The 230,686-nt window shown below is 57.3% G+C and carries 201 protein-coding genes and 8 tRNA genes (1 of these 209 cut by a window edge); 122 read left to right on the top strand and 87 right to left on the bottom strand.

The annotated features are described in order from the left end of the window. Positions 1-3,941: the 3' portion of a choice-of-anchor Q domain-containing protein gene (locus Q672_RS32585; RefSeq protein ID WP_119918221.1), read on the top strand. 268 nt of this gene lie to the left of the window's left edge; the window shows 3,941 of its 4,209 coding nt (coding positions 269-4,209); the start codon falls outside the window, past its left edge; its stop codon occupies positions 3,939-3,941. On the opposite strand, the gene Q672_RS32580 is transcribed toward Q672_RS32585, so the two are convergent. After that, the gene (locus tag Q672_RS32580) at positions 3,918-4,211 is read right to left on the bottom strand and encodes a hypothetical protein (RefSeq protein WP_022986733.1); all 294 of its coding nucleotides are present in this window, start codon (positions 4,209-4,211) and stop codon (positions 3,918-3,920) included. The genes Q672_RS32585 and Q672_RS32580 overlap by 24 nt on opposite strands. A gap of 115 nt (positions 4,212-4,326) precedes the next feature. Here Q672_RS32580 and sthA point away from each other — a divergent pair, with 115 nt between their 5' ends. Then, complete coding sequence (gene sthA, locus Q672_RS32575; protein WP_022986732.1) at positions 4,327-5,724, top strand: Si-specific NAD(P)(+) transhydrogenase; 1,398 nt, start codon at positions 4,327-4,329, stop codon at positions 5,722-5,724. Positions 5,725-5,872: 148 nt separating this feature from the next. Here sthA and smrA read toward each other — a convergent pair whose 3' ends face one another. Next, on the bottom strand, positions 5,873-6,466 hold the full coding sequence (gene smrA / locus Q672_RS32570) for a DNA endonuclease SmrA (RefSeq protein ID WP_022986731.1): 594 nt from the start codon (positions 6,464-6,466) through the stop codon (positions 5,873-5,875). Between the two features lie 91 nt (positions 6,467-6,557). Between smrA and Q672_RS34180 the strand changes: the two genes are divergently transcribed. After that, positions 6,558-6,881, top strand: coding sequence for a hypothetical protein (locus Q672_RS34180; protein WP_146026860.1), 324 nt, complete (start codon positions 6,558-6,560; stop codon positions 6,879-6,881). A 407-nt stretch (positions 6,882-7,288) separates the two neighbouring features. Here the strand turns inward: Q672_RS34180 and Q672_RS32560 are convergent, their stop codons facing one another. Next, complete coding sequence (locus Q672_RS32560) at positions 7,289-8,047, bottom strand: glutathione S-transferase N-terminal domain-containing protein (RefSeq protein ID WP_022986728.1); 759 nt, start codon at positions 8,045-8,047, stop codon at positions 7,289-7,291. A gap of 247 nt (positions 8,048-8,294) precedes the next feature. On the opposite strand from Q672_RS32560, the gene Q672_RS32555 reads away from it, so the two are divergent. Continuing rightward, a complete protein-coding gene (locus Q672_RS32555; protein ID WP_022986727.1) occupies positions 8,295-9,506 on the top strand; it encodes an acetyl-CoA C-acetyltransferase in 1,212 nt (403 codons plus the stop codon). Between the two features lie 27 nt (positions 9,507-9,533). After that, positions 9,534-11,696: a 3-hydroxyacyl-CoA dehydrogenase NAD-binding domain-containing protein gene (locus tag Q672_RS32550; protein ID WP_022986726.1), complete on the top strand. Its 2,163-nt coding sequence runs from the start codon at positions 9,534-9,536 to the stop codon at positions 11,694-11,696. A 129-nt stretch (positions 11,697-11,825) separates the two neighbouring features. Here Q672_RS32550 and Q672_RS32545 read toward each other — a convergent pair whose 3' ends face one another. Then, positions 11,826-12,209 carry a response regulator gene (locus tag Q672_RS32545; RefSeq protein WP_052017545.1) on the bottom strand — a complete coding sequence of 128 codons (384 nt, stop codon included), beginning with the start codon at positions 12,207-12,209 and terminating at the stop codon, positions 11,826-11,828. Between the two features lie 263 nt (positions 12,210-12,472). Between Q672_RS32545 and Q672_RS32540 the strand changes: the two genes are divergently transcribed. Beyond that, positions 12,473-13,492: an AraC family transcriptional regulator gene (locus Q672_RS32540; RefSeq protein ID WP_022986724.1), complete on the top strand. Its 1,020-nt coding sequence runs from the start codon at positions 12,473-12,475 to the stop codon at positions 13,490-13,492. 17 nt (positions 13,493-13,509) lie between these two features. Beyond that, a complete protein-coding gene (gene purU, locus Q672_RS32535) occupies positions 13,510-14,382 on the top strand; it encodes a formyltetrahydrofolate deformylase (RefSeq protein ID WP_022986723.1) in 873 nt (290 codons plus the stop codon). Between the two features lie 70 nt (positions 14,383-14,452). Here purU and Q672_RS32530 read toward each other — a convergent pair whose 3' ends face one another. Beyond that, the gene (locus Q672_RS32530; RefSeq protein ID WP_022986722.1) at positions 14,453-15,112 is read right to left on the bottom strand and encodes an outer membrane beta-barrel protein; all 660 of its coding nucleotides are present in this window, start codon (positions 15,110-15,112) and stop codon (positions 14,453-14,455) included. A gap of 60 nt (positions 15,113-15,172) precedes the next feature. On the opposite strand from Q672_RS32530, the gene rlmM reads away from it, so the two are divergent. Together rlmM and Q672_RS32520 are read left to right on the top strand one after the other, a co-directional pair. Next, positions 15,173-16,234 carry a 23S rRNA (cytidine(2498)-2'-O)-methyltransferase RlmM gene (gene rlmM, locus Q672_RS32525; RefSeq protein WP_022986721.1) on the top strand — a complete coding sequence of 354 codons (1,062 nt, stop codon included), beginning with the start codon at positions 15,173-15,175 and terminating at the stop codon, positions 16,232-16,234. Between the two features lie 2 nt (positions 16,235-16,236). Beyond that, positions 16,237-17,469, top strand: coding sequence for an MFS transporter (locus Q672_RS32520; RefSeq protein WP_022986720.1), 1,233 nt, complete (start codon positions 16,237-16,239; stop codon positions 17,467-17,469). On the opposite strand, the gene gspN is transcribed toward Q672_RS32520, so the two are convergent. Further along, positions 17,466-18,128: a type II secretion system protein N gene (gene gspN / locus Q672_RS32515; protein ID WP_022986719.1), complete on the bottom strand. Its 663-nt coding sequence runs from the start codon at positions 18,126-18,128 to the stop codon at positions 17,466-17,468. The two genes, Q672_RS32520 and gspN, sit on opposite strands and share 4 nt — an antisense overlap. A 10-nt stretch (positions 18,129-18,138) precedes the next feature. Between gspN and Q672_RS34255 the strand changes: the two genes are divergently transcribed. From Q672_RS34255 to tusA, 6 genes are all read left to right on the top strand, one after another. Next, complete coding sequence (locus Q672_RS34255) at positions 18,139-18,423, top strand: hypothetical protein (protein ID WP_158586938.1); 285 nt, start codon at positions 18,139-18,141, stop codon at positions 18,421-18,423. Positions 18,424-18,636: 213 nt separating this feature from the next. Continuing rightward, entirely contained in the window at positions 18,637-19,662 is a 1,026-nt protein-coding gene (locus Q672_RS32510; protein WP_031227085.1) for an AraC family transcriptional regulator, read from the top strand. Between the two features lie 375 nt (positions 19,663-20,037). After that, a complete protein-coding gene (locus tag Q672_RS32505; protein ID WP_022986716.1) occupies positions 20,038-21,894 on the top strand; it encodes a choice-of-anchor D domain-containing protein in 1,857 nt (618 codons plus the stop codon). Positions 21,895-22,055: 161 nt separating this feature from the next. Beyond that, entirely contained in the window at positions 22,056-23,168 is a 1,113-nt protein-coding gene (locus Q672_RS33860) for a DUF6801 domain-containing protein (RefSeq protein WP_022986715.1), read from the top strand. A 15-nt stretch (positions 23,169-23,183) separates the two neighbouring features. Then, positions 23,184-24,410: a lipase family protein gene (locus tag Q672_RS32500; protein ID WP_235047212.1), complete on the top strand. Its 1,227-nt coding sequence runs from the start codon at positions 23,184-23,186 to the stop codon at positions 24,408-24,410. 82 nt (positions 24,411-24,492) lie between these two features. Continuing rightward, entirely contained in the window at positions 24,493-24,723 is a 231-nt protein-coding gene (gene tusA / locus Q672_RS0117405) for a sulfurtransferase TusA (RefSeq protein ID WP_031227079.1), read from the top strand. Positions 24,724-24,871: 148 nt separating this feature from the next. Here the strand turns inward: tusA and Q672_RS32495 are convergent, their stop codons facing one another. The 5 genes from Q672_RS32495 to Q672_RS32480 all read right to left on the bottom strand — a co-directional run bounded on the left by Q672_RS32495 (position 24,872) and on the right by Q672_RS32480 (position 29,512). Then, positions 24,872-25,564, bottom strand: a complete 693-nt coding sequence (locus Q672_RS32495) for a hypothetical protein (RefSeq protein ID WP_022986712.1) — start codon at positions 25,562-25,564, stop codon at positions 24,872-24,874. A gap of 232 nt (positions 25,565-25,796) precedes the next feature. Continuing rightward, positions 25,797-26,129 (bottom strand): DUF3325 domain-containing protein, encoded by a 333-nt coding sequence (locus Q672_RS32490; protein ID WP_022986711.1) that lies wholly within the window; start codon positions 26,127-26,129, stop codon positions 25,797-25,799. Further along, on the bottom strand, positions 26,126-27,757 hold the full coding sequence (locus Q672_RS32485; protein WP_022986710.1) for a PepSY-associated TM helix domain-containing protein: 1,632 nt from the start codon (positions 27,755-27,757) through the stop codon (positions 26,126-26,128). Before Q672_RS32485 ends, Q672_RS32490 begins: the two co-directional genes overlap by 4 nt. Beyond that, positions 27,754-28,020 carry a DUF3649 domain-containing protein gene (locus Q672_RS0117400; RefSeq protein ID WP_052017540.1) on the bottom strand — a complete coding sequence of 89 codons (267 nt, stop codon included), beginning with the start codon at positions 28,018-28,020 and terminating at the stop codon, positions 27,754-27,756. The genes Q672_RS32485 and Q672_RS0117400 overlap by 4 nt, the downstream gene beginning before the upstream one ends. A gap of 109 nt (positions 28,021-28,129) precedes the next feature. Beyond that, positions 28,130-29,512, bottom strand: a complete 1,383-nt coding sequence (locus Q672_RS32480) for an MATE family efflux transporter (protein WP_022986708.1) — start codon at positions 29,510-29,512, stop codon at positions 28,130-28,132. Between the two features lie 4 nt (positions 29,513-29,516). Between Q672_RS32480 and Q672_RS32475 the strand changes: the two genes are divergently transcribed. The 4 genes from Q672_RS32475 to Q672_RS32460 all read left to right on the top strand — a co-directional run bounded on the left by Q672_RS32475 (position 29,517) and on the right by Q672_RS32460 (position 34,079). Then, positions 29,517-30,116, top strand: coding sequence for an elongation factor P hydroxylase (locus tag Q672_RS32475; protein ID WP_442778110.1), 600 nt, complete (start codon positions 29,517-29,519; stop codon positions 30,114-30,116). Between the two features lie 151 nt (positions 30,117-30,267). Further along, positions 30,268-30,786 carry a sigma-70 family RNA polymerase sigma factor gene (locus tag Q672_RS32470; protein WP_022986706.1) on the top strand — a complete coding sequence of 173 codons (519 nt, stop codon included), beginning with the start codon at positions 30,268-30,270 and terminating at the stop codon, positions 30,784-30,786. Positions 30,787-30,788: 2 nt separating this feature from the next. After that, the gene (locus tag Q672_RS32465; protein ID WP_031227073.1) at positions 30,789-31,766 is read left to right on the top strand and encodes a DUF4880 domain-containing protein; all 978 of its coding nucleotides are present in this window, start codon (positions 30,789-30,791) and stop codon (positions 31,764-31,766) included. Between the two features lie 81 nt (positions 31,767-31,847). After that, the gene (locus tag Q672_RS32460; protein WP_022986704.1) at positions 31,848-34,079 is read left to right on the top strand and encodes a TonB-dependent receptor; all 2,232 of its coding nucleotides are present in this window, start codon (positions 31,848-31,850) and stop codon (positions 34,077-34,079) included. Positions 34,080-34,191: 112 nt separating this feature from the next. Here Q672_RS32460 and Q672_RS32455 read toward each other — a convergent pair whose 3' ends face one another. The 10 genes from Q672_RS32455 to arsC form a co-directional block, all read right to left on the bottom strand. Then, on the bottom strand, positions 34,192-36,225 hold the full coding sequence (locus Q672_RS32455; protein WP_022986703.1) for a BCCT family transporter: 2,034 nt from the start codon (positions 36,223-36,225) through the stop codon (positions 34,192-34,194). 241 nt (positions 36,226-36,466) lie between these two features. Further along, positions 36,467-37,774, bottom strand: coding sequence for a DUF58 domain-containing protein (locus Q672_RS32450; RefSeq protein ID WP_022986702.1), 1,308 nt, complete (start codon positions 37,772-37,774; stop codon positions 36,467-36,469). Continuing rightward, complete coding sequence (locus tag Q672_RS32445) at positions 37,771-38,742, bottom strand: AAA family ATPase (protein ID WP_022986701.1); 972 nt, start codon at positions 38,740-38,742, stop codon at positions 37,771-37,773. Before Q672_RS32445 ends, Q672_RS32450 begins: the two co-directional genes overlap by 4 nt. Beyond that, a complete protein-coding gene (locus Q672_RS32440) occupies positions 38,739-40,049 on the bottom strand; it encodes a DUF4350 domain-containing protein (protein ID WP_022986700.1) in 1,311 nt (436 codons plus the stop codon). The genes Q672_RS32445 and Q672_RS32440 overlap by 4 nt, the downstream gene beginning before the upstream one ends. Then, on the bottom strand, positions 40,042-41,559 hold the full coding sequence (locus Q672_RS32435) for a hypothetical protein (protein ID WP_022986699.1): 1,518 nt from the start codon (positions 41,557-41,559) through the stop codon (positions 40,042-40,044). Before Q672_RS32435 ends, Q672_RS32440 begins: the two co-directional genes overlap by 8 nt. Beyond that, positions 41,540-42,526, bottom strand: a complete 987-nt coding sequence (locus tag Q672_RS32430; RefSeq protein ID WP_022986698.1) for a stage II sporulation protein M — start codon at positions 42,524-42,526, stop codon at positions 41,540-41,542. Before Q672_RS32430 ends, Q672_RS32435 begins: the two co-directional genes overlap by 20 nt. Further along, positions 42,523-43,203, bottom strand: coding sequence for an RDD family protein (locus Q672_RS32425; RefSeq protein WP_022986697.1), 681 nt, complete (start codon positions 43,201-43,203; stop codon positions 42,523-42,525). The genes Q672_RS32430 and Q672_RS32425 overlap by 4 nt, the downstream gene beginning before the upstream one ends. Next, positions 43,193-43,561: a DUF2069 domain-containing protein gene (locus tag Q672_RS32420; RefSeq protein WP_022986696.1), complete on the bottom strand. Its 369-nt coding sequence runs from the start codon at positions 43,559-43,561 to the stop codon at positions 43,193-43,195. The genes Q672_RS32425 and Q672_RS32420 overlap by 11 nt, the downstream gene beginning before the upstream one ends. Next, the gene (gene wrbA, locus Q672_RS32415) at positions 43,561-44,157 is read right to left on the bottom strand and encodes an NAD(P)H:quinone oxidoreductase (protein ID WP_022986695.1); all 597 of its coding nucleotides are present in this window, start codon (positions 44,155-44,157) and stop codon (positions 43,561-43,563) included. Before wrbA ends, Q672_RS32420 begins: the two co-directional genes overlap by 1 nt. 16 nt (positions 44,158-44,173) lie before the next feature. Then, positions 44,174-44,530, bottom strand: coding sequence for an arsenate reductase (glutaredoxin) (arsC, locus tag Q672_RS32410; protein ID WP_022986694.1), 357 nt, complete (start codon positions 44,528-44,530; stop codon positions 44,174-44,176). Between the two features lie 77 nt (positions 44,531-44,607). Between arsC and Q672_RS32405 the strand changes: the two genes are divergently transcribed. The 9 genes from Q672_RS32405 to Q672_RS32365 all read left to right on the top strand — a co-directional run bounded on the left by Q672_RS32405 (position 44,608) and on the right by Q672_RS32365 (position 52,633). Beyond that, the gene (locus tag Q672_RS32405; protein ID WP_022986693.1) at positions 44,608-45,903 is read left to right on the top strand and encodes a YihY family inner membrane protein; all 1,296 of its coding nucleotides are present in this window, start codon (positions 44,608-44,610) and stop codon (positions 45,901-45,903) included. After that, positions 45,896-46,162 carry an acylphosphatase gene (locus tag Q672_RS32400; RefSeq protein WP_022986692.1) on the top strand — a complete coding sequence of 89 codons (267 nt, stop codon included), beginning with the start codon at positions 45,896-45,898 and terminating at the stop codon, positions 46,160-46,162. The genes Q672_RS32405 and Q672_RS32400 overlap by 8 nt, the downstream gene beginning before the upstream one ends. Next, positions 46,159-47,043, top strand: a complete 885-nt coding sequence (locus Q672_RS32395) for an alpha/beta fold hydrolase (protein WP_022986691.1) — start codon at positions 46,159-46,161, stop codon at positions 47,041-47,043. The genes Q672_RS32400 and Q672_RS32395 overlap by 4 nt, the downstream gene beginning before the upstream one ends. A gap of 86 nt (positions 47,044-47,129) precedes the next feature. Next, positions 47,130-48,638, top strand: coding sequence for a fumarate hydratase (locus Q672_RS32390; protein WP_022986690.1), 1,509 nt, complete (start codon positions 47,130-47,132; stop codon positions 48,636-48,638). Between the two features lie 547 nt (positions 48,639-49,185). After that, positions 49,186-50,613, top strand: coding sequence for a DUF1254 domain-containing protein (locus Q672_RS32385; RefSeq protein ID WP_022986689.1), 1,428 nt, complete (start codon positions 49,186-49,188; stop codon positions 50,611-50,613). A gap of 316 nt (positions 50,614-50,929) precedes the next feature. Further along, positions 50,930-51,265, top strand: coding sequence for a hypothetical protein (locus Q672_RS32380; RefSeq protein WP_022986688.1), 336 nt, complete (start codon positions 50,930-50,932; stop codon positions 51,263-51,265). Positions 51,266-51,482: 217 nt separating this feature from the next. Then, positions 51,483-51,884, top strand: coding sequence for a DUF6713 family protein (locus Q672_RS32375; protein ID WP_022986687.1), 402 nt, complete (start codon positions 51,483-51,485; stop codon positions 51,882-51,884). Between the two features lie 66 nt (positions 51,885-51,950). Next, positions 51,951-52,196 (top strand): DUF2164 domain-containing protein, encoded by a 246-nt coding sequence (locus Q672_RS32370; RefSeq protein ID WP_022986686.1) that lies wholly within the window; start codon positions 51,951-51,953, stop codon positions 52,194-52,196. A 38-nt stretch (positions 52,197-52,234) separates the two neighbouring features. Next, complete coding sequence (locus Q672_RS32365) at positions 52,235-52,633, top strand: hypothetical protein (protein WP_152521848.1); 399 nt, start codon at positions 52,235-52,237, stop codon at positions 52,631-52,633. 295 nt (positions 52,634-52,928) lie between these two features. On the opposite strand, the gene Q672_RS32360 is transcribed toward Q672_RS32365, so the two are convergent. The 3 genes from Q672_RS32360 to Q672_RS32350 form a co-directional block, all read right to left on the bottom strand. After that, positions 52,929-54,143 carry a hypothetical protein gene (locus Q672_RS32360; RefSeq protein WP_152521847.1) on the bottom strand — a complete coding sequence of 405 codons (1,215 nt, stop codon included), beginning with the start codon at positions 54,141-54,143 and terminating at the stop codon, positions 52,929-52,931. A 182-nt stretch (positions 54,144-54,325) separates the two neighbouring features. Further along, positions 54,326-56,986, bottom strand: coding sequence for an efflux RND transporter permease subunit (locus tag Q672_RS32355; protein ID WP_022986683.1), 2,661 nt, complete (start codon positions 56,984-56,986; stop codon positions 54,326-54,328). Between the two features lie 20 nt (positions 56,987-57,006). Next, positions 57,007-57,441 carry an SRPBCC family protein gene (locus Q672_RS32350; protein ID WP_022986682.1) on the bottom strand — a complete coding sequence of 145 codons (435 nt, stop codon included), beginning with the start codon at positions 57,439-57,441 and terminating at the stop codon, positions 57,007-57,009. 408 nt (positions 57,442-57,849) lie between these two features. Between Q672_RS32350 and Q672_RS32345 the strand changes: the two genes are divergently transcribed. Together Q672_RS32345 and Q672_RS32340 are read left to right on the top strand one after the other, a co-directional pair. Next, positions 57,850-58,872 (top strand): AraC family transcriptional regulator, encoded by a 1,023-nt coding sequence (locus Q672_RS32345; protein ID WP_031227062.1) that lies wholly within the window; start codon positions 57,850-57,852, stop codon positions 58,870-58,872. Positions 58,873-58,950: 78 nt separating this feature from the next. Beyond that, complete coding sequence (locus tag Q672_RS32340) at positions 58,951-60,018, top strand: transporter (protein WP_022986680.1); 1,068 nt, start codon at positions 58,951-58,953, stop codon at positions 60,016-60,018. Between the two features lie 136 nt (positions 60,019-60,154). Here Q672_RS32340 and Q672_RS32335 read toward each other — a convergent pair. From Q672_RS32335 to Q672_RS32305, 7 genes are all read right to left on the bottom strand, one after another. Beyond that, positions 60,155-60,230: transfer RNA gene (locus Q672_RS32335), tRNA-Thr, on the bottom strand. Positions 60,231-60,290: 60 nt separating this feature from the next. After that, positions 60,291-61,802, bottom strand: a complete 1,512-nt coding sequence (locus Q672_RS32330) for a 4-hydroxyphenylacetate 3-hydroxylase family protein (RefSeq protein ID WP_022986679.1) — start codon at positions 61,800-61,802, stop codon at positions 60,291-60,293. Between the two features lie 218 nt (positions 61,803-62,020). Then, complete coding sequence (gene msrB, locus Q672_RS32325; protein ID WP_022986678.1) at positions 62,021-62,440, bottom strand: peptide-methionine (R)-S-oxide reductase MsrB; 420 nt, start codon at positions 62,438-62,440, stop codon at positions 62,021-62,023. After that, positions 62,440-63,066 carry a peptide-methionine (S)-S-oxide reductase MsrA gene (gene msrA, locus Q672_RS32320; protein ID WP_031227061.1) on the bottom strand — a complete coding sequence of 209 codons (627 nt, stop codon included), beginning with the start codon at positions 63,064-63,066 and terminating at the stop codon, positions 62,440-62,442. Before msrA ends, msrB begins: the two co-directional genes overlap by 1 nt. Before the next feature lie 80 nt (positions 63,067-63,146). Next, entirely contained in the window at positions 63,147-64,289 is a 1,143-nt protein-coding gene (locus tag Q672_RS32315) for a CaiB/BaiF CoA transferase family protein (protein WP_022986676.1), read from the bottom strand. 29 nt (positions 64,290-64,318) lie between these two features. After that, on the bottom strand, positions 64,319-64,927 hold the full coding sequence (locus Q672_RS32310) for a hypothetical protein (RefSeq protein ID WP_022986675.1): 609 nt from the start codon (positions 64,925-64,927) through the stop codon (positions 64,319-64,321). Between the two features lie 55 nt (positions 64,928-64,982). Beyond that, positions 64,983-66,938: a neutral/alkaline non-lysosomal ceramidase N-terminal domain-containing protein gene (locus Q672_RS32305; protein ID WP_022986674.1), complete on the bottom strand. Its 1,956-nt coding sequence runs from the start codon at positions 66,936-66,938 to the stop codon at positions 64,983-64,985. A 288-nt stretch (positions 66,939-67,226) separates the two neighbouring features. Here Q672_RS32305 and Q672_RS32300 point away from each other — a divergent pair, with 288 nt between their 5' ends. The 4 genes from Q672_RS32300 (at position 67,227) to Q672_RS32285 (ending at position 72,433) form a co-directional block, all read left to right on the top strand. Next, entirely contained in the window at positions 67,227-68,318 is a 1,092-nt protein-coding gene (locus Q672_RS32300; protein ID WP_022986673.1) for an OmpA family protein, read from the top strand. Positions 68,319-68,342: 24 nt separating this feature from the next. Further along, positions 68,343-69,767, top strand: coding sequence for a thrombospondin type 3 repeat-containing protein (locus tag Q672_RS32295; RefSeq protein WP_022986672.1), 1,425 nt, complete (start codon positions 68,343-68,345; stop codon positions 69,765-69,767). A 244-nt stretch (positions 69,768-70,011) separates the two neighbouring features. Continuing rightward, entirely contained in the window at positions 70,012-72,069 is a 2,058-nt protein-coding gene (locus Q672_RS32290; protein WP_022986671.1) for a transporter substrate-binding domain-containing protein, read from the top strand. A gap of 76 nt (positions 72,070-72,145) precedes the next feature. Next, positions 72,146-72,433 (top strand): hypothetical protein, encoded by a 288-nt coding sequence (locus Q672_RS32285; protein WP_022986670.1) that lies wholly within the window; start codon positions 72,146-72,148, stop codon positions 72,431-72,433. Positions 72,434-72,519: 86 nt separating this feature from the next. Here Q672_RS32285 and Q672_RS32280 read toward each other — a convergent pair whose 3' ends face one another. After that, a complete protein-coding gene (locus Q672_RS32280; protein ID WP_022986669.1) occupies positions 72,520-73,458 on the bottom strand; it encodes an alpha/beta fold hydrolase in 939 nt (312 codons plus the stop codon). A 74-nt stretch (positions 73,459-73,532) separates the two neighbouring features. On the opposite strand from Q672_RS32280, the gene Q672_RS32275 reads away from it, so the two are divergent. The 9 genes from Q672_RS32275 to Q672_RS32235 all read left to right on the top strand — a co-directional run bounded on the left by Q672_RS32275 (position 73,533) and on the right by Q672_RS32235 (position 85,247). Continuing rightward, positions 73,533-74,171, top strand: coding sequence for a hypothetical protein (locus Q672_RS32275; protein WP_052017539.1), 639 nt, complete (start codon positions 73,533-73,535; stop codon positions 74,169-74,171). Between the two features lie 73 nt (positions 74,172-74,244). Next, positions 74,245-76,041, top strand: a complete 1,797-nt coding sequence (locus Q672_RS32270) for a M61 family metallopeptidase (RefSeq protein ID WP_022986667.1) — start codon at positions 74,245-74,247, stop codon at positions 76,039-76,041. A gap of 105 nt (positions 76,042-76,146) precedes the next feature. Continuing rightward, positions 76,147-80,031, top strand: coding sequence for an ATP-dependent RNA helicase HrpA (gene hrpA / locus Q672_RS32265; RefSeq protein ID WP_022986666.1), 3,885 nt, complete (start codon positions 76,147-76,149; stop codon positions 80,029-80,031). A gap of 126 nt (positions 80,032-80,157) precedes the next feature. Further along, complete coding sequence (locus tag Q672_RS32260) at positions 80,158-81,288, top strand: beta-ketoacyl-ACP synthase III (RefSeq protein WP_022986665.1); 1,131 nt, start codon at positions 80,158-80,160, stop codon at positions 81,286-81,288. A 310-nt stretch (positions 81,289-81,598) separates the two neighbouring features. Beyond that, positions 81,599-81,928 (top strand): HvfA family oxazolone/thioamide-modified RiPP metallophore, encoded by a 330-nt coding sequence (locus tag Q672_RS32255; RefSeq protein WP_022986664.1) that lies wholly within the window; start codon positions 81,599-81,601, stop codon positions 81,926-81,928. A gap of 9 nt (positions 81,929-81,937) precedes the next feature. Then, positions 81,938-82,786, top strand: coding sequence for an HvfB family MNIO-type RiPP peptide maturase (locus tag Q672_RS32250; RefSeq protein ID WP_022986663.1), 849 nt, complete (start codon positions 81,938-81,940; stop codon positions 82,784-82,786). Continuing rightward, entirely contained in the window at positions 82,783-83,550 is a 768-nt protein-coding gene (locus Q672_RS32245; RefSeq protein ID WP_022986662.1) for an HvfC family RiPP maturation protein, read from the top strand. Before Q672_RS32250 ends, Q672_RS32245 begins: the two co-directional genes overlap by 4 nt. Before the next feature lie 143 nt (positions 83,551-83,693). Next, positions 83,694-84,347 (top strand): HvfX family Cu-binding RiPP maturation protein, encoded by a 654-nt coding sequence (locus tag Q672_RS32240; protein ID WP_022986661.1) that lies wholly within the window; start codon positions 83,694-83,696, stop codon positions 84,345-84,347. Between the two features lie 90 nt (positions 84,348-84,437). Next, a complete protein-coding gene (locus Q672_RS32235) occupies positions 84,438-85,247 on the top strand; it encodes an MlaA family lipoprotein (protein ID WP_022986660.1) in 810 nt (269 codons plus the stop codon). A 124-nt stretch (positions 85,248-85,371) separates the two neighbouring features. On the opposite strand, the gene Q672_RS32230 is transcribed toward Q672_RS32235, so the two are convergent. From Q672_RS32230 to dusA, 3 genes are all read right to left on the bottom strand, one after another. After that, positions 85,372-85,815 carry a TerB family tellurite resistance protein gene (locus tag Q672_RS32230; protein WP_022986659.1) on the bottom strand — a complete coding sequence of 148 codons (444 nt, stop codon included), beginning with the start codon at positions 85,813-85,815 and terminating at the stop codon, positions 85,372-85,374. A 9-nt stretch (positions 85,816-85,824) separates the two neighbouring features. Beyond that, positions 85,825-86,760 (bottom strand): transaldolase, encoded by a 936-nt coding sequence (locus tag Q672_RS32225; RefSeq protein ID WP_022986658.1) that lies wholly within the window; start codon positions 86,758-86,760, stop codon positions 85,825-85,827. 285 nt (positions 86,761-87,045) lie between these two features. Then, the gene (dusA, locus tag Q672_RS32220) at positions 87,046-88,029 is read right to left on the bottom strand and encodes a tRNA dihydrouridine(20/20a) synthase DusA (protein ID WP_022986657.1); all 984 of its coding nucleotides are present in this window, start codon (positions 88,027-88,029) and stop codon (positions 87,046-87,048) included. A gap of 163 nt (positions 88,030-88,192) precedes the next feature. Here dusA and Q672_RS32215 point away from each other — a divergent pair, with 163 nt between their 5' ends. Then, positions 88,193-89,674, top strand: a complete 1,482-nt coding sequence (locus Q672_RS32215; RefSeq protein ID WP_022986656.1) for a SulP family inorganic anion transporter — start codon at positions 88,193-88,195, stop codon at positions 89,672-89,674. Between the two features lie 14 nt (positions 89,675-89,688). Next, positions 89,689-90,525 carry a universal stress protein gene (locus Q672_RS32210; RefSeq protein WP_022986655.1) on the top strand — a complete coding sequence of 279 codons (837 nt, stop codon included), beginning with the start codon at positions 89,689-89,691 and terminating at the stop codon, positions 90,523-90,525. A 105-nt stretch (positions 90,526-90,630) separates the two neighbouring features. Here the strand turns inward: Q672_RS32210 and Q672_RS32205 are convergent, their stop codons facing one another. Continuing rightward, complete coding sequence (locus Q672_RS32205) at positions 90,631-91,164, bottom strand: DUF4399 domain-containing protein (protein WP_022986654.1); 534 nt, start codon at positions 91,162-91,164, stop codon at positions 90,631-90,633. A 181-nt stretch (positions 91,165-91,345) separates the two neighbouring features. On the opposite strand from Q672_RS32205, the gene gltX reads away from it, so the two are divergent. The 3 genes from gltX to Q672_RS32190 all read left to right on the top strand — a co-directional run bounded on the left by gltX (position 91,346) and on the right by Q672_RS32190 (position 93,302). Then, entirely contained in the window at positions 91,346-92,830 is a 1,485-nt protein-coding gene (gene gltX, locus Q672_RS32200; protein WP_022986653.1) for a glutamate--tRNA ligase, read from the top strand. A gap of 315 nt (positions 92,831-93,145) precedes the next feature. Continuing rightward, positions 93,146-93,221, top strand: a tRNA-Ala gene (locus Q672_RS32195). Positions 93,222-93,226: 5 nt separating this feature from the next. Next, positions 93,227-93,302: transfer RNA gene (locus Q672_RS32190), tRNA-Glu, on the top strand. 122 nt (positions 93,303-93,424) lie between these two features. Here Q672_RS32190 and Q672_RS32185 read toward each other — a convergent pair. Next, positions 93,425-94,123, bottom strand: a complete 699-nt coding sequence (locus tag Q672_RS32185) for an RES family NAD+ phosphorylase (protein ID WP_022986651.1) — start codon at positions 94,121-94,123, stop codon at positions 93,425-93,427. Further along, the gene (locus tag Q672_RS32180) at positions 94,114-94,521 is read right to left on the bottom strand and encodes an MbcA/ParS/Xre antitoxin family protein (protein ID WP_022986650.1); all 408 of its coding nucleotides are present in this window, start codon (positions 94,519-94,521) and stop codon (positions 94,114-94,116) included. Before Q672_RS32180 ends, Q672_RS32185 begins: the two co-directional genes overlap by 10 nt. Before the next feature lie 172 nt (positions 94,522-94,693). Between Q672_RS32180 and Q672_RS32175 the strand changes: the two genes are divergently transcribed. Further along, positions 94,694-95,743, top strand: coding sequence for an amidohydrolase family protein (locus tag Q672_RS32175; protein WP_022986649.1), 1,050 nt, complete (start codon positions 94,694-94,696; stop codon positions 95,741-95,743). 12 nt (positions 95,744-95,755) lie between these two features. Here Q672_RS32175 and Q672_RS32170 read toward each other — a convergent pair whose 3' ends face one another. The 3 genes from Q672_RS32170 to gltA form a co-directional block, all read right to left on the bottom strand. Next, complete coding sequence (locus Q672_RS32170) at positions 95,756-96,634, bottom strand: NAD(P)-dependent oxidoreductase (protein ID WP_022986648.1); 879 nt, start codon at positions 96,632-96,634, stop codon at positions 95,756-95,758. Beyond that, the gene (locus Q672_RS32165; protein WP_022986647.1) at positions 96,631-97,734 is read right to left on the bottom strand and encodes an SMP-30/gluconolactonase/LRE family protein; all 1,104 of its coding nucleotides are present in this window, start codon (positions 97,732-97,734) and stop codon (positions 96,631-96,633) included. Before Q672_RS32165 ends, Q672_RS32170 begins: the two co-directional genes overlap by 4 nt. Before the next feature lie 163 nt (positions 97,735-97,897). After that, positions 97,898-99,181 carry a citrate synthase gene (gene gltA, locus Q672_RS32160; RefSeq protein ID WP_022986646.1) on the bottom strand — a complete coding sequence of 428 codons (1,284 nt, stop codon included), beginning with the start codon at positions 99,179-99,181 and terminating at the stop codon, positions 97,898-97,900. 476 nt (positions 99,182-99,657) lie between these two features. On the opposite strand from gltA, the gene sdhC reads away from it, so the two are divergent. The 9 genes from sdhC (at position 99,658) to sucD (ending at position 111,003) form a co-directional block, all read left to right on the top strand. Next, positions 99,658-100,032 carry a succinate dehydrogenase, cytochrome b556 subunit gene (gene sdhC / locus Q672_RS32155; RefSeq protein ID WP_022986645.1) on the top strand — a complete coding sequence of 125 codons (375 nt, stop codon included), beginning with the start codon at positions 99,658-99,660 and terminating at the stop codon, positions 100,030-100,032. Then, on the top strand, positions 100,026-100,397 hold the full coding sequence (sdhD, locus tag Q672_RS32150) for a succinate dehydrogenase, hydrophobic membrane anchor protein (protein WP_022986644.1): 372 nt from the start codon (positions 100,026-100,028) through the stop codon (positions 100,395-100,397). The genes sdhC and sdhD overlap by 7 nt, the downstream gene beginning before the upstream one ends. Positions 100,398-100,400: 3 nt before the next feature. Beyond that, the gene (sdhA, locus tag Q672_RS32145) at positions 100,401-102,176 is read left to right on the top strand and encodes a succinate dehydrogenase flavoprotein subunit (RefSeq protein WP_022986643.1); all 1,776 of its coding nucleotides are present in this window, start codon (positions 100,401-100,403) and stop codon (positions 102,174-102,176) included. A gap of 14 nt (positions 102,177-102,190) precedes the next feature. Then, complete coding sequence (locus tag Q672_RS32140; RefSeq protein ID WP_022986642.1) at positions 102,191-102,907, top strand: succinate dehydrogenase iron-sulfur subunit; 717 nt, start codon at positions 102,191-102,193, stop codon at positions 102,905-102,907. A 390-nt stretch (positions 102,908-103,297) separates the two neighbouring features. Beyond that, positions 103,298-106,132, top strand: a complete 2,835-nt coding sequence (locus Q672_RS32135) for a 2-oxoglutarate dehydrogenase E1 component (RefSeq protein ID WP_022986641.1) — start codon at positions 103,298-103,300, stop codon at positions 106,130-106,132. 13 nt (positions 106,133-106,145) lie between these two features. Then, complete coding sequence (odhB, locus tag Q672_RS32130; RefSeq protein WP_022986640.1) at positions 106,146-107,381, top strand: 2-oxoglutarate dehydrogenase complex dihydrolipoyllysine-residue succinyltransferase; 1,236 nt, start codon at positions 106,146-106,148, stop codon at positions 107,379-107,381. A 65-nt stretch (positions 107,382-107,446) separates the two neighbouring features. Further along, positions 107,447-108,889, top strand: coding sequence for a dihydrolipoyl dehydrogenase (lpdA, locus tag Q672_RS32125; protein WP_022986639.1), 1,443 nt, complete (start codon positions 107,447-107,449; stop codon positions 108,887-108,889). Between the two features lie 72 nt (positions 108,890-108,961). Further along, complete coding sequence (gene sucC / locus Q672_RS32120) at positions 108,962-110,131, top strand: ADP-forming succinate--CoA ligase subunit beta (RefSeq protein WP_022986638.1); 1,170 nt, start codon at positions 108,962-108,964, stop codon at positions 110,129-110,131. Continuing rightward, entirely contained in the window at positions 110,128-111,003 is an 876-nt protein-coding gene (sucD, locus tag Q672_RS32115; RefSeq protein ID WP_022986637.1) for a succinate--CoA ligase subunit alpha, read from the top strand. Before sucC ends, sucD begins: the two co-directional genes overlap by 4 nt. 187 nt (positions 111,004-111,190) lie before the next feature. Here sucD and Q672_RS32110 read toward each other — a convergent pair whose 3' ends face one another. Beyond that, positions 111,191-111,427, bottom strand: a complete 237-nt coding sequence (locus Q672_RS32110; protein ID WP_022986636.1) for a PA3496 family putative envelope integrity protein — start codon at positions 111,425-111,427, stop codon at positions 111,191-111,193. Positions 111,428-111,829: 402 nt separating this feature from the next. Between Q672_RS32110 and Q672_RS32105 the strand changes: the two genes are divergently transcribed. From Q672_RS32105 to sixA, 5 genes are all read left to right on the top strand, one after another. Next, the gene (locus Q672_RS32105) at positions 111,830-113,467 is read left to right on the top strand and encodes a hypothetical protein (protein ID WP_022986635.1); all 1,638 of its coding nucleotides are present in this window, start codon (positions 111,830-111,832) and stop codon (positions 113,465-113,467) included. Next, entirely contained in the window at positions 113,464-114,366 is a 903-nt protein-coding gene (locus tag Q672_RS32100) for a TIGR01777 family oxidoreductase (RefSeq protein ID WP_022986634.1), read from the top strand. Before Q672_RS32105 ends, Q672_RS32100 begins: the two co-directional genes overlap by 4 nt. Positions 114,367-114,481: 115 nt before the next feature. Then, on the top strand, positions 114,482-116,332 hold the full coding sequence (htpG, locus tag Q672_RS32095) for a molecular chaperone HtpG (protein WP_022986633.1): 1,851 nt from the start codon (positions 114,482-114,484) through the stop codon (positions 116,330-116,332). A 180-nt stretch (positions 116,333-116,512) separates the two neighbouring features. Continuing rightward, positions 116,513-117,544 carry an NAD(P)H-dependent glycerol-3-phosphate dehydrogenase gene (locus tag Q672_RS32090; RefSeq protein ID WP_022986632.1) on the top strand — a complete coding sequence of 344 codons (1,032 nt, stop codon included), beginning with the start codon at positions 116,513-116,515 and terminating at the stop codon, positions 117,542-117,544. Then, on the top strand, positions 117,541-118,017 hold the full coding sequence (gene sixA / locus Q672_RS32085; RefSeq protein WP_022986631.1) for a phosphohistidine phosphatase SixA: 477 nt from the start codon (positions 117,541-117,543) through the stop codon (positions 118,015-118,017). The genes Q672_RS32090 and sixA overlap by 4 nt, the downstream gene beginning before the upstream one ends. 266 nt (positions 118,018-118,283) lie before the next feature. On the opposite strand, the gene Q672_RS32080 is transcribed toward sixA, so the two are convergent. From Q672_RS32080 to xthA, 4 genes are read right to left on the bottom strand one after another with little or no spacing between them, the layout of a single operon-like run. Then, positions 118,284-119,513, bottom strand: a complete 1,230-nt coding sequence (locus tag Q672_RS32080; protein ID WP_031227042.1) for a serine/threonine-protein kinase — start codon at positions 119,511-119,513, stop codon at positions 118,284-118,286. Positions 119,514-119,564: 51 nt separating this feature from the next. Next, positions 119,565-120,065 (bottom strand): response regulator, encoded by a 501-nt coding sequence (locus Q672_RS32075; RefSeq protein WP_031227040.1) that lies wholly within the window; start codon positions 120,063-120,065, stop codon positions 119,565-119,567. 44 nt (positions 120,066-120,109) lie between these two features. Then, entirely contained in the window at positions 120,110-121,138 is a 1,029-nt protein-coding gene (locus Q672_RS32070) for a hypothetical protein (RefSeq protein WP_022986628.1), read from the bottom strand. Positions 121,139-121,143: 5 nt separating this feature from the next. Continuing rightward, positions 121,144-121,959, bottom strand: a complete 816-nt coding sequence (xthA, locus tag Q672_RS32065; RefSeq protein ID WP_022986627.1) for an exodeoxyribonuclease III — start codon at positions 121,957-121,959, stop codon at positions 121,144-121,146. Positions 121,960-122,121: 162 nt separating this feature from the next. Between xthA and Q672_RS32060 the strand changes: the two genes are divergently transcribed. From Q672_RS32060 to Q672_RS32035, 6 genes are all read left to right on the top strand, one after another. Next, positions 122,122-122,937, top strand: coding sequence for an alpha/beta fold hydrolase (locus tag Q672_RS32060; RefSeq protein ID WP_022986626.1), 816 nt, complete (start codon positions 122,122-122,124; stop codon positions 122,935-122,937). After that, positions 122,934-123,791 carry an alpha/beta fold hydrolase gene (locus Q672_RS32055; protein WP_022986625.1) on the top strand — a complete coding sequence of 286 codons (858 nt, stop codon included), beginning with the start codon at positions 122,934-122,936 and terminating at the stop codon, positions 123,789-123,791. Before Q672_RS32060 ends, Q672_RS32055 begins: the two co-directional genes overlap by 4 nt. A 105-nt stretch (positions 123,792-123,896) precedes the next feature. After that, on the top strand, positions 123,897-124,358 hold the full coding sequence (locus tag Q672_RS32050; protein WP_022986624.1) for a MaoC family dehydratase: 462 nt from the start codon (positions 123,897-123,899) through the stop codon (positions 124,356-124,358). 365 nt (positions 124,359-124,723) lie between these two features. Further along, a complete protein-coding gene (locus Q672_RS32045) occupies positions 124,724-125,677 on the top strand; it encodes a hypothetical protein (protein ID WP_022986623.1) in 954 nt (317 codons plus the stop codon). Beyond that, positions 125,670-126,755: a diguanylate cyclase domain-containing protein gene (locus tag Q672_RS32040; protein ID WP_022986622.1), complete on the top strand. Its 1,086-nt coding sequence runs from the start codon at positions 125,670-125,672 to the stop codon at positions 126,753-126,755. Before Q672_RS32045 ends, Q672_RS32040 begins: the two co-directional genes overlap by 8 nt. Further along, positions 126,752-127,267 (top strand): DUF2505 domain-containing protein, encoded by a 516-nt coding sequence (locus Q672_RS32035; protein WP_022986621.1) that lies wholly within the window; start codon positions 126,752-126,754, stop codon positions 127,265-127,267. Before Q672_RS32040 ends, Q672_RS32035 begins: the two co-directional genes overlap by 4 nt. Before the next feature lie 22 nt (positions 127,268-127,289). On the opposite strand, the gene Q672_RS32030 is transcribed toward Q672_RS32035, so the two are convergent. Further along, the gene (locus tag Q672_RS32030; protein ID WP_022986620.1) at positions 127,290-128,084 is read right to left on the bottom strand and encodes an SDR family NAD(P)-dependent oxidoreductase; all 795 of its coding nucleotides are present in this window, start codon (positions 128,082-128,084) and stop codon (positions 127,290-127,292) included. Between the two features lie 88 nt (positions 128,085-128,172). On the opposite strand from Q672_RS32030, the gene Q672_RS32025 reads away from it, so the two are divergent. Next, positions 128,173-128,406, top strand: a complete 234-nt coding sequence (locus Q672_RS32025) for a hypothetical protein (protein WP_022986619.1) — start codon at positions 128,173-128,175, stop codon at positions 128,404-128,406. Between the two features lie 39 nt (positions 128,407-128,445). On the opposite strand, the gene Q672_RS32020 is transcribed toward Q672_RS32025, so the two are convergent. The 5 genes from Q672_RS32020 to Q672_RS32000 form a co-directional block, all read right to left on the bottom strand. After that, a complete protein-coding gene (locus Q672_RS32020; RefSeq protein ID WP_022986618.1) occupies positions 128,446-129,762 on the bottom strand; it encodes a dicarboxylate/amino acid:cation symporter in 1,317 nt (438 codons plus the stop codon). 121 nt (positions 129,763-129,883) lie between these two features. Then, a complete protein-coding gene (locus Q672_RS32015; RefSeq protein ID WP_022986617.1) occupies positions 129,884-130,498 on the bottom strand; it encodes a hypothetical protein in 615 nt (204 codons plus the stop codon). Continuing rightward, positions 130,495-131,790: an ammonium transporter gene (locus Q672_RS32010; RefSeq protein ID WP_022986616.1), complete on the bottom strand. Its 1,296-nt coding sequence runs from the start codon at positions 131,788-131,790 to the stop codon at positions 130,495-130,497. Before Q672_RS32010 ends, Q672_RS32015 begins: the two co-directional genes overlap by 4 nt. A gap of 155 nt (positions 131,791-131,945) precedes the next feature. Further along, a complete protein-coding gene (locus Q672_RS32005; protein ID WP_022986615.1) occupies positions 131,946-132,428 on the bottom strand; it encodes an EVE domain-containing protein in 483 nt (160 codons plus the stop codon). Next, positions 132,425-132,808, bottom strand: a complete 384-nt coding sequence (locus Q672_RS32000) for a DUF7793 family protein (protein WP_022986614.1) — start codon at positions 132,806-132,808, stop codon at positions 132,425-132,427. Before Q672_RS32000 ends, Q672_RS32005 begins: the two co-directional genes overlap by 4 nt. Before the next feature lie 81 nt (positions 132,809-132,889). On the opposite strand from Q672_RS32000, the gene prmB reads away from it, so the two are divergent. From prmB to Q672_RS31985, 3 genes are all read left to right on the top strand, one after another. Next, positions 132,890-133,822: a 50S ribosomal protein L3 N(5)-glutamine methyltransferase gene (gene prmB / locus Q672_RS31995; RefSeq protein ID WP_022986613.1), complete on the top strand. Its 933-nt coding sequence runs from the start codon at positions 132,890-132,892 to the stop codon at positions 133,820-133,822. A gap of 78 nt (positions 133,823-133,900) precedes the next feature. Further along, on the top strand, positions 133,901-134,998 hold the full coding sequence (aroC, locus tag Q672_RS31990; RefSeq protein WP_022986612.1) for a chorismate synthase: 1,098 nt from the start codon (positions 133,901-133,903) through the stop codon (positions 134,996-134,998). Continuing rightward, a complete protein-coding gene (locus Q672_RS31985) occupies positions 134,995-136,176 on the top strand; it encodes an MFS transporter (protein ID WP_035482639.1) in 1,182 nt (393 codons plus the stop codon). The genes aroC and Q672_RS31985 overlap by 4 nt, the downstream gene beginning before the upstream one ends. A gap of 78 nt (positions 136,177-136,254) precedes the next feature. Here Q672_RS31985 and Q672_RS31980 read toward each other — a convergent pair whose 3' ends face one another. After that, on the bottom strand, positions 136,255-137,124 hold the full coding sequence (locus Q672_RS31980; protein WP_022986610.1) for a LysR family transcriptional regulator: 870 nt from the start codon (positions 137,122-137,124) through the stop codon (positions 136,255-136,257). 171 nt (positions 137,125-137,295) lie between these two features. Here Q672_RS31980 and leuC point away from each other — a divergent pair, with 171 nt between their 5' ends. The 21 genes from leuC to Q672_RS31875 all read left to right on the top strand — a co-directional run bounded on the left by leuC (position 137,296) and on the right by Q672_RS31875 (position 161,183). Next, on the top strand, positions 137,296-138,714 hold the full coding sequence (gene leuC, locus Q672_RS31975; protein ID WP_022986609.1) for a 3-isopropylmalate dehydratase large subunit: 1,419 nt from the start codon (positions 137,296-137,298) through the stop codon (positions 138,712-138,714). 20 nt (positions 138,715-138,734) lie between these two features. Then, positions 138,735-139,373 (top strand): 3-isopropylmalate dehydratase small subunit, encoded by a 639-nt coding sequence (leuD, locus tag Q672_RS31970; RefSeq protein ID WP_022986608.1) that lies wholly within the window; start codon positions 138,735-138,737, stop codon positions 139,371-139,373. Between the two features lie 101 nt (positions 139,374-139,474). Continuing rightward, on the top strand, positions 139,475-139,855 hold the full coding sequence (locus Q672_RS31965) for a hypothetical protein (protein ID WP_022986607.1): 381 nt from the start codon (positions 139,475-139,477) through the stop codon (positions 139,853-139,855). A gap of 42 nt (positions 139,856-139,897) precedes the next feature. Further along, complete coding sequence (leuB, locus tag Q672_RS31960) at positions 139,898-140,974, top strand: 3-isopropylmalate dehydrogenase (RefSeq protein WP_022986606.1); 1,077 nt, start codon at positions 139,898-139,900, stop codon at positions 140,972-140,974. Positions 140,975-141,042: 68 nt separating this feature from the next. Beyond that, complete coding sequence (asd, locus tag Q672_RS31955; RefSeq protein ID WP_022986605.1) at positions 141,043-142,155, top strand: aspartate-semialdehyde dehydrogenase; 1,113 nt, start codon at positions 141,043-141,045, stop codon at positions 142,153-142,155. Positions 142,156-142,167: 12 nt separating this feature from the next. Then, on the top strand, positions 142,168-143,184 hold the full coding sequence (locus tag Q672_RS31950) for an aspartate-semialdehyde dehydrogenase (protein ID WP_022986604.1): 1,017 nt from the start codon (positions 142,168-142,170) through the stop codon (positions 143,182-143,184). Positions 143,185-143,348: 164 nt separating this feature from the next. Then, a complete protein-coding gene (locus tag Q672_RS31945) occupies positions 143,349-146,504 on the top strand; it encodes a FimV/HubP family polar landmark protein (RefSeq protein ID WP_022986603.1) in 3,156 nt (1,051 codons plus the stop codon). Positions 146,505-146,608: 104 nt separating this feature from the next. Next, the gene (gene truA / locus Q672_RS31940; RefSeq protein ID WP_022986602.1) at positions 146,609-147,415 is read left to right on the top strand and encodes a tRNA pseudouridine(38-40) synthase TruA; all 807 of its coding nucleotides are present in this window, start codon (positions 146,609-146,611) and stop codon (positions 147,413-147,415) included. A 49-nt stretch (positions 147,416-147,464) separates the two neighbouring features. After that, positions 147,465-148,121, top strand: a complete 657-nt coding sequence (locus Q672_RS31935; protein WP_022986601.1) for a phosphoribosylanthranilate isomerase — start codon at positions 147,465-147,467, stop codon at positions 148,119-148,121. Continuing rightward, positions 148,114-149,325: a tryptophan synthase subunit beta gene (trpB, locus tag Q672_RS31930; RefSeq protein ID WP_022986600.1), complete on the top strand. Its 1,212-nt coding sequence runs from the start codon at positions 148,114-148,116 to the stop codon at positions 149,323-149,325. Before Q672_RS31935 ends, trpB begins: the two co-directional genes overlap by 8 nt. A 13-nt stretch (positions 149,326-149,338) precedes the next feature. Beyond that, complete coding sequence (trpA, locus tag Q672_RS31925) at positions 149,339-150,142, top strand: tryptophan synthase subunit alpha (RefSeq protein ID WP_022986599.1); 804 nt, start codon at positions 149,339-149,341, stop codon at positions 150,140-150,142. Between the two features lie 10 nt (positions 150,143-150,152). Then, positions 150,153-151,031: an acetyl-CoA carboxylase, carboxyltransferase subunit beta gene (gene accD / locus Q672_RS31920; protein ID WP_022986598.1), complete on the top strand. Its 879-nt coding sequence runs from the start codon at positions 150,153-150,155 to the stop codon at positions 151,029-151,031. Further along, entirely contained in the window at positions 151,024-152,304 is a 1,281-nt protein-coding gene (locus tag Q672_RS31915) for a bifunctional folylpolyglutamate synthase/dihydrofolate synthase (RefSeq protein WP_022986597.1), read from the top strand. Before accD ends, Q672_RS31915 begins: the two co-directional genes overlap by 8 nt. Positions 152,305-152,307: 3 nt before the next feature. Beyond that, the gene (locus Q672_RS31910) at positions 152,308-152,946 is read left to right on the top strand and encodes an SPOR domain-containing protein (RefSeq protein WP_022986596.1); all 639 of its coding nucleotides are present in this window, start codon (positions 152,308-152,310) and stop codon (positions 152,944-152,946) included. A gap of 152 nt (positions 152,947-153,098) precedes the next feature. Next, positions 153,099-153,590 (top strand): CvpA family protein, encoded by a 492-nt coding sequence (locus Q672_RS31905; protein WP_022986595.1) that lies wholly within the window; start codon positions 153,099-153,101, stop codon positions 153,588-153,590. A 51-nt stretch (positions 153,591-153,641) separates the two neighbouring features. Further along, the gene (gene purF / locus Q672_RS31900; protein ID WP_022986594.1) at positions 153,642-155,165 is read left to right on the top strand and encodes an amidophosphoribosyltransferase; all 1,524 of its coding nucleotides are present in this window, start codon (positions 153,642-153,644) and stop codon (positions 155,163-155,165) included. A gap of 40 nt (positions 155,166-155,205) precedes the next feature. After that, a complete protein-coding gene (locus tag Q672_RS31895; protein WP_022986593.1) occupies positions 155,206-156,414 on the top strand; it encodes an O-succinylhomoserine sulfhydrylase in 1,209 nt (402 codons plus the stop codon). A 49-nt stretch (positions 156,415-156,463) separates the two neighbouring features. Then, positions 156,464-157,375: an AAA family ATPase gene (locus Q672_RS31890; RefSeq protein ID WP_022986592.1), complete on the top strand. Its 912-nt coding sequence runs from the start codon at positions 156,464-156,466 to the stop codon at positions 157,373-157,375. Positions 157,376-157,387: 12 nt separating this feature from the next. After that, positions 157,388-158,347, top strand: a complete 960-nt coding sequence (locus tag Q672_RS31885; RefSeq protein WP_022986591.1) for a DUF58 domain-containing protein — start codon at positions 157,388-157,390, stop codon at positions 158,345-158,347. Then, positions 158,347-160,383 (top strand): transglutaminase family protein, encoded by a 2,037-nt coding sequence (locus Q672_RS31880; RefSeq protein ID WP_022986590.1) that lies wholly within the window; start codon positions 158,347-158,349, stop codon positions 160,381-160,383. Before Q672_RS31885 ends, Q672_RS31880 begins: the two co-directional genes overlap by 1 nt. Positions 160,384-160,448: 65 nt before the next feature. Further along, positions 160,449-161,183, top strand: a complete 735-nt coding sequence (locus Q672_RS31875; RefSeq protein WP_022986589.1) for a TenA family transcriptional regulator — start codon at positions 160,449-160,451, stop codon at positions 161,181-161,183. Here Q672_RS31875 and Q672_RS31870 read toward each other — a convergent pair whose 3' ends face one another. Then, positions 161,184-161,750, bottom strand: coding sequence for a hypothetical protein (locus Q672_RS31870; RefSeq protein ID WP_022986588.1), 567 nt, complete (start codon positions 161,748-161,750; stop codon positions 161,184-161,186). A 138-nt stretch (positions 161,751-161,888) separates the two neighbouring features. Between Q672_RS31870 and hrpB the strand changes: the two genes are divergently transcribed. Further along, the gene (hrpB, locus tag Q672_RS31865; RefSeq protein WP_022986587.1) at positions 161,889-164,330 is read left to right on the top strand and encodes an ATP-dependent helicase HrpB; all 2,442 of its coding nucleotides are present in this window, start codon (positions 161,889-161,891) and stop codon (positions 164,328-164,330) included. Positions 164,331-164,350: 20 nt separating this feature from the next. Here the strand turns inward: hrpB and Q672_RS31860 are convergent, their stop codons facing one another. The 3 genes from Q672_RS31860 to Q672_RS31850 form a co-directional block, all read right to left on the bottom strand. Beyond that, a complete protein-coding gene (locus tag Q672_RS31860; protein WP_022986586.1) occupies positions 164,351-168,493 on the bottom strand; it encodes a caspase family protein in 4,143 nt (1,380 codons plus the stop codon). Positions 168,494-168,652: 159 nt separating this feature from the next. Beyond that, positions 168,653-171,253, bottom strand: coding sequence for a bifunctional aconitate hydratase 2/2-methylisocitrate dehydratase (locus Q672_RS31855; RefSeq protein WP_022986585.1), 2,601 nt, complete (start codon positions 171,251-171,253; stop codon positions 168,653-168,655). A gap of 181 nt (positions 171,254-171,434) precedes the next feature. Beyond that, complete coding sequence (locus Q672_RS31850; protein ID WP_022986584.1) at positions 171,435-172,319, bottom strand: lysophospholipid acyltransferase family protein; 885 nt, start codon at positions 172,317-172,319, stop codon at positions 171,435-171,437. A gap of 139 nt (positions 172,320-172,458) precedes the next feature. Between Q672_RS31850 and Q672_RS31845 the strand changes: the two genes are divergently transcribed. Beyond that, on the top strand, positions 172,459-173,064 hold the full coding sequence (locus Q672_RS31845) for a tRNA-(ms[2]io[6]A)-hydroxylase (RefSeq protein ID WP_022986583.1): 606 nt from the start codon (positions 172,459-172,461) through the stop codon (positions 173,062-173,064). A 148-nt stretch (positions 173,065-173,212) separates the two neighbouring features. Here Q672_RS31845 and Q672_RS31840 read toward each other — a convergent pair whose 3' ends face one another. From Q672_RS31840 to Q672_RS31830, 3 genes are read right to left on the bottom strand one after another with little or no spacing between them, the layout of a single operon-like run. Continuing rightward, positions 173,213-173,944, bottom strand: coding sequence for a UDP-2,3-diacylglucosamine diphosphatase (locus Q672_RS31840; RefSeq protein WP_022986582.1), 732 nt, complete (start codon positions 173,942-173,944; stop codon positions 173,213-173,215). Positions 173,945-173,946: 2 nt separating this feature from the next. After that, entirely contained in the window at positions 173,947-174,540 is a 594-nt protein-coding gene (locus tag Q672_RS31835) for a peptidylprolyl isomerase (protein ID WP_022986581.1), read from the bottom strand. A 3-nt stretch (positions 174,541-174,543) separates the two neighbouring features. Next, positions 174,544-175,041, bottom strand: a complete 498-nt coding sequence (locus tag Q672_RS31830; protein ID WP_022986580.1) for a peptidylprolyl isomerase — start codon at positions 175,039-175,041, stop codon at positions 174,544-174,546. Between the two features lie 132 nt (positions 175,042-175,173). Between Q672_RS31830 and Q672_RS31825 the strand changes: the two genes are divergently transcribed. Beyond that, positions 175,174-176,856 (top strand): glutamine--tRNA ligase/YqeY domain fusion protein, encoded by a 1,683-nt coding sequence (locus Q672_RS31825; protein ID WP_022986579.1) that lies wholly within the window; start codon positions 175,174-175,176, stop codon positions 176,854-176,856. 219 nt (positions 176,857-177,075) lie between these two features. Here the strand turns inward: Q672_RS31825 and folD are convergent, their stop codons facing one another. Then, positions 177,076-177,921, bottom strand: a complete 846-nt coding sequence (gene folD / locus Q672_RS31820; RefSeq protein WP_031227022.1) for a bifunctional methylenetetrahydrofolate dehydrogenase/methenyltetrahydrofolate cyclohydrolase FolD — start codon at positions 177,919-177,921, stop codon at positions 177,076-177,078. A 515-nt stretch (positions 177,922-178,436) separates the two neighbouring features. On the opposite strand from folD, the gene Q672_RS31815 reads away from it, so the two are divergent. The 10 genes from Q672_RS31815 (at position 178,437) to Q672_RS31770 (ending at position 187,691) form a co-directional block, all read left to right on the top strand. Then, positions 178,437-178,513: transfer RNA gene (locus Q672_RS31815), tRNA-Pro, on the top strand. Positions 178,514-178,535: 22 nt separating this feature from the next. Then, a tRNA-Arg gene (locus Q672_RS31810) sits at positions 178,536-178,612 on the top strand. Positions 178,613-178,635: 23 nt separating this feature from the next. Next, positions 178,636-178,711, top strand: a tRNA-His gene (locus Q672_RS31805). 185 nt (positions 178,712-178,896) lie between these two features. Continuing rightward, positions 178,897-180,210: a trigger factor gene (gene tig / locus Q672_RS31800; RefSeq protein WP_022986577.1), complete on the top strand. Its 1,314-nt coding sequence runs from the start codon at positions 178,897-178,899 to the stop codon at positions 180,208-180,210. A gap of 376 nt (positions 180,211-180,586) precedes the next feature. Then, positions 180,587-181,243 carry an ATP-dependent Clp endopeptidase proteolytic subunit ClpP gene (gene clpP / locus Q672_RS31795; protein ID WP_022986576.1) on the top strand — a complete coding sequence of 219 codons (657 nt, stop codon included), beginning with the start codon at positions 180,587-180,589 and terminating at the stop codon, positions 181,241-181,243. Between the two features lie 129 nt (positions 181,244-181,372). After that, positions 181,373-182,653, top strand: coding sequence for an ATP-dependent Clp protease ATP-binding subunit ClpX (gene clpX, locus Q672_RS31790; protein WP_022986575.1), 1,281 nt, complete (start codon positions 181,373-181,375; stop codon positions 182,651-182,653). Positions 182,654-182,682: 29 nt separating this feature from the next. Continuing rightward, the gene (gene lon / locus Q672_RS31785) at positions 182,683-185,082 is read left to right on the top strand and encodes an endopeptidase La (protein ID WP_022986574.1); all 2,400 of its coding nucleotides are present in this window, start codon (positions 182,683-182,685) and stop codon (positions 185,080-185,082) included. A 184-nt stretch (positions 185,083-185,266) separates the two neighbouring features. After that, a complete protein-coding gene (locus tag Q672_RS31780) occupies positions 185,267-185,539 on the top strand; it encodes an HU family DNA-binding protein (RefSeq protein ID WP_022986573.1) in 273 nt (90 codons plus the stop codon). A gap of 10 nt (positions 185,540-185,549) precedes the next feature. Then, positions 185,550-185,626: transfer RNA gene (locus tag Q672_RS31775), tRNA-Asp, on the top strand. A 130-nt stretch (positions 185,627-185,756) separates the two neighbouring features. After that, positions 185,757-187,691 (top strand): SurA N-terminal domain-containing protein, encoded by a 1,935-nt coding sequence (locus Q672_RS31770; protein WP_022986572.1) that lies wholly within the window; start codon positions 185,757-185,759, stop codon positions 187,689-187,691. 364 nt (positions 187,692-188,055) lie between these two features. On the opposite strand, the gene Q672_RS31765 is transcribed toward Q672_RS31770, so the two are convergent. The 8 genes from Q672_RS31765 to gloB form a co-directional block, all read right to left on the bottom strand. Then, positions 188,056-188,856, bottom strand: coding sequence for an enoyl-ACP reductase FabI (locus tag Q672_RS31765; protein WP_022986571.1), 801 nt, complete (start codon positions 188,854-188,856; stop codon positions 188,056-188,058). 165 nt (positions 188,857-189,021) lie between these two features. Then, positions 189,022-190,602, bottom strand: a complete 1,581-nt coding sequence (locus Q672_RS31760) for an ABC transporter ATP-binding protein (protein ID WP_022986570.1) — start codon at positions 190,600-190,602, stop codon at positions 189,022-189,024. Next, positions 190,599-191,636, bottom strand: coding sequence for an ABC transporter permease (locus Q672_RS31755; RefSeq protein WP_022986569.1), 1,038 nt, complete (start codon positions 191,634-191,636; stop codon positions 190,599-190,601). The genes Q672_RS31760 and Q672_RS31755 overlap by 4 nt, the downstream gene beginning before the upstream one ends. 1 nt (position 191,637) lies before the next feature. Further along, positions 191,638-192,714 (bottom strand): microcin C ABC transporter permease YejB, encoded by a 1,077-nt coding sequence (locus Q672_RS31750; RefSeq protein WP_022986568.1) that lies wholly within the window; start codon positions 192,712-192,714, stop codon positions 191,638-191,640. After that, the gene (locus tag Q672_RS31745; RefSeq protein WP_022986567.1) at positions 192,711-194,543 is read right to left on the bottom strand and encodes an extracellular solute-binding protein; all 1,833 of its coding nucleotides are present in this window, start codon (positions 194,541-194,543) and stop codon (positions 192,711-192,713) included. Before Q672_RS31745 ends, Q672_RS31750 begins: the two co-directional genes overlap by 4 nt. A gap of 12 nt (positions 194,544-194,555) precedes the next feature. Next, on the bottom strand, positions 194,556-196,403 hold the full coding sequence (locus Q672_RS31740; protein ID WP_022986566.1) for an extracellular solute-binding protein: 1,848 nt from the start codon (positions 196,401-196,403) through the stop codon (positions 194,556-194,558). Then, entirely contained in the window at positions 196,381-197,985 is a 1,605-nt protein-coding gene (locus Q672_RS31735; protein ID WP_031227018.1) for a LysM peptidoglycan-binding domain-containing protein, read from the bottom strand. Before Q672_RS31735 ends, Q672_RS31740 begins: the two co-directional genes overlap by 23 nt. A gap of 69 nt (positions 197,986-198,054) precedes the next feature. After that, complete coding sequence (gene gloB / locus Q672_RS31730) at positions 198,055-198,828, bottom strand: hydroxyacylglutathione hydrolase (protein ID WP_022986564.1); 774 nt, start codon at positions 198,826-198,828, stop codon at positions 198,055-198,057. 45 nt (positions 198,829-198,873) lie between these two features. Between gloB and Q672_RS31725 the strand changes: the two genes are divergently transcribed. Genes Q672_RS31725 through dnaQ form a run of 3 tightly spaced genes read left to right on the top strand, consistent with a single transcriptional unit; the run spans position 198,874 to position 200,854 of the window. Next, positions 198,874-199,659, top strand: a complete 786-nt coding sequence (locus Q672_RS31725; protein ID WP_022986563.1) for a class I SAM-dependent methyltransferase — start codon at positions 198,874-198,876, stop codon at positions 199,657-199,659. Between the two features lie 4 nt (positions 199,660-199,663). After that, entirely contained in the window at positions 199,664-200,095 is a 432-nt protein-coding gene (rnhA, locus tag Q672_RS31720) for a ribonuclease HI (RefSeq protein ID WP_022986562.1), read from the top strand. A gap of 24 nt (positions 200,096-200,119) precedes the next feature. Continuing rightward, on the top strand, positions 200,120-200,854 hold the full coding sequence (gene dnaQ, locus Q672_RS31715; RefSeq protein ID WP_022986561.1) for a DNA polymerase III subunit epsilon: 735 nt from the start codon (positions 200,120-200,122) through the stop codon (positions 200,852-200,854). A gap of 108 nt (positions 200,855-200,962) precedes the next feature. Here the strand turns inward: dnaQ and nhaB are convergent, their stop codons facing one another. Then, complete coding sequence (gene nhaB / locus Q672_RS31710; protein ID WP_022986560.1) at positions 200,963-202,552, bottom strand: sodium/proton antiporter NhaB; 1,590 nt, start codon at positions 202,550-202,552, stop codon at positions 200,963-200,965. 358 nt (positions 202,553-202,910) lie between these two features. Here nhaB and Q672_RS31705 point away from each other — a divergent pair, with 358 nt between their 5' ends. The 6 genes from Q672_RS31705 to Q672_RS31680 all read left to right on the top strand — a co-directional run bounded on the left by Q672_RS31705 (position 202,911) and on the right by Q672_RS31680 (position 209,364). Continuing rightward, positions 202,911-204,590, top strand: coding sequence for a hypothetical protein (locus Q672_RS31705; protein WP_022986559.1), 1,680 nt, complete (start codon positions 202,911-202,913; stop codon positions 204,588-204,590). A gap of 1 nt (position 204,591) precedes the next feature. Further along, positions 204,592-205,395 (top strand): NAD(+) diphosphatase, encoded by an 804-nt coding sequence (nudC, locus tag Q672_RS31700; RefSeq protein ID WP_022986558.1) that lies wholly within the window; start codon positions 204,592-204,594, stop codon positions 205,393-205,395. A 12-nt stretch (positions 205,396-205,407) separates the two neighbouring features. Further along, positions 205,408-206,055: a hypothetical protein gene (locus Q672_RS31695; protein ID WP_022986557.1), complete on the top strand. Its 648-nt coding sequence runs from the start codon at positions 205,408-205,410 to the stop codon at positions 206,053-206,055. 158 nt (positions 206,056-206,213) lie between these two features. After that, positions 206,214-207,266: a protease SohB gene (gene sohB, locus Q672_RS31690; RefSeq protein ID WP_022986556.1), complete on the top strand. Its 1,053-nt coding sequence runs from the start codon at positions 206,214-206,216 to the stop codon at positions 207,264-207,266. Positions 207,267-207,297: 31 nt separating this feature from the next. Further along, positions 207,298-208,287 carry a YhdH/YhfP family quinone oxidoreductase gene (locus Q672_RS31685; RefSeq protein WP_022986555.1) on the top strand — a complete coding sequence of 330 codons (990 nt, stop codon included), beginning with the start codon at positions 207,298-207,300 and terminating at the stop codon, positions 208,285-208,287. A gap of 120 nt (positions 208,288-208,407) precedes the next feature. After that, entirely contained in the window at positions 208,408-209,364 is a 957-nt protein-coding gene (locus tag Q672_RS31680) for a zinc transporter ZntB (protein ID WP_022986554.1), read from the top strand. Positions 209,365-209,405: 41 nt separating this feature from the next. Here Q672_RS31680 and Q672_RS31675 read toward each other — a convergent pair whose 3' ends face one another. The 3 genes from Q672_RS31675 to Q672_RS31665 all read right to left on the bottom strand — a co-directional run bounded on the left by Q672_RS31675 (position 209,406) and on the right by Q672_RS31665 (position 211,911). Continuing rightward, positions 209,406-209,894 carry a DUF934 domain-containing protein gene (locus Q672_RS31675; protein ID WP_022986553.1) on the bottom strand — a complete coding sequence of 163 codons (489 nt, stop codon included), beginning with the start codon at positions 209,892-209,894 and terminating at the stop codon, positions 209,406-209,408. After that, positions 209,887-211,536: a nitrite/sulfite reductase gene (locus tag Q672_RS31670; protein WP_022986552.1), complete on the bottom strand. Its 1,650-nt coding sequence runs from the start codon at positions 211,534-211,536 to the stop codon at positions 209,887-209,889. The genes Q672_RS31675 and Q672_RS31670 overlap by 8 nt, the downstream gene beginning before the upstream one ends. Before the next feature lie 144 nt (positions 211,537-211,680). Further along, complete coding sequence (locus tag Q672_RS31665; RefSeq protein ID WP_022986551.1) at positions 211,681-211,911, bottom strand: DUF2970 domain-containing protein; 231 nt, start codon at positions 211,909-211,911, stop codon at positions 211,681-211,683. Positions 211,912-212,139: 228 nt separating this feature from the next. Here Q672_RS31665 and nfuA point away from each other — a divergent pair, with 228 nt between their 5' ends. Continuing rightward, complete coding sequence (gene nfuA, locus Q672_RS31660) at positions 212,140-212,733, top strand: Fe-S biogenesis protein NfuA (protein ID WP_022986550.1); 594 nt, start codon at positions 212,140-212,142, stop codon at positions 212,731-212,733. Positions 212,734-212,846: 113 nt separating this feature from the next. Here nfuA and Q672_RS31655 read toward each other — a convergent pair whose 3' ends face one another. Both Q672_RS31655 and Q672_RS31650 read right to left on the bottom strand, forming a co-directional pair. Then, on the bottom strand, positions 212,847-213,635 hold the full coding sequence (locus Q672_RS31655; RefSeq protein ID WP_031227013.1) for a M48 family metallopeptidase: 789 nt from the start codon (positions 213,633-213,635) through the stop codon (positions 212,847-212,849). Positions 213,636-213,639: 4 nt separating this feature from the next. Beyond that, positions 213,640-215,301 (bottom strand): ABC1 kinase family protein, encoded by a 1,662-nt coding sequence (locus Q672_RS31650; RefSeq protein WP_022986548.1) that lies wholly within the window; start codon positions 215,299-215,301, stop codon positions 213,640-213,642. A 98-nt stretch (positions 215,302-215,399) separates the two neighbouring features. Between Q672_RS31650 and Q672_RS31645 the strand changes: the two genes are divergently transcribed. Further along, on the top strand, positions 215,400-215,723 hold the full coding sequence (locus tag Q672_RS31645) for an SET domain-containing protein (protein WP_022986547.1): 324 nt from the start codon (positions 215,400-215,402) through the stop codon (positions 215,721-215,723). A gap of 143 nt (positions 215,724-215,866) precedes the next feature. Here the strand turns inward: Q672_RS31645 and Q672_RS31640 are convergent, their stop codons facing one another. Genes Q672_RS31640 through Q672_RS31630 form a run of 3 tightly spaced genes read right to left on the bottom strand, consistent with a single transcriptional unit; the run spans position 215,867 to position 219,586 of the window. Continuing rightward, entirely contained in the window at positions 215,867-216,556 is a 690-nt protein-coding gene (locus Q672_RS31640; protein ID WP_022986546.1) for a pseudouridine synthase, read from the bottom strand. Next, positions 216,531-218,897, bottom strand: a complete 2,367-nt coding sequence (gene lon, locus Q672_RS31635) for an endopeptidase La (RefSeq protein ID WP_022986545.1) — start codon at positions 218,895-218,897, stop codon at positions 216,531-216,533. Before lon (Q672_RS31635) ends, Q672_RS31640 begins: the two co-directional genes overlap by 26 nt. 53 nt (positions 218,898-218,950) lie before the next feature. Further along, the gene (locus Q672_RS31630; protein ID WP_022986544.1) at positions 218,951-219,586 is read right to left on the bottom strand and encodes a class I SAM-dependent methyltransferase; all 636 of its coding nucleotides are present in this window, start codon (positions 219,584-219,586) and stop codon (positions 218,951-218,953) included. A gap of 105 nt (positions 219,587-219,691) precedes the next feature. On the opposite strand from Q672_RS31630, the gene Q672_RS31625 reads away from it, so the two are divergent. After that, positions 219,692-220,933, top strand: coding sequence for an ABC1 kinase family protein (locus tag Q672_RS31625; RefSeq protein WP_031227009.1), 1,242 nt, complete (start codon positions 219,692-219,694; stop codon positions 220,931-220,933). A gap of 43 nt (positions 220,934-220,976) precedes the next feature. Here Q672_RS31625 and Q672_RS31620 read toward each other — a convergent pair whose 3' ends face one another. From Q672_RS31620 to rimO, 3 genes are all read right to left on the bottom strand, one after another. Next, complete coding sequence (locus Q672_RS31620; RefSeq protein WP_022986542.1) at positions 220,977-221,936, bottom strand: alpha/beta fold hydrolase; 960 nt, start codon at positions 221,934-221,936, stop codon at positions 220,977-220,979. Between the two features lie 105 nt (positions 221,937-222,041). Then, positions 222,042-222,896 (bottom strand): DMT family transporter, encoded by an 855-nt coding sequence (locus tag Q672_RS31615; RefSeq protein ID WP_022986541.1) that lies wholly within the window; start codon positions 222,894-222,896, stop codon positions 222,042-222,044. Continuing rightward, a complete protein-coding gene (rimO, locus tag Q672_RS31610) occupies positions 222,893-224,236 on the bottom strand; it encodes a 30S ribosomal protein S12 methylthiotransferase RimO (protein WP_022986540.1) in 1,344 nt (447 codons plus the stop codon). The genes Q672_RS31615 and rimO overlap by 4 nt, the downstream gene beginning before the upstream one ends. Positions 224,237-224,380: 144 nt before the next feature. Here rimO and thpR point away from each other — a divergent pair, with 144 nt between their 5' ends. Together thpR and Q672_RS31600 are read left to right on the top strand one after the other, a co-directional pair. Then, entirely contained in the window at positions 224,381-224,893 is a 513-nt protein-coding gene (gene thpR, locus Q672_RS31605; RefSeq protein WP_022986539.1) for an RNA 2',3'-cyclic phosphodiesterase, read from the top strand. Between the two features lie 65 nt (positions 224,894-224,958). Then, entirely contained in the window at positions 224,959-225,588 is a 630-nt protein-coding gene (locus Q672_RS31600; protein WP_022986538.1) for a YbhB/YbcL family Raf kinase inhibitor-like protein, read from the top strand. A gap of 78 nt (positions 225,589-225,666) precedes the next feature. Here the strand turns inward: Q672_RS31600 and Q672_RS31595 are convergent. Then, positions 225,667-225,743 (bottom strand) — tRNA-Pro (locus Q672_RS31595). 142 nt (positions 225,744-225,885) lie between these two features. On the opposite strand from Q672_RS31595, the gene Q672_RS31590 reads away from it, so the two are divergent. Continuing rightward, on the top strand, positions 225,886-227,016 hold the full coding sequence (locus tag Q672_RS31590) for a methyltransferase (protein WP_022986537.1): 1,131 nt from the start codon (positions 225,886-225,888) through the stop codon (positions 227,014-227,016). A gap of 16 nt (positions 227,017-227,032) precedes the next feature. Here the strand turns inward: Q672_RS31590 and mtnC are convergent, their stop codons facing one another. Genes mtnC through Q672_RS31565 form a run of 5 tightly spaced genes read right to left on the bottom strand, consistent with a single transcriptional unit; the run spans position 227,033 to position 230,459 of the window. Then, a complete protein-coding gene (mtnC, locus tag Q672_RS31585; protein WP_022986536.1) occupies positions 227,033-227,716 on the bottom strand; it encodes an acireductone synthase in 684 nt (227 codons plus the stop codon). A gap of 47 nt (positions 227,717-227,763) precedes the next feature. Then, complete coding sequence (locus Q672_RS31580; RefSeq protein WP_022986535.1) at positions 227,764-228,306, bottom strand: 1,2-dihydroxy-3-keto-5-methylthiopentene dioxygenase; 543 nt, start codon at positions 228,304-228,306, stop codon at positions 227,764-227,766. A 3-nt stretch (positions 228,307-228,309) separates the two neighbouring features. Continuing rightward, positions 228,310-228,945, bottom strand: coding sequence for a methylthioribulose 1-phosphate dehydratase (locus tag Q672_RS31575; RefSeq protein ID WP_022986534.1), 636 nt, complete (start codon positions 228,943-228,945; stop codon positions 228,310-228,312). A 19-nt stretch (positions 228,946-228,964) separates the two neighbouring features. Further along, positions 228,965-229,999, bottom strand: a complete 1,035-nt coding sequence (mtnA, locus tag Q672_RS31570) for an S-methyl-5-thioribose-1-phosphate isomerase (RefSeq protein ID WP_022986533.1) — start codon at positions 229,997-229,999, stop codon at positions 228,965-228,967. Then, the gene (locus tag Q672_RS31565; RefSeq protein ID WP_022986532.1) at positions 229,989-230,459 is read right to left on the bottom strand and encodes a hypothetical protein; all 471 of its coding nucleotides are present in this window, start codon (positions 230,457-230,459) and stop codon (positions 229,989-229,991) included. Before Q672_RS31565 ends, mtnA begins: the two co-directional genes overlap by 11 nt. Positions 230,460-230,686 lie beyond the last annotated feature (227 nt).

The following is a 230,686-nucleotide window of genomic DNA, read 5'->3' as shown; positions in this document are numbered from 1 at the left end:
TGGGTAACGGCGAACGAATCATTATCACCGAAGATGAGTCCACCTCTCCCTCCACTTTCACCGATACAACAGAACCCCTCCAGGCTCAAATCCGCTTTGAAATGATGCTTGATGCATTTGAAGAACCCGATGGAAAGGTTTTTCCTGTCATTTCTGCTGCACAACAATCCCGACTCTTCAATATCGATCCAGGCGGAGCCATGACTCTTGTCAATGTCGTGCTGGAAGAGGGAGACGCAAGCAGTGACGATGGCAATGGTGGCCTTATTACGGCAAACGGGCCGATTGTGATCAACGAAAATGTGACCTTCCAGCGTGGACGTGCGACTAACGGTGGTGCGCTATATCTGAAAGAGGGCTCCGGTGTGGCTTTCCTTAACGGCGCCCGATTTGAAGACAATGTTGCCACGGGAGTCGGAAGTGTTATCGCCACAGATGATACTTTTGTGAGCTCTGTAATTGGCTATTCCTTTTACATGGCGGGAAACAGTGCACAGGGCGGAGCAGACGCAGCACTCATCCATATTGATGGTGATGAGGATTCGCGGGTGGGGCTTGAGCTGATTAACGGCACCATGACTGACAATACTGGCGGTGCGATCAATGTTGTCACTGATAACTACACCGCCATCCTTTCCAACATGACCATTGCTTTCAATGATGGTGTCGCCCTGACGTTGGCTGAAACCGCGTTTGATGATCCAGCCAACGCTGAAGTAACGGACCATATTCTGCATACGGTAATGGTCGGCAATGACGGAGGGGCTTGTGCAGGGGCGGGTCTGGATGGCTCGGCTAACCCCGATGCTGCAGCACGCCTTCTTTTCACGATTACGGATGACTCCTCTTGTCCTCTGCCAGAAGAACAGACTGAAGGAACCCCCGTAACCAATGATCCAAACGGTGCCACTGCCGATGTCTTCCTGGGGGAAGGTCGACGGGCTTGCGGACATGTTGATTTCGGTGGTGAGCAGACCGGGGCGGGTGCCTGCCCTCCCATGACGGCGGAGGCGCTGGGTGGGCCATATCCAGGCTTTCTGCCCAATCCCGAGCCGAGTGCTGTAATTGGTGGGGATCCCATGGCGCCAAGCCTGTTCGATCGGGGGTTCCCGGAAAACGTGGCTTCGGTGGATCAGTGTGAAACCAGCGATAATCGTGGAAACGCACGAGGTGGTGCAGGTGGGCGTTGTGATATTGGTTCCATCGAGTATCTGAGGGCACAGGCAATCGCTGACGAAATTGACCTGATCAGCGGCAAAAGCGTGTTGGCGGATGTGATTGCCAATGATCTCAACGACACCACCATTGACTGTGCACGTGTGTCGGCACCGGATGAGTGCTTGACGGTAGTGATTCAGCCGGAGCGAGGTTCTGCAACGGTTGAGGTAGACGGAGACGGTTATCCAAGAATCCGATACCGCCCAGCCAGTCGTTTTCAGGGTGTAGACCAATTGCGTTATGAAGTTCACCGGGATGCCTTTTTCGGCGGTACAGACATTGGCACCAATCAGAGTGAAATTGCGAACCTTGTTGCTGAGCCAGCCAGTGGCCTTACCGAATCCAAAAGTATTGGCGCGCAGGGAGGCTTGATGCTGCTGTTACTTGCGGTTGCCGGGATGATCCGACGATTCCCCAAACTGTTGCCCGGCCTTTTGCTGGTGGCTGCTGCACCAGCGATGGCGGTAGATATCACCGTCAATTCGCTCAGAGATGATGTGGTTCCGATCAAGAATGACGGATTGTGCACCTTGCGAGAGGCCTTGGAGAATGCTTCCGGCGCGGGTAGCCCGGATTGTGCCTACGGTGGACAATCTGAAGACCGTATCCTGCTTCCTGCTGGCGAGATCAATCTGCAGTCGACCCTGATTATTGAGGGGGGGAGTGTGGTGATTGAGGGTAAGGGGGTCCAGGATGAGGATGCCGGTGATGACGAGGAAACACAGACAAGAATTCTTGGGAATAACACTTTTCGTCTGTTCGAGGCGCAAGCTCCACAGAATAGTGGGCAGCCAGGGGTGACTTTCCGGTATCTGACTCTGGAAAGGGGCGCGGCTACCGATAATGGGCAGCAGAACTCCGGTGCTGGCGGGGTAATCATCACCGGCGGATCAGTGATCTTTGACCGGGTTGCGATACTCGACAATCATGCAGATACCGTGGGCGGAGTTGCTTTTGTCCGTACCAATGCGGGTAACAAGAAACTGATTAGTTTTAATAGAGCCTACGTTCGCGGCAATACGGCGGGCATCTCCGGAGGTGTCTTGTCGACTACCCCACTGAGCAAAGAAGTTGTTGAAGTGGCGATGGTTGACAGTACCTTTGAGAACAATTCCGCAGCGGTTGAGGGTGGTGTCATTGATGCGAATATTGCTGCCGGGCAATTGGCGGTGAGCAACAGTACCTATGTGTCCAATAGTGCTCCGGAAGGCGCTGCGATGGACCTTTCTGACATGATTATCAACGCGACCATCGCTAACAGCACCTTCCTGAACAATGCGGGCGGTGGTAATGGCATTGAACTAGGAAATGCCGATATCCGGCTGCAGCTGGGGAATTCAATCTACTTTGGCAGCGGAGATGCCTGTAGCACGGACACGACAGATCCTACGCCCCTTTATACTAGTCACTACAACGCGTTTTCCGGTGCAGCCTGCGCAGCAGATACGGAAAGTGACAACCAATCCGGAGTAGGGACGACAGCGTTGTCCTCAAGTTTGACGGCGGCAGAAGGCAGTGCCGTAGATTATGTGCCGCCATACCTGGCCATGTCAGATGCTGCCAATGACATTATTCTGGTTGACAAGGGTAACGACGAGGACGCTTTGCAGTCAGGTACTGCGCAGCCTAAAAGCTGTCGAACCACCGACCTCAGAGGGATTTCACGAACGTCAGGTGACGGATGTGACATAGGTGCATTTGAGTACCAGCAAATCACAGCAGGTGATGATGAGGCCACTAATCGAGCCTTGCCGGATCGACGTGCTGCCATTGATATCCTGGAGAATGACCTCGCCAGCGATGGTGCAGAAATTGTGTATCTGGAAGAGCTTGATCCCAGAGTTTTCAAGTCAGGGGTTTTCTGGTTCGAGCATGCGGAGTTGGATAACAATGATCCCCCTGTGTATCAAGGCACTGGTTTCATGTATGAGCAGGATGCTGATGATCCGACCTTGTTTGTCCTTGATACGGCAGGTACAGCAAGTGAGGCGGTCAATGGTGCCTCAATTCAGTTCGTTTGGCTTTATTACAATGAAAACCGTACAGGCTATGACCTGAAATGTGGAGATCCGATCTCTCAGGATGTTATCGATGCCAATCCAGATCTGCTGGAGGATGGTGATGTCGCTGACGAGTGCATTGTGTTGTTTACGCCAGCCAATACCGAAGTCTTCAATGAAGGTGTTTGCCAGGCAGAAGCGGATGAGCCTGTTGTGACGGCATTCCTTTATGGGTTTGAAGACAGCGAAGGCCAGATGGTTCAGGCAGGAGAGGAAGCCACCGTTGAAGTGACGATTACGGACAAGGCACCTATCCTCGAGGGCAAGTCAGTAGTCAACAAGCGCGGAAACAAGGTCGTGTTCAAGCTTAGCGCATATGATCCCGATGATCCTGATGCCGAATTCGACTGGAGCAAGTACTTTATTCATGTTCGTACTGAACCATCGTTTGCCAAAGAGGATGAATACGGTAGTGCTATCGACAAGGGTTTGATCATTGATCAGGAGACTGGCACGGTGACTTACCTTCCGGACAGTAACCTTAGCCCGTTCAAGGATTCTTTCTCGCTTGAGGTGGAGGATGTGCTCTGTGACACCACTTCAACAGCGGCGACTTTCACGATCAGTTACCCGAGTGAGTCGGCCTCTGGCGGAGGAGGGAGTGCCGGGGCACTGCTGCTCGGTGCAATACTGTTGCTGTTACGCCGCCGGTTTGCGGCGTAACAGGGTTCGTTTGATCAGCTCCCACACCAATGCGCCCAGTATCATGCTGAGCAGCAACATAAACAGCTTGGGTATGTCTGCCAGTGTCCAGAACAGGATGTCGATACTGGTGGGCTCCAGGTTCTGGAACACCACAATGACCAGCAGCACCAGCCCCAACAGTTGCAGCGCGCCAAGGGGATGAGCCAGCAGCCATTGTCCGGATTTCTTGCCGCCCCGGGCCAGGGCGGAGGACTTCTTGCCTGTGTTATCGAGCTTGTGATCATCCATGGCGGACTCCTTTCATTGCTGTGTGCTTTTTCCTTCTCCTTCTCACCATAGTCCAACTCGTCGCCAGCGTGCCAGCCCTCTATACTTGTTGATCTGTAGACAAGCGGAGGTATGAATGGATATCAGTGCGGGATGGGATCTTGTTGTAATTGGCAGTGGCCCGGCAGGTGAAGCGGCGGCCATGCAGGCGGCCAAGAAAGACCTTCGCGTTGCCATTGTGGAAGATCAGCCCTCGCTGGGTGGAAACTGCACTCACTGGGGCACCATTCCCTCCAAGGCGCTGCGGCATCAGGTCCGCCAGGTAATCCGCACCCAGCGCAACCCCCTGTTGCGCGGCATCATCAACCCGCGGGAAATTCGTTGGCAGGATCTGATCGCCCGTACCCGCGAGGTCATCGATTCCCAGGTCAAGGTACGTACTGACTTCTATATCCGAAACCGGGTGACGGTGTTCGGCGGGCGTGGACGCCTGATCAGTCCTAATGAAGTACAGGTGGATGACAGGGAAGGGCGTCAGCATCTGCTCAAAACCCGCAATGTCCTCATTGCTACAGGCTCACGGCCATATCACCCTGAGGATGTGGATTTTGACCACCCAAGGGTTTACGACTCCGATACGGTCCTGACCATGGATCACACCCCGCGTCATCTGATCATTTACGGTGCGGGGGTGATTGGTTCCGAGTATGCCTGCATTTTTACCGGCCTGGGGATCCGGGTTGATCTGGTGAACTCCCGTGAGCATTTGCTGGATTTTCTGGATACGGAAATTTCAGATGCGCTCAGTTACCACCTTCGCGAACAGGGGTGCACCATCCGCCAGGGTGAGCAGTACAAGCGAGTGATGGCGGATGGCGATGGCGTGACCCTGGAGCTGGAATCGGGCAAGAAGCTGCGTGCGGATGCGCTGCTGTGGTGTAACGGTCGCTCCGGGAATACTGCGAATCTGGGGCTGGAAGAGGTGGGGCTCAAGGCGAATAGCCGCGGCCAGCTCAGTGTCGACGAGCGCTACCAGACAGCACTGGAGAACATCTACGCCGTCGGCGATGTGGTGGGCTGGCCCTCACTGGCCAGTGCCTCCTACGATCAGGGGCGTTTCTGTGCGGCTGCCATCGCCGGGGATGAGATCAAACAGGTCAAGGATGTCCCTACCGGCATCTACACCATCCCGGGCATCAGCAGTGTGGGGCAGACCGAACAGGAGCTCACCGAAGCCAGAATTCCCTACGAAGTGGGGCAGGCGTTTTTCCGTAATCTGGCGAGAGCCCAGATCACAGGTGAGCGGGTCGGGATGCTGAAAATTCTCTTTCACCGTGAGACATTGGAAATCCTCGGAATTCACTGCTTCGGCTACCAGGCCATGGAAATCGTCCACGTAGGCCAGGCGATCATGCGCCAGCCCGGCGAGCAGAACACCCTGGAATACTTCATCGATACCACCTTCAACTACCCGACCATGGCGGAAGCATATCGGGTGGCGGCGATTAATGGGATTAATCGGATACGGCGGTGATTTCAGTTAACAGTTAACAGTGAATAGTGAACAGCGCGCGTAAGCGCCTTGTTTTGATCTGAAACGTATGAGGCCGCGCCCAAACCATGAGCGCGGCCTCATACGTTTCAAAACCCAAAAACTCAATCGCGTCGCTGTTAACTGTTCACTATCGATTGTTCTTCCCCGCCTCCATAAAAAACTCCCGATTACGCTGCCTCGCCTGGCCATTTTTGCGGACCAGAACGTAGGTGGCGCCGGTGCCGCCGCGGTTGGCGGGGGCGGTGTGGTAGGCGAGGACCAGGTGGCTTTCCTGTAGCCAGTGCATCACGTAGCTCTTGAGAAAGCCGGGGCGCTCGCTGTGCAGGCCCTTGCCATGGCTGATCAGGACAGTACGCTGGTTTTGTTCATGGGCCCGGCTGAGGAACTCATGGACCAGGGTGCGGGCTGCCATCAGCTTGACCCGATGCAGATCCAGCACGTCCTGGGCGTCATATTTGCCCAGCCGCAGTTTGCGGTACACCCCTTCCTGCACGCCATCCTTCTTGACCCCGATGATGTCCAGCGGGCCCACCTGCTCAACGTGCTCGGGCACGGTCAGGGGGTTGTTGTCCTGCTTGCCTTCTGTCACTGCAGAGGCACGGCGCAGTTGTTCGCGAATGCTGTCCTGGCGTCGCGGGCTGGCGTCATGATTGCGCCCGTCAGGCTTGATGGGGGTCACATCGGCCATTTCCTGGCGAAACAGGTCGTCGTCGCTGTTCATGTGCGGCCTCCAGCATGTTTGCACTGTTTTACTTGCATGGTACCCAATGCCGGCAGAAACTGGGAGTGAGGGTCCGCTCTGAGGTGATGATATGGAACGCCGACGATTCAGAAGACCGCGCCTGAGTCTCAATGTTCAGGCTTGCAGTAACGACCATGCTGTTGGGCATGTGCTGAACCTCACCGATGAAGGGGTGTGCCTGACAGGCCGTGGAGCCCCTCCTGCCGAACCGTTTCCTCTCAAATTCGAGCTTCCTCTGCCTGTGTATGGTCAGAGGGAAATCCATGTGCTGGCAGAGCCACGCTGGCACGATTACCTGTCCAATGGTCATTGGCGGGGAGGGTTTTATCTGCAGGCTGATAATGATGCGATAGCGCTATTAACCACGCTGGCAGGGCGATACGGCGACCGCTGATCTCGGTTGATCAACAGGTTCCCGAATTTCAGAAAAACCCGTAGCGGGCAGGCCAGCATGGCTGACCTGCCTGTGCCCCCACTCATTCTGAGCGGGGATTCACCATCAGAGGTGACTCGTCAGGCCGAGACCTTACTGCGGCCGTGAGTCGCGGGTTTCTCGCGACTCATTGTTCTCCTCTGAATTGTGCCGATGGCGTTTTGCGTCGCGTTTGCGGCGTTCACGATCAGCACGTTTGTGTTCTTCTTCCCATTCATCGGGCTCATAGTCATCAAAGTGTCGACGACCCATCTTGCTGCTCTCTTTCCAGCGGGTGAGTGGAGGGTTCCTGCGGATATATAGCACTAAAACGGGGAAGGGAGAAGGGCCCGGCACACCTTTGTATTCATGTGCCGGGTGAGAGCCGACTAGCGTGCGTAGGTCCGGTCCAGATAGGCCAGAATATCTGCCGATTCATATAGTGCCGTCCCGGTATTGGGATCCACCAGATAGGGGACGGCAATACGGCCGGTTTTTTCCATCAGGGTCACCCGATTACGCTGGGTCGGCTGGTAATCGGGGGCCAGGCGTTTGCGCACGGGCGGAAGCACCCAGTCCTGCCATTGGTCGCGGCCACACTGTCGCAGCAGGTAGGGCAGCTGCAGTTCGGTGAGGCGTTCGCGCACCAGGCGTGCAAACGGGCTGGCCTCGAAGGAATACAGCTCCAGCGGTTGTTCCGGTGCGCGAGATTCCATCAGGTGCAGACCATGACGGGCGCGGGGCAGGGAAGCGGCGGTGGCCGCGGCGGTACGCAAGCTGCGTACCAGCCAGCGCTGCGGTGCGGGCCGACCGCCGTACTCGTTGTAGAGGTACTCAATGATATCGGCAGACTCGTACAGGGCGGCGCCCGTGTTGGGATCCATCAGGTAGGGAAACTGCTGTTTGCCGCCCAGGCGCTCCACCAACGGCCGGTAACGGTCGCCGCCTTTGGGGCAGGGGAATACCATCACATCCAGATCCAGATCCGTGAGGGCCTCACGGACCAGGCGACAGAAGGGACAGCCTTCCATTTCATACAGTTCCAGCGACTCGGCGGGAGTCTTGCTGTGGCCGCGGGTGGCAATGCCGCGGCCCTGCTGCAGGGCTGAGGAGGTCAGCGATTGCAGCACATCCAGGGTATGGGACATGTTCGTGCTCCTGTTTACGATGACCGCACCATAGCAGTTCCCCGGCGGCGGGCAATGGCTGCACAGACAGGGCCAATCTGTTTGCCCTTTCCGCTCAAGTCGCTTGTTAACTCATGTCATTGAGTGACGGGGCCGGGGCAGGCACTCTTACCGTCTTTCTATCGTGGGCAGGAAGCCTGTTTTCGCACTGCCCTTCATAACCCGTCAGCAGATCGCTGACATCTGCCTGAGGCAAGAGGAAGGTTCCATGACCGAAGCCTATATCTACGACGCGATTCGTACGCCCCGAGGCCGGGGCAAGAAGGACGGCTCGCTGCATACCGTGAAGCCGATCACCCTGGTTGTTGGCTTGATTAACGAACTGAAGGCCCGCTTCCCGAACATGGACCCGGCGATGATCGATGACATCGTCATGGGTATCGTGTCCCCGCTGGGCGATCAGGGCGGTGTGCTGCCCAAGATTGCGGCCCTGGCTGCCGGTCTGCCGGAAACCGTATCCGGTCTGCAGATCAACCGTTTCTGCGCCTCTGGCCTGGAAGCGGTAAATCTGGGTGCCATGAAAGTGCGCTCCGGTTTCGAAGACCTGGTACTGGCCGGCGGTGTAGAAGTCATGAGCCGTGTGCCCATGGGCTCTGACGGTACGCCCTGGGCGCTGGACCCGGAAACCAACTACGACACGGGCTTTATCCCGCAGGGCATCGGTGCTGACCTGATCGCGACCGTGGAAGGTTTCACCCGTAAGGACGTGGATGAGTACGCCGCCAATTCGCAGGCCCGTGCAGCCAACGCCTGGGACAAGGGTTACTTCGCCAAGTCCGTGGTGCCGGTTAAAGACATGAACGGGCTGGTGGTTCTGGACCGTGACGAGCACGTTCGCGCCGGCACCACCGCCGAAGCGCTGGGTAACCTGAACCCGTCTTTCGCCATGATGGGCGAAATGGGCGGTTTCGATGCTGTGGCACTGCAGAAGTACCACTGGCTGGAAGAGATCAACCACGTTCACACCCCGGGCAACTCCTCCGGCATCGTGGACGGTGCAACCCTGTTGCTGATGGGCAACAAGGACGCCGGTGACAAGATCGGTGCCAAGCCCCGTGGCCGCATCGTTGCCACCGCTGTGAGCGGTGCGGATCCGACCATCATGCTGACTGGCCCGGCACCGGCGGCCCGCAAGGCCCTGGCCAAGGCCGGCATGACCGCCGACCAGATTGACCTGTGGGAAATCAACGAAGCATTCGCTTCCGTGGCCATGCGCTTCATGAAAGACATGGGCATCAGCTATGACATCACCAACGTGAACGGTGGTGCCATCGCCATGGGTCACCCGCTGGGCGCCACCGGTGCCATGATCGTCGGCACTGTGCTGGACGAGCTTGAGCGTCGCGACCAGAAATTCGGCCTCTGTACCCTGTGTGTGGGTGCAGGTATGGGTATCGCCACCATTGTTGAGCGCCTGTAAGCGGCCACCGGAATTGGAGATATTGAAATGACTGAATCGACTATTCGCTGGGAAAAGGGCGCGGATAACATTGTTACCCTGACCCTGGACGATCCGCAGCAGTCTGCGAATACCATGAATGACCGCTACACCAAGTCCATGCACGACACGGTGGAGCGTCTGGAAAAAGAAAAAGCCGACATTGCCGGCGTTATCATCACCTCTGCCAAGAAAACCTTCTTCGCCGGTGGCGACCTGCGTGACCTGATCAAGGTCAAGCCGGAAAATGCCCAGGAAATGGCGGATGGCGGCAAGTTGCTCAAAGGCGATCTGCGCAAGCTGGAGACCCTGGGTATTCCGGTGGTGTGTGCCCTCAACGGTACCGCGCTGGGTGGTGGTCTGGAAATTGCCCTGTCCTGTCATCGCCGTGTTGCCCTGAACAACCCGAAAGCCCAGTTTGGTCTGCCGGAAGTGTCTCTGGGCCTGCTGCCGGGCGCCGGCGGTATCGTGCGTACCGTGCGTATGCTGGGTATCCAGAACGCGCTGATGAACGTGCTGATGCAGGGTCAGCGTATGAAGGTCGACAAGGCCCTCAAGGTTGGCATCATCGATGAAGTGGTCGACTCTGAAGAAGAGATGATTGCCAAGGCCAAGGAATTCATCCTGGCCAACCCGAAGTGCCAGCAGCCCTGGGACGAAAAAGGCTACAAGATCCCTGGCGGTACCCCGTCCACCCCGAAGTTTGCTGCCAACCTGCCGGCCTTCCCGGCTAACCTGCGCAAGCAGCTGAAAGGCGCCAACTACCCGGCACCGAAGAACATCATGGCGGCGGCTGTCGAGTCTGCCCAGGTAGACGTGGACAACGCCTTCAAGATTGAAGAGCGCTACTTCATTGATCTGGTGACCGGTCAGGTTGCCAAGAACATGATCAACGCCTTCTTCTTCAACCTGCAGGCCATCAACGGTGGCGCCAGCCGTCCGAAAGATGTGCCGAAGTTCACCGCCAAGAAAGTCGGTGTACTGGGTGCGGGCATGATGGGTGCCGGTATTGCCTACGTGACCGCCATGACCGGTTCCGAAGTGGTACTGAAAGACATCTCCGTCGAGAATGCCGAGAAGGGCAAGGACTACTCCCGCAAGCTGCTGGACAAGGCCATCTCTCGCGGCAAGATGACCGAAGAGAAGAAAGAGCAGGTGCTGTCCCTGATCACCGCGACTGCCGATGCCAAGGATCTGGAAGGCGTGGACTTTGTTATCGAAGCCGTGTTCGAAAGCACCGAGCTGAAGCACAAGGTATTCCAGGAAATCGAAGACGTGGTACTGCCCGACGCGGTACTGGGTTCCAACACGTCCTCCCTGCCGATCACGGGTCTGGCCAAAGGCGTGAAGAAACAGGATAACTTCATCGGTATCCACTTCTTCAGCCCGGTAGACAAGATGCCGCTGGTGGAAATCATCTGCGGTAAGGACACCTCTCCGGAAGTGCTGGCCAAGACCTACGATTACTGTCTGCAGATCCGCAAGACCCCGATCGTGGTCAACGATGCGCGCGGCTTCTTCACCACCCGTGTCATCGGCACTTTCGCCAACGAAGGTATCGCCATGCTGGGCGAAGGCGTTTCTGCCGCGTCCGTAGAGCAGGCAGCCCAGCAGGCTGGCTACCCGGTAGGTACCCTGAAGCTGATCGACGAAATCAACATGGGCACCGCCCTGAAGATTTCCAAGGCAGCGGAAGACGATGCCAAGCGTGATGGCACTCCGCCGCCGCCGCATCACCCGGCTGGTGACGTCATGAAGAAGATGGTTGAAGAGCTGGATCGTCCTGGCAAGCTGCAGGGCAAGGGCTTCTACGACTATCCGGAAGGTGGCAAGGCCAAACTGTGGCCGGGTCTGAAGGATGCCTTCGGTGACTCCACCGAGATTCCGATGGAGGACATGAAAGAGCGTATGCTGTTCATCGAAGCCATGGAAGCAGTGAAGTGCTTCGAAGAAGGCGTTATCGAGTCTGTCGCCGATGCCAACATCGGTTCCATCTTCGGTATCGGCTTCCCGGGCTGGACCGGTGGTGTGATCCAGTACATCAACCAGTACGAGGGTGGTCTGAAGGGCTTCGTTACCCGCGCCCAGGAACTGGCCGCCAAGTACGGTGACCGCTTCAATCCGCCGGCATTGCTGGTCGAGAAAGCCGAGAAGGGCGAGATCTTCGAGTAAGCTCTCTCCAGTCATAAAAAAACCCGGCTTCGGCCGGGTTTTTTTATGGGGGAGTGCAGTGCAGGGGCTAGAGCACTCCGTTGTTGCCAGGTTGTCGATTGGCTTTGCGCAGGCAGGCCGTCAGCGAGCTTATGCGATTGCGTGGCTGGCGTGAGGTGAATCCGGCATCATGCTTTGGAGCCAGCGACGAAGTTCGCTGGGTTTTAGGGGCTTGGGGAGCAATATATCTCCACCGGCGTCGAGACATTGCTGTCGATACGCTTCGCTGCTGTTACCGGAAATAAACAGTATCGGCAGGGTAGGTGCCTGGTTGCGGACCTCTCTTGCCACGGTAAATCCATCCAGAATCGGCAGCTCCACATCCGCCACAAGCATGTCTACCTCGCGCTGCTGAAAGAGACGCAGGGCAGCCTCACCGTCGGCGGCCAGGACATAGTCATGGCCCATTTCCTCGATGATACGGCAGATGATAAGACTGACGGCTTTATTGTCTTCAACAACCAGAATTTGCATACCTGATTTGTAGCCCAAGCCCGCACGGGAAACAAGGGCAAGGCGCTTCTTTGACACGCAAGAGTGTGACAAGGTGCGACAGGCGGCAATTCTGACTGCTGGAAATTGATATAATTGGTCCGTTAAGCCCTTACGGGGGTAAAACCGTGTCAATTAGCTGCAGTTTCTTTATTATTGGCGTTCCACGGCCCCAACGGGCCACAGCAGCCCGGCTGACAATAATGCTGAACGGGTGGATCAGACGGTAAGAGGATAGCTGGTCGATGTACCATCGCAGAACGATCAATATCAATCGAGTGGTCAAACTGCTTCAGGGGGCAGCACGTTCCGGGGCCAGTATTCCGGAGCTTCTCGACAAGTGCGGTATACACCGCCAGTTGCTTGAAGACCCGGATGCCACTATCGAGCGTGATACATTCATCAAGATGATGCTCTTGATCATGGAGCAGACACAGGATGAGTTCCTGGGTTTTGGTCAGGGCCGCAAGTCAAAGCCTGGCACTTTTTCCATGATGGCCCATGCCGTGATTAATTGTCCGAATCTCGGGGCGGCGGTTGAGCGGGGGCTGCGCTTTTATGACCTGTTCGAATTGAGTTCATTTTTGAGTCTGGAAACAGGTGAAGATACGGCCAGGCTGGTCGTCCGTACGGATCCTCGACTGGATTTCCGTGAGGTGATCATTGAGGCCTCCCTGTTCATCTGGCTGCGTTTCATGAGCTGGTTGGTGGGCAAGGCGATCGAGCCACAGGAAGTGAAACTGGACTACTCGGACAGTAAAAATGATGAGGAGCACCGTTTCCTCTTCGATTGCCCCATCGTCTACGGCGCCGATGAGAACGCCGTGAGTTTCAAGGCCGAGTTTCTGGAATTGCCGCTGGTACAGAACGAGCTGTCGCTGTCCAAGTTTCTCAAGGACTCCCTGGCACAACTGTTTGACGGTAACATCCACAATGTGGGGCTACCCGCCCAGATTCGTGCCATCATTTCCAACGAATACGGTAACAGCTTCCCGGATTTCACCGAGATCTGCGGCAAGCTGAACATGACGCCACAGACTCTGCGTCGTCGCCTCAAGGAAGCCAATACCAGCTACCAGGAAATCAAGGACTCGATCCGCAAGGATGCTTCCGTGTACTACCTGTCAAAGCCGGAACTCAGCATCGACGAAATTGCCTTGCTGATGGGCTTCAGCGAAGCCAGCTCCTTCCATCGTGCCTTCAAGAAGTGGACAGGTAAAACGCCGTCCAGTTTCCGTAAAGAGCACTTCGGCGTGACGCAGTAGCCTAACCAGGACCCGAAATGATCGACAACGACGCCACCACGGCGCGCCTGCTGGTGACCTGCCCGGACAAACCGGGCATCATCAGCGCGGTAAGCACTTTCCTGTTCAATCACGGTGCCAACATCACCGATTTCGATCAGCACTCCAGTGATGCCCATGGCGGCACATTTTTCCTGCGACTGGAATTCCAGACCCCGGATCTGGACTGTTCCCGCGATGCTCTGCGAAACAACTTCGCCACGCGCGTGGCGGAACCGTACGGTATGCAGTGGCAGATCAGCTATGCCAGCGAGAAGAAGCGCATGGCGGTGCTGGTATCCCGTCATGATCATGTGCTTATGGATCTGCTGTGGCGGACCTCCCGGGGAGATCTGCCCGCCACCATTCCGATGGTGATCAGCAATCATGATGACCTGCGTGATGAGGTCGAGCGGTTCGGTATCGAGTATCACCATATTCCGGTGACGGCAGACAACAAGGCGGAAGCGGAAGCCGAAGCACTGCGGTTGCTGGAGGGCAGGGTGGACGTGGTGGTCCTGGCTCGCTACATGCAGATTCTCAGCCCGGATTTCGTGTCCAATTACCCCCATCGGGTGATTAATATCCACCATTCCTTCCTGCCGGCCTTTGTCGGCGCGAATCCTTATCAGCAAGCCCACGACAAGGGGGTGAAGCTGATCGGCGCAACCAGTCACTACGTGACCGCAGATCTGGATCAGGGACCGATTATCGAGCAGAACGTGCAGCGGGTCAGCCACCGCCATTCTGCGGCAGAGCTCAAGTCGCTGGGTCAGGACGTGGAGCGTCAGGTGATGCTGCGGGCGGTGCGTTGGCACCTTGAAGACCGGGTCATCGTGGACGGCAACAAGACGGTGGTGTTTGTGAAATAGAGGCGGGTAGGGCTATGACACGGCGCTGAAGCTCTGCAGGCAAAGCTTCAGCGGCGCTGTCACTGGATACTCAGTTTGTGAATCGAAGCCCGATACCGAGGGTGCCGTAAGTTTCGGATTCCAGGCTGGTGTACTGGTATTCGGCGGTAAGAGCAAGTTTGTCGAGCAGAGGTACCGCGACCCCTGCGGTAATGAAGGGGGCGATACCGCTTTGGTTGTCGCTTTGCGGGGCGTCATCAACGATGCTTACTGTCGCGCCGCCGCCATCCAGCAACACTCGGCGTTGATCATCTTCCAGCTTGAAATCGTAAAGGTAGCCCCCTCCTTTCACGTAGAGCCAGTAAGGGCTTTGCCACACGGCCGCCAGAGTGAAGCCGTTCAGTTTCAGCGAGGTTTCTTCTTCGACCCTGACACTGCTGGCCCCGGCCCCTTGCTCTGAGGTAGTAGGGGATCGGGTGAACATGCTGTCCTCCCGCACCTCGCTTTGGCTGATAAAGCCAGCTTCCAGACCAAAGCGACTATTTTTGCCCAGCTCTACACTGTTCAGCCACATGCCAATATTGATGTTCAGCCCATCCGCGGTGTCAAAGCCATAGGGATCCATGTCTGCCCGGATCATCTGGGCTTCGGCGTAGAAATCCACGTCCGGCGGTGCCAGCTCTTCTTCGGCGTGCAGGGGGGCAATCAGGGCGCCGGTCAGCGCCGCGGTCAGCGGGAGTGTTGTTTTCATTATTGATCCAGCCGTTGTGATAAGGACAATGTGCCTCATTGTAACCAGCGCGAGGCAGACATGCACAGCGACTTCCTGAATTCCGGTGACGAAACCCTGTTGGGGCTATGCCGCCCGGGCTTTGAGGCGGATCTTGCCGCCGAACTCAATTTCCATGCCGCCGACAACATGGTGGCGGGCTACCCGCGCGCGACCGCCCATAGCGGCTATGTGCTGTGGCACAGCCAGCAGGGCAGTATGGCTGCCGTGATGGAGAGTGGCTTGATCTTTGCCCGCAGCCTGAGTCTGGCAATAGGGCAGTTTGCCGATATTGGTGATGATCGAATCAGCGCGTTGTGGCCCTTGCTGGAGGATGCTGCCCCGTTTTGCGAGGTTTATCTCGACCATCCGGACACCAATGAGGGCCGCGAGCTCCAGCGTTTTCTCAAGGGGTTCCGCAAGGCCCTGGAGCCGCGCTTGCGCAAGGCGGGTCTGTTGCGCCAGAACGCAAGGCAGCGGGTGCACCTGTTCTTCAGTGATTCACATAACGGCTGGGTTTCAACCAGTCCGGCCGCGATTCCGCTGGCGGAGGGGGGCGTGCGACGTCTGAAGTTGCCGTCGGAAGCCCCAAGCCGGTCTGCGTTGAAGGTGGAAGAGGCCCTGTTGCGGTTCTTTGGTTCCACCGAGGCACTGACCGCCCGGACGGCGGTGGACCTGGGGGCGGCCCCGGGGGGCTGGAGCTGGCAGCTGGCACGGCGGGGGATAAAGGTGCAGGCAGTCGATCACGGCAAGCTCAATGCCCAATTACTGGATGAGTATCCGGTGGAACACATCTATGGGGATGCCTTTACCTGGCGCCCGCGCTCCCCGGTGGATCTGGTGGTCTGCGATGTGGTGGACAAACCCGCCCGTACCCTCCAACAGATGGAAAAATGGCTGGTACAAGGCTGGAGTCGCGCCGCTTTGTTCAATCTGAAATTGCCGATGAAACGCCGTTTTCAGGAAGTCTGGCAGCTGCTGGAAAAATTGTCAGCGTCGATGGAAAAACACCCGGAGCGGGGGCAGGTGGAGATCAAGGCTGCACATCTGTATTACGACAGGGAAGAGATTACGGTGTGGGCCGCCTTCCACCGGGATTACTGACGATGACTGTGACGCGCCCGGCGAAGGGGTTCTTTCTGACATTGGCGGCGTTGTACTTCGCCCAGGCTTTGCCCGTCAGCATGCTGGGCAAAGCCATGCCGGCACTCGCCAGGGAGGCGGGATTGTCGACCCAGTGGATAGGCTTTCTCGCCTTGCCTGCGATTCCCTGGGCATTGAAATTCATTTGGGCCCCCTGGGTAGACCGTTGGGGAAGCGGGCGACCCAATCATCGCAAGCGATGGGTGCAAGTCTGCCTGCTGGCTGTGATTGCCGTATTGGGCGTAGTGGCCATGTTCCCGCGAGAATGGTTGCTGGGGCCGGGCTTTGTGGTGTTGCTCGGGCTGCTTTTCCTGCTCAACTTTTTCAGCGCGACCCAGGACATTGCCACGGATGGTCTTGCCACCCGCTTGCTGACGCCGGAATGGCGGGGCCTGGGGAACAGCATTCAGGTAAATGGTTACAAGATTGGCATGATGGCCGGAAGCAGCGCCTTGCTCATTCTGGTTGACCTGTGGGGCTGGCATTCCACTGTGGCGCTGGTGATCGCGGCCATGATGTTGGTGTTGGTCCAGGTCACTCGCTTCAAAGAGCCAGCAGAGCCTGTTCACCAGCAGCAACGGGAGCCGGTGAGTCTGAGTTGGTGGTGGCGTGAATTGACCCGTTTCTGGCTGCGACCAGGGGTCTTGTCGTGGTTGCTGATCCTGCTGTTTTATAAAGTCGGTGACAGTTTTGGTACCCGTATGATCAACCCCTATCTTGTCGACAGCGGCTGGAGCTTGTCGGCGATTGGCACACTGGACCTGTTTGCGTCATTAATGGGGCTGGCGGGGGCGGCACTTGCCGGGTTGATTATGGTGCGTGTTCATCGCCGCAGGGTGTTGGTGGCCTTTGCCCTTTTACAGGCATTGTCCTTTGTGGCCTGGGCCTGGCTGGCCAGTACCGGCAACCCAGTACCGGCGACACAGGTGTGGTTGGTGGCCCTGTTTGAGCAGTTTGCAGATGGTCTGTCCACGGTGGCCCTGTTTGTCGTGATGATGGATTACTGTCGCAGTAGCCATGAGGGTAGCGACTACACGATGCAAGCCTCTGTGAGGCTGTTTGCAGCAGGCCTTTTTACATTGGTCAGTGGTTTTAGCGCTGCCTGGATGGGGTATGCACTGCATTTCCTGTTGGCGGGATTGCTGTCGGCGGCGATTATTCCCGTTATCCTGATCTGGAAACCGCCGGCATCCTAGCCGGCGTTGGCATCCGGTAACGATAACTCGTGTTGAGTGCTGAAAATTACATCCTCGGTGTTGCCTTCTTCTCCCATGCCAAGCAACAGGGGAAGTGCCCGAAACACTTGCAGGGTTAAGGTTTTCCCCTCCACCTGTGCATGGGCCAGTGGGCGGCTTTCGGGTCCGGTGATTGAGAGTGATGGGCCCAGTGGAGTCATGGCGAGCACCCCATCCAGAGGCGGCAGGGGCATCTCCATGCCTGGGCCTAGGGAAACCTGTCCACCCTGGTAACGTAGCGTCCCGGTGGCTTCTGCGATGGTGTTCTCCCGAATACTGAGGGAAGCGAGGGCCAGGTCCAGATTACCGTCAGCCTCTCCCTGCGGCAGAAAGTCATTGATGAGATCCATCGGCAGCTGTGCTCGCCAGTGCTGTAAAGTCCAGTCGCCCCAGTCAGCACCGATCCAGCCCTCCGCATGGATCGGCCCGGTGTGCAAGGCAACCTGTACGCCCGGTGTCAGCCAGTGCCAGTCCATTTCCCAGCGAATCTGAAGCGCTTTTCCCTGCCATTCCATATCGCCCTGGCCACGCCACCACAAGCCCGAGAGCTGGGGCCTTGGTAACCCCTCTTCATTGTCAATGGCTTCGGGCAACGCGCCAGTCACCACAGACGCCGGCATGAGCATGATCATGAAAAAAAGAAAGGCGGTTATAAAGATGGCGCTGAGACCCAGTATTGACCGTAGGGGAGGCATCCAGTTTCTCCCGGTTGTTGTTATTGGACAGCGAGGCTGCGGCAATTACGGGTTAGGGGAAAGCAAGATGAAAATAAAATATGAATCTGGTCACGAAAATAAATTCGCTTTTGGTAAAAGGGGACAGGCGTTGAGCTGGTTTTTGTCATTACCGGTCAGGCGGTGGTGGTTCAGTAAAAAGGGTGCCTATGATGAAAGTGCGTGCGAGGGATCGTTGTAAAAACTAATACATAATTATTATTGGTGGCGGTTTTATTAACAGCAAATAATCATTATAAAAAATGAATTTTTATTCCGGATTATCCATTTTTAGAGAGTGAGAAACGTTTCCCGGTTTAACGGTGTGGATGCGTGGATGATGATCGCCTGACGTGCAGAACGGAATCTGCACATAACACCTAACAAGAAGAATCACAGGGAAGAGGGACTGAGCATGTTCAGGATAAACAGCATGGCCTATGAGGTGCCGCTGGTATCAGGCCTGTATGCGCAACGGTTTATCGAGTTCATGGAAGCCAGAGGGATCAGTAAAGAGGCTTTGCTGGAAGGCACTGAACTGGACGAGGTGCTTAAGAACTCAGGGACACTGTTGTTATCCATCAATCAGGTTACCCGCATGATGGCCTCAGCTCGTCGTTTTCTTGATGATGATATGGCCGCGTTTGAGTTTGGCAGAACGCTGGATCTTCAGGGTCATGGCTTATTGGGTTTTGCTTTGCTCAAGCAGAAAGACTTCCGCGACCTTGCCAACATGGTTGTGCAATACCTGCGGGTGTCATTGCCGATACTGGATATGAGGGTGTCATGCAGCGGCGATGAAATTCGCATCGCGTTGCAGGATGTGTGGGATCTCAAGGAGCTGCGCCCTTTCTTCGTGAATATCTACATGGGTAGCATATATTCGCTTACCTCTTTGATTTGTCGCAGGTTTCACTTCGAGTTTGATTTTTCCGTCGATCATGAACATGAAATGTGGCACCGCCTGGCCCCCCACGCAAATTTGTCGTTTTCGTCATCGGGGAATCAGGTGGTGGTGCCGCTTTCAGGTCGCCCGGCAAGGGATGGCAATGATGAGCTGGCATTCTATCTGGCTAGTGCCCGTTCCCGGGATGATGTCAAAGGCGATGAACATATGGAGTTGGTGGCCCGTGTCCGTGAAGAAGTGCTGCGATATCCCGGACGTGAAGGCACTCTGGAGCGTGTGGGTGAGCGGTTGGGTATGAGTGCGAGATCACTACGTCATCACCTGAAAATGGCCGGTGTATCGTTTCATGATATCCGAAACCAGGTGCGCAAAACCTTTGCAACGCGCTATCTCAAAGATACCAACATGCCACTGAACAAGATCGCCGAAGTGCTTGGTTATAGCGATCAAGCGAGTTTTACCAAAGCCTATCGTGGCTGGACCGGTGCAACACCGGGAGATATACGACGAGGTTTTATTCAGACTCAGTCGTGATGGTTAAGGTTGTCTCGCGACTATGCCCAGAAATCGCCATTGAGCGGGTTATTCTCTTGCCGTTGCGGTGTTTCTGATAGCAAAAACGTCTTTTTATTATCAGCTGAATATACGTTTTTGCATGCGCTTCTCTTGCTGAATGCGTAAAGCATCACAGCTGTCTTTTTTAACAAACTCTGCGTCACTCCTAACAATGCACCTGATCGGGGCTTGCGAATAATGACTGCAATGTACCTGTGGGAAGGGAAACGTCTGCCTGTTATTCCTGCCCATGGAGTTGCGGGTGCATTGTCGCAGGCTGGCAGGGAAGCAGTCGCCATGGCTCTGCGATAACAACAAATGAAAATTGAGAATAATCAATACGAGGAGTGAGTCATGACCCCCCGAACGCTGAATATCGGACCGTTCCAGATGCGGTCACTGGCAGCGGCTGCCATGCTCGCCGCCAGTGGCGCAGCACAGGCGGTACCTGTCGAAGCAGACATGTACTTCCAGTGTACTTACCCGTTGATCGGGCAGCAGCCGCTGACCGCCAACATCCAGACTGACATGCCTGAAAGTATTGGTGTAGGTGAGGCCACGGGTGCGTTCACCCTGAGCATTACCGCGACCGCTGAAGGCAATACCTGGCAAGGGCTTAGCCTGGTGGGAGCTACCACCATCGAGGGGTCTGCACAGGCGGATTCTACGGTGAGTGGTAATTCCCTGAACTTGCCTCTGACCATTCCGCTGGGCATTCCTGTTACGGATATTGCGGGCGTTTCGGGCCCGTTTGATCTTGTGGCGACTGGGGATACTCCGTCACTCACCTTTACCGAAAGCAATGTCGGCATGGTAGATATCTTCGTGGAAGAAAATATGTCTCTTGCCATGATCGCGCGCAAGGCGGATGGCACCTATGTTGACTTCGGTTCCGCCTGGCATGATCCAAACAACCCGGAAGTGTTCCTGGTGGATTGTGTAATGGATCAGGCCCGTATGAATGACAACGGCGTGACCAATCTGCTGCACTCGTTTGAAGTCGAGACTGTGGCGGTTGAGCAGAACATCGATGTAGATATGGACGAGCTGGACTTCGGCCAGGTGCAGGGTGGCCTGACTGAAATGCAGACGGTGACCATTTCCAATACGGGTGGCCAGCCACTGGGTATCAATGGTGTTTCCATTGCTGGTACTGACGCCAGTGCCTTTATGCAGACCAACGACTGTACCACTCTGGCACAGGGCGAAAGCTGCACGGTGGATGTCACCTTCATGCCTACCGGCGAAGGGGCTCGCAGCGCCAACCTGGTAATCGAATCTGATGATCCGGATTCCCCAAGCGTGGAAGTTGCCATGAGTGGTCAGAGCGTTCTTGCACCTGAACCGGCGATGACGGTTGACCCTGAATCGGTTTCTTTTGGCTCAGTAACGGTGGGTACCAGCAAAGACAGCTCTGTCACCATCGGCAACGAAGGCACTGCTGCCCTGACCATCACCAACGTCTCTGTTGGCGGTGCTGATAGCAGTGAGTTCATTCAGAGCAATAACTGTGTGAATGTGGCCCCGGATGCAACTTGTACCGTATCTCTGACGTTCACGCCTGCGGGCGAAGGCGCCAGAAGCGCGACGCTGAACATCCAGTCCAATGACACGGCTAGTCCGAATCTGGACATCGCGATGACAGGCACCGGTATCTCCAATTCCCAGCAAGGTGTAGAGATGACCTATGGGCTGTCTGGCAGTACCCACATCAAGAAAGCCTACGGCGATGTGAGCCTGAGCGGCACCATCGATGCGCTTCTGGATCTGGCCAGCGGTGATTTTACTGCGGATCTGGCTCTCGATCCTTCAAGTGGCAGCTTCCGTATCCTCTACGGGTGGAAACTGGTAACGGCCGATGCGGATATCGAGTTCGAACCGGTGGGTGAAACCACAGGTAACATTGGGGCTGGTAATGTTCTGACTGCGGAGACCCAGATGTACATCAAACTGCCAAAAGTGAAGATGAAAATCTTTGGCTGGGCTCTGCCTGTCGGCGGTGGCGATGAGTGTCGTACCTCCGAGCCCGTATCCATCCAGCTGGCCAGCCCGGAAGGGGAATCCTTCGATCCGCTGGGCGCGGGTGGCAACCTGATCGGGACCTACGATCTGCCGGGCCTGGAAAACTGTGGTGGTCTGACTGACCTGCTGAACGTCTTCATGGCGGGTAGCGGTAACACCATCGAGCTGTCCCTGGATCCGCAACTGTAATGTTCTGGCGGTGCTCTGCTTCGGCAGGGCGCCGCTCAGCACTACAGTTGTTTCGGTCTTGCTGTGCCAATCCGGGCACAGCTTCTATCTGATCTTAATGGTTGCCCAAAGCCGGGCGGTTGATGCCGGTTTTGGGCAACCATTAGTGATGGACAAAGCTTATGTCTCTTGAACATGTTGGGCCGGTGGCGACGACGGCGTTGCTGATGCTGTTGTCGGCATCGTCGGCGGCGGCCCCGGTCTCCGCCACGCTGGATTACACCTGTGTTTTTCCCCTCATTGAAGAGCAGCCCCTCAGTGTCGACATCACCTCTGAGATGCCGGGCAGCCTTGCGGTTGGGCAACCCTCAGGAAGCTTTCAGATCAATGGTACCGCGACTGTTTCTGCCGAATCCTGGAATGGTCTGGATTTTGTTGGCAGCGATACGTTGTCCGGACAAGTGGATGCCCATGCCTCTGTCACTGGTAACGGACTGTCGTTACCCCTTGTGATTCCAATGGAGATCGCTGCACAGCCAATGCCTGATGAGCAGGGCGCCTTCTCTATTGTCGCTTCAGGTGTGACACCGTCCCTGACGTTCACGTCCGACAATCAGGGGGCGGTAGAAATACGGGTAGGGAACCTGGTGCTGAACCTCACTCCCCGTGACGATAATGATAATCCGACAGGACTCGGTGATTTTCAGAGTGATTGTGTGCCGGTCACGGGTGAGGAGGCTCTGCTACACACCATCACGGTGTCTGGCGATGACGCAGGTTCTGCTACGTTCGGGGTAACGGGTGATGCTGTTCTGAAAGGAAAGGCGAATTGGCCCTTAGTGGGAGAGCTGACCGTGGAAACTTCGGGTAGTAGTGTTTCGGGGAGCATGGGGCTCGAGACGTCTGCGCTGTCACTGGATATCCCGGGTCTGTTCAAAACGTTCTCTCTGGATGCGCAGGCAACGCTTGAGCCTGTTTCTTCTGTATCGGGAGAGTTGATTGATGGCGAGTTGGTACTGTCTCTCCAGGCACGGATCCGGCTTGCCGATATTCGCCTTAAATTGTTCGGTGTGCCGATCGCCATTTACAACGGTGAGCAATGTGTCAGCTCACAGGCAATGTCGCTATCAGCAGTGACGCCTCCCGGGCAGCATTTTGATGTTACGACCGGGGGGCAGGTGACGGGTGAGTACTCTGTGCCAGCGTTTGAAAATTGCGGGGTCATGACAGGGCTGGTCAATCGGTATCTGGCGGGGGCGGGCAGCAGCTTGTCCCTGCAGCTGGCACCGCTATAACAAAAGGGCGACAGGATGAAACGAACAAACCGTAATCTCATCAGACTCCCGGACATCATGACGGGGTTGGTGGCGACGATATCATTCGGGTTGTTGTCGTTGGCGTCGGCAAGCCATGCCGATGACAGCTTTTATCAACCCCCATCGCCTCTTCCTGCCGGCTTGCCAGGGGATATCGTGTCCTGGCGCGAAGCGAAGGCAGGGCCACCCCGTGCCCGTGAACTGGCCCATGCCTGGCAGGTGATGTACTTGTCCTCCGACGGGTTGGGAAACCCGAATGTGGTAACTGGCACGGTACTGGTTCCAAAAGGCTATGACCCGGCGACCTTGCCAGTGATAGGGATGGCGCCGGGTACGGCAGGGCCGGCTTTCCGCTGTGCGCCCTCGCGGATGATCGACAAAGGTGCCTTCTATGAGCAGCCGGCCATCAACGACATGCTCGAGCGAGGCTATGCCGTCGCGGTGACGGACTATGTTGGCTATCACCCGGAACCAGAGACGACTTACATTATCGGGAAGTCCATGGGGGCGGCCTTGCTGGATGTGGTCCGTGCCGCTCAGCGACTGCCGGAAAGTGGATTGTCTTCGTCTTCGGCGGTGATGTTGCGGGGGTATTCCCAAGGTGGTGGGGCGACGCTGTGGGCGGGTGAAATGCATTCTGCCTATGCCCCCGAATTGGACTTGCTAGGCCTGGCCGCCGGAGGCGTACCCGCAAACCTGGCCCAGGTGGCGCTGCCGTTGAATGGGCAGGCGGGTTTCGGGGTGTTGCTGTATGCGTTACTGGGCCAAGACAACCTGTACCCGGAACTGTCTTTGACTCCGTACCTGAATGCCCAGGGGCAACAGGCCGTTACGGAGATGGTCAGCGACATGTGTGTATTGGAATTACTGCAGGATTTTCAGGGCGTTTCCCTGGCCGATGTGACCGACGTCAACCCGTTAACCGGGCCGCGCTTGCAACGCATTGCCGAGAATGAGCTGGGCAAGGGCACGCAGTCGGTGCCTGTGTACCAGTACCATGAGGAGCAGGATGGTTTGGTCGCGTTTTCCCAGGCGCGTGATCTTAAAAACCTGTATTGCAGCAAGGGGGTAAACGTTCAGTGGCAACCGGTGGATACGCAAGGCAGCAGCGGAGTCGTGCGGCACATCAATCTGGCCTACCGGGGAAACAGCGGGGTCAATGTGTTCATCGATGAGGTGCTACAGGGACAGACGCCGTTATCCAATTGCGACGGGGGTTGAGGCGGCGAGATTGTGGGGGGGCTGCGAAATCATGGCCAGCCAGTATAATGGCGGCCTGTTTTCGCAACCGGAGCCCCGTTCCATGGACGCCCAACACCACCTTGATGCCACTGGTCTGCTGTGTCCGGAACCGGTCATGATGCTCCACAACAAGGTTCGCGACATGGCCCCGGGCGAACTCCTGGAAGTCCGCGCCACAGACCCCTCCACCGAGCGAGATATCCCCAAGTTCTGCCAATTCCTCGGTCACACCCTGGAGAAACAGCAGGTTGAGGGGGAGGTGTATTGGTATTGGATCAGGAAGAAGCAGTGAACAGTTAACAGCGATGCGCGGTTAGCGCATTCAGGCTTTTTAACGTACGAGGCCGCGCCCAAGAATTGGGCGCGGCCTCGTTGCTTACAAATCAAGCAAACGTTGCTCGCGCAACAGTTCACTATTCACTGTTAACTGTTCACTACCCTTACCGCTCTGTCGCCAACATCGCCACCGCAGCCAGCGCTTCCGGGTCCCGTTCTTTGAGTTTGTTGGCGATACCGTGCTGGAAGAAGTAGCGGAAGTGGTCTTTCTCCTGGGCAGAGGTGAGACATTGGGCGCCGGGGAGCACCGGGGTCTGTACCGGGTCGTTTTCTTCCGCAACCATGGCCGACAGGGTGCCATCCGCGTGCAGGCGCCAGCTGACCACTTCCATCAGGCTGATGGTGTGGAACTCATCGGCTGAGAATACGGCGTGGGTGCCGATGGTGTCCGGGATTTCCTGAACAGAGTGCTGCCCGGGTTGGGGTTTGCCAAAGAAGCGAACGGCGGCATCCAGCTCTTGCACTTTATGTTCCGGGGCATCCACGAACAGGTAGTCACTGCCTGGCAGGCGGTATCCTTCCCAGCGACCGTTTAACGGGTCGGCCAATGCCATTGCGGTAACGGGGCTTTTCAGCCAGGGGACCATGGCAACCGTATCGCCATTGGCCAATCGGGCCCAGGCCAGAATCTTCAGCGAGAACAGGGTGTCAGGATGGCTGTCATTGGCGTACAGCAACTCAATGCCATCGTATTCCGGTGACAGGCGAAGTATAGGGGGCTGGGCCGCTTTGCGACGTGGAGAGAAAGGAACAACGTTGCTGTTCCCGCCAGGGTGTTGCCGGTGAGCCGAAGTCATGGGCACCTCCCGGTACGTGTCCTAGAGGGTCGCCAATGTTGTTACACCCGGCAGGGTGCTGGCACGATCACATGCCATGGCGACCGTTGGTTCACGTTAGCCTGTCAGACGCAGGCATGCAAGTTGTCGCGCAAGCGTCATGAGCGGTGGCGCGAATGCCGGACAGATGGCACCCGCAGGAGGTGGGCGACGCGATGGTCTGTGGGACCATCGCGTCAACGGAGCAAGAAACTCAGGCGCTGACGAGAGCCAGTGCGCCACTGGCGATCGGTAGCGCCATGGCAAGACGCCAGGCTAACCGCTGCTGATAGGGCAACAAAAACACCAGAGGCAAACCGGCAAAGGCAAACAGACCGATGGCCATGAACAGCGCCAGACCGGTTGGCCACACCTGCAGTACGCAGACCAGCGACACCGCCAGACAGGCCCAGCCGCTCCAACGGGCCAGCCGGGCTCGCGGCTCTGGCAGTTTGCGATCCAGAATCTGCGGCTGATGACGCTTCATTGCCAATGCCAACAGGGTCATACCGCTGAACGCCAGGCAGACAGCAAATAGCAGGATCATGCGTTTTCTCCCGCAGGCGCGGTTGTGGAAGGCGTGGTACGTTTAGCCGGTTTTTTTCGCGGTGCACGCTTGGCGGGGGCTGGCTTACGTATCAGTCGCCAAAAGGTGTAGCCACCCGCGCCAGCAAAGGCCAGACACACCAGATCGACACTGGCCAGGGCAGGGTGCTGCCACGCCACGGCAGTGAATAGATGGGAATTCGTCGTCAACACATTGATCACCGGCACGGCCAGCCACAATACGGTGCCGAGGGCGACCTGTTCCTGCCAACCGCTCCGGTTGGGGCGTAGCAGGGCATGGATCAGTGCGGCAAGCCATACCAGAAAGAACACCTGTATTTCCTGATCGCCCCGGTTTTCCAGCGTCACAGGGAGCAAACGGTTGCCAATGAAATAGGCGGCAATCGCGATCATCAAGCCAGAGATGGCCGCCATATTGAGACCGTTCACCAGCTTCAGGGAAGAGCCCGGAACCTGGTCGCGTTTTAGTTGCTGTGTGCGCTTGTTGACCCACAGCAACATGCCTGTGATGGCCATGGCGGAGCCGGCAATGCCGAACAGGAAAAACAGCCAGCGTGTCAGCGGGTCCGCGAAGCGAGCCATGTGCAGGCTGGTGAAGACATTATAGATTCGCCAACTGGGGGCAACGGGATCTTCAGAGGGTAGCAGGGTCTGCTGCAGTTCCCCGTTTACGCCGTTATATACCTGCACCGGATCGCCCCCACGTTGACGCGCGGTAATGGCAGGGTCCCGGTCTACACGCAAGCTGATGACGGCATTATCGCGGTTCGGATTGGTGACGCCGATGCGTGTCACCGGTTTACCGAAATGGGCTTCGGTTTGTGCAATCAGGGGTTTGATGTCGACCATCTCGGCGGGGTTGCCGGGGCGCTGGGCCTCTTCTCCACCACGGGAAAAGACCTCGGAGAAAAAGTCACGCCGGTTTTCCGGATAGGCGGCATCAATTCCCCAGGGCATCAGCATGGTCATGAACAGTAGCAGGCCCGAATAAGTGATCATGAAATGGAAGGGCAAGGCCAGTACGGCCGTGGCATTGTGGGCATCCAGCCACGATCGTTGTCCCTTGCCGGGCCGGAAGGTAAAGAAATCCTTGAAGATCTTCTTGTGGGTAATCACCCCGCTGATGATCGCAATCAGCATGAACATGGTCGCCAGACACACGACCCAGCGGCCGACTTCCCGGGGTACCCCGTGCAGCTGGTAATGGAAGCGATAGAGGAAGTTGCCACCGGCGGTGTCACGCGGTTCGACCACCTGCCCGCTGTCGGCATCCATGGATACGCTTTCACCGCGATGACGGCCGCCCCCTTGTTGTTGGCGCTGCTGCAGCGGTTGCCAGCGTAGCTCGGCGACGGTGTGCCGGGCGGAGGGCAGGCTGATATCCCAGGAACGGGCGTCGCTGGCCTTGTCGTTGAGCACCGCCACTGCCATGTCCAGTGTGTTGGGGGTCAGGGTGGAGTCATGGGTTTCCGGCTCCATCCACAGGGTAATTTCTTCACGGAAGTAGGCACTGGTACCGGTAATAAAAATCGCGACCAGCAGCCAGCCCAGCAACAGTCCGACCCAGGTGTGTAGCCAGGCCATGGATTGGCGGAAGGATCCGTTCATGATGGGCTCCCGATCAGATACAGGGCGCCAAACACCAGGCTCACTAGTGCAATGCCACCCCAGGCCCGCCAGGCGCTGCGAACAGAAAAAGCCCAGATGGCAGCACAGGCGCATAGCAGGAATGCCACCAGAATGCCGGTAATGACGGCTTCGTTACGGGGCATGGGCAAAATCACGGCCAGGGCCATGGCGCACAATGCGCTCAGGGCATAGCCTCCCAGCGCCGCGGCGAGTGTCCGGGACGTTATCGAGCGTGGAGTCATAAAGCGATACTGCGGCAAGTCAACGAAAAATGAGAATCGTTATTATCCGCGAAAACGTGCAATCAAAATGCACATTTGCTTGAGGCAAGTGTAAAGAATGTCAGTCTGATCAGGCTGCCTGGGCGGACTTGGCGTCAGCTGTAGCGTGAACAAGGGGTTGTTTCATCCGCCAGCGCAGGCGCAAGCCAAGAAGAACCGCCGCCACGGTGAGTCCGGCCACCAGTCCGATCCAGAAACCGGCTGGCCCCATGGCCGGTACCAGCCAGTCGGTCAGCCCCAGGCTGTAGCCCAGCGGCAAGCCAACGCCCCAGTACGCAAACAGGGTCATCAGCATGGGCTTGCCGGTGTCTTCAAATCCGCGCAGGCAGCCGTTGGCACACACCTGCAAGGCATCGGAAATCTGATACAAGGCGGCAAACAAGAGCAGGTAGGAGGCGAGTGCAATCACCTCCGGGTTACTGGTATAGATATGCGGGATCCAGTGGCGAGCAACCACCAGAGCGAGCGCGGCAACGACACCGACAATGACGCTGATCATTAACGCGATCTGCACGGCATTGCTAAGGCTCGCTGTATCTGCACGGCCCCGGGCGTGGCCCACGCGTACTGTGGCCGCCAGCGCAAAGCTGAGCGGCACCATGAAGATCAGGGAGGTGAAATTCAGCGCAATCTGATGGCTGGCGACGGTTTGCGCCCCCAGGCTGCCGATCAACAGCGCAATCACGGCAAAGATGCTGACCTCAAAGAAAATCGACAGGCCCACAGGCAGGCCCAGACGCAGCATGTAGCCCAGACTCGGCATTTCAAAGTGGCGCCGGCGCAGGTTCAGCGGCGCACTCCGGTAAACCGGGTGGCGATGAGTGTAGACCAACATCATCAACGCCATGCACCACATCACCAGCGAAGTGGCCCAACCGCAGCCGACGCCGCCCATGGCCGGGAATCCCAGCTTGCCGTAGATCAGGACGTAGTTGCTGGGGATGTTGATCAGCAAGCCGATCACGCTGAACACTAACACCGGACGGGTGTGATTCATGGCTTCGGTGTAGCTACGCAAGGCCAGCATGATCGCCGCCCCCGGCATGCCCCAGCTCAATGCATCCAGATAGCCGCTGACCATGGGGCGGATGGCAGGATCCACGTCCATCCAGACCATGACCGGCGCCACGCTGCGCAGGATCAGCGCGCATAGCACACCCAGGCCAAGGGCAAGCCAGAGGCCCTGCTGGGCCAGCGGGTTGATACGGTGGTAAGCTTCGCCGCCCAGATGCCGTGACAGAATCGGGGTGGCGCTCATCAGCACGCCGGTCATGAACAGGAACAGGGGCACCCAGATACTGGCGCCCACGGCAACGGCGGCAAGGTCATTGGCGCTGACGCGGCCTGCCATCATGGTGTCAACAAAGCCGTTAGCGGTCTGTGCCAGCTGGCCGCCGAGAATTGGCAGGGCGAGCGTGAGCTGGGCGGCAAATTCCTGACGGCGGGAAGACATAGGCGTGACAAATCGTATGAGTGAGACACAGGGTCGGAGCAAGGCGGCTACCATACCGCAAAGCACAACAAAGGTGCACCGTAGTGCTGACCTTGAGGCCCTTTTTCGCGCGACTTTTTTCCACGACTACGCCACGGTGCTGGTAGGGGGCGCACTGGAGCCGGTGTACCTGCCCGGCAGCCCGCACCGAATCTGCTATACACAGGATTACTTTCGCAGTGCCTTGCACGAGATTGCCCACTGGTGTGTCGCCGGGGACGCCCGTCGCCAGCTCGAAGATTATGGTTACTGGTATGCGCCGGATGGCCGTAATGCCGAGCAACAGGCACAGTTCGCCAGTGTGGAAGTGCTCCCCCAGGCCTATGAAGCGCTATTCTGCGCCGCCTGCGGCCACGATTTTCGGGTGTCACTGGATAACCTGAAGGGGGATGGCGGAGATGAGCGCGGGTTTGCCATCAGGGTGTACGAGCGTGCCGAGGCTCTGCTGGCGCTGGGCTTGCCTGAGCGTGTAGAGCGTTGGTGCAATGCGCTGGGTAAGCATTACTCCGGCGATCCATCTTCCCTGTCTGGTAGTTTTCAGCAGATCTTTCATTTCCCTCTCTAAAGCAGAAGCCCGGGGTACTGTCGGCGATCAGCCGTTCTGTCGTTACGACGTAGTGTTGTGAGAATGACACTTATTCGCTATATTTCCCAATCGAGAATGATTCGCGATAGCGACTTTCGACGATTTGCCGTATCCAGAGTTCACTGCATTCATGGCTTACTCAACACCGGGCAATGCCCTTGGTAACGAGGCGGCTAACCTGTACCGCGACCACGCCGTCTGGCTGTTCGGTTGGTTGCGTCGCCGTCTTGGGGGGAATAACACCGATGCTGCGGATCTGGTGCAGGATACCTATGTCCGATTGATGGACTCGGGGCGGTACCCGCCGATCGGAGAGGGGCGCGCTTTTCTGGCCCAGATTGCCAAGGGCCTTGTTCTTGACCTGCAGCGACGTCGCCGGCTTGAGTTCGCCTATCTGGAGGCGCTGGCGTCTCAACCGCAAGCCGAATTTCCCTCTGCGGAGCAGCAGCATCAGGTGCTTGAAGTGCTGATTCGGATCGACCGGATGCTGGATCAATTACCTGCCAAGGTGTCCCAGACGTTTTTACTCTCCCGCTTTGAGGGCCTGACCTACCACGAGATAGCGGACCGTCTGGAAATTTCTTATGGCTCAGTCCGCAAGTATATGCTGCGGGCGACCCAGGTCTGTTTGCTGGCAATGGACGAATAACCATGTCTGCTTCGTCGATGCTTGCAGAGCACGCCAATCGCCATGGGCTCGAACTCCAACGGCTGGAAACTGCGCTGGAATGGCAGGTCAGTCACTGGTCTGGAGACATGTCGGATCAAGACCTGAAGGAATGGGCTGCCTGGCTGGCATCTCACTCCGGAAATCAACATGCCTGGCACGAAGTGGAACGTCTGGCCGGGCGGCTGGAGTTGGTTTCCCCTGAACTGGGCCGTGAATCCCTGAAGCGCCCCTCATCCATCAACCGTCGGCAGGTTCTGGCGTTATTGGGGCTTGCAGGAGCGGGGGGGATGGTCGCCCGTACAGGCTGGGTGCAGCGTACGATCGCAGATTGCCATTGTGGCCCCGGTGAGCAACGCGAATTGTCCCTGCCCGGTGGTGGCGAGCTCAGGGTCAACACCGAGAGTGCGGTGAACCTCTATCAGGGGAAGATCGAGGTTTTCCCGGGCAGCGAAATTGCTCTGGATACCCGTTCGGCGTCACAGTCCGCCCTGTTTGTAGAGATGGCGGGACTGCAATGGCAGGCAGGGAAGAGTCATAGCGTACTGCGCGATTACGGTGGCCAGCTGCGCGTATCTCTTCTGGCCGGAGAGGTGGCATTGCTGTCCGGGCATGCAGGGGCACCCTTGATCGTCCATGAGGGCGAGGAGGTCCTGTTATCTCCCGGTGGCTTGCAACGCCGGCCCCTCGATACTGCTGCTGTGCTGGCGTGGACCCGCGGGGTGCTGTTGGCGGATCGGATGTCCATGGGCGATTTTCTGGCTGAGCTTGGGCGTTACCGCAGGGGGTTTCTGTACTGTGATGATGCGGTTAAAGACCTGATTGTCTCCGGCGCCTATCCCGTCAACGACACGGATTTTGCCCTGCAGTCGCTGGCGCAGGCTTTGCCGGTCGAGGTGCATTACCGTACCCCCTGGTTGGTGCATGTGAGCCACGCAGAAAAAAACCTCGTGGCGGTGTAGCACTTTTTTCATCTCATTCGGGATTACAGGTATAGCGAGCCACTTTCTGGCTTCAAATCGACCTGATCAAGGATAGAAAAGATGAATAACGACAACGCCGCTTGCCGTCGACGGTCGCGTGCCTGGCTTGCACTGGCATTCTGCGCTGCGACACTGACATCGTTCCCGGCCATGGCCGACGCTCCCCGTCAGTACCAGATCGAGGGCGGGCGCCTGGATGGCGCGTTGAGTCATTTTGCCAGTGAAGCGGGCTTGACCCTGGTGATCGATGGCCGTCTGACAGAGGGCAAGATCACCCGAGGTCTCGATGGAGCCTTCAGCACACGCCAAGGGCTGGATCAACTACTCACCGGCACGGGGCTGGAAGCGGTTCGGCAACCCAATGGTAGCTACCGTCTGAAAGTGGCCGATCCTGCGGCGGCACCCAATCAGTTGGAAAAAGTCACCGTAACGTCGGCATCGGCTTCAGGCAAGGCGGTGGATGTGGCGAATGCTCCGGCCAGTATTTCCGTCATCGGCCGTGAAGAGCTGGAAGGGAAGTCCTACCGGGATATAACCGAAGCGCTGCAGGATGTCCCGGGGGTTTATGTGGACGATGGACCCTCAAGCAAAGGGGGAACCGAGACGATCTCCATTCGGGGAATGGACAGCAAATACACCCTTATCCTTGTGGATGGTCGTCCCCAAGGGTCCGGCCAGTCTTATTACAATGGTTTCGGTACTGGCGCCGAGTATGGCTGGCTGCCCCCGATTTCAGCCATTGAACGCATTGAAGTGATCCGCGGCCCGATGTCGTCGCTATACGGTTCTGATGCGCTGGGGGGGGTGATTAACGTCATTACCAAAGGGACCCCCGATCAGTGGGGAGGCTCTTTGACCTTGGAAAGAACCGAACAGGAAAATCATGACTCCGGGGACTATCAACAACAACGCTTTTACCTGAGTGGCCCCTTGCTCGAGGATCGCCTTGGGTTGACGGTGACAGGCACTCGTTACCAACGGGACGAGGATCATCTTGAGGGTGGTTATCACGCACTCGACCGTGACAGCCATTCTGCCAAATTGTCCTGGACGCCCAGCGAAGACCAGACTCTGGCTCTGGAAGCGGGTTATGGCACTCAGCTCACAGAAGGCTCCGCGGATAAAACCGGTAGTGATAGCGAGCTGTACACCGTTCGCCGCTATCAGGCTCTGACCCACGATCTGTTGTGGGGAGGAAAGGTCAGTACCAATAGCTATGTGCAGCACGAAGAGCTGGAGAACCAGACACAGGATGCACGCTATGCCCGCACGACTGCCAACACCCAGAGCACCTTGCCGCTGGGGAATCACGTGATCACCGCCGGAGCCCAGTATCGCGAGCAGCAAACCGAGAACCCCACCCGAGCCATTGGTGAGCCGGATCTGGAGCGGTGGGATATGGCGTTGTTTGCGGAGGATCAGTGGTTTATCACCGATCCGCTGGCACTTACTGCCGGCCTGCGTTGGGTGGATGATGAACACTACGGTAGCGAAGCTGTGCCCCGTTTGTACGCGGTCTACAACTTGAGCTCAACGGTTACCTTGAAAGGTGGGGCCAGTGCGGGCTACCGCACACCGGATCTGAAGCAGGGTGATTCCAACTGGGTTGAAGGCGGTGGTGGTCGTTCTGTGGATGGTGGCGATATCGGTAACGATAACCTCAAGCCGGAAAAGAGTGTCACTTACGAAATCGGTGCCATGTGGGAATCTGACAATGGTGTCCAGGCGGGGTTGACGGTTTATCAGACCGACTACCAGGACAAGATTGAAAAACCGTTGATCTGTGATCGGATCTCCGGACCGGATGCTTCCTGTGTGTATCAGGGATATGACTACGAAAAACTGTATCGCTATACCAACGTGGATGAAGCTCGTATCCAGGGGGCAGAGGTGACGCTGTCATTCCCGGTGGGTTCACGTCTTCGTGTTGATACCAACTACACTCTCACCGACAGTGAGCAGCTAACCGGCGATGACAAGGGGCTGCCATTGAACGACCAACCCAGACACCGTGCGAATATTGCACTGAACTGGCGAGCCAACGACGCTACCCGAGTCTGGGCGAAGGCTCGTTACAAGGGTAGCGCATCACAGATTGCTGCGCGCAGTGGTTTGTCCGAGAAATATCCGGGCTATACCCTGGTGGATTCCGGGTTGGTGTATGCACTGACCGAGCAACTGGATGTTTACGGTAGTGTGGAGAACGTGTTCGACAAGGATATCAACACCGATGACTATGGACGCATCCTTGATGGGCGTCGTTACAGTGCGGGCCTGACCTTTAACTTCTGAAATCGCACTGCGTTGGCCGGCAAGGAAATACAATGTCGCAGGCGCCAATACAAAAGGCCGCGCCCTATGGCGCGGCCTTCTCTGTGAGGATCATGGATCCAGCTTTGCGCTCTTAACGCAGCATATGCAGGAAGTGCATGTGTTTCTCGTACTGGTCCAGAACGTCGGCGATCACCTGCTCCTTGGTGTAGCCCATCAGGTCGTAATCCTGACCCCCTTCTTCCAGGAACACTTCCGCGCGGTAGTAGGTGTCCTTGTCCGCATGTTTCCTGGAATGGTCCAGCTGACGGATGGTCAGTGACGGGCGGGTATAGCCGCGTACCCGGACACCGTATATGAAATCTATCTCGCCGCTGTGGCTGATTTCCAGATAGGCGCGGTCGTCTTCATGGCGAATATCCACTTTCAAACCGTAGGTTTCCAGTTCAGCCGCCACAGTTTCCAGTGCCGGCTTTACGGTAGTTTCCAGAAACTCCAATACCCTGGCCCGGATCGGGAAGTTGACCATGTTCTTGAGTCGGCTCTTCCATCCGCCAGCCGGGCGTTGATGGCCCACGTTCAACTCGGGAGGGGGCGCGACTGACGCCTGCAGACTGCGCAGACGGATGTTTTCCACCTTCAGCGAGCGCAGCAAGCCATAGGCGGCAATCAGCAGCACCAGGGAGAATGGCAGGGCAGCGGCAATAGTTGCCGACTGCAGCGCGCCGAGTCCGCCGGCGAGCATCAGGGCAATGGCGACAATGCCTTCAGAGCTCGCCCAGAACACGCGTTGCCATACCGGGGTGTCGTCATGGCCACCGGACGCCAGCATATCCACCACCATGGAGCCGGAGTCGGAGGAGGTGACGAAGAACACGATCACCATCAGCGTGGCGACGCCTGAAATAAACCCAGAGAAGGGGAATTGTTCCAGGAAGTGGAACAACGCCACCGACATGTTCTCGTTCACCAGGGCGCCCAGCTCGGCAAAGGTATTGCTCATGATCATGTTGATGGCGGAGTCGCCGAACACGGTCATCCAGAACAGGGTGAACCCGGCAGGCACGAACATGACGCCCATGGCGAATTCACGAATGGTGCGGCCACGGGAAATACGGGCAATAAACAGACCCACAAAGGGCGACCAGGCGATCCACCAGCCCCAGTAGAAAATGGTCCAGCCGCCGACCCATGCCTGCGGGCCGCCGTCTTCCTTGGGTTGGTAGGCATACAGGTTGAACGTCATGCTGACCAGTTCAGACAGGTAGGCGCCCACGTTCTGCATGTAGGTTTTCATCAGGAAGACGGTAGGGCCGAGGATCAGCACGAAGGCCAGTAGCAGAAAGGCGAGGCCCAGATTGAGTTCAGACAGGCGCCGAATCCCTGCGTCCAGCCCGGTGACCACGGAAATCGTGGCCAGGCCGGTGATGCCGATGATCAGGAATACCTGCACGGTGTCGCTGACCGGCAGATCAAACAGATAATTCAGCCCGGCGTTGACCTGCTGAACGCCAAAGCCCAGTGAGGTGGCGACGCCCAGTACGGTGCCCACGACGGCGAAGATGTCCACCGCATGCCCAATGGGCCCATAGATCTTTTTGCCAATAATGGGGTAGAGCGCAGACCGCAATGTGAGGGGCAGCCCGCGGCGGAAACTGAAGTAGGCGAGAATCAAGCCGACGATGGCGTAGATCGACCAGGCATGCAGACCCCAATGGAAGAACGTGACCCGCATGGCCTCTTTCGCGGCGGCAATGCTGTTGGGCTCAGCCATGGGCGGGCTGGTGAAATGCATGATGGGCTCGGCGACACCAAAGAACATCAGGCCGATGCCCATGCCTGCGGAGAACAGCATGGCAAACCAGGAACTGTAGCTGTAGTCCGGCTCTGAATGATCAGGCCCGAGCTTGATTTCACCGTAGCGGCTGATGCCCAGGAACGCGACCAGAGAAATAATGATGGCCACGGTAAGAACGTAAAACCAGCTGGCCTCTTCAAGCACGGCGAGTTTCAGGTTGTTGAAAAAATTGCCTGCGGTTTCAGGGGCAATAACAGAGAAAAGTACCAGACCCATGATGATGATCAGTGAGCCGTAGAAGACAGGGGGATTGATCTTGGTCTGGATGCCCGAGGTGGGTGTGCTCTCCTGCTCGGCAGAATCAGACATAGGAAGCTCCTTGTGCAGTTGGCAATCGGGAACCCTTCTATCTCAATCGAACGCTGCGTCCTTCAGGATAGTGACACAATGCAAGGGTGCGGCCGGCCATGGCAGAAACCGGTAATCACACCGCAGAGCACAATAACAATTGCAGTCAGTGGTTCCCTTGTGCCATCACCTTAACATAGGGGTGGCCCCTGTGTTGAGGCGGTGGCTTGATGTGGTTCTCGGCAGGACGCCAGGGGCGGGTTTACAACCGGCCGCTGCGTTTGAGCATCAGATACAGCTGGTTGAGCTGGGTTGGCATCTGCTGTGGGGTTGTTGCCGTCACCAGCGCCCCGGCGTGACGCAGGCGGGTGTGCAGCTGCTGGCGGGCCTGCTGCTCCTGGGCATCCGCGCACACCTGCAGGGCTTCGTCAAAGTCGCCGGGGCGGCGACGCGACAGAGCTTGCTGTTCCGGCAACAGCATGTCGGCGACGAGTACCAGATGATGCCGTCGTAACAGGCTGACGGCGGTCATCAGGTCATCGCGGTCTTCCTGTTGCAGGCGGGTAATCAGTACCACCAGGGCCCTGCGCCGGGTGTGTCGCACCAGTTGGCGGGCCGCCAGACTGAAATCACTGGCATGGTGACTGGGGTGCAGGTCATACAGCCCATTGAGCAAATGGTTGATCCCTTGCTGACCCTGAACTGGTGGTAGCCAGCGCGGCTGGTCGCCGGAGAACAGCATGGCGCCGGCCTTGTCCTTTTGCTTGAGGGCGCTGAAGGCAAGCAGCAGGGCGGCGTTAAGGGCATGGTCGAAGCCGGTCAATTCACCCACCGGCATGGCCAGGCGTCGGCCACCGTCGAGCATCAACAATACCTGCTGATTCTGTTCGTCCTGATATTCGCGGCTGATCAGGCTGCGGCGCCGGGCGGTCGCTTTCCAGTCGATCTGGCGCAGGCTGTCGCCGGGGTGATACTCGCGCAGCTGGTGAAACTCCATGCCTTCCCCGCGGCGGGGCTTGAGCCGGGTGCCGGTGAGCAGAAAGGCATGGCTGGCATCCAGCGTGCCCTGGCCAAGGCGCGAGAAGTCCGGGTAAACCGGCACGGTGCAAGCCGCCGGAGACACCTTGCGGCCTCGCCACAGGCCAAGGGCGCTGGGCACCCAGAATTCCAGATCCCCGAATTCCGCGGGGCCGCGTCGAGCGGGTCGGTAGCAGTAGCTCAGCTCGGTAATTTCTTCCTCGACCGGCGAGATCAGGCAGGGCAGGCCGGTGTCCGGGTCGTCGCCGGGGTGATGATCCGCCAGCAGGGTGCCGTGTCGCAGGGAGGCGCTTGTCAGGCGAACCCGGACGGTGTGAGGTTGTTGCACCGACAGCGCGCTGGGCAGACGGCGCTCGGCCAGGGGGGCGGGCATGCGCCGCAGTCGCCAGCCATCCAGTCCTGCCACAATCAGCACCACGGCACCCAACGCCCACCACAGTGCCCGCAGCGTTTGTGCGTCGAACAACAGCAGTGGCAAGGCCAGAGCCGCCCAAATGGCGATCATGGCCAGCAGCCGACGATCGGGTTTCATTGGCGTGGCGCTTCCACCTGGTCGAGCAGGCGCGACAGTACGGATTCGGGGGTCTGGCCTTCGATTTCGGCATCGGCACTGAGTTGAATGCGGTGACGCAGTACCGGGCGGGCGACTTGCTGGATGTCGTCCGGGGTCACAAAGTCTCGGCCTTCAAACAGGGCGTGCACCCGGGCGGCCCGGGCCACCGCGATACTGGCCCGGGGGCTGGCGCCGTGGCTCAGACCGGCAAAATCGCGGGTGGTGCGGACAATCCGCAGCGCGTAATCGAGAACCTGCTCATCAATCAGGATGCCGTCACTGAGCTGGCGCATGGCCAGAAGGCCGGGGCCATCGGTGACCGGGGACAGGGAGTCCACATCGAGGCTGGCGCGAATGGTGCCGTCGAGCACCATGTTCACCAGGCGAGTCTCGTCGTGGTGGGCAGGGTAATCAATCATGACCTTAAACAGAAACCGGTCCAGTTCCGCTTCTGGCAGTGGGTAGGTCCCTTCCTGGTCCAGCGGGTTCTGAGTGGCCAGTACCATATAGGGTTCCTGCAGGCTGAAGGCCTTGCCTTCAATAGTGATCTGCCGCTCCTGCATCACCTCCAGCAATGCCGCCTGGGTCTTGGCCGGGGCGCGGTTGATCTCGTCGGCCAGCAATAACTGGGTAAAGGCCGGGCCGCGACGGATGCGAAATTGCTCGGTCTTCTGGTCATACATGGCATGGCCGGTGACATCGGTGGGCATCCGGTCCGGGGTGAACTGAATGCGGTTGAAGTCCAGTTCCAGCACCTTGGCCAGGCTGCGTACCAGCAGGGTTTTGCCGAGCCCCGGCACGCCCTCGATCAGGACATGGCCACCGCCGATCAGGGCAATCAGCACTTCGCGGACCACTTGCTGCTGGCCAATCAGCACCTGATTGAGGCGCTGTTCAATGCCTTGCGCAAGCTGGGTGGCATCGGCAAGCGTGGAAGGGGATGTCATGACAAGCTCCTTATTGTCTGGAGTAGCTGTACGGTTTGCAGCAGGTGTTCGCGGCTTTCCGGCTCGCCATACAAGGCGAGGCGTATCTGTTCTGCTCGGGTGTCCAGCCGCCGGCCGGCCAGCGCAAAAGCGGTGTCCGGGTCTGGATGCAAGCGGTTGAGCACGCTGCCGGCCTGCTTGCGCAGGTCTCGCAGCAACGCGGCGTGTTGTCGGGTGCGCCACTGGAAGTAGCCGCTGGCATGCAGGTGCTGCAGATAATCGTGATGGTCACCGTCGTTGGCGGGATGCAGGGGGCCTTGACGGGGAATCCGGTACCACAGCCACAGTCCCAACAGGATTGCCAGGGCACTGATCAGCTCGGGGGCGCGGCGCCACAGCCACTGCACCAGGGGTGGCATTTCTACTGAACGCACAAACCAGACCGGGCTATCCCCGGTGAGCCAGCCAAGCAACCAGGCGTGGTCGAAATAGAGCAAGTGATCGTTGTCCCACAGGCTCAAATCGGAAAGCACCGTGATCTGGCCGTCGCCAAGGGAAAGCTGAATCAACTGGCTGCCATGCTCGTTATCCGCCCAGCCGGTCACTTCCGTGGGCCACTGGCGGTGCGGGGCGATATCGTCTTCCTCATCCCAGCTGTCATGCCAGAGAACATGGTCGCTATAGAGTTGGATGTAGCGGTCGCGTTCACTGCCTTCACCGTGCAATAGCAGGGGTTCGGGTTGTTCCGGGGCATCACAAAACAGAGAGACACAGCTTTCACGCAGGTCGTCGTTATCGCTGTCCATGCAGTAGCGTAGTGGATCGCCGGCAAACAGCGGCATGGTGGCCAAAACGGCAATCAGGGGGTCTTCTTCCAGTTCCTGAAATTCATCCTCGTCTTCGAGGCGCCAGACGGTGATGCCCAATGGGTACAACAGAGGATCATTGTCTTGCCATTGCTGCTCGCTGGCGCTGGCCTCATCGCGGTTTTCCGGCAGGGGGCGCGCTGCGACGATCAGCTCACCGCCGGTTTCGACCCACTCCAGTAACTGGCTGACCTGGCTGTCGGTCATCAGGCCGCGGCGCTTGTCAAACACCAGCACCCGGGTGTTGTCGGGCAGGGGAAAAAGGGCGGCGGCGCTGAGGATGCGTTCGCTGGGCTGCTGGCGCTGCTGTAGCCAGGCTTGTGCGGCATGATAGGGGTTGCGCAGAACCGTGCTGTCCAGTGGCATGCGGTGCACCGCGGTCACCGGTTCGGTGAGGGCGTAATACCCGCCCACCATGGCGGCGATGACGCTCGCAATGACGACCGGTAGCCACTTACCCATGCGCGGTCTCCGCTTGACCCAGCGATTGCCAACGGCTCAGCAATGCCTTGACCTCGGCGGCCTGCACCGGACGGTGGGCCCAGGCAGTGCGCACCCAGGCATTGATCAGGTCGCCAAGAAACTGAAGTGCCGGAGTGCTGCCGTGATGCTGGCGCAGGGTCCGCAGGCAGTGCTGTTCGGTACTGCCCGCCGCCAGGGGGACCGGGTAGCGCTGCAGCATGGTGGCGAGGCTGGCGCGAAGCAGCAGCGAGAGTGCGCCGCGAATATCATCTGCTTGCAGGCAAGCATTCACCGCACTGGCGATATCGTCAGGCAGGCTCTGGCGACGGATATCCAGCCCCGCCACATGCGTGGGGATCGCGTTCTGCGGCTGGCGACCCGGAAGCCGGAAGCCCATCTGATTGACCACCTTCAATAGCAGCCAGACCACGACGCCTGCAAAGACTGCCCACACGATGCCCCATAACAAGCCGGACGGAATACTGAACGGCTTGTCGGTGCTGGCCCGTGATTCGCTGTTGGTCAGCCATTCGAACAGCTTTTTCCAGAGAGTTTCCCAGACGCTGCTGTCTTCGCTGTCTTCGTCCTGATGCTTCCATTCCCGGTAAGTGAAGGTGTCGAAGGGCATGTAATCTTCGCCGGCGAGCAGTTCGATGACCTGCTGCTGCTCATCCTTGGTGTCAGCGGGCAGTGTTGCCTGTGCCTGTGCCTGTGCCGGTGGCGTCGGCAACAGCAGGGCGCCGACCAGCAGGGCGAAGGCGGCGCTGGTGCCGGCCCGCGCCTTGCCGATGCGGGTCAGGCCCAGCTGCAGGTCCCAGCCTTCAAGCCAGGTGCGTTTGTTCAGGTAAAGCGAAAAGCCGCAGGCCACATACAATGGCTCGGTGATGCACATGGCCAGATACAAACAGACCGAAGCCATCAGGCTTTGCAGATTACTTTCCTCGAAGAACCAGTCGCTCAGCTCCAGATTCAACTGCCAGGGCACCAGCATGTACACCAGCGCCATGAGTGCAAACGACATGAACTGTTCCAGGTGAATCATGACCACCGTCATCAACCAGGAACGGTTGGAGGGCGCGCGGTGCAGTACCTGCAAGCGTTGGTTCAGTTGCTGGCCGCGGGCTCCTTCCAATTGCCACACCGGGGTATTGAAACTGCGTGACGGGCTGAAGCGGCGCCAGGTGAGCTGGGCAAACAGGCCCGGCAGGGCATAGCGCGGCCAGCGGCGAAACAGTTGCCGAAGGCTAAGCTCTTCAGCAAACAGGGCATGGCTGTACCAGGCTAGCAATGGCCGTTCCCACAGGGGTTTTAGCCACCAGAACAGCAGCAACGGCCACCAGGCTTCCTGCGACGTGGCAAGCCATAGCAGCAGGCCGTAGGGAATCAGGGTGAAGGCCAGCCAGGTGCGTATCACCGGCCAGGCCCAGCGACGGAACAGGCGGGTGCCGAGATCCACTGCCTGCCAGGGGCTGCGTGGTGCGAGCCGGGCGCTAGCGTTTTCGAGATCCATCCCGTCCCCCGAAAATCAGATAAAGATACAGCAGCCCCCAGCACGCGGCCCCAACCGCGTACTTCACCATCGGCTCGAACTCCCGTGGTGACCAGAATGCTTCAATAAAGGCGGCCAGCAGTAGCAGGGTAAAGACCCCGTACATGGTCGGTAAGGCATCACGGGCGGCCAGTCGCAGGGCATCCAGCCGGGTATAGGCGCCGGGTGCAATGATGGCCCACCCCAGCCTCAGTCCGGCGCCGCCAGCCAGCACAATGGCGGTCAGTTCCGGCGCGCCATGGGCAATCACAAAGGTGAAGAAAGGCTGGTCGCCCCCGACATTAATCAGGTGTGCGGCAATGGCGCCAAAAAAGCTGCCGTTGAACAGCATTACCACAATGGCGCCAACACCGAGCAGCAGGCCACCGGCAAAGGTGCGGAAGGCGATACCGATATTGTTCTTGATGTAGAAGCCGAACATCACCACATCGTCTTCGCCGGTGCGGCCTTCATGGACGTTTACGTCACTGCCTTCCGGCTGGTACATCATCTCGATGTCAGCCAGGGAGCTTTCGTCCAGCACGGTGTAGACCATGTCCGGTTGTTGCTGCACCAGCCACCAGGCCAGGGCAATAGACAGGACAAAGCTGAGCGCGCTGATCAGGTGCCACTGCCATTGCCGGCGAACGGCCTGGGGGAAGCCATGGGCGAAGAACTGGCCAATGCGTTCTGCCAGCGGCGGGTTGTAACGATACAGCTGACGGTGGGCGCGCAGCACCAGGTTATTCAAATACTGTTGCAGCTCCAGGCTGTAGCTGCGTTCACGAGCGAGGGCCAGTTGATGGCAGAGTTGGCGGTAGTCGCCCACAAAGTGATCCAGCGGTAACGCCTTGCGGCGGCTGACGCGCACCGCTTCCAGCTGGGTGAGCTGTTGTTCCAGTGATTCCCAGCCCGGCCGATATTGTTGTTCGAAGCGGATTTGTTTCACCGCGCTCCCTCCATCAGAAAGCGGGTCACGGCCTGCAGTTTCTTCAACGCCAGCGGTGGGCTCAATTCCGGATAGGCAAGCTGCGCCAGTTCCTGCTGGCGTGCTTCGGAAAACTGCTCATGGCGTTCCTGAAAGGCCAGCAAAGCCAGTTGGTCGTCCCGATTGAGTGACCAGTCTGGTGCTTCGTTATGGCCTTGTTCGTTCTTGCTGGACGTGGCGGGGTTTTCCACATGTATGACCAGGGTGTTGGCCGCCATATCGCCAAGGCGCTGAAAGCGCGGGCTGATCAGCGTGCTGACAAAACCGAGCAGGTAAAACAGTGGAAAGGCATCGGCGGTACGCAGCAGGTTGCGTATCAGGCTGCCGTTAAAGCTCAACGGGCTGCCATTGCTGTGCACCACGGCGATTCCCATCCACTTCTTGCCGGGTGTCTGGCCATGACGAAGGGCTTCAAACAGGGTCGGGTAAAACCATTCCAGCAGGAACAGGGTAATCAGCATCAGCCCGGTACCCGCTTTGCCTGCCAGGCTCAATAACAAGGCGACGATGGCAAAGATCAGCAACCGCAATAGCAGATCAATGCCGTAGGCCATGGCACGGGTGACGGGCCCGGCTAATGACAAGGTCAGCAGCGCCCCTTCCGGCGTTTCAATTTCCAGCCGGTCGTCAATCCGCATGCGGTTCCTGCGGTTGGGCGGCTTTTTGCTGGCCAACGCGAATCTGCATGGCTGCCAGCACAAACAGCATCACCGTGAGGGTGGTCTTGGCGATGGCGAGGGTGCGCACCGGCGGCGGATCGAGTAGTTGTACCGCGTAACCACAAAAATAGAACAACAGGACAAAGCACAGCCAGGTGGCCTGACGCTTGTTGCCATCTATCACTGCCGGCAGCATCACGATCAAGGGGGTATAAAGCACCGCCGCGATGATCAGGGTCGAGACCAAATGGGTGTCCGGCGGCGCCAGGCTGAACAAACCGGTGATTCCCACCAGCAGTAACAGCGCATAGGTGATGCGCAGAAGAAGCAGAATCATTAACGGGCCTTCAATTGTTTTGCCAGTTCGCCCAGGCGTTTGCCCAGGGTTCTGGCCACGGAAATTTCATGATCGGTCAGGGTCGGATCGCTGTGGGTTCCGGAAACATGGGTCGGGCCGTAGGGGGTGCCCCCCGTGGTGGTCTCGACCAGGGCGGTTTCCGAGTAGGGCACCCCGGTAATGACCATGCCGTGGTGGAGCAGGGGCGTCATCATCGAGAGCAGGGTGCTTTCCTGTCCACCGTGCAGACTGCTGGTGGCGCTGAATACGCCAGCGGGTTTGCCGATCAGCGCGCCTTTCATCCACAGTTCACTGGTCTGGTCGATGAAATATTTCATCGGCGCGGCCATATTGCCAAAACGGGTAGGGGAGCCAAGCGCGAGCCCGGCACAGCCGCTCAGGTCGTCCAGGGTGCAATAGGGGGCGCCGCTCTCCGGTACCGGGGCGGCGGTGCTTTCATGGTCGGCGCTGATGGCGGGTACAGTGCGCAGACGCGCTTCCAGCCCTGTTCCCTCGATACCACGAGCGACTTGCCTGGCCAGATTGGCCACGCTGCCGTTGCGGCTGTAGTAAAGCACCAGTACATAATCCGTCATGCCATCGGCCTAGTTGTTATGATTTCAGCAGGTCCAGCACATTTTCCGGCGGCCGTCCCAGTACCGCCTTGTTGCCCTTTACGACGATAGGGCGCTCGATCAGCTTGGGGTATTGAACCATGGCGGCAATGACATCGTCATCGCTGCTGTCTTTGCTCAGCCCCGCGCTTTTGTAATCGGCTTCCTTGTTGCGTACCAGATCGTGGGCTCGGTTCAGCCCCAATTGTTCGACCAGTGTTGTCAGGGTGCTCGCATCCGGGGTGTCGTCCAGATACTTTACTATGGTGGGCGCAACGCCGTTGTCTTCCAGCAGGGCCAGGGTCTGGCGAGACTTGGAACAGCGCGGGTTATGATAAATCGTGTAATCCGTCATGGCTTTGCATATTCAGTGAATTCGCCGGTCATTGTAAGCTGCCGGCCACCCGTGGCAAGGAGAAGGACGCCATTTCTATGCCGGAACCGATGGAAAAGGATGATGAGCTGATCCCGGTGCGGGCGCGATACGATTCCATTCGCGCCTTTGCCGGTTTGCTGATGCGTCAGTTCAATGAAGACGGCTGTCGTCAGAGTGCTGCCGCGCTGACCTATACCACCCTGTTTGCCATTGTGCCGGTGATGACGGTGAGCTTTGCGGTATTGGCATCGGTGCCGGCCCTGAAAGACAAAGGCGCCCAATTCCAGCAGTGGGCATTCAATTATTTTGTTCCTTCCGCGGGCAACATGATGCTGGATCATCTTCAGTCGTTTGCCCGGCAGGCCTCCAATCTCACCGGGCTGGGGATTGTATTTTTGGTGGTGACCTCGGTGCTGATGCTGCACACCATCGAGCAGACCCTGAATCGCATCTGGAAGGTGCGGGGCGGGCGCAAGGGGCTGACCAGTCTGTTGATGTACTGGGCGGTGCTGTCGTTGGGCCCCATCTGTCTTGGGGCGGGGCTCGCCATCTCGTCCTACCTGACATCGCAGGCGATCTTCAACGAGACCCTGACCTTTCTTGGTGGTGCACGCTTCTGGCTGACGCTGCTGCCGTTTCTGTTCACCACCATCATGCTGACCCTGCTGTATACCGTGGTGCCCAATACCAGTATCCCGTTTCGGCAGGGGGTGCTGGGGGCTGCAGTCGCGGCACTGTTGTTTGAGCTGGCTAAAGGGGGCTTTACCTTCTTCATCAAGCAGGCACCCAGCTACCAGGTGGTGTACGGGGCGTTTGCGGCGGTGCCGGTGTTCCTGTTGTGGATCTACATTTCCTGGATGATCGTGCTCGGCGGGGCGGAACTGGTGCGGGCGCTGGTGGTATTTCATGAATATCGCAGCAAGGTGCCCCGTATGCATGCCCTGATGCGCCTGTTGCATGTGTTCTGGGAGCGTCAGCAGCACGGTAAACTGCTGAGTAGTCGGGAAGTGCGCAGGGTGATGCGCCAATCCGGGATCTCGCAATGGGATGAATTCCGCAATTTGTTGCTGGATGCCCGTCTGATCCGCCGCACTGAAGAGGGCGGTTATGTATTGTCACGGGACTTGCGTAATCTGACCCTGGGGCAGCTGGTGTCCATGCTGCCCTGGCCGGCCCATACCCAGTTGCGGGTGCGCCATCAGGAGCAGATTACCCCCTGGGAGCAGCAGCTCAAAAGCCGCATGGATTCAGCCCGGCAGGAGATGATGGCGCCCCTGGATGTCTCACTGGATGCGTTGTTTCGTGACGAAAAGGCTGTCGGCAATGATCAGCGGGAGAGCTCGAATGAATAAACACGTACTGGTATCCGGCGTCGTCCAGGGAGTAGGCTACCGCGCCTGGACCCAGCGTGAAGCCGGTCGACGGGGCCTGGTCGGTTGGGTTCGTAATCTCGCCGATGGCCGTGTGGAAGCTTTGCTGCAAGGGGATGAGGATACCGTCGCCGATATGCTCGATGCCCTGCACCAGGGCCCCGCCATGGCACAGGTGACCGCAGTGGATGTGCAGGCGAGTGATGCGCCACTGTCCAATCATTTTGAGGTACGCGGATGAAACAGGTAGAGCTGGTCAATGGAGACCTGCGTTTTCCCGCCCTGATGGCCGGCGAAGGGGAGCCGGTCATCCTGTTGCACGGTTTTCCGGACACCTATGAAAACTGGGCCGTGCAGATCAATGCCATTGCCGAGGCTGGCTATACCGCCATCGCGCCGGCATTGCGGGGCTATGCGCCCAGTTGCCAGCCCGGTAATGGGGATTATTCCCTGTATGCCGCGGTAGACGATCTGATGGTCTTTGCCGCCCAGCTGGGCGGCCGGGTGCATTTGATCGGTCACGACTGGGGCGCGGCGGTGGGCTACCTGGCCTGTGCCCAGGCCCCGGAGACCTTCTGCTCGTTCAGTGCCCTTGCAATTCCGCCGCTGCGCCGCCTTCCCCAGGCGCTGATCAAGGTGCCCGAGCAGGTATTGCTGAGTGGTTACATGCAGTTCTTTCAGCTGCCCATCGCCCCGGAACGCTGGCTGAAACGGGGGGATCTGTCCGGGGTGGAAAGCCTCTGGCAGCGCTGGTCCCCGGATTGGGATCCGGCCATGTATCTGGATAACGCCAAACACACTCTCGCCGAACCCGGCGTGATCCCTGCCGCACTGGCCTGGTACCGCTCGCTGTTCAAGGTCTGGAAGAAAGAACACCGCAAGGCGCGGGCCTGGCTGGGCCGTGACATTGCCACCCCGACACAGATCCTGATCGGGGAAAACGATGGTTGCATGAGCCCAAGGCTGTTGGAGCACACCCTGGTGGAAAGTGACTTCACCGCCGGGGTCGAGCTGCAAACCCTTGCCGGGGCAGGGCATTTTCTGCATCTGGAAAAGCCCGAAGAGGTCAACCGGCACCTCATCCGGTTGCTCAAATCCACCGAATGTGACTGTTCCCTGTAACGAACAGGGCAAAAGCGGGTTTTCTCCTTCTGTGGGGGCTGGGCTATACTACCGCCCCCAAATTCAGTCCCAGCAGGAGTTCCCCCATGACGGTGATTCGCCAGGATGACCTGATCCAGAGCGTCGCAGATGCCTTGCAGTACATCTCTTACTATCATCCGGTGGATTTCATCCGCGCGGTGAAAGAAGCCTACGAAAAGGAAGAGAGCAAGGCCGCCAAGGACGCCATGGCGCAGATCCTGATCAACTCCCGCATGGCTGCCATGGGCCGTCGCCCCATCTGTCAGGACACCGGCATCGTCACCGTGTTTGCCAAAGTGGGCATGAACGTGACTTTCGAAGGCGACATGAGCCTCGATGACATGATCAACGAAGGGGTACGCCGCGCCTACAACCACCCGGACAATGTCCTGCGTGCCTCGGTGCTGGCGGACCCGGATGGCAAACGCGCCAACACCAAGGACAACACCCCTGCGGTCATCAACTACTCCATCGTGCCCGGCGATACCCTGGAAATCGACGTGGCAGCGAAAGGCGGTGGCTCTGAAGCCAAATCCAAGTTCGCCATGCTCAACCCGTCCGATTCCGTGGTGGACTGGGTGCTGGAACAGATTCCGAAAATGGGTGCTGGCTGGTGTCCGCCGGGCATGCTGGGCATCGGCATCGGCGGTACTGCCGAAAAAGCCATGCTGATCGCCAAAGAAGCCCTGATGGACCCCATCGACATTCACGAGCTGCAGGCCCGTGGCCCCCAGACCCGTTCCGAAGAACTGCGTTTGGAACTGTTTGAAAAAGTGAACGCCCTCGGTGTTGGCGCCCAGGGCCTGGGCGGCCTAACCACCGTGCTGGACGTAAAAGTGGTGGATTACCCCACCCACGCCGCCAACAAACCGGTCGCGCTGATCCCCAACTGTGCCGCCACCCGCCACGCCCACTTTATTCTCGATGGCACCGGCCCGGCTGACCTGAAAGCCCCGGACCTGGAAGAATGGCCCGACATTGCCTGGGGCAACGATGAAGGCGCCAAGCGCGTTAACCTTGACACCATCACCCCGGAAGAAGTGCAGACCTGGCAGCCCGGCGATACCCTGCTGTTGTCCGGCAAGCTGCTCACCGGCCGTGACGCGGCCCACAAGCGCATGGTCGACATGATTTCCAAAGGCGAAAAACTGCCGGTGGACTTCACCAACCGCTTTATCTACTACGTAGGGCCGGTCGATCCGGTGCGCGAAGAAGTGGTCGGCCCGGCAGGCCCCACCACTGCCACCCGCATGGACAAGTTCACTCGCACCATGCTGGAAGAAACCGGCCTGATCGGCATGGTGGGTAAAGCCGAGCGTGGTGATGCGGCCATCGAAGCCATCAAGGACAACAAGGCCGTGTACCTCATGGCCGTCGGCGGCGCTGCCTACCTGGTTTCCAAAGCCATCCGCAAATCCCGTGTGGCGGCCTTTGAAGACCTGGGCATGGAAGCCATCTACGAATTCGAAGTGGAAGACATGCCCGTCACCGTAGCCGTGGATTCTGAAGGCGAATCCGTACACAAAACCGGCCCGGTCATCTGGAAAAAGAAGATCGCCGAAAAGAGCGCGTAGTACGTACTACAGCTCAACGAAAAAGCCGCGCACCGCGCGGCTTTTTTTATGGTGAGAGAGCGACAACAACGCACTTTACATAATAGGCAACACGCTGACTCGGGTGGCGACGTTCCGCAACAGATCACCGTATGCCCTTCATGCGCGTGACAGTCGCCTTTGCCATGAAGTGGCTTGATCATGCTTTCATGAGTTGTGGCTGTCATGGCGCCACCTCCTGATTCTGGCTTCAAAGGTGGAATGAGAACTGGATTGCAAGTTTTACAGAATTTTCTCTTAAAACAGAATGGGACTGGTTTTGTAGGACATGATCTACAGCACTTTGGCAAAAAGTGGGGTTAGATTGTTATTCAGACAAGGGGGGCAAAAGAAAAGCTGTTCGAGGCAGATGCAGACTTTTCCTATGCGCACTGGGCGCGGCTTTCATCTGTAGTGATTGAGGAGGCTAAGCCTGGGTATTTCACATCCGCAGTGAAATATTCTTGTAACCATCCCGGCCGACATGTCTGGAAGTGGCCGATTATTTCCCTACGCAGGAAGCAGATAAATGAAAATGGAACATAGTGTGATCAGGCACGGCAGGTATGCCTTTATGGCGCTTTTGGCTTTGCTGGTTTCAGCAACCAGCGCCCAAGCGGCTGAAAGAGTGTCCGTGGAGGATGCAAAGAGAATTGCTGAGGAAGCTTATATTTACGGATACCCGCTAGTTACCATGGAGATGACACGGCGGGTGATGACCAACGTTCCAAAGGTGGAAGCCACGCGCGGGCCAATGGGGCACCTTGTCAGAATACGCTCTTACCCTTCCGCTGAATACAAGGATGTAACTGCCCCCAACGCTGACACGCTTTATACGACAGCCTGGATAGATGTGAAAGAAGAACCATGGATCCTGAGTCTTCCTGATGTCCAGGATCGCTATTACCTGTTCCCGATGCTTGATGGATGGACCGATGTGTTTGAGGTCCCCGGCACACGCACGACAGGAACTGGAGCCCAGGTTTATGCCATCACAGGGCCAGGGTGGGAGGGTGCTCTGCCGGAAGGGGTGGTTGAGTATAAGTCTCCGACCAGTATGGTCTGGTTTATCGGGCGAATTTACTGCACTGGTACGCCAGAGGATTACGCAGCAGTGCACGAGATTCAAGACGAAATTTCGCTTGTTCCGCTGAGTGCTTACGGTAAACCTTTCACTGCACCGCCGGGCAAGGTAGACCCAAATGTTGACATGAAAACGCCGGTTCGTGAGCAGGTTAATGCTCTTGATACCGCAGCCTATTTCACCCTTCTGGCTTCCCTTATGAAAGACAACCCTCCCGCAGAAGGGGATGCTTCAATAATCGCAAAAATGGCCAAGTTAGGGATTGTGCCGGGAAAACCTTTCGCCTTCGGCAAGCTCAACCCTAACGTACAGACAGCGCTTAAGGATGTCCCAAAGGACAGTCTCGTTAAGATAATGGGGCACTTTAAAGAATCCGGGAAAAATATTAACGGTTGGACGTTTACTACGAATACGGGCTTGTACGGCACGGACTATCTTCAGCGAGCTGTCATTACCGCCATCGGGTTGGGCGCTAACCGCCCACAGGATGCGGTTTACCCCACCTCTGAACTCGACCTTGAAGGTAAACCCTATACAGGTGAATCGAAGTACGTCATGCATTTTGAAAAAGGGCAGCTTCCTCCGGTTAATGGGTTCTGGTCACTGACCATGTATAACGACGACTATTTCTTCGTGGATAATCCACTTGACCGCTATACGCTCAGTGCCAGGAATGATCTGAAGAAGAATGCGGATGGATCAGTAGACCTCTACCTACAACACGATAATCCGGGGTCCGAGAGAGAGTCTAACTGGCTTCCTGCTCCCAAGGGGCGTTTCATTCCCATGCTTCGCCTTTACTGGCCGAGTGAAGGAGCGCCGTCTATTCTCGACGGGACCTGGGAGATTCCCGTAATAAAAAAAGTCCAATAAGGAGCATCTGCAAGGCCATCCCCTTAAAAGATGTTGAGAAATGAAATGCCTTATAAAGCGAACTTCATTAGAAGTTCGCTTTTCTTGAGGGCGAGTAACCGGCAATAATCAGCTTCAGGCAACAGGTAATACGCTGAGTTAGCACCTTTGTAGCACCCCCTGCATGAAGGCGATCACTTCCCAGAGTGAGAGTTTTATGACCTAAAGGGAACACGAGGGTCAGGTCTTGCATAGTGCGTCTCGATGCACGGTGCAAGACCTGACTCCGAATCACCTCGCTGGATGAATTAAGGGGAGGGCGGAGGTTTAGGAAATAATGTTTAAGCAGAGTTATGCTCTTGTTAATAAAGCTTTCAGTTATAAGAAAATATGGTATTGGGGCTATGCAGTTGCAGTATTTGCCTCTGCGTTTTTGGCCGATAGTTTTTTCAAGTTTCTCGTTTCCGCTTTGGCAGTAGGTTACATTGAGTTGATGACAAGGTCGTACATCAACTTTGACATCCCGCCGATTCAATCTGCTTTAGCTTCTCCGAGTCTCTCTGAAGAGGGAAAGGAGATTTTTCAGTATGTTTTTGGACTTTTAGCCTATGTGTTTCACATGGCTTTAGCTGTCTATCTTTATCTGGGTGCTTTGGGATTGATTGAATTTTGACCCTATATTGATCTTTAAATGGCGATCCAATCTTTTCTGTTTACTGAGACGATGGGCTATTGGCTCATGGGTATTGGGTTCAGGTCTTGTCCCGTGGGGTCTCTGAAAAGCAGTAACTTACTCCTTATAGATTACAGACACGCCTCCACGCACTTTTATTTCCCTTTACGCTGAAACCACAGTAAAACAGGGGGAACTTAACCCTAGGGTCCCCGCGATGTCAGCCACCCCCCAGCCCCTCTGGCTTAGAGCCCTGTTTCTTATCGGTGTGAGCCTGCTGTTTACCCACGAGTTGGATGCCATGACCCATAGTGAGTGGCGGGTGTTGCCGTTGACCAGTTGGCTGGCGCCCGATGTGGGACGAGTCGTGTTTGTGACGTTACATGTGCCGATATTCGCGCTGGTATTGGGCTGGCTGACCAGCCGCTTGCCTGAGCGAGTGGCGCAGGGGCAGTGTTGGGTGTCGGTGTTTCTGGTGGTGCATGCCGGTTTGCATGTGGCCTTCAGCGGGCAGCCGCAATACACCTTTGAGGGGATTCTCTCCAATACGCTGATCTTTGGCGCTGCGGTGTTTGGGGCTGGGTATTTGCTGGGGAATGGCTTGTTGGGACGAGGGTAGGGTTGCTGTCGCAGGTTGACGTTGATCGCTATGCAAGCATGAGTTTCTACACGTGATGGATGGATTATGACGGAGATTACCTTCAGCCAGGATCAGAAAGATCGCATGGTCAGCAAGATCAAGGCGTATTTTGACTCTGAGCTGAACCAGGAGATTGGGGGTTTTGAGGCGGAGTTTCTGATGGACTTCTTCGCGGCGGAGATTGGACCCCATTTCTACAACCGGGGGCTTCAGGATGCGCAGCAGCTGCTCACCGAGAAAATGGAAGAGGTGGGCTATGTGTTGCAGGAACTGGAGAAACCAGAAGGCTAGGGATTCACTCAATCCCCAAGTAAGAAAAAGGACGTGTTGTGACGTATCTGTTTTGGGCGCTGTCAGCCCTGAGTCTATTGGCTGCTGTTTCATTCTATTTTCGAATGCGAAAGGTGGGGCGTCTTCTTGGAGGGCGTTACCAATCAAGAATGAACGTGTCGCTGTTGCTGTTAATGATTATTCCTTTCTTCCTTTCGCTCATTCCTGACATGGGCAATGAGGCCCTGCTGCTGGTGGTGGCGATGGGCTCGGTGCTGAGTTTTTCAGCTGGAGTGTTATTGTTGCCCGGTGTTCTGCTGGATGCACTGGAGCCGCACGGTTCCGGGGATGGCGAGCCTGCGGTTGAGAAGGCAGGTGCTGAGGAGAGCTTTGAAAACAAAGTGCAGGCAATTCGGGACCGGCAGCGATTGAAAAGAGAGTCTGGTGGGGATACGTGATCTGCCAGTCAGCGATGCGGGTTGCCCGGAGGCAACGGCACAGTGGGTGTCTGCCGGCTGGCGATTCTAGTGGTGTGCGGCTCGAGCGCTGCTCCTGCCCATAGCACAACTCGTGTTGATGGCGTTGTGCTATTTGAATGAGTCCGGGAGCCCGGCCCCGTCCCTGGGGCGCGGAGATCAATCAGCAGGCTTTCCTGGGGTCACAGTAATGAAGGCCTGTGGGCTACCCGGACGATTAATATACTGTTCATTTGGACAGTTATCAAGTGAAGCCGATGATGCCACCGAATCAGGCTCACTGGATCAATTCACAGGCCATGTGGGAATACTTCTTTTTCACCTGACTGCGACAGACATTGGCCCCGAAGGAGGGCACTTGGTCACAAGCCTTGAGAGCGGCATAGCGCTTGGCGCACTGGCCAGCGATATCTGCGACCCCGGGCTGGGCCACGGCGGCTGACGCTTCGGTCGTTGCGCTATCTACTGCCGTACTGCCCACACCATCAGGGACGGGGCTGCTTGGTGCCGTATTGGCGCTAGCGTCGATCATGGCCGCGATTAGTGCAGAAGACAGGCCTCCTTCTTTGAGCAGGGCAATTTCATCGCCATTAAAAACCTTGTAGGGCTGATTTGCGGCACGAATGCGTGAGGCGAGCAGGACATCGTCTTCGGCGCTGGACAGTCGGAGAACGTCGTAGACTTTCATGTTGGCAGGGCCAAGGAACCAGATATCGTATTCATCGGGGAGGTAAACGATATAGGTATTATCGATCGCGATGTTGTCGCGGTGAAAGGCGAGCGCCTGTTTTTCCGGCGCGAGTTCGGATAGCCGCCGCAAGGTTTCCATTCGGAAGAACGAGTCGGGATTGGCCTGAAGATACTGGCGATAGGCTTCTACTGTGCCGTCGGATACCGCGGTTTCGTAACCGGCCTGTTGGGATGTGATGAAAGCCTGAAGAGCATGCTTATGCCGGTTGAGCTGATCATGCGCCATGATTTCGTACTGTTGTTTGCCTGGGCTGCCGACCAGGTAGGCAGTCGGAAGCAGCATGGACAGGGCCGATTTGTACGCAACGTCTTCGCGATTCGCAAATAACACCTCATCCCCGGCCTTCACTTCCATCACTGTTTCCCCCTCGGTGTTCAACCAGGAGGGCAAAATCCCCAGCGTCAGAAAGTAGGGCACCATGCTTAACCAGCCGCTGTCCCGGGTATTCTCATTGCGAATGTGAACGGTCAGGTCGTCACCGTTGCCAGCGAACCAGCGTTGAATTTCGTCGTTGGCCAGCTGTGTCGGATAAGTCCGATCATTGGGTGAGGCATAGCCCCCGGCGACATCCAGTTCCACTTGGGCGTTGCCCTCAAACCCTTTCAGGGCGGCAGGAGGGGATGCGGGTGCGGCGAGTTGTCCCTGAGGGGGAATGTAGCGTGTGCCTGTGCATCCCGTGATAAGCAGGCAAGCCAGTAGCGCAGGCCAGAGTGAAGCCCTGGAAAATGCAGAGTTAAGCATGGTGTCGGTTCCCTTCCCTTGTGATTGTCAGGCCCCCCGGCCCGATCATTTATCATGGCATTTTGCCATGAAATTGCGACAAGCAGGGTGTGCAAAGCGTATGCGGGTAAAGAAAGGGGAAAGGGTAAGGAGCTACGTGGGCGGAGATTGAGGTGAGGCAATCTCCGCCGTTGGTGTTGGTGTCAGCCCGCCCGGAGTTTGGGTTTAAGGGTAATCAGCAGGGCTGGCAACAGGGTCAGGTTGCTCAGCAGCGCCACCAGCATGGCCAGTCCGGTCAGCAGCCCGAAGTAGACCGTTGGGTTGAAGCTGGACAGGGCCAGGATCGAGAAGCCGGCGATGATGGTGAGCGAGGTGTAGTACATCGCTTTACCAATGGAGCCGTGACAGCGCTTCATGGTGGCCACGTAATCGTTGTCGTTGGGCAGCTCTTCATGGAAGCGGTGGATGTAGTGGATGGTGTCATCCACGGCGATGCCGATGGTGATGGCGGTGATGGTGATGGTCATCAAATCCAGTGGCAACCCGATCCAGCCCATCAGGCCGAGCACCAGTGCAGCGGACACCAGGCTGGGAACCATGCTGATCAACGCCACAGGCAGGCTTCGGAACAGAATCAGCAGCATGATCAGGATGGCGGCGAACACGTAGCCCAGGGTCTTGATCTGTGAGTCGAACAGGCTTTGCAGCATGTTGTTGTAGAGCACCATGGCCCCGGTGAGATGCACCTGTTCCGGTTGCAGGCCGAAGTCGTTCTGCAGATCGTGACGGATTTTGGCGAGCAGGGCGTTGCGATTGAGGTTCTTGTCAGAGTCGATCACCCGGACACTGATGCGCACCTGGTTGCCGTCGTCCGAGAGGTAGGGTTTTACCAGCTGTTGATGCAGGTCTGCGGGAATGAACTTGGCCAGCAGCATGAGCTGGACGTACTCCAGTGGGCCACCGTTGAGTTTGGCGGCCACTTCATAGGTGGTGGCCAGCGACAGCACTTTGCCGGTTTCCGGCAGGCTTTCGAGGTACTCCTGGATCTCGACCAGCTGGGCCAGCCGCGCGGGGGTAAACCAGTAGGCATCTTTCAGCGATTGCGCCTGGGCGCTGTCTTGTTGTGCGAACGGATCGCTGACGTCGCCACCGGCGGCAAAGGGGTCGTCGACAGGGGCATTGTCTGCAAAGGCATCAGTGTCTTGTGCAGAATTGCCACTGGCAAACGGATCACTGCCAGCGAACGGATCGCCGCCGTCGGCGAAGGGATCGCTGGCGGAATCCTCCAGCGCTTCGCCGTCCCAACCCTGGTCGGGCTGTTGGCGAGCAAAGGTGCTTTTTTCTACTTTGGGGGCATCAATGATGATGTCCATGGGGGTGGTGCCGCCAAGTTTGCGGTCGATCTGCACCATCCCCTTGTAGATTTCCGTTTCTTCCTGGAAGTAATCGATAAACCGGTTTTCTACCGTCAGCTTGCTGACGCCCCACAAAGAGCCCACCGCGACCAGCACGGCGACCACCAGCAGAACCGGACGATGGCGTTCGGTGAAGTGGGCGAAGGCGAGGGTGAGCTGACGGCTGATGTCCTTGCCCTGGCTGGGTTTGCCCGGTGCCAGGGGAGCCAGCAGCGCGGGGAAAGCCAGGAAGCATACGGCCAGCGCCACCCCCAGCCCCAGGGTCATCATCCAGCCGAAGTCGATGACCGGACGAATGCCGCTGATCACCAGTGAGGAAAAGCCCACCATGGTGGTCAGAATCATGTAGATGCTGGGGCGCAACATGTGGGCTGCGGTTTCCTTGATCAACCATGCCTGGGTGGCATCCGGGTTTGCCTCATGCAGTTCGCGAAAGCGCACGGTGAGGTGGATGGTGATGGACATGGTGATGATGAGTAGCAGCGAGATGTAGTTGCTGCTGATCACCGACACCTTCCAGTCCATCAGCCCCAGCAGGCCGGTCACGAGCAGTACGGTGATTGCACAGCAGGCCAGGGGCACGATGACCCAGCGCGGACGGCGGAAGATAATGAACAGGGCAATGATCAGGAAGACCAGTACCCCGGCACCGAATACCTTCAGATCGGCACGGATAAAACTGACGATATCGGTGGTGATCATGGGCATACCGCCGAGGAACAGGTCTGCCTGGTCGCGGTAGTTATCCATGATGTCGCGCACCTGGCGAATCTCGCCGGCGGTGCGTTCCTGAATGCGGCTGTTGTACTCGCTGAACGCCTGGGTGGCTTGTTCCAGCTGGGTTTCCCCATTGGCATCCAGTTCGCCATTGCGTTGTTGTTCGCGCAGGTCGTTACGCCGGTTCAACCGTTCGTAGTAGGTTGCATCGCGCTCGAAGGTCACCAGCAGGGCGGTAGTGCCTCCATCGTCACTGACCAGCAGGTCTTCGTAGAACGGATTGACGTCGGTAAATTCGGCTTTGGCCTGCTGCAGGTCCACATCGCTGTCGGTGAGCGTACGGTAGCCGTTGGCAAGGTCGCTGAATTCGACTTGCGGGCTGAACAGCAGCGGCACGTCCAGCATGCTGTACACCGATTTCACCCGACTGACGGCTTTTAACTCTTCCTGCAGACCCTGCAAATGGCTGAGAGTCTCGCGCTGGAACAGGGGGGCCTGCGTGGGGGAGTAGGTGACCACCAGAAAGTCACTGCCACCATACTGTTTGGAGACCTTGCGGTAATACTGCAGGTCCTTGTCGTTTTCCAGGATCAGGGAATCCGTGGAGGCGTCGATCTCGAAGTGCCGGGCCTGCGTGGCGGCATAGCCGCAGGCCAGCGCCAGTAGCACCAGCCAGAAAATCGGGTGCGCCAGCACCGCCTTGCAGTAGGCCTTGAACAGCCGATGGGTCATGGAAGTATCCGGTCAGCCAATCAGAACATGGCCGCGTATTCTGCGGCAAAGCGTGTGTCGAAGCGGTGAATGACCTTGCCCGCAGGCCAGCCTACCAGTGGGGTCAATAGGCCTTCGGTCCATTCTTCCTGATGCACCCGGCAGTTTCCGTTGTCATCATCGAGGAAGGTGAACCGGTGCAGGATGCGGCCCACCGGTGTGTCCAGGCCCCAGGTGATGCGCTCGTTTTCCTTGTATTCGTACACCTTCACGACCACCGGAGCAGGCGGCAGGCCGGGCAGATCTACCACGAACAACAGGAAGGCGCCGCGTCGCCAGTCGCCGTTGAGCAGGCGGGCGTGGCGGACCACAGAGCACCAGTTCTGCCAGTTACTGGCCTCGGCAAACAGTTTGAAGGCTTGTTTGCGTGGTGCGCCGGTGTCGGTGACTTCATCGACAAGATAACGTTTCAGCATGATGCATCCCTGTAGTGGGCCGGGGTTCCAAAGCCCACTAGCTTACCGGGGCTGCCACCGGCATAACAGGCCAATTGTGACAGCAGCGTTGACCTTGTTGGCGGGGTTAGGGAGCCTCTGAATAACGCCTTACGTGCTCAGTCTTTTTGAGGGGGTCCCCTAACTGGGATCGAGATATGTCTATCCATCTGCTCTTCACCTTCAAAGGAAGTGCCGCAACGAGTGCGGGACCAGCCTGGAAGACCCGAAGGGCGCGGCCTGGAGCGCACATCTGCTGCGCCTTGCCTCTAGGCAAGGGAACCACTTACCGTCGAGACAAGACGCAACAGCTGCACGCTCCAGGTCACGCTGAGCATGCAAGGCGTTATTCAGAGGCTCCCCGGCGTCAGGGGATAACGAGGTATGGCCATGACAACAACATTGCTTCCGGCCTCCATTCTGCCGGGTTTGCTGGAAGTGTCCTTGCGCAGCCAGCTGGACATCCAGGCCCTGTTTGAGCGCATCGGGATTGATGCGGAGATTGTGGGTCGCAGTGATTGCTACATCAGTCTGCAACAGCTGGACGAACTGCTCTTCACCGCCTTTACCGAAAGCGAGGATCCCCTGTTTGGCCTGCATGTGGGCGCAGATAACCACTACGGCAACCTGGATTTGCTGGGCACCCTGATGGCCACAGCGGCCACACTGGAGCAGGGACTGGGCATGCTGTTTCGCTACAAGGACCTGATCGTGCCTTATCTCGAATTCGGTATGGAGCTGGCAGGCAAGTCGGTGCGCCTGTCGGTGGTCAGCCGTGAGCCAACGCTGCGATTCACGGCTACCCGCGAACACAACGATCTGGTAGTGGCGACCATGGTGGCCATTGGCCGTTCCTTGATGGCCGGGCAGTTCCCGCTCGACGAAGTGCACTTTCAGCATGCCACGCCGGTGGCGGCCCAGCGGCAGGGGTACCATGCGTTCTTCCAGTGCCCGTTGCACTTTGCTGCCCCGCGTAACGCGATTCAGTTTTCTGCCATGCTACTGGCCGAGCCTCTGCCGAGAGCCTACCCCAAATACCATGAGCGCTTGCGGCGCTCGGCGGACCAACGGCTGACCGGTCTCAGCCGTGCGGGCGGGATCACCGGCCAGGTGCTGACCCAGTTGCGTACCCAGCTGAACGGGGGAGACCTGCACATCGAGGCCGTGGCGGCGGCATTGGCCATGACCCCGCGTACCCTGCAGCGCCGCTTGCTGGAAGAGGGCGCCCGCTTTGTGCAATTGCGGGATCAGGTTCGGCTCGACTTTGCCCGCCAGGCTCTGGCCGCTCCGGAATGCAACCTGCCGGAGCTGGCCCAGCAGTTGGGGTTTGCGGATACCGCCAACTTCTATCATGCCTTCAAGCGGTGGCAGGGCTGCGCGCCAGGCCAGTATCGACGCCAGCTGAAGGGCTGACTGCGACAATTTGCCACATTGGTTTTGTGACGCCGGGCGCTACCCTGTGGCCCGTTTGTCACTCAACGGGGAATACGCATGTCGACGACCTTCACTCGCTACACGCTGGCAGCCGCCATTCTTGGGTCTTCTGGTCTGGCCTGGGGCCATTACGACGGTGGCCGTGCGGATAGCCATGCCCCCATTTCCGTCATGGGCGACCATACCCATGCCAAGGGGGAATGGATGTTGTCCTACCGCTACATGGGTATGGGCATGAGCGGAGCCAAGTCTGGCAGTGACTCGCTGAGCACCGATGAGGCGTTCGACGAGATCCCCGGCATGGGCCCAATGAACATGAAAGCCCTGCCTTACGATATGACCATGGAAATGCACATGGTCGGCGCCATGTATGCGCCCACGGACAACCTGACCCTGCTGGCCATGTTGCCTTACAGCACCAACGAAATGACGACCAAAACCCGTATGACCATGATGATGAACACCATGGAAGACGAGTTCGATACGGAAACGTCCGGTATTGGTGATGTCAGCGTGGGCGGGTTGTACAAGTTCTATGATCAAGGTGGCTACCGTTTGCACCTGAATCTGGTGCTGGGCCTGCCGACAGGGTCTATCGAGGAAGAGGACTACATCCCCATGGCAGGGCAGGAATTGCAGCTGCCATATCCCATGCAGCTGGGCTCTGGCAGTTACGAGGCTCGTCCGGGAATTACCCTGAACAAGCAATACGCCAGCTGGAGCTGGGGCGCCCAGGCCAGCGCCAGAATCGCACTGGATGAGAACGATCAGGGCTACAAACTGGGGTCTCGAAAGTTCCTTACCGCCTGGGCAGCCAAACCGCTCGCGCCCTGGGCATCCGTATCCGTGGCGGCCTACAAGAGCTGGTGGTCGGATATCCATGGTGAAGCGGAAGATCTGACCATTTCCCCGATGATGAACCCCGCTGCAGACCCGGAAGCCAAGGGAGGCCAGCGTCTGGATATCGGTGTTGGCCTGAACCTGCTGGGAAAGAATGGCGCACTGAAAGGGCATCGCCTGGCAATGGAATACAAGGCGCCGGTACAGGAATCCCTGCACGGCATTCAGATGGAAACGGATTACACCTTCACTGTCGGTTGGCAGAAAGCCTTCGGCGGAAAATGATTGTGTTGTCTGGGGGAAACGGGTTTTACCCTGGATCGATATCGCGCCGCGAGCGACGATCCTACGGACTGCCTTGATGGTTTTGCGGTACAAAAAAGCCGCGCCCGGGAGGGCGCGGCTTTTTTTGTGTTCTTAATGGTGCCGGAACGCGGAATCGAACCGCGGACCTACTGATTACGAATCAGTTGCTCTACCGACTGAGCTATCCCGGCATGCCCGGCTTACGGGGCGCGCGCCATTCTAGCAGGACGCCCCGTGCAGGCAAGCAGGAATCACGCTTCCTGTTTGATGCCAGCCAGTTTGCGGGCGTGCCACTTCTTCTTCTCCACCTCCATGCCACGCAAAATCTGAATGCGCTGGGCCTGCGGGCTGCCGGCCCCATGCATGGACTCGGTGAGATAACCCACCGCATTGCGGCCCAGTGTCATGTTCTCGATGAGTCGCAGGATACGCATGCGATCTTCGGTGGGGATGTCGTCACGGCCTTTGAGGAAGCGGCGGATGATGTCGCCGGCTTCTTCATTGTCCAGATCCTGTTCGCTGGGCATGGTGACCATGATGCCGCCAGCAAGATCCTGGGCCAGACGGGAGATTTCGTAGGGGAAGCGGGTCACGTTGTGTTTGCACACATTCGCCAGCATGGTGTCGTTCATGTAGATGCCGCTGGGCATCTTTTTCGCTTCGTGGGAGCTGGCAATACCGGAGGAGTAGATGGTCTCGTTGAGGTGAGTCATCTCCACCAGTTTGTCACGAATGTGGCTGACTTTTTCCAGGCCGTTGTATTCGACGATGGAGGCAGCCGCGCCCACCATGACGTCGCCCAAGCCGGTTTTGCACACGTAGCTTGCGCGGTGGTAGGCGGTAAAGCGGGTGACCAGCTCCTGGGCGAATTCGTATTCGCCATCCATAAATACGTGCTCGTTGGGGATGAAAACGTCATCAAAGTAGACCAGCACTTCCTGGCCGCCGTACTGGGCGTTGCCCTGGTCGATATCGCCGCCTTCCAGGGCGCGGGTGTCGCAGCTCTGACGGCCGTAGATATAGGTGATGCCTTCAGCGTCGCCGGGGATCATCCCGACCACGGCGTAATCCTTGTCGCCTTCAGTCAGGTTCATGGTGGGCAGTACACAGATCCAGTGCTGGTTCCAGCCACCGGTCATGTGGGCTTTTACGCCTTTGACGTAGATGCCCTTGTCGGTGCGTCGGGTCACCCGCATGAACATGTCCGGGTCGGCCTGTTCTGCGGGGCGCTTGCTGCGGTCCCCTTTGGGGTCGGTCATGCCGGCGGCAATCAGGATGTTCTTGCGCTGCGCTTCCTTGAGAAATTCCAGGTAACGCTGGTGGTATTGGGTGCCGTGTTTCTCGTCGATTTCGTAAGTGACCGAGTGCAGCACACTAATGGTGTCCAGGCCAGTGCAACGCTGGAAGCAGGTGCCGGTAATCTGGCCCATGCGACGCTGCATCTTGTTCTTTTTCACCAGGTCCGAGGGCGATTCCACGATGTGCAGAAACCGGTTGACCTGCTGCTCGATCAGCGGTGACCAGGCCGTAGCCAGCTCGGGATCCTCGATGGCCAGGTCATAGCTGGCGCGCAGGGCATTGATGCTCGGCTTGATAATGGGGTGATCGGCGGGTTCGTCGATCAGTTCGCCAAAAAGGAACAGGCGGGTGCCACGGTTACGCAGGCTGGCCAGATAGTCGTCACCGGTCTTGATGACGGGGATACGGTCCCAGCGGTCCTGGGCGGATTCTTCGCGGGTCGGGGCAGGGGTCGCGGCGTTCATGATGCCTCCTGTGATCTTGCCGATATCGGGGCCGGCGGGTGGAGCCGCGGGCCTTTGGAATGACTTGGGGGTCTGAATCCGATGGTATACAGAGTGTAACAGGAGGCAATGACAGATTCGGACGCTGTGCTCTGCGGTCTAGTCAGGGCGGCTGTGGTGCCGGATGGGAGGCAGATGACAGGGGCCATGGGGGAGGCCCCTGCGGAAAGCGGGGTGGGTTATGCCTTGAACGTCATCGAGGCAGAGTTCAGGCAGTAACGCTGGCCTGTGGGTGGAGGACCATCGGGGAACACATGGCCCAGGTGGCCGTCGCACCGGGCGCAGCGGATTTCCACGCGGATCATGCCGTGGCTGGTGTCGCGCAGTTCACAAATATGCTCGTTGTCAAAAGGCGCGTAAAAGCTGGGCCAGCCGGTCCCGGATTCGAATTTGCTGGCCGAACTGAACAGCGGCAGGTCACACAGTTTGCAGTGGTAGACTCCGTCTTCCTTGTTATCGAGCAGGCCGCCACAGAACGGTGGCTCGGTTCCCTGATTGAGCAGGATACGGCGCTCTTCGTCGGTCAGGTTGGCGGCGTTTTGCTGCTTTTCGGCATCGCTCAGCGGGGTCAGGTCATAGCCGCTGGAAGACGTGGCCATCAGGCATCTCCTTTCAGTTTGTCGGGGAAGGACTGGATCAGTTTTTCCACTTTGGGTTGAGCTACCGCACGGATATAACCCTGTTGCGGGTTACGCCGGGCGAAGTTCTGATGGTAGGCCTCGCCCGGGAAAAATGCGTCAAGGGGTTCCAGTGTGGTGACGATGGGGGCGGTGAAAGCCCCGGCGTTGTCCAGCTGCTGGATATAGGCTTCGGCCACCCGTTTTTCTTCGTCATTGGCAGTGAAAATCGAGGAACGGTATTGGGGGCCGCGATCGTTGCCCTGGCGGTCTTTCTGGGTGGGATCGTGCGCCACCGAGAAGAACACCTTCAGCAATTCTCCATAGGAGATGACCGTGCTGTCGTAGTCGATTTCCACCACTTCTGCATGGCCGGAGGTGCCGCTGCACACCGCCTCATAGCTGGCTTTGTCGGGGTCACCACCGGCGTAGCCGGACACCACGGTGTGGACACCTTCAAGGTTCAGGTAGACCGCCTCTACACACCAGAAACAGCCACCGCCGAGAACGGCTTTCTGGCGGCCGTTGGCGGGCAGGTCGATGGCAGCATCGGGGAAGCGTTCGGGGTGGATCGCGAGGGTGGTGCCGGGGATAACCGGGTTGCGCATGCCTGTGTCCTCCATGGGCTCCTGAGAGCCGCCCCGGCGGACCGGGGCGGACTGAGGAGAGCCGGTGGAGCGCAGGACGGTCAGTCCTGTTTTACCGCACCACTGGCGATCAGTTTGTCGATGGCGTCGTCGCTGAAGCCGGCGTTGCGCAGCACGGTAGTGCTGTCGGCACCGGCGGTGTTGGCAGGTTTCACCTCGCCACTGGCACTGCGGGAAAAGCGCGGTGTCGGGGCGGGTTGTACGCTGCCGTTCACAGTGACGAACGAGCCTCTGGCTACGTTATGAGGATGCGAAGGCGCTTCTTCAATGCTCAATACCGGCGCAAAGCACACATCGGTGCCTTCCATGAGCTCACACCACTCATCACGGCTTTTCTGTTTGATGACGTCCGCCAGCTTTTGTTTCATTTCCGGCCACTTGGGCGGGTTCATCTGGTGGCCGAAATCGTCTGCCGGCAGCTCGGCGATGCGACACAGTTCAGCGTAGAACTGGGGCTCGATGCTGCCGATAGAGACGTATTTTCCGTCGGCGGTTTCGTACACTTCGTAGAAGTGGGCGCCGGAGTCCAGCATGTGGGTGCCGCGCTGGTCGGTAAACAGTCCCTGGGATTTGAGCCCGTAGAACATGGCCATGAGCGCGGCCGAGCCTTCGACCATGGAGGTATCTACCACCTGGCCTTCGCCGGAGCGTTGGGCCTCCAGAGCGGCACACACCAGGCCGAACGCCAGCATCATGCCGCCGCCACCGAAGTCGCCCACCAGGTTAAGGGGGATCGCCGGTTTTTCACCGGAGCGCCCCATGGCGTGCAGGGCGCCGGAGAGGGAAATGTAGTTCATGTCGTGACCCGCGGCCTGGGCCAGCGGGCCAGTCTGGCCCCAGCCGGTCATGCGTCCGTAGACCAGTTTCGGGTTGCGGGCCATACACTGTTCCGGGCCAATGCCCAGACGCTCGGTGACGCCGGGGCGGAAGCCCTCGAAAATGCCGTCTGCGGTTTCGCAGAGTGTGAGTACCGTTTCGATGCCTTCCGGGCTTTTCAGGTCCAGTGCCAGGTTCTGGCGGTTGCGGAACAGCACGGTATGGCCGATGGCCGAGTGCGGGTTGCCGCCGGGGCGGTCAACGCGGATGACGGTGGCGCCCATGTCGGCCAGCATCATGCCGCAGAAGGGGCCGGGGCCAATGCCAGCCAGTTCGATAAAGGTCAGTCCGTGTAGAGGGCCTGTCATAGGGGGTATCCATTTGTCAGGAATCAGGATCAGGGAATCAGTTGTTGTTCCCTCAGCGTTTTGCGCAGCGCCTGACACTGGCTTTTGGCAATGGCAACGGTGTTGCTGGCCTCGTGGGTGGTGGCGATACCGGTCCAGATCGGCTTGCCTTGCCCGGAGATCAGCTCGGCTCCGTGCTGCCGCAGTGCATCCGGTATCTCTTCTTTTTCCAGCTTGCCACCAATGCCTACCTGCCAGGTGGGCTGGATGTTGTTGTTGTTCACATCCATGGGGTTGAGCTGGTTACCGGGCTGTGGGGGCTGCGCAGCGTCAATCAGCAGGTGGGTCAGTTCCACCATGAGAACTCTGTCCACTCCCTGCTTTTGCGCCCAGTCAAGGATGCGGTCTTTTCCGCCTTCGTACCATAACGGGATTTCCTGATGGCTGAGCAAAATGGTCAACGAATTGCCGGAAAATATTTCCTTGCAGGTGAGTTCCCAGGTTTCACGGATGTTGCCTTCCGGGGTGCGGGCCACCAGCAGGAGGGTATCGGTAGCGGCGTAGGTTTTGTCGCTGGTGTAGCGGGTGGCTACGTCGGTGGTGCTGGCGCAACCACTGAGCAGAACGGCGGGCAGCAGCACAGATAGCAGGGAACGCATGATGTCTCTCCTCGATCAAGGCGTTCAGTGTAGCAGTGCTGTGCCCGGCTCACAGCTATTGCAGTGCTGCAGACAACCGAACTTTGACCGGGTTGGCAGGCAGATGAACCGCCAGCTTGCACAGGCCGGTGTTGCTACCCTGTGCCGGGAACCAGCGAACCTGATAGCGGTGACCTGACGAGTGTGTCTCTCCGGTATCGAGCAGCTGCAGGGTGCCGCTTTCATCGGTGATGATTTGGTCCTCACAATGGGCGGCCAGCAACGGGGAATTCAGTCTCAGTTGCTCTGGAGGTTCCGCCACCAGCTGCGCTTCCCAGTAGGCGCCTGCCAGTCCGTCATCGGAATGATAGCGGGGCTTGCCAACCCAGGTGCGCTCGGGCAGCGGGGCATCAGTTGGTGCAGGAAAGTACTGTCGTGTACGCAGCCGGAAGTGTTGTTCGGCGGGGATGTCATTGATGTCCTGTTGCTGCATGTCCTGGCTCAGACGGGCGCTCTGGGCCATCAGGAAATCCAGTGTATGGGGACCATAGAGAGTGTGGCCGCCTTCGTAATACTGGTGCTGGTACTCCTGCGGGGTGACGGCATACCCGAAATAGCCGTTGGCGAGGCTTGAGACTTCGACCTTCCATGGCCGGTCGGCTGGCAGGGTCTCCATCACGGCTTCGCGTATGCGGTTACCGCTTTCAAGGGTGATCTCCCAGGGCAGTGGTACCAGTACCAGATCGTTGATCTGGATTACCTGGAGCAATGCCTGATGCGGGAATGCTTGCGCGGGTAACAGCAGCTGCAGTTTGGACAGCATCCATTGTTTGACACCCTGGCAGTGATCGGTGAAGAGCCGCCGGGGCCAGCCTTCCTGAAAATACGGCAGCCATGAGATCGGGAAGACTTCGTCCCCGTTGGCGGCGCCGACCACAGCGGCCCCTGTGATTGCCCGCTCGCACAAGCCAAAGCGTGCGCTATCGGTCTGTTCAAGCAGGTCCAGCTGGCGGCTGGCGGTTTTCGTTATCAGCGTGGGAGAGAGTTCGGGCTCCAGTTGGTGAAAGAGCTGTACAGCATGATTGCCCAGTGCTGTGCCGATGCGTTGTGCCTCTTTATCGCCTCGCAAATCTTCCTGCCAGGCCGGGTTGTTGTCTGCATGGGTCGCCTGGGCGGCGCCATGAATAAAGCCCGGCTGACGATCCACCAGTGCCTGCTCCAGTTGCTGGCTGATCCAGTGCCAGACATCGGCATGGTAGGGAGCGGTAAACGGAGGGATTGCGGTGCCATGAATGGAATAGAGCGAAAGGGCGCCCGCCGGGACAAAATGGTCCCCCTCTCGTTGATCAATCCGCAGCATGGTCATGGTCGGGTTGACGGCCTGCATGGCATCACTGTGTGGGGGCGTCACGAAATTGTTCTGCCAGGCCTCAAGTGAGCGATTGCGGGTATAGCCATACAAATCCGCCTGGCCGGTAGCAAAACGGGCGTCCTTTCGATTGGCATGGGCGGCGATGACGGCATCGGCAATCTGTTGGCTAAGGAACTCAAACAGCGCTGGGTCAAACCCGGGACGGTTACTGCCAAACACATTATAGAAATCGCTACCCAGGTATTGGCCGGGCCCGGAATGGGTGTGTGTGACCAGCAGGCTGAGACGGTCGGCAGTGACCCCGGTGGCTTCAATGAGCTCTGCGACGCGGTGATGCAGGGGCAATGAACCGCTGCCCAGATCCAGTTGCACAATGGCCAGTGGCGCCTGATCCGGGCCCTGCAAGTAGAACGCCCGGGCCTTTAAACGGGTGCGGAAACCATCTGCTTCTCTAGCCCAGGCGGAGTAGCCAAATTTTGGCAATCCCGGTGGCGGGGTGATGTCACGCTCGGCAATGCCTGCCTGGGCCTGGGGCTGTTTCTGATAGGGAAGGTGCTCATTGAGGCTGACGTTAAAAGACGTCACTGGGTAAAAAAGGAAAGGCCAGGCAGCATGCAAAATACCGCCAGACAAAGCCATAAACAGTATACCCAAGAGCATGAATAACCGGCTTTTTTGCACAGATTTTAACCCCTTTGGTTCTTGTGATGTGGGTGTTTGAGATATTAGTTGGTACTATCGTGCAACATTTGTGTCCGTGACACAAGCTTGCGTACGGCGGCGTTTCAAGGTGTTTCGATACGCAAAAAAACATCCAGAAACAGAAAGCACCAACAACGGATTGCACACAACATTTCAGCAACGCAACGCCACGGGATCCCTATTTTTTTTCCGCTCCCAGACTATTCCAATGATTGCACAGATCATTCATACCCAAGGGGGGTAGTCATGAACGGAAGCATTCGATTTACCAGTCTGGCTCTTGGTGTGGCCTTGGCGACCCAGTCGCTGGCTGCCGAAGACAGTCAGGAAACCACCCGCCAGTACGTCGCGCCCATGCTGCACTATCTGGTACTTGATGAGGACCGTGACCTTTCCCGCAACGGTTTGGGTGCAGGCCTTATTTATGGTCGCGAAATTTCTGAGCACTGGTGGTGGGAAACGGAAGGCGCTGGCTATGGCCTGGACTCCGGTCTCGACGGTGATTCTGATTTTTATCAGTACACGGTGACCACCGGTATCGCTTACGCCTTTGGCGACCGCAAGAGCTTCACGCCATTTGTGCTGGCTCAAATCGGTGGTATCTACAACGACGTGATTCCTGACGACGATGATGGCATTGATTTGCATGCCAATGTCGGCTTGGGTGCTGTCACCGGCGAGCTGTTTGATAACGGCCTGAAGCTCCGTTTTGATGCTCGTTACATGTATGACGATTTCGATGGGGCATCAGGTTCCGCGTCAGAGGGTGAAGGTGGTTTCAACGACTGGCGTTTCTCCCTTGGCCTTGAAGTGCCTCTGGGTCGCACCAAGACGGTGGAAGTTGAGAAGGTCGTCTACGAAACCCGTGAAGTCGAGAAGGTTGTCGAGGTGGTCGCGGCCGACAGCGATGGCGATGGGATTGCGGATAATCGTGACAAGTGTCCGAACACCATTGCCGGGGGCAAGGTCGATGGCGACGGTTGCTTGCTCACTAATCAGACCATCACGTTCAACAACATCGGTTTTGAGTTGAACTCCGACAAGATCACGGCGACCTCCCGCCCTGTGCTGGACCGACTGGTCAAAGCACTCTCATCCCAGACTAACTTCGATGTTGAAATCGCAGGCCATACTGATTCAAGCGGTAGTGCCGATTACAACGAAGGTTTGTCTGATCGTCGTGCCAAGGCGGTGCGTCAATATCTGATCGATCAAGGTGTAGCAGCCGAGCGCTTGACCGCTCGAGGCTACGGTGAGGTGGTTCCTGTGGCGAGTAACGAGACCGCATCCGGTCGAGCCATGAACCGTCGTGTTGAATTCCGCGTTAGCGAACAGTAAGGGGATAAGGATATGAACTCGCAAATGAAAATACTGTTTGCCATTTTGCTTTCGGCGATGCTGGGCATGGGCCTGGCGGGCTGTGAAGCTGATGGCGATGGAAGCAGCAATGGTGGCGGTAACAACCCTGTTAACCGTACAAACGACCAAGACAATGATGGTGTGCCGGATGACGTGGACAATTGTCCCGCAATCGCAAACGCCATGCAGGAAGACCAGGACAACGATGGCATCGGTGATGTCTGTGATGACGACCGTGATGGTGATGGTGAAGACAATGACACCGATAACTGTCCGCTGGTAGCCAACCCTAACCAGGAAGACACCGATGGTGACGGTATTGGTGATGCCTGTGACCAGAATAACGATCAGGACGGTGACGGCATCGACGATGGTGAAGACAATTGTCCTACCGTGTTTAATCCTGAGCAGGGTGATGTTGACAACGACGGTATCGGAGATGTCTGTGATGACGACGCCGATGGCGATGGCGTTGATAACACCAACGATAACTGCGTGTACACCGCAAACAACGATCAAGCTGACATTGATACCGACGGTGTTGGTGATGTCTGTGATGATGACCGTGACGGCGACACCATCCTCGACGTCAATGATAACTGCATGAATACCCCCAACACCGATCAGGCTGACCTGGATGTAGACGGTATTGGTGATGTTTGTGACGACGATCGTGATGGCGATGGTGTACCGAATGACACTGACAACTGCCCGTTGGCGGCCAATGCCGACCAGGCTGACAGTGATGGCGATGGCATCGGCGACGTCTGTGATGGCGGTACCGGCAACCCGACTGACACTGACGGCGATGGCATCCCTGATGCGACCGATAATTGCCCGGCAATCCCCAACGCTGATCAGGCCGATGGCGATGGTGACGGCAAAGGTGACGTTTGTGATGATGACGGTTTCACTTGCTCTGCCGGTACTACATACCAGCCGCTGACTAGCGCCAATTACACGGCTGACAGCTCTGTGCTGGGTGTTTGTCTGGGTTGCTCTGTCGATGACGAAGGCAACGCCATTGATGAAAATAATGCCACTTTTGCCCAGATCAACATTGGTGCTGCCCTGGTTTATGGTGGCGGTTATGTGAAAGCGGTAGCCAACGACCCGAATACTGATATCAGTGATAGCGTTGTTGGATTTGTGGTAAGCGATCCTTCATCACAACTGCTCAATCTGGAGCTGCTGGGTAATTTCACCACCATTCGTTTCTTCAACGATGGCGTGGAAGTGGACAGTGCCACCGTTGGCGGCGGCCTGCTGGATCTGGATCTGCTGGGCCTTGGAGCCAGCTCGGATCAGCGTTTCATCGCTGCCCCGGCGTCCAGCCAGGCGTTTGACTCCATCCAGTTGGACTACGCAGGCTTTGTCAACGTAAATAAAGCCTTCCGAGTGCATGATATCTGTGTCGGAACGCCCTGATCGGTAAGATCGATTCAGGAATAGAGGGGCCTTCGGGCCCCTTTTTTTGCCTGTCATATTGTCAGGCTCCAAGCGGGGGCCGGAATTTTGGCGGCGGGCTTTTATCGTATGGGTAGGGGATTTCGTCCTTTCCCATTTGCGCTGGCCCTCGGAGGCGCTACCCTGAGCTTGAGGTAGAAGACAATCCGGGGGAGTAATGCATAAGGTTCTACAATGCTGCCTGTGTATATGCGCAGGGTTACTGATGGCATGTGACTCAAGTGAGCCGGAGGTGGGGGAGGCTGTTGCCAGTTTCAAAAACTATCAAGAGACCGGTGATCTGGATGCCTTGCGTGAGCATGGCTATATCCGGCTTCTGGCGCCTCGCTTCGACGATCCAGCCGGACTGCCCCGTGACGGGATTCCTGCCAGCCAATATCAGGTCCAGGCTGAAGCCTTTGTGGAGAGCCTCGGCTTGCAACCGCGTTGGGTCTATGCCGACAATTTTGATGAGCTGGGTGCCCTTTTGAATGCCGGTGATGCAGATATCATTGTCACCAACTATTCGGTCACCAAATCACGCCAAAAAACTCTCGCCTTTTCCACGCCGATCAATGCGGTGCAAGAGAAACTGGTGCTACCAGCCAGTCGCAGTGGCCAAACACTGGCCGAGATGGAATCACTGGTCATTTCTGTCCCGCAAGGCAGCGCCTATCAAGAAACCGCAGAAAAGCTGGCTAAACGCCATTCTCATGTCCAGATCGAGGTCCTCGACGGTAATCTGTCCGATGAAGATCTGGTGCAATCAGTAGAATCTGGTGAGCTGGCTTCGACAATAATCGATAGCAATATGCTGGATATCCTGCTGACAGAAGGGGGAGAGGTGGTTGCAGGGCCGGTGGTTAACCGAAAGCGGAGAATCGCCTGGGCAGTACGCCCCTCCAGTGAACAGTTACTGGCAGAAATCAACCAGTACATAACCAGCGAGCGAGTCACCAGTTCACTGGCGCAGCCGGTTACCCGAGACTGGGAAGCGATACGTAAGAACAGTGTCCTCAGAGTGATCACCTCCAATAATCCCGCCAGCTATTTTATGTGGCGCGGCGAGTTAATGGGTTTTGATTACGATCTGATCAAGAACTTTGCCAAGCAACATAAACTTCGCCTGAGTGTAGTGGTGCGGGATACTCCTTCTGCCATGTTCAGCGCCTTGCAGGCGGGGGAGGGGGATGTCATCGCGGCATCCATGACGGTGACCCCGGAACGGGAAAAGGCCGGCTGGCTCTTCTCAGAGCGCTATCTGGATATTAATGAGCAGCTAATTGGTCCAGCAGGGCAAGGGTCCTTCACCAGTCTTGATCAATTGGCCGGAAAAACCGTCGCGGTAAATCCCGAAACGGCTTACTACGATACCCTCAAAGCCCTGCAGAAGGGGGGGCTGAATTTCACTATAGAAGCCGTCGAGGGAGCAAGTACAGAAATGCTGATAGACGCTGTGGCCAGTGGCGAATATGCGCTCACCATGGCAGACAGTCATCTGGCTGCCATGGAAGCCACCTACCGCGACGACATTGAGGTGTTGTATCAATTCGAGCCTGCCAAGCAAATCGCCTGGGGCCTGCGGCAAGAGCAGAGAGGGCTGCGGAAGGCGTTGAACAGCTATATTCGCAAGCACTATCGGGGTTTGTTTTACAACGTCACGTATAACCGCTATTTCAAGGAAAAGAAAACTATCCGGACGCATCAGGAATACCGGGTTGAAGCCGGGCGGGACATCTCTCCCTATGATGAGTTGGTGAAAACAGAGTCCCTGAAGTATGGACTGGATTGGCGACTGATTACTTCCCAGATGTATCAGGAGAGCCATTTCAATCCCAAGGCCCGCTCGTTCGCTGGTGCACAGGGGTTGTTGCAAGTCATGCCTCGCACCGGTCGCCAGTTTGGCTACAGCAATTTGACCAAGCCTGAGAATGGTGTCGGTGCAGGGCTGGCGTATATGGACTGGCTTGAGCAGCGTTTTCCCGCGCGTCTTGATTTGGCTGAGAAGCTGTATTTTACGCTTGCGGCGTACAATGCAGGCCATGGTCATGTAGAGGATGCGCGTCGATTGGCTCAGCGTATTGGTAAAGACCCTGACAAGTGGTTTGGTCACACCGAAAGCGCCATGCTTCTGCTTGCCAAACCACAATATGCACGGCAAGCGCGCTACGGCTATGTAAGGGGCGCCGAGCCGGTAAAATATGTGCGCCAGATCAAGAATCGCTATCTGGGTTATGTGGCGGTACTTGATCCGGCTCAGGGTGAGCCTGCAGTTTCACAGTGATTTTACATTGCTGCCATGGAAATGCTGCGGATCCCCCCCATGATCAGGGGTACCCATTCATTGAAAGGAGTTTGTGATGGATCGCAATACTTTCATCGAAAAAGTGAAAGGCAAGCTGGACGAACTGGATAACGAGTTCGACAAATTGCAGATTAAGGCTGACAAGGCCGGCGAAGATGTACGCCATCAGTGGGAAAGCCGCAAACTGGAGCTGAAAGAAAAGCGCCAGGAGTTGCAATCCCGCCTGGATGAAGTGCGTAATGACAGCAATGCACGCTGGGAAGAGGTGAAGGACAGCGTGGAGAAGACCTGGGACAGCACAGTTGCAGGCCTCAAGGACATCAAGAACAGCTTGTTCGACTAACGAATCAAGTCTTTCGCCGCAACAAAAAACGGGCCATCAGGCCCGTTTTTTTTGGCTGGCCTATTCTCGCCACTGGACGGGAAGTTTCAGTTTCCCAGCCCTTCCAACCGTTCCAGCCACTCTCCAATCGCTTGATGGACCTCATCGCGGCACTCGTCATTGAGGATTTCATGCCGTCCTGTAGGCCAGAAGTGCGCTTTTACCGGTTGCTCCATGGCGTGCAACACGTTTTCCAGTGCCATCATTCCCTTACCCATATTGCTCATGGGATCGGCTTCTCCTCCGAGGAGCAGCACGGGGAGGGCTTCGGGAAGCTCGGAAAGTGACGCAACACTGTGCACCTGACGCAGGCCCTGCACCAGCTGCAGCCAGGTTTCGGTACTGCAGTCAAAGCCGCACAGCGGGTCTTCAATGTAGGCGTTGACCTCGGCGGGCTCTGCACTAAGCCAGTCAAAATCGGTTGCTGGTTCAGGGACCTGGCCAGCCCAGGTGCCGAAGGTCATTTTGCGAATCAACGGGCTGCTGCCGCGGCCGCCGTTGCGGATTCGCGCCAGCCGGATGGGAAGCTGCATCAGACGGTAATAGACTCCGGGGTGATAATCGCTGCCGCACAGGATCAGGCCGGCCAGCGATTGTGCCGTTTCCGTTTCTGCCACGGCCAGCGCGATGAATGAGCCCATGCTATGACCGCCAAGCACGCACGGCAGGCCGGGGTGGCGTTCGCGGGCGAGAGCAACCACATCTGCCGCATCGTTGACGACGTTTTGCCACCCGTGGTGATCGCCAAAGTGGCCTTGGGAGCAGTGGTCAGCGATGCTTTGACCGTGGCCCCGATGATCCGGGCAATACAGGTGCCAACCCCGATTGTTCAGGTACTGCGCCAGAGCACCGTAGCGTCCACCATGCTCCGCCATGCCGTGAAGCCAGACAATCACCCCCTTGGGGACGGCCACATCGGAAGGCCAGTGGTGAATGGCTACAGTATGGCTTTCGTTGGTGGTGTGAAGCAGGCGTTCTTGGGTCATAATGTGCTCTCCGGATGCGTCGCCAGCCTGTGCGAACGCCATGGCAAGGTCAAGCAGATCTAATGAGGATGGATATGATAGCAAGAATAACAGCCCTCCTTGTGACACTGGTAAGCGCGGTTTTTCTCAGCGCCTGTGTCACTTCCCACAACACGGATGTCACCAGCTCGTCACGGGTCAAGGGCCATGCGCCCGGTGATCACGTTAACAAGGTACTGGTGATTGCGCTGGTGGATCAGCCGAATATCCGTACAGCAGTGGAGGGACGTCTGGTTGCGGCCCTTCAGGAGCGCAAGGTCGAGGCGACTGCCTCTCTGCCGGTGCTGGGTGCGGACTATGGCAAGGGCAAGGACCGTAAGGAAATGGCCGCAGACATTGCTGCCCGGGGGTATGAATCTGCCTTGGTGGTGACCCTGATCGATGTGAAAGAAGAAATGCACTACACCCAGGGCGGGATGAACTACGCCCCGGATATCGCAGTGCAGGGTGCTATGGGCCAGACTTTCTATGTGCGTCAGAGTGCCGTATACGAGCCCGGCTATTTCAGTAATGACAAGAAGTACTTCCTGGAGTCGAACCTGTACCAGCTCGACCCGGAAAAGCTATTATGGTCGGCCAAGACCACCACGGTGAACCCGGCCGATCTGGAAGCTGGCACGACCGGTGTGGCCAAGGCGGTCGTCGACCGCATGGCCAAGGATGACATGATCTGATCCAGAATCATGCATCACCAACCGGGGGCTATGCCCCCGGTTTTTGTTTGTGAAACCCTCTGCAGGAGTCCCCATGATTGAGTACCGGATTCGCCCCCTACGCCCGCAAGCGCATTTGTTCGAAGTCACGCTGACGGTGGCGAACCCGATGCCTGAGGGGCAGGCATTCAGCATGCCTGCCTGGATTCCTGGCAGTTACATGATCCGTGATTTTGCCCGTCACCTGGTCCATGTTGAAGCCAGCAGCCAGGGCGAAACCCTGCCGGTAGCCAAGGTCGACAAACAGACCTGGCAGCTGCCGCCCTGCGAGGGGCCCGTACAGATTCACTATCACGTGTATGCCTGGGACCTGTCTGTCCGGGGTGCACACCTGGACACGACCCACGGTTATTTCAATGGCACCTGCGTGTTCCTGGCACCCATGGGCCACGAAGATCAGCCCTGCGAAGTGGAGATCGAGGCCCCGGAGGGCCATGCCTATGCCGGATGGCAGGTGGCGACCGGGCTACAGCGATTGTCGGGGTCCGAACTGGACTTTGGCCGTTTTCGTGCCGATAACTATGACGCCCTGATTGATCATCCGGTGGAAATGGGGCCGTTCGATTACGCCAGCTTCGACGCTTGCGGCGTGCAGCACTGGGTGGTGCTTGCCGGGCGTCATCATGCTGATATGGCGCGGCTGTGTCGCGACCTCAAGCCGATTTGCGAACACCATATCCGCATGTTCGGCGAGCCGGCGCCCATGGACCGGTACGTGTTCATGACGTTGGTTACGGGCAATGGTTATGGTGGCCTGGAGCATCGCAATTCCACCAGTTTGATGTGTGCCCGGGACGACCTGCCCAAACGCACGGATGATCCGGCCAAGGTGCGCGAGGGCTATCGCAACTACCTGGGTTTGTGCAGCCACGAGTACTTTCATACCTGGAACGTGAAGCGCATCAAGCCGGCTGCATTCACCCCGTTCGATCTCTCACAGGAAGTGCACACCGAACTACTGTGGGCGTTTGAAGGCATCACCAGCTATTACGATGACCTGTCACTCACGCGCACAGGACGGATTTCGCCGCAGAGCTATCTTGAACTGCTGGGGCAGACCATGACCCGTGTCTACCGCGGACAAGGCCGTCACCGGCAGACAGTGACAGAGTCCAGCTTTGACGCCTGGACCCGCTTCTACAAGCAGGACGAGAATGCGCCCAACGCCATCGTCAGCTATTACACCAAAGGTTCCCTGGTGGCACTGGCGCTTGACCTGACCCTGCGAAACCTCACCGGTGAGAAAAAGTCTCTGGATGATCTGATGCGCCTGCTGTGGGAGCGCTATGGAAAAACCGGTGAGGGTGTGCCTGAACAGGGCATTCAGCCGCTGGCAGAAGATATTGCGGGTTGCGATATGTCAGGCTTTTTTGAGCAGGTCTTGTATAGCACCGAAGATTTGCCCCTGTCAGAAATGCTGGCCGAGCGTGGGGTGGAATTGCACTGGCGCAGTGCTGCCGGGCATGGCGATAACGGCGGCAAGCTGGGCAAGGACGGTATCCCCAATCTGGGGGTGCGTTTGTCGGCAGACCCGCTCGGCGCGCGGATCGCGGTGGCATTCGAGCAGGGTGCTGCCATGGCAGCAGGTTTGTCTGCCGGGGATATCATTATTGCGGTAGATGGCCTGCAGGCCACCGCCGCTAACATCGATAATTTGCTGGCCAATTTCCTGCCCGGCGAAACAGTGGAATTGCATGCATTCCGCCGTGATGAATTGATGACTTTCCAGGTCAAGGTGAGCCCCAGCGAACCGAGCACCGCCTACCTGACCATTGCCAAGGGCGGGCTGACCGAGAAAGGGAAGGCGTGGCTGCATGTTAGTGAAAAGTGAACAGTTAACAGTGAATAGTCCAAACCTGACGTCGCGGGTGCAGCCGTGCTGTCATCACTGTGCGTGTTCGCGCGCTGTCAACTGTTAACTATTCACTGTTCGCTCATGCCTCTGAACTCGTTGTACACCCAGCTTAAAACCGTCCGCCAGGCCGATCGCTTTCGTTTGAAAAAGCGCATCGATGGTCTGGCGCGTTTGCCGGTGGAAAAGCGCAGTGCCAAGGCGGTGGAGAATGTCGCGCTGGCGATAGCGGCGTCTGTTGCCAACCGTGAACAGCGGTTGGCCGCCGTGCCCGTTCTCGAATGGCCAGACCTGCCGGTGGTGGCGAGCCGGGAAGAGATCAAGGCGGCGATTCGTGATCATCAGGTGGTGGTGATTGCCGGGGAAACCGGTTCCGGGAAAACCACCCAGCTGCCCAAGATTTGTCTGGAATTGGGCCGGGGGGTAGAGGGCACCATCGGGCATACCCAGCCACGACGTCTTGCCGCCCGTGCGGTGGCCAGCCGGGTTGCTGAAGAGTTGAAATCCCCTCTGGGCTCCACGGTGGGGTTCAAGGTCCGTTTTGCCGAGCAAGTCAGTGACACCAGCCTGATCAAGGTGCTTACCGACGGTATGCTGCTCAACGAGATTCAGCAGGACCGTTTCCTCAACCAGTACGACACGTTGATCATTGATGAGGCTCACGAACGCAGCCTCAATATCGATTTCCTTCTCGGTTACTTAAAACAATTGCTGCCACGTCGTACGGACCTGAAGGTGATCATCACCTCCGCCACCATCGACCATGCCCGTTTTGCCGAGCATTTCGCGGGGGCACCGGTTCTGGAAGTGTCTGGACGGACGTATCCGGTAGAGATGCGTTACCGGCCCCCCGGCGACGGGCAGGAACTGTCCCGGCAGGTGGAAGAGGTGCTGCAGGAGATCCAGCGGGAAGAGCGGCAACAGGGGCTACCCCTGGCCCGTGATGTGCTGGTGTTCCTCGCCGGTGAGCGTGATATTCGCGATGTGCACCATCATCTGAAACATTGCGAGTTCAGGGATACCGAAATACTGCCGTTGTATGCCCGCCTGAGCCAGGCAGAGCAACACCGTATTTTCAGCGCCCATCGGGGGCGCCGGGTGGTGCTGAGCACCAATGTGGCGGAAACCTCCCTGACGGTGCCGGGCATTCGTTATGTGATTGATGCCGGTACAGCACGCATTAGCCGTTACAGCGTACATTCCAAGGTGCAGCGGTTGCCGGTGGAACCGGTAAGTCAGGCCAGCGCCAACCAGCGGGCAGGGCGCAGTGGGCGAATCATGCCGGGTATCTGCTTCCGGCTTTATAGCGAAGAAGACTTCGTTGGCCGTCCTGAATTTACCGATCCTGAAATCCAGCGGACCAATCTGGCTGCGGTGATTTTGCAGATGGCGGATCTGCGGCTGGGCAAGGTAGAAGACTTTCCTTTTATTGAGCCGCCGGATGGCCGCCTTATCCGTGACGGTTACCGCATGCTGGATGAGTTGGGCGCGCTCACCCCGCAGCAGTCCCTGACCCCGCTGGGGCGGCAACTTGCCCGTTTCCCGCTGGACCCAACCCTTGGCCGGATGCTGGTCGCGGCTGCGGATCGCAAGGTGCTGCGCGAAGCGCTGATTGTGGTATCCGCACTGGGGGCACAGGACCCGCGTGAGCGCCCGCATGACAAGCAGCAGCAGGCTGACCAGGCGCATCAGCCGTTTACCGACAAGCAGTCGGATTTCCTGTTCTACGTGAAATTGTGGCACTGGGCTGAACAGCAGCGTGAGGCGCTGAGCCGCAATCAGTATGAAAAGCTGCTGAAGAAGCATTTTCTGTCGCCCACCCGCATGCGGGAATGGCGCGACACTCACCGCCAGCTGTTGTTGCTTTGCAAGGAGCAGGGCTGGGAGCTGAACAAGGTGACTGACAATGACTCTGGTGTAGACGACGGGATCTATGGGCCACTGCATCAGGCACTGTTGAGCGGGCTGGTGTCCAACGTGATGCAGCGAACGGAAGAGGGCGAGTGGCTCTCTACCCGTAACCGTAAACCTCTGGTATGGCCGGGCTCCAGCCTGTCAAAAACCAAGGCCCGCTGGCTGATGGCGGCAGAACAGGTAGAAACCAGTCGGTTATTCGGCCGCACGGTCGCGCGGGTTGAACCGGAATGGGTAGAGGCTGCTGCGGCACACCTCATTAAACGCCAGTATTTCGAACCCCATTGGTCGAAGAAACGCGGCTGTGCCATGGCCAAGGAACAGGTCAATCTGTTCGGTCTGATTCTGGCCAGTGGTCGCCGGGTGAACTACGGCCCGATCCAGCCACAGGAGTCCCGTGAGTTACTGATTCGTGAGGGGTTGGTCATGGGGCAGCTGACCCGTGAGCCGCCGTTCGTGCGTGCCAACCGAGAGTGTTACCAGGCCCTGGAAGCCATGGAGCACAAGCTACGCCGCCGTGACATCCTGGTGGACGAAGACGCCCGTGTGGCGTTCTACGACGAGCGCTTGCCCGATACGGTCAATACCGTCGCCGGGCTGATGAGCTGGTACAACAAAAAGGCCAGCGATCAACAGAAGCAAGCGCTACTGATGGATGAGGACTTCCTGCTGTCACGCAGCCCGGATCTGGCCGACGGTCAGTTCCCCGATGTCCTGGCTCTGGGGGAGATTTCGCTGCCTCTGGAATACAGCTTCGACCCCACCGGGGACCGCGATGGGGTGTCACTGGTGGTGCCTCTGGCCGTGCTCAATCAGGTGCCGGAGGCGCGGCTCGACTGGTTGGTGCCCGGGTTGCTCAAGGAAAAGCTGGAAGCCCTGATTCGTGCCTTGCCCAAGTCTCGCCGTCGTCATTTTGTGCCCGTGCCCGATTATGTGGCGGCCCTGATGGACACCCTGACGCCGGATGAGCCCTTGTTGCCGGCGATGACGCGCGAGCTGCAACGCATGAGCGGGGTGCGCATCGAGCTGGAAGAATGGCAGGTGGACGGGCTGTCTGATCACCTGCGGATGATGGTACGGGTGGTCGACAGGCTGGAGGGCAAGGCCAAGACCCTCGCCCAGGGGCGCAGTCTGTCCGAGGTCAACGCGCGGCTGGATGGGGTCCGTGCTGAGCTTCCCGAGCCAGAAACCGAGGCGCCGCCCTTGTCCGGGCAGGAGTGGCTCTTTGGCCCCTTGCCGGAAACCGACCTGCGGGAGCTTGGTGGGATGACGCTGCGGCGTTATCCCGCCCTGGCGGATGAAAAGGACACCGTAACACTGCGTTATCTGGATGACCCGGCGCTGGCCATCTGGACCCATCGCTGGGGCTGCGCCCGGTTATTGGGCTTCAAGTTGTCTGTTCAGCTTCGCGATCTGCGCAAGCAGGCGTCGCAGATGCCAGGGTTCCAGAAACTCAAGAGCGAAAAAGGCGCGATGGCACGTCATGCGCTGGACCATGCGCTGTCGCGATTGCTGGCTGAGCATTTTCGTCTTGATGAACCGGTGCGTGATGAGGCCGCGTTCAAGGCCCGGCTGGATGCCCACCGAGGGGATTTCGTGCCCTGGGCCAGTGAACAGTTGGCCGGCATCGGTCAGGTCTTCGATCAGTACCGCCAACTGATGGGCAAGCTTGAGAAAAACTTCCCGCTGGCCTGGGCCCATGCTCACCGGGACCTCAAGGATCAGTTTGCGGAACTGTTTGGCGACGCATTCCTGTTGGAGGTGCCCTGGGAGAGTCTGCAGGAGTACCCTCGCTATCTGGCAGGCATCGCGCATCGGCTGGACAAGCTGGGAGGGCAGATTGGCAAGGATCGCACTGTGACGGCGGAGCTGGAGGCATACCGCAAACAGTACCGGACCCGTGCTGCCGGGGCGCCATTATGGCAGCAGGCCCCCCCGCTTCAGCACTTTTTCTGGATGCTGCAGGAGTACCGGGTCAGCGTGTTTGCCCAACAGCTTGGGACGCAGGTACCGGTTTCTGCCAAGCGACTCAACAAACAATGGGAAGAATGTTGACTTTATCCGTGGGGTAAATGGCGGAACCGCCCTTTGCGCCCACGGCCCTGAATCCGGATAATCGACCCATTCCCAATTTTCCGGGGGGAGGCGGTGGCCTTCCTCTTCGAGTGCGAGGACTCGCTTGTGAGCTATTCTGTTGTCATTTCCGGGACCGGCCTGTGGACGCCGGAGCAGATCATTACCAATGATGAATTGGTGGCATCTTTCAACCAGTATGTTGAGCGTTTCAATGCCGAAAACGCAGATGCCATTGCAGCAGGTGAAGTCGCCGCGCTGGATCCGTCCAACTCTGCGTTTATCGAGAAAGCTTCCGGAATCAAGCAGCGCCATGTGATCAACAAGAGTGGTGTGCTGGATCCGGATCGCCTGGCGCCCAGTATTCCGGAACGTGCCGATGACGAGCTTTCCCTTCAGGCTGAAATTGCTGTTAATGCAGCGAAACAGGCGCTGGAAAATGCCAACCTGACCGCCAACGACCTGGATGCTGTGCTGGTGGCCTGTTCCAATATGCAGCGCCCGTATCCGGCCATGGCCGTGGAAGTTCAGGATGCGCTCGGTATGCAGCATGGCTGGGGCTATGACATGAATGTGGCCTGTTCCAGTGCTACCTTCGGTATTCAGGCTGCTGTTGATGCCATTCGTAATGGCAGTGCTCGGCGTGTGCTGATGGTAAACCCGGAAATCTGTTCTGCACATCTGGCCTGGGAAGACCGTGATTGCCATTTCATCTTTGGTGACGTGGCCACGGCTGTGATTCTGGAGCGCCAGGAAGACGCTACCTCTGACAACCAATGGGAAGTGCTCGGTACCCGCCTTCAGACCAAGTTCTCCAGCAATATCCGCAACAATTTCGGCTTTCTCAACCGTGCGGACGAGACTGGAGTCGGGGCCCGGGACAAGCTGTTCCGTCAGGAAGGACGCAAGGTCTTCAAGGAAGTCTGTCCCATGGTGGCAGAGCAAATTACTTCTCATCTGGCTGATACCGAGATTGCGGTGGGTACCGTTAATCGTATGTGGCTGCATCAGGCGAATCTGAGCATGAATGAACTGATCGCCAAACGTGTTCTGGGGCGGCCCGCCACCCGTGAAGAGGCCCCGGTCATTCTTGATGATTACGCCAACACCAGTTCTGCAGGCTCTATTATCGCTTTCCACAAATACAACGGAGATCTCCCCGCTGGCAGCCACGGCGTAATCTGCTCGTTTGGCGCTGGGTACTCCATTGGCAGTGTGATTGTGAACCGCATCAAGTAAGTAAGCGCAGCTGCAACTCCGGGCTGTGCTGCGAGTCACGAGTGACGATAAACGAACATCATCCCCTGATGCTGGTCACTCGTGACTCGGAAATCGGTACTCCATGCCCCCCTTGAGCACAGCCCCGGGGCTGCTCCTTCATGTTTTCCTCAAATTAATGGCCTTTCTTCCGTAACGTTTACCTCTTGGTTGCATCTCTATATTGTCTGGTACAGGCGCTACATAAATAAACGCCTGAACCGTTGCCCCAAATGCCTTCCGGCCCGGGGGATGGTGTCGGACATTCAATAATGACGTATGGAGACTCAAGATGGCTAAGCTGACCAAACTGAACCCCCTTGCAGCGACTGTAGGTGCTGCTGTTATCGCCAGTGCCATGGCTGCTCCGGTAGCCACTGCTGCAGAGAATCCCTTTGCCGCTTCTGACCTGAATGCCGGATATCAGTTGGCTGGACACCACGCAGAAGGCAAGTGTGGCGAAGGCAAATGCGGTGAAGACAAAGGTGCAGAAGGGAAATGTGGTGAAGGCAAGTGCGGTGAAGATAAAGCCGCAGAAGGTAAGTGTGGCGAAGGCAAGTGTGGTGGTGACAAAGGTGGTGAAGGGAAATGTGGTGAAGGCAAGTGCGGCGGTGATGCATAGGGCTGCGCTATGATGAACCACAAGACACCAGTCTCCGGCGTGGGCCTGGGTCTTCGGCGGGCCCTGATGGGCCCGCTATCCCAAGCCGTATCTCCGCCGATTGATTTCATGGAAGTGGCACCGGAAAACTGGATTCCCATGGGGGGCCGGTTGGGTAAGGAATTCCGCAAGTTTACCGAGCGTTTTCCCTTTGTAACCCATGGCTTGAGTTTGTCGCTTGGCGGTCCGGAACCTCTCGATTTTGATCTGTTGACCTCCATTAAGACGTTTCTTCGCGAACACGATATTCGCCGTTATACCGAGCACCTGAGCTATTGCAGTGATCATGGTCATCTCTACGACCTGATGCCCATCCCCTTCACAGAAGAGGCCGTACATTATGTGGCCGATCGCGTGCGTCAGGTGCAGGATTTTCTCGAGCAGCCCATCGGAATTGAGCATGTCAGTTACTACGCGGCACCGGGTGCTCAAATGTCAGAGCTGGAGTTCGTGAATGCTGTGTTGGAAGAGGCGGACTGTGAGCTTTTGCTGGATGTCAACAACGCCTATGTGAACAGTATCAATCATGGTTATGACCCGAAAAACTTTATTAGTGGTTTGCCTGGTGAGCGTATTTGCTATGTGCACATCGCAGGGCACTTTGATGAAGCCGATGATCTGAAAGTGGATACCCATGGTTCAGCTGTTATTGATCCGGTATGGGCATTGCTGGAGCATGCTTACCGGGAGTTTGGTGTACTCCCTACCTTGTTGGAAAGGGATTTCAACTTTCCAGGTGAAGATGAGTTGTTTGGCGAGCTAAAAGAGATCGCTCGCCATCAGAAACGGCATGCTACCAGGGAGCGTAAACTGGGATGAGTGACGCTGATTTCCAGCGCCTTCAGCGCGTCTTCGCCGATCACCTGCGTAACCCGGATACCCGCCCCGCGCCTGAAGGTCTTGAAGAGCGGCGTCTGGATATCTACCGCAATCTGTTTTTCAACAATGTTAACGGCTTTATCCAGCAGGGTTTTCCTGTCTTGTTTTCGTTACTGAGTCCTGGCCGGTGGCAGAGATTGGTGCGGGGTTTCTTTGAATCGCATGCGTGTAAAACCCCCTATTTTGTAGAAATTCCCCAAGAATTTGTCAGTTACCTCGCTACAGGGGCAGGGGATGAAGAGGGAGATCCGCCCTTCCTGCTTGAGCTGGCACATTACGAATGGATGGAGCTGGTTCTGGATGCGTCGACAGAATCGTTTCCCGAAGCAGGAATCCAGCCTGAGGGCGATTTGCTTCGCGCAATTCCGAGACTCAGTCCACTCCATGCCGTACTGTCTTATCACTTTCCCGTCCACAAAATCTGTACCGAGTTCCAGCCCGACCGACCTTTGCCGCAGCCTGTGTGGTTACTGATTTACCGTAATCGTGAAGATCAGGTGCGATTTATGGAGATAAATGCACCTACTGCCAGATTGTTGCAACTCATCGCTGAAAATCCTGCGCTGACAGGAATCGAAGTGGTGGGCCAGCTCGCAGGGGAAATGCAGTTTGACGAAGACAAACTGGCAGAATTTTCTCACGGCATTCTGCAACAAATGCGCGAACGCGACATCCTTATAGGGACAACACTGAAAAGCTGTTAAGGGGCTTTTCCATAGCACCTTGTTTCAGCCTAAACGCCCTTTTCGCTGTGCCATAGTACCGTGTGATTTTCAGGTCTGTTGTGATTTGACTGTTCATGCCTGCATGGCTCGTGCAAACGTATTATTCCTGATGGAGAGCCCCTATGCTTGCCCTGATGAAAAAAATTCATTACGCCCTGAATACTGCACGCATAGCAGATTTTCTTGCGCCTTTGGCGCTGCGCCTTTTTCTGGCACCGGTAATGATCAGTGCCGGGTATAACAAGGCCGTGAGCTTCGACAGCACCGTTGCCTGGTTTGCCAACCCTGACTGGGGATTGGGATTGCCTTTTCCAGCGCTGTTGGCCTTCCTGGCTACCGCTACGGAGTTGGTGGGTGGCTTGCTGCTCCTGATCGGGCTGCTGACCCGTTATGTATCCATCCCGCTCATGTTCACCATGGTGGTAGCGATGGCCACAGTCCATTGGCCGCATGGCTGGTTTGCTATCGCGCCGGGTAACCCTGCTACCAGCACGGCCCTGCCGTTGGCGAAGTTAGGCATCCCTGCCGCACAGGCGAGTCTTGAGAACAGTGAAGAGGTGGGAAAACGACTAAGCCGTGCCAGGCAGATTCTGAGAGAGAATGGTAATTATGAATGGCTGACAGAGAAGGGCGGTCTGGTGATTCTCAACAATGGTATCGAATTCGCCATGACCTACTTCATTATGCTGCTGGTATTGTTCTTCCAGGGCGCAGGCCGATTTTTGAGTGTGGATTACTGGATTGAGCGCTGGCTGGCTCCCGGAGTGAATGTGTAAAACCTGTCAGAGTTGCGTAACCCCGGGCGGGTTTCCCTGTTCCCGGGATAGACAGGGCCGCTATAATGCGGCGTTTGAATTGATTTCCGGATGGCTAAGCCTCCGGTTACCGGGGTGTTTGTGCGCTACCTGCTACTAACAATACTGCTGAGCCTGCCAGTGCTGGTGACAGCGGAAGAAGAGGATGACTGGGGTGAGGCCACTACGGCGTTTGACGCGCCGGCGGGGCAGAACCAGTACGCCGACCCTTGGGAGAACATGAACCGCAAGGTATTCGCGTTCAATGAGTTTCTCGATACCTACGGCTTGAAACCTGTAGCAAAGGGGTACCAGAAAGCCACCCCGCAGTGGATGGACGATACCATCACCCGCTTTTACGAGAATCTGCGGGACTTTCGCAGCGGCCTTAACAGCGTGCTGCAATGGCGCTGGAATCATGTCGGTCAAAACTGGGGCCGTTTCGCGGTCAATAGTACCCTGGGTATTGGTGGGCTGTTCGATGTGGCCAGCAAGGTGAACCTGCGAAAGCATGACACGGATCTGGGGCTGACGTTTGCGCGTTGGGGTATTCCTGAAGGCCCCTATCTGGTACTTCCTTTCTTCGGGCCTTCTACTGGCAGGGATGCGGCAGCCATCTGGCCAGAGGATTACATGCGGCTCAGACACTATATTGATCATGACCTCACCCGGCACAGTTTCACCGCCGTTTATGTGGTTGATCTCAGGGCCGATTTACTGGATCTGGAACGTACTATCGTCGGTGATCGTTACACGTTCATCCGCAACGCCTACCTGCAGCGCCGCCGCTTCGAATCCGGCGACCGACCCTCCCTGCGTTTCCCGGATATCGAACAACGGGACTTGGAGCTGGAAAGTGAGTATGAGGAAGATGGCTGGTAGGTCGAGTTAACAGTTAACAGTGCGCGGTTGGCGCCGTCAGGCTTTTAACGTATGAGGCCGCGCCTAAAAACTGGACGCGGCCTCATGGCTTACAGATCAAGACAAACATTGCTCGCGCAGCTGTTCACTCTTCACTGTTAACTGCCTTCATCTTCGCCCGAATATAGTCCCCATGGGACACATAAAGCAGGTCGCTGACGCGGCGGATGAGGTGTTCTTCGTGGACGTCCACGTGGCCGTCGGCGGCGGCCATGGCCCACATGTCTTCTACCAGGGCAACACGGGTTTCCGGGTCCCAGTGTTCTCGCAGGGGCAGGGTGAATTCAAACAGGTCTGTGGCCTGATCTACACGGGTTTCCAGCTCGCCAAGGATGTCGTTCATTTCCGCCGGGTCCAGTTGCCAGCGGCTTTGCACTGCCTCTACCAGGCGTGCACTTTCCTCAGCGTCGACCTTGCCGTCGGTGCGTGCCACTTCCAGTAGTAGCGCAGCGGCTGCCCGGTGCAGGTCATGCTCGGTGGTTTGCGGTGTCTGGGCGTCAGTACCAAACAGTCGATTCAGCCAGTTCAAACCGTTTCCTTATGTCAGCAGTGTTTCCAGGGCTTGCTGATCTTTGGCAAAACGGCGAATACCGTCCGCCAGAAGATCACAGGCCATGGGATCGTCGTTCATTTGCCAGCGGAAGGCGGGCTCGTTGACCGGGGTCCAGTCGCTTTCCGGTGCAACCAGTTCCGCATCCAGTACCTGAGTCAGAGTGCCATCGCGGCTGGCAAGTTCCTCCAGCAGCGCCGGGCTGATGGTGAGCTTGTCGCAACCGGCAAGGGCTTCGATCTGGTCGGCGGTGCGGAAGCTGGCGCCCATGACGATGGTTTCCAGCCCCCGGGCCTTGAAGGTGCGGTAAATTTCTCGCACGGACTGGACGCCCGGGTCGTCGTCTGCGGTGGCGATATCCATACCGCTTTTGCGGTACCAGTCGTAGATACGGCCGACAAACGGGGAAATCAGTGTGGCGCCGGCTTCCGCGGCTGCCAGTGCCTGCGCCTGATTGAAGACCAGGGTGACGTTGCAGCGTGTGCCTTCCTCTTCAAGGATTCGCACGGCCTGTATGCCTTCCCAGGTGGCCGCGATCTTGATCAGGATACGAGAGGGGTCCACATCCAGTTCCCGGTAAATGCTCATCAACCGGCGGGCTTTTTCTACGGTGGCTCGAGTATCGAATGACAGGCGTGCATCCACTTCGGTGGAGACCAGGCCGGGAACGCGCTCCAGGATGGCCTGACCCGCGAGGCAAGCACAGATATCTGTTAGCCAGTCCATTTCGCCTTTATGGCCGAGTTCTTCGCAGAGGGTTGCGGCCTGTTCCAGCAGGCCACGGTATCGTTCGTCTTTAGCGGCAGCCAGCAGCAGGGAAGGGTTGGTGGTGGCATCTTCGGGGGCCAGAGCGGCAATCATGTCGAGGTCGCCAGTATCTGCCACCAGAGAGGTCCATTGGGCAAGCTGTTCGCGTTTGTTCACGGTTTCCGTTCCTTGTGGTGTCATGCCCGGCACAGTACAGGTTCGTCATGACAGAATGCTGATTTGTCGTGCCCCGAAAGGGGCTGAGTTGAAAGTTTAAAGTTCAAAAGCGCGGTATCGATCAATGCAAGACGTGAATCGACGGAGCCGCGATTCACGTTGATTTCAGCGCGGAACTCCAGAGCTTCAGTGGCTGCTCGGCCTTTGCCTCGCGTTTCAACTTTAAACTTTCAACTGATCTCCGCGCCTGGCAATCAATTCGGCGCGACAATCGATGACTACAGGCTAAGGCAGTTGCGCCAAAGCGTCCATTAGCACTTGTGGGGTAGTGCCGGGTTTGTGCATGTTCTCGCTCAGGTGACGCCGGAACTTGCGCGCACCGGGCTCCCCCTGAAACAGGTTGAGGATATGGCGCAGGGCATGTTTGGGCGCATGGCCCAGGGCGTAACGGCGCTCGAGATAGGGCAGGAACTGCTCGGCGACTTCACGACGGCTGGGGACAGGGCGCGCATCGCCAAATACCACCTGGTCGGCGTCGGCCAGGAAATACGGGTTCTGGTAGGCCTCGCGCCCAATCATGACACCGTCCACTTCGCCCATGTGATCATGAACTTCCTGCAGGGTTTTCACTCCGCCGTTAAGGATGATCTCCATGTGTGCAAATGCCTGCTTGATTGCGTAGGCACGCTGGTAAATGAGTGGGGGAATCTCGCGGTTTTCCTTGGGCGAAAGTCCGGAGAGTATGGCCTTGCGGGCATGAATGGTGAGGCTGGTGCAGCCGGCCCGCTCAATCTGCTCCACAAATCGGAACAGGAAGTCGTAATCGTCCTGGTCGTCGATGCCGATGCGGGTCTTTACCGTGACCGGTACGGAAACGACAGCCTGCATGGTTTCCACGCATTCACCCACCAGCTCAGGTTCGGCCATGAGGATGGCGCCGATCTTGCCCTGTTGAACCCGATCTGACGGGCAACCCACGTTCAGATTAATCTCGTTGTAGCCATACTGCTCGCTGATGCGGGCGGCTTCAGCCAGTTGCCGCGGGTCACTGCCGCCCAGCTGCAGCGCGACCGGGTGCTCTTCATCATTGAATGACAGGAAACGGTCACGGTCACCATGCAGGATGGCCTGAGCCACCACCATTTCGGTGTAAAGCAGGGTATGCCGGGTGATCAGGCGTGCCAGATAGCGATAATCCCGGGTGGTCCAGTCCATCATGGGGGCCACGCTGAGGCGGCGGTCCAGGGGCTGTGGGGCGGCGTCTGTCATCAACGGCTATCGGTCGGCGAAACGGGGACGCATTGTCGCATGTTGGGGGCGTTTCGCGTAGACCTGCCGATGGCCTGCCTGTTGCGCAGGGGGCCGATCTGCTAGACTCCGCGCCCTTTCCGGGCCCGATTTGGGCCGCTTTCCAGCTTAACAGGGTTTGTCGATGATTCGTTCTATCCAGCAGGAATGGTTCAGCAACCTCCGCGGAGATTTGCTGGCCGGTACCGTGGTGGCGCTGGCGCTGATTCCGGAGGCGATCGCGTTCTCCATCATTGCCGGTGTAGACCCCAAAGTGGGGTTGTATGCCTCTTTCTGTATCGCCGTGGTGACCGCCTTTGCCGGTGGGCGACCCGGGATGATCTCTGCGGCGACTGGCGCCATGGCGCTGGTGATGGTGACGCTGGTGAAAGATCACGGTCTCCAGTACTTGCTGGCGGCTACGGTGTTGACCGGTGGGTTACAGGTTATTGCCGGTTTTCTCAAGCTTGGCAACCTGATGCGATTCGTGTCGCGCTCGGTGGTGACGGGGTTTGTGAACGCCCTGGCTATCCTGATCTTCATGGCTCAGCTGCCCGAACTGGAAGGGGTGACTTGGCACGTGTATGTCATGGTGGCGGCGGGCCTTGGCATCATTTATCTGCTGCCACTGCTGACCACCGCAGTGCCGTCACCGCTGATCTGTATCATCGTGATCACCGGGGTGGCCATGTTCCTGGGGCTGGATGTCCCTACCGTGGGCGACAAGGGTGAGCTGCCGGACAGCCTGCCGATTTTCCTGTTGCCCGACATTCCGCTGAATCTGGAAACGCTGAAAATCATCCTCCCGTACTCCCTGGCCCTGGCGGTGGTTGGTCTGCTGGAGTCCATGATGACGGCCACGATTGTGGATGACCTGACCGATACCGAGAGTGACAAGAATCGCGAATGTAAGGGGCAGGGTATTGCCAATATCGTCTCCGGTTTTCTGGGCGGCATGGCCGGTTGCGCCATGATTGGCCAGTCGGTGATTAATGTGAAATCCGGAGGGCGCAAGCGGCTCTCGACCCTGTTTGCCGGTTGCTTTCTGTTGGTGCTGGTGGTGTTTCTCGGCAAGTGGGTCTCGCAGATTCCCATGGCTGCGTTGGTGGCGGTGATGGTAATGGTCTCCATCGGCACTTTCAGCTGGGAGTCCATCACCAATATTGCCAAGCATCCGCCCAGCAGCACGATCGTGATGCTGGCCACCGTGACCGCCACCGTTGCGACCCATAACCTGGCCATCGGTGTGGGTATCGGTGTTGTGCTCAGCGCGCTGTTCTATGCCAATAAAGTGGGCCGTATTTTCTATGTGAAAGCCACGCAACATACGGATGATGGCCACCGCATGTATGAGGTGGTGGGGCAGGTGTTTTTCACCTCTGCGGACCAGTTCGTGAAGTCCTTTGATTTCAAGGAAGCCATTGATAAGGTCACCATTGATGTCCACCGCGCCCATTTCTGGGACATTACTGCCATTGGTGCACTGGACAAGGTGGTGATCAAATTCCGCCGCGAAGGGACCGAGGTCGACATTACCGGTTTGAACGAAGCCAGCGCCACGCTGGTGGACAAGTTCGGCGTACACGACAAGCCGGCAGAAGTTGAAAAACTGATGGGCGGCCACTGAGCCAGGGAGAGGACATGACTAACGTAATAGCCTGCATCGATGGCTCAACCGCGTCTGCCACGGTCTGCGACTATGCTGCCTGGGCGGCCCAGCGGCTGGATGCTCCCCTGGACCTGCTGCATGTACTGGATCATTCCCGCTACCCGGTAACCGCCGACTACAGTGGCAATCTTGCACTGGGTGGCCGCGAGCATCTGTTGCAGGAACTGGCGGATCTGGATGCTCAGCGTAACCGCCTGGCGCTTGAGCAGGGCAAGGTAATGCTCGAGGCTGCGCATGCCCGGGTGGTGGCCGCCGGCGCGAGCGAACCGTCAAGCCGTCAGCGCCATGGTGATCTGGTGGATTCGCTGGTGGAACTGGAAGACGGCATGCGCCTGCTGGTGATTGGCAAGCAAGGCGAAGAGCATAACGGCGTTGGGGCCCAGGTGGGGGACAATGTGGAGCGGGTGATTCGTGCGGTTCGTCGCCCGATCCTGGTGACCACGGGGGAGTTTTCCCCTCCGCAGACGATCATGCTGGCTTATGACGGCAGCGAGACCACCCGCAAGGGCGTCACCATGCTGGCCAACAGCCCGATGTTCAAAGGGCTGGATTGTCACCTGGTGTCAGTGGGGAAATCCGAAGACTTGCAATGGGCATCAGACAAACTGAGTGACTCAGGGCATCAGGTTACCCGTGCACAACTGGAAGGCGAGGTCGAGCCGGCATTGCATGCCTATCAGCAAAGCCACAACGTAGATCTGGTGGTGATGGGAGCCTATGGCCACTCTCGCATTCGTGAATTCTTTGTTGGCAGCACTACCAACAAGATGATTCGAGAGGCGAAGGTGCCACATTTGTTGCTGCGTTAACGGGAGGCTCCGGGTTTTGGCGTTCCAGACCAAGCCTGGACAGTGAGGATTCAGACGCATTGGCAAGATTGAAAAGGGCCTCAAGTGAGGCCCTTTTCAGGTTGTTCATTCCACCGTAATGGTGATTTCCCGGGACATTACTGCTGGATCATGGGGAATATGGCGCCAGTCACCCAACAGCAGTTGCAGAGTGTGCTCGCCGGGTTCCAGCTCCAGTGTTGTTGACGTCTGGCCTTTGCCGAAATGCACGACGTGCTCGGTGGCGGGCAGAGGCATGTCCATGGCGGGCTTTTCATCCAGATCGATCAGCAGATGATGGTGGCCACTGTTTTCCTGATCGGTGCCGGCGGGCGCAACGTCCATGCCTTCCAGGCCGAATTCAACCGTGACCGGACTGCTGACGGTGGCACCATCCTCGGGGGAGACGAAGAAAACCCTGGCGCCTTCCGGTGCCGTGCTGCGGGTAATGCCGCTAGCCTTGGGCGCCTCTGCCTCGTGTGCTGCATGTTGTTCGGGAGCAGCGGGTGCGGCAGCTTTGTTGTCTTCCCTGGCGGGCTCGGGTTGTTCGGAGCAGGCCTGCAGCAGAGTAGCGCTGGCTACCAAAGCGACCAGAACAGAACGTTGGAAAGGGATACGCATGGTCTTTTCCTTGATGACGTTGAATCCAGTGAATGGCTTGTTGTCGACAGGCAGACGTCGCAACAACGTTAACGGGAATCATTAAACTGTCACAACCATATCAGAAACCCGCCGTGCCTTGTCTATATGGTGCGTGTTTAGACAGGTATAATCCGCGCCAGTTTGCCTTATTGGAGTCCGCATGACTGTTCGCACCCGCGTTGCCCCGTCGCCCACCGGCGATCCTCACGTCGGCACCGCCTACATTGCCCTGTTCAATCGCTGCTTTGCCCAACAGCACGGTGGCCAGTTCATTCTGCGTATCGAAGATACCGATCAGACACGCTCCACCGCGGAGTCCGAGCAGATGATTCTCGATTCGCTCAAGTGGCTGGGGCTGACCTGGGACGAAGGCCCGGATGTGGGCGGCCCCCACGGTCCGTACCGCCAGAGCGAGCGCAAGGGCATGTATCGCGAGTATGCCGAGACGCTGATCGAGAAGGGGCATGCGTTCAAGTGCTATCGCACCAGTGAAGAGCTGGATGTGTTGCGCGCTGAGCTGAAAGAAAAAGGCGAGAACCGGGCGCTGAAACCGCAGGATCTGGAATTGCCTGCCGACGAGCAGGCCAAACGCGAGGCGCAGGGTGCGCCCTACGTGATCCGCATGCGCGTACCGGTGGACGGCCGCTGCGAGATCGAGGATATGTTGCGCGGTACGGTGGAACTGGATTGGGCCCTGGTGGATGCGCAGATCCTGCTCAAGTCCGATGGCATGCCTACCTATCATCTGGCCAATATCGTCGATGATCACCTGATGGAAATCACTCACGTGATCCGTGGTGAAGAGTGGCTCAACTCCGCCCCCAAACACAAACTGTTGTACCAGTACTTTGGTTGGGATATGCCGGTGCTGTGCCATATGCCGCTGCTGCGGAATCCGGATAAGTCCAAGCTCAGCAAACGCAAGAACCCCACCAGCATCCTGTTCTATCAGCGCATGGGCTATCTGCCGGAAGCGCTGGTGAATTACCTCGGCCGCATGGGATGGTCCATGCCGGATGAGAGCGAGAAGTTTTCACTGGCGCAAATGCAGGACGCCTTTGATATTCAGCGGGTGTCTCTGGGTGGTCCGGTATTCGATGTGGAAAAACTGAGCTGGCTCAACGGCCAGTGGCTGCGCGATCAGAGTGATGAGCAGTTTCTGGATTCCCTGCTGAGTTGGGCATACAACCGCGATTACGCCATGAAGATCATTCCCCACCTGCGTCAGCGTGTAGAGACGCTGTCCGAAGTGGCGGACAAGGCGGCATTCTGTTTCAACGGTATGCCGGCCATTAGCGAGGCGAGCTTCGAACACAAACAGTACACCGCGGATGACATGAAAGTGTGGCTGCAATATCTGCTGTGGACCTATGAAGCGCGCAGTGACTGGCAGCGTGATGGCCTGTTTGCGGACGCAAAGGCCATCGCCGATGCACTCGAGGTGAAGATCAAGGACTTCCTGTTCCCGGTATTCATTGCCATAGCGGGCACCAGTGCCAGCTTCTCGGTGGTGGATTCCATGGAGATCATTGGCTCCGATGTGAGTCGCGCGCGCTTGCGTAATGCCATCGAGGTGTTGGGCGGGGTGTCCAAGAAGCAGATGAAGAAGCTGGAGAAGGCGTACCGGGACCTGCCGGTGGGTTGAGGCTTGACGGTAGGAGCGTCGCTGGCGGCGCGATCACCATAGTGGCGAGTTGCGAGAAGCGAGTTTCGAAGAGCAAAAACGTATTTCTCGCGGAAAGGTTTTCGTAACTCGCTGCTGAGGTTGGGCTATCGCGCCGCCAGCGACGCTGCTACGGCTGAGGTGGTGAATTTCGCCCAGTTTTTCAGCAGCTTGCCCAGAATGTAGCCAAACGGACTTCATTCTGAAAAAAACCACTTGATGTCGCTTGACAGGTTGGGGGTGGCCGGTAGAATACGCCGCACCAACCGGGACGCATCGTGTTCCATTGGTGACTCTGGGGCTATAGCTCAGCTGGGAGAGCGCAACACTGGCAGTGTTGAGGTCAGCGGTTCGATCCCGCTTAGCTCCACCAAACACGTCCCCTTCGTCTAGTGGCCCAGGACACCGCCCTTTCACGGCGGTAACAGGGGTTCGACTCCCCTAGGGGACGCCACATAAAGAAGCCTCACTCGAAAGAGTGGGGCTTTTTTATTGGGTTGTTGCCAGCCTCTCTCTTGTCATGCCTGCCTCACCTGGAAATCCCTGGAGCCTGCTTTCTGTCATGTGGGGGCGGGTTCAGGTGCCGATAAAGCGGCGGATGGTGAGCACATGAGAGATGCGTTCGCCATCCCAGATGTACTCGTAATGCTGGCTGGGGATAACAGATTCAATCATCCGGGGGCTGAACAAGGCGTGACAACGGTTGCCCGGGGCTCGCACGGATTCATAGTGAATGCCCGCCTCCTGTTCGCTGATCACCTGCTCCCCCAGGGCTCGGGCTGCCTGGTAATCATTGGGGGCATGCCATTCGGGGTGGCGGCTGGCAGGGGTGATATCCACCAGGGTGGCGGAAAATTGCGTGGTCAGACCGCGCATGACAATGCGGTCGTACTTGAGACCATCCACATTACGGAAGTAGCGTTCCTGGTGATAGCGTGTCTCGGCGATGGCCGTGGCCATCTTGTCGGCGCAATAGAACACCCCATGGGTTCCACTGGAAAACCGTGAGCCTTCCGGGTTGATGTGCACAAAGGGCCCCAGTGCGTAGTTGCAGCCAGGAATTCCCCAGGGCCGCTGTTCGGCGGGGACCCGATTCAGGTCGCCAATCTCATGTTGTAAACGGGGGTTGGTGAGCGCCTGAACCGCATAGAGAGCGTCAAAATCTGCCTGGTCGGCCACATCATCGAAAATGTGGATCGGCGGGTATTTGCCGTTCACCAGACGATAGGCTGTGTGCTTGCGAAACGCCAGGCGGGGCAGGTTGGCTAACCCCATTGGCCGCCCCGCAGGCTGTCCAGTTGTCGATGGACTTCATACAGGGCAGCGACAGTCCCTGCGCTCATGATGTCCATGGGGCTGGCGCCATTGAAAAACGGATTATGGTTAGCCATGCGCACAAAGCCGTAGACGTTTTCCTTGTTGCCAAACAGGGTACGCAGAGCCTGGTGGATATTGAGCAGGTAACTGAGACGTTCCAGCAAATCCTGGCTGACTCGGGCGCTGTCAGGCTGACTCTGGTACTTGTGCAGGGTCGAGCGGCCTACGCCAAGTAACGCCATCTTTTCCTTTTCCGTGCATTGCCAATGCCCCAGCAGCGTGAGTACCGCACGCAGGGCGGCGTGACGGGCGTGATCGTCCAGCGGTTGTGGGCGAGGTTGTGTGGCGGTTTGCATGGTCTCTCCGCTAGCGTCAGGAGGATTAATGATGTCCATATTGGGATAAATGGAATTAAATGTCCACAAATAGACGTTGTGTAAAATGTTGTCTGTCACCGGGATCGGTGTCGAACTCCTGACGGGCTGGGCGGTCTTTTGAAATCAAGTGAATCAGAAAAGGATTGCAGGAATGCCGGAATCGCCCCTGCGCTGGCTTGCTCATGGTGTGATGGTGACGTTGTTGAGCCTGAATGTTGCCTGTGCCAGTCAGGCGGAAAATCGTTACCACTTGTCCTTTGTGGATGCTCATCTGCACTACGTGGATTTCATGCAGGACAGTGAGGGGACAGAGGCACTGATCTCGGCGATGGACCGCGCCAGCGTAGAGCAGGTCTGGTTATTTGGGTTGCCGGTCATGAAGAAGTGGCAGGCGGATGCTCCCCGCAAGCCGCGCTATTACCTGGGGGATGAGTCCCCGCTGTATTACTACAGCGCTACCGATGACATTGTTGCCCAGGCCATTACCGGTCTTGAGCCTGAGCAACGTCAGCGAATCAAACCGTTTATTAGTGGTTTCAATCCCACGGATTTGCATGCTGCAGGGCAGATTGAGGCGTTGATCGAGCGCTATCCAGGGATGTGGTTTGGCATCGGTGAGGTTCTTACCCGCCATGACCAGCTGACTGCGCTGACCGAGGGCGAGACGCCACGTGCCAACCACCCGGCCCTGATGCAGGTGTATGAGGTGGCGGCAGAGTACGGCCTGCCAGTGTTGCTACACAGCAACCTCACCTCCCTGCGGGAGGAGACGCCGATTTATCTGCAGGAGCTGGAAGAGGCGCTGGAAGGGAACCCTGACACCCGTTTCGTGCTGGCTCATGCGGGTACCAGTGGCGGAGTGGAGGACAAGCAGCCGCCATTGAAAACGCTGGTTCCCATTCTTGAGGCGTTACTGGCGCGCTATGACAACCTGTATGTGGACTTGTCCTGGAGTGTGAAGGATCACTATGTGCTCGACGATGGCAAGGCGGATCCTGACTGGGTCGCGCTGATCGAGCAATATCCGGGCAGGTTTACGCTTGGCAGTGACCTTGTCGGGCATTTTGACAGCCTTTCGAGACAAATGAAGAGCTATCTGCCTTTGCTGAATGCGCTGCCCGAAAACGTGGCACGGCGGCTTGCCAGCGAGAATGCCAAGGCCCTTGTGCCCGAAAAGGGGGCAGAAAAACAGGTCAACTAAGGTGCGATCCGGTCATTCGTCTCGTGTCAGGCGGCGGAGCAGGGCGGACGTGTCCCAGCGCCCGCCTCCCATGGCCTGGAGCTCCCGATAGAAATCGTTGACCTGGGATGTCACTGGCAGAGGGGTGCCGTTGCGAGCGGCTTCTTGCAGGCAGATATCCAGGTCCTTGCGCATCCAGTCAACCGCGAAACCGTGGTCGAACTCGTCGTCAATCATTGTTTGGTGACGATGGATCATTTGCCAGGATGAGGCCGCGCCCTGGCTGATGGTCTCGAAGACCTTTTTCGCGTCCAGTCCGGCGTTGTTAGCAAAAGCCACGCCTTCAGACAGTGCCTGAACGAGCCCGGCAACACAGATCTGATTCACCATTTTGGTAAGCTGCCCGCTGCCGGCGGGGCCCAGCAGGTTGCAGGCTTTGGCGTAGTGCTCAAGCACGGGCAGGGCGCGCTGGTAAATGGCAGGGTTGCCGCCGCACATGATGGAGAGTTGTCCGTTTTCGGCGCCCTGTTGGCCTCCGGAAACCGGGGCATCGATGAAATGCGCATCGCGGTCCTGGCAAGCCTGTGACAGCTCCCGTGCCATGGCGGCGCTGGCGGTGGTGTGGTCGATCAGAATGGCGTCAGGCTTGAGGGTCTGCAGCGCGCCTTCAGGCCCCAGGGTCACCTGTCGCAGGTCATCGTCGTTGCCAACGCAGACAAAGACCAGGTCAGCGCCGTCCGCCGCCGCAGCAGGGTTATCTGCCGTCAACCCCGGGTGTTGCTGTTGCCATCGGGTTGCCCGGCTTGCTGTGCGGTTGTACACCGTCATGGCGAGGCCTGCGTTGGCTAGGTGTCCGGCCATGGGAAAACCCATGGTGCCAAGGCCGATAAAGGCGGCGCGTAACGAGTTCATTGGGCGCCTCCCTGGGGGGCTGGCGTCGTTTCAGGCGTCTGCGGCAGGACATAAGCCGCAAAGGCGGATGCGGTCAGGCTGCCCAGATAGAGGGTGTTGCCAACCTGTTCGACGCTGGTAATCGGGGCGAAAGCTTCAGGGGCATTGTGCTGCAGGTTGTGGGTCACCTGGCCTTGTTCGTTGAGGCCCAGTACGAAGGCATGATGGGCTGGCTGTGGTTGCAGGAACTCGGGCAGTCTGAAGGCCACTTTGCGCAGCAGGGGTTTGTCGGACATGCTGTCGAGCATGGCATTGCGCGGGCTGAACAGGGCAACCCAGAAGGTACCATTGCCGTTGGCAGAAATGCCGTCGGGGATGCCCGGCAAGTTATCGAAGAAAATATCATGGGTGCCGGCCTTGTCGCCCTTGAGCCAGTACCGGATCACGCTGTAGTTGCCGGTTTCGGTGACCAGTACGAAGTCTTCGTTTTGAGAGAGGGCTACACCATTGGCGAACTGCAGGCCATCCAGCAGGACGTCGGTGGTGCCAGTAGCGGGATCGTAGCGCAGAAAGCGGCCGTGGCCGCCGTGCTCCAGTACGTCGTCACGGGCTTTCATAGCTGGGCCAAACTTGCTGGAGGCGTCGGTGAAATAGGCGATGCCGTTGCTGTCCACGTCCACATCATCGGTAAAGCCAAAGTCGATACCCTCAGCACGTTGGCTGAGCGCTTTGATGGCTCCGCTGGGGGCGATACTGAGCAGACCCTTGTAACCATCGGCTACGATGAGGTTGCCAGCGGGGTCAAAGTCCAGACCCAGTGGCCGGCCTTTGGTGTCGGCTATCAGGTCGGGGTGTTTGCCATCCGGGTCAAAGCGGACAATGCGTCCGTCGTCATAGCCAACATAAAAATAGCCGTTGTCATCAATGGCTACATCCTCCGGGCCGATACCTTCCCCCTGGCCAAATTGAGACACGTTGGCGAGCTTGTCGTTGACGGCATAGGGCCCTTCCAATGCCGGCGCCTGCGGCGCTTGCCAGGCCACCGGTTCAATGGGAACGGGCCAGAACAGCAAGTAAGCGGCGATGACGGCGATCACGACGAGCGCAGTAATTTTTTTCATAATTAGCCAGCAGATTGTTGAGGGAAGCAAGGATGCTTGCATGCAGACAGCAGGCAGGCAAATGCATAGTGTGAATTTTTGTGGATTCGCTGTGAGAGGGGGCGGAGAAATGACTACAAAAAAACCGCCCGAAGGCGGTTTTTTTGTAGTCGGCAGCAAGCGTTTATTTGCGCTCGTTGACCGGTACGAACGGACGCTCGGCTTCGCCGGTGTACAGCTGGCGCGGACGGCCAATCTTGTACGGGTTGGAGATCATCTCGTTCCAGTGTGCAATCCAGCCCACGGTACGGGACAGGGCGAAGATTACGGTGAACATGGAGGTCGGGATACCGATGGCTTTGAGGATGATGCCAGAGTAGAAATCCACGTTCGGGAACAGCTTCTTCTCCTTGAAGTAGGGGTCGCTCAGGGCGATCTCTTCCAGCTTCATGGCGAGTTCCAGCTGCGGGTCGTTTACGCCCAGCTCGGCCAGTACTTCGTGGCAGGATTCACGCATTACCGTGGCGCGCGGATCATAGTTTTTGTAAACGCGGTGACCGAAGCCCATCAGCTTGAACGGATCGCTCTTGTCCTTGGCCTTGGCAATGTACGTCTCGATGTTATCGATGGAGCCGATCTCATCCAGCATATTCAGTACAGCTTCGTTGGCGCCACCGTGTGCCGGGCCCCACAGGGCAGAGATGCCTGCAGCGATACAGGCGAACGGGTTGGCACCGGAGGAACCGGCCAGACGGACGGTAGAGGTGGACGCGTTCTGCTCGTGATCGGCGTGAAGGATGAAGATGCGGTCCATGGCCTTGGCCAGGGTCGGGCTGATCTTGGACTCTTCGCAGGGGTTGCCGAACATCATGTGCAGGAAGTTTTCTGCGTAACCCAGATCATTGCGCGGGTACATGAAAGGCTGGCCCAGAGCGTACTTGTAGCACATGGCCGCGATGGTGGGCATCTTGGCGATCAGGCGGTACGCGGTGATTTCACGATGCTGCGGGTTATTGATGTCCAGGGAGTCGTGGTAGAAGGCGGACAGGGCGCCAACCACGCCACACATGATGGCCATCGGGTGCGCATCACGGCGGAAGCCGTTGAAGAAGTTGCGGATCTGCTCGTGAACCATGGTGTGGTTCTTCACCGTGCTGACGAACTCTTCTTTCTGTTCAGCGGAAGGCAGCTCACCGTAGAGCAGGGTGTAGCACACTTCCAGGTAATCGGATTTGCCTGCCAGCTCCTCGATGGAGTAGCCCCGATGCAGCAGCTTGCCTACTTCACCGTCGATGAAGGTGATTTTGGATTCGCAGGAAGCGGTGGAGGTAAAGCCAGGGTCAAAAGTGAAAACACCGTTGGCTACCAGGGAGGACACGTCGATAACGTCGCGGCCCAGGGTCGGGGAGTAGATGGGAAGGTCAAGGCCTTTGCCATCAACACTCAGAGTGGCTTTCTTCTCGGTCATGGGAATCTCTCCATTGGCGGACAGGGAACTTTCCTCTGTGAAGTCACAGAAAGACTTCGTCAGGCAGGGAAGGTCCTCCAAAGCGCGGTGGAAGGTAAAGTTTTGACACACCTTTGTCAACGCGAACCCGGGAACCGGCGGGTCAGACTTTTGTAGGGTAAACAGCGTGTTACGCAGATGTGACATTTATGCCTCACCGTGGTGCAGCATGAATGTTCACGCTCTCATGAGGTGCGTCTTTGTATATCAATGTCTTAGGTAAACGCGATTGTACCTGAATGGTGCGCAGCGTTTGTTTTGCGCTGGATGCGGCGATATACTGCCGCCCGGCAAATCACCGGTGGTGTTTTGCTGTGGGCCCACCCCGGCCCAGGCAGCTTGCTGAGATCAGAGTTATTGTTCTGATCTCAGCTACGCTACCAAGTTCCCGACAACCGCCCCGATCTGTGATGGGGCCCGGCTATAAGTAGGCTACCGTGAACGACAAGCGACCCGTTAACCTCGATCTGAGCACGATCAAGTTCCCGGTCACGGCTATAGCGTCCATTACCCACCGTGTTACCGGCGTTGCCATCTTTTTGGCATTGCCGATTCTGCTGTGGATGCTGGATCGCTCCCTGGCGTCTCCCGAGAGCTTTGCGGACCTGAAAGCATTGATGACCTCCCCGCTGGTGAAGCTGGTGGTATGGGCCATTCTGGCTGTATTGCTGTATCACCTGGTGGCAGGTATTCGCCACCTCATCATGGATACCGGCGTTGGTGAAACCCTCGAAGGCGGCCGTCGCGGCGCCAAGCTGGTGTTCATCATTTCTGCGGTATTGATTCTGCTGGTAGGAGGCTGGATATGGTAACCCCTGTAACGAGTCTGGGCCGTAATGGCCTGTACGACTGGCTCATCCAGCGAGTCTCAGCTGTCATTATTGGTGTTTATCTGATTGGCATGCTGGGCTATCTGATGGCTGCTGGTGAGCTGGATTACGGCAGCTGGAAGGAATTCATGGGCTCTGTTTGCATGCAGATTGCCAATACCTTGCTGGTAATTGCTGTTGCAGCACACACCTGGGTAGGTCTGTGGGGTGTCACCACCGACTACCTGACCAGCCTGACCTTTGGTAAAGCGGCTACCGCCGTGCGTTTGATTGCCCAGCTGGCAATTGCACTGGCGCTGATCGTTTACTTGCTGTGGGGTCTGGTTCTGATCTGGGGAGGGGCGTAATCCATGTCCATTCGCACTATTACATTTGACGCTATCGTCGTAGGTGGTGGTGGTGCCGGTATGCGCGCCTCACTGCAAATGGCCCAGTCCGGCTTCAAGACTGCGCTGATTTCCAAAGTATTCCCGACCCGTTCGCACACTGTATCCGCCCAGGGCGGTATCACCTGTGCGATCGCGTCTGCCGATCCCAACGATGATTGGCGCTGGCACATGTACGATACCGTTAAAGGTTCCGATTACATCGGTGACCAGGACGCTATCGAATACATGTGTAATGTCGGCCCGGAAGCGGTGTTCGAGCTGGATCATATGGGTCTGCCGTTCTCCCGTACCGAAGAAGGTCGTATCTACCAGCGCCCGTTTGGTGGTCAGTCCAAGAACTTCGGTGAAGGTGGTCAGGCTGCTCGTACCTGTGCTGCTGCTGACCGTACCGGTCACGCGCTGCTGCACACCCTGTATCAGCAGAACCTGAAGAACGGCACCCAGTTCTACAACGAGTGGTATGCCTCTGAACTGGTCAAGGACGATGAGGGTAATGTCTGTGGTGTGATCGCCATCGACATCGAGTCCGGTGAGACCGTGTTCTTCAAGGCCAAGGCCACCGTCTTTGCCACCGGTGGTTCCGGTCGTATCTACGCCTCTACCACCAATGCCTTGATCAACACCGGTGACGGCGTGGGCATGGCCCTGCGTGCTGGTCTGCCGGTGCAGGACATTGAAATGTGGCAGTTCCACCCGACCGGCATCGCTGGCGCCGGTGTGCTGGTAACCGAGGGTTGCCGGGGTGAGGGTGGCTACCTGATCAACAAGGACGGCGAGCGCTTCATGGAGCGTTACGCGCCGAACGCCAAAGATCTGGCGTCCCGTGACGTTGTTGCCCGTTCCATGATGATGGAAATTCTGGACGGTCGTGGTGCCGGCCCGGATGGTGATCACGTATTCCTGAAGCTGGATCACCTGGGTGAAGAAGTGCTGCACAGCCGCTTGCCGGGCATCTGTGAACTGGCCATTACCTTCGCACAGACCGATCCGGTGAAAGAGCCGATCCCGGTAGTACCAACCTGTCACTACATGATGGGTGGTATCCCCACCAACGTTCATGGTCAGGCCATCAAGCTGTCTGGCGGCCATGAAGGTGAAGACCAGTTTGTTAACGGTCTCTTCGCGGTCGGTGAAGTAGCTTGTGTATCGGTACACGGTGCGAACCGTCTCGGCGGTAACTCTTTGCTGGACCTGGTGGTGTTCGGGCGTGCGGCGGGTCTGTACATTGAAGACCAGCTCCGTCAGGGCATGACCCAGTACGAGCCCACGGATGCCAACATCGACGAAGCGATGGCCCGTTTGAATCGCTGGGAATCTTCTACCGGTGGTGAGTCTGTGCCCGCTCTGCGCAAAGAGCTGCAGAGCGTGATGCAGAACCACTTCGGTGTATTCCGCAAGGGTGATCTGATGGCGGAAGGTGTGGCCAAGCTGGCTGACCTGCGTAAGCGTATCGCAAACGCACACCTTGAAGACAAGAGTAAGCCGTTTAACACTGCGCGCATCGAAGCGTTGGAGTTGGACAACCTGCTGGAAGTGGCGGAAGCAACGGCCATTGCTGCCGAAGGTCGTACCGAGAGCCGTGGTGCCCATTCCCGTTACGACTACCCGGATCGTGACGATGAGAACTGGCTGTGCCACTCCATCTTCGACCCGACAGCCAAAAAGCTGGGCAAGCGTGACGTGAACTTCAAACCGAAGACGGTCGACACTTTCCAGCCCAAGGCTCGGACCTACTAACGGAGAGTACTACGATGAAAGTTAGTATCTATCGCTACAATCCGGAAACGGACCGCGAGCCGAGCATGAAGGAGTATGAGGTTGATACCCAGGGTAAAGACCTCATGGTGCTGGACATCCTGGCTCTGGTAAAAGAACAGGATCAGTCCCTGGCATACCGTCGCTCCTGTCGTGAGGGTGTATGTGGCTCTGATGGCATGAACATGAACGGCAAGAACGGCCTGGCCTGTATCACTCCGTTGTCCCAGGTGGCACCGGGTGTACTGGAAGGCAAGAAACCCCTGATCCTGCGCCCGCTGCCGGGTCTGCCGGTCATTCGTGACCTGGTGGTGGACATGGGCATGTTCTACAACCAGTACGAAAAGGTACAACCGTACCTGCAGAACAACACTCCGGCTCCGGCCATCGAGCGTCTGCAGTCTCCGGAAGAGCGTGCCAAGATCGACGGTCTGTATGAATGTATTCTGTGTGCTTGCTGTTCAACCAGCTGCCCGAGCTTCTGGTGGAATCCGGACAAGTTCCTGGGTCCGGCGGCGCTGTTGCAGAGCTACCGCTTCCTGGCGGACAGCCGCGACAATGCCACTGAAGAGCGTCTGTCCAAACTGGACGACCCCTTCAGCCTGTTCCGCTGTCACGGCATCATGAACTGTGTGAGTGTTTGCCCTAAAGGTCTTAACCCGACCCGGGCCATCGGTCATATCCGTTCCATGTTGCTGGAGCGGGGCATCTGACCCTGCAGAAAAAGGCGGCCGTCATGGCCGCCTTTTTTGTTTGTAAATGACGGCTTGGCGTTGAATTTCTCTGTCTATTCGACGTTTTGCCAATTGTGGTCAAGAAGAGACTGATTCATAAATGAATTTATGAAATCGATGTCTAACAAAACCGCAATAAAAGGGCTACACTAGGCAGCGTTCGAGGCAACCCCTCGAGAGATACGGCATCGACCTGTCATGGCCTTACCCGGCCTAAGCAGGGTTTTGTTGTATCTTGTGGGTGGAGCAGGGCTTAAAAGGCGTTGCTCCTGACAAACAGAAGCGTACGGGAACAGGGTCACTCCCCTGTGGTCGCAGTTACACTTACCACAGCGTGTGACATCCTTCCCGCGGAAGGAACGAGCTAAAATGCAAGACAGTTCCATGCAGCGACAATGGCAGTCCTCGCACATTGGAGGAGCCAATGCTGCCTATGTCGATGAACTGTACGAATCCTATCTGACCGATCCCAATTCTGTGCCAGAAGACTGGCGCGTCTATTTCGAAAAACTCCCCAGTGTTGATGCCGCCGTCGAATCTGACGTTCCCCATGCGGCTGTACGCGAATACTTTCTGCTTCAAGCCAAAAATCGCTCCCGGGTGCAGAAGTTCGGTGCCGGTGCTGTCAGCACTGAGCATGAACGGCGCCAGGTGCGGGTGTTGCACCTGATTGCGGCGTACCGCAACCGGGGGCATCAGGTCGCGAAGCTGGATCCGCTGGGGCTGATGGAGCGTGAAGATGTTCCTGATCTCGAACTGGCGCATCATGGCCTGAGCCCGGCAGACCTGGATACCGTTTTCCAGACCGGCAACCTTTTCATTGGCAAGCCGGAAGCCACCCTGCGAGAAATCGTTGATTGTCTGCAAACGACTTACTGCTCCAGCGTTGGGGCAGAGTACATGCATATCGTCAACACCGCAGAAAAACGCTGGCTGCAGCAGCGCATGGAAGGCGTTCGTTGTCACCCCGAATATGGCAAGGACATCAAGGGACATATTCTTGAGCGTCTCTCCGCCGCCGAAGGCCTGGAAAAGTACCTGGGCAGCAAATACCCCGGTACCAAACGCTTTGGTCTGGAGGGCGGTGAGTCACTGATTCCGTTGATGGATGAAATGATCCAGCGGGTAGGCAGCTATGGCGCCAAGGAAATGGTCATTGGCATGGCCCACCGTGGCCGCTTGAATGTGCTGGTGAATACCCTTGGCAAGAGCCCCAAGGATCTTTTCGAGGAATTCGATGGCAAGAGCTTCATCGAATCCGGCTCCGGTGACGTGAAGTACCACCAGGGCTTCTCCTCCAATGTGTTGACCTCCGGTGGCGAAGTGCATCTGGCCATGGCGTTCAACCCCTCCCATCTGGAGATCGTCTCTCCGGTGGTGGAAGGCTCCGTTCGTGCTCGCCAGGATCGCCGTAATGATGAAGGCGGTGACCAGGTTGTGCCCATCCTCATTCACGGTGATGCGGCGTTTGCCGGTCAGGGCGTGGTGATGGAAACCTTCCAGATGTCCCAGACCCGCGGTTTCTACACGGGTGGAAGCCTGCACATCGTCATCAACAACCAGGTAGGCTTTACTACCAGCCGTCGAGAAGATGCCCGTTCTACCGAATACTGTACTGACGTGGCGAAGATGGTGCAGGCGCCGATCTTCCACGTAAATGCAGATGATCCGGAAGCGGTCTACTTCGTGACCCAGCTGGCGGTGGACTACCGCATGCAATTCAAGAAAGACGTGGTGATCGACATGATCTGCTACCGTCGTCTTGGGCACAACGAAGCGGACGAGCCGTCTGGCACCCAGCCGCTGATGTACAAGAAGATCAAGAGCCATCCGACCACCCGTACTCTGTACGCTGAGCGCCTGATCAATCAAGGCGTAATCAGTGAGCAGGAAGCCCAGAAAGCGGTGGATGATTACCGCGACATGCTGGATGCGGGAAATCACGTGGTGAAGTCCCTGGTGCGCGAGCCCAACAAGGCGCTGTTTGTAGACTGGTCTCCCTACATCGGTCATCAAGTAGAGGATGACTGGGATACCTCGACTGCGCTGAAAAAGCTGCAGGATCTTGCCAACCGTCTGGAAACCTTGCCGGAAGGCTTTGTGCCCCAGCGTCAGGTGAAGAAAATTGTGGAAGACCGCCGCAAAATGACGGCTGGCGCCATGCCCCTGAACTGGGGCTACGCCGAAACGCTGGCGTATGCGTCATTGCTGGATCAGGGCTTTCATGTTCGCCTGACCGGTCAGGACTGTGGCCGTGGCACCTTCTCCCACCGCCATGCGGTGCTGCATAACCAGAAGGATGGTGAGGCTTATGTTGGCCTCCAGCATCTTTATGGCGAGCAGCCGCGCTTCGACATCTACGATTCATTGCTCTCGGAAGAGGCCGTGCTGGGCTTCGAATACGGTTATGCCACCACCACGCCGAAATCGCTGGTGATCTGGGAGGCCCAGTTTGGCGACTTCGCCAACGGTGCCCAGGTGGTGATCGACCAGTTCATTTCGTCCGGTGAAGCCAAATGGGCGCGTCTGTGTGGCTTGACCATGCTGTTGCCACATGGTTACGAAGGGCAGGGTCCGGAGCACTCCTCCGCGCGTCTTGAGCGTTTCCTGCAATTGTGCGCCGAGCACAATATGCAGGTCTGTGTGCCGAGCACCCCCTCCCAGATCTTCCATCTGTTACGTCGTCAGGCGGTACGCCCGCTGCGCAAGCCGTTGGTGGTGATGAGCCCGAAAAGCCTGTTGCGGCACAAGAAAGCTGTGTCTTCTCTGGAGGATCTGGCCCAGGGCAAGTTCGAGACCGTGCTGGATGACCCGGCGGATCTGAATCCCGAGAAGGTGAACCGGGTGGTGCTGTGCTCCGGCAAGGTCTACTACGACCTGCTGGAAAAACGTGACAGCGATGGCCGCACCGACACCGCTCTGGTGCGAGTGGAGCAGCTTTATCCGTTCCCTGAGCAGCGACTGAAAGAAGTGCTGGAGACCTACCCGAACCTGAAACACCTGGTGTGGTGCCAGGAAGAGCCGATGAACCAGGGTGCCTGGTACTGCTCTCAACACCACATGTACCGGGTTGCGTATCAGGTGGGTGTCGCCCAGGTGCATTACGCAGGTCGTGAAATGGCCGCGGCGCCAGCCGCCGGGTCCATGTCCCTGCACGTCGAACAACAGCAGCGTCTGGTTCAGGACGCCTTTGAGATCAAGTAAATAAGGATTAGTCATGGCGACTGAAATCAAAGCCCCGCAGTTTCCCGAATCCGTAGCCGATGGCACCGTTGCCACCTGGCACAAGCAGGAAGGCGAAGCGGTTAAGCGTGACGAACTGCTGGTGGATATCGAAACCGACAAAGTGGTTCTGGAAGTAGTGGCCCCCGCGGATGGGGTGATCAGCAAGATTCTGGCTGGTGAAGGTGACACCGTTGAGAGCCAACAGGTTCTGGCCAACTTCGAAGAAGGTGCCAGCGGTTCCGCGCCTTCTTCCGAAGCCAAGGATGCCCCTGCAGAGAAGCAAGAGGCTGCTGCTCCGGCGGCTGAAGCCAGCGACGACAGCAGCGCGTCTGACCAGGCTGGCCCTGCCGCTCGCAAGCTGATGAGCGAGCACGGCATTGCCGCCAGTCAGGTGTCTGGCTCCGGTAAGGGTGGCCGTATCACCAAGCAGGACGTGGAAAAGGCCATCGGCGAGAAAGCCGAGCAGCGTGCCAGCCAGCCGGCACCGCAGCAGCCCGCCACCGCCGAAGTGCCTGCCGCACCGGGTGAGCGCGAAGAGCGTCGGGTTCCGATGACTCGTCTGCGCAAGCGTATTGCCGAGCGTCTGGTGTCAGCCCAGCAGGACGCGGCCATGTTGACCACCTTCAACGAGGTCAACATGAAGCCGATCATGGAAATGCGCAAGAACTACCAGCCGGAGTTCGAGAAGGCACATAACGTGCGTCTGGGCTTCATGGGCTTCTTTACCCGCGCCTGTGTGGAAGCGCTGAAACGTTTCCCGGCGGTGAATGCGTCCATCGATGGTGACGATATTGTTTACCACGGCTACTACGACGTAGGTGTTGCAGTGTCTACCGAACGTGGCCTGGTGGTGCCGGTGATTCGTGATGCAGATCAGCGAGGTCTGGCAGAAGTGGAATCCCAGATCATCGACTTCGGTCAGAAAGCCCAGAAAGGCAAACTGTCCATTGAAGAGATGACCGGGGGCACCTTTACCATTTCCAATGGTGGTGTGTTCGGTTCCCTGATCTCCACGCCGATTCTCAACCCGCCGCAGACCGCTATTCTGGGGATGCACAAGATCCAGGAACGCCCCATGGCTGTGGATGGCAAGGTAGAGATCCTGCCGATGATGTATCTGGCTCTGTCCTATGACCATCGACTCATTGATGGCAAGGAAGCGGTGCAATTCCTGGTAACGGTGAAGAACTTTATCGAAGACCCGGCACGTCTTCTGCTGGATATCTAACGCCTGCACGCAACACGCCCCACCCTGCTGAGGCAGGGTGGGGCAGTTCCCCGAGAGGAAAGAACATGTCTGACAAATTCGACGTCGTCGTTATTGGTGGTGGCCCCGGCGGTTATGTAACTGCCATTCGCTGTGCCCAGCTGGGGTTGAACACCGCCTGTATCGAGAAACGTATTAACAAACAGGATGAGCCGGCATTGGGCGGAACCTGCCTGAACGTGGGCTGCATCCCTTCCAAGGCGCTGCTGGATTCATCCTGGAAATACCACGAGACGGAGTCCTCACTGGCTGAACACGGTATCAAGATCAAGGGCTCTGACCTGGATCTGGCCACCATGCTACAGCGCAAGGACACCATCGTTAAAAACCTGACTGGCGGCATCGCTCAGTTGTTCAAGGCCAACAAGGTGACCTGGCTGCAGGGCTCCGGCCAGCTGAAAGCCGGGAAACAGGTGGAATTTCAGCCGCTGGATGGTGGTGAGGCACAGACGATTGAGGCTGAGCATGTGGTGCTGGCCGCCGGTTCTGTGCCGGTGGATATTCCTGTGGCGCCGGTAGATCAGAACCTGGTCGTTGACTCCACGGGTGCGCTGGAGTTTGACAAGGTGCCCAAGCGCCTTGGCGTGATCGGTGCTGGCGTGATCGGGCTAGAGCTCGGCAGTGTCTGGAATCGCCTTGGTAGCGAAGTGGTTGTCCTGGAGGCTGTGGATGCGTTCCTGCCGATGGTCGACAAGCAGATTGCCAAAGACGCCCATAAACAGCTCGAGAAGCAGGGGTTGGATATTCGTCTTGGTGCCCGTGTGACCGGATCTGAAACCACCAAGACCAAGGTCAAGGTGACCTACAGCGACAAGGATGGCGAGCACACAGAAAGCTTCGACAAGCTGATTGTGGCCGTTGGCCGTCGCCCCTACACCGAAGGGCTACTGAGCCAGGATGCCGGTGTCAGCCTGGATGAGCGTAACTTCATCTACGTAGACAGCCAGTGCCGCACTGATGTGCCCGGCGTTTACGCCATTGGTGATCTTGTGCGTGGACCGGCGCTGGCCCACAAGGCCATCGAGGAAGGTGTCATGGTGGCCGAAGTCATCATGGATGAGCACACCCAGGTGAACTATGACGTGATCCCCGGTGTGATCTATACCCACCCGGAAGTGGCATGGGTAGGCAAGACCGAAGAAGAAGTGAAGGAATCCGGTGATGCCTACAAGACCGGTGTGGTGCCGTTTGCCGCGAATGGACGAGCGATGGCTGCTGGCGAGACCGGCGGCATGGTCAAGTTTGTGGTTGATGAGAAAACGGACCGCGTTCTTGGGATGCATATCGTGGGTCCGCAGGCCTCTGAACTTATCCAGCAAGGCGCAATTGCGATGGAGTTCGGTGCAACGGCAGAAGATTTGCAGTTGATGGTGTTCGGTCATCCGAGCCTGTCAGAAACCGTTCATGAAGCTGCATTGGCTGTGGATTACAAAGCCATTCATGTGGCCCAGCGTCGTCGCAAAAAATAACGGCGCAGAACGGCAGCGAAAAATCGGCGCCCGCAAGGGCGCCAAATCATTCAACAGGATGGAAGTATTGGCATGAATCTCCATGAGTATCAGTCAAAGCAGCTTTTTGCTGACTATGGTTTGCCAGTCTCTACCGGTTTCGCTTGTGACACTCCTGAAGAGGTTGCAGCCAAAACCAAAGAGATCGGCGGTGACAAGTGGGTTGTGAAAGCCCAGGTACACGCTGGCGGCCGTGGTAAGGCGGGTGGTGTAAAGCTGGTGGACAGCGCTGAAGAAGCCGCTGCCTTTGCCGAGCAGTGGCTGGGCAAGAACCTGGTGACGTTCCAGACCGATGAGAAAGGGCAGCCTGTGACCAAGATTTTGGTCGAAACCTGTACCGACATCGCCAAGGAATTGTACCTGAGTGCGGTCCTGGACCGTGCCAGCCGTCGTGTCGTTTTCATGGCCTCCACTGAAGGTGGTATGGACATTGAGACCGTGGCTGAAGAAACCCCGGAAAAGATCCTGCGTGCAGAGATTGATCCGCTGGTGGGTGCGCAGCCCTATCAGGCGCGTGAGATCGCGTTCCAGCTGGGTCTGGAAGGCAAGCAGGTCAACCAGTTTGCCAAGATTTTTGTGGGTCTGGCGCAACTGTTCATCGACAAGGATCTGGCCCTGATCGAGGTTAACCCGCTGGTGATCACCGAAGCCGGTGACCTGCACTGCCTGGATGCCAAGATCAACGTGGACGGCTCAGCCCTGTACCGTCATGCGGATATCAAGGCACTGGAAGATCCTTCCCAGGAAGATGCGCGCGAGCGTCGCGCGGCCGAGTGGGAACTGAACTATGTAGCGCTGGACGGCAACATCGGTTGCATGGTGAATGGCGCAGGCCTGGCCATGGGCACCATGGATCTGGTGCAGCTGAAAGGGGGCGCACCGGCCAACTTCCTGGACGTGGGCGGTGGCGCGACCAAAGAGCGTGTAACCGAAGCCTTCAAGATCATCCTGTCCGACGACAAGGTGAAGGGCGTTCTGGTTAACATCTTCGGTGGCATCGTGCGTTGTGACCTGATTGCTGAAGGCATCATCGGCGCGGTAGAAGAAGTGGGTGTGACCGTACCGGTGGTAGTTCGTCTGGAAGGTAACAACGCTGAGCTGGGCGCGCAGAAACTGGCCGAGAGCGGCATGAACATCATCGCCGCAGAAAGTTTTGAAGACGCTGCCGAGCAGGTAGTGAAAGCTGTTGGAGGTGCCGCATGAGCGTCCTGATCGACAAGAACACCAAGGTTATCTGCCAGGGTTTCACTGGTAGCCAGGGCACCTTCCACTCCGAGCAGGCCATCGAATATGGCACGCAAATGGTCGGTGGTGTAACCCCGGGTAAAGGTGGCCAGACCCATTTGGGCCTGCCGGTTTTCAACACCGTGGCGGAAGCGGTTGCTGAAACCGGTGCCACTGCCAGCGTCATTTACGTACCGGCTGCGTTCTGCAAGGACTCCATTCTGGAAGCCGCTGATGCAGGTATCGAGCTGATCGTCTGCATCACTGAAGGCATTCCTGCACTGGATATGCTGTATGTGAAGGAATACATCACCCGCAAGGGCGGTGTACGCCTGATCGGGCCGAACTGTCCGGGCGTGATCACTCCGGGTCAGTGCAAGATCGGCATCATGCCCGGTCATATCCATCAGCCGGGCAAAGTGGGCATCGTGTCCCGCTCCGGTACCCTGACCTATGAAGCGGTAAACCAGACCACCAAGCTGGGCTTCGGTCAGTCCACTTGTATCGGTATCGGCGGTGACCCGATTCCAGGCATGACCTTCATCGACGCGCTGGAACTGTTCCAGAACGATCCGCAGACGGAAGCCATCATCATGGTGGGTGAGATCGGCGGTACTGCTGAAGATGAGGCGGCGGCCTACATCAAGGAACACGTGACCAAACCGGTAGTGAGCTACATTGCTGGCGTTACTGCGCCTCCTGGCAAGCGTATGGGCCACGCTGGCGCGATCATCGCTGGCGGCAAGGGCACTGCAGACGAGAAGTTTGCGGCCCTGGAAGCGGCAGGCGTGAAGACCACGCGTAACCCGGCCGGCATTGGCCTGGCGCTCAAAGAGCTCACAGGTTGGTAATATTCAGCCAGTGACAAAAAAGGCCGGCATTATGCCGGCCTTTTTTATGGTTGTGCTCGAAATATCAGCACAAACGGAGCACCGTGGTGATCGTATAATCTTGAGCTGCCCACAGGGCAGGGCCGTGGCCTTTCTAAAGCCTGCGGGCGACCCTGGCGTTAATCCGTGATGGCCAGGGCTGCCAGGTCTAGTGAAGTATGTCGTCGTCAAGCTCAAAGGACTCATAATCATTGAGTTCCTTGCGCAGACGGCGCTCCTCCAGACGATCTTCGATGCGATGACGCATATCCATGTTGAAGGCACGGCTGCGCGCGCTGCGCGCTTCCTGCTCCTCCTCATCCATATCGTCATCCAGGATATCGAAATCTTCGTTCATCAGCAGGTCTTCCGAATCGTAGTCTTTCTCTGTACGACGGTTACTCATGGTGGCCTCCTGTTCTGACCTCCTCAAACAACCACATTGTTCGGCCTGTTGGTCCGGTTTTCCGGTTTTCCAAAGTCCACAGCGCCTATATATCGTCTGGTTTTCTTCCATACAAGCATTTTTTTATTACGGTTGACAGGCGGTTTGGGGGCGTAACTGGAAGGACGTTTAAGACTCGCGGGCGGCGTCATGGATACCCGTCCAGCGCATGAAGAGTGTGAAACAGATCAACCCTGACCATGATTGAGAAAAATCAGTTACTTAAGTGCTGGAATGCCGGGCGGCAGCTTTGTAAAGTGAGGTTCAGGCGGGACCGCAGTGTTCCCCGAGGGGCGAACTTCTTCGGGGGCGGCTGACGCTGACGGGTACTTGAGGCGGGCTGTTCAGGAGAGAGAATAAAAAATGGCAGAGCTGCTAATCATTATTGGGGTGAGTGCAATTATTGTGACAACCCTGGGGCTGATGAATGAAGCCAGTCACAGAGGCCACAGCCCCGTTTTTTTTCTGGTTCCGCTTGTCAGTCTGGGACAGGTTCAGGGAAATTGGGAAGGCTATCGTTGGTGGGCGTTGGGCAGGGTCGCCGGGGTGTTACTCACAGCGGTTGGCATCGCCATTCTCTCGGCGGATACGAACGATGCCAGCATTTCCGTCAGCCCCCTGGCGCATCAAACTGGCCAGGTGCAACGTGGCGAAAAAATGGCCACCACGACATCGTTTGTGTCTTCGGAAGAAGCCGCGTTATTGGTCGTCAAGCGCCAGGGAAAGCCCCTTTCTGGTCGACTTCATGGCGATAGTTTCCGCTATGACCGGGTGGCGTTGATTGATGGTGTGTTGACCATCAGTCAGGGGGAAGATTTCTTGCCTGCCCTTGAGGTGCGTATTCTGGTCGGTTGGAAGCCAGAGGATATTACCGAACGCCGTAATGTCCTGGTGAACCCTTCCGATGAAGAGGTTCCTGTTGTCCATCTCTCCTGGAAGGAACCGGGCAAGGATTTCCCCGAGACGCGCATTTTTGAGGGTGGCTACCGGATGGAGCTGGCTCTCGCGCCGCTGGATACCGGGCAGTTATCCGGTTCCCTGTCTTTGGTGATGCCTGACAGTTTCAAGAGCTACCTGAGTGGTGAGTTTACCGCATATACCAACCACCTACGTTACCTGGGGGGGAAGGTAGATCTGCATTTTGATCATGAGGATACCCTGGCATACGTAGCTAGAGAGTACCTCACTACCCAGTTCCCTGAAGGGGCTCTGAAGTCGGTCAAGACTCGTCATGTGATCCTGCGTCGCGGTGAATCTACCGGTGAGGTGACAAGCCGCGTACTGCTGACGAACGGAGCGGTTGAAGAGCGGGTTGTGCGTCTTGAAAAGAGTGATGTGGGGTGGTCGGTAGAGCCCGGGTCCATGCATGCTGAAGTTATCACTCCTGCCAAAGAAGGCGCCATGGCGTTGGTGTCACCGGTCGCTGAGGCACCGAAGGTTTCACAAGAAGAGACGCTTCCACCCATGGTTAAGACGTTTCCGGAACTGGTCGCGTTTGTTGACCAGGCTGTTGTACTCGAAACAGACAGCGGCCGAAAGTTGGACGGGGTGCTTCGTCGTATCTCAGCAAAGCGCCTATGGCTTGAAATTAATGTCGGTAGTGGCGTGGTCGAGCGCAGTGTCTCCGATCAAGAGCTGGTTTCATTAACCCTGGTCAATGGCCAAAAAGTGCTCCTTGAACAGGCCTCTGATGGTCCCGATACAGCGGCTTCTCCTGAAATGGCGCAAGCCGCCGTCGTTTCTGAGGACACACAGATGGAAAATCCATCTGCGCAAAGCCTCACGCCGTCGTCACCAGACATGACGGAGAGTGAAGCGGCTCGATATCGCCAGTTAATTGGAAAGAATGTCTCCATTCGTGCAGAAGATGTGCCTGTACGAACGGGTATTTTGCATTCTGTCAATGATGACCACCTCACCTTGAGTGTGCCGATGGGGGCGGGCAATATAGAGTTTTTCTACGATCTCAACACTATTCGTTCTATCGAGGCGACACGTTGAAAATTCTTCTTACCGGTGGGAGCGGCTTCATAGGTCGCCACCTTTGTCGGCGGCTTGTTGCGCACGGCCATCAGCTCATTGTTTTGACACGAAAGCCCCGCCGTAGTGCCCGCGGGTTACCGGAAGGTACTCGCCTGCTTTCATCACTGGATGAGATTGCTGGCGATGAAGTGATTGATGGCATTGTAAACCTTGCCGGGGAGAGTCTGTTTGCCGGTCGTTGGACCCGCCGCCGTAAGGAAACCCTGTTCGCCTCCAGGGTGGGAGTCACGGAGGATATCGTTAGCTTGGTGTCTCGCCTCGAACGCAAGCCGGCCGTGCTTGTTTCCGGGTCGGCCGTTGGTTTTTACGGCGACGCCGGCAATGCAGAACTCACAGAGGACAGTCCAGCCCGAAAGAAGGATTTCGGGTACCGCCTGTGTGATGCCTGGGAGCAGGCGGCGCGCCCGGTGTCCCGCCAAGGGGTGCGCCTTTGCCTAATACGCACAGGGATCGTGTTAGGCCGTGACGGAGGCATGCTCAAACAGTTGTTGCCCCTATACAAGTTGGGCCTGGGTGCCAAGATGGGGGAAGGTAACCAGTGGTTGAGCTGGGTTCACATTGACGACATGGTCGCTATTCTGGTTCGTGCTCTGGAAACACCCGGCATTGAAGGGTTATTCAATGCCTGTGCCCCAGCGCCTGTCACCCAGAGTGAATTTCATCGAAAGCTTGGCGGTAAGCTGCACAGGCCTGTCATGTTGAAGGTTCCGGCAACGGCACTCAGGATTGGTTTAGGCGAATTATCCGGCATGCTTCTGGGGGGGCAAAGAGTGTATCCCCGGCGCCTTGAACAGCAAGGCTTCATTTTCCGTTACCCGGATCTGGATTCTGCTCTCGATCACTTGATTGGGAAGTAATATCCGCCACTAATAGTGACAGTCTACAATACCGACATCCAGCCCTGCTGGCACTTGAAAATCCCGCCTTTGGCCTCATTCTCCTGACAGTTTGATACTGCTTCAGGAGTCTGTTGTGTCTACAGAAAAACAAACCCATGGTTTTCAGGCGGAAGTCTCCCGTCTGTTGCACCTGATGATCCACTCGCTGTACAGCAACCGCGAGATTTTCCTGCGTGAGCTGGTATCCAATGCCTCGGATGCCTGCGACAAGCTGCGTTTCCAGTCTCTGGATAATCCTGCCTTGATCGGGGAGGGCGCGGAGCCGGCAATCACCCTGACCATCGACAAGGAGGCGGGTACGCTGACCGTGGCCGATAACGGCATCGGCATGGATGAAAGCGATGTGGTGGACAATCTCGGCACCATTGCCCGTTCTGGTACAGAGAAGTTTCTTGCCCAGCTCAGTGGTGACCAGAAGAAGGATGCCCAGCTCATCGGCCAGTTTGGCGTGGGTTTTTATTCCGCGTTTATCGTTGCTGACAAGGTCACCGTCGAGACGCGCAAGGCCGGCAGCGATAAGGCCTCAGGGGTCCGCTGGGAGAGTGACGGCCAGGGTGAGTTTACCGTGGAAGGTATTGAGCGTTTGCAGCCAGGCACCGCCGTGATACTGCATCTACGTGACGATGCCCGGGATTTTCTGGATCCGTTCAAGATTCGCCAGGTGATCAATCAGTATTCCGACCACGTTGCCTTTCCGATTAATTTGCTGACGCCCGCTGAGGGTGACGCTGAGGAGAGTAGTGAAACTCTCAACTCGGCTACTGCACTGTGGCAGCGCCCACGGCAGGAAGTTTCCGATGAGGAATACCAGAGCTTCTACAAGCATATCAGCCATGACTTTCAGGATGCCTTGAGCTGGAGTCACAACAAGGTTGAGGGCGCCCTGGAATACACGAGCCTGCTTTACTTGCCGGCCCGTGCCCCGTTTGACTTGTATCATCGCGATGCCAATCGCGGCCTGAAACTGTATGTACAGCGTGTTTTCATCATGGATGATGCCGAGCAGTTTCTGCCTCAGTATCTCCGCTTTGTGAAGGGCGTGATCGACGCGCCCGACCTTCCCTTGAATGTCAGCCGTGAGCTCCTGCAGGACTATGGGCCTGTGCAGAAAATTCGTGCGGCTCTGACCAAGCGTGTTCTGCAGATGCTCAAGAAGCTGAGTAACGATGAAGAGCAGTACAAGGCGTTTTGGAGTCAGTTTGGACAGGTTCTGAAAGAAGGTATTGGCGAGGATGCGGATAACCGTGAAGCTATCGCCGCCCTGTTGCGTTTTGCGTCTACTCATGAGGAAGAGGGCGTTACCCGTCTTGATGCCTACCTTGAGCGTAAACCGGCTGAGCAAGAGAGCATCTATTATCTGCTTGCTGACACTCCCTCTGCGGCGCTGAACAGTCCGCACCTGGAGGTATTCCGTAAAAAGGGCATTGAAGTCCTGTTGCTGAGTGACCCCGTCGACGAATGGATGGTGAGTTATCTGGACAGCTATAAGGACGTGAAACTGGTCAATGCCGCACGCGGAGAGCTGGACCTGGACGAGGCTGCCGGGGAGGCAGAAAGCGATAACCCGCTGGTGGCACGATTGAAAGACAGCCTGGCAGAGCAGGTAGAAAGCGTCCGCGCGACTCGCCGACTGGTGGATTCGCCTTCTTGTCTGGTGTTGGCTGAAGATCAACTGGGCCCACAAATGCGCCGGATGCTGGAAGCGGCCGGTCAACCGGTACCGGAGAACAAGCCGGTGCTGGAAGTGAACCTGGATCATGATCTGCTCAAGGCGCTGGGGACGGTGGACGACGGTGAGCGTTTCAACGACCTTGCCGCGTTGTTGCTCGATCAGGCCATGCTGGCCGAGGGGCAGTTGCCGAAAGATCCGGCGGCCACGGCTCGTCGCATGCATCAGATGCTAGTAAGTGCAGTTAATAATTAACAGTTAATAGTTAATAGCTGCGCGAATCAGGCTTGTATCTGAGTCGCGATTTGAGGCCGCGCCCGGGCTTGGGTGCGGCCTCATTCGTTATTCGAAAGGAAAAATACAGGAACCGGTTAACTGTTCACTATTCACGGTTAACTGCTTTATGATGCCCAAAAGCAGTAAAAAGGCGTTCTTATGACGCAGCAGAAATACAATGCCGCCATCCTGGGTGGAGGCAGTTTTGGCACTGCCATGGCCAGTATCCTGGCGGCGAATGGCCATGGAGTGAGCCTCTGGGTTCGTGATCCGGAAACCGCCGCGGCCATTAATCTCGACCGGGAAAACAGCCGTTACCTGCCGGGGGCGGAGCTACCCGATGGTGTCATGGCCACTGATAGCCTGGAGGAAGCCCTCAGCAAGGCGGACATGGTGTTTGTGGCGATCCCCAGCAAGGCGTTTGCGGAGGTACTCGAGCAAGCCCGGCAGTGGGTGCCCGATGGCACTCTGGTGATCAGTTGTACCAAGGGCATCTATGCCGATGGCTTTTTACTGATGAGCGAGTTGTTGCATCAGTACTGGCCACACACCCGTATCGGTGTGCTCAGTGGCCCCAATCTGGCCAAGGAAATCGTCGAACAGAAATTTACCGGGACAGTGATCGCCAGTCCCGACAGTGAGCTGTGCCAGACTGTCCAGTCGGCGCTGAGCTGCGACTACTTCCGGGTGTATGACAACCCGGATATCTATGGGGTCGAGCTTGGCGGTGCGCTCAAGAATATCTATGCGGTGGCGTCAGGCATGGCGGCGGCTATTGGTGTGGGTGAAAACAGCCGCAGCTTCCTGATCACCCGTGCGTTGGCTGAAATGAGCCGCTTCGCGGTGGAACTGGGCGCCAACCCGATGACGTTCCTGGGCCTGTCCGGGGTTGGGGATCTTATCGCCACCTGTACTTCCAGCCTCTCACGGAACTATCAGGTGGGCTTTCAGCTTGGGCAGGGAAAATCCCTGGATGAAGCGGTGGCCACCTTGGGGCAAACGGCAGAAGGGATTAACACCATCAAGCTGGTGGCCGACAAAGCCTCTGAATTGGATGTCTATATGCCCTTGGCGACGGCACTGCATGAAATCGTCTACAAGCAGCAGCCTCTCCAGTTGATGATCCAGAATCTGATGAGTGGTGAATACAAGCACGATGTGGAATTCCAGCTAGCCGGGGCCAGCCAATGAAGCTGTTTATCAGCCGCCATGGACAGGCGGTGGCCATGGCGCCCAGCGACGATCTGCGGCCACTGACGGACAGTGGTCGCGTTGCGTTACTGGCACATTGGCAGCAGATGCGCGAGAGCGGCATTGTGGTGTCTGCATTGGTGGCCAGCCCTTATGTGCGGGCCCAGCAAACCGCAGACTGCATTGACCAGGTTTACGGAGGCTTGGCGAGGCAGGAATGTGACTCTCTTGTGCCAGAGGCATCGCCCCAGGCCCTGTTTGACTGGCTGTTGGCGAACCCGCCAAGAGAGAATACCGTTCTGGTCAGTCATATGCCGTTTGTAGCCCAGCTGACAGCCCTGTGGACGGGGCATACCAGCCGCATTGGTTTCTCTGTGGGGACGGTAGCGTGTCTGGACATGGATGTGGCGGCAGCCGATGGTGCAAGGTTGATGTGGCTGCGTAGTCCCGGGGAGAGCATGGCGAGCCGTTAGTCGGCCAGAATCGACCCTCGATAGCGGAACTTCGACCGTTCGCCGATTGGCACTGGGCAGCCAAACGCCCGCTGACGTAATCTGACCTTGATGACGCATGAACGCATGGCAGACTCCTGACCGCGTCATCGGAACCACCCCTAAGGGGGGAAGGCGATGACTCCTTGCATCGTGACATTAGGCAGAAATTGAAGCACCAACCCCGGTTGGTGCTTTTTTTATGTCATGATAACAGAGGCTTACAGGCTTTCGGTTTCCCCAGCGGTTTAAGCCTTCGAGGTATCGTCTGGTTGGTCCGCTTGCCACTGCAGTCGTTCAATAGGCTCACCATCGGAGCCCACCAGATTCAAGGTAATCGGCAGGCGAGACAGGAAGGTCATGCCTTCAAGTTGACGTAACCCTTTCAGATACTCTTTCACCCGAGCACTGATCCAGGGATGAATCGTGGCCTTGATTGTCACTGACTTGCAGCGACTGCCGCGCTGTTCATGCCAATCCAGCAATGCCGACTTGAGTACCGGGAAGTGATCCTGAAACTGTTCAAAGTCATCGGCGACCAGATACACATCATAGCGGTAGAGTGTGCCGCGCCAACTCAGGCCTTCCTTGCTTTCCTTAAGGCGAAGCCTGGGCGTCAGGGGGGCGTTTGGGCCATTCTCCTGCGGTCGGTAACGTGCCCGCTCTTTGCCGTAGTGCTCCGGCGCCCCCTCGAGATTATCCAGCAAGGCAATCACTTCACCACCGCTCTCGGGCCTGTCGGCCGGGTCTTTGGCCATCAGTTTCCGTACCAGGGGTTGGTAATGGCGTAGCTTCAGCGGTAGCAGTGGAACAGGGTTGCGCAAGTGGGCCTGAGCCATCGCAGCAGGATCTGCGGCTTGGTAAGGTGGGTCTCCACAGAGCATTTCGTAGAACACACAACCCAATGAATACAGATCCGATTGTAATGTCAGCACTTGCGAACGGTGCTGCTCGGGGCTCATGTATTTAGGTGTTCCGATGGCGGTGTTCTGTTGAGCCAGATCATTGGACTTCAGCGCATTGGTGGCGATGCCAAAATCCATCAGCAAGGCGGAGCCGTCCCCCCGGAACATGATGTTGTCGGGCTTGACGTCACGGTGGATGAAGCCGTGTTGTCCAGCATAGTCCAGTGCACTGGCCAGTTGACGCAGAACGGATTCGGCATCGCTGGGGCCCATACCATTGCGGATACGCTGCTTGAGGTTGCCGCCGGTCACGTATTCCATGCTCAAATAATAATAGCCTTCATATTCGCCAACGTCGTATACCGGCACGATATGAGGGTGGTTGAGACTGGCAACGGTGCGCGCTTCTCGCATGAATTGCTCGGCAAAGCGCGGTTCCAGCGCAAGGGCTGGCGTGAGGATCTTGATCGCCACCTGACGCTCAAAGGAATGCTGTGTGGCCAGAAATACATGGGCCATCCCGCCCTTGCCCAGCCGTTCGGTAATTCGGTATCCCGGAAGTCTTAAGGCCATGATTTACTGCTTGTGTGTCGTCCTGACAACGTTCCCGATTTTTTACAGGGATCATTGCTCCCCGTACAGGGCTTTCATCTGCGCTTCCGACCGTCTGGCTTGTGCCAGCTTGGCCTCCAGTCGTTTTTTCTGTCGATCCAGCCCCAGGAAAAAGTTTACCTTGCTCTGCAATAGCATAGGTTCAATGGGTTTGAACAGGTAATCCACGGCGCCACAGCGATAACCTTGTTGGACAAAGCGGGTTTCTTTGGAAAGGGCGGTGACGAAAATAATAGGAATCGTCTGGGTACGCTGATGAGATCGCATTAGTTCCGCGACCTCGAAGCCGTCCATGCCCGGCATCTGCACATCCAGTAACACCAGTGCATAGTCATGCTTTAGCAGGCGGGCAAGGGCGGCATCGCCGCTGGTGACACTATCGAGCTCACAATCGAGGTCTTCCAGTACCACTTCCAGGGCGACCAGATTCTGGGGGGTGTCATCGACCATCAATACCCTGGGGCGGGGCAGGTCGTTGTCCGCATCGGTGGTGGTGTTAGTGTTGTTATCCATGCTGATCCCGGTGGTAATGGTCATTTCCCCGTGGTTCGAGAGTATCAGTTTTGGGCAGTGTCGTCCTGTTCTTCCAGCTTCCATTGCTGGACAGCGACTTGCTGTTTGATCTGTTCCAGTATGTCCATCAGGGTGTCGCGCACCAATGAGTCAAGTTGCTCACCTTCTTCACCCATGGCAGCGCCAATGGCGTCGTGCAGCAGCTGTTCCAGTTGCGGGCGATGGGCGGGTGAGGCCAGATCGTCGACCAACTGGTCCACAAATGCCGACCCTGTTTCGCGCACTGCCTCCCCTAGCAGCGCGATGGCTCTGGGACCCGCGACGGGGATCGCGGCCAATCGCCGTCCTGCCTGGGTCCGAACGATGGCCTCATCGGTAAGGTGGGCAAAGTAGCCAGCCAGTTCATCCCGGTATTCCCCATGGGTCTTGCGTGTCGCAGTCGCAATGCGCTCGGCGATGAACTGCACCAGCCGGTCTTGCCGCGGGGCCAGAACCTCAGACTCGATACGATGCAGTAATGGGCTGCCGCCCCCGATTTCCTTCTGGGCGCCGCTCAGCACATTGATGACCACCCGATCAGAAATTTCTTCGACCACCACGGTGTAGTACTTGATCAGGGTCTGGCCGAGCCAGGTCTGGGACAGATCAATAATGCCCATGCGTTGTAGCCGCAGCAGCAGGCTGACGACACGAAGAATCCGCAGCCAGCGGAAACTGCCGACCGGAATACACCCCAGCAAGTCATACCAGTGCGCGAAAGGGTAAAAAAACCAGCGGTGGTAGGTGTTTCGGACAATGGCCGCAATCCAGCGAACGACAAATTCGGTCAGATACACTGCTACAAAGCAGAGATCATAGAACAGGAAGTCGTTGTGAATGGTATCGCGGTAAAAATCATGAAACGCCGGCAACAGTGTCGCGAGGCCGGACTGAACAAACTGCACCTGAAATAACCAGTCGAACAGGATCAAACCCAGGTTGAACAGCACCAGGGCGATCATGAACAGGTCGATCAGGAAGCCGACGGAATCCAGATTGGCCTTGAGTTTTTCAGGGTGCAGTTTGATCTTCATGGCGCCTAGCCCTTGAAGCTTGCCCAGACCGGGCAGTGGTCAGACGGCTTTTCCATGCCGCGCAGCTCGTAGTCCACACCGGTCTGATTGAGTTTGGCCATCAGTGACTCGGTGGCCAGCAAGGTATCGATACGCAGTCCCCGACGGGGTTCGCGTTCGAATCCGCGGGAGCGGTAATCAAACCAGGAAAACACATCATCGGTGTCCGGGTTCTGGTGACGGAAGGTATCCGTCAGCCCCCATCCAGTCAGTCGTGCCCACCATTCGCGCTCTTCCGGCAGGAAGCTGGTCTTGCCTTCGCGCAGCCAGCGTTTGCGGTTGGCTTCGCCAATGCCAATATCAAGATCGGTTGAGGAGATGTTGAAGTCGCCCATGACAACCACCTGCTGTTCCGGACTTTGGTGCTGATCAAGGTAGTTCTGCAGATCCTGATAGAACTTTTCCTTGGCTGGGAATTTGACCGGGTGCTCGCGGTTTTCCCCCTGCGGGAAATAGCCGTTCAGGACGGTGATCAAGGAGCCATCACGATGCTTGAGTGTGCCAATGATCATGCGGCGCTGTGCATCGTCTTCATCGGTAGGGAAGCCGTATTGCACCGATTCCAGTGGCTCGCGGGTAATCAGCGCGACACCGTAGTGACCTTTCTGGCCGAAATAGTAGGGGTGGTAGCCCATGTCCCGTACTGCCTGCTCAGGGAATTCCGGGTCGTGGACCTTGGTTTCCTGCAGGCCGATCAGGGCCGGCTGATACTTGTCGATAACCGCCTGGAGTTGGTGCAGACGGGCACGAATGCCGTTGATATTGAATGAAATCAGGGTCATAGCGCCTCCTTGGTGCGCGCATTGTACACCATTGGCCGGTGTCCGAGGCGGGACTGCCTATGGCGTTATCGGACATGGCCCGGGGTAAACAGAGTTGGCTATGATGGTGGTTTTGTCGCACCTGACATACACCAGGTCCTTGTGGACCTTGAGGGAGATTCCATGTCTGAAGTTTCTGGCCAAAAGCCGGTATTGGCGTTTGCCCATGCCAATGGTATTCCTGGTCACAGTTATGACACTTTTCTGGCCCCTCTCAAGGATGAGTACACCCTCCATGTTATTGACCGGGTTGGCCACAATCCGTCTTATCCCGTCGATGCCGGTTGGCACAGCCTGAGCCTGGAGCTGGAAGCCGAGCTGGCGTCATTGCCGAAACCCCTGGTAGGGGCGGGGCATTCACTGGGATCCGTATTGATGTATCTGGTCGCCCAGCGACGCCCGGAGTGGTTTTCTGCGCTGATCATGCTGGACCCGCCGATGATGAATGGCATCCATGGGATGCTGATTGCGGCTGCCAAATTGGCAAAACAGGTTGATCGTGTGACGCCAGCAGGCAAGAGCAAGGGGCGGTTGGATTTCTGGCCTGACTGGGCGGCGGTGGAGGGCTATTTCGGTTCTCGGGGGTTGTTTCGGGCTTTCGATCCACGTTGTCTGGATGACTATCTAAAGGCTGGGTTGGAGCCGTTTAACGGGGGTTGGCGTCTGCGTTTTCGGCCTGAAGTCGAGGTGGCCATTTTCCGTGAAACCCCCACTTCGGCTACGCGCATGCCACGACTGAGGGTGCCGGGGGCCATTGTCACAGGGCGGCACTCGCCTTCCCCGTTCCTGCATAGCGCCCAGCGCCATGTTCGGCGCCATGGCATGTTACATCGCATCGCAGACGGCTCCCACATGTATCCGCTCGAAAAACCCGAGGCGACGCTCGCTTTGTTTCGGGAAATCCTGGACGCGCTGTTAGCACAGGAGGTCACAGTATGAAGCCGGTAGAACGACATTTTTCGGTGTTTGGCCAGACCCTCACCGCGTTGCAGTGGGAGGGTCAGGGTGAGCCTGTGCTGGCCTTGCATGGCTGGCTTGATAATGCAGCGTCCTATGTGCCACTTGCCACGCATCTGGAGTGTCCGATGGTGGCGATGGACTTTTCCGGGCATGGCCATTCTGGGCACCGTCCCCCGGAGGTGGTAACCCACCTCGTGGACCATGTGCGAGATGTTCAGGCCGTGGCGGATCAACTGGGTTGGGAGCGTTTCACCTTGGTCGGGCATTCCATGGGCGCGGGGATTGCCTGTCTGTTCGCCGCCGCCTGCCCGGAGCGAGTGTCCCGGCTGGTGCTGATTGAAGGGCTGGGCCCACCGGCGACGCCGGGCAAGGAGGTCGCAACGACCTTGCGCAAGGCGCTGGATGACATGCAGGCACTACCGGGGAAGCGCAAGCCGGTTTACACGGAGGTAGCCGATGCCGTTGCGGCCCGAACCAAGGGGTTTGGTGGACTGAGCCATGAGGCGTCAGCGTTACTGGTTGAGCGGGGGTTGATGCCGGTGGACGGCGGCTGGACCTGGCGTGCCGACAGTCGCTTGCGACTTACCTCGTCCCTGCGGCTGACAGAAGAGCAGGTGGAAGGCTTTCTGCGCCACATTACCGCACCGGTATGTCTGGTGTTGGGTGAGCAGGGTATGGGAGGGCAGGGGTCCTTTGATCATCGTCTTGAATGGCTCGCCAATGCCGAAGTGGTGCGGTTGCCCGGGCGTCATCATCTTCACATGGAGCAGCCCGGTGATGTGGCTCGGGTCATTGAGGATTTTCGCCGGCGTCACCCTGTTGTCACGGACTGACCAAAACCATCAGGGCTGCACGCCAGTGCGCGGTATTGGGTCATGGTGCCTTCCTGTGGCTGCTCGTTAAGCTGGTGAAAAACACCGGTATTCGAGGAGTAACACATGAAAGTGGTTGAGGTTGCCGATCTGGCCAGCTACGTAGGGAAGGAACTGGGCGCGTCCGAATGGTTCCAGATTGATCAGGATCGCATCAATGCCTTTGCCGATGCCACCCTGGACCATCAGTTCATTCACGTGGACCCGGAGCAGGCCAGGAACACCCCCTTCGGCACCACCATTGCCCATGGTTATCTGACACTGTCCTTGCTGCCGTATCTGCAAGCCACCATTGATGGATTCCTGATGCCCAAGGGCATGAAGATGGCCATGAATTACGGTTTCGACAAACTGCGTTTTATGGCACCGGTGAAAGTGGATAAGCGTGTTCGTGCGGTCGCGACTCTGATGGAAGCTACTGAAAAGCGTGAAGGTCAGTGGCTGCTGAAGTTCAATTTCGTCGTAGAAATCGAAGGCGAAGACAAGCCTGCCCTGATGGCAGAGTGGCTGTTGATGTACTTCGTCTGATGCTGGATCCTGGTCAGGCCTGCTGTCTGTTGGTGGCGGGCCTGTTTTTTTATCTCGGTTCTGGCTCATGGCTCACTGTCATGTGCACAGAGGATTCCGTGGGCTCCCCCTTTCAGTGCTTCCTGTCGAGTGTCGGTAAGACAGGATGCTTGGGTTACTGGTGCCGCAGGCAGTCTCCTCGTCGTTGGCACGTCTTGAATGTTGCTTGAGATGTGTAGCTCAACTAGTTGATTTAGCAAGATTTGGTTTGTTGTTTTTGTCCCGTTCGCATGCTGGTAATAGCCGTCGATTCGACGTAATGTAAGCCTAATGTATTAGACTGCTGCCGCTCTGGCCTGTCAGTCATCTCTTACTCAGGTGAAAGCATGTGGCACCGTTCCCGACAATGGCTACGCCGGCTGGTGGATAACCGTTCTGCCATTTTTCGTGATGTGCGGCTGGGACTGAGCCACGCGCGGGATATTCCCGCCATGTTTATGCCGGGAGATGATGAGCCTGGCATTCGCTCTGAATTGTCGCGCCGATCCTATGCCAGCTTTGGGGAAGTCGCACTGTCATTGGCGCAGCTTCTTGTCCCCGCCACCCGCGAATCCATCAGCCAGGGTACCCTGGTGTGCTATCCACCGCGTATACGTCATGAGCAGCACTCGACCCGTTGGTTTTTCATCAATGGTATGGGCACTGCGGCACCGGTAGCTCTACTCAATGCCAGTGAAATCGCGCGGGTATTCCGACGCCCCGTCACCCTGATCCATACGCCAACCTGGGGTATCGTCCGTGATCTGGCGGAGTCGATCACCGCTCGTACCCTGCGTAAAGACGGCAAGTTGTCTCGCCCTGCGCTGAATGTGCTGGTGGATGCGCTGGAACGAAACGAACAGGTAGTGCTGGTGTGTCATTCTCAGGGCGCCATTGTTGCCAGTTATATCGTCCGCAAGTTGCTTCGCAGTCCGAGCACGCGTCATTTAGTAAAAAAGCTTGAGCTTTACTGCATTGGAGGAGTGGCTGATAGCCTGGAAGTGGATCCACAGTTGACGCTGGCAGCGGGACATACCGTGCCTTATGTGGAGCATTTCGCCAACGGTCGCGATTACCTTTCACAGATTGGCATCCTGTCGCATCTGGACAGTACCGCTGGAACAGTATACTGCCTGGCCGAAAGACGAGGGCATTTGCTGAATGCTCATTATTTGCCGGCAATTGCCCGGGGGGATTATTGCCAGCGCCGTTCTCGACTTTATCAATATGTCAGGGGACGTGAACCTGGTCCGAAAGGGGCGCTGGCCGTGGTGAACAAGGAAATGGGGCTACATGGATAAGACAGAAAAGCCTCTGTTGCTGTTTGTTGATGATTCCAAAGTCATGCGACTGGCAGCAGACAAGATGCTTGGGGGGGAATTCCGGGTTGAGGTTGCTGAAGACGGTCTGCAGGCCTGGACGATTATTAGCCAGAACCCGGCTATCAGCGTGGTGTTTTCCGATCTGGCTATGCCAGAAATGGACGGTTATGCGCTTCTGGAGAAAATTCGTACCAGCGACGACGACGGCATAGCAGGTCTGCCCGTCATCATCGTCACCGGGGCCGAGAACGACGAAGAAGCCCGCACCAAGGCGTTGCGTCTGGGCGGTACGGATTTCATCAGTAAGCCCTTCAACTCGACCGACTTGCTGGCCCGCGCACGGGCGCATTCCCATTACCAGCAGGAGCGTAAGGAGTTGGCCCGACAGGCCATGATTGATCCACTCACGCGCCTGGGCAACCGCCGGTATTTACAACACCGCCTTAAGCAGGAATTGGCGTTGTCGTCCCGTCAGCAAACGGCGCTATCTGTTGTGCAGATCGAGGTTTACCAATTCAATCAACTTTTCGTACAGCTTGGTAAACGCCGTGCTGATATGGTGCTGATGAAGCTTGCCCAGGTTTTGAGAAGTGTAGTGCGAAAGGAGGACTCTCTGGCTCGCAGCAGCGTGGCCCAGTTTACGGTGCTATTACCGTCGGCGCGGGCAGAAGGTGCACTCCGCTTTGTTGATCGGGCCATGAAAGTCAGTGAAAAACTGGCATTTCAGCATCGAGGAAAAGCACAACGGTTGCCGTTGAATATTGCTGTACATACCCCATCCAGTCTGGGTAACAGCTCGCCGGGACAGGTAGGGAAGGTGCTTGAGGAGTACATGAAGAACGCCCGAAACGGTGGTGCCAATGCCGTCGTCTCCGATGGAGATGAGGCGCGCCAACAACCTGATGCACGCCCTGTTCTCACTGTAGAGCAGGCGCTGGCACTGCTTCAATCGGGTAAGGAACATGTGGTTGTAAATGCATTGCCGGATCTTAAGCGCCAGTTGATGCCGCTGCTGCAATTGATGCGACGAGAATCCACGGGTCGGGAGACAGTATGAGAGTGGTAGTCGACCGGGAATATCCGGTCAGCGTTGAAAAACTGTATGAAATCATCACCAGCAAGGCGTTTTTCGAGCAACGCTTTGCCTGGGGGGACGTTGATGATTACCGGTTTGATGCCTTTGAGGAAACCCCCGAAGGGATGTTGATCCGTATTGCACAGCCGGTTCGGATCAAAACGGACAAGATCCCGGGCTTTGCTCGTCGATTAGTGCCGGAACAGGGCGAGCTGGTTACCGAGTTTCTCTGGCGCCCTGCTGGAGGAGATAACAGTTCCGGATACCAGGCCCGTTACCGGTTCCAGCTTGGCGGTGTGCCGATGAATGTTGAAGGTGGCATGGTCCTTGAGGCCGATGGGGAGAACCACGCCATTCAGCATACGGAGGTCACACTGAGTTCATCTGTTCCTCTGGTAGGGAAGAAGCTCGTCTCGCTGTTGGCCCCCAAGGTGGATGATGCTCTGGCCGGAGATTATCGGCAGACACTGAGGTACGTGCAAAGTTGCTCCTGAGCCTCGATAAAACAGTGCTCGGTTAACGGTAACGTTTTGCCCGGGCCTTCATTAAGGCCTCCCAGCGTTTGCGAAACCAGCGTTTCTGGCGCCATTGCCGCCGTATCCGAGGGGTGGGTACGCTAAGCACATCCTCACGGGCCAGGGCGCTCATCACGTCTTCGGCAACTTCCCTTTCACTGAAATCGCTGGCCGCCAATTGCCGCCGGAAGCGTGCGGCACTCAGCGGATCACTGGCTGTGAGCCCGGATTGCTGGCCGCTGCTCGGCGGAATCACCATAGTGCCCACATGGATGCCAAGAGAGTGCCACTCACTGTGCAGGCTCTCTGCGAGCGCACGAATGGCCGCGCCCATGGCTCCCTGAGCGCTGGATAGCGGTCCGGGAAGAAGGCCATATTCATGGATGACATTGAGAATGCGACCTTCTTCCTGGTCGCGCATGGCAGGGTTTGCGCTCTGGCACAGGTTAACGGTGGCCATCAATTGAGTCTGGTACAAAGACTCCCAGTGCTGCTGGGTCATGGCCTCAAAGGGGCCAACGGTGAGGGAGGCGGGCAGATTGACGATGGCATCGAGCTGTTGCCAGCGACGCAATACCCGTTCTACGGCCAGCTGAAAATCCCGTGGCTGACCGTCCCGGATTTCCAGTACCAGCGCTTCTCTGCCCTCCGCATGCATTTCACGACACAGGATTTCTCCTCTGTGTGTGTCCCGGCATAACAGGGCAACACGGTAATGTTCACAAGCCAGCCTGGCGATGGCGCTGCCGAGCGGGGTGCAGGCGTTGTGAATCAGCAGGGTAGGGGCTTGTTTCAAGAGAACTCCAAAATAATGTGAACATGTGTTGACATAGTCATCCCTGATGTTAACATGTGTTCACTAATCATTGTTAAGGAGTTCTCCAATGGCGTTCTTCATGCAGCTTCTCAAAAACCCGCAACTCTACAAGAATATGGTCGCGCTGGTTGTGGCTGTCAGCACAGCCATTGTACTGATGGCGGGTCTGTCGCAGAACAGTGAAACCGTGTTTGCTTCATTGCTGGCCTTTGCCGTGATGGTGCCCGTTATCGGCAGTGCAGCTGTGGCGCTGTACCGTGACGTTGAGCGTGCACTGTCGGCCGACCGCCACTTCGCCTGAACCTTGCCCCCGTGTCAGTGACGCTGACACGGGGCTGTTTCAAGGCCCAGTGCGGGCCTCTGCCTTTTCTGGCCCTGCCGTTTCTATCTCATCTACGGGTAATGACAATACCCGCTCTTCACCCTCACTGCGGGCCAACAGTATGGTTACCACGCTGTCGCCCCAGACGTTTACCGCCGTGCGGCACATGTCCAGCACCCTGTCTGTCACCAGTATAAGTCCGATGGCTTCCGCTGGCAGGCCAATAGCCCCAAGAATGACCGTGATGGCAACCAGAGAGGCTGCGGGAATGCTGGCCACGCCAATTGACGTCAGCAGGGCTGTTATCACGATCATGAACTGGGTTGCCATGGACAGCTCGAGGCCGTATGCCTGGGCAATGAACATGGCTGCGACGCATTCGTAGAGTGCTGTACCGTCCATGTTTACGGTGGCTCCGAGGGGAAGCACAAAGCTGCTGGTTCGGCGTGATACTCCCGAGCGTTTTTGCACGCACTCCATGGTCAGTGGCAGGGTCGCTGCCGAGCTGGCCGAGGAGAATGCGGTCAACAGGGCGGGAGTCATGGCCTGAAGATGGCGCAGCGGGGAGCGCCGTGCCATCAGCAAGATCAGAGCGGGCATAAAGACGAAGGCATGGACCGCCAGCGCGATGACCGCGCACAGGAAAAACCAGGCCAGTGGCTCAATGGCATCCAGGCCTGTGCGGGTTACTGTCGCGGCGATTAGCGCCATGACCCCAAGCGGAGTGAAGCGAATAATCAGCATGGTGATGCGCATGACCACTTGGTAAATGCCATCGATCATGTTGCGAAGGCTTTCTCCGGCAGGGCCTTCTTCCGTTCGCAGATAGAAACCGAACAGCAGGGCGAAGACGATCAGGCCCAGCATCTGGCCATTGGCGGCGGCTTGCACCAGGTTGGGTGGCAGCATCTGTAGCAGGATGGCGGTAAAGTCTCCGGCTCCACGGCCTTCGATCTTTTCCAGGACGGTGCCGGTGTCACGGGCGAGCCCCAGCAGGTCTTTCGCCGGCTCACCGTCGATGATCCCGGGGGTGAACAGGTTAACCAGCAGCAAACCGGTGAGTACAGCGACCAGAGTAGTCATCATGTACAACCCCACGGTCTTCATGCCCATGCGGCCCAGGTTCTTTCCGCCCCCCACGCCGACCATGCCACTTATGATGGCAGTAACGATGAGCGGAACCACTACCATCTTGAGTGCATTGATAAACAGGGTGCCGACCAGATCATAGCTGGCCAGTACCGGCACACCTAACAGGGTGCTCTGTTCCTGAGTGATCGCGCCCAGTGCTGCGCCAATCAGCATGGCAAGAAAAATCTGGTGATGTAGCTTCATGCTTTCCCCCTGTCATCCGGACATGTACCCAAGAGTAACGGATATCAGGCCCGGTAACAGTGGGATGGCTCATCGTTGTGTTGTTGTGAGATGAGCGGGTTGTTCTCTGGAGGGATTGTGCCTACATAAGCGATGCCAGAGCCTCTCTTGAAGAAACTTTGTTGCCAGCCATCTGGTATGCATCGCGTAACATTCGGTCAGCATCCACGGGACCAAGACGCTCGCAGAGGATCACATAGGCATTGTTAAGTTGCTGCCTGAGGCTGGCCAGTGGCAGGCCGGCCAATGGGCGGTTGGGGTTCTGGAGCCAGTATTCGAGGGTCAGTCTGGTCTCGGCGCTTGTATTTTTGCTCCGCAATTGAGCGGTGAGGTCCAGCCTGAATTGGTTGCCGGTTTGGCCATCCATTTGTGAGATCAGGCTTTCCATGAGTACCTGGAAAGCCAGTGTGCAGGGATGATGATCCGCCCCCTGACCTTGCTCGGCAAACGGATCGTTGGCCAATTCCTTCTCTGAGAGGGTCATGGCCTGCACGAGGCTCATATGAATCTGGTGTCGTCGCTCGCCGAGATCAAACAGGCCACACAAATCACTGACAAAGCCTTGAAGACTAAAACGCGGGCGCTCTGCGTAATGCTGCTGCCAGTGGCTGACGGCTTCCATGAGTAGTGTTTCGTTCATGTAAGGGGTAAGCCCTGTGACGATGGCGCGCCGGCGGCGCTGTAGCTCCTGGCTCATGGACGGTTCTCCACGGTGCGGGTCATGCTGGCGTCATACAGGGAGTTCTGGGGAAATTCGGGGTAGCCGGTTTCGGCGTGCTCGCTCAGGTCAAGACCTCGCTGTTCATGTAGGGCCGGGGCGCGTAACCCGGCGATTACTGAGACAGCGAGATACATGATCAGAGCAGCGAAGAAAGCCCAGCAGAAGGCCACCACAATTCCCAGCAATTGGACGGTGATGCGTTCGGGGTTGAACAAGTCACCTTCATAGAACAGGCCCGCGGCCAGCGTCCCCCAGGCGCCGGCAAAGGCATGAACTGGAACAGCGCCAACCACATCATCGAGACGCATGCTTAGCATCAGTCGTGCGCCTAATGCCGCAAGGGCGCCGGCGACAAGTCCTGTAAGCACCGCAAAGCCGGGTGACATCACGGCACATCCAGCGGTGACGGCGACCAGCCCCGCCAGGCTACCGTTGACGGTTTCGGTGAGTAGTACCGGACGGCGGCTGAGCATGCGGTATAGCGTGCTGCCCACCGCGCCTGCAGCCGCGGCCAGCTGTGTATTCAGGTTGACGCGGGCAATGTCTATGCTGGCCGAGAGCGTGGAGCCGCCATTGAAGCCGAACCAGCCGAACCAGAGAATAAAGCCGCCCAGCGCAACATAGGACAGGTTGTGGCCAGGCAAGTCTCGGGGTTTGCCGTTCTTGTCGAAGCGCCCAAGCCGTGGCCCCAGCACCAGGACACCCGCCAACGCGCACCAGCCGCCAATGCTGTGGACCACCGTGGAGCCCGCAAAATCAATGAACCCGAGTTCCGCCAACCAGCCATTGCTGTTCCAGGCCCAATGTCCATAAAGCGGGTAAATTACTCCGGTAATGACAACGGCCCCGCAAAGATAGCCTGCATAGCGGGTACGCTCAGCCATGGCGCCAGAGGCAATAGTGGCCGCGGTGGCAGCGAACATGATCTGGAACAACAGCATTGCCCAGGTGGACCCATCTGCCTGGCTGAGCATGAAGCCATCCTCGCCAAACCAGCCGGTGCTGCTGCTGCCGAACATCAGGCCATAGCCCAGTGCCCAGAACACCAGCGTACCTACACAGAGATCCATGTAATTCTTCATTACCACGTTGAGGGAGTTCTTGGCCCGGCTCAGGCCGCTCTCCAGTAGTGCAAAGCCTGCCTGCATGAAAAACACCAGGGCGGCGGCGATGGCGATCCATATCGTGTCGGTAGCGGTTAGCGGATCGGCCTGGGCAAGTCCGGGCAGAAGCAGTAGGGCAAGGCCGTGTTTGCATTGCACTCGCATAGATTGAACCCTATTCGTAGTTGTTGGACGAGGAGGGCAACTGCAACGGCTGTGCCAGACACAAAATTACAGGAAATGTGGAAGGAGTTTAGTTCTTCATTACTAATTGGGGCACCAATGTGGTGCCCCGGAAAAATATGGTGCAGCGTTATGCGCTATGCTGTGACATCCATGGGCTGGCACAGTACCTGTACCAGCTGGTATTGCCTGTCGGTCAGTTTCTGCACAGACAAACGCGGTCTCACCACCAGCTCCATATCTGCAAACTCGGGATTCACCTTGAGCTGTTTCAGGTAGACCGGATTGGCGTAGCGTGTTCTGAAGGTGATATCGACTTGATACCAGCGTGGGCTGCTCTGTGTGCTGCGGGCATCGAAACCCGGATGGTCAGGCAGAAACTGGCTTGGATCCGGATAGGGGGCACGGGTGACCCGCGCTTCACCGACGATGGCAGGCTTGGCGCAACTTGAATGATAGATCAGCACGCTATCACCAATCTTCATCTCGTCGCGGATGCGGTTGCGGGCCTGAAAGTTGCGGACGCCATCCCAGCCGGTGGTGCCCTTCGGTGACTTTTCCAGATCCTCGATGCTGAATGAATCGGGCTCGGTTTTGAGTAACCAGATGGTGTGGCTCACAGGGGCTCCGGTGGGTGTTTTTCCATAAGGAGGTGCTGAGCCTGCTTGACCGAGTCACAAATGTAAACCGGGAATTGAGGCTGATTCATTTTTAGCATCATGTTGGCGTAGGTACGATTCAGGACATTCTGCAGTACCAGCACCTTGGCCTCTGTGATCCCGGCAAAGTCCTTTCCGCAGGCGTATCGGCTGGCATTGAAATCCAGCCCCTGGATACGCCCAACGTAAATAGCCAGCTGTTTGCGCTGTTGGTGACGCTTGTACAGGGCGAGTCGTTGTCGGTAAATGGACAATTCCAGTGCCATGTCTACCTGGGTATCGTTTTTGATATCTACCATGACGAAGGGGCCGTCCTGATAGACTCTGGCTGCGCTTTTCATGGCTATCCTTTTGTAGGTCCGGCAGGCGTTCATGCTTGATTCTGTGCTAATCTTCGGCGCCTGTTAACGGGAGGATTGCGGGTGATTAGTAGCGAACTCATCCATGAAGCTGGTGAAACACTGCGCACAGTGCGCGATTGCCTGCGCTTCGGTGAAACTCGGCTGCGTGCCGGGGAGGTCTTTTTGGGCCATGGGACCGATGACCCATGGGACGAAGCCCTCGCGCTTCTGATGAAGGTACTCCACTTACCCGTGAATGCCGACCCCCGCATCCTGGATGCACGTTTGCTGCCCTCTGAGGTGCGTGACTATCTGGCACTGTTGGTGAAACGGGTTAACCAGAAGGTGCCAGTACCTTATCTTACTGGTGAGGCCTGGTTCTGCGGGCTGCCCTTTATGGTGGATGAGCGGGTGCTGATTCCTCGCTCACCATTGGCGGAGCTGATTGAAGCGTCATTCGTCCCTTGGCTGGACCCGGAGCAGGTGCATTCTGTACTGGATTTGTGCACCGGTAGCGGCTGTATTGCTATCGCCTGTGCTTATGCCTTCGAGCATGCCCGGGTTGATGGCAGTGATATCAGTGAAGAGGCATTGGCGGTGTTTGAAGAGAATATCGCCCGTCACGGCATGGAGGGGCAGGTGCAGCCAATTTGCTCGGATGGCTTGAGTGCAGTACAGGGCCCTTATGACCTGATCGTATCCAACCCGCCTTATGTGGATGCCCTTGATATGGCCAACCTTCCGGGTGAATACCGCCATGAGCCGGCGCTGGCACTGGCTTCCGGGGAAGACGGCCTCGATTTTACCCGACGCTTGCTTCGTGAGGCGCCGGAGCATCTGACAGAACAGGGGGTGCTTGTGGTGGAAGTGGGTAATAGCGATGAAGCCATGATGCTGGAGTGGCCACAAGTGCCGTTCTTCTGGTTTGAGTTCGAGCGTGGCGGGCATGGAGTATTCATGTTAACCCGTCAACAACTGCTAGAATATCGGCACGTATTTAGTGCGCAGGCCTGATCCCTGAAAGATTGGGGCTTGTTGGCCGCCAGCCTTGCATCGGTTGGCAGCAGTTATTGCATAAATTAAGGAAGTCGCATGTCCGGCAACAGTTTTGGTGAGCATTTTCGCATCACGACCTTTGGAGAGAGTCATGGCTTGGCGCTGGGGGCCATCGTGGATGGCTGTCCGCCAGGGCTGGAAATCAGTGAAGAGGATCTGCAAGTAGAGTTGGATCGTCGCAAACCAGGTACCAGCCGCTATACCACCCAGCGCCGTGAACCAGATCAGGTAAAAATTCTGTCCGGCGTTTTTGAAGGCAAGACGACGGGGACTTCTATTGGGTTGTTGATAGAAAATACTGACCAGAAGTCCAAGGACTATTCGAATATCGCCGGGACTTTCCGCCCTGGCCATGCAGATTACACCTACACCCAAAAATACGGGTTCCGCGATTATCGCGGTGGAGGGCGTTCATCTGCCCGTGAAACGGCCATGCGGGTGGCCGCTGGTGCCATTGCCCGTAAATTTCTCGAGCAGCGTCTGGGTATTCGGCTTTATGGTGGCTGTACCCAGATAGGTGATGTGAAAGCCGAGCGCTTTGATTGGTCGCAAGTAAACAGCAATCCCTTCTTTTTCCCGGATGCGGAGAAGGTTCCTGCGCTGGAAGCTCTGATCAACGCGCTGCGCAAGGACGGTTCCTCTATCGGCGCTCGGGTAGAAGTCTTTGCTGACGGCGTCCCGCCGGGTTGGGGGGAGCCAGTGTTCGATCGCATTGATGCAGATCTTGCCAAAGCCATGATGTCGATTAACGCCGTAAAAGGGGTGGAAGTGGGTGATGGCTTTGCGGTCGTCAATCAGCGCGGAGAACAGCATCGTGATGAAATGACCCCGGAGGGCTTCCTCAGCAATCATGCCGGTGGCGTCCTTGGTGGAATCAGTTCTGGTCAGACCATCCGGGTTGCCATGGCGCTCAAGCCAACCTCCAGCATCCTGATTCCAGGCAAGAGCATCGGCCTGGATGGCCAGGCTGCAGAAGTGGTGACCAAAGGGCGCCATGACCCTTGTGTGGGGGTGCGAGCTACCCCTATTGCTGAAGCCATGTTGGCGTTGGTGCTGATGGATCACTATCTGCGTCATCGCGGCCAAAACGCGGATGTTGAGCTGCCGTTGGCGCCCATTCCGGGGCAGGCGTGACACCCGGCCCTCTCACTGAGAGGGCATCGCCGCTACCGTATTACTGGCGATTGTCCGGGTTCTATTTTTTCTATTTTGGTCTATTGGGTACCTTGGTACCGTACTGGTCGCTGTACCTGAAACAGTTGGGGTTCAGTGCGGTAGCTATCGGTGCCCTGATGGCCATTCCTCAACTCACCAAAATTGGTGCTCCGAATCTGTGGGGCTGGCTGGCAGACCATTCTGGCAAGCGCTTGCGAATTATTCGTGCCGGGAACCTGCTTGCTGCGATCGCTTTCTTACCCGTTTTCTGGGTGGATTCGTTCTGGGGGATGGCGGCGCTATTGGTGTCGTTCAGCTTTTTCTGGAATGCGGTACTCGCACAGTTTGAAGTCCTGACCTTGCAGGCCCTCGGCCCACAGGCCCACCGCTACAGTCATGTGCGTTTATGGGGGTCTGTCGGGTTCATTGTAGCAGTGCTGGTGTTGGGAGAAGTGCTTGACCGTTTGGGGGCTGGGCTTCTGCCTTGGGTCTTGTGCGCACTGCTATGGCTGCTGTGGCTTGGAACACTTACCTTGCCTCAAGGTAAAGTCTCTGACCCGAAGGCTCGAGTTCATGGTGAGTCTGTCTGGTTGATTCTGAAGCGCCCCGCTGTCTCCCTGTTTCTTCTTGCGTCGTTTTTGATGCAGATGTCGCATGGCCCTTATTACACCTTCTACAGTATTTATCTCGAAGGGTTGGGGTTCAGCAAGTTTGTTGTCGGAATACTGTGGTCGCTCGGCGTGGTGGCTGAAGTGGCGATTTTCCTGGGGATGCATCGCTTGATGCGACGTTTTACGATTCCCTGGATTTTGACCGGTAGTTTGGTTTTGGCGGCTCTGCGATGGAGCTTGATTGGCATCGCGGCCGATAACCTCTGGCTACTGGGCGCTGCGCAGCTGCTGCATGCTGCGTCATTTGGAAGTTTTCACGCTGCCAGTATTGCCTGGGTGCATCGCCAGTTTGGGGCGGCTCTGGCTGGGCAAGGTCAAGCACTGTATTCCAGTCTCGGTTTTGGAGCTGGTTGGGCGGTGGGGGCGGGCGTATCCGGGCTGCTGTGGCAAGAGTGGGGAAGTCTGCTGTTCTTTGCGAGCTCAACGATTGCGTTGTTGGCAGCGATCCTTCTATGGGTGGGAGTTGCTGCCAGGGAAAAAGCGTAGCCTTGCTGTGAGCCGCGGGACTCCCCTGGTCGTTGATCTTGAGGCTCCGGGGCAGCCCAGCGATGTTGTGGTGGGCCCTCAGGCCTGTCGCAGAGCCTTCAAAAAAGCCTTCGCCGCATTGGATTGACTGCGGGCCGGGTGAGTGACCACACCCAGTTCCCTTTCAGGTAGCGGGGCTTCCACCGGCAGTTGGACGACACTCTGATCTACCATGGTCGCGGGCAGGACGCTCCACCCAAGCCCGATGGAAACCATCATGTGGATGGTCTCCAGATAGTTGGTCGACATGGCGATATCCAGCTTCAGGTTATGCTCGTTAAACAGTTTTTCCACGATCCCGCGGGTGAATGTGACCGGTGAGGGAAGGATTGCACTGTGGCCTGTCAGGGCTTCCAGTGTCAGATGTTCTTGCCTGGCCAGCGGATGCTCTGGCGCGCACATGAACACCAGAGGATCGGTCCAAATCACATCGCTTTGCAGTCGGTTATCCGGTTGTGGTGGCAGGGTGACCACGCCCATCTCCAGTTCGCCGTGCAAAACACCTTCCCAGGCTTCTTCTGAGTCTATGAAATGGATGTCCAGAGTGACTTTGGGGTAATCACGGGAAAACTGTCGCAGCACGGGGGGCAGCCGGTGCAGGCCGATATGGTGGCTGGTGCCTATCCGCAACTTGCCTGACACCTCGCCAGACAGGTCGTGGATAGCACGGGCCATGTCTTCCACATCCATCAGGACCTGGCGGGCTCGTGGCATCAGGGCATTGCCCGCCTCGGTGAGCTTGATTTGGCGTCCGACCCGGTCAAACAGGCGAGCGTCCAGCTGTTGCTCGAGCAAGGCGATGCGCTTGCTGATGGCGGGTTGCGTGATGAAGAGGCGCTCGGCGGCTGCCGAGAAAGAGCCCGTTTCGGCAACTGCCATAAAGGCGGTGAGGGTCGGCGTGTCTATCATTCCCAGGGATCCTGATTGGTCTCTGATGTTGATAATAATTGGTTATCTTAAAAATGAAAAATATGAATTGGATTTATTGGTCAGCGAACCCTACATTATTCACCAGTGATAGACCAGCGTATTTTATGGTCTCAGCCAGTGGTGGCCTTATTCGGGCCAAGGGAGAATGTAATGGCCGGTAAGACTCTCTATGACAAGCTGTGGAACGCCCACCTCGTGACGGAGCGTGAGGATGGTTCTGCACTGATTTATATCGATCGCCAGATCATCCATGAGGTGACCTCGCCGCAGGCGTTTGAGGGGTTGCGTATGGCAGGCCGAAAACCATGGCGAATCAACGCCAGCGTGGCGACTATCGACCATAACGTACCCACCACGCCCTTCAAGTCCGCTGCCGAGATTGAGGACGAAACGTCCCGTATTCAAGTACAGACGTTGCAGGACAATACCAAAGAGTTTGGCATTACTGAATTCGGTATTGGTGATGTGCGTCAGGGTATCGTTCACGTGATGGCGCCGGAGCAGGGTGCAGTGGTGCCAGGCATGACGGTAGTGTGTGGCGACTCCCACACCTCGACCAATGGTGCACTGGCGTGTCTGGCTCATGGTATTGGTACCAGTGAGGTAGAGCATGTACTGGCGACCCAAACGCTGGTGGCCAAGAAAATGAAGAACATGCGCGTCAGTGTCGAAGGTGATCTCGGTCCAGGCGTGACCGCCAAGGATGTGGTGCTGCACATTATCGGTGTTATCGGTACCGCCGGCGGCACAGGCTATGCGCTGGAATTTGCCGGTAGCGCGATTCGTGGCTTGTCCATGGAAGGCCGTATGACTATCTGCAATATGTCCATCGAAGCTGGTGCCCGTGCAGGCATGGTGGCCGTGGACGATGTGACCATCGACTACGTGAAAGGCCGCCCGTTTGCTCCCAAGGAGGCAGACTGGGACAAGGCGGCAGCTTACTGGCGCACTCTGGTGTCTGATGCGGATGCGGTGTTTGATGAAGATATCACCATCAATGCAGCGGATATTCGCCCGCAGGTCTCCTGGGGCACCAGCCCGGAAATGGTGATTTCTGTGGATGCGAACTTGCCCGATCCTGCCGCCGAGAGCGATGAAGTCAAGCGTTCAGGGATGTTGCGTGCCTACGAATACATGGGGCTGAAACCTGGCATGCCGGTCACCGATATCAAGGTGGACCGGGTGTTCATCGGCTCCTGTACCAATTCCCGCATTGAAGACCTGCGTGCCGCTGCCGAGGTGGCCAAAGGACGCCACAAGGCGGACTCTGTCAAGCAGGTGCTGGTGGTGCCCGGCTCGGGTCTGGTCAAGCAGCAGGCCGAGAAGGAGGGGCTCGACAAAATCTTTGTTGAAGCCGGCTTCGAGTGGCGTGAGCCCGGTTGTTCCATGTGTCTGGCGATGAATCCGGACCGTCTGGAGGCGGGCGAGCACTGCGCCTCAACGTCTAACCGGAATTTCGAAGGTCGCCAGGGTAACGGGGGTCGTACCCATCTGGTGAGTCCAGCTATGGCGGCAGCGGCAGCCGTGGCCGGTCATTTCGTGGATATCCGCGAGCTGGGTCAGGCCTGAGGCCGAGCGAGGAGAAAATCATGGAAAAGTTTGTACGTCATGACGGTCTGGTTGCTCCGTTGGATCGCGCCAATGTGGATACGGACCAGATCATCCCCAAGCAGTTTCTGAAATCGATCAAACGGACCGGTTTCGGCCCTAACCTGTTTGATGAGTGGCGCTACCTGGATGAGGGGGTTCCCGGCCAGGACAACAGTAAACGCCCTAAAAATGAAGACTTTGTGCTCAACTTGCCCCGTTATCACGGGGCCAGCATTCTGTTGACCCGCCGCAACTTCGGGTGTGGTTCCAGTCGTGAGCACGCGCCTTGGGCGCTGATGGATTTTGGTTTTCGGGCCATTCTGGCGCCAAGCTTTGCTGACATCTTCTACAACAACTGCTTCAAGAATGGGGTGTTGCCCATTGTGTTGTCGGAAGATAACGTGGAAGCCCTTTTCCAGGCGGTAGAAGGTAAGGAAGGCTTCCGGATTACCATTGATCTGGAAAACCAGCAGGTTATTCCGGAGGCGGGGGAACCGTTAGCGTTCGAGATTGATGAATTCCGCAAACACTGTTTGCTGAACGGTCTTGATGAGATTGGCCTTACCCTTAATGAGGCCGATACCATCCGTGCTTATGAGCAACGCCGCGCTGAACGGGAGCCCTGGGTTTTCGAATAACCGGACCAGGATAATTAAAAGAAAAACATCAAGGAGGCGTTATGTTAAGGATTCTGACAATCGTATCAGTGCTGGTTTTGGCTGGATGCGCATCGACGGGCATGTACGATGCTCCTCATGGAGAGAACCTGGCGACCCTGACTGTGGATAACCAGTTGTCGGCACCCGCCAGCGATGACGATACCGGTGGCTGGCAAATGCCAACCAGTGCGACGGCAAAGGCGTCGATCTTCAAAGTAGACGGTGAGCGAGTTTCACAACAGGCCGGGGCTGATACTGTGAACCTGGAAGCAGGCAAGCATACTATCGAGGTGTTTGCTGACCAGGGTGGCATTCTGCGTTTTGGCAAGTTTCGTCACACTTTCGACGAAGGTGGTACGTACCAGGTACGGATCAAGCCAGCGGCAGGGAAGGGTGATTACACCCTGGAACTGATCAATGCGGCTGCCCCGGATACCGTGTTGAAAACCAAAAACTTTTAATCATGCCTGTAAGGGCAGAGCAGTAGAAACAGGAAGCAGTGAATGAGCAAGGTACTGGTGTTGCCCGGTGACGGAATCGGCCCGGAAATCGTTAATGAAGCGGTAAAGGTGCTGAACGTTGCAACCGAAAAATTCGGCCTCAATATCGAGTTGGATGAGGCTCTGGTGGGCGGCGCGGCAGTGGATGCTGAAGGTGACCCGCTGCCGGAAGGTACTCTGGCCAAGGCGCGTGCCGCGGATGCGATTCTGTTTGGTTCTATTGGTGGCCCCAAGTGGGATGCGATTGAGCGGGACAAGCGTCCGGAGCGCGGCCTGCTGCGTCTGCGTTCTTCGTTGGGGTTATTTGCCAACCTGCGCCCGGCGATTCTGTTTCCGCAGCTGGCGGATGCCTCAAGCCTGAAACCGGAAGTGGTTTCCGGCCTGGATATCCTGATTGTGCGAGAGTTGACCGGCGGTATCTATTTCGGTCAGCCCCGCGGCATCAAGGAAGAGAATGGCGAGCGTGTGGGTTTCAATACCTACGTGTACTCCGAATCCGAGATGCGCCGTATCGCCAAAGTGGCTTTCGAGCTGGCCATGAAGCGCGACAAGCGTGTGCTGTCGGTCGACAAGGCCAACGTGTTGGAAGTGACCGAGCTATGGAAAGAAGTGGTCACGGAAGAAGCCAAGAATTATCCCGAAATCGAGTTGTCGCACATGTATGTGGACAACGCGGCCATGCAGTTGGTGCGTGCGCCGAAACAGTTTGATGTGATTGTCACCGGCAACTTGTTTGGTGACATTCTCTCTGATGAAGCCGCCATGCTCACCGGCTCCATTGGAATGTTGCCCTCTGCGTCCCTGGATGAAAACCGCAAGGGTCTGTATGAACCCTGTCATGGCTCGGCACCGGATATTGCCGGCCAGGGCATTGCCAACCCGCTGGCGACCATTATGTCGCTTGCCATGCTGTTGCGTTACAGCCTGGAGCGCGGTGATGTGGCTGATGCCATCGAAGCGGCAGTGGAATCGGTCCTGGATAAAGGACTGCGTACAGCGGACATCTACACGGATGGCACTCGCAAAGTGAGCACCGAAGAAATGGGTAGCGCCGTGGCCGAGGCTCTGGCCAGCGCGTAACAGCCGTGAGGCTGAAACCTGTTTATTCATTTAAAGAAAGGGCAAACCTTTCAGGAGACAAGTTTCCAATGAAGAAAGTCGGTTTTGTCGGCTGGCGTGGCATGGTGGGTTCCGTATTGATGGAGCGCATGATTGCCGAAAATGATTTTGCAGATATCGAACCGGTCTTTTTCTCGACCTCCCAGGTCGGACAGGCTGGCCCGGATGTGGGTAAGGACATTCCTGCGTTGGGCGATGCCAAGAGCATTGATGAACTCAAAGGTCTCGATGTGATCGTGACCTGTCAGGGTGGTGATTACACCAATGACGTGTATCCAAGGCTGCGCGAAGCAGGTTGGAAGGGCTACTGGATTGATGCTGCCTCCGCTTTGCGGATGGCGGACAACAGCGTAATTGTGCTGGATCCGGTTAACCGCAGCGTGATTGATCAGGCGCTGGATAACGGTGTTAAGGACTATGTGGGTGGTAACTGCACCGTCAGCCTGATGCTGATGGCGCTGGGTGGCCTGTTCAATGAGGGGCTGGTGGAGTGGGCCAGTTCCCAGACGTATCAGGCGGCATCTGGCGCCGGTGCCCAGAACATGCGTGAGCTGATCGCACAGATGGGCAAGATCCACGGAGATGTGTCAGATCGTCTGGCGGATCCTGCCAGCGCGATTCTGGATATTGATCGCCAGGTGGCGGCCACCATGCGCAGCAATGACTTGCCTGCAACCCATTTTGGGCATGCTCTTGCCGGCTCCCTGTTGCCCTGGATCGACAAGGAAATGGAAAACGGGCAGAGCAAGGAAGAGTGGAAGGCCCAGGCAGAGACCAACAAGATTCTTGGTCGTTCTGCTAATCCTATTGCTCTGGATGGCACCTGCGTTCGTATCGGCGCCATGCGTTGTCATGCCCAGGCGTTGACTGTAAAGCTGACTCGGGATGTGCCTCTGGATGAAGTTAACGACATCATTGCACGCTCCAATGATTGGGTGAAAGTTGTGCCCAACAACAAGGAAGAGACTCTGCGTGACCTGACGCCGACAGCGGTAACCGGGACACTGGGGATTCCTGTTGGCCGTCTGCGTAAACTCAACATGGGCAACGATTTTCTCAATGCCTTTACCGTCGGTGACCAGCTGTTGTGGGGGGCTGCCGAGCCTCTGCGTCGCATGCTGCGTATCCTGATGGAGCGTTAAGGAAGTAACACAATGGATAGGTCTGTAAACCTGGCCATCGTCGGTGCCACCGGCCTGGTCGGAGAGGCCATTGTCAAACTGCTCGCCGACCGGAAATTTCCGGTCGGCGAGCTTTTTGTTTTGGCGTCAGAAAATGGTGCGGGGGCGAAGGTCGCCTTCGGGGGCAAGAACCTGACGGTGGGGCTTGCCGAGTCGTTCGATTTCACTCAGGTAGAAGTCGCGATTTTTGCGGCAGGTGCGGCAGCGAGCCAGGCGTTGGCTGAAAAGGCTGCCGACAGTGGCGCGGTGGTGGTGGATCTCTCACCCGCCTATCGTTATGAGCCCGATGTGCCGTTGCTGGTGTCCGGGGTTAACGATGAGCTGCTGGCCGGGGCTCGGGAACGGAATCTGGTGGCCTGTGCGGATGCGGCGACAGTGCAGCTGACCCGATCACTGATTCCCTTGCTGGAACTGGGTCCGATCGCCGATGTGACAGTCACCCAGCTGCAGGCGGCGTCTGCTACTGGCAAGGCGGGTGTGGATCAGTTGGCCCAGCAGAGCGTTCGACTGCTTAATGGTCTGGCTCCCAGTGAAGCCGCCCAGGCGCAGATCGCCTTCAATGTACTGCCTGTCAGTGGCCAGCTTCAGGAAAACGGCTATACCAGCGAAGAGCTGAAGTTGATGCTGGAAACGCGCAGGATTCTGGGAGAGCGAGTGGGTGCGGTGACCGCTACGGTGGTGCGTGTCCCCGCTTTTTATGGCCACGCGCAAAGTGTGACGGTGCGTAGCATTCAGGGCGTCTCTGCCGGCCAGGCTCTGGCTCTTTGGGAAAGTCAGGAAGGGCTGGAAGCCGTCGACTCAGAGGATGCCCAGACTCTATCGCCGGTGGCGTCAGCGGAAGGGGAGCCCTGCATGCGCATCTCCCGTGTACGTGAAGATATGGAAGCTTCTGGTTACCTGAGCTATTTTACGGTCGCTGACAATGTTCGCTGGGGGGCAGCCCTGAATGCGGTAGAGGTAGTCGAGAAGTTGATAAAAGACTATCTGTAATGGATACTTACTGACATTATGTGACGCGGTTTCTAGGTTTTGACCTCAAGCTGGGGCAGAATGTGTGAACAGTGTCATAGGACTGCTTGCCGCCTCGGGTACGTCCGGTAGCGCCTGCGGGATCGGGCTGAGCGCGGGAAACATAATAAATAAAGGGTTCGACCATGCTTCGAAAACTTGGGTTAGGCTTCACCGCACTGGCGCTCATGACGCCGGGTATCGCGGCAGCATTAGGGGTTGGGGAATACGAACTGAATTCCTACCTGAATCAGCCACTGGACATGGAAGTGTCTCTCCATGAGGTGGGTGATCTGACGGCTGAGGAAATTCTGGTCAATCTGGCACCCCAGACAGAGTTCGATGCTGCCGGGGTCGACCGAACCTATTTCCTCAACCGGCTCGAATTCGCAGTAGAAGTGACCAGCAAGGATAAGGCTGTTCTGCATATCACTACGGATCAGCCGGTTCGCGAACCCTATTTGAACTTTCTGGTCGAATTCCTCTGGCCTACTGGTCGTTTGATGCGTGAATACACCGTGCTGCTGGACCCGCCCAGCTTCGCGGAAACCACGACCACTACTGCGCCGGTGATTACACGTGCTCCGCAGCCTGTAAGTCGTACCCCGGCGCCTAGCCCGGCACCGGCACCGGCTAGCCGTGCCCCTGCACCCGCCAGCGCTCCGGTGGCCTTGTCTCCGACTTCCCCGCCGGCCGCCAGCGGCCCGCGTAAGACCTATACGGTCAAGTCTTCTGACACCATGTGGCAGATTGCGCTGAATAATCGTCCTGCCAACAGTGTGTCTGTCCAGCAAATGCTGGTGGCCATTCAGGAAATGAATCCTGATGCCTTCATTAATAACAACGTTAACCTGGTACGTGAGGGGACCGTGCTGCGGATTCCCAGCGAACAGGAAGTACGTAACATTTCCACTCGCTCTGCCTTGGCAGAAGTGGCTGACCAGAACCGCAAATGGCGCGATATGCTTGAAGAGCGTGGTGTGCAGGTTCCCCAACAGCGGGCTCAGCTTGATGGTAGTCGACAGGTTGCTGATGCTGACGACAGTACCGATGGGCCCCAAAAAGGGCAGGTGAAACTGGTCGCCCCGGAATCTGCTGCAGGCGTGGGTGACGGCGACAGCACAGGTTCCTCTGAGCAGGGTAATGCCAATACAGCGGTGTTGGAAAATGAGCTGGCTATCCGCGATGAGACTCTCGATCAGCTGGATCGCGAAAATGCCGAATTGAAGTCCCGATTGAATGACCTTCAGGAACAGAACACCACGAGTGAACAACTTCTGAAGCTGCGTAACGACCAGATTTCCCAGCTTCAGGAAGAGCTTCGCAAGCTGCGAGAAGCCCAGGGTATCGAGAGTGGCGATGATGATCCGCTGCTGACAGAGCCGGCTCAGACAGCTGAGGCTGTTGAAGAACCAGAAGAGATTGCCTCCGAGCCTGAGGCCGAGAGCGACGAGGCTGCCGCATCTTCCGGCGCCGACGATCTGGGTGAAGAGATGACAGAGGATGCTGGCGACGCTGAAGACGCCGTATCTTCAACTGAGGCGGTGGCTGAGGCGCAGGAAAAAACCCAGGACAGTGATAAGACGGCAGGGCAGCAGTCCGCCAGTGAGCCTGCTGTCACCAAGGCGCCCGAGGTGGTTAAGCCCAAGCCAGCCGCACCTGCTAAGCCGCCTGTTGCAGCCCAGTCCGGTATTGTCGACCTGCTGATGGACAACCTGATTTATATCGCACTGGGATTGGTTGCAGTGTTGGCGGTCATCTTCTTGTTGCTGAGAGGCAAGAAGAAAGAAGAGGACGAAACCGCGTTCTTCGATGAAGCCGACAGCAACGAAGATCAGGATGAATTCGGTCTGCAGCTGGATGATGAGCCAGGTTCACCTGCTGCTGAGACAGCGGTTGAAGCTGACGGCGCGGACGAGGCTCTAGCTGCCGCTGCCGGAAGCCAGGATCCGATGGAAGACGTCGACGTCTATGTTGCTTATGGTCGCTACCCGCAAGCCGTCGACTTCCTGCGTAACGAGATCAACAAGCACCCCCAGCGCGATGACCTGAAAATCCGCCTGCTGGAATTGCTCAAGGAAATGAATGACGAGGCCGGCTTCCAGCAGCAGGCTACCGCCTTTAGTGGTGTGTCTGGTGATGTAGATGCCGCCATTAGCCGTCTGGGAGGTGACGTGTCTGCCGTGGCAGCGGATACGGAGGAAGAGTTGTCTCTGGATGACCTGGAAATGGGGCTGTCCTCAGATCTGGACGAGCCGGAAATTCCCACCATGGAAGCGGACACCGATGAGGTCCCCACCATGGAGCCTGAACAGAACAAGGCTGAGGTTGCCGCAGCAGAGGATGAGCTGGCTGACTTTGACTTCGAGCTGGATGACAGCGCTGCTGGCAGTGATGACCAGACTCTGATTCTGGATGAAGCCACTGAAAATGCTGGTGATGATTTTACCCTGACGTTGGATGAGCCAGAAGCGGAACAGCCCTCGCAGCCTGAACTCAGTGAGGCTGACAAGCAGTCACTGTCAGCCTCTCCGCTGCTGGATCTGGATGATGTGGGCAGTGCCTCTTTTGAGGGTGATGATGACACCCAGTATGGTGACCTGTCTCTCGATGACATGAGCAGCGAGTTCACTGAAGTGAGCGAAGAGCCAGCCAAAGACGAAGAGCTGGACCTGTCTCTGGATGACCTGGAGCTGGATGGCGATGACGCTGGTGACAGCAAGGTTGAGCAAGAAGACACCCTTGCCGATCTGGACCTGGAACTGGACGAAGCCGAGAAAGCGCTGGACGCAGACGCATCAGTGGACCTGGACGATATTACCGCTCTGGATTTTGACGCTGCCGAGCTGGAATCGCCTGCCGCTGAGGTGGCCGGGCTTGCCACAGACGAGGACGAACTGTCCCTCGAAGACCTGGTAGCCGACGACAGTGATGACGTGCTTAACATCGAGTCGGGCGAAAATGCACCCACCGACACGCTGGATGTGCATCTGGATGATGCGTCCTCTCTGGACGAAGTGTCTTTCGAGGCTGAGCCTGAAGTTCCTGTCAATGCGCCGGAACCGGTTGCTGAAGCGCCGGCTGCAGATGTTGCGGGCAGCGACGATGACATGCTCAGTGACGAAGATGACTTCGATTTTCTGGGTGAGACTGACGAGAACGCTACCAAGCTCGATCTGGCCAAGGCCTACATCGACATGGGAGACTCTGAGGGTGCCAAGGATATCCTTAACGAAGTGATTGCCGAGGGAAATGATCAGCAACAGGCGGAAGCCCGTGAGTTGATGTCCCAGGTCGGTTAATCTTCACGACCCGGCTGGGAAAAAAGGGGGCGATGCCTTAAGGTATCGCCCCCTTTGTTTTGGTCCGTGGTGTTGATCACTGATCATACCGAATAGAGAGAGTCATGGCCCGTATCGCGCTGGGTATCGAGTACGACGGAACCGATTTTCGGGGTTGGCAGACCCAGCAAGCCGGTGTACGCACGGTGCAAGAATGCCTTGAAAAGGCGATCTCAAAAGTGGCCAATCATCCGGTTGCTGTGGTCTGTGCCGGGCGCACTGACGCCGGTGTGCATGGCACAGGGCAAGTTGTGCACTTTGACTCGGATGCCCCGCGAGACATGAAAAGCTGGATCATGGGGGTGAACACGAATCTTCCTTATGATGTCTCGGTGCGCTGGGCGACATCAGTCAGCGACCAGTTTCACGCCCGCTTTTCTGCGGTCAGTCGTCGCTACCGTTACGTGATTTACAACAATGGTCGACCTCCCGCTCTGTATCGCAATCAGGTGACCTGGAATCACCGGCCTTTGGACGTGCAGCGCATGCGCGAAGCGGCATGCCTTCTGGAAGGGACTCACGATTTTACGTCCTACCGCAGCGTTCACTGTCAGGCGAAATCGCCAGTCAAGACACTGCACAGCCTGAGGCTGTACGAGCACGGCAAAGTATTGATTCTGGAAGCTCACGCTAACGCGTTCTTGATGCACATGGTGCGTAATATATCCGGTGTGCTGATGACCGTTGGGGCAGGCAAGCAGGTGCCAGGCTGGGCAGCAGAGGTGCTCGAGGCCCGTGATCGGCGAGTCGGGGCTGCCACTGCGCCGCCTTATGGGCTGTATCTGGTGGATATCGAATACCCGCCGGAATTCGCACTGCCCAAGGAGCCGCTGGGCCCGCTATGGCTGCCTCACCAACTGGGTGAGTCTTGAGGCATAATAGCCCCCCGGATTCTCCGCCATCTGTTAAACTGGAGCACCCATGACCATTCCCCGGGTCAAAATTTGCGGTATTACCCGAATTGAAGACGCCCTTGCTGCTGCGAGAGCAGGGGCGGACGCTATCGGTCTGGTGTTTTATGAGCCCAGCCCCCGTTACGTGTCAGTGACGCGCGCTGCGGCTATCTGTGCTGCCTTGCCGCCGTTCGTGACCACGGTGGGCTTGTTTGTGAATGCCCCTGAGCAACAGGTGCAGGATGTGCTGAGTACTGTCCCTCTGGATCTGCTTCAGTTCCACGGTGATGAGACGCCGGTGTATTGCAGCCAGTTCGCGCGTCCGTGGATCAAGGCGGTTCGCATGAAGGATGATGTGGATCTCCATGCCTGTGCCGGCCAATACCATGAGGCCGCAGGTTTGCTGGTGGATAGTTATGTCGCTGGTGTACCGGGAGGAACCGGGGAAACCTTTAACTGGGACAGATTGCCCGGCAATTTGTCCCTGCCGTTGGTGCTGGCTGGTGGCTTGCACCCGGGCAACGTGGCCGACGCCGTGACACAGGTGAGGCCCTGGGCTGTGGATGTAAGCGGCGGCGTTGAACTGTTGACGGTTCAGGGTCGACGCCAGGGCGGCATCAAGGATGCCGCTGCTGTCCGAGCCTTTATCAATAGTGTCAAAACACGAGGAGTAGCTGGTGTCTGAACGCCCTGATTTTTCTGCTTTTCCTGACGCAAGTGGCCATTTCGGTCCCTATGGCGGCTGCTTTGTCTCCGAGACCCTGATGGGGGCTCTGGACGAACTGAAGGCCATGTATGAGCGTCTCAAGGATGATCCGCAATTCCGTGCGGATTTCGACTATGACCTGGCCCATTACGTGGGCCGTCCGTCTCCGTTGTACCTGGCAGAGCGATGGTCAAAGCAAGTGGGTGGCGCAAACATCTGGCTCAAGCGTGAAGACCTGAACCACACTGGCGCTCACAAGGTAAACAACACCATCGGCCAGGCACTGTTGGCCAAACATATGGGGAAACCGCGGGTAATCGCCGAGACCGGGGCAGGGCAGCACGGTGTTGCTACCGCTACGGTTGCCGCACGCCTTGGCCTCAAGTGCCAGGTGTACATGGGGGCAGAGGATGTTCAGCGTCAGAAGCTCAACGTGTACCGCATGAAATTGCTCGGTGCGGAAGTCATTCCTGTAACGTCAGGCTCCAAAACCCTGAAAGACGCCATGAATGAAGCCATGCGTGACTGGGTCACCAATGTGGATGATACCTTTTACATTATCGGTACGGTGGCGGGACCCCATCCTTACCCGCAGTTGGTCCGTGACTTTCAGTGCATCATTGGTCGTGAAGCTCGAGAGCAGAGCCTCAAGCAGGCCGGTAAGTTGCCGGACGCACTAGTGGCGTGTGTTGGGGGTGGTTCCAATGCGATTGGGTTGTTCCACCCGTTTCTCAATGATGATGGCGTGGCCATGTACGGCGTGGAAGCCGCGGGCGATGGTATCGATACGGGGCGTCATGCGGCACCACTGTCAGCAGGTCGCCCCGGCGTACTGCATGGCAACCGCACCTACCTGATGGAAGATGACAACGGCCAGATCATTGAAACCCATTCTGTCTCTGCGGGGCTGGATTACCCTGGTGTCGGACCGGAGCACTCCTGGTTGAAAGATGTCGGTCGGGTACAGTATGTGGCGGCGGATGATCAGGAAGCCTTGTCGGCGTTCCGTGAACTGGCCCGGGTAGAGGGCATCATGCCGGCGCTGGAATCGTCCCACGCGCTGGCCTACGCCAAGAAGCTGGCGGCTACCATGAGCCCGGACCAGAACATCGTGGTCAACCTGTCCGGCCGTGGGGACAAGGATATCCTGACCGTCGCTGACATTGACGGTATCGAGTTTTAAGGAGTTATCGTTAATGCGTCGTATTGAACGTTGTTTTGAGCGTCTGGCCAGTGAGAACCGCAAGGCCCTGATTCCCTTCGTCACTGCGGGCGATCCGCAAAAAGAGGTTACCGTGCCGCTGATGCACGATATGGTCAAAGCGGGTGCCGATATCATCGAACTGGGCGTGCCGTTTTCTGATCCAATGGCAGATGGTCCGGTAATTCAATTGGCTTGCGAGCGTGCCCTGGCCCACAACACCTCTACACGCGACATTCTGGATATGGTGAAAGCCTTCCGTCAGACAGACAGCGAAACCCCGGTGGTATTGATGGGCTACCTGAATCCTGTCGAGGTGATGGGCTATGAGGCGTTTGCCCGTGCCGCTGCGGACGCAGGTGTGGATGGTGTCTTGCTGGTTGATTTGCCTCCGGAGGAAGCTCTGGAGGTCAAGCCGGTTATGGATGCCAACGGCCTGGATATCATTTTTCTGGTCGCGCCGACGACATCGGATGCCCGCATCAAACTGATTGGCGAGGCCGGTTCCGGGTATTTGTATTATGTCTCTCTCAAAGGGGTGACGGGCTCTGCTGCCCTGAATGTAGACGAAGTGGCGAGCCGGGTTGAAACAATTCGCAATCTTGCCAAATTGCCCATTGGGGTTGGCTTTGGTATCAAGGACGCAGAATCGGCGCAGGCTGTGAGTCGTGTGGCCGACGGTGTCGTGGTGGGCAGTGCTCTGGTGAACCAGATTGACAAGTTCCAGAAGGAGCCTGCAGCCATCAGCGGCGCCATCGGTGACATTCTGTCAGCCATGCGCACCGCCATGGACACGTAAGGACCTTTGCATGAGCAGCAGTAACTGGCTGGAAAAAATCCTACCCGCAGTACGGCGCCCCCAGGAAAGCCGTCGGACCAATATACCCGAAGGGCTGTGGCGCAAGTGTCCGCGTTGCGATGGAGTCGTTTACCGGCCAGAGCTGGATCGCAACATGGACGTGTGTCCAAAGTGCGAGCATCATCTTCGCATCGGAGCACGCAAGCGCCTCAAGCTGTTTCTTGATGAGGGTACCTTGACCGAAATCGGCGCCAGCCTCGCGCCGGTTGACCGTCTAAAGTTCAAAGACTCCAAGAAATACAAGGACCGGCTTGCTGCTGCCCAGAAGGACACAGACGAGAATGATGCCCTGGTGGCCATGAAAGGCTCCCTGCACGGAGAGCCAGTAGTGGCCTGTGCCTTCGAGTTCAGCTTTATGGGAGGCTCCATGGGCTCGGTGGTTGGTGAGCGTTTTGTGCGTGCCGTTAACGTGTGCCTGGAGCACAAGTTGCCTCTGATCTGCTTTGCGGCCAGCGGCGGCGCGCGGATGCAGGAAGCGTTGTTCTCGCTAATGCAGATGGCGAAAACCTCTGCGGCGCTGGAAAAAATGCGTCAGGCGGGGTTGCCCTTCATTTCCGTGATGACAGATCCTGTTTATGGCGGAGTTTCTGCCTCGCTGGCCATGCTGGGGGATGTGAATGTGGCCGAGCCCAATGCCTTGATTGGGTTTGCCGGTCCTCGGGTCATTGAACAGACTGTACGGCAGAAGCTCCCTGAAGGCTTCCAGCGCAGCGAGTTCCTCCTTGAGCATGGTGCCATCGACATGATCGTGAGTCGTCACGAAATGCGCGATACCCTGCACCGTCTTTTGGCCAACATGCTGGGTTGGCCTCTGGCCGTGAATGACTGACCCTTCTCACCCGGTGGCGCCGGCGTCTCCCGCCGCGGAGGCACTGGCCACCTGGTTGTCCCGTATTGAGGCGATGCACCCGGCTGACATTGAGCTGGGTCTGGGACGATTACTTGAGGTGGCGGCGCGTCTTCAGGTGGCTAGCCTGGCCATGCCGGTTATTACCGTAGCGGGCACCAATGGCAAGGGGTCGACCCTTCGCTTGATGACCGCTCTGGCCGAGCAATTGGGCCTCAAGGTGTGTCTTTATACCTCGCCACATATCCTGCATTTCAATGAACGGGTGCGCTTGCCTGACGGGCTGGCCAGCGATGCCCAGCTTTGTGCGGCCTTTGATCAGGTCGAGCTGGCACGACAAGGGCACGGCGACGAGCCGCCCGTGCCGCTCACCTATTTTGAATTCACGACCTTGGCCGCGCTGTGGTTGTTCCGCGATAGCGGGGCGGATCTGGTCTTGCTGGAGGTGGGCCTTGGCGGGCGGCTGGATGCAGTAAATATCGTCGACCCCGATGTGTCCGTGGTGACCTCGGTAGGCCTCGATCATCAGGATTGGCTGGGTGATACCCGTGAAGCCATTTGCGCCGAAAAATGTGGCATCGCCCGGTGCGGAACGCCTCTGGTATTTGGCGAGCAGGATTGGCCCGCTAATCTGACCGATTGTGTTGCGCAATACGGGGCCGAGGGGGTACTGGCCGGGCGAGATTTCGGCCCGCACGAGGGCCTGTTGCGGCTCTGCGATGGTCAGCGAATACCGCTACCCACGGAGGTAACCCTGGGAAGGGACAACCTGTGCACTGCGGTTCAAGCCATGACGCTGGCCGGTTTTTCCTTGCAGGCTCACCAGATTGCCGCAGTAGCGGGGGTGACGCTCATGGGGCGTTGCGAATACCGTCGTATTCAGGGCGCCGACTGCTGGTTTGATGTGGGGCACAACCTGCCTGCGGTGCAGCGGTTCCATGACCTGCTGGCGGATTGCCCGGGCCGCCGCCATCTGGTTTTCGGCATGATGGCCGATAAGCCCCGTGAAGCCGTTGCCGGTGTCTTTGCGGAGGATGCCCGTGCGATCTGGTATCTGGCCGCCCCTGCGATAGCCCGATCTGCTTCAACGGCGGCACTGCGTGCTGTGCTGCCTGCGGATGCCGTAGCGGCAGAATATGCTTGTGTGGCAGACGCGGTCCACGCAGCCCTGTCGGCTGCCATTCCCGGTGATCAAGTGGTAGTCTTCGGCTCGTTCCATACTGTTGCAGAAGCCTGGCAGGCTGTGGAGGAGTAGACGGTGGAAAAGCGCACGCGCCAGCGTATAACCGGGGTGGTATTGCTGCTGATTCTGGCAGCGGTCCTGTCGCCTCTGGTGTTCCGTTCGCCTGAACAAATTCGTACGGCACTGAATATGGAGATCCCACCCGCGCCGGATTACCAGGCGGTGGTGGTAGAGCCTGTTATTGAGGAAGCGGTAGAGGCGGCGGCTCGCGAGCGATTGGTGAGCGATCGTGAGGATGTCATTGCTGAGGCGGCAGAGCCGGTGGCCGAGCAGCTCGATCCGGAGCCTGAAGCAAGCGAAGAGGCGCAAGATGAGGCGCCAGAACGTGTGGAAACCGCGAAAAAGGATGGGCTTCGCACCCTGACTACCCCGCCGACGCCGGCTCGGCAGCCGGGGGATGATCCCATATTGGCAGGCTTCGTTGTCCAGGTCGGCAGTTATAGCCAGCAGGACAGTGCCACTGGGTTGGTGGAACGCCTTAAAAAAGCGGGCTATAGGGCTTATACCGAAAGCGATACCCAGAATGGCAAACTGCTGCATCGGGTCATGGTTGGTCCGGAAATTCGCAAGGAAGACGCTGAGCAGACCCGCCAGCGACTGGCCGATGATAGTCGATTCAATCTGAAGGGGCTGGTCCGTATCTATGCCCCCTGAACGGGTCAGCCCGGGTTCTGCTCATCGGCCATGCATCGCCGGCCGGGCTCTGGTAAACTTCGCCGTCTGAATTCTCTCCGGCAGCCAGTGCCCGCCAATGGGCCCGCTACCGTTCAATCCAGGCATTTACCGCAGGCGAGAGCACGCGTTTCATGAATTTGGCAGACGGCATCATTCTGGTCGTGATTGCGGTATCAGCACTGCTCAGCGTCCGCCGCGGCTTTACCCGCGAAGCCTTTTCATTGCTCACCTGGGTCGCCGCCTTTATTATCGCGCGCCTGTTCAGCCCTGCGCTGGAAATCGTGCTCCAGGAACAGATCAGCACCCCCAGCCTGCGTACCGCCGTTGCCTTCGGTACCCTGTTTGCCCTGACGCTTATTGTCGGGGCGCTGATCAATCACTTGCTCGGCGAACTGATTCGGGTAACTGGCCTCAGCAGTACCGACCGCCTTCTGGGCATGGTCTTTGGTGCGCTAAGAGGTGTCCTGTTGATGGTGGTACTGGTGGCGCTGGGTCGTCACCTGTTTGCTGCCGATAAATGGTGGCAGGACTCCACGCTGGTTCCCCATCTGGTCATGATGGAAACCTGGACCCGGGAAATGGGTGAGAATGTTCTCGCCTGGGTCATGAATACAAGTAGTTAAGGGGCCTCAGCATCCCCTTTAACGCGCCACGCCTGACGAGAGGAAAAAACCATGTGCGGCATTGTGGGCATTGTCGGCCATAGCTATGTGAATCAGGGCATTTATGATGCGCTGACCGTTCTGCAACATCGCGGGCAGGACGCGGCAGGTATCGTGACCTGTGACGGCGACCGGCTCTATCTGCGCAAGGATAACGGTATGGTGCGAGATGTGTTCCGCACCCGCCACATGCGTCGGTTGGTTGGCAACATGGGTATCGGTCATGTGCGTTACCCCACCGCCGGGAGTTCCAGTTCGGCGGAAGCGCAGCCTTTCTACGTTAACTCCCCCTACGGCATTACCCTGGCCCATAATGGCAATCTGACCAATGCGGAAGACCTGGCGGAGCACATCTTTCGTGCCGATCTGCGCCACATCAACACTACCTCAGATTCTGAGGTGCTGTTAAACGTCTTCGCCCACGAATTGCAGAGCCGTGGCAAGCTGCAGCCGGAGCCCAGCGATATTTTTGATGCAGTCGCCGCCGTTCACAAGCGTGTGGAAGGGGCCTATGCGGTGGTGGCCATGATCACTGGCTACGGCATTCTGGCGTTCCGTGATCCCCACGGTATTCGTCCGCTCTGCTTCGGGCGCAAGGACACTCCCCAAGGCCCGGAATACATGGTGGCATCCGAGTCGGTGGCGCTGTCTTCTTTGGGCTTCCATCTGGTGCGTGATCTGGCGCCTGGCGAGGCGATCTACATCACTGCAGAGGGCGAGATGCATACCCGCCAGTGCGCCGAGTCACCCAGTCTGCACCCGTGTATTTTCGAGCAGGTGTATCTGGCGCGTCCGGATTCCATCATCGACGGTATTTCTGTTTACAAGGCTCGCCTGCGCATGGGCGAGAAGCTGGCAGAGAAGGTGGAGCGTGAGTGGCCGGACCACGATATTGATGTGGTGATTCCGATTCCGGACACCAGCCGCACCTCGGCCCTGCAGCTGGCCAACCATCTGGGGGTGAAGTACCGTGAAGGCTTTATCAAGAACCGCTATATCGGCCGCACGTTCATCATGCCGGGCCAGCAGCAGCGCAAGAAATCCGTGCGCCAGAAACTGAACGCCATCGAGCTGGAATTTCAGGGCAAGAATGTGTTGCTGGTGGATGATTCCATTGTCCGTGGCACGACCTGTAATGAAATTATCCAGATGGCCCGCGAAGCGGGTGCGAAGAACGTGTACTTTGCGTCTGCTGCGCCCGCGGTGCAGTACCCCAATGTATACGGCATTGATATGCCCGCAGCCCAGGAACTGATTGCCCACGGGCGCACGACCGAAGAAATTTGCGAGCTGATCGGTGCCGACCGGTTGATCTATCAGGACCTGAATGATCTGGTGGAAACCTGCCGCGAGGGTAACCCGGATGTGGCATCGTTTGATTGTTCCGTATTCAATGGTGAGTACTTGGCGGGCAACATTACCGCAGACTATTTGAGTATGCTTGAAGCGCGTCGCAACGATTTGGCCAAGGGCAAGAGTGAAAAAAGTCAGGCTCTTGCGGATAATGAAATTATCGACCTGCACAATACCAACTGAGCCGACTCAAGAGGCTCACTACGCACTGGCGAGGCTGTGAATGAACGATCTGGATCCGAGTGAATTTGATGTCGATACCCTGGCTATCCGCTCTGCGCAGCTGCGCACGGATGAGATGGCCCACTCGGATCCGATTTTTCTGACGTCCAGTTTCGTCTATGAAAGTGCGGCCCAGGCGGCGGCGCGCTTTGGTGGCCAGGAACCAGGCAATATTTATTCCAGGTTTACCAATCCCACAGTGCGTGCCTTTGAACAGCGCCTTGCCGCGCTGGAAGGCGGAGAGGCCTGTGTGGCGTTTGCTTCTGGCATGGCCGCCATTAGCGGTACCTTTTTTTCCTTGTTGGCCCCGGGCGATCATGTGGTGAGTTCCCGGAGTGTGTTTGGCACGACCAATGTGGTCTTCGACCGTTACCTGAAAAAGTTCGGCATCGAAACCACCATGGTCGACCTGACTGACCTTGCCGACTGGGAAGCGGCCATTCGGCCGGAAACCAAACTTCTGTTCCTTGAGACACCGTCCAACCCGCTGTCAGAAGTGGGCGATATTCGGGCACTGGCGAAGCTTGCCCATGACAATGGGGCGCTGCTGGTCGTGGATAACTGTTTCTGTACTCCGGCGTTGCAAAAGCCGTTGGACATGGGGGCTGACATTATCATTCACAGTGCCACCAAGTATCTGGACGGGCAGGGCCGTTGTCTGGGGGGCGCCGTCGTCGGAGCCAAGCCTCAAATGGATGAGGTGTTGGGTTTTGTCCGCTCAGCCGGGGCGTGCATGAGCCCGTTCAATGCCTGGGTCTTCCTGAAAGGGTTGGAGACATTGAGTCTGCGCATGAGCGCCCAGAGTGCCCGGACCCTGGAATTGGCCCAGTGGCTGGAAACCCAGCCGGGCATTGCCCGGGTGCATTACGCGGGCCTGCCGAACCACCCCCAGCATGCATTGGCTGCAAAACAGCAGTCTGCGTTTGGTGCGGTGATGTCCATCGAAGTGGAAGACGCTGCGGGTAACCGTGATCGTCAGGCAGCCTGGCGTTTTATTGATGCCACTCGGCTGATTTCCATCACCGCCAATCTGGGGGATGTTAAAACGACAGTCACGCACCCGGCCACAACAACCCATGGCCGGGTCAGCGAGGAAGAGAAACAGCGCGCCGGAGTCACGGAGAACCTGATCCGTCTGGCGATTGGTCTGGAGTCCGTCGCGGATCTCAAGGCCGACCTGTCTCGCGGGCTGAAAGCGCTGGCCGTATAACCCGGCCTTGCCGTCAATCCTCGCTAACAACACGACAATAAGGGGATTCATGCAGGCTCTGACAAAAGCCCTGGCCCAGGTAGGGCAGGTGGTATTGGGCAAGGAAGAACAGCTTAAACTGGCGCTGACCTGCCTGATGGCCAATGGCCACCTGTTGATAGAAGACCTGCCTGGCATGGGCAAGACGACATTGGCTCATGCCCTGGCGCGCGTGTTCCAACTGGATTACCGGCGTGTCCAGTTCACCAGTGACATGTTGCCGGCGGACATTTTGGGGGTTTCCGTTTTCGACCCCAAGTCGCAGGACTTCTCTCTCCGTGAAGGACCAGTTTTCACCCAGCTGCTACTGGCCGACGAGATCAATCGCGCGACGCCCAAAACCCAGGGGGCACTGCTGGAAGCCATGGAAGAGCGGCAGGTGACCCTTGACGGCGTCAGCCGTAAATTGCCTGAGCCTTTTTTTGTGGTAGCGACCCAGAACCCGGTGGATCAGGCTGGCACCTTTGTGCTTCCCGAGTCGCAGCTCGACCGCTTTCTGATGCGTATTTCACTCGGCTATCCCGCACCAGAGGTTGAGAGAAACCTGCTGGCAGGGGGCGATTTGCGAAGCCAGGTACGCAATCTGAAAGCGGTGATCAGCAGCGAAGGGTTGATCAAGTTGACTCGGATGGTTGACAAAGTGCGTGCCACCGACGAATTGATTGATTATGTGCAACGATTGTTGGATGCGACTCGCAGTGACGACCGCTTTGTCGCGGGTCTGTCGCCCCGTGCCGGTTTGGGGCTGCTCAAGGCCGCCCGGGCCTGGGCGTTGATCGGTGGACGTGATTATGTCGTTCCTGAAGACGTACAGGCGGTGTGGTCGGCCGTTGCCGAGCACCGATTGGCGGCTCGTCAAGGTGGCAGCGTGGCAGCAATGACCCAATCCCTGCTGCAGTCCGTTCCGGTGGTACGGCGATAAGCGAGGCCTTTCATGCGCCTTCCGGCTCCACTGCACGATCTCTACGAACGTTGGTTGTCACGACGACTGCCACGCTCCGGCCGGGTTGTGCTTAATCAAAAGCGCATTTTCATTTTTCCTACCGGCTATGGTTTCTTTTATTTGTTGGTTGCCAGTCTGTTGTTCATTGGCGGTATCAACTATGAAAACAACCTGATTCTTGCCTTGTCTTTTTTGCTGGCGAGCCTGTTCCTTGTCGCTATCTTGCATACCTACCGCAACCTTTCCGGTCTGGGGATTCGTAACGGCGATAGTGAATCCGGATTCAGCGGTGCCAGTGGTGCATTGGAGGTCATCCTCTTCCCGGAGCGCCGTGATCATCTCTGTTTATGGTTGTACTGGCAGGGGCAAGCTGCCCAGCAGGTCAGTGTGACCGGGGGGGAGGAGAGTAGCCTGTGGCTGAATATCCGGTTAAACCAGCGGGGCAGGATTCTGGCCCCGCGACTGAAGGTGGAAAGTCGTTTTCCACTGGGACTGTTACGAACCTGGTCTTATGTTTCGCTGGATCACTATTGTCTGGCCTGGCCGACGCCACAAGAGTGGCCGCAGTGTCCGGCCGATGGTGGCGATGACCATAGCCAGCAGGTACCCACCGGTCGCGCGGGCAACGATGAGTTTCAGGGACTTCGTGAATATTCCCCCGGAGACTCCCTGCGGCGTATCGACTGGAAAGGTTATGCCGCAGGCAAGGGCCTGAATACCAAGTTATTCGAGGAGCCTGCCGGCGGAAGGTTGTGGTTGCGCTGGGACAGACTGGAGGGAATGGGTGATGAACAGCGTCTGTCGATCCTGTGTCACTGGGTTTTGACGCTGGACCAGCAGCAGTTGCCCTATGGGCTTGTGTTGCCCGGGATGACATTGGCACCAGACATGGGCGACGTTCACCGCTGGCGCGCTCTTGATGCCCTGGCCTGCTATCCGGAGTTCGACTGATGCGTGTCTACCAGGTGCCGGTACACACCCGATTATGGCTGGCCACGGCGCTGATTACGTGCTCTTTACCTCAACTGTTGCTCGGGCCCGTCTGGCAGTCGCTGTTGCTGGGTGTGGTGGTAGCGATTCGCTGGCTGGTGGACCACCAACGTATGCGCTTGCCAGGCCGCATCATCCGGGGGGGGCTTTTGGTGGCGGCAGTGGGCATGACCTGGTACAGCTTTGGGCGCATCTACGGGCCTGAAGCCGGAGTGGCATTACTTGTCAGCCTTTTTTCCCTGAAGTATCTGGAAATGGTGCGTCAGCGAGATGCCTATGTGGTCATCGTGCTTGGCTACTTTGTTTGTGCCACTGCGCTACTGTTTGAGCGTGGACCCGGTATGTTCCTGTTTGTCCTGCTCAGCATGTTACTGCTGACAGCCGCTTTGGTGGGGATTAATCACAGTGAGACCAAGGCCAGGGCATCGAGCCACATCAAAACCGGTAGTGTGTTGTTCCTGCAGGCAGTTCCGGTAACGGTGGTGCTGTTTGTGCTGGTTCCTCGAGTGGCGCCTCTATGGAACATGCAACTTGATAGTGGCAAGGCTCGCACAGGCATGACCGATAGTATTTCGCCTGGCGATATCAGTGAGTTGTCGGAATCCTCTGAGTTGGCTTTTCGTGTGGCTTTCGAGGGGGCGTTGCCTCCCGCGGCAGAACGCTACTGGCGCGGTCTGACACTAAGTCATTTTGATGGTCGCACCTGGCAGCAGGCGATACCGCGCGGGGGGGCTGTCGACAGTTATCTTTACAATGGAAGGGGGGCGCCGCCTGACTGGTACCAACAGCTGCAGGCTCAGGGAAAACCTCAGTCAGGCTATTCCTATCAACTGATCATGGAACCCACCCAGCGTCGCTGGTTATTTGCCATGGCGGTGCCGATGCTGGAAGAAGGAGAGGCCTCGCTGGCCAGAGATATGCGTCTGGTTGCGCGGGCACCGGTTACGCAAAGGACACGCTATTCCATCACCAGCTTTCCCGATTTGCGGCCGGCGATTGTGCTGGACGTGCTTGAGCGAGAACTCATGTTGAGTTTGCCTGGTGACAGTTTTGGCCGGCGGGCCAGGACGTTGGCAGATCAGTGGCGGCGGGACAGTCGTACCGACAATGAAATTGTCTCTCGCGCTTTGCGGCATTTTCGCGAGCAGCCTTTTCATTACACCTTGAAACCCCCTCCGCTTACCACGGACCCTATTGATGAGTTCCTGTTTCGTACCCAGCGGGGGTTCTGCGAGCATTATGCTTCCAGTTTCACGTTCCTCATGCGAGCGGCCGGTGTGCCTGCACGGGTAGTGGTGGGATATCAAGGGGGGGAGCAGAATACACTCGGTTCGCATCTGCTGGTTCGGCAATATGATGCCCATGCCTGGACAGAGGTGTGGTTGCAGGGACAGGGCTGGGTCCGCGTTGATCCCACTGGTGCCGTGGCGCCTGACCGGATAGCGTTGGGCTTGCGAGCGTCCCTGCGGGGTGATGAGGAGGCACAGGATACACTGGAAGGCCTGGATAGCTTCGCCTCGGGTGGGCTGCTTGGGCGGCTACAGCAGTGGACTGACTATGTGGATTTCCGCTGGCAAACTTGGGTTCTGGGTTACGACAATGCCTCCCAGCTTCAGCTGTTACGTCATTGGCTCGGTGAAGCCAGTCCTCTGAGAATCGCCGCCAGTCTGGTCGCCGCTATTAGCGTGCTATTGACGCTCTATATGCTGATTTTGTTGCGACAAGCCGGCACTCGACGACAGACTGTGCTGGAGCGGGAGTTCTGGCGCGTACACCAACGGGTTGAGCAACAGGTTGGCCACCCTCTGGCTCAGGGGCTGAGTCCGCAAGCACTAGCCCGGGTGATTGATCTCAAATGGCCCAAGGCCGGGCCCTTGGCCCACCAATGGGCCGTTTACTATCAGCAATTGCTTTACAATCCTGGCTTTGGTGCAGGGAAAGCCCAAATCCGTCATTTACGTCGTCTGCGAAATCGCTTATACAAATTATTGGACTAGTGTGCCTCTTTCGATGCATGGTGGTGCACGGATAAAAATAAACCGTTGTTATGGAGAACAACTGCATGCGAGCCGCGAACTACAAGAAAGCGCTGGAGCTTACAGCGCACTCGCCTTGGGCCCAGCAATTCTGGGACGATCTGGTACCGCTCAAGGATCGGGTGGTCAGGCACCCGCTGTTTGAGGAGATGGCGGCAGGTTCACTGTCCCTGCCACGTTTCCGCTCGGCATTGTTGAATTTCTATCCGTTGGTGGAAAACTTTCCCAAATACATGGGCCTGAATCTGGCGAAGACCAGGCCGGGGCGCCATGCAGGCCATGAGGAAGCCAAGAACTGGCTGATTGGTAATATCAAGATTGAGCAGCGCCATGCCTACTGGTACCAGGATTGGGCTATGGGCTTCGGGATCACCTTGCGTGACCTGGAATTTGTCGAGCCACCTGCAGCCATGGATGCGGTGAATCACTTTCTGTGGAACATGGGGCATCAAGGCACTCTGGAAGAAGGGATTGCCTCAACCAATCTTGCCATTGAATGGGCGACCGGCGAGTGGAGTCAAAGCGTGGTCAAGGGCATGAAGGCCTATCAGGAAAATGGTGTGGCAACGATCAATCGCCACTCCATGGCCTGGCTGAGGGCTCACGCGTCCTATGATGACGATCACCCCCATGAAGCCATGGAGCTGATCAAGCTGGTTTGTGTGGATGAGGCCCAGAAAGAAAGAGCTTTTGCGGCGGCCAGCAGAGGGCTGGAGTATTACATCCAGGCCCTCGATTATTGCTACGATCAGACGAACTGATTACATATAGACTTTCAGTTTGTCCCGGATGACCTTCTGAATTGCCTTGATCTCCATGGGGGACCGGTCCACCAACTTGGATGGCTGGATGCGGTGAAGGTGCAGGCAGGGAAAATCCTTGCGAAATGCCCGCAGGTCCCCCTTGGTGATCACAGGCAGGAAGGGTACGTCCCGGGTTTCTTTTTTCATCAGCGCCCACAGCCCTACCTTTAACGGGACAGGTTTGATGATGCGTTTTCCGTATTTGAGCAGTCGCAGGGTGAGAAACAGCCCTTCTTTTCCAAATAGGTCACCGGGAACGATATACATGCCGCTAGCGTGGACACTATCGTCCACAATGCCATTAAAGGTGTCGTGATAGGCATACGGGTTTGGCAGGATGATTAGTGAGCGCTCATCGTTGTCCGGGAGCGATATATCGTAGTTAGTATAAAGTTGTTCCACCGGTGCACTGAATACGCACAGCGTGTCCTGAAACTGTTTGATAAAATTGACCGCCCGCTGGTGGTTGTCAAAATCATTCAGTTTCCAGATTAGATGCTCAGGTATCCCCAAATCGCTCAGCATAAATCGCTATTTCTATTCGTTATAAATTATTACTACTAAGCCAAATATAGCATAGCCTCAGTTGACGGCCAGAGACATGAGGCAGAAAAATGATGACTAGTGACTGCGATCACGCCAAAAAGGCAATGGATGTATTGAATGCCCTCCAATTTTCCCGTCGATGATGTCATTTCGCAATTAATTCAAGCACTTGACGAGTACGGTCGTGCCATTCTGGAGGCCCCGACCGGAGCGGGGAAATCCACCCGTGTGCCGCTGGCGTTGCTCAAGACAGGCTGGAGCAGCCGGGGAAAAATCCTGATGTTGGAGCCGCGCAGGGTCGCCGCACGATCGGTGGCCACGTTCATGGCCTCTCAGCTTGGGGAGCAACCAGGAGGGCGTGTGGGTTACCGGACTCGCTCGGATTCCCGTACTGGGCCCGATACGCTTATCGAAGTGATCACTGAGGGCATTCTTACCCGGATGCTACTGACCGACCCGGAGCTCAAGGGGGTCAGCATGGTTGTGTTTGACGAATTCCATGAGCGGTCCCTGCAAGCGGATTTGGGCCTTGCCCTGGTGCGGGAAGTCCGTGAGGTCTTCCGGCCCGATCTGGGGCTGCTGGTGATGTCGGCCACCCTCGACAGCGAATCTTTGCAAACCTGGCTTGATGCGCCGGTTATTCGTAGTGAGGGGAAACGTTTTCAGGTTGATGTCCGTTATGCCGCAGTGCCAGGCAGAACAGACTGGAGAACGCATTGTCTTCGCGAAGTAGTGACTGTGGCTCATTGCACTGGTGTGATGCTGGTGTTCTTGCCCGGTCAGGCAGACATCCAGTGGCTGGCAGGTCAGCTTCGCGAAAGTGGACTGGCAGAGCGGGTTCGTATGCTTCATGGCAGTTTGCCTCTCTCGGAACAACAGGCTGTGCTTGATGAGGCTCGCGCGGGTGTCCAAATGATTATTCTGGCCACCAACGTGGCGGAAACCAGTCTGACCATCGATGGGGTCACTCACGTGGTGGATAGCGGGTTTATCCGTGAGCCCCTGTATGATCCTGCCAGACACCGCTCGAGGCTTGTCACACGACGGGTCAGTGAGTCCAGTGCCCGGCAGCGAGCGGGACGCGCTGGCCGGCGCGGCCCCGGGCACTGCATACGGCTTTGGGCCGAGTCGGAGGTGCTCGCCCGTTATACCGCGCCCGAAATTCATCGTGTTGGCCTCGACGGACTGGTCCTTGATCTTGCACGCTGGGGGTGTAGCCAACCTGATGGAATGGAGTGGCTGGATCCTCCGCCTGGAGGTGCCTGGCGTAGTGCGGTGGACCGGTTGACCTCCGCCGGGGTACTGGACCGACAGGGCGCTTTGACGCCGCTCGGGCAAGCGGTGTCATCGGTGGCAACGGAGCCGGCGCTGGCCATTCTGGTGATTGCCGGCAGAGAGATCGGTCTGGTTGAGACGGCATCACGGCTGGCCGCCTTACTCTCTGATCGCGATCCCTTTCAGGGGCTGGGTGTGGACGTGCGCGACCGCCTGCAGGCCCTGGAACAGCGTCCCCAACAATATGGAAGCCTGCTGGCCGAAGCCCGCAGACTTGCCGGCGGCAAACATCGTGATGAAAGCGATTGGCGGCAAGGGCTAGGCGCATTACTGGCCTGTACCTTCCCGCAACAGGTGGCAAGGCAAAGGCCCGGGCGAGACGGGGTGTATCAGATGGTGGATGGCCCCGGTGTCCGTTTACCGGAACGGGATCGATTGCTTGGCCACGAGTGGTTAGTGGTGCTCGACACCGACGGGCAGCCACGGGATGCCCGGTTGAGGTTGGTCATGCCGTTGGATGAGCGAGCCGTGACTGCGGTGCTGGACAAGCACGCTCGCTGGCGCAAACGTGCCGGTTGGGATAGTGAGCGTGGCCGGGTGACCGGGCGTCGTGAGCAGGTGCTGGGCAATCTGGTGATTGAAGCGCATCCCCTTGCCGAGGTGTCTGCAGAGCAATGTGTCGAAGGGCTGCTTCAGGGGGTTCGTGAAGCCGGATTAGACAACGCCTTGCCCTGGGTTGAAGAGGCGCGCCAGTGGCAGGCCAGGGTTGCGAGAATGGCGTCACTGGAATCGGGTTGGCCGGCAGTGGACGACTCGACGCTGGAGGCAACCCTTGAGCAGTGGCTGGCGCCCTTTATGGCCGGCATGCGACGACTGGACGATCTACGCAAGCTGCCACTGCAGCATGCACTGGATGTGATGTTGACGTTGGAACAAAGACAGGCGCTGGACGCGCAGTTACCGGCCCGGGTGGCAATTCCCAGCGGGCGCAACGCCACGCTTGATTATCGTAGCGAATACGTAGTGCTTGCAGTGAAATTACAGGAATTGTTTGGGCTCGGAGCCTTGCCGACCCTTGCCAAAGGGCGTTTGATGATCACCGCACATTTGCTGACCCCCGCCGGACGGCCTGCTGCGATTACCAATAACCTTGAGCGCTTCTGGCGGGAAAATTACCCTGCCGTGCGCAAGGAGCTGCGTGGGCGATACCCCAAGCATCCCTGGCCTGAGGACCCGCTTGAGGCCACTGCGACGGCACTGACCAAGCGAAGGCTGGGGCAGTAATTTCCATGTCTTTGCCGTATTCAGAAAACGGCGAAATCGATGTCCAGGTTGTATTTACGGGTGGTAGGCCGCTGCCGACCGTTGGTCAGGCGTGTTACTTCGCGATAGGTGAAATCGCGGAGTTCGGCGGTGGTGACCTCGCCATCTCCGTTGTTGTCTGCACGCTTGTTGGTCAGTGCATCGATGACACTAGCCGTAAAAATCCCGTTCTGGATAGCCTCGGTTTCAAGTGCGAATTCCTGTCCGCCAGACGCACTGATGATGATCGCTCCAGTAGAAGCACGCAGATCCACAAAGGCGTTCTGCAAAAGCGCGTAGGAGATGCCCGGAGATGCTTCTGATTGAGGTTGTGCTCTGACGGACAGACCGCGACTTTGCACTCCCGGTGGCAGTTCCAGGCGGGCCACCGGCTCTGTGACTTCCCCGGAGTGGCAAGTATCCAGCATCAGCAGTTTGTTTCTCGAGGGAATTCCGTCGAGCAGTCGGTTAATGTCCTCGTAGGGCAGCCCTTTGCCCGCGGGGGTGGCAATGTCAATATCCGAGGTTCCAAAGAAGTAGTTGTCCTGTTCGTCAAGAAAACCGTGCCCGGCCAGAAAAACGACAACGTGATCCTGCGCAGTCCCTTGGTTGAGAAACGCCTTGGCATCACGGACCGAGCGCGCGGTGACCTGGCGGTCCAGCAAGGTAAAGCGGTGAACCTCGCGATATTGATCACTGGCGCCAAGGGCGTTGGCCAGATCGGTGGCATCTTTGGCGGCGTAGCGCAGGTCGAGACGGTCATCCGCATAATCCGAGACACCAATAGTAAGCAGATAGAGCGCTGGCTTGCGGTTGTTATCAGCCTGGTTGTAAGTGAGGAAACGGGTTTCTGATTGCAGGCCGCCACCGGTGCTGACGTAAGCCCGGATGTTGTTTCTGCCGGGTGTCAGATCAATGGACAGGGTGCCGTGGTTGTTTTTCAGGGGTAGGCCCTGCTGGCCAAACACCGGCACCTGATTCACCTGCACGTGCAGTGTCAGGTCCGAATGTTTGGCGTCCTCAACCGCATACGTCAAGTTAATCTGGTCCCTTCGTTGAAGCAGCGCCTGTGGGCCGCTCAGGGTCAATGCTGGTTTATCTATATTCAGAGGCATCCGTGAGGGATGGCCATGATGACGTTGCTGCCGATGGCTGACCAGTTTTTCCCAGAGCATGCGGCTGTTGGGCGTGGCGTATCCGAGACGCTGCAGTACGATATCCGGTCGATTTAGCCAGTAATCGTATTGTGCGTAATCAAATACCTTGCTGTCTTGCACAAAACTGGCGTTGTGCAGTGCGCGAGGGGTTGACCAGTAGTAGCCATCGGGCGAGTTGATAACAAATTCTCCCGACTTGTCGATGCTGATGGTTGCCACCAAGCGTGGATGGCGGTTGCCGATATCCGGTTTCACCAATACCTGATCGAGTTGCGTGCTTACCGTGTTGAGCCGGAAGTTGCCGCTGGGTATGTCTGTCCGCCAGATCTTGATAGTGCCGTTGCTGGAGGCGGTGATGACCGCGCGCTCGTTCAGTTGTTCGAGGGCGGTGATGTGTCCCTGGTGGGCTTCCACAATGGTTTCGAGGACCAGACCGGAGCGAATATCCCGGATATTCAGGTTGCCACTGTCATCGGCATTCCACAGTTGGCCATTGGGGGTCGCCTGCATCAGTTCAGAGCGCCCCCACAGTGGATACATCTCCATGAGCGGTTTGCCAGAGGTATCAAACTGCTGGATCACATCAATGGCCGGGTTGAACGCAGAGGAATAACCGGTCAGTCCGGAAACGAAAAATGTCTCCGTCAGTTTGTCGTATTCCAGTGACTGCTTGCCAAGCTGGGTATAGGGAAGATCCAGTGTCACGCCAGCATGAGGAAGGACGACCTTGCCTTGATCGATTCTCACCGCCAGCGAGCGGCTCTGTTCGTCAAAGAGAACAAATTCATGGACTGTCGAATCAAAACGATACCATTCGGTTGAGGTGTCCTCGGCAACGTCATACTCATAGAGAATGTTGTCTCTCGCGTAGACGATTCCCTTGTCGGTGAAGGCATGGTCGGCGACCTGAAAGTTGAGTGTACGGACCAATGCCGGGTCGTCGGTGCTGGCGATTAGCTCCATGCCGCTGGCAGAGACATGCATCCACTTGTTATTTAGCTGCGCGCTATTAACCGGCAAAGGCAACGCGCTTTTGTGCAAATTCAGGGACGACAGATCCAGCACAAACATGTCACCTTTGCCAATGGTGCCGGTGGTGACGGTCAACGCTTCCTGCTGAACGGAAAGACTGTTGATCGGGTAGAACTGGCGGGTAAGCGTATCAATGACTTGTCCGGTGAGGGAGTCACGAATCAGGATATTGTCATCGGTAAACTGGTCGTCGTATTGAACCGTGCGGTTGAAGAGCAGGGCCCGGCTTTCAGACACTGCGGCATGGTGATTCACGGCTGGACTGTGGGGCAGGGCATACGGAGTAAACTGACCGTCAAGCGTATAAGTGCCGTTATCGGCGATGATGGTGCCCGGGCCGGAAAACACCAGGTTGCTGCTTAGGGGAGCCAGCCAGACGCTTCGGTTTTTGTAATTGATCGTGCCGCATTCGGCGGGGAATTCCGTGCAATACAGCAGTATTGGCTGTTCGGGGTGGAGTGTCAGTGAGGTTATCTGCCGCTGGCCCGGTTTACTGTAATGATCGGGCAGGATCAGATCCGGGAGGCTAATGGGGGATGTGGATTCCTTGAAGGAGATGGCAGGTTGGTCGCAGTAGCTTTCTTGCGGATCCGACTTGTCACGGCAGGGCCGGTTACTGATGGTCAGCTCATGCACAGAGACTCGAAGGTCCTCTCCCAGGGTAACAAGGCGGCCATCGGACGCGGTGGCCATGACCATGGGGGAGGAGTGTTCAAGGCGCTGGCGATACTGAAGTTTGCCCCAGGCGGTGTTCCAGATCTCCAGTTCATTGTGGTTGTTGATTGATACAGGGTAGACCCCGAACAGGGCGCTGGTACGCAGCTCTCGGTCAATCTGGAATGAGGCATCGAAATGGCCACCGAAGGGCTGATAGCCATTGCCCAACATGACCCAGCCGAGAAACCCTCTAGGGCCATAATCCCCCACATAGACCGCTTTGCCGCTGTTGGTCATATGCAGATTCTGTCCGCCTGCCCGTGTGGTAAACAACGCCTTGCGCTGGGCAAGATCCCAAAATGTTAACCATGAAGTCTGGCTGCCGTATTCCCGGGTCAGAAACGCAAGCTGCCCTGTCTGGTCGGAATAAGCCATCCCTTGTACCCGGCCGCTGGGCTGTTGAGCAGGAAGAATCTCGGGTGCGAGTGTGCTGATGGGCAGGTCACTGTAGGCAAAGCCAAAGGAAATCTGACGCCGGTCGTAGAAGGGGATCCCGCTTTCCACCAGATCAATCCCGTATTCCTTGATGAGTAGAACAGGGCGGCCGGTGGCGGCCAGGACCCAGAACCACACCTTTCCGGTCATCACTGTACCGTTGATCTCATTGCGGGTTTCTACCGCAAATTCAGCCACGTCACGTTCCCACATTCGGGTAATCGAGGTGAGCTGAATGCTGCCCTCCTGGGCATGAAAATCACTCCGCTCGGTGGGCGTCAGGGGGTAGCGCTTGCCAATGTCAAAGTTCCTTGAAGAGGCGCTCCTGATGACGGTGTGGTAGCTGGTATTGCCGAGTGCAATGTCGCGAAAGAGCTGTTCGGGTGCGTCAGGGGATGCCACCGGTTCACCTTCCGATAGGGGCAGGAAGACAGGTGAACCGTCGCTCCCCATAGAATAGCGGTACGTCTTGCCCTGGTGAGCCGTGGGCAGGAAGGCCGAGTTGTCCATGAGGTCGTGACTGTCTCTCTCGGCGTCTGCCAGATAGGCAATGGCCCATTCATCATGTGTGCCCAGGCGTTTGGCGGGGTCTATATGGATCAACTGGTAGAGGCTGGAAGACTCGTGTCGCTGGAAAGATTGCTGGTCTTTGTCCTGTCTGGCTCGGCGGCTAATAGCAACATTTCTTGCCACCGTCGCAGATGCGCCTGCGGGAAGCGCAAAGGCGGGAATGTTCAGTGCCTGGGAAGCTGGACTGATCAAGACGAGTAGAGGAAGGATAAGGGAAACAATACGCTTGGGCATTCTGCTAACCGTCAGAAGGATTGCATCGATTTTGACAGCCGGTTGACGCAAAGCAAGCGGGCACTATCCCGGCGGGCCCTGAAAGGGTGTCCGATGGATCCTGAAAGCAAAAAGCCCGGCACTTGGCCGGGCTTTTTGTCGTGAAGCGATTACCGTGTCTTAGACAGACTGGGCAACCGGGATCTTCACGGTGTCTGCCACTTCCTGGTACTCCGGCAGCTTGTCGAAGTTCAGATAGCGGTAGATTTCTGCGGACATGGAGTCGATGGTGTTCGCGTATTCCATGTACTCGGCGGCGCTAGGCAGCTTGCCGAGGATGGACGCCACGGACGCCAGTTCAGCAGACGCCAGGTACACATCCGCACCCTGACCCAGACGGTTCGGGAAGTTACGGGTGGAGGTGGATACCGCAGTGGACTTCGGCGCGATGCGAGCCTGGTTACCCATACACAGGGAACAGCCCGGCATTTCGGTGCGTGCACCGGCGCTGCCGAAGATGTTGTAGTAGCCTTCTTCGGTCAGCTGATGCTGATCCATCTTGGTCGGCGGGGCGATCCACAGACGGGTCGGCATGGTGCCGCTTTCCACTTTCTGCAGCAGTTTACCGGCCGCGCGGAAGTGGCCGATGTTGGTCATACAGGAGCCGATGAACACTTCGTCGATCTTGGCGCCAGCCACGTCAGACAGGGTCTTGGCATCGTCCGGATCGTTCGGGCAGCACAGTACCGGCTCTTTGATTTCGTCCATGTTGATTTCGATGACGGTGTGGTACTCGGCATCGGCGTCAGCACGCATCAGGCTCGGGTTGGCCAGCCACTCTTCCATGCCGGTGATACGACGCTCAATGGTACGGGCATCGCCGTAACCGTTGGCAATCATCCACTTCAGCATGGTGATGTTGGACTTCAGGTACTCAGCCACGCTCTCTTCGGAAAGGGTGATGGTACAGCCTGCAGCAGAACGCTCGGCAGAGGCATCAGACAGTTCGAATGCCTGCTCTACGGTCAGCTCTTCCAGACCTTCGATTTCCAGGATGCGGCCGTTGAAGACATTAACCTTGCCCGCTTTAGCGACGGTCAGGTGGCCTTCCTTGATGGCTTGCAGCGGAATGGCATGTACCAGATCACGCAGGGTAATACCCGGCTGACGCTTACCGGTGAAGCGAACCAGTACGGATTCCGGCATGTCCAGCGGCATAACGCCGGTGGCAGCAGCAAAGGCTACCAGACCGGAACCGGCCGGGAAGGAGATGCCCATGGGGAAACGGGTGTGGGAGTCACCCCCGGTGCCCACGGTATCAGGCAGCAGCATACGGTTCAGCCAGGAGTGGATGATGCCGTCGCCCGGACGCAGGGAAACACCGCCACGGTTCATGATGAAGTCAGGCAGGGTGTGCTGGGTTTCAACGTCAACCGGCTTCGGGTAAGCGGCGGTGTGACAGAAGGACTGCATGACCAGGTCAGCCTGGAAGCCCAGACAGGCCAGATCTTTCAGCTCGTCACGGGTCATCGGGCCAGTGGTGTCCTGGGAACCCACGGTGGTCATTTTCGGCTCGCAGTAGGTGCCCGGACGGACGCCTTCCATGCCACAGGCCTTGCCGACCATCTTCTGGGCCAGGGAGTAACCCTTGCCGCTGTCGTTGGGCTGCTCCGGCTTGCGGAACAGGGTGCTGGGCTCAAGACCCAGGCTCTCACGGGCCTTGGTGGTCAGGCCGCGACCAATGATCAGGTTGATACGACCGCCGGCACGGACTTCGTCCAGCAGTACCTGGGAACGCAGATCGAATTCAGCGATGACTTCGCCGTTCTTCTCAACCTTGCCCGCGAACGGGAAGACGTCGATCTGGTCGCCGGTTTCCATTTTGGAAACGTCGCACTCGAAAGGCAGGGCGCCGGAATCTTCCATGGTGTTGAAGAAGATAGGCGCAATTTTACCGCCGATACACACACCGCCAGCACGCTTGTTCGGTACGAAGGGGATGTCGTCACCGAAATGCCAGAGCACGGAGTTGGTTGCAGACTTACGGGAAGAACCGGTACCGACAACATCACCTACGTAGGCAACAGGCAGGCCTTTGGCCTTCAGTTCTTCCATCTGTTTGAGCGGGCCGATCTCGCCGTCTTTCTCAGGGAAGATGCCTTCACGGGCGTTTTTCAGCATGGCATTGGCGTGAACCGGGATGTCCGGGCGGCTCCAGGCGTCCTGTGCAGGAGACAGGTCGTCGGTGTTGGTTTCGCCGGTGACCTTGAAGACGGTCAGGGACATTTTTTCAGCCAGGTCTGCACGCTTGGTGAACCATTCGGCCTCGGCCCAGGATTCGATGACTTCCTTGGCTTTGGCGTTGCCGGCTTTCATCTTGTCTTCCACGTCGTGGAAAGCATCAAATACCAGCAGAGTGTGCTTGAGCTGCTCGGCAGCTTCTTCTACCAACTCGGGGTCGTCCAGGGCTTCCACCAGCGGCGCGACATTGTAGCCACCCTGCATGGTGCCCAGCAGCTGTACCGCACGCTTCTTGTCGATCAGCGGGGAGCTGGCTTCGCCTTTCACAATCGCGCTCAGGAAGGCGGCTTTTACGTATGCAGCCTGGTCCACGCCCGGCGGAACGCGGTTAACGAACAGGTCCTGAATGAATTCTTCTTCACCAGCCGGCGGGTTCTTCAGCAGTTCTACCAGGTCGGCAACCTGCTGCTCGTTCAGCGGCTTTGGCGGCACACCTTCGGCGGCGCGCTCTTCAACATGTTTGCGATAGGCTTCTAGCACAGCGTTTCCCTCTTGCTCAAATTGGCTGAATTCTTTTGGAAATCAGTCTTTTAGGGTGTAACTGGGGGTTGGAATTGCGCGCGGAGTATAGCGGAAATGCCATCAACTGTTAAGCGAAACGACGGTTACGGGTATTCACCAGATGAATACTCATAATCACTTGGCGTAAGTTTTGGCCAACTCAATATGGGGCATGCTGACCCTTTGGTGGCCGGCGAAAGCGCTTGTAGCTCCACAGGTATTGTTCAGGGCCTTCATTGATCAGTGCTTCGATGGACTGATTGAGGGCCACAAGGGAGGTGTCCAGATCCGGATCCGCAATGGCGTTGTCCGCGGGCCGGAAGCGCAGCTCAAAGCCCTGGGTGCCGGGAAGGCGCTTGGCCCAGGCCATAAAAGGCCGGGCTCCGGTTTGCTGGATCAGTTTGCAAGCCAGGGTGCCGGTGTAGGCGGGCTGGCCATAAAAGGGCGCATGACGACCGCTGCGACGGTCGGGCACCTGATCAGGGAGGATGGCTGTCATGGCCCCTTTGCGCATGGCGCGCACAAGTCCGGCAACGCCGCGGGCAGTGGTGGGGTACATGGTCGAGCCGAAGTGTTCTCGCCCTTGGCGCACAAGGGCATCGACCTCCGGCAACCCGGATGGGGCAAACATCACGTGCAGGTCGTAGTGATCGGCCAACCAGAAGTTAAGCACTTCCCAGCAGCCTAGATGCGGAGCCAGGATCATTACCGGTTTGCCGCTATCCACGGCCGCCTGCAGTGGCTCGCCGCCGTCGACCCGGACGACCCGCTTCAGACCGGCTTCGGGGTGATGCCAGAACAGGGCAATCTCGAAGGTATTCCGGATGCTCTCGACCAGCGATTGGCGTGCCAGCCGCTTGTGCTGGCGCGCAGACAGCTCGGGGTAGCAAAGCGCCAGATTGATCCTGGAATTGCGCAAGGCTGTGGTGGGCAAGGTGGCGATAAGGGTGCCAATCAGGGTTGCCAGCCAGCGGTTCAGCGTGAATGGCAGGCAGGCCACCAGGCGCAGGGCCAGTACGGCAGTGCGCCCTTTGAATGTCTGCATGCGTGGATTAGATCGTCTTCCCATGGCGGGGGAGTATACGAGTTGCAGCGCCGGGACGCAGCAGCCATGGGTAATAACCGCTTCATGTGTGTACCGCAGCAGTTGTGCCGCTATAATGCCGCTCCACCACGAGGACACCATGCACGATATTTCCCACATACAGCAGTTTTTGCCCTGCGCGACGCCACAGGCGTGGATTGACTGGGCGCTGCAGCACCCGGACATTCTGCTGATTGATCATGCCCATTGTGAAAAGAAGGCGGCCAGCACGGCGTTGAACCTGATGTTTCGCTATGTGGATCGCCCCGAGCTGCTGGATGCCCTCAGCCAACTGGCAAGGGAAGAGCTGCTGCATTTTGAGCAGGTGATCCAGATCATGCGCCAGCGTGGTGTCACCTATGATCACCTGTCTCCAGCCCGTTATGCGCAAGGCCTGCGTCAGCATGTGCGCACTTCCGAGCCCGGGCGATTGGTGGATACCCTTATCGTCGGGGCATTAATCGAAGCCAGAAGCTGCGAACGCTTCGCCGCCCTGGCCCCCCACGTGGACGAAGAACTGGGCCGTTACTACCGCTACCTGCTGAAAAGCGAGTCCCGTCACTATGAAGACTACCTGCGCCTGGCCGAACAATATGCAGGCGAGCCGATTGAGGAACGGGTGGCATTCTTCAAGGTGGCAGAGCAGGAGTTGATCGAAACACCGGATGAGGCGTTTCGGTTTCATTCGGGAATCCCGAGGCAGTGAATAGTTAATAATTAACAGTGAACAGCTGCGCGACTAACGCCGGGGGTTCATAAACACATGAGGCCGCGTCCAGAGTATGGGCGCGGCCTCATGCGTAAGGATCAAAACAACCTGTTTCGCGACGCTGTTAACTGTTCACTATTCACTGTTAACTAATCGCAAAGCTCTCCAATCGCAACCCAAGCTCACTGTCCGCCACAATCTGCCACCCAAGCGCCCCCCAGTCCCCCAGCACCCAGCGTTTGCCGGTCCCGCCAGGCAGGTCAACGTCGTGGACGTTGGGGCGGTGGGTGTGGCCGTGGATGAGATGCTGGACACCAGCATCTGTCATTTCCCGGACTACTTCTTCCGGGGTCACATCCATGATGTTTTCCGCTTTGTTGGCGTTCTTTCCCTGGCTTTGCATGCGCATGCCCTGAGCGATCATGCGACGCTGTTCCAGGGGCTGGGTGAGCATCCCCTGTTGCCATTGAGGGCTGCGCGCCATGGCGCGGAATTGCTGGTACTCGGTGTCCAGGGTGCACAGGCTGTCGCCGTGCATGAGCAGGGCCGGGGTGCCGTACAAATCGACCACGGTACCCTCGTCCAGCAGAGTGCCGCCACAGGCGGCGGCGAAGTCCTGGCCAAGCAGGAAGTCGCGGTTGCCGTGCATGAAGTAAAGCTTGCTGCCGCTGTCAGCAAAACGCCGAAAGGCGGCGATGGCTTGCTGGTTGAACGGAGTGTCATCGTCGTCACCTATCCAGGCTTCAAACAAGTCGCCAAGGACATACAGGGCGTCGGTTTTCCCTGTATGTTTATCCAGGAGCACCTCCAGGGCGGCAAGATGCTCTGGCCGGACAGGATCAAGATGCAGATCGGAGATGAAAAGGCTGTAGGCCATCGTTACAGGGCGCCCTCTTGCGGGGTTGCAGGGGCTTCGACGCGATAGGCCTTGAGAATGAGTATTGCCGCAACGGGAACGTCCCTGGCCATCATGCCGCTAAGGCGCTGGCTGGTGGTGGGTTCCTGAGCAATGTTGTCTACCACATTCATGCCTTCGGTTACCTTGCCGAAAACGGTGTATCCCCAGCCACGAGTGTTTTTGCCTGTGAAGTCCAGGTTGGGATTGTTTACCAGGTTAATGAAGAACTGCGCGGTGGCGGAGTGGGGATCCGAAGTGCGCGCCATTGCCAGCGTACCGCGCTGGTTGCTGAGCCCGTTGTCGGCCTCGTTCTGAATAGGGGCCTGGGTCGTCTTGCGCTGTCCGTTCTTGTCAAAACCGCCACCCTGAATCATGAAGCCTTCAATGACTCGGTGGAACTGAGTGCCTTCATAATATCCACTGTCGACGTATTGAAGAAAGTTCGCCACCGAAATGGGAGCCTTGTCTTCATATAACTCGACGGTAATCGGACCAGCTGTGGTTTCAAACCGAACCAAGGGGTTTGCCCATAGCAGCCCTGGCAGCAGGGCAAACAGTACAGCAGCAAGACGCATGACTTATTCCTCGATCAGCTCGGCGGATTCGATCAGCACAGGTTCAACCGGAACATCCTGATGGAAGCCACTGTTGCCGGTTTGCACGCCACGGATCTTCTCTACTACGTCCATGCCGTCAGACACAGCACCGAACACAGCGTAACCCCAGCCGTCCTGGCTGCGTTCCTTGTCCAGGAAATGGTTATCCGCCACGTTGATGAAGAATTGGGCAGAGGCAGAATGCGGATCCGGGGTGCGGGCCATGGCAATGGTGCCAACCTTGTTGGACAGGCCGTTGCCAGCTTCATTTTGAATAGGATCACGGGTGGGTTTTTGCTGCATGTCTTCGGTGAAGCCGCCGCCCTGGATCATGAAATTGCTGATCACACGGTGGAAAATGGTGCCGTCAAAATGGCCATCCTTGACGTATTGCACGAAGTTTTCGGTGGTTACGGGGGCTTTTTCTGCGTCCAGTTGCAGGGTGATTTTGCCGTAGGTTGTATTCAGCACCACTTTCATCGGGTTTTCTCCACAGGGTAGGGCCTGTAAGCCATAGCTGAAATTGCCACGGTGCGGGCCCAGAGTCTTTGACTGAAGGGGGTCGCACTGTACACTAGCGCACCTTTATTTTCACTGTATCCGGCGAAGGCAATGAGCGAAACCAAAGCGCCCAGCAATTTTATCAGACAGATCATCGATCGCGACCTTGCAGAAGGTAAAAATGACGGTCAGGTGGTCACCCGTTTTCCGCCGGAGCCCAATGGCTACCTGCATATCGGGCATGCCAAGTCCATCTGCCTGAATTTTGGTATTGCCGAAAGCTACCAGGGTGCCTGTCATCTGCGTTTTGACGACACCAACCCGGAAAAGGAAGAAGACGAGTACATTCAGTCCATTAAGCAGGATGTGGAATGGCTGGGTTTTGAGTGGGCGGGTGAGGTGCGTTTCGCCAGCAACTACTTCGACCGGCTGTATGAACTGGCCGTGCAGTTGATCCGCAAAGGGTTGGCGTATGTGGATCTTTCCAGTGCTGAGCAGATCCGTGAAATGCGGGGTTGGGCGCAGCAGGCAGGTACCCCCAGTGAGTACCGGGAGCAAAGCCCGGAAGAGGCGCTGGCCCAGTTCGAAAAGATGAAGAACGGCGAGTTCCCGGATGGCGGAGCGGTGCTGCGGGCGAAAATTGATCTGGCCAGCCCCAATATGAACTTGCGCGATCCGGTGCTTTACCGGGTGCGCCGTGCGACGCACCATCAGACCGGTGACAAGTGGGTTATCTACCCCATGTACGATTTCACCCACCCGCTATCAGATGCCATTGAAGGCATTACCCATAGCCTGTGTACTCTGGAATTCGAGGATCACCGTCCCTTCTATGACTGGGTGGTAGCCAATACCGATGTTGGCGCTGAACCACGTCAGTACGAATTTGCACGTTTGAACCTGAATTACACCGTGACCAGCAAGCGCAAGCTCAAACAGCTGGTTGACGAGAAGCACGTGGATGGCTGGGACGACCCGAGGATGCCGACCATTTCCGGGATGCGACGCCGTGGCTATACCCCTGCCTCCCTGCGTTCTTTCTGTGAGTCCGTAGGGGTGAGCCGGGCGGACTCAGTGGTCGATATGGGGATGCTGGAAGCGGCTATCCGTGATGACCTGAATCAGCATGCGCCCCGTGCCATGTGTGTGATTCGTCCGCTCAAACTGGTGATCGACAACTGGGCAGAGGGCAAGGAAGAATCGCTGACTGCGCCGGTGCATCCACAAAATGAAGCCATGGGAACTCGCCAGGTGCCCATGACCCGTGAGGTCTACATCGATCAGGATGATTTCCGGGAAGAAGCCAACAAGAAGTTCAAGCGACTGGTGCTGGGTGACCGGGTGCGGCTGCGCTATGGCTATGTGGTGCGTGCAACGGACGTAGTGAAGGACGATCAGGGTAACGTTATCGAGGTTCGCTGCAGCTATGACCCGGAGACGTTGGGCAAGAACCCTGAGAATGATGAAGGTCAGGGCAAATTGCGCGGTGTGATCCACTGGGTCAGTGCCAGTAAAGGGCTACCTTGTGAGGTTCGCCTATATGACCGGTTGTTTACGGTGGCAAACCCGGCCAAGGTAGAAGAAGGCCAGACGTTCCTGGAGAACATCAATCCTGAGTCTCTCAAGGTGGTGTCCGATTGCTGGGTAGAACCGGGCCTGCGCGGCGCACTGGCCGAAACCCGTTATCAGTTTGAGCGCGAGGGGTACTTCTGCGTAGATCAGGAGAGCACGGACGAGCGGTTGGTATTTAACCAGACCGTGGGGCTGCGGGAGTCGTGGCCCAAGGACAGCTGATAAAGGCAGTGAATAGTTAACAGTAAATAGTGAATAGCTGCGCGGTTTCGTGTGGTGGTTGACTGAAGACAGAGAGGCCGCGCCCAGATGTTGGGGGCGGCCTTTTTGTTGGCCGCGAAGAATGGTTAGACGCCCGACTTGAGACGTCGAGCTGCGATGAACCATAAAAAAACCGCGGCCAGCATGGGCTGGGCGCGGTTTTTGGGCGAGCAACGGGACTTAACCCAGCGCCTTCTCGCCGGACTGCAGGGTCTGGAAAATCAGGGTGTTGATGGTCATGGGGCCAACGCCGCCGGGGACCGGGGTGTAGGCTGAGACGCGGTCCAGAAGGGGGGCGAGCTCAATGTCACCACATTTTTGCGGGTGGTAACCAGCATCAACGACCACGGCGCCATCCTTGATCCACTCTGCCTTGATGAATTCCGGCTTGCCGACCGCGCCGACCACGATATCCGCCTGTTTGATCAGTTCTGGGAGGTTTTGGGTGCGGCTGTGACAGATGGTAACCGTGGCATTGGCTTCCAGCATCATCATGGCCATGGGTTTGCCGAGGATGGCGCTGCGCCCCACGACTACGGCATGCTTGCCTTCCAGCTTGACCTGATAATGCTCCAGCAGGCGCATGATTCCCTTGGGGGTGGCACAACCGTAGGCGGCTTCGCCCATGCTCATGCGGCCAAAGCCCAGACAGGTGACGCCATCCACGTCTTTTTCCAGGCTGATGGCATCAAAGCAGGCCCGTTCGTCAATCTGCGCGGGCACCGGGTGCTGCAGCAGAATGCCGTGCACATCGGGGTTGTTATTCAGCTCGTCAATCTTGGCCAGCAGCTGTTCGGTTGTGGTGGTTTCCGGCAATTCAATGGCTACGGATTCCATCCCCACGCGGTGGCAGGCGTTGCCCTTCATTTTTACGTAGGTGGCGGAGGCCGGGTCGGCACCGACCAGAATGGTGGCCAGAATTGGGGTGCGGCCACCGGCTTTGGCTTTCAGGGCTTCGACACGTTCGCGCATTTCTTCTTCGAACTGCTGAGCCAGGGCCTTGCCGTCGAGAATCTGGGCGGTCATGGAATCTCTCTCTACATAGTTGATGGTGAAGGGAATCAGGGGGCGCGATTTTCGCATGGCCCGACCCGTGGCGCAAAAGGAACTCCCTAACAGGCTGTTGAAAAGCCCCTTGCATGCTCAGCGTGGCCTGAAGGGTGCAGCTGTTGTGTTTTGTCGCAACGGGCAGGGTGGTTCATCTCCTGGCGACAAAGCGCAGCAGATGTGCCCTTCAGGCCGCGCCCTACGGGTCTTTCAGGCTGGTCCGCACTCGCTGTTGCGCTTTTTCGATGGATGGACATACACCTTCAAAAGCGCGCCACTCTTTACCTTTTGACCCATAGAGGGGGCGAACCAGCCTGAAAGATTGAGTGCGCAAGGGGCTTTTCAACAGCCAGCTAATGATCACGGTGCCGTGATCACAAGTTGTTTAAAATCTGAACGTTAGGGATTTTTTCTTTCCCGGTGCGTTGACGCTTACCGGGGCGCCGAGTATTATGCGCGCCTCGCTTTCAAGCACTGTTGGCGTGACTGATAAACGGGGTGTAGCGCAGCCTGGTAGCGCGCCTGCTTTGGGAGCAGGATGTCGGGGGTTCGAATCCCTCCACCCCGACCATCAGATTAGCGGAACCTGCAATGCGCCTGTAGCTCAACCGGATAGAGCAACGGCCTTCTAAGCCGTCGGTTGCAGGTTCGAGTCCTGCCAGGCGTGCCAGGCAGGGAAGCAACAAGTTTATGGTGACTGTAGCTCAGTTGGTAGAGCCCCGGATTGTGACTCCGGTGGTCGGGGGTTCAAATCCCCTCAGTCACCCCATATTAAAAGCCTCCGGGATACCCCGGAGGCTTTTTCGTATGTGCCTCCGGGTACTGCTGTCCGATGACAGGGCGGCTATGTAGGCAGGAAGGGCGGCATTGATTATAATCTGCGCCCTTGAATATTGATCGTCACGCTTCACAGTGGTCGGCGAGCAGCGAAAAAGTCTTTTTAAAGAGGATGTTATGCAGGTTTCTGTTGAAACGACTTCAGGTCTTGAGCGCCGTCTGACGGTGGGTGTACCGGCGGAGAAAGTGGACTCTGCAGTAGAAGATAAACTGCAGGAAGCCAAGAAAAATGTCCGTCTGGACGGTTTCCGCCCGGGCAAAGTGCCCATGCGTGAAGTAAAGCGTCGCTTCGGCAGCGCCGTGCGTAACGATGTGCTGGCTGACGTCATGCGTGAAGCCTTCATTGAGGCGGTAGAGCAGGAAAAACTGCAGCCTGCCGGCATGCCGGGCTTTGAAGCGACCACCAATGAGCCGGGTAAAGACCTTGAGTTCGTGGCGACCTTTGAAGTGTATCCGGAAGTGGAGCTGCAGGCTTTTGACGGCATTGCTGTCGAGAAGCCGCAGGCAGACGTTTCTGATGAAGACGTCGACACCATGATCGAGACCCTGCGTCAGCAGCGCGCTCAGTTCGAGGAAGTGGAGCGTGCCGCAGAACAAGGCGATCGCGTCAACATCAACTACAAGGGTCTGAAAGACGGTGAAGCCTTCGAGGGCGGCACGGCAGACGGCCAGAACCTGGAGCTGGGCTCCGGTCAGATGATCCCGGGCTTTGAAGATGGCATCGTTGGCATGAAGGCTGGCGAAGAGAAAGACATCGACGTGACCTTCCCGGAGGAGTACCACTCCGAAGAGCTGAAGGGCCAAGCCGTTGTTTTCCAGATCAAGGTCAACAAGGTAGAAGGCAAGCAGTTGCCGGAAGTGGACGCTGAGTTCATGAAGGCATTCGGCGTTGACGATGGCGACGAGGCCAAGTTCAAGGCGGAAGTTCGCAAGAACATGGAGCGTGAGCTCAAGAACGCCATCACTGGCAAAGTGAAAGAGCAAGTCATGGAAGGCCTGTCCGACCTGCACGCATTTGACCTGCCGGCGGCTCTGGTAAGCCAGGAAGTTCAGCGCATGCGTCAGCAGATGGTTCAGCAGTTCGGCGGCGGCCAGCAATTTGATGCTTCCATCCTGCCGGATGACCTGTTCACCGAGCAGGCCCAGCGTTCTGTGCGTCTTGGCTTGATCATTCGTGCGATCCTTGACCAGAACGAGCTGAAAGCCGATGCCGACAAGGTGAAAGCCCGTGTTGAGGAAATCGCCGAGCAGTACGAGAAGCCTGAAGAGGTGGTGAACTGGGTGTACGGTAACCCCCAGCAGCTGCAACAGATCGAAGGCGCGGTGCTGGAAGAGCAGGTAGTCGACCTGGTGCTGGCAAGCGCCAAGGTAGAAGAGAAAACCATGTCCTACCAGGATGCCGTGAAGCCGCGTGAGCAGGCTGAAGCCTGATCAGCCAGGCGATAACGGATCGGAAAAGGGGCCTTCGGGCCCCTTTTTTGTTCCAGGTAGTTCCGGTAGTGGCATTCCCCAGTGCCGTATTTCCTTGCCTTTGGTGAGGGTATTGCCGCGATTTTTCCTGTTTTGGCTGCCGAATTGACCTATTAATGCACAATCTGGCCAAGAATTGCGCACTTGAACCCCGGCAAAGCCCACTTTTATAGACGCCCCCATGGTGCCGTCATAAGATGCCAGAACAGTGATTTTTTCCGAAGCCCTTGTAATCCGCCTGTTTGGGCCCCATTGCAGCTTCAGGAGATGGCCGTTGCGACGGCCCTAATAATACCGTCCCGTCGTCTAAGGATGACCGACCAGAGGGAAGCGCTACATGATCGACTTGAGCCGTATCCAATCCATGACCCCGGAAATGAGCCAGCTTATCAAGGACCCGACCAATCTGGGTCTGGTACCGGTGGTGATCGAGCAGACTGCTCGGGGTGAGCGTTCCTTTGATATTTATTCCCGTTTGCTGAAAGAGCGGGTCATTTTCATGGTGGGCCAGGTGGAAGATCACATGGCCAACCTGATCGTGGCGCAGCTTCTGTTTCTTGAATCCGAAAACCCGGACAAGGACATCCATCTGTATATCAACAGCCCGGGTGGCTCAGTGACTGCCGGCATGTCTATCTACGACACCATGCAGTTCATCAAGCCTGATGTGTCCACCATGTGTGTCGGTCAGGCCGCCAGCATGGGGGCGTTCCTGCTGGCTGCAGGTGCAGAAGGCAAGCGTTACGCGCTGCCTAATGCCCGTGTGATGATTCACCAGCCGTTGGGTGGTTTCCAGGGCCAGGCCTCGGATATCGAGATCCATGCCAAGGAAATCCTCAAGATCAAGGGCCAGTTGAACCACCTGCTGGCTCACCACACGGGTCAGCCGCTCGAGCGTCTGGAGAAAGATACCGATCGCGACAACTTCATGGGGGCGGAAGAGGCCCAAGAATACGGCATCATTGACGCCGTCTTGAAGCAGCGTCCCGTGTAATTAGGTAACGTTCGTTTAAAAAGTGTCCTAACGGCACTGCCGGGAGCCCGGCGGGCTTGAAAAACCCCCGGTCTCCCTGCATCTTCAAAGATATAGCGATTTTCAATACACAGGTTTAGAGGCAATTCGATGACCGATACCACTGGCAAGAGCGATGACGGCAAGCTGCTGTACTGCTCCTTTTGCGGCAAGAGCCAGCATGAGGTACGCAAGCTGATTGCGGGCCCCTCGGTCTTTATCTGTGATGAATGTGTGGACCTGTGTAACGACATCATCCGCGAGGAAGTCCAGGAAGACAGCAGTGAGACTGGCGGCGAACGTCTTCCCAAGCCCAATGAAATCAAGGATACCCTTGATGAGTATGTGATTGGCCAGGAGCGCGCTAAAAAGGTGTTGGCGGTAGCGGTTTACAACCACTACAAGCGCCTGCGCACGAGTGGCAAAGGACGTGATGAGGTCGAGCTGGGTAAAAGTAACATCCTGTTGATCGGTCCGACCGGTAGTGGCAAGACCCTGCTCGCAGAAACCTTGGCGCGACTGCTGAACGTACCGTTCACCATTGCGGATGCGACCACCCTTACCGAGGCTGGCTATGTCGGCGAGGACGTGGAAAACATTATCCAGAAACTGCTGCAGAAATGTGACTACGATGTGGAAAAAGCCCAGCGTGGTATCGTCTACATTGATGAGATCGACAAGATTTCCCGCAAGTCCGACAACCCTTCCATTACCCGTGATGTGAGCGGGGAGGGCGTGCAGCAGGCGTTGCTCAAACTGATCGAAGGAACGGTTGCGTCCGTGCCGCCCCAAGGGGGGCGCAAGCATCCCCAGCAGGAGTTCCTGCAGGTTGATACGTCCAACATGCTCTTCATCTGTGGTGGTGCCTTCGCCGGTCTCGACAAGGTTATCCGTGACCGTTCCGAGAAAGGCGGTATCGGTTTCTCTGCCGAAGTGAAGAGCAAAGACGATAGCCGCAATCTTGGAGAGCTGCTGGTCGATGTGGAGCCAGAGGATCTGGTGAAGTATGGCTTGATTCCGGAGTTCATTGGCCGCTTGCCTGTAATTGCAACGCTGGAAGAATTGAGTGAAGAAGCGCTGATACAGATTCTCACTGAACCGCGTAACGCGCTCACTAAACAGTACGCTCGCCTGTTCGAGATGGAGGGGGTCGAGCTGGACTTCCGCGACGACGCGCTCCGTGCGGTGGCGAACAAGGCCATGATTCGCAAAACCGGTGCCCGTGGACTGCGTTCCATTCTCGAAAGTGTGTTGCTGGACACCATGTATCAGGTGCCTTCCATGGATGGTGTGGCCAAGGTGGTCATCGACAGCCCTACCATTAAAGGCGAATCCGACCCGCTGTTGATTTACGAAAACAGCGAGCAGTCTTCCAAGGTGGCGCCCGACTAAGGCGCCCCCCGGTTATTTAGAGGCAATCTGTGCTGAAAGATATTCCCCTTTTGCCACTGCGTGATGTGGTGGTCTACCCCCATATGGTCATTCCTCTGTTCGTTGGCCGCGAAAAATCCATCGCCGCGCTCGAAGCAGCTATGGCTGCGGACAAACAGATCATGCTGGTGGCCCAGAGAAATGCGTCTGACGATGATCCTGGTGTTGATGACATATACCGGGTAGGCACCGTTTCGACCATTCTTCAATTGCTGAAACTCCCTGACGGTACCGTGAAGGTACTGGTAGAAGGGGGACAGCGTGCCCACGTGGTGAAAGCAGAGTTTGGCGAGCAAGGCGCCGTTGCCGACGTACGCGAACTGGAAGAAGGTTTGCCGGACAGCGGCGAACAGGATGCACTGGCCAAGTCTCTGCAGTCCCAATTTGAAGACTATGTGAAGCTGTCCAAGAAAGTGGCGCCGGAGGTCACAGGATCGGTCTCATCCATTGACGAAGTCAGCCGTCTGGCCGACACCATTGCAGCGCATCTGCAACTCAAGCTTGAAGAGAAGCAGGACGTGCTGGAAATGGTGGATGTTCGTGAGCGGGTAGAGCACCTGATCGCGCTGATGGAATCAGATATTGATGTTCTCAAGGTAGAAAAGCGCATCCGTGGCCGCGTCAAGAAGCAGATGGAAAAGAGCCAGCGCGAGTACTACCTGAACGAGCAGATGAAGGCGATCCAGAAAGAGCTTGGTGACCTGGATGAAACCGGCAACGATCTGGACGAGCTGGAAAAGAAACTCGATAGCGTGGGCATGCCGAAGGAAGCCCGTGACAAGGCTCAAAGCGAGTTCAACAAGCTCAAAATGATGTCGCCCATGTCGGCAGAAGCGACCGTGGTGCGCGGTTATCTGGACTGGATGACTTCAGTGCCGTGGAAAAAACGCAGCCGGGTAAAACATGATCTCGCCAATTCCAAACAAGTCCTGGACAGTGATCATTACGGGCTGGAAGAGGTAAAAGACCGAATCCTGGAATTTCTGGCAGTGCAAAGCCGGGTCGGCAAAGTTAAAGGGCCAGTGCTGTGCCTGGTCGGCCCGCCTGGGGTGGGTAAGACATCATTGGGGCAGTCCATCGCCAAGGCGACCAACCGAAAGTTTGTTCGCATGGCGTTGGGTGGTGTACGGGATGAAGCTGAAATTCGCGGTCATCGCCGGACCTATATCGGTTCCATGCCCGGCAAGATTATCCAGAAATTATCCAAGGTCGGAGTGAGAAATCCGCTGTTCCTGCTCGACGAAGTCGACAAGATGGGAATGGATAACCGAGGTGATCCGGCCTCTGCGTTGCTTGAGGTGTTGGACCCGGAGCAGAACGATACCTTCAGCGATCATTACCTTGAAGTGGACTACAACCTGTCAGAGACGTTGTTTATCTGTACGTCCAATTCCATGAATATTCCCGGACCGCTGTTGGACCGCATGGAAGTGATCCGCATCCCCGGCTATACCGAGGATGAGAAGGTCAACATTGCGCTGCAGTACCTGGTGCCCAAACAGATCAAGAACAACGGTCTGAAAAAAGACGAGTTGGTGATCGGCGATGACGTGGTGCGTTATGTGGTGCGTCACTACACCCGTGAAGCCGGTGTCCGGGGACTGGAGCGTGAGATCAGCAAGATTTGTCGCAAGGTCGTTAAAGAGAACCTGTTGGCAGGTGAGGCTGCGGTTTCGATAACTCTTGGCGAAGACCAGGTGGAGCATTATCTGGGGGTGCGCAAGTTCAGCTTTGGCCGAGCAGAAGAGAATGATCAGGTTGGTCAGGTTACCGGCCTTGCCTGGACCTCTGTTGGTGGTGAGTTGCTGACGATTGAAAGTGTTTCCACTCCCGGCAAGGGGCGGGTAATCTCTACCGGCTCGCTCGGCGATGTGATGCAGGAATCCATTCAGGCCGCCTGGACCGTGGTGAAAAGTCGTGCAGGCGCGCTGGGAATTCGCCGCCGGGCCCTGGAGCGTAACGATCTCCATATGCATGTACCTGAAGGTGCCACGCCGAAGGATGGCCCGAGTGCGGGTATTGGCATGTGTACTGCCATGGTGTCGGTCTTGACGGGTATCCCGGTCAGGGCAGATGTGGCCATGACGGGTGAAATTACCCTGCGTGGGCAGGTGTTGCCGATCGGTGGCTTGAAAGAAAAGCTGCTGGCAGCGCACCGGGGCGGCATTAAAACGGTATTGATACCGGAAGAAAATGAACGGGATCTCAAGGAGATTCCGGAGAATATCAAGGCATCCCTGGATATCAGGCCTGTAAAATGGATTGACCAGGTGCTTGATGTGGCGCTGACTCACCAACCCAGTCCGCTTTCACAAGCGGAGCAGGAGGAGGATCTAGCGTTAGCTGAAGAGAAAAACCAGGAAGGTAACAAGCGTCCCAGTACACACTGACAGTCAACTTTAAAAGTAATTTTAAATAGTTGATCTGTATGGTTTTTCATTTTTTTAAACTTGGGAGAGTCTGCACTGTTGGTTCCTTGACGGCCCTTATACCCGTTGGTATAAAAACGGCTTCGCCAAAGGAGAGTGCGTCTCGCCTCGACCATAAAACCGGGAAAACAGAAAGGGGAACTTTGTGAATAAGTCAGAGTTGATTGATGCGATTGCCGCTAGCGCGGACATTTCCAAAGCTGACGCTGGTCGTGCTTTGGACGCTACTTTGGAAGCGGTAACTGGCGCCCTGAAAAATGGTGACAGCGTTTCTCTGGTAGGTTTTGGTACTTTTGCTGTTAAAGAGCGTGCCGCCCGTGAAGGCCGTAACCCGCAAACTGGCCAGACCATCCAGATCAAGGCAGCGAAAGTACCGGGCTTCAAAGCCGGTAAAGCGCTGAAGGATGCGGTGAACTAAACTGTTTGCAGGAGCGGTAGTTCAGCTGGTTAGAATACCGGCCTGTCACGCCGGGGGTCGCGGGTTCGAGTCCCGTCCGCTCCGCCAGTTTGAGAAAGCGCACCCGTTAGCGGATGCGCTTTTTTCAGTTTAAAGGAACTGTCGCTTGGTGGCGGTTCTGACATAACAAGACAGACATTCAAATCGTAATTCGAGAGTACCTCGACGGAGTAATTTCATGCAGGAGTTCAGACGGTTTGTCCGCGGTCCCGTGGGCAAGGTCCTGCTTGCCGCGATCATTCTTCCTTTCGTGATTTCCGGCTTTTACGGCTATTTTGTTGGTGGCGGTAGCGGTGATGTGGTTGCTGAAGTTGAAGGCACCCCTATTACCCGTAACGCGGTCAATCAGCGGGTAGAGCGTGTACGCGACATGTTGCGGCAGCAAAGCCCGAACATGAATCCCGCGCTGCTGGATTCATTTGTACGTCCGGCAATGGTGCTGGATGGTTTGGTTAACGAACAGTTGATCCTCAGTGCTGCCGAGAAATCCAAGCTGGTTTTCAGCACCAGCCAGGTATCGGCTGACGTTCGCCAGATCGAGTTGTTTCAGGAAGACGGCAAGTTTTCCAACAACCGTTTTGAGCGTGAGTTGCGTAGCCGTGGCATGAGCCCGCAGGGCTACATCCGTGGGCTCCAGCAGGACATGGTGAAAGAACAGTATCGTGCGGGCTTCATGGCCACGAACTTCGCCTTGCCGTCCGAACTGGACGAGCAGCGCCGCCTGGGTGAGCAGGTTCGCGATATCCGCTATACCGAGCTGGATCTCAATGCCCTGCGTAGCAGTTTCTCCGTGAGTGACGATGAAATCGCCACCTTCTACGAGGAGAACCAGGGCGAATTCATGCGTCCGGAAGAGTTCCGTATTGCCTACGTGAGCCTCTCGGCAGATCAGTACGCCGATCAGGTGTCGGTCACTGATGAGGACGTGGCAGAAGAGTATGAGGTCCGCAAGGCGATTCTTGCTGAATCCGGTGCCAATACGGCTCGCAAGGTAGCGCATATCCTGATCGCAGTAGACGGTGATCGTAGTCTGGAAGACGCCAAGGTTCGTGCCGAAGAAGCCGAGAAGGCCATTGCCGGTGGTATGAGTTTCGCCGATGCCGCTGCGGACTATTCGGACGACCCGGGTTCGGCCTCCAGTGGTGGTGACCTGGGCGTGGTGACCAAGGGCGCGTTGCCGGAAGAAATGGAGGCGGCTATTGCAGAACTCGAACCGGGTGTGGTGTCTGCACCGGTAGTAAGCGATGCGGGTGTACACCTGATCAAGGTCACCGAAGTGGCAGAAGAGCGTGACATGCCTACCCTGGCAGAGCTCTCCTCGCAAATTCGCGCGGATCTCAAGCAGGCTCGTGCTGAGGCGATGCTCAATGAAGATGTGGCGACTCTTGAAGAGTCTTTGTACGAGCATAGCTCACTGGACAGCCCTGCAGAGCAGATCGGTGCAGAAGTACAGCGTACCGAATGGGTTGCCCTGTCCGCGTTGCCGTCTCCGTTAAACGCGCCGGCTGTTCAGCAAGCCCTGAACAGCGATGAAGTCCGCCGTGATGGCCATAACAGTGAGTTGCTGGAATCTGCCCCGGGTCAGTATCTTGCCGTGCGGATTGTCGAAGAGAAGGCCGCAGAGCCGCTGCCTCTGGACGAAGTTCGTTTCGCCATTGAGGAGCGTATCAAGGGTGAGCGCGCGGCGGACAAGGTTCAGTCCCTGATCGGCGAGGCCGAGAAAAAGCTGGAAGAGGGCGCTAGCCTGGAAGATATCGCTACCCTGTTTGAGGCGGAAGTCCAGGAGCAGGAAGGTCTGCAACGGGGGGGCGCTGAGCCGTCCATGGAAGTGGTCAATGGCGCTTTTTCGCAGTCACGCCCGGCAGAAGAAGGTGAAGGCAGTGTGGCGATTACCCGCACCGGCAATGGCTCCCTGATTGCCTATCAAGTCACCCGAGTGGAAGACGGTAACGCTGAGCCGCTGACGGATGAGCAACAGCTGGCTGCCCTGCGTGAGCTTGGTAATATCGAAGGGCAGCGCAGTTTCCGCCAGGTTGTTGCCCTGTTGAGAGAAGAAGGGGATGTGGAACTGCATTCATCTCGCCTGAGTCCCAATACGGGTGATGAACAGTAACTCCGCATTCGTACCACTAAAAAGCCCACCTTTTGGTGGGCTTTTTAGTGTCTGGGGCAGCGTTCAGCTACGAGCTACGCTCGATTCGATAGAAAAACCCAAAATTGTTCCCGGCTTTAGAAGAGCGGAAACGCCTCCGCGATCGATCAGTTCGATGCCAATTAATAACCCGAGTACTCCCCGGGTGAGTCGCGCAGCGGAGTAACGCACGCAGTGCGGCCCCGAAGGGGGGCGAAGCGAATAACCCTGCTTGCACGGCTTCCATAGAAGGTTCTTCTGCCAACAAAAAGCCCGCCCGGTTTCCCGGGCGGGCTTTTTGTTGGGTTCGAGAGGATAGCTGCCTTCTCTGCTACTTTGCCGCTGTTTAGTCGGCTTCCAGCTCGAAGGGCATGGACACGGTGCTGGCACCGGCATCGACATAGGTAATCTCGCCAGTGATGCCGGACGCCAGATCCGAGCACAGGAAGGCGGCGGTGTTACCGACTTCCTCAATGGTTACATTGCGACGCAGTGGCGCCTTGGCAGCGTTGTAGTCCAGCATGCTACGGAATTTCTTGATCCCGGAGGCAGCCAGGGTGCGGATCGGACCGGCAGAGATACCGTTAACACGGATACCTTCCGGCCCCATGCTGGAGGCCAAATAACGGACAGACGCTTCCAGGCTGGCTTTGGCCATGCCCATGACGTTGTAGTTAGGCACGGTCTGACGAGCGGCGTGGTAGCTCAGGGTGAGCAGGGCGGCGTTGCGGCCGGCCATCATCTTGCGGCCCGCTTTGGCCAGCGCGACGAAGCTGTAGCTGGAGATGTCGTGGGCAATCTTGAATCCTTCGCGGGTGGCCACGTCGACAAAGTTACCGTCCAGTTCGTTACCGGGGGCAAAGCCGACAGCGTGAATGATACCGTCCAGTCCATCCCACTTGGCCGCCAGACCCTCGAATACCGCGTCAATCTGGGCGTCATCGGTGACATCACAGGGAAAGCACAGTTCAGTGCTGCTGCCGTAACGTTCGGCGGCTTTTTCCACACGGCTTTGCAGCTTGTCATTCTGGTAGGTGAAGGCCAACTCGGCGCCTTCACGATGCATGGCCTCGGCAATACCGGTAGCGATGGAGCGGTCGCTGGCAATACCAACGATCAAATAGCGTTTGCCTGCAAGAAATCCCATGGTGTTCCCTCAACGGTTTCAGGTGTATCCCGGTTTATGTGGGTGCAGTGTGTGCGTTGCGGCCAAGTATAGGCAATTTCTGCCCTGATGACGCGAACTCGGCCCCATTGAAATGCAACGGTGTGTTTCCTTTGGCGTGACATGCAAGGGGCTTTTAACAGGCCACTAATCCCCAGCAAAAGCCGCGTTGATCAGCTTACGGGTGTAGGCTTGCTGGGGAGCATCGAATATCGCTTCCACGTCCCCCTGTTCGACCACCTGGCCATCTTTCATCACCATTACGCGGTGACAGATGGCGCGGATTACCTTGAGATCGTGGCTGATAAACAGATAGCTCAGCTGGTGGCGTTGCTGCAGGGACTTCAGCAGTTCCAGAATCTGGAACTGGACACTGCGGTCCAGCGCTGAGGTTGGCTCATCAAGGATCAAAAGGTCTGGTTGCAGGATAAGTGCCCGGGCAATGGCGATACGTTGTCGCTGGCCCCCGGAGAATTCATGGGGATACCGGTGCCTGGCTTGTTGTGGCAGGCCCACTTCGTCCAGCAGGGCACTGACACGAGTGTCGCGCTCCTCTCGACTCAGGGCTGGTTCGTGCACAGCAAGCCCCTCAGCAATGGCCTGGCCCACCGTCATGCGGGGGTTGAGGCTGCCGAAGGGATCCTGAAACACCACCTGCATGCGGCGGCGCCATGGCCGTAATTGCCCCTGGCTAAGTGTATGGATGGCGGTGCCATCCAGGGTGATGCTGCCCTTGCTGGCGATCAGCCGGAGCAGGGCAAGTGCCAGGGTGGATTTACCCGACCCTGACTCGCCAACAACGCCGAGGGTTTCGCCCTTGTGTACCGTCAGGCTGATGCGGTCTACGGCCTGAAATACCGGTGCCGGAGCAAGTAGCCGGGTGCGTTTACCTTTGAAAGCCACGTCGATATCGGTGGCTTCCAGCAGGACGGCGGTGTCCTGAGGCAGGGCTGGCATACGGCCCTGAGGTTCGGAGTCCAGCAGGTGTCGGGTGTACTCCTGCTGCGGTTCCGTCAGCACGGTCCGCGTCGGCCCGGCTTCCACGCGTTTGCCGTTGTGCATGACGATGATGTCATCGGCAAACCGGCCGACGACGCCAAGATCATGGCTGATCAGAAGGATCGACAGGCCAAGCTCGGTCTGCAGTCGTTTGATCAGGGTCAGGATGGTTTCCTGTACGGTGACATCCAGAGCGGTAGTCGGCTCGTCGGCAATCAGGACCTGGGGATTATTGGCCAACGCCATGGCAATCATGACGCGCTGGCGCTGGCCACCACTTAATTGATGGGGATAGCGCTTGAGCATGTCATCACTGGCGGGCAGTTCCACTTGTTCGAGCAGTTCCAGGCAACGTTTGCGGGCCTGGGCATGGCTCATGCCCTGATGGACAAACAGGCTTTCGCTGATTTGCTTCTCGACGGTGTGCAGGGGATTGAGGGCGGTCAGCGGCTCCTGGAAAATCATCCCGATACGGCCGCCGCGCAAGGCCCGCTTCTGCTTGTCGTTGAGCTGCAGCAGGTCCTCACCCTCGAAAGTCACGCTGTCCGCTTTCCAGGTGGCGCTGTCGGGCAGCAAGTCGAGTATCGACAGGGCCGTTAACGACTTCCCCGAGCCGGATTCGCCCACCAGTGCCAGCATGCGACCGGGTTCCAGGTCCAGATCCATGCCATCCACGGCAACCTGATGACCAAACTGTATGTGTAGTCCGCGCAAGGAAAGCAGGCTCATTGCAAAAACTTCCTTGTGTCAAAGGCGTCACGAATCGCTTCGCCGATGAACACCAGCAGCGTCAGCATGATGGTGAGTGTGGTGAAAACGCTGATACCAATCCAGGGCGCATGCAAGTTGGCTTTGCCCTGGCCTACCAGCCGGCCCAGCGAGGGGGCATCGGGCGGCAAGCCGAAGCCGATGAAATCGAGTGATGTCAGTGTGACAACGGCGGCATTGAGGATGAAGGGCAGGAAGGTCAGCGTCGCGACCATGGCATTGGGCAGCATGTGGCGGAACATGATCACCGGTGCCCGCACGCCCATGGCTTTGGCTGAGCGCACGTAATCCATGTTTCGACAGCGCAGAAATTCAGCCCGAACCAGATCCACCAGTGTCATCCAGGAAAACAGCAACATGATGACCAGCAGGCTCCAGAAGCTGGGAACCACAAAACTGGAAATGATTATGATCAGGAACAGGGTGGGCATGCTGGACCAGATTTCGATAAAACGCTGGCCAAACAGGTCCAGCCTGCCGCCGTAGTAGCCTTGCACAGCACCCACGAGGATACCGACGATGCTCGACAGGATGGTCAGCATCAGCCCGAACAGCACGGAAATGCGGAACCCGTACAACAGTCCGGCCAGGATATCTCGGCCCTGGTCATCGGTGCCCAGCCAGTTCTCCGAGGAGGGCGGGGCCGGGGCAGGGACATCCAGGTCGTAGTTGATGGTGTTGTAGCTGAAGGCGATAGGGGGCCAGATCATCCAGCCCTTTTCGTTGATCAGCTCCTTTACCACCGGGTCTCGGTAGTTGGCTTCAGATTCGAAAAAGCCGCCGAAGGTGGTCTCCGGGTAGCTGTTGAATACCGGTACGTACCAATCGCCGTCGAAGCTCACCAGTAACGGCTTTTCGTTGGCAACCAGCTCGGCACCAAGGCTCATCACAAACAGCACCAGAAATACCCATAGCGACCAGTAGCCGCGACGATTGCTGCGAAATGCTTGCCACTGGCGGGCCCAGACGGGGTTGGTGATTTTCAGCAGAGGCATATCAGTGGTCTCTCCGCTCAAAATCGATACGCGGATCGACCCACACGTAGGTCAGGTCACTGACCAGCTTCATGACCAGGCTCAACAGGGTGAAGATGAACAGGGTGCCGAATACCACCGGGTAGTCCCGGCTGATCACCGCTTCGAAGCCCAGCAGGCCGAGGCCATCCAGTGAGAAGATGTATTCGATCAGTAGCACACCGGTGAAAAACATGCTGATAAAGGCAGCGGGGAAGCCTGCGATGATAATCAGCATGGCATTGCGGAACACATGACCATACAGCACCTGTTTTTCCGCCAGACCCTTGGCGCGGGCGGTTTGCACATACTGCTTGCGGATCTCATCCATGAAGGAGTTCTTGGTCAGCATGGACAGGGTGGCGAAGTTGCCGGCCACGATGGCTATGGTGGGGAGGGTGATGTGCCAGATATAGTCCCATACCTTGCCCATTACCGTGAGTTCATCAAAGTTGTCAGAGGTGAGGCCGCGTAACGGGAACCATTCGAAATAGGAGCCGCCGGAAAACAGCACGATCAACAGCAGGCCCAGCAAGAAACTGGGAATGGCGAAGCCGATGACGATAAGGGTGCTGCTCCATACATCAAAACGGGTGCCATCGTGCACAGCCTTGCGAATGCCGAGGGGAATGGAGACCAGATAGGCGATCAGGGTGCTCCACAAGCCAAGAGAGATAGAGACTGGCAGGCGCTCGATGATCAACTCGGTGACCGACCGATCGCGGTAGTAGGATTCGCCAAAATTGCCGCTGAAATAGTTTTTCACCATGAGCCAGAAGCGCTCGGGGGCAGGCTTGTCAAAGCCGTACATCTTCTCGATACGCTCCACCAGTTCCGGGGGCAGCCCTTTGGCATTCTGGTAATTGCCCCCGGTCATGGTGTCGGCACTGCCGCCGGCAAAGCTGCTTCCGGTGCCGCCAGTGCCGATCCCCTGCAGTTCAGCCAGGGTTTTTTCCACGGGCCCACCGGGCGCGGCCTGGATAACAACAAAGTTCAACAACAAAATGCCAAACAGAGTCGGTATCACCAGCAACAGGCGTTTGGCGATATAAAGCTTCATTGCGCAGTGCTATCCCACCAGGTGTCCAGAGAAGTATCGAGTGGCACGTACCGGGCAAAATCCGGATGACGCAGCCTGGACTGGTAGGCAATGCGGTGCTCGTTGGTGTACCAGTTAAGCACCGAGTAGTAATTCCATTGCAGCACCCGGTCCAGCGCCCGGCAGCTGGTCACCAGCGCTTCACGGTTGGGGGCCGCGATGATCTGGTCGACCAAGGCATCCACGACCGGGTTCTGTATGCCGATCAGGTTGCGGCTGTTGGGTTGATCGGCCGCGGCTGAGCTCCAGTATTCCTTCTGCTCATTGCCTGGAGAGCTGGATTGCCCGATGCGCCCCACAATCATGTCGAAATTGAAATTACGGATGCGCTCCACGTATTGGGCTGAATCGATGGTGATAACGCTGGCGTCAATGCCCAGGGCTTTGAGGTTGCGCGAGAATGGCAGCACCACACGCTCGAAGGCCGGGGAGCTGAGCATAATCTCGAATTTGACCGGGGTCCCCTTGGGCGAGAACAGGGTGCCATCACGGAACTGGTAACCCGCCTGTTTGAGCATCTGTTGCGCCTGGCGAAGATTCTCACGTGGGCGGCCAGAACCGTCGCTCTGCGGGGGCTGGTAGGCAGTGGTAAAGACTTCATCGGGTAGCTGGTCCCGGAACGGCTCCAGCAATGCCAGCTCGGCCTTGCTGGGCAAGCCGGTTGCCGCCATGTCGGAGTTTTCGAAATAACTGCGGTTACGCTTGTACTGACCGTAGAACAGGTTGCTGTTGGACCACTCGAAATCGAACGCGTAGCCGATGGCCTTGCGCAGGGTCATATCCTGGAAAAGGGGTTTGCGGATGTTGAACAGGAAGCCCTGTGCGCCCCACGGGTTGTGGTGAGCGACGGTTTCGGTCTTGATCTGCCCTTTGCTGAAAGCGGGCCCTTTGTAGGCCGTTGCCCACAGTTTTGAGTTGTTTTCGTGGCGCCAGTCGTAGTTGCCACTTTTGAAGGCTTCCAGTGCCACATTTTCTTCGAGGTAATAATCGTAAGTGATGGTGCCGAAGTTGTTACGGCCGCGCATGACCGGCAAGTCTTTTGCCCAGTAATCGTCACGCAGCGCATAGGTAATCTGCTTGCCGGGGTCGGCCTTGACGATACGGTAGGGGCCAGAGCCTACGGGAATAGACATGCCACTTTTTTCTAAGTCCTGTTTTTCCCAGAGGTGTTTGGGTAACACGGGAAGCTGACCGATGATCAGCGGGAGCTCCTTGTTGATGCTGCCAGGCTTGAAATGAAAGGTCACCGTAAGTGGGTCGTTGATTTCGACGTTATCCACTTCTGCATAGTAATAGCTGTAAAAAGGGCGCCCTTTATCCATCAGGGTGTTAAAGGTCCAGGCCACGTCCTCGGCACGCACCGGGTGCCCATCGGAAAAACGGGCTTCTTCGTGCAGGTGGTAGCGTACCCAGCTGCGGTCATCTGGCCACTCGATGGTTTCTGCCAGTAGCCCATATTGGGTGAAGGGTTCGTCTTCGCCGCGCACGGTGAGCGAATCGTAGAGATGGGAGTTATCGGTTGCCCCCATGCCGGCAGCGGGGCGCCCCTTGGGCACGAACGGGTTGAGCGAATCGAAGCTACCCACCACATGCAGACGCAGGGAGCCGCCTTTGGGAGCATTCGGATTGGTATAGTCAAAATGACTGAAACTTGCCGGGTACTGGGGCTCGCCGTGCATGGCAATGGCGTGGCCCTTGTGAACTTCCGCGCTGGCTAGCCCGGAACAAAGACACAACCCCAGAAACAGCCCACGCAGCATTCGTTGATGAATGGTGCCGTGAATGGCCATAGGAACTCCTTTTTATTCTTTCATCCACCAGGTATCCAGACCCAGCCCGAAGGGGATTGGTTCCGGGGGACGGGCAAACTTGTCCCACCAGGCAATCCTGTGGTGGCGGATATGGTAATTGAGGACGCCATAATGCTGGTAGCGCAGGCGACGATCCAGTGCCTGCAGTGCCTGCGTATAGTCATTTTCTGTCGCGGCGGACAGCGCGGTGTTAACCAGGTGATCCACAATCGGATCGCTGATGCCGGCCAGGTTGCGGCTGCCCGAAATGTTGGCGCTGTCGGAGAGAAAATAATCCTTCAGCTCCGGGCCGGGGTAGTCGCGCATGGGCAGCACGAACAGCACCACGTCATACTCGAAATGATCGAGTTTCTGCTTGTAGGCCGCAGGGTCGACTTCCCGGTAATCGGCTTCAATACCCAGTCGTTTGAGATTGCGGAACCAGGGAGCAAGTATGCGGTAGATGCCGGGGTTATGGTAATTCAGAACCGTGAAGCGAAGGGGTTTGCCCTCGCTGTTGACCAGCTTGTTGCCTTGCATCTGCCAGCCGCTCTCCTTGAGCAGGGTGAGGGCTTCACGCATTCGGTCACGGATCTGGCCGCTGCCGTCGTTGACCGGCGGGGTTATGTCCGCAGAAAAGTAATCGTCGGGCAATGCGCTGGTCAGCGGAGCAAGCAGGGCCTTCTCGGCGTCTGTTGCGCTTTGGTTGGCGCGGTACGGGCTATTGGGAAACCAGCTAACGGTACGGGTATAGGCGTTGGCAAACAGGTTACGGTTTGACCACTCGAAATCGAACAGCAGGCTTGCCGCCTTTCTCACCCTCTGGTCGTCAAAGGGGGCCCGCCGGGTGTTGAAGAAAAAGGCCTGAACCGGGCGGGGAATCCGGTGGGGGACTTCCGCCCGCAAGACTCGCCCCTCATTCATGGCGGCGAAGTTGAATGCGGTAGCCCAGCGTTTCGAGCTGTAGGTGTAATGCAGGTCATAACCGCCAGACTTGAACGATTCAAATCCCACATCGGCATCCCGGTAAAATTCGAAGATTACCTTGTCGAAATTGTAACGCCCGCGATTCACTGGCAGGTCTTGTGCCCAGTAATCTCCAACCCGCTCAAATACCACCTTTTTACCGCCACTGATGTCGCTGACCCGGTACGGGCCGCTGGAGACCGGCGGTTCCAGTGTGGTTCGGGTAAAATCGTGTTTTTCCCAGTAGTGCTTTGGCAGAATCGGGATGGCGCCAACAATCAGGGGCAAGTCCCGCCGCGCCTCACTGAAGGTAAAGCGAACCGTTTGTGGATCTATCGCTTCGACAGAGGCCACATCGACCAGCCGCAGGCTGTATTCGGGGTGCCCCTGTTCGCGCAGGGTGTTGAATGAGAACACCACATCGTCAGCGCGAATGGGTTCTCCATCATGGAAGCGGGCGCCATCACGCAGGTGAAAAATGCACCAGCTGCGGTCTTCAGGGTATTCAATCCAGTCGGCGATCAGCCCGTAAGCTGCTCCGGCTTCATCCCCCAGCGGGTTATGTGGCTGAGATCCCATTAGCAGGCTGTCACCCAGCTCGGTGACCCCGTACATCTGGATGCCGGGTGTATCAGCGGGGCTGATGCCCTTGAGGATATAGGGATTGAGGCTGTCGAAGGTGCCGTTTCCAAACAAGGTGATACTGCCGCCTTTGGGGGCGTCCGGGTTCACGTAATCCAGATGCTTGAAGTCGGCAGGGTATTTCAGGTCGCCGAAGGGGTGGTAGCCATGGCTACGAGTGACGTGGGGCTGTTCCGCCTGTGCCGAAGGGAGAATCCCCAGGCACAGGCAGGCAGTGATCAGACATCGTTTAGAAAGATTGGCGAATATCAACGTAAAGAGTCAGCCGTTGCCCGGGTTGAATGTATCGGTTGCTGGCCACTGTCTGGTTCCAGCTCTTGATATCGTTTACCGATACATTAAAGCGGTCGGCAATGGCATACAAGGAATCCCCGTTACGTACGGCATAACGGACTTTGCGCACCATCTTGTCATGTGCCCGCTTGGCTGGAGTAGTGGCCTTGTTGCCCTTGGTCCAGATGGCGAGTGATTGACCGATGCTGAGGCTGTCGCCGGGCGCCATATCATTCCATCGTGCCAGTTCTTTGATCCCGACATCGTGGGAACGAGCGATGTCCCAGAGTGTATCGCCGGAGCGTACCGTGTAGTTCTGCCGGGTACGCCCGCTTCGCTCACGGCCTTGTTTTGCGGCGAGGCGCGCCTCCGCGCTGAGGGTATAGCTGTCGCTGCTGGCCGCCGGGCCAGGAATCAACAGGGTACGACCGGCAATAATGGTGCTTCCCTGCAGATGATTGATGCTGCGAAGCGCTTGTGGGGTGGTGCGGTAACGGCGTGCAATGGCGCCGAGGTTGTCACCGGGCTGAATTTCATAGCGGGCCCATTGCATGCGCTGGTCAGCGGGAAGGGCGGCGAGGCCCGTGCGGAAGGTGTCTGCCCGCTCAACCGGGATTAGCAGCCGGTGAGGGCCGTCCGGTGAGGTGGCCCAGCGATTGTAAGATGGATTGAGCAGGTACAGCTCTTCGACAGAAATGTCTGCCAGCCGGGCCGCTTGGGCCAGATCAATTTGCCCACCGGTGTCCACCTGCTCGAAATAGGGTTCGTTGCGGATGGGGTGAAGTGGTACCTCGTACTTGCCCGGCTCCTGCACGATCTGGGCGATGGCGAGCAGCTTGGGCACGTAGGCTGTGGTTTCGCGAGGGAGTTTCAGGCTCCAGAAATCTGTCGGTTTACCCGCTTCTTCGTTGCGGCGAATGGCCCGTGAGACCGTGCCACCACCGGCATTATAGGAGGCCAGCGCCAGAAGCCAGTCGCCGTCAAAGCGATTGGACAGTTTCTGCAGGTAATCCAGGGCCGCATTGGTAGATTTGATGACATCGCGACGCTGATCTTCCCACCAGGTGCGGTGCATGCCGAAGTAGTCACCGGTGGAGGGGATGAACTGCCAGGGGCCTGCGGCGCGACCGTGCGAATAGGCAAAGGGGTCGAAGGCGCTTTCCACTATGGGTAGTAGTGCCAGTTCCAGTGGCATTTCACGGGCTTCTGCCTGCTCGACAATGTAGTGAAGATAGCGCTCGGAGCGAGTGGTCACCCGTTGAAAGTATTGCGGGTGACGGGCATACCATTCCCGTTGCACGCGAATACGGTCGTTTTCAACGGTGAGATCGAGTCCGTATCCGGCACGCAGGCGAACCCACAGATCGTCATCATCAGCCGGGTCGGGATTGCTGGCGTCTTCCACCGGCGCGGGCTCTTCCATGCCATTGGCCAGGTTCACATCATCTACCGACGGCTCGGCCGCTGGCATGGGAGGTAATTCATCGATGGATTGATGGCTGGCGCAACCAGACAACAGGGCCAGTCCTAGCAACATGGCTGCGCTAAAAAATATTTTCATAATAATTCGGACAGCAAAAATTTTTGGTAATTCTAAAAGTCAGGCTTTGCCGGCAGCAAGCGCTGAAGGCTAAAAGTTGTCCTTCCAGCGACGCAAGGTGGCAAAAGTCTGCGTATCACTCTCGCTGGCACCGGGCTCGCGGGCCTCGCAGGCTGCTTTGACAGCAGGATCCGATGCCCTCAAAAAGGGGTTGGTACGGGTTTCTTCGGCCAGCGTGGAGGGCAGGGTAATCTCACCCAGCTGCCTTGCCTGCTTCACGGCGCTGTGTCGTGACTGCAGCCGAAGATCGTCCGGCGTTACCGCCAGGGCAAAGTCCAGATTGGCCTGAGTATATTCATGGGCACAGTAGACCAGGGTCTCGCCAGGCAGTTCGGCGAGGGTTTGAAGGGAGTCATGCATTTGTGACGGAGTTCCCTCAAACAGTCGCCCGCAACCTCCGGCAAACAGGGTATCGCCACAAAACAGCCAGTGCTGGTCGGCGCAGTAGAAGGCAATGTGTCCCAGCGTATGACCAGGCACCTCCATCACGCTGAGGGCGATATCGAGCCCAGCGGGGGTAATGCAGTCATTGTGGCGCAAGGGATGCGTCATGCCGGGAATGGATTCTCGGGCTGGGCCATACACGGGGATATCCCTGTTGGCGGTAAGGGTTGCGATTCCGCCCACGTGATCCGGGTGGTGATGGGTGATCACGATGGCGGTGAGAGCAAGAGCGTGCTGGGCCAGAAACTCCTCGACCGGGGTGGCGTCACCGGGATCGACCACGACGCAAGCGTCGCCACGGGAGATGGCCCAGATATAGTTGTCACGGAATGCGGGGATGGCAGTGGGGCTCGACAGCATGACGTGATAGGCTCCTGAAGAAGACGTTTAACAGGTATTGTCCCCATGCAATTGCCGCCACTCAACCGTATTTCGTTCAGCCCCTCTGCCGCAGGCTCGGAAGTGATGGTCCGCGCGTTCGACCAATGGCTCGAAACAGAGCCCGGCCAGGCCGTGCTGGCTGCTGAAGCGGGCATGCTCAACGAGTGGTTGCGCGGCCAGGTCGGACAGCGTGCTGTGGTGGCGTACAGTAGCCGCGGCCAGGACTTGCTGCGCGAGTGCCCCTTGCGCTGGCATACCTCGGTGGCGCCGCCAGGGTTTGACGGAGTGGCGATCCAGGCGCGGCCGGAGTTGTTGCCCTTTGCCAAGAGTAGCGTCGATCTCATGGTGCTGCATCATGTGCTGGATTTCGCACAGGACCCTCACCAGGTGTTACGGGAAGCCAGCCGAGCGATTGCGCCGGGGGGCAAGATTGCGCTGGTCGGTTTCCATCCCTTGAGCATGATGGGGCTGGCGCGCTGGTTCTTTTGGCGTGAGCGTCCTGGCTGGTCCGGCCGTTTCTACCGGCCAAACCGTGTCACGGACTGGCTGCAGGTGTTGGGATTTGAGGTCGATGGGATGGCCAGTGGCTTCTATACTATGCCGCTTTCTCAACATGGCCGTTCGCGAATTCGGTTGCTGGCGTGGCTGGGGCGCGTATTGTGGCCTCGTCATGGCGGTACCTATTTGCTGGTTGCCCGCAAGCGGGCGGGTATGGTCAAGCCTTTGCCGAGCCGCCAACGTAAAGTGCCTCGCAATACCGTTGTTCCTGTGCCGGTGGCGCGCTGGGGGCAGCAGAACCGGGAGTCCTGATTCATTGAAAGCAGTTTATATTTATACCGACGGCGCCTGCCGGGGTAACCCTGGCCCAGGGGGCTGGGGCGTTGTGTTGCGTTACGGCAGCAATGAGAAAGAAATGTACGGTGGTGAGCCTGAGACCACGAATAATCGTATGGAGCTGATGGCCGCGATTCGTGGGCTGGAAACCCTGACCAAGCCGTGCCAGGTGGTGCTGACCACGGATTCCCGTTATGTCATGGATGGCATTACCTCCTGGATGGCCAACTGGAAGAAGCGCGGCTGGAAAACGGCCTCAAAGCAGCCGGTCAAGAATGTGGATTTGTGGCAGCGTCTGGATGCCGCTGCGCAGCCACACACCATCGATTGGCAATGGGTCAAAGGGCATAGCGGACATCCGGAAAATGAACGGGCAGATGCGCTGGCCAATCGTGGCATCGACGAGTTGTAACCGAATACTGGTGAAGGAAAGCTAATGCGTCAGGTCGTACTCGATACGGAAACTACCGGTCTGGAGCCCAATGATGGGCATCGGGTGATCGAAATCGGTTGTGTGGAAGTCATCAATCGCCGGATCACCGGCAATAATCTTCATCTGTACCTCAACCCTGAACGGGACATCGACGAAGGGGCGCTGGCTGTGCACGGCATCAGCACCGAGTTCCTGGCGGATAAGCCTACGTTTGACAAGGTGGTCGATGAGTTTTTGGCCTTCGTGGATGGCGCCGAACTGGTGATTCACAATGCCCCCTTTGATGTGGGCTTCCTGAACCATGAATTGCGCCGGCTGGGCGCCGCCTACGGCAGCATTGAACAGCGCTGCGGGGTACTGGATACCCTGGTTATGGCACGGCAGAAGCATCCCGGCCAGAAGAACAACCTGGATGCGTTGTGTCGCCGTTATGACGTGGAAAACGGGCACCGTGAGCTTCACGGGGCCTTGCTGGATGCGGAGATCCTGGCGGATGTCTATCTCGCCATGACCGGTGGCCAGACCCGGCTGTCGCTGGGGGGGAGTGACGGCGCTGATCAGGGCGGTAGCGCAGTGGCAGAAGCCATCCGCCGACTGGATGCCCAGCGCTCACCGTTGAAAGTGGTACGTGCAAGTGAGTCTGAAGTGGCACGGCACAGTGCCAAGCTGCAAGCCATTGCGGGCAGTAATGGCGAGCCTACCCTGTGGGAACGCTCCGAGAGCGATTCGCTGCACTAGGGAGCCTCTGAACAACGCCTTGCGTGCCAAGCCTTTCAGGCTGGCTCTCTAATCCTGTCTTTCTGTCTGACCGGGGAAGGGGTAAGACCCCTTCCCCGGTGGTCCCTATCAATGATGCTCTTCAGGGCTTTCGCTGTATTCACTGGCATCGTGGTGCTCAATCCAGCCATTCTCGTACATGTAGGTAGTCGCCGGCTCCAGTGCCATGGCCGTCATCACCAGACCGGTGATGGACATGACGATGGTGTAGGGCAGGGCCATGATCACCATGCGGCCATAGGACAACCTGACCAGAGGCGCCAGCGCAGACGTCAGCAGGAACAGGAAGGCAGCCTGGCCGTTGGGAGTCGCAACGGAGGGAATGTTGGTCCCGGTATTGATGGCGACGGCCAGCAGGTCAAAGGTATCGCGGTCAATTTCCTGCTTGAGTAGCGCCTGGCCGACTTCGTCCACATAGACCGTGGCGACGAAAACGTTATCGGACACGGCTGACAGTACCCCGTTGGCGATGTAGAACGCCGGGCCCTGAACATGCTTCTCTAGGGTCAGTACGTATTCGATGACCGGTGCGAACAGCTGTTGATCGGCGATCACTGCGACCACCGCGAAGAAGACGGTGAGCAACGCGGTGAAGGGGAGGGCTTCTTCGAACGCTGCACCGAGGCGGTGTTCTTCGATGATGCCGGTAAAGGATGTGGCAAGAATAATGACCGTGAGCCCCACCAGGCCAACCGAGGCTGCGTGAGTGGCCAGACCAACGACCAGCCAGACGGCCGTGATTGCCTGGACAACCAGTGCTGCCCGGTTCTGGGGGGTGCGTTTGCGGTCTTGCTCCAGCGCGTACTGTCGCATGATGCCACGTACTTTTTCGGGGATATCCTCGCCGTAGCCAAAGCTGCCGCTGATTTCAAGGAAGACGCAGGTCATCAATCCCACCAACAGAACCGGCAGGGTAATGGGGGCCATGCGCAGGAAGAACTCGCCAAACTCCCAGCCTGCCTTGTTCGCAATCAGCAGATTCTGGGGTTCCCCCACCAGTGTGCAGACACCGCCCAGTGCGGTACCGACCGCGGCGTGCATTAACAGGCTACGCAAAAAAGAACGGAATCGCCGCAGGTCTTCGCGGTGCAGTTCTTCAACGCTGGTATCGTCACCATGGTCGTGTTTTTGCTGGAATGTCTTGCCAGAGGCAACCTTATGGTAGATGCCATAGAAGCCGGTACAAACGGCAATGACCACCGCAGTTACGGTCAGTGCGTCCAGGAAAGCAGACAGCACCGCTGCCGCCATACAGAACAGCAGGCTCAGTCGTACCTTGGATTTCACCCCCAGTAATATGCGGGTGAACATGAACAAGAGCAGGTCCTTGAGAAAGAAAATACCTGCTACCATGAAGATAAGCAGCAGCATCACCTCAAGGTTGCTTTCTACCTTGTGCAGCACGGTATCGGCTGAGGTCAGCCCAATCATGACCGCCTCGATGGCCAGCAGACCACCCGGTTGTAGCGGGTAGCACTTCAGGGCCATGGCCAGGGTAAAGATAAATTCTGCAAGCAGCAGCCAGCCCGCGGTAACAGGGCCGAGGGTCAGGGCCACCAGAGGGTTGATCGCCAGGAACGCAATGATGGTGTACTTGTACCAGGCTGGAGCCTGACCGAGAAAGTTGTGCAAAAAGGCGCGGCCGATGGTCGCGGGCATGACAATTACCTGCTGGGCGTTGGCTAGGGGAGTTGGGCGCGGCAATGATAAGGAGTTGCCATGCCCCAGTACAGTGCAAAGGGTGGACAAATTGTCCTAGATCAAGGTCGTATTGTGATTCCCGCTGGGTAGGGGTAGTAGGTAATAAGACTTATACCCCTTTTGCAACTGTGGCGAGGTTAACAAAAAGCCAATAAATCAGTTGCTTACATTTGAAAGTTGACGCAGTGTTTAATCGCATGCCAAAGTTGATGCGCCTTGTTTTACAATCTTGTTGTACTGTTTCGGGCGCATCCGGGGGGCACAATACCCGGGCTTCAGCCCGACAATAATAAAGTTTGGTGCTTGCGGAGAGTCCATGGTCGCCATTACAAACACCACCTCCCTGACTTTTCTCAAGGAAGCGATCGATAGCACCTTGACCGAAGCTGAGACCCGGCTAGAGGCGTTTTCCGATGATCACGCCCTGAAAGAAGAGCTGGAGCACTGCGCTACAGCGTTTCAGCAGTTAAGGGGAATCTGCCAGGTAGTCGAGCTTCCTGCTGCCGCCCTGATGAGCGAAGAGATGGCACTGGCGGCTCGTGAGCTGTTGGAAAAGGTGTCTGAAAGCCGGATTCAGGCGTTGGGCAATGCCATTGTGCTCCTGACCCGTTATTTCGATTACGTTCAGCTGAAGAACCGTACCCTGCCATCCTTGTTGATCGGCGGGATCAATGAGCTGCGACGAGCGGGCGGCAAGCCATTGATTCAGGAGAGCCATTTCTTCAGCGCGGATCTGTCCCGCCAGCGCAATCCGGAAGCCGCTGTCAGTGAGGTCAGCCGTGATGAGCTGACGGGATTATCTCGCCGCTTGCGGCATATGTATCAGGTCGGTCTGGTCGGTATTCTGCGGGAGCAAAATCCGCCGCCGCATCTCAAACTAATGGCTCGTGCCATGGCACGACTCGACAAGGCGGCTGGCCCGTGTGGGCTAAGTCGTTTTTTCTGGGTCGGGCAGGCCGCCCTGATGGCTATGGCGGCGGATGAGATGGCTCTGACACCTGCCCGCAAGGCATTACTCTCCCAGTACGATCGCCAGCTCAAGAAGGTGGTGTACGACGGTGGTCAGGCGCTGGAGGAGGATGCGCCGTTACTGCTGCTCAAGGAAAGCCTCTATCTGGTTTCATTGAGCGCAGTTCAGGAGGGTGTGATTGGCCAGGTGAAACAGGTCTTTGATCTGAAGAATGCGATTTCGGATACGGAGTTGCAACGTGAGCTGTCTTTAATGACGGGTGCGAGTGGCTCAGTGATTCGTTCTGTGGCCAGTGCCATGCGGGATGAAATTGGCGAGCTGAAACAGACCCTGGATCTTGCCTCCCAGGGGGTGGCCGATACCAATTATGAATCGGTGGCGAACAGCCTAAGTCAGCTGGGTAGCACCCTGTCGATGATCGGCAAGGATGATGATGCTGCGGCCATCAAGGATCGTTCTGCCCAGGTTCGCCAGTGGCCAGCAGACCAGAATGTCGAGACCGACGCTTTTCACGCCTTAGTTGATGATTTGCTACGAGTGGAAAATGTGGCGGCCAATCTTGAGCGTAGCCTGGCACCTGAGGATGATGTCCACAAAGCCAGTAACAATACCGCGATTTCTCTTTACCAGCTCGATGATGCCCGCATGACGGTTGTTGGTGAGTGCCGAGCCGGGTTAGCCCTTGCCAAGCGGTCTATCAGTTCGTTTATGGATAACAACTGGGATGCCATGCATCTATCGAATCTGCCTGGTACCTTTGCCACTATTGCCGGGGGGCTGATGTTTCTTGAGTTGCAGCGGGCGAGGGGCGTCACTGAAGCTTGTCACCAATACATTCGCAAGCAATTGATTGAAGGTGAAACAGCCCCGACACGTGAAAACATGGAAACTCTGGCAGATGCCCTGACCGGTGTTGATTATTATCTCGAGAGTATGGAAGAGCAGAAGCCTATTGGCGAAGGGGTGCTCGAAGTGGCAGAAGAGAGTGTCAAAGCGCTGGGCTTCCCGGTAGACAAGGTTGCCTGACATGATTGATCTGTCTCGCCCGGAACCGAGTGATGCGGATACCGCGCGGTGTTACGTGATTCACGAGCAAAACATCCTGGTGGCGGGCGCCCCAGGCCAGGACTGGCTGCCACAATTGCCCGCGTTTCTGCTGCGTCAGCACCCTGATTACCATTTCCTTGGCTGGCTTGGCGATGAGCCGTGCTATGTTTGTGAGTTCAGCCGCCATGAGCTAGACGATGGTAGCCTGCAACCCTTGCCTGCAAGGCGGCTGATGGGAGCCCTGGATGAGCCTGGCTTCTCCATGTTCAGTCGCGCGTTGCAATTTCTCTCCTGGCAGAAAAATCACCGTTTTTGCAGTCGTTGTGGTACCCCGACAGAGCCGCACCCCCGTGATCTTGCCATGGTATGCCCATCCTGCAGCTACAGCCAATATCCTCGTATCACGCCTTGTGTAATTACCCTGGTAACCAAGGGCGAGTATGCCTTGCTGGGTCGCTCCGAACGCTTCCCTGAAGGGTTCTTTTCCTGTCTTGCCGGCTTTATGGAAGCCGGTGAAACCGCGGAACAGGCGCTGGCTCGTGAGGTCCGAGAAGAAAGCGGCATTGAGGTTGGTGAGCTGCATTATCTGGGGAGCCAGTCCTGGCCGTTTCCGCACTCACTGATGCTGGGGTTTCTGGCGGATTATGCCAGTGGTGAAATTTGTATTGATGACGATGAAATCGTTGAGGCCGGGTGGTTCCATTTTGACGATTTACCAATGACTCCGCCGCCCGGCAGTATCGCCCGCAGCTTGATTGATCACTGGGTCACCCGCTTTAGATAACAAGGATTTTTCATGAACTACACGCTCGCCCCTCTGGTTCTGTTTGCCTTCAGCCTGATTTTCGTGCTGCTGGGTGCAACGGTGCTGTTGCGTCAGCGCTGGTTGCTGCAATGGTTGAAGGGCACCGCTGGCATTTTGCTGGTCGTGGCGGCGGTTTATCTGAGCCTCTTTGCCCTGAATATCTACGGTTACAAGGAATATGCCCAGGAAGTGCCGGTGGCGACGGTAAGTTTTCGGCAATCCGGGGATCAATCGTTTATTGCCACGGTGACCCGCACTGATGGTAGCGCGGAGGATTTCCGCCTGAAAGGTGATCAGTGGCAACTGGATGCGCGCATCATCAAGTGGCGGCTGCCTTTCAGTCTGCTCGGTCTCAAGCCCGGTTATCAGCTCGACCGGATATCTGGCCGTTATTATGCTCTGGAAGACGAGCGTTCCCGGGATCGCACGGTATACAGCCTGCATCGAGAGCCGGTTGGGATTGATGTCTGGCAAATGGCCAATGATGGCTGGAGCATACTTGTTGACGCGCGTTATGGTAGTGCTGCCTATCTGCCCATGGCGGATGGCGCGTTGTTTGAAGTCAACGCTGGGGCAACAGGCTTGGTAGCCCGTCCCATGAACGGCGCTGCGCAACAGGCCATTTCTGGCTGGAATTGATTGCCCGGTTCAGGCATGCCTCTCTGGGGCATGCCAAAAGGCCTGTCCTGACTCCCCGTTTGGCATACCCCTCTGTACCCGGCTTCGGTAGAATCACCGGGATCTTTCTGTTTGCCCTGTCGGGCAGCACTCATTGAAAATACCCAAGCAGGTACATTGTGATCGCGTTTCTATCTGAATACGGCATGTTTCTCGCCAAGGTTGTCACTCTGGTAGTGGCGCTTCTCTTCATTATTGGGGGTATTGCCGCCTCTGCCAGCCGGGGCCGCGGTAAGGCGGATCAGGAGGGTGACCTGCGAGTGCGTCACCTGAATGATGACTTCGAGGACCTGAAAGAGTGTCTCGAGCACGAGATCATGCCCGAAGGCCAGCGCAAGAAAATGCGTAAAGAGCGCAAAAAGCAGGACAAGCTGGAAGCCAAGCAAAAGAAAAAGGCAGGAACAGAAGACAAAGCCATGCCCCGCTTGTTTGTCTTGGACTTTGATGGTGATGTGCAGGCCAGCTGCGTGGAAAACCTGCGCAAGGAAATCAATGCGGTGCTGCAGGTGGCCAACCAGGATGACGAGGTGTTGGTGCGTCTGGAAAGCCCGGGTGGGTTGGTGCACAGCTACGGGCTGGCGGCCTCGCAACTTCGTCGTATCCGTAACAGTGGCATCAAGCTGACCGTCGCAGTCGACCGGGTTGCGGCCAGTGGTGGTTACATGATGGCCTGTATTGCTGACCGGATTGTCGCCGCCCCGTTTTCCATCATCGGCTCCATTGGTGTGGTCGCCCAGATCCCTAACTTTCATCGGTTGCTGAAGAAAAATGACATCGATGTGGAGCTGATGACGGCAGGGGAATACAAGCGTACCCTGACCATGCTCGGCGAAAATACCGAAAAGGGCCGTGAAAAGTTTCAGCAAGAACTGGAAGACACGCACCAGCTGTTCAAGGATTTTGTGCGCGATAACCGTCGCGGTCTTGACCTGGACAAGGTCGCCACCGGCGAGCACTGGTTTGGCGCTCAGGCCAAAGAGCTGGGTTTGATTGATGACATCATGACCAGTGATGAGTTGCTGCAATTGCGCAAGGACAACCAGGCCCTGTATCAGGTTAACTGGGAAGTAAAACGCAAGCTTGGAGAGCGGTTGGGCTTTTCCATGGAAAACGTGCTGCACCGGGTGGTGGAAAAATTGTGGCACCGTGGCAGCCAACGGCAGATGCATTAATTTGATTAACACCCTGTCAAAGGAGAGGACCATGACGTTTCAGGCATTACTGACCACCGAAAGCGACAATGGCTACCAGAATGCGGTGGTAGAACGTGAGTTGGCTGATCTGGGTAGTGAGGGTGTGTTGGTGCGTGTGCAGTGGTCGTCTCTCAACTACAAGGACGCCCTGTCTGCTACCGGAAACAAAGGGGTGACCCGAACGTTTCCTCATACCCCCGGGATTGATGCTGTTGGCGTCATCGAAGAAACCGGCAATGGCCCCTTCGCGGTTGGCGATACGGTGATTTGTACAGGTTATGACCTGGGTATGAATACCGACGGGGGGTATGGGCAGTATATTCGTGTGCCTGCTGAGTGGTTGGTGCCGTTGCCTGAAGGATTGGCGCCCCGCGATGCCATGTTGATGGGCACTGCCGGGCTGACTGCCGCGCTGTGTGTCGAATCGCTGCTCGATACCGGGGTAAATCCCGATCAGGGCCCGGTGTTGGTGACCGGTGCTACTGGTGGTGTGGGATCCATTAGCGTGGCAATTCTTGCCAAGCTGGGTTTTCGGGTTGCGGCTGTCACTGGCAAGGCCGATTCTCATGACTGGCTGCGTGAACTTGGTGCTGCTGAGATTGTGGATCGCAAGGCGTTTCTGGAAAGTGCCAGCAAACCCATGCTCAAAGAGCAATGGGCTGGCGCGGTAGATTGCGTAGGTGGTGAAATGCTGGCCGGGGCGCTGAAGAGTCTGAAATACGGCGGTAGTGCAGCGTGTTGTGGCCTGGCGGGTTCGCCGAATCTGGAGATGACGGTATTCCCGTTCATTCTGCGTGGCGTGAACCTGCTTGGGGTAGACAGCGTGGAGTTACCCTGTGAAATCAAGCAACAGATGTGGCAGTTGCTTGCAGATCAGTGGATGCCAGAAAATCCGAAGGCGCTGGAAGCGGCCGAAATTGGTCTTGAAGACGTTAGCGAGTGGGTTGGAAAAATTCTCGAAGGTGGCGTGCGTGGTCGCGTGGTGGTGCGCTTGGCCTGAGATCCAGCGTTGTTGCGGATTCGTAAAAACGCGGCCTTTGGCCGCGTTTTTTATGGATTCTACGGTGCCCTATGATTCATTATTCATCCATGTTTTCGAATATGGACGGCAGCATCGGATATGGATAAAAACCATTGGCTCAAGATCGCCTGTTACCTGGATGGCCGGGGAGGGCGTACGGTTTTTGGCACGGACGAGGCTCTCCAGTCTGATCGTACTCACTGGGTCCATCTCGATTATACCGAACAGGCCAGTGCCGACTGGATGTCCGCCAATGGTATCCCTGACGGCGTGATTGAAGCGCTCACCGCTGCGGAAACCCGGCCGCGGGCGTCGGAAGTTCATGGCGGCCTTCTGGTTTACCTGAGAGGGGTGAACCTTCATCCGGGAGCCAGGCCGGAAGATATGATTGCGCTGCGATTGTGGCTCGGGCCCCATGGTGTGATCACCACCCAGAAGCGTACGTTAGTGACCGTCGAGACGGTCGAGGGCTCTTTGGCGGGTGGAGACGGCCCAGTAAGTGCGTCGGGGCTGGTCGCCAGATTGGTTGATGAGCTGACCTGGCGAATGGAAGATGTGATCGAGAATCTCGAGGCGGAGGTAGAAAGCTGCGCTGAGCAGTTGGAGGCGTCTCCGACCATGTCGTTGACCTCTCAGCTGAGTCTTTTGCGTCGCCGGGCGATTACCTTGCGCCGCTATCTGGCGCCGCAGCGTGAGGCGTTAGCGAAACTTCAGTCTGACCGCCACTTTGGTGAAGACGATATCCTGTTGGTACGTGAAGCATCAGACCGGCTCCAGCGACTTCTTGAAGACCTTGATGCTGCCCGTGAACATGCGACTCTGCTCCAGGAAGAGGTCTTTTCGGTTCAGAACGAAGCCATCAATGACCGCATGTATCTGCTGGCGATGATTTCAGCATTGTTCTTGCCGCTTGGCTTCCTGACCGGGTTGTTTGGTATCAATGTGGGCGGGTTGCCCGGCGTCGAGAATGACAAGGCTTTCCTTTGGTTCTGTGCCGGCATGACAGTGATTGCCATTGGCGTGCTGATCTGGATGCGAAAACGCCGCTGGCTATAAGGCGCAGCGGCGTTTTCGAACCGTTTGGCGAGGTAAAGCGATCAGGCCTGACGGTAGATCGGACGGGGGTCGTTCACATCACCCTGATAGCGGACGGTGAAATCCTTCAGGCTGGCTACGGCTTCTTCGATGCTGCGATCTTCGCGCACTTCGAACGCGTTGAAACCGCAGCGGGCCAGATAGAATAACTGATCACGTAACACATCGCCTGTGGCACGCACTTCACCCTTGAACGCAAAGCGGGTGCGTAACTCGCGAGCGTAAGAATAGCCGCGGCCATCCTTGAATGCAGGGAAGTGAATAGCCACCAGGGAAAGGGCAGAAAGGTCATCTGCCAGGTCCTTGGGTTCTTCGCCCGGTGCGAGCCAAACAGCTACATCGCCACGGGTCATCAGGGTGTCACGGTTCTCTTGCCAATAAGCCAGTGGAACGATGACTTTGCCATCCGGCAGGCCTGCCTCGAGGGCATCTGCTTCCAGGCGTGCCCATTCGTTATCCACGATGGCGCCGTCAATAATGACCTTACCCATAGATATGCTCCTTGAACGGGTCCATGCCGATACGCTCGTAGGTGTCGATGAAGGGCTCGTTCTCGAGGCGCTTCTCGACATACAGGCCAATGATTTTTTCGATCACGTCGGTGATTTCGTCGGATTCGAAAGACGGGCCCATTTTTTCGCCTACCTTTGATTCACGATCACCACGGCCTCCCAGGGTAACCTGGTAGAACTCCTTGCCTTTCTTGTCCACACCAAGGATGCCGATGTGGCCAATGTGGTGATGGCCACAAGCGTTCATGCAACCGGAAATATTCAGGTCGATCTTGCCCAGATCATGGAGATAATCCATGTCGTCAAAGCGGCGCTGAATGGATTCCGCCACGGGGATGGACTTGGCATTAGCCAGGGCGCACAGGTCGCCACCGGGGCAGCACACCATATCGGTGAGCAGGCCCAGATTGGGGGTCGCAAAGCCCAGTGCGTCCAGTTCCTGCCAAAGGGCGAACAGGTCACTGGCCGCCACATCGCTGAACACCATGTTCTGCTGGTGGCTGTTGCGGATTTCACCAAAGCTGTACTTGTCGGCAAGATCGGCAACGGCATCCAGCTGCTCGTCGCTGATGTCGCCAGGGACCCGGCCGGTTTTTTTCAGTGTCAGGGTGACCGCACGGTATCCCGCCTGTTTGTGAGGGCGGGTGTTGGTGTGGTACCAGCGGTTGAAGGCCTTGTTGTCTGCCAGCAGGGCATCCAGTTTACTGGTGTCGACATCGCTGCGGTATTCCACATCGGTGAAGCAGGCCTGAATACGGGCCACTTCGGCTTCTGTCAGCGTCATGGGGCCATCTTTGAGCTCAGCGAATTCTTCTTCCACCAGCTCGCGGTATTTGTCGGCACCCAGCGCCTTCACCAGAATCTTGATACGGGCCTTGTACTTGTTGTCGCGGTTGCCGTACTTGTTGTACACCCGCAGGATCGACTCCAGATAAGACAGCAGGTGTTGCCACGGCACGAACTCGCCAATCACGGCGCCGGTCATGGGGGTACGACCCAGGCCGCCGCCTGCCCATACCTGGAAGCCGGTTTCGCCAGCATCGTTGTGTACCAGCTGCACACCGATATCGTGAACACCGATAATGGCCGGATCTTCATCGGGCACCGCATTGACCGCAATCTTGAACTTGCGGGGCAGGTAGGCGAATTCCGGATTGAAGGTTGACCACTGACGGATAATTTCGCACCAGGGGCGTGGATCCTCGATTTCCTTCGGGTTCACGCCGGCGTATTCGTCGGTGGTGGTGTTACGGATACAGTTGCCGCTAGTCTGAATGGCATGCATCTGGACATCGGCCAGTTCGGCCAGAATGTCAGGCACATCTTCCAGTGCCGGCCAGTTCATTTGCACGTTCTGGCGGGTACTGACGTGAGCAAAGCCCTTGTCGTAAGTGCGGGAGATATGCGCGAGCCGGCGCAGCTGACGGGAAGACAGCAGGCCATAAGGAACGGCGATGCGCAGCATGGGCGCATAACGCTGGATGTAAAGGCCGTTCTGCAGGCGCAAGGCAAGAAACTCATCCTCGCTGAGCTCCCCGGCCAGGTATCGACGCGTCTGGTCGCGATATTGCGCTACCCGTTCATTCAGCAGTTGCTGATCGTGTTCCTGATAGACGTACATGGGACTGTATCACCGTCCTTTTGCTTGAAATTCAATAGCTAAGCGCCACCCGCACTGGGTGAGTGCGGCACTCTAACAAAGCGCCCTTATAGTGAAAAGAAATATCTTGGCATATCTCTATAACGGCAACCGATATAAAAAAGCCTATTTCGCGGCAGCGTCGAGCACCATGTTGACGGTGATGACCATGCCAATAACAAGCGCAATCACCAGAATGACGTAGACGCCGATATAGTTGCCGGCATCGCCCTTGGTGAAGTCCCGCTCCCGGTTTTTGGCGCTTTGCACACCGAACAGGGCAGCGAGAATGCTGTTGATCGTTTGCAGCAGGCCAGGTTTGGTGTCCTGATCCGGTGCATCTTTGGGGTCTGTCATCACATAGTCCTGCGTTATGGCGACGGCTAAACGCCGGGAATCGGGGCGCACATTGTACGCCGCCGCCGAGGGTGGGAACACCCCGTAATGACGCCGTTCGGCCCACCCTTGAAACGATTGGGCGGTGGCACCATTGAATATGCTGAGTACCTGACTAAAATACTCAGGAAAGAGACCTCAGTCGCCCTACAGGCCGGCTTGAGGCCACGAACCGGATCAGGAAGCGTAATGGCAGAGCAGTTGATCGACATCACCGAACCGGCCCAGGACTACCTGCGAGACCTGCTGGGCAAGCAGGATCAGGGTGGCATTGGCGTGCGTATCTTTGTTGAGCGTCCCGGCACCCCACATGCCGAGTGTTGCATGGCGTATTGTCCGGACGGTGAGCAGGAAGAGGATGATGTACGCTTCGATTACGAGGGCTTTCATGCCTGGATCGAAGGTAAAAGCGTGCGTTATCTGGAAGATGCGGTCATCGACTACAAGAAAGACAGCATGGGTGGTCAGCTGACCTTCCGGGCGCCGAAATCCCGTGTGCCGGATATCAGTGAAGACGCCAGTGTGGAAGAGAAGATCAACTACGTGCTTTACGCAGAGATCAATCCCAATCTGGCTTCTCACGGTGGTAGTGTTCAGCTGCTGGAGCTCACCGAGGACATGGTCGCAGTGCTAGAATTCGGCGGTGGCTGTCAGGGCTGCTCCGTCGTCGACGTGACGCTGCGAGACGGGGTAGAAAAAACCCTGAAAGAGCGCATCCCGGAACTGACGGGGGTTCGTGACAAGACAGACCATACCGTGACGGACAACGCTTACTACAGTTAGAAGGCAGCTGTGAGCTTTGAGCTACCAGCAAAAGCAAAAACGCAGCCTTGAGGCTGCGTTTTTTGTTTTAGGGTTTTAACTCGTAGCTCGTAGCTGCAAGCTCATAGCGGCTTTCATCCACAGCTCGGCTTGCGGCCCGCTGCCTTGGCCTGGTTGTACAGCGGCATCACCTCTGGCAGGCGAGCCTGCAGCCCGCCGATGCGGGTGGCATTGGAGGGGTGGGTGGACATGAATTCCGGTGGCCCATCGCCGTTGGCAGCCGCCATGTTCTGCCACAGATTTACACTCTCGCGAGGGTCGAAGCCCGCCTGGGCCATGAGCTGAAGACCAATAATATCGGCTTCGGCTTCATGCTTGCGGCTGAACGGCAGTGCGACACCATACTGGGCGCCGACACCGAGTGCTGCCATGATGCCCTGTTTGGTGGCGCTGTCTTCACCGGCCACTGCGCCCAGTAATTGAAGGCCATTTTGGGTGGCGTACTCCAGTGACATGCGCTCGTTGGAATGCTGTGCTTGCACATGGCCGATTTCATGGCCGATGACCGTCGCCAGCTGTGACTGATTGGTGGCGACCTTGAGCAGACCGGTATTGACCCCGATTTTGCCCCCTGGCAGGGCAAACGCATTGGCGCTGTTGTCCTGGAACAGGTTGACCTCCCATTGCTGGCTGCCATCCAGCGTTGAGGTGATGGCGGTGGCCACGCAGCGTACATAAGCGGTTTGCTGCTGACTGCTACTGACAGGGGTCTCTTGTTTCATTTGCGCATAGGCGGTGGCGCCCATTTCATCCATTTGATCCGCTGGCATGAGCAGAAACTGGTTCCGTCCCAGAGGGGAGGTGGCACAGGCTGCCAGCGCTACGCCAGCGCAAAGCATGATAAGCGGTTTCTTCATTGTCATTCCGTTACTCCCATTCCCGAAGGAAACGTCGGGATACCCACATTAGCCAGCTGGCCCAGCCGGCGCTTCCGAGGAAGACTATAAGGCCAAACAGGGAGATACCCCAAGGTGATGGCCCAACTTTGCCAGCCAGCATGACACTGCCGCCAATGAACGAAGAGGCGACCAATAGTGCTTGGACCTGCCGATACTGGCCCCGTTCCAGTCGGGTCACCATTCTTTCCAGTTGACGGGGGTCCAGTCCATGCTCCTGCGGGCTTTGCTGGCCGGGGACAGGGGGGGGAGCATAGACCTTGTCGACCACATCCAGTGCCCGCAGGCTCAGGCTTTTGGCCAGTCGGGCAGGAGAGTAGCGGGTGCGGATCATGCGCTTGAGCAGGGGCTCGGCTTCGGTCATCAGATCGAAGTCGGGGTTAAGCAGGCGCCCGAATCCCTCCAGGGTAATGATGGCCTTGATGAACAGGGCAATATCACTGGGCAGCACCAGATTATGGTTGCGTACCATGGCGGTGATGTCATTGAGCAGCGCGGTGATATCCAGTTCCGAGATGGAGACGCCGTGATACTGGCTGATGACATCTTCCACATCCGACACCAATTGTTCGAAGTTCACCGGTTGGCCATCGGACCAGCTGGCCAGAACCGCCGCGCACTGTTCAGCTTCACGGATGACGACTGCGCGGGTCATCTGCAGTATTTGTTCACGGCGGCTATGACTGAGCTTGCCGACCATGCCGAAATCGAGCATGGCGATACGGTTGCCCGGCAGGATGATGAAATTCCCGGGGTGCGGATCGGCATGAAAAAAACCGTCTTCCAGTGCCATTTTCCAGGCGGCCAGGGCGCCACGGCGTGCAATCTGGGCCCGGTCCAGGCCCGCGGCATCCAGCTTTTCCAGTGCCTTCGCCGGGATGCCTTCAATGTGTTGCTGAACCTGAACGGTGGATGATGACAATTCCCAGTAAACCCGCGGAACGGTGAGCCATTTCAACGAACGCATGTTTTTGCGGATTCGATCGGCGTTACGGGCTTCAATGGTGAAGTCCAGCTCCCGCAGCAACGAACGGCGGAATTCACGGATCAATTCCACCGGCCGGTAGCGACGGATTTCCACGGAGTTGTCGCAAGCCAGCTTGGCCAGCTGGTCGAGCAGGCGAAGGTCGGAGTCGATCTTGTTACGAATACCCGGCTTCTGGATTTTGAGCACAACCTTCTGGCCGCGCCGGGTAAGGGCGCTGTGCACCTGACCAATGGAGGCTACCCCGATCGGGGTCGGGTCGACACGGGCAAACAGGCTGTCAATCGGCTTGCCCAGGGCCTCTTCAACCAATGGGGCAAGCTCTTCAAACGGAATGGCGCTGGCCTGATCCTGCAGCTTCTCGAACTCGGCAATCCAGTCCAGCGGAAACAGGTCAACCCGAGTGGCCAGTATCTGGCCGAGTTTGACAAAGGTGGGCCCCATTTCTTCCAGTGCACAGCGTAGTCGCTCTGCGGTACCCATGCGCAGGATGTCGCCCTTTACCGGGCTGCGGACCAGTTTGCCCGCCTGCTCAATGGGGGTGGCCAGCCCAAGCCGGCGGATCACGTCGGCAAAACCATACTTGAACAAAATGCCTGCCAGCTCGTTCATGCGAAGCAGGTCTTTACCGGTATGCAGCAGATTCACAACGGATCCTTGTTGAGGTGTCAGTCCCAGAGAATTACAGCTTGTGATGAATTCTGGCAAGATGCCATGGCATCAACGGCAGCAAGAAGTGCAAAAGCATGTCAAAACCCTATGTAAGAGAAGACCTGGTTGAAGTCAGGGAAAGCCCGCTTCATGGTCGGGGCCTGTTTGCCCGCCAGTCGATTCCCAAAGGCACGGAATTGGGACTATGCAAGACTCAACCTGCAAAAGGGCAGGGGCCTTACGTGCTCTGGATTGATGATGACGGTGAAGAGCGATACCGGGTGTTGTGCAATCTGCGGTTTATCAACCATGGCAAGCAACCCAATGTGGCCTATTACGATGACCTGACCGTCGTGACCCTCAAAGCGGTCAAGGCGGGGGCGGAATTGCTGCATGATTATGGGGATGAGTGGGAATAAGAGCAGTTAATAGTTAACAGTGAATAGTGAATAGCTAAAACCCAAATGCAAAAGCTTGGTCATTCCGGGCCCTGGCGAGGTATAGATGCAAGAGCCTCGGGTTGCGAGACTTGGGTCGTAAAAACCTTAAGCGACTACACGGCCTAGAACGGGCAGGGGGAGGTGAATTCGCTCCACAGGCCGGTGACGGGGTGGTTGAAGCCTAGCCATTCGGCGTGCAGCAGCAGGCGGGGGCTTAGGACTTCGACTTCGGGAGGGGCGTACATATCACAGCCAATGATGGGGTGGCCCAGTTCCCGACAGTGGATGCGTAACTGGTGGCTGCGCCCGGTGACGGGGCTCAGAGCAAGGCGGGTACGGTTATGCCGTTCGTCGCGCTCCATTACCTGATAGTGGGTCAGGGCGTGTTTGCCGGTGTCATGACAGACTTTCTGCAACGGACGATTGGGCCAGTCCGCAATCAGGGGGAGCTCAATGCTGCCGGCGTCCTTCTCGACCAAACCCTGTACCACCGCCTGATACCGCTTCTTGACTGTTCGCAGCTGAAATAAACGGCTTAGCTGGCTTTGCCCTCGCTGACTCAATGCAAAGACCATCAGGCCCGAGGTATCCAGATCCAGACGATGCACCAGACGTATGTCCGGGTAAATCAGGCTGAGACGGGTAATGGCGCAGTCCTTGTTCTCGGGGGCGCGCCCGGGAACGCTGAGCAAGTAGGCAGGCTTGTTGATCAGAAGAATGTCCGGATCCTGATACAGGATGCCCACCCGCTCGTGACAGGTGGGCACAATGTAGTAGGGGGCAGTATCAGCCCCAGAGTTGTTGGAAGACATCGCTATACTGGCTGGCAAAGTGCACGGTGAGGCCGTCTTTCAGATAATCCGGCAACTCGTCGAAATCCCGCCGGCAGGCATCGGGAAGAATCACTTCACGAATATTCACCCGCCGGGCGGCAATGATTTTCTCTCGGATCCCGCCAACGGCCAGCACCTGGCCGGTGAGTGTCAGCTCTCCCGTCATGGCGACCTTGCGCGGCAGCCGCTTGTTGCGCAGCAAGGACAGAATGGCGCTGGCCATGGTGACCCCTGCGCTGGGGCCGTCCTTTGGCGTTGCGCCCTCCGGCACATGCAGGTGGATAAAGGCATTGTCGAGACAGTCTTCCGCCAGCCCGTAGTCCTGCAGGTGGCTCGCCACGTAACTGTAGGCAATTTCCGCGGATTCTTTCATTACGTCACCGAGTTGCCCGGTCAGTTTGAAACCACGTTGCTTGCTGTGGACCAGACTGGCTTCTACAGAGAGGGTGGCACCGCCCATACTGGTCCAGGCGAGGCCGGTGACAACGCCAACGCCTCGCTGGGTTTTTTCTGTCTGGAAGTAGGGCTGCCCCAGAAACTCAGACAAATTCTTGCCACTGATGCTGAGCTTCTTCTCGCCAGCCAGCAGTTTGACGGCCGACTTGCGGATAATCTTGTTCAGTTGCTTTTCGAGGTTTCGTACCCCGGCTTCCCGCGCATACCCTTCAATAACCTGCCGCAGGGCACTGTCACTGATCTTGAGCTGGCCGGGTTTTACGCCGGCACGCTCCAGGGCGCGTGGCCACAGGTGCTGCCGGGCGATATCCACTTTCTCTTCGGTGATATACCCGGAGAGCCGAATCACTTCCATGCGGTCGAGCAAGGGGCCAGGAATGCTGTCGAGGGTATTGGCGGTACAGATAAACAGCGAATGGCTGAGATCGAGCCGTTCATCAAGGTAATGATCCAGGAAATCCTGATTTTGCTCGGGGTCCAGCACTTCCAGCAGGGCCGAGGCCGGGTCGCCCTGAAACGATTGCCCAAGCTTGTCGATTTCATCGAGCATGATCACGGGGTTTGCCGTGCCGGTTTCTTTCAGCGCCTGAACCAGTTTGCCGGGCATGGCACCGATATAGGTGCGGCGGTGCCCCTTGATTTCGGCTTCGTCGCGCATGCCGCCAAGGCTGAAGCGGTAGAATTTGCGATCCAGGGCTTCGGCAATGGACTTGCCAATACTGGTCTTGCCGACCCCAGGGGGGCCGACAAGCAGGATAATGGAGCCTTTGACCTCACCACGTAGTGCCCCAACCGCAAGAAATTCCACAATGCGGTCTTTCACGTCCTGCAAGCCGCTATGGTGCCGGGTGAGCACTTCGCGGGCATGGCTGAGATCAAGATTGTCGTGACTGTATTGCCCCCAGGGAACACTGGTAAGCCAGTCCAGATAATTGCGGGTTACACCATACTCAGGGGAGCCGGTTTCCAGTACAGACAGCTTTTGTAGTTCGTCCTCAAACCGTTTGTTTACCGCATCGGTAGGAGACAAGGTCTTCATCCGTTCACGGAACTCATCCGCTTCGGCGGTCTTGTCATCTTTGCTCAGGCCGAGTTCGCGCTGAATGATCTTGAGTTGTTCGCGAAGGAAGAATTCGCGCTGGTGGCGACTGACCTTCTCGTTCACCTCTTCGGAAATCTGGTTTTGTAGCCGGGCGACCTCCAGTTCCTTTTTTACCAGCGTCAGGACCTTTTCCATACGAGGCTTGAGTGGAACGGTTTCGAGTATGCTTTGTAGCTCTTTGCCTGAAGCACTGGTCAGCGCTGCCGCAAAATCGGTTAGCGGAGAGGGCTCGGAGGGTGAAAAGTTTTGCAGGTAGTGACGCAGCCCTTCGTTATACAGCGGGTTGAGCGGCAGCAGTTCCTTGATGGTATTGATGATGGCCATGCCATAGGCACGTACAGTTTCATCCGCGTCTGTGCGTGGCTCTGGGTAACTGACTTCTGCCATATAGGGACGCTTGCGATTCAGCCAACCCTGAATACGAAAGCGGGATGCGCCCTGGGCGACGAGCTGGAACTGATCATTTTCCTGATTCAGAGCGTGAACTTTCACCAAGCAGCCGTACTCCGGGAAATCCTCCAGCGCGACGGTGTCAGGGTCTTTGTCGCCCACGTAGACCAGGCCCAGCGATTGATGGGGGGTCTGGCTAACGCGCTCGAGGGTCTGTTCCCAGATTTGTTTGTCCAGCATCACTGGTTGCACCAACCCGGGCATAAAGGGTCTGTGGCGTACAGGGATAAGATAGATGCGTTGCGGGCGCAACTGGTCGGGCAGGGCAAGGCTGCCCTGCGCGGTATCGGTGTCTTGAATATCGTCAGTCATGGTGTGTCACTTCCATTGAACGTGGAAATAACATGGTGCCGGGTGGTGGAATTTCAATTGTCGATAATCAGCAAATCGGCACAGAGATTCTTCGGGGTCTTGCTCCTGCGCTCTACGACGCGGGAATTGAGGCCCCCTTGTTCGCATTTCTCTGCCAGAGCATAGAAAGGTGAGCGGCCAGGGTCGGCGATGATGATCTGCTTTACTCCGGCTCTCAGGGCGCGACGGATAAGGTTATAGAGCACAGGGGTTAGCTCGTCCCAAAAGCAGATGTCAGCACCGGCCATGACCGTGACGTCTTTAAGCCGGGCGGTGCTGAGCTTTTCAAAGCGAAGCTGTTCGGTGGTGATATCCACCTTGTTGATCTGCGCATGCAGGTCAAGATAGGGGAAAACATCTGCATCGGCATCTACAGCGGTGACCCGGCACCTAAACCGCTTGGCGGTAAAGATCGACAGTGGCCCCCAGCCACAACCAATATCCAGCAGGTGGTCGTCTGCGTCCAGTTTATTGCGGGTGAGGTGATCCATGATAAGGAAGCTGGAGTTCCATACCTTGTTACCATGAATCGATGGGGTATGGTTGGCGCGTTTGAGGCGTCGGATTTCCTTGTGACCGGAACGCAGCAGGGTAATGCCCCGGGTGCGAATGGTGTGAGGCTCGCCTGCGCGTATAACAGGTACTGACATAATCCACCGCCATTTAAAAGATTGAAACACTACGGTCAAGGCTCGCGGGATTCAAGCCCTGCAATGTCAGGCATAATGGGGGAATGGGTACTCGGGCGATGAAACATGATTAGGGAAAGTGTTACCGGGCTGGTCGGGCTGGCTTCCGGAAGGACTCGATATGTAAGGGGCTTGGCGGCACTTGCACGCATCGGAGCGGTGTATGCTCGCGGCCGCGGCAGTGCATTGTCCGAACGTCATCACCAGGCGGCAGAGATTGCCACTCAGCTTTGTAGGGCCAATGGTGGCTTCTGGGTCAAAGCGGCGCAGTTTTTCAGCTGCCGCCCCGACGTGCTGCCGCTTGAGTATATTCATGCGTTTCAGCAACTGCAGAGTGACGCCCTGCCCGTAGAGTTCAGCGCGATCGCCAGAGTGCTATCCAAGTCCTGGGGTAAAGACTGGCGCGATACTTTTGTCTGGTTTGAGGAGACGCCAACCGCTGTTGCTTCCATCGCACAGGTGCACCGGGCCAAGCTTAAGAATGGACAGGAGGTAGCAGTCAAAGTCCGATTGCCGGCAGTAAAGCGCTTGTTTGAGCAGGATGCCAAAGTATTTCAGGCGCTCGCCGCCATTGCCGCTCCCCGGTTTCGTGAGTTCGATCTTCGTCAGGCCATTGAGCAGTTGCTGGCCATGACGGCAACAGAACTGGACTTCCGTAACGAAGCCGCTAATACCCTGCGCTTTTCTCGTCAGCCGCACCCCGAGCGTATCCGGATTCCCGAGTTAGTTAAGCCTCTGTGTTGTGAACGGATACTCGTGACCAGCTGGGAAGGCGGTAACCGTCTCCGCCAGCATCTTGATCAGCACCCTGAAGACGCGGCCGATCTCCTGGGGGTGCTTCTCACCAGCTACCTGCAACAAGTGACGCGGTTTGGGGTCTACCAGGCAGACCCGCACCCGGGCAATTTTCTGGTAAATGATCGAGGGCAGGTTGTGATTCTGGATTTCGGCGCCATTGGCGTGCTGAACCCGGATGAGGTCCGCCGTTATTCGAGGTTGCTGTATGGATTGATGGGGTTCGAGGGACAGGTTGATATTGGTGAACTGTTCTATCAGGCAGGTTTCCGTGGTGGTAGCCCGGAGACCTTGCGGGAGCTGGCGCTTTACGTGTTGACCGATAAACTCAATCAACAGGGCCCTGTGGGGGCAATGGGAGATCTGATGGAGCGATTCCGCGAGGAACGCATTAGCATCCCTGACTCTTACATTGGTATTTCCCGGGTTTTGATTACCTTGGGGGGGTTCCTTATGAGTTACAACGTGCCCTTTGACTGGCGCCCACCGGAATTACGTAGCACCACGGGCTGAGTCACCACATTGAAAGGATGACCCAGCACACTTGGCTAGATGATCAAGGACGGTTTTCATTCCAAAATGTGCGGAAGGCATCGGCACTCTTGGCGGGAGCTTCTGTCATCGGCAGGTGACCAATGCCATCCAGAATGACGGATCGTGCTCGGGGAAGCCGCTCAAGAAAGACGGGTACATTATCCACTCCCAGCAGCCGGTCTTCCTTGCCCCACATAACCAGCGTGGCTTGATCCAGTGTCGCAAGGACCTCACTGTTCTCCAGATTCATGCCAGGGTCGGTGCCCAGCTGACGGAAAATATCTTCAGCGACTACGGCATTTTCCGCTTTGCGTTGCCCCATAACATCCATGAAAAAATCCGGCATGTAGGGTGGCTCTTCCATGGCCCATACCAGAGTGGTCTGGAATTCATCCCGGCTGTGGGGAATCAATGGATTGCTGTCGCTGCCTTCCAACAGGGCTTTGAACTCAGGGGTCTGGCGTGTCAGACCGGCGGAATCCACCAGCCCCATGGAAAGAACCCGTTGTGGCGCTTGTCGTGCCATTTCCAATGTAATAGCGCCCCCCATGGAATTGCCGGCCACATGGAATTGCTCGATCTGCAGGGTATCCATCAGTGTAAGCAGCCGCTTGGCTTGGGCTTTCATGGTGTAATCCAGGCCCAAATCACGGGTGCTATCACCATGGCCGGGGAGATCCGGCACGACGAAGTAAAACTCTTCTTCCAGGTTGCCGGCAAAACGCACCCAGTTGCTGGCGTCGGCACCAAAACCATGAATCAGCAGAACCGGGGGGGCACTGGTGCTGGATTCACTCACCAGCAGATGCCATTGGATGCCGTCGTCTGTGGTGATGGTTTCTTCCTGAAGGCCGGCCCGCGAGATTTCGAATTCAAGCCCGTTCTGATAAGCCCATTGGGCGGCATTATCGCAGGCAGAGAGTAATGCGACGGATAACAGTGCAATGAAGCCGCGGGTAATGACTGCAGAGTGTAGAGGCATTATTGATCTACTCGGTCTATAAGTAACAATTGTCAATTATAGGATGCTTGTACAGGGGCTTGAACACCGCTACCGGGGCCAAAATCCTGCAGGCAGCCTGATAAATCAGCCCGATCGGGGTGCCTTCAGGTTCCACACCCCGGCGGCAACGATCAGCAGTGTGCCCAACAGCGTCGTAATTACCAGGGTTTCCCCCCAGAACATCCAGCCGAGCAGTGCTGCCCAAATGACGGAAGAATAGTTGTAGACCCCGACCTGGCCGGGGCTGGCGATCTGATAGGCCGTGGTCATGGCAAACTGGCCACCGGTTGCCACCAGGCCAATGCCGATAAGCCACAGGTAATCAGTCCCGACGGGCACGGTACTGGTCCAGGCGAGGGGGAGGGCGGAAAACCCGGTCGCAAACAGGGCAAAGTAGAACACCACCCGTTGCGGAGGCTCAGATACGGCCATGCGGCGGATGCTGACCTTGGCGATACTCATAATCGCGGCCCCGGCCAGAGCAACCCACATTACGGGATCAATCTCACCCGAATCTGCCCGCATGATGACGGCAACGCCGACGAAGCCCACCAGAATAGCAACCCAGGTACGCAGGCCGATCTGTTCGCGTAGCCATAGCCATCCCACCACGGGAAGGAAGAAGGGCACGGTCATTTTCACCAGCACCGCTTCCGCCAGGGCAATATGCCCGATGGTGTAAAAGAAGCAGAACATGGCGGTCACGCCCGTGAAGGCACGTATCAGGTGCAGATGAATATTGGCGGTACGCAGTTGGCCAAAACCGCCACGCTGCATGATGATGGGCAGAAGGAAGAGCAGGCCGAAGAGATTGCGCGCGAACACAATCACTTCGGTATCCAGGTGATCCGAGAGCAGTTTGATCATTGCCGCCATGATGGCCAGCAAGCCTTCCCCCAGTACCAGCAGCAGGGCGCCCTTCAGGGGTTGGTCATTCACCCGGCGGTGTGTCCGTCGAGCGGGGTGCCCCACAGATCATGTTCATCTGCATGCTCGATGGTGACCTTGAGGCGCTGGCCGGGCTGCACGTCGGTGATGCCATTGAGATAGACCAGGCCATCGATCTCCGGTGCATCGGCGCGGGAGCGGGCAATGGCGCCTTCGTCATCTACCTCATCAATCAACACTTCCTGAACGCTGCCGATCTTTTTCTGCAGCTTGTCGGCGCTGATGCGGGCCTGCACATTCATGAAACGTTCGCGGCGCTCTTCGGCCAGTTCCGGGTCTACCGGGTTGGCCAGTGCGTTCGCCGGGGCGCCTTCCACGGGGGAGTAGGTGAAGCAGCCGACGCGATCCAGCTGTGCTTCCTCAAGCCAGTCGAGCAGCAGCTCAAAATCATCATCGGTTTCGCCGGGGAAACCAGTAATAAAGGTGCTGCGCAGGGTAATGTCGGGGCAGATTTCACGCCAGCGACGGATCCGCTCAAGGGTATTTTCGGCATGAGCAGGGCGTTTCATCGCCTTCAGTACCGTCGGGCTGGCGTGCTGGAACGGAATATCCAGATAGGGAAGGATATGCCCCTCAGCCATCATCGGGATGATGTCGTCCACGTGAGGGTAGGGATAGACATAATGAAGCCGAACCCAGGCCCCCAGTTGTCCCAGGGCCTGACAGAGCTCCAGCATCCGGGTTTTCACCGGCATGCCCTGCCAGAAGCCGGTTTGGTATTTGCGGTCGACACCATAGGCGCTGGTGTCCTGACTGATCACCAGCAGTTCCTGTACCCCCGCTTTGACCAGCCTTTCAGCTTCATCCAGAACGTCGCCCACCGGGCGTGAGTCCAGTTTGCCACGCATGCTCGGGATGATGCAGAAGCTGCATTTATGATTACAGCCTTCGGAAATCTTCAGATAAGCATAATGACGCGGGGTCAGTTTGATCCCTTGTGGGGGGACCAGATCCAGAAAGGGATCATGGTTCTGCAGCGGCGGTACCACCTGATGAACCGCGTTGACCACCTGTTCGTACTGCTGGGGCCCAGACACGGATAACACCGAGGGGTGTACCTTGCGAATGGTCTCTTCTTCCACCCCCATGCAGCCGGTCACAATCACCTTGCCGTTCTCGTGAAGGGCTTCACCAATGGTGTCCAGGGATTCCGCCTTGGCATCGTCAATAAACCCACAGGTATTCACCACGACCACGTCGGCATCATCGTAAGTCGGCGTGACTTCGTAGCCTTCGGTGCGGAGCTGGGTCAAAATGCGTTCGGAGTCCACCAGGGCCTTGGGGCAACCCAGGCTGATAAAACCGACTTTGCCGGGGGCTTTACCGGACATAGTTCACCTCGAGATTGGCTGCCGCCTGTCGGGCACAAACGGCTGGCTGAGTGTCAGAGTGGGTGGGCGCGCAATTCTACCGTTGTCGCAGCCCTTAAGCCATGGGCGATTCCGGTATAAGGTGAGCCATCAGAGAGAGATTGTATGCGCTGTTTTCTCGGCATTCCGGTCTCGGGCCCACTGGCCCATGAATGTGTGGCGTTGTCACTGGGACTGCCTCAGGCGTCGCCGCGGCGAAACCTGCATCTGACGTTGGCCTTTTTGGGAGAGTGCTCACCGGGTTCCGTCAAACGTCTGGTCCCTGGCGTGTCTGCACTGGCTGCCCGTCATGCTCCCTTTACGATTGCCTTGACGGCCTGTGAGCCCTTCCCTGAGCCAGAGGGACCCTATCTGGCGCTGACGCAAACCACCCAAACGGCTCTGGCATCGCTCCATGACGACATTCAACAGTTGCTCAGCGCAGTCGACGGCTTTACGGCGGAGACGCGGCGGTTTCGTCCCCATGTGACCCTGGCCAAACCCGGAGAGCCATTGCAGAGGCGCACGGGGCAGTGGATTCTGGATGCGGATCAGTTGTGGCTCTATGAAAGTGACAGCCGTCACGGCAGGCCGCCGAGTTACCATCCGTTGCAGCGTTTTGCGCTTTCCGGTGGTTGAAATCCCCATCAGGACCCGCATGCTTCAACGGACGACCTCACACGACAGTGAACAGGAGTTTCACCATGCAGTTACTCAGCAACAGCCTGACCGATCAGGCCCCCATTGGTGAGAAGTACGCCTTTGCGGTCAAGGATGCAGATACCCACGTGGCCCTTTCCAGCAACATCAATCCCCATCTGGCCTGGAAAGACGCGCCGTCACAGACCCGCTCATTTGCCGTGGTTTGCCATGACCCGGATTGCCCCAGTGCCGGTGACGATGTGAACCAGGAAGACAGGGAAGTCCCGGCAGATTTGCCGCGGGTGGATTTTTATCACTGGACCCTGTTCGACATTCCTGCCGGTCAGAGTGAAATTCTTGAGGGCGAGCATTCGAGCGAAGTGACCGCCCATGGCAAGAACGGACCCACTGCCCCACAGGGGCTGCGCCACGGCAAGAACGACTATACTGGCTGGTTTGCCGGTGATGCGGATATGGAAGGGGAGTACTTTGGTTACGATGGGCCCTGTCCGCCGTGGAATGACAGCATCGTGCACCGCTATGTCTTCACCGTGTACGCACTGGACGTGGAGCAATTGCCGACAGAAGGGGACCTCAGCGGTGCCGCGCTGGTCGGGCTGATCAGGGCGAATGCGTTGGATTCCGCCTGCATCACCGTGAGTTACACCCTGAATCCGCGACTGGCCAAATAGACGGCTGTTGGGGAATCAGAAAAGAAAAAAGGCCGCGGAAAGCGGCCTTTTTCGTCAGCCCCGGGGAAGGGCTGGAATTGGTCGGAATAGCAGGATTCGAACCTGCGACCCCTACGTCCCGAACGTAGTGCTCTACCAGGCTGAGCTATATTCCGGATCTGGTGACGGCGCATTCTAGCAGCGAATTCTGAAATTGCCATACCTAAATCCCCCGGTGGGGGTCGTTTGCACAGATTATGGCCAACCCGGAATCACACAGGCAGAATGCCACGCCAGACTGGCAGGTGAAGAGACGCAATGACGGAATTTGAGCATCCTTGGGGCACGCTAACCTTGCAGCGCTGGCCGCTAAAACGGCAGGACGCATTGCAGGCCTGGGACAACGCTGACCACTATCTGCTGAAGACTCTGGCGGATCGGGGCGAAGGGACAGCGACGCTGTGTCTCAATGACAGCTGGGGAGCGCTGGCGCTGGCTGCAAGCCAGCATGGCGAGGCGCTGTCCTGTGGTGATTCCTGGCTGGCGTGGAAGGGGATGGCCATCAACGCACAGACCAATGGCCTTGCCCCTCCCCAATGGTGCTGGCCACAACAGGCACTTGATGTCACCCCGGATCAAATAGTGCTGAAAGTCCCCAAATCCGTGGCCCTGCTGGAATCCCAGCTGGACTGGATCGCGCAGAACACGCCGGACGATGTACCTGTCTGGCTTGCGGGAATGGACAAGCATTTGCCGCGCCAGCTGGTTCCGCTGCTGGAGAGGTTCCTGGGGAACGGCCGCGCCGAGTACGGTTGGAAAAAAGCGCGCTTGTTCAGTGCCCGAACACCGGGGCAATCCCTGGCACAGGCGGACTATCCTTCTACCATTGATTCTCCATTCGGCCCCTTGGTTGTTCATGCGGGAGTGTTCTCACAGTCCCAGCTGGATATCGGCGCGCGCTGCTTTCTGGACCATCTGCCAACGAATGTGACGCCAGACACGCGTGTGGCAGACCTGGGTTGTGGAAACGGCGTCATGGGGCTCGCCATGCTGGCCGCTTCGCCCGGTTGCCGGGTGACGTTTTGTGATGAGTCCTGGCTGGCCTTGCAGAGCGCCCGGGAGAATGTAGACCGCCACAGCCCGAGCGCAAACGCCCGGTTTCATCTGGGCGATGGGTTGAAAGGCGCCGGAGGCCCGTTTGACCTGATCTTGCTGAACCCGCCTTTCCATGAAGGCCATGTGGTCGGGGATCATGTGGCACGCCGGTTGTTTCGGCAGGCCAGCGAGTCGCTGGCACCTGATGGCGAGTTACGGGTGATCGGAAACCGGCATCTGGGGTATCACACCGTGTTGCAGCGGTTGTTTGAATCGGTCGAGGTAGCCGGCAGCAATCGAAAGTTTGTGGTGTGGGCTTGCCGGTTGCCACGAGGGCGGCCTGGCCAGTCCTGACGCGCCATGGACTGGCTTAAAAGCTAGCCAGATCAATCTCATCAAAACGGCTGGCCACGGGGTGTCGGCTGGCGCCCTGACTGCCCTCACGATCCAGCCGGCAAGTATGAAAACCCGCTTCGGCTGCGGCATCCAGTTCGGCTTCCACATCAGACAGGAACAGCAACTGGTTGGCCGGAAGGCCAATGGCGGCCTGAATATTCCGGTAGCTCTGGACATCCTGCTTATGGCCCGAGGTGGTATCGAAATAGCCACTGAAAAGGGGAGTCAGGTCGCCGGCATCGCTGTAGCCGAAAAACAGCTTTTGTGCAGCGATGGAGCCTGACGAGTACACATAAAGATCCAGGTTTTGCTTTTTCCAGAGGTTCAGGTTGGCCGCGGTGTCGGGATAAAGGTGGGCGGTATAATCGCCATTCTCATAGCCCGCCTGCCAGATTTTGCCTTGCAGGGCCTTGAGTGGCGTTACCTTGCGGTCTGCTGCGATCCATTCCTGGAAGAGGGCATTGGCACTGTCAGGTGATGTCAGCGGCTGGCCACTTTCGGCGGCGGCTGCCGCAATCAGTTGTTGAACGTCAGCGTCATCCCAGTGTTCTGCCAGAAACCGGGGGAAGGCGTTGGCGGCATAGGGGAACAGCACTTCCTTGACGAAAGAAATGCTGCTGGTGGTGCCTTCGATATCGGTAACGATGGCCTTGATCATGGCGGTATCCCGTTTTCTGGTGTTATCCCCGGATGCGCAAATCGCGTTCAGTCCAGACGATTGAATCGCTGGGCGATATCGCTGCCGGTAAAATTTGCGACCCATCCCTCAGGGTTGTTGAACAGGCGGATCGCCACAAAACGAGGGTTGGGGCCCATATCGAACCAGTGCGGCGTGTTCGCTGGCACGCTGATCAAATCGCCCTTGGTGCACAGCACTTCATAGACGTTGTCGCCAATGTGCAGCGTAAACAGACCGCGGCCTTCCACGAAGAAGCGCACTTCGTCTTCACTGTGACGATGTTCTTCCAGAAACTTTTGTCGAAAAGCGGCCTTTTCCGGGTGATCCGGTACCATGCTGACGACATCGACGGTCTGGTAGCCTTCCTGTTCAATAAGACGATTGATATCTGCCTGATAGGCCTCAATCACCTCTGCCTGATCGGGATTTTCTGACAGTGCCTTGCTGGCTTCCCACTGTTCATAGCGAATCCCGGCGGCCGCGAGCGCCTGGGCCATAGCTGCTTTGTCGGTCAGATGCTGCTGAACGGTTTGCGGCTGGCTGTCATGAAATATCTTCAGTTCGCTCATGTTTTACACTCCACTCAGGCGACGGCGATCCAGCTCAACGGCGAGCAAGACCTCCAACGCTTCAAGCTGTCGGTAACAGGATGGCAGATCGCTGGCCCAGGTATAAAGTCCATGCCCACGAATCAGGTAGGCATGGCTGATGGCGCCTTCTGCCATGGCCGTATCGACCTCACTGGCCAGCGCGGCGATGTCCTGAGTATTGTCGAAAACCGGGATCTGCAGTCGACTCTCATGGGTGTGGATGCCCTCGAGTGCTTTCAGCAGCTCGTAGCCTTCCAGCGTCAGCATATTGGCAGGCCAGTGCATGGTCAGCACGGTACTGGCGTGGCTGTGGGTGTGCAGTACTGCGCCGATGTCAGGAAAACGCTGGTACACCTGGGTGTGCAGAAGGGTTTCGGCAGATGGCTTGCCATCGGTGGCGGGTTGGCCCTGAAGGTCAACCGCCATGATGTCGGTTTCGCGCAGCAAACCTTTATCTTTCCCGGAGCGAGTGATGGCCGCGTGGGTCGCGTTCAGGCGAACGGAATAGTTACTGCTGGTGGCTGGTGACCATCCATTGGCATAAATACGCTGGCCGGTCGCGGCCAGCGCTCTGGCGGCGTCGCGGTAGCTGGCAGTAGAAAAAGGGCGATCAGTCATGGTGTCGGCTCTGGCTGTCTCAGTGGCTGGCTTGAAGGTGGGCAAGTACCTTCGATGTGTCGGGGGCATCAATGACGCCACGTTCAGTGACAATCGCACTGATCAGGGATGCCGGCGTCACATCAAAGGCCGGGTTATAGACGGGGCAGTGTGCCGGTGCCACAGGCTTGCCTTGTATCTGGCGGATTTCACTGCCATCGCGTTCTTCAATCACGATATGGCTGCCGTCCGGCAACTCGCTATCAAGGGTCGACAACGGCGCGGCCACAATGAACGGAATGCCGTGATGTTTGGCGAGCACGGCCAGAGCGTAGGTGCCGATCTTGTTGGCGGTATCACCGTTAGCGGTGATCCGGTCGGCGCCAACAATGACGGCGTCAATCTTGCCTTGGGCCATTAATTGGCCTGCACTGCTGTCAGCCACGAGGGTAACCGGGATGCCATCGTTGAGTAGCTCCCAGCTGGTAAGGCGACTGCCTTGCAGCCAAGGGCGGGTTTCACCGGCGTAGACTCCGGCAAGCGTGCCCGCTTCCCACGCACTGCGAATAATGCCCAGGGCGGTACCGTGACCGCCGGTGGCCAGCGCTCCGGTGTTGCAATGGGTGTAAAGGGTGGCGCCAGGGCTCAGCAAGGCGGCGCCAAACTCGCCCATGCGGCGGTTCGCTGCCAGGTCTTCCTGGTGGATGGATTCGGCATCCTCAATCAAGGCCCGTACCAGTTCGCTCCCTGTTCGCTCGCCAGCGGTGCGCTGCAGTCGCTCCAGTGCCCAGAACAGATTGACGGCAGTGGGGCGGCTGCTGGCCAGACACTCGATGGCGGTGGCGAGAGCGGGGAGGCTGGCGTTGTCACCCAAACGTTGGGCTTCCAGTGCCAGACCATAGGCTGCCGTGATGCCGATGGCAGGAGCTCCGCGTACCACCATCTCGCGAATGGCGTTGGCGGCTTGCTGGCTATCGCTGATGGTTAGCCAGACGGTCTGGGTGGGGAGCAGGCGCTGGTCCAGCAGCTCCAGCGAGTTTTCGTGCCAGCGAATGGCTGCGCTGTTAATGGCCATGCAAGGAATCCTTGTGGTTACCCGGCGGTACCTGGGCATCGGGATGAAGGAGCGGTTCACGATGGTAACGGGCGCGAATCCAGTTGGCGGCCCGGAATACCCCGGGGCGCCGCATAATAGCGCGTTCCATACGGTATTTCCCCGGAAATGTGCTGGTCATGATAGCAATCAGAATGGTCAACAATCCCTGGCCGGGTAGCACCAGCATGATGACCCCGGCCAGTAACAAGAGCAGGGCCAGCAGGTTACGCAGACACCATAGCAGCCACGCCAGAGGCCCGCGTTGTGAACGGGGCTGATACGCCTCGGTGAAGTAGTGGGCAGGCATGCGAATCAATAACCAGGGGATGGCGACCATGGAGGCAAGCGCCATCACCACCCCGGTGAGGGTCAGGGCGGGGAGCCAGGGCTCGAGCTGCTGTGCAACAGGCGACAGCCAATCAGGAAGAGCCAGTTTCACGTTGCCTCCGGGGCGGTTAGTCAGACCATGATGATATTGTGCTGCGTAGGATGGTGTCGTGGCGTGGACTTTTCAAATGTTCTGTACGAGACAGGTCGATGGTGGGCGAAAAGGGGTGGCAAGCTTGGGAGCCTCTGAATAACGCCTTGCGTGCTCAGTCTTTCAGACTGGTTCGCCCCCTCGGCCAAGGTAAAGAGGGGCGCGCTTTTGAAGGTGTATGTCCATCC

Origin of the sequence: Alcanivorax sp. P2S70, assembly GCF_000475295.1 — a bacterium.
Taxonomy (GTDB): domain Bacteria; phylum Pseudomonadota; class Gammaproteobacteria; order Pseudomonadales; family Alcanivoracaceae; genus Alcanivorax; species Alcanivorax profundi.
This window is presented reverse-complemented; position numbering and strand designations above follow the sequence as displayed.

Bases quoted from the DNA above. Each gene is read 5' to 3' on its own strand.
- Q672_RS31965 (WP_022986607.1), top strand. From the start codon at position 139,475: ATGTACGATGCTCCTCATGGAGAGAACCTGGCGACCCTGACTGTGGAT.
- Q672_RS32375 (WP_022986687.1), top strand. From the start codon at position 51,483: ATGTCAGCCACCCCCCAGCCCCTCTGGCTTAGAGCCCTGTTTCTTATC.
- lon (WP_022986545.1), bottom strand. From the start codon at position 218,897: ATGACTGACGATATTCAAGACACCGATACCGCGCAGGGCAGCCTTGCC.
- Q672_RS32060 (WP_022986626.1), top strand. From the start codon at position 122,122: ATGTCTGAAGTTTCTGGCCAAAAGCCGGTATTGGCGTTTGCCCATGCC.
- Q672_RS31845 (WP_022986583.1), top strand. From the start codon at position 172,459: ATGCACGATATTTCCCACATACAGCAGTTTTTGCCCTGCGCGACGCCA.
- Q672_RS32215 (WP_022986656.1), top strand. From the start codon at position 88,193: ATGATTCGTTCTATCCAGCAGGAATGGTTCAGCAACCTCCGCGGAGAT.
- sdhA (WP_022986643.1), top strand. From the start codon at position 100,401: ATGTCCATTCGCACTATTACATTTGACGCTATCGTCGTAGGTGGTGGT.
- Q672_RS32250 (WP_022986663.1), top strand. From the start codon at position 81,938: ATGATGAACCACAAGACACCAGTCTCCGGCGTGGGCCTGGGTCTTCGG.
- Q672_RS32550 (WP_022986726.1), top strand. From the start codon at position 9,534: ATGACTGAATCGACTATTCGCTGGGAAAAGGGCGCGGATAACATTGTT.
- Q672_RS31835 (WP_022986581.1), bottom strand. From the start codon at position 174,540: ATGCGTCTTGCTGCTGTACTGTTTGCCCTGCTGCCAGGGCTGCTATGG.
- msrB (WP_022986678.1), bottom strand. From the start codon at position 62,440: ATGGCCACGTCTTCCAGCGGCTATGACCTGACCCCGCTGAGCGATGCC.
- Q672_RS31825 (WP_022986579.1), top strand. From the start codon at position 175,174: ATGAGCGAAACCAAAGCGCCCAGCAATTTTATCAGACAGATCATCGAT.
- Q672_RS31735 (WP_031227018.1), bottom strand. From the start codon at position 197,985: ATGAAAATATTTTTTAGCGCAGCCATGTTGCTAGGACTGGCCCTGTTG.
- tig (WP_022986577.1), top strand. From the start codon at position 178,897: ATGCAGGTTTCTGTTGAAACGACTTCAGGTCTTGAGCGCCGTCTGACG.
- Q672_RS32040 (WP_022986622.1), top strand. From the start codon at position 125,670: ATGGATAAGACAGAAAAGCCTCTGTTGCTGTTTGTTGATGATTCCAAA.
- Q672_RS32210 (WP_022986655.1), top strand. From the start codon at position 89,689: ATGACTAACGTAATAGCCTGCATCGATGGCTCAACCGCGTCTGCCACG.
- leuD (WP_022986608.1), top strand. From the start codon at position 138,735: ATGGAAAAGTTTGTACGTCATGACGGTCTGGTTGCTCCGTTGGATCGC.
- leuB (WP_022986606.1), top strand. From the start codon at position 139,898: ATGAGCAAGGTACTGGTGTTGCCCGGTGACGGAATCGGCCCGGAAATC.
- Q672_RS31590 (WP_022986537.1), top strand. From the start codon at position 225,886: ATGACGGAATTTGAGCATCCTTGGGGCACGCTAACCTTGCAGCGCTGG.
- nfuA (WP_022986550.1), top strand. From the start codon at position 212,140: ATGGCAGAGCAGTTGATCGACATCACCGAACCGGCCCAGGACTACCTG.
- lpdA (WP_022986639.1), top strand. From the start codon at position 107,447: ATGTCTGACAAATTCGACGTCGTCGTTATTGGTGGTGGCCCCGGCGGT.
- Q672_RS32450 (WP_022986702.1), bottom strand. From the start codon at position 37,774: ATGAAACCCGATCGTCGGCTGCTGGCCATGATCGCCATTTGGGCGGCT.
- Q672_RS32050 (WP_022986624.1), top strand. From the start codon at position 123,897: ATGAAAGTGGTTGAGGTTGCCGATCTGGCCAGCTACGTAGGGAAGGAA.
- Q672_RS32075 (WP_031227040.1), bottom strand. From the start codon at position 120,065: ATGGATAACAACACTAACACCACCACCGATGCGGACAACGACCTGCCC.
- Q672_RS31645 (WP_022986547.1), top strand. From the start codon at position 215,400: ATGTCAAAACCCTATGTAAGAGAAGACCTGGTTGAAGTCAGGGAAAGC.
- Q672_RS32555 (WP_022986727.1), top strand. From the start codon at position 8,295: ATGACCGAAGCCTATATCTACGACGCGATTCGTACGCCCCGAGGCCGG.
- mtnA (WP_022986533.1), bottom strand. From the start codon at position 229,999: ATGGCCATTAACAGCGCAGCCATTCGCTGGCACGAAAACTCGCTGGAG.
- Q672_RS32420 (WP_022986696.1), bottom strand. From the start codon at position 43,561: ATGATTCTGCTTCTTCTGCGCATCACCTATGCGCTGTTACTGCTGGTG.
- Q672_RS32185 (WP_022986651.1), bottom strand. From the start codon at position 94,123: ATGGGGTTAGCCAACCTGCCCCGCCTGGCGTTTCGCAAGCACACAGCC.
- Q672_RS32035 (WP_022986621.1), top strand. From the start codon at position 126,752: ATGAGAGTGGTAGTCGACCGGGAATATCCGGTCAGCGTTGAAAAACTG.
- Q672_RS32015 (WP_022986617.1), bottom strand. From the start codon at position 130,498: ATGAGCCAGGAGCTACAGCGCCGCCGGCGCGCCATCGTCACAGGGCTT.
- Q672_RS31620 (WP_022986542.1), bottom strand. From the start codon at position 221,936: ATGCCTCTACACTCTGCAGTCATTACCCGCGGCTTCATTGCACTGTTA.
- Q672_RS34255 (WP_158586938.1), top strand. From the start codon at position 18,139: ATGAAAAAAAGAAAGGCGGTTATAAAGATGGCGCTGAGACCCAGTATT.
- Q672_RS31745 (WP_022986567.1), bottom strand. From the start codon at position 194,543: ATGGCCATTCACGGCACCATTCATCAACGAATGCTGCGTGGGCTGTTT.
- Q672_RS32455 (WP_022986703.1), bottom strand. From the start codon at position 36,225: ATGTCTGATTCTGCCGAGCAGGAGAGCACACCCACCTCGGGCATCCAG.
- Q672_RS34180 (WP_146026860.1), top strand. From the start codon at position 6,558: ATGGAACGCCGACGATTCAGAAGACCGCGCCTGAGTCTCAATGTTCAG.
- Q672_RS32480 (WP_022986708.1), bottom strand. From the start codon at position 29,512: ATGTCTTCCCGCCGTCAGGAATTTGCCGCCCAGCTCACGCTCGCCCTG.
- Q672_RS31625 (WP_031227009.1), top strand. From the start codon at position 219,692: ATGATTAGGGAAAGTGTTACCGGGCTGGTCGGGCTGGCTTCCGGAAGG.
- mtnC (WP_022986536.1), bottom strand. From the start codon at position 227,716: ATGATCAAGGCCATCGTTACCGATATCGAAGGCACCACCAGCAGCATT.
- Q672_RS32080 (WP_031227042.1), bottom strand. From the start codon at position 119,513: ATGGCCTTAAGACTTCCGGGATACCGAATTACCGAACGGCTGGGCAAG.
- Q672_RS32305 (WP_022986674.1), bottom strand. From the start codon at position 66,938: ATGCTCTTGGGTATACTGTTTATGGCTTTGTCTGGCGGTATTTTGCAT.
- Q672_RS31580 (WP_022986535.1), bottom strand. From the start codon at position 228,306: ATGAGCGAACTGAAGATATTTCATGACAGCCAGCCGCAAACCGTTCAG.
- Q672_RS32300 (WP_022986673.1), top strand. From the start codon at position 67,227: ATGAACGGAAGCATTCGATTTACCAGTCTGGCTCTTGGTGTGGCCTTG.
- arsC (WP_022986694.1), bottom strand. From the start codon at position 44,530: ATGACGGATTACACGATTTATCATAACCCGCGCTGTTCCAAGTCTCGC.
- accD (WP_022986598.1), top strand. From the start codon at position 150,153: ATGAGCAGCAGTAACTGGCTGGAAAAAATCCTACCCGCAGTACGGCGC.
- Q672_RS32280 (WP_022986669.1), bottom strand. From the start codon at position 73,458: ATGACCCAAGAACGCCTGCTTCACACCACCAACGAAAGCCATACTGTA.
- Q672_RS32110 (WP_022986636.1), bottom strand. From the start codon at position 111,427: ATGAGTAACCGTCGTACAGAGAAAGACTACGATTCGGAAGACCTGCTG.
- Q672_RS32390 (WP_022986690.1), top strand. From the start codon at position 47,130: ATGACGGTGATTCGCCAGGATGACCTGATCCAGAGCGTCGCAGATGCC.
- Q672_RS31675 (WP_022986553.1), bottom strand. From the start codon at position 209,894: ATGGGTAAGGTCATTATTGACGGCGCCATCGTGGATAACGAATGGGCA.
- Q672_RS32490 (WP_022986711.1), bottom strand. From the start codon at position 26,129: ATGATCCTGCTATTTGCTGTCTGCCTGGCGTTCAGCGGTATGACCCTG.
- Q672_RS32360 (WP_152521847.1), bottom strand. From the start codon at position 54,143: ATGCTTAACTCTGCATTTTCCAGGGCTTCACTCTGGCCTGCGCTACTG.
- Q672_RS32495 (WP_022986712.1), bottom strand. From the start codon at position 25,564: ATGACTTCGGCTCACCGGCAACACCCTGGCGGGAACAGCAACGTTGTT.
- Q672_RS32500 (WP_235047212.1), top strand. From the start codon at position 23,184: ATGAAACGAACAAACCGTAATCTCATCAGACTCCCGGACATCATGACG.
- rimO (WP_022986540.1), bottom strand. From the start codon at position 224,236: ATGTCCGGTAAAGCCCCCGGCAAAGTCGGTTTTATCAGCCTGGGTTGC.
- rlmM (WP_022986721.1), top strand. From the start codon at position 15,173: ATGCACAGCGACTTCCTGAATTCCGGTGACGAAACCCTGTTGGGGCTA.
- Q672_RS32445 (WP_022986701.1), bottom strand. From the start codon at position 38,742: ATGACATCCCCTTCCACGCTTGCCGATGCCACCCAGCTTGCGCAAGGC.
- Q672_RS32470 (WP_022986706.1), top strand. From the start codon at position 30,268: ATGGCTTACTCAACACCGGGCAATGCCCTTGGTAACGAGGCGGCTAAC.
- Q672_RS31830 (WP_022986580.1), bottom strand. From the start codon at position 175,041: ATGAAAGTGGTGCTGAATACAACCTACGGCAAAATCACCCTGCAACTG.
- Q672_RS31875 (WP_022986589.1), top strand. From the start codon at position 160,449: ATGCGAGCCGCGAACTACAAGAAAGCGCTGGAGCTTACAGCGCACTCG.
- Q672_RS32370 (WP_022986686.1), top strand. From the start codon at position 51,951: ATGACGGAGATTACCTTCAGCCAGGATCAGAAAGATCGCATGGTCAGC.
- Q672_RS32285 (WP_022986670.1), top strand. From the start codon at position 72,146: ATGGATCGCAATACTTTCATCGAAAAAGTGAAAGGCAAGCTGGACGAA.
- Q672_RS32380 (WP_022986688.1), top strand. From the start codon at position 50,930: ATGTTTAAGCAGAGTTATGCTCTTGTTAATAAAGCTTTCAGTTATAAG.
- Q672_RS32165 (WP_022986647.1), bottom strand. From the start codon at position 97,734: ATGAAAAAAATTACTGCGCTCGTCGTGATCGCCGTCATCGCCGCTTAC.
- gspN (WP_022986719.1), bottom strand. From the start codon at position 18,128: ATGCCGGCGTCTGTGGTGACTGGCGCGTTGCCCGAAGCCATTGACAAT.
- Q672_RS32275 (WP_052017539.1), top strand. From the start codon at position 73,533: ATGATAGCAAGAATAACAGCCCTCCTTGTGACACTGGTAAGCGCGGTT.
- Q672_RS32205 (WP_022986654.1), bottom strand. From the start codon at position 91,164: ATGCGTATCCCTTTCCAACGTTCTGTTCTGGTCGCTTTGGTAGCCAGC.
- Q672_RS0117400 (WP_052017540.1), bottom strand. From the start codon at position 28,020: ATGACTCCACGCTCGATAACGTCCCGGACACTCGCCGCGGCGCTGGGA.
- Q672_RS32010 (WP_022986616.1), bottom strand. From the start codon at position 131,790: ATGCGAGTGCAATGCAAACACGGCCTTGCCCTACTGCTTCTGCCCGGA.
- tusA (WP_031227079.1), top strand. From the start codon at position 24,493: ATGGACGCCCAACACCACCTTGATGCCACTGGTCTGCTGTGTCCGGAA.
- purF (WP_022986594.1), top strand. From the start codon at position 153,642: ATGTGCGGCATTGTGGGCATTGTCGGCCATAGCTATGTGAATCAGGGC.
- Q672_RS31685 (WP_022986555.1), top strand. From the start codon at position 207,298: ATGACGTTTCAGGCATTACTGACCACCGAAAGCGACAATGGCTACCAG.
- Q672_RS32245 (WP_022986662.1), top strand. From the start codon at position 82,783: ATGAGTGACGCTGATTTCCAGCGCCTTCAGCGCGTCTTCGCCGATCAC.
- dusA (WP_022986657.1), bottom strand. From the start codon at position 88,029: ATGACAGACGCCGCCCCACAGCCCCTGGACCGCCGCCTCAGCGTGGCC.
- truA (WP_022986602.1), top strand. From the start codon at position 146,609: ATGGCCCGTATCGCGCTGGGTATCGAGTACGACGGAACCGATTTTCGG.
- Q672_RS32440 (WP_022986700.1), bottom strand. From the start codon at position 40,049: ATGGGTAAGTGGCTACCGGTCGTCATTGCGAGCGTCATCGCCGCCATG.
- msrA (WP_031227061.1), bottom strand. From the start codon at position 63,066: ATGCGCAACCCGGTTATCCCCGGCACCACCCTCGCGATCCACCCCGAA.
- Q672_RS32425 (WP_022986697.1), bottom strand. From the start codon at position 43,203: ATGCGGATTGACGACCGGCTGGAAATTGAAACGCCGGAAGGGGCGCTG.
- gltA (WP_022986646.1), bottom strand. From the start codon at position 99,181: ATGACCGAGAAGAAAGCCACTCTGAGTGTTGATGGCAAAGGCCTTGAC.
- purU (WP_022986723.1), top strand. From the start codon at position 13,510: ATGATCGACAACGACGCCACCACGGCGCGCCTGCTGGTGACCTGCCCG.
- clpP (WP_022986576.1), top strand. From the start codon at position 180,587: ATGATCGACTTGAGCCGTATCCAATCCATGACCCCGGAAATGAGCCAG.
- asd (WP_022986605.1), top strand. From the start codon at position 141,043: ATGAAGAAAGTCGGTTTTGTCGGCTGGCGTGGCATGGTGGGTTCCGTA.
- Q672_RS31850 (WP_022986584.1), bottom strand. From the start codon at position 172,319: ATGCAGACATTCAAAGGGCGCACTGCCGTACTGGCCCTGCGCCTGGTG.
- wrbA (WP_022986695.1), bottom strand. From the start codon at position 44,157: ATGACGGATTATGTACTGGTGCTTTACTACAGCCGCAACGGCAGCGTG.
- Q672_RS32240 (WP_022986661.1), top strand. From the start codon at position 83,694: ATGCTTGCCCTGATGAAAAAAATTCATTACGCCCTGAATACTGCACGC.
- Q672_RS31860 (WP_022986586.1), bottom strand. From the start codon at position 168,493: ATGCCCAAGCGTATTGTTTCCCTTATCCTTCCTCTACTCGTCTTGATC.
- nhaB (WP_022986560.1), bottom strand. From the start codon at position 202,552: ATGCCCGCGACCATCGGCCGCGCCTTTTTGCACAACTTTCTCGGTCAG.
- Q672_RS32310 (WP_022986675.1), bottom strand. From the start codon at position 64,927: ATGCGTTCCCTGCTATCTGTGCTGCTGCCCGCCGTTCTGCTCAGTGGT.
- Q672_RS32315 (WP_022986676.1), bottom strand. From the start codon at position 64,289: ATGACAGGCCCTCTACACGGACTGACCTTTATCGAACTGGCTGGCATT.
- Q672_RS32530 (WP_022986722.1), bottom strand. From the start codon at position 15,112: ATGAAAACAACACTCCCGCTGACCGCGGCGCTGACCGGCGCCCTGATT.
- Q672_RS31640 (WP_022986546.1), bottom strand. From the start codon at position 216,556: ATGTCTTCCAACAACTCTGGGGCTGATACTGCCCCCTACTACATTGTG.
- Q672_RS32235 (WP_022986660.1), top strand. From the start codon at position 84,438: ATGGCTAAGCCTCCGGTTACCGGGGTGTTTGTGCGCTACCTGCTACTA.
- gloB (WP_022986564.1), bottom strand. From the start codon at position 198,828: ATGCTGTCGAGCCCCACTGCCATCCCCGCATTCCGTGACAACTATATC.
- Q672_RS31935 (WP_022986601.1), top strand. From the start codon at position 147,465: ATGACCATTCCCCGGGTCAAAATTTGCGGTATTACCCGAATTGAAGAC.
- Q672_RS32290 (WP_022986671.1), top strand. From the start codon at position 70,012: ATGGCATGTGACTCAAGTGAGCCGGAGGTGGGGGAGGCTGTTGCCAGT.
- Q672_RS32385 (WP_022986689.1), top strand. From the start codon at position 49,186: ATGAAAATGGAACATAGTGTGATCAGGCACGGCAGGTATGCCTTTATG.
- Q672_RS32340 (WP_022986680.1), top strand. From the start codon at position 58,951: ATGTCGACGACCTTCACTCGCTACACGCTGGCAGCCGCCATTCTTGGG.
- Q672_RS31905 (WP_022986595.1), top strand. From the start codon at position 153,099: ATGAATTTGGCAGACGGCATCATTCTGGTCGTGATTGCGGTATCAGCA.
- Q672_RS32000 (WP_022986614.1), bottom strand. From the start codon at position 132,808: ATGAAAAGCGCAGCCAGAGTCTATCAGGACGGCCCCTTCGTCATGGTA.
- Q672_RS32395 (WP_022986691.1), top strand. From the start codon at position 46,159: ATGAAACAGGTAGAGCTGGTCAATGGAGACCTGCGTTTTCCCGCCCTG.
- trpA (WP_022986599.1), top strand. From the start codon at position 149,339: ATGCGTCGTATTGAACGTTGTTTTGAGCGTCTGGCCAGTGAGAACCGC.
- Q672_RS31575 (WP_022986534.1), bottom strand. From the start codon at position 228,945: ATGACTGATCGCCCTTTTTCTACTGCCAGCTACCGCGACGCCGCCAGA.
- Q672_RS32560 (WP_022986728.1), bottom strand. From the start codon at position 8,047: ATGTCCCATACCCTGGATGTGCTGCAATCGCTGACCTCCTCAGCCCTG.
- Q672_RS32505 (WP_022986716.1), top strand. From the start codon at position 20,038: ATGACCCCCCGAACGCTGAATATCGGACCGTTCCAGATGCGGTCACTG.
- nudC (WP_022986558.1), top strand. From the start codon at position 204,592: ATGATTGATCTGTCTCGCCCGGAACCGAGTGATGCGGATACCGCGCGG.
- Q672_RS31630 (WP_022986544.1), bottom strand. From the start codon at position 219,586: ATGTCAGTACCTGTTATACGCGCAGGCGAGCCTCACACCATTCGCACC.
- gltX (WP_022986653.1), top strand. From the start codon at position 91,346: ATGACTGTTCGCACCCGCGTTGCCCCGTCGCCCACCGGCGATCCTCAC.
- Q672_RS32540 (WP_022986724.1), top strand. From the start codon at position 12,473: ATGTACCATCGCAGAACGATCAATATCAATCGAGTGGTCAAACTGCTT.
- Q672_RS32020 (WP_022986618.1), bottom strand. From the start codon at position 129,762: ATGAAGCTACATCACCAGATTTTTCTTGCCATGCTGATTGGCGCAGCA.
- thpR (WP_022986539.1), top strand. From the start codon at position 224,381: ATGCGCTGTTTTCTCGGCATTCCGGTCTCGGGCCCACTGGCCCATGAA.
- Q672_RS32460 (WP_022986704.1), top strand. From the start codon at position 31,848: ATGAATAACGACAACGCCGCTTGCCGTCGACGGTCGCGTGCCTGGCTT.
- Q672_RS32025 (WP_022986619.1), top strand. From the start codon at position 128,173: ATGGCGTTCTTCATGCAGCTTCTCAAAAACCCGCAACTCTACAAGAAT.
- Q672_RS32435 (WP_022986699.1), bottom strand. From the start codon at position 41,559: ATGGATCTCGAAAACGCTAGCGCCCGGCTCGCACCACGCAGCCCCTGG.
- Q672_RS32295 (WP_022986672.1), top strand. From the start codon at position 68,343: ATGAAAATACTGTTTGCCATTTTGCTTTCGGCGATGCTGGGCATGGGC.
- Q672_RS32045 (WP_022986623.1), top strand. From the start codon at position 124,724: ATGTGGCACCGTTCCCGACAATGGCTACGCCGGCTGGTGGATAACCGT.
- sucD (WP_022986637.1), top strand. From the start codon at position 110,128: ATGAGCGTCCTGATCGACAAGAACACCAAGGTTATCTGCCAGGGTTTC.
- Q672_RS31770 (WP_022986572.1), top strand. From the start codon at position 185,757: ATGCAGGAGTTCAGACGGTTTGTCCGCGGTCCCGTGGGCAAGGTCCTG.
- sthA (WP_022986732.1), top strand. From the start codon at position 4,327: ATGGATATCAGTGCGGGATGGGATCTTGTTGTAATTGGCAGTGGCCCG.
- Q672_RS31705 (WP_022986559.1), top strand. From the start codon at position 202,911: ATGGTCGCCATTACAAACACCACCTCCCTGACTTTTCTCAAGGAAGCG.
- Q672_RS32520 (WP_022986720.1), top strand. From the start codon at position 16,237: ATGACTGTGACGCGCCCGGCGAAGGGGTTCTTTCTGACATTGGCGGCG.
- Q672_RS32175 (WP_022986649.1), top strand. From the start codon at position 94,694: ATGCCGGAATCGCCCCTGCGCTGGCTTGCTCATGGTGTGATGGTGACG.
- Q672_RS31890 (WP_022986592.1), top strand. From the start codon at position 156,464: ATGCAGGCTCTGACAAAAGCCCTGGCCCAGGTAGGGCAGGTGGTATTG.
- xthA (WP_022986627.1), bottom strand. From the start codon at position 121,959: ATGACCCTGATTTCATTCAATATCAACGGCATTCGTGCCCGTCTGCAC.
- Q672_RS31670 (WP_022986552.1), bottom strand. From the start codon at position 211,536: ATGTACGTCTATCAGGAACACGATCAGCAACTGCTGAATGAACGGGTA.
- sucC (WP_022986638.1), top strand. From the start codon at position 108,962: ATGAATCTCCATGAGTATCAGTCAAAGCAGCTTTTTGCTGACTATGGT.
- Q672_RS33860 (WP_022986715.1), top strand. From the start codon at position 22,056: ATGTCTCTTGAACATGTTGGGCCGGTGGCGACGACGGCGTTGCTGATG.
- odhB (WP_022986640.1), top strand. From the start codon at position 106,146: ATGGCGACTGAAATCAAAGCCCCGCAGTTTCCCGAATCCGTAGCCGAT.
- sdhD (WP_022986644.1), top strand. From the start codon at position 100,026: ATGGTAACCCCTGTAACGAGTCTGGGCCGTAATGGCCTGTACGACTGG.
- Q672_RS31895 (WP_022986593.1), top strand. From the start codon at position 155,206: ATGAACGATCTGGATCCGAGTGAATTTGATGTCGATACCCTGGCTATC.
- Q672_RS31760 (WP_022986570.1), bottom strand. From the start codon at position 190,602: ATGAGCCTGCTTTCCTTGCGCGGACTACACATACAGTTTGGTCATCAG.
- Q672_RS32070 (WP_022986628.1), bottom strand. From the start codon at position 121,138: ATGAAGATCAAACTGCACCCTGAAAAACTCAAGGCCAATCTGGATTCC.
- Q672_RS31885 (WP_022986591.1), top strand. From the start codon at position 157,388: ATGCGCCTTCCGGCTCCACTGCACGATCTCTACGAACGTTGGTTGTCA.
- Q672_RS32255 (WP_022986664.1), top strand. From the start codon at position 81,599: ATGGCTAAGCTGACCAAACTGAACCCCCTTGCAGCGACTGTAGGTGCT.
- Q672_RS31655 (WP_031227013.1), bottom strand. From the start codon at position 213,635: ATGACAATGAAGAAACCGCTTATCATGCTTTGCGCTGGCGTAGCGCTG.
- Q672_RS32170 (WP_022986648.1), bottom strand. From the start codon at position 96,634: ATGAACTCGTTACGCGCCGCCTTTATCGGCCTTGGCACCATGGGTTTT.
- Q672_RS32355 (WP_022986683.1), bottom strand. From the start codon at position 56,986: ATGACCCATCGGCTGTTCAAGGCCTACTGCAAGGCGGTGCTGGCGCAC.
- clpX (WP_022986575.1), top strand. From the start codon at position 181,373: ATGACCGATACCACTGGCAAGAGCGATGACGGCAAGCTGCTGTACTGC.
- Q672_RS31950 (WP_022986604.1), top strand. From the start codon at position 142,168: ATGGATAGGTCTGTAAACCTGGCCATCGTCGGTGCCACCGGCCTGGTC.
- Q672_RS32350 (WP_022986682.1), bottom strand. From the start codon at position 57,441: ATGCTGAAACGTTATCTTGTCGATGAAGTCACCGACACCGGCGCACCA.
- Q672_RS32345 (WP_031227062.1), top strand. From the start codon at position 57,850: ATGACAACAACATTGCTTCCGGCCTCCATTCTGCCGGGTTTGCTGGAA.
- Q672_RS31840 (WP_022986582.1), bottom strand. From the start codon at position 173,944: ATGGCCTACAGCCTTTTCATCTCCGATCTGCATCTTGATCCTGTCCGG.
- Q672_RS31600 (WP_022986538.1), top strand. From the start codon at position 224,959: ATGCAGTTACTCAGCAACAGCCTGACCGATCAGGCCCCCATTGGTGAG.
- Q672_RS32270 (WP_022986667.1), top strand. From the start codon at position 74,245: ATGATTGAGTACCGGATTCGCCCCCTACGCCCGCAAGCGCATTTGTTC.
- Q672_RS31945 (WP_022986603.1), top strand. From the start codon at position 143,349: ATGCTTCGAAAACTTGGGTTAGGCTTCACCGCACTGGCGCTCATGACG.
- Q672_RS32140 (WP_022986642.1), top strand. From the start codon at position 102,191: ATGAAAGTTAGTATCTATCGCTACAATCCGGAAACGGACCGCGAGCCG.
- Q672_RS32180 (WP_022986650.1), bottom strand. From the start codon at position 94,521: ATGCAAACCGCCACACAACCTCGCCCACAACCGCTGGACGATCACGCC.
- dnaQ (WP_022986561.1), top strand. From the start codon at position 200,120: ATGCGTCAGGTCGTACTCGATACGGAAACTACCGGTCTGGAGCCCAAT.
- Q672_RS31980 (WP_022986610.1), bottom strand. From the start codon at position 137,124: ATGATAGACACGCCGACCCTCACCGCCTTTATGGCAGTTGCCGAAACG.
- Q672_RS32400 (WP_022986692.1), top strand. From the start codon at position 45,896: ATGAATAAACACGTACTGGTATCCGGCGTCGTCCAGGGAGTAGGCTAC.
- Q672_RS32545 (WP_052017545.1), bottom strand. From the start codon at position 12,209: ATGCAAATTCTGGTTGTTGAAGACAATAAAGCCGTCAGTCTTATCATC.
- Q672_RS32105 (WP_022986635.1), top strand. From the start codon at position 111,830: ATGGCAGAGCTGCTAATCATTATTGGGGTGAGTGCAATTATTGTGACA.
- Q672_RS31680 (WP_022986554.1), top strand. From the start codon at position 208,408: ATGGATAAAAACCATTGGCTCAAGATCGCCTGTTACCTGGATGGCCGG.
- Q672_RS32580 (WP_022986733.1), bottom strand. From the start codon at position 4,211: ATGGATGATCACAAGCTCGATAACACAGGCAAGAAGTCCTCCGCCCTG.
- Q672_RS31665 (WP_022986551.1), bottom strand. From the start codon at position 211,911: ATGACAGACCCCAAAGATGCACCGGATCAGGACACCAAACCTGGCCTG.
- Q672_RS32330 (WP_022986679.1), bottom strand. From the start codon at position 61,802: ATGAACGCCGCGACCCCTGCCCCGACCCGCGAAGAATCCGCCCAGGAC.
- Q672_RS32090 (WP_022986632.1), top strand. From the start codon at position 116,513: ATGACGCAGCAGAAATACAATGCCGCCATCCTGGGTGGAGGCAGTTTT.
- aroC (WP_022986612.1), top strand. From the start codon at position 133,901: ATGTCCGGCAACAGTTTTGGTGAGCATTTTCGCATCACGACCTTTGGA.
- Q672_RS31750 (WP_022986568.1), bottom strand. From the start codon at position 192,714: ATGAAGCTTTATATCGCCAAACGCCTGTTGCTGGTGATACCGACTCTG.
- Q672_RS32405 (WP_022986693.1), top strand. From the start codon at position 44,608: ATGCCGGAACCGATGGAAAAGGATGATGAGCTGATCCCGGTGCGGGCG.
- sixA (WP_022986631.1), top strand. From the start codon at position 117,541: ATGAAGCTGTTTATCAGCCGCCATGGACAGGCGGTGGCCATGGCGCCC.
- Q672_RS31870 (WP_022986588.1), bottom strand. From the start codon at position 161,750: ATGCTGAGCGATTTGGGGATACCTGAGCATCTAATCTGGAAACTGAAT.
- Q672_RS32135 (WP_022986641.1), top strand. From the start codon at position 103,298: ATGCAAGACAGTTCCATGCAGCGACAATGGCAGTCCTCGCACATTGGA.
- hrpA (WP_022986666.1), top strand. From the start codon at position 76,147: ATGCCTCTGAACTCGTTGTACACCCAGCTTAAAACCGTCCGCCAGGCC.
- Q672_RS32055 (WP_022986625.1), top strand. From the start codon at position 122,934: ATGAAGCCGGTAGAACGACATTTTTCGGTGTTTGGCCAGACCCTCACC.
- hrpB (WP_022986587.1), top strand. From the start codon at position 161,889: ATGCCCTCCAATTTTCCCGTCGATGATGTCATTTCGCAATTAATTCAA.
- Q672_RS31695 (WP_022986557.1), top strand. From the start codon at position 205,408: ATGAACTACACGCTCGCCCCTCTGGTTCTGTTTGCCTTCAGCCTGATT.
- Q672_RS31880 (WP_022986590.1), top strand. From the start codon at position 158,347: ATGCGTGTCTACCAGGTGCCGGTACACACCCGATTATGGCTGGCCACG.
- Q672_RS32465 (WP_031227073.1), top strand. From the start codon at position 30,789: ATGTCTGCTTCGTCGATGCTTGCAGAGCACGCCAATCGCCATGGGCTC.
- Q672_RS32510 (WP_031227085.1), top strand. From the start codon at position 18,637: ATGTTCAGGATAAACAGCATGGCCTATGAGGTGCCGCTGGTATCAGGC.
- Q672_RS31755 (WP_022986569.1), bottom strand. From the start codon at position 191,636: ATGCCTCTGCTGAAAATCACCAACCCCGTCTGGGCCCGCCAGTGGCAA.
- Q672_RS31725 (WP_022986563.1), top strand. From the start codon at position 198,874: ATGCAATTGCCGCCACTCAACCGTATTTCGTTCAGCCCCTCTGCCGCA.
- leuC (WP_022986609.1), top strand. From the start codon at position 137,296: ATGGCCGGTAAGACTCTCTATGACAAGCTGTGGAACGCCCACCTCGTG.
- smrA (WP_022986731.1), bottom strand. From the start codon at position 6,466: ATGAACAGCGACGACGACCTGTTTCGCCAGGAAATGGCCGATGTGACC.
- Q672_RS32485 (WP_022986710.1), bottom strand. From the start codon at position 27,757: ATGAACGGATCCTTCCGCCAATCCATGGCCTGGCTACACACCTGGGTC.
- Q672_RS31915 (WP_022986597.1), top strand. From the start codon at position 151,024: ATGACTGACCCTTCTCACCCGGTGGCGCCGGCGTCTCCCGCCGCGGAG.
- folD (WP_031227022.1), bottom strand. From the start codon at position 177,921: ATGACCGCCCAGATTCTCGACGGCAAGGCCCTGGCTCAGCAGTTCGAA.
- Q672_RS31765 (WP_022986571.1), bottom strand. From the start codon at position 188,856: ATGGGATTTCTTGCAGGCAAACGCTATTTGATCGTTGGTATTGCCAGC.